164 protein-coding genes and 2 tRNA genes (1 of these 166 running past the window's edge) are annotated in these 181,960 nt (G+C 50.4%); 98 read left to right on the forward strand and 68 right to left on the reverse strand.

Annotated elements, in window-relative coordinates:
• Positions 1 to 994, forward strand: partial view of an ABC transporter ATP-binding protein gene (locus ACFFJP_RS08690; RefSeq protein WP_377242485.1) — the 3' portion only. Its footprint begins 113 nt before the window's first position; only the last 994 of its 1,107 coding nucleotides appear in the window; the start codon falls outside the window, past its left edge; the stop codon is at positions 992 to 994.
• Between the two features lie 42 nt (positions 995 to 1,036).
• Here ACFFJP_RS08690 and ACFFJP_RS08695 read toward each other — a convergent pair whose 3' ends face one another.
• The 3 genes from ACFFJP_RS08695 to ACFFJP_RS08705 form a co-directional block, all read right to left on the reverse strand.
• On the reverse strand, positions 1,037 to 1,687 hold the full coding sequence (locus tag ACFFJP_RS08695) for an HAD-IA family hydrolase (RefSeq protein WP_377242487.1): 651 nt from the start codon (positions 1,685 to 1,687) through the stop codon (positions 1,037 to 1,039).
• Positions 1,684 to 4,086: a GH92 family glycosyl hydrolase gene (locus ACFFJP_RS08700; protein WP_377242489.1), complete on the reverse strand. Its 2,403-nt coding sequence runs from the start codon at positions 4,084 to 4,086 to the stop codon at positions 1,684 to 1,686. The genes ACFFJP_RS08695 and ACFFJP_RS08700 overlap by 4 nt, the downstream gene beginning before the upstream one ends.
• A 120-nt stretch (positions 4,087 to 4,206) precedes the next feature.
• On the reverse strand, positions 4,207 to 4,941 hold the full coding sequence (locus ACFFJP_RS08705) for a FadR/GntR family transcriptional regulator (protein WP_377242491.1): 735 nt from the start codon (positions 4,939 to 4,941) through the stop codon (positions 4,207 to 4,209).
• Positions 4,942 to 5,233: 292 nt separating this feature from the next.
• Here ACFFJP_RS08705 and manD point away from each other — a divergent pair, with 292 nt between their 5' ends.
• The 3 genes from manD to ACFFJP_RS08720 all read left to right on the forward strand — a co-directional run bounded on the left by manD (position 5,234) and on the right by ACFFJP_RS08720 (position 10,689).
• Positions 5,234 to 6,442 carry a D-mannonate dehydratase ManD gene (gene manD / locus ACFFJP_RS08710; protein ID WP_377242493.1) on the forward strand — a complete coding sequence of 403 codons (1,209 nt, stop codon included), beginning with the start codon at positions 5,234 to 5,236 and terminating at the stop codon, positions 6,440 to 6,442.
• A 78-nt stretch (positions 6,443 to 6,520) separates the two neighbouring features.
• A complete protein-coding gene (locus ACFFJP_RS08715; RefSeq protein ID WP_377242495.1) occupies positions 6,521 to 7,726 on the forward strand; it encodes an AGE family epimerase/isomerase in 1,206 nt (401 codons plus the stop codon).
• A 260-nt stretch (positions 7,727 to 7,986) separates the two neighbouring features.
• The gene (locus ACFFJP_RS08720; protein WP_377242498.1) at positions 7,987 to 10,689 is read left to right on the forward strand and encodes a TonB-dependent receptor; all 2,703 of its coding nucleotides are present in this window, start codon (positions 7,987 to 7,989) and stop codon (positions 10,687 to 10,689) included.
• Between the two features lie 67 nt (positions 10,690 to 10,756).
• Here ACFFJP_RS08720 and ACFFJP_RS08725 read toward each other — a convergent pair whose 3' ends face one another.
• From ACFFJP_RS08725 to ACFFJP_RS08755, 7 genes are all read right to left on the reverse strand, one after another.
• Entirely contained in the window at positions 10,757 to 11,116 is a 360-nt protein-coding gene (locus ACFFJP_RS08725) for a BON domain-containing protein (RefSeq protein ID WP_377242500.1), read from the reverse strand.
• Between the two features lie 109 nt (positions 11,117 to 11,225).
• On the reverse strand, positions 11,226 to 12,425 hold the full coding sequence (locus tag ACFFJP_RS08730) for an acetyl-CoA C-acyltransferase (RefSeq protein ID WP_377242502.1): 1,200 nt from the start codon (positions 12,423 to 12,425) through the stop codon (positions 11,226 to 11,228).
• A gap of 103 nt (positions 12,426 to 12,528) precedes the next feature.
• Positions 12,529 to 14,460 (reverse strand): methyl-accepting chemotaxis protein, encoded by a 1,932-nt coding sequence (locus tag ACFFJP_RS08735; RefSeq protein WP_377242504.1) that lies wholly within the window; start codon positions 14,458 to 14,460, stop codon positions 12,529 to 12,531.
• Between the two features lie 220 nt (positions 14,461 to 14,680).
• Positions 14,681 to 14,757, reverse strand: a tRNA-Val gene (locus ACFFJP_RS08740).
• Positions 14,758 to 14,782: 25 nt separating this feature from the next.
• Positions 14,783 to 14,859: transfer RNA gene (locus tag ACFFJP_RS08745), tRNA-Val, on the reverse strand.
• A gap of 117 nt (positions 14,860 to 14,976) precedes the next feature.
• The gene (locus ACFFJP_RS08750; RefSeq protein ID WP_377242506.1) at positions 14,977 to 16,011 is read right to left on the reverse strand and encodes a DUF3080 family protein; all 1,035 of its coding nucleotides are present in this window, start codon (positions 16,009 to 16,011) and stop codon (positions 14,977 to 14,979) included.
• Positions 15,962 to 17,356, reverse strand: a complete 1,395-nt coding sequence (locus tag ACFFJP_RS08755; RefSeq protein WP_377242508.1) for an MATE family efflux transporter — start codon at positions 17,354 to 17,356, stop codon at positions 15,962 to 15,964. The genes ACFFJP_RS08750 and ACFFJP_RS08755 overlap by 50 nt, the downstream gene beginning before the upstream one ends.
• A gap of 66 nt (positions 17,357 to 17,422) precedes the next feature.
• Between ACFFJP_RS08755 and ACFFJP_RS08760 the strand changes: the two genes are divergently transcribed.
• The gene (locus tag ACFFJP_RS08760) at positions 17,423 to 19,147 is read left to right on the forward strand and encodes a riboflavin synthase subunit alpha (protein WP_377242510.1); all 1,725 of its coding nucleotides are present in this window, start codon (positions 17,423 to 17,425) and stop codon (positions 19,145 to 19,147) included.
• 2 nt (positions 19,148 to 19,149) lie between these two features.
• Here ACFFJP_RS08760 and ACFFJP_RS08765 read toward each other — a convergent pair whose 3' ends face one another.
• From ACFFJP_RS08765 to ACFFJP_RS08775, 3 genes are all read right to left on the reverse strand, one after another.
• Positions 19,150 to 19,350: a CPXCG motif-containing cysteine-rich protein gene (locus tag ACFFJP_RS08765; protein WP_377242512.1), complete on the reverse strand. Its 201-nt coding sequence runs from the start codon at positions 19,348 to 19,350 to the stop codon at positions 19,150 to 19,152.
• A 132-nt stretch (positions 19,351 to 19,482) separates the two neighbouring features.
• Positions 19,483 to 20,136 carry a hexitol phosphatase HxpB gene (gene hxpB, locus ACFFJP_RS08770; protein ID WP_377242515.1) on the reverse strand — a complete coding sequence of 218 codons (654 nt, stop codon included), beginning with the start codon at positions 20,134 to 20,136 and terminating at the stop codon, positions 19,483 to 19,485.
• 15 nt (positions 20,137 to 20,151) lie between these two features.
• On the reverse strand, positions 20,152 to 21,012 hold the full coding sequence (locus ACFFJP_RS08775) for a fructosamine kinase family protein (protein ID WP_377242517.1): 861 nt from the start codon (positions 21,010 to 21,012) through the stop codon (positions 20,152 to 20,154).
• A 284-nt stretch (positions 21,013 to 21,296) separates the two neighbouring features.
• Between ACFFJP_RS08775 and thrS the strand changes: the two genes are divergently transcribed.
• The 4 genes from thrS (at position 21,297) to rplT (ending at position 24,453) form a co-directional block, all read left to right on the forward strand.
• Positions 21,297 to 23,207: a threonine--tRNA ligase gene (gene thrS / locus ACFFJP_RS08780; protein WP_377242519.1), complete on the forward strand. Its 1,911-nt coding sequence runs from the start codon at positions 21,297 to 21,299 to the stop codon at positions 23,205 to 23,207.
• Between the two features lie 28 nt (positions 23,208 to 23,235).
• Entirely contained in the window at positions 23,236 to 23,778 is a 543-nt protein-coding gene (gene infC, locus ACFFJP_RS08785; protein WP_208933498.1) for a translation initiation factor IF-3, read from the forward strand.
• A 103-nt stretch (positions 23,779 to 23,881) separates the two neighbouring features.
• Positions 23,882 to 24,079 (forward strand): 50S ribosomal protein L35, encoded by a 198-nt coding sequence (gene rpmI, locus ACFFJP_RS08790; protein WP_208931265.1) that lies wholly within the window; start codon positions 23,882 to 23,884, stop codon positions 24,077 to 24,079.
• A 14-nt stretch (positions 24,080 to 24,093) separates the two neighbouring features.
• Positions 24,094 to 24,453, forward strand: coding sequence for a 50S ribosomal protein L20 (gene rplT, locus ACFFJP_RS08795; protein ID WP_031565008.1), 360 nt, complete (start codon positions 24,094 to 24,096; stop codon positions 24,451 to 24,453).
• A 135-nt stretch (positions 24,454 to 24,588) separates the two neighbouring features.
• Here the strand turns inward: rplT and ACFFJP_RS08800 are convergent, their stop codons facing one another.
• The 3 genes from ACFFJP_RS08800 to ACFFJP_RS08810 form a co-directional block, all read right to left on the reverse strand.
• On the reverse strand, positions 24,589 to 25,689 hold the full coding sequence (locus ACFFJP_RS08800; protein ID WP_377242522.1) for an META domain-containing protein: 1,101 nt from the start codon (positions 25,687 to 25,689) through the stop codon (positions 24,589 to 24,591).
• Between the two features lie 92 nt (positions 25,690 to 25,781).
• A complete protein-coding gene (locus tag ACFFJP_RS08805) occupies positions 25,782 to 26,669 on the reverse strand; it encodes an alpha/beta hydrolase (RefSeq protein ID WP_377242524.1) in 888 nt (295 codons plus the stop codon).
• Positions 26,670 to 26,789: 120 nt separating this feature from the next.
• Positions 26,790 to 29,366: a TonB-dependent receptor plug domain-containing protein gene (locus ACFFJP_RS08810; protein ID WP_377242526.1), complete on the reverse strand. Its 2,577-nt coding sequence runs from the start codon at positions 29,364 to 29,366 to the stop codon at positions 26,790 to 26,792.
• A gap of 295 nt (positions 29,367 to 29,661) precedes the next feature.
• Between ACFFJP_RS08810 and ACFFJP_RS08815 the strand changes: the two genes are divergently transcribed.
• The gene (locus ACFFJP_RS08815; RefSeq protein ID WP_377242528.1) at positions 29,662 to 31,881 is read left to right on the forward strand and encodes a S9 family peptidase; all 2,220 of its coding nucleotides are present in this window, start codon (positions 29,662 to 29,664) and stop codon (positions 31,879 to 31,881) included.
• Between the two features lie 74 nt (positions 31,882 to 31,955).
• Here the strand turns inward: ACFFJP_RS08815 and ACFFJP_RS08820 are convergent, their stop codons facing one another.
• Both ACFFJP_RS08820 and ACFFJP_RS08825 read right to left on the reverse strand, forming a co-directional pair.
• A complete protein-coding gene (locus ACFFJP_RS08820) occupies positions 31,956 to 32,954 on the reverse strand; it encodes a 2-hydroxyacid dehydrogenase (protein ID WP_377242530.1) in 999 nt (332 codons plus the stop codon).
• 34 nt (positions 32,955 to 32,988) lie between these two features.
• The gene (locus ACFFJP_RS08825) at positions 32,989 to 33,486 is read right to left on the reverse strand and encodes a glutathione peroxidase (RefSeq protein WP_377242532.1); all 498 of its coding nucleotides are present in this window, start codon (positions 33,484 to 33,486) and stop codon (positions 32,989 to 32,991) included.
• Between the two features lie 177 nt (positions 33,487 to 33,663).
• On the opposite strand from ACFFJP_RS08825, the gene ACFFJP_RS08830 reads away from it, so the two are divergent.
• Positions 33,664 to 34,545: an NAD(P)-dependent oxidoreductase gene (locus tag ACFFJP_RS08830; RefSeq protein WP_377242535.1), complete on the forward strand. Its 882-nt coding sequence runs from the start codon at positions 33,664 to 33,666 to the stop codon at positions 34,543 to 34,545.
• 3 nt (positions 34,546 to 34,548) lie between these two features.
• On the opposite strand, the gene ACFFJP_RS08835 is transcribed toward ACFFJP_RS08830, so the two are convergent.
• Positions 34,549 to 34,719, reverse strand: a complete 171-nt coding sequence (locus ACFFJP_RS08835; protein ID WP_377242538.1) for a hypothetical protein — start codon at positions 34,717 to 34,719, stop codon at positions 34,549 to 34,551.
• Positions 34,720 to 34,811: 92 nt separating this feature from the next.
• Here ACFFJP_RS08835 and ACFFJP_RS08840 point away from each other — a divergent pair, with 92 nt between their 5' ends.
• Entirely contained in the window at positions 34,812 to 35,792 is a 981-nt protein-coding gene (locus ACFFJP_RS08840; RefSeq protein WP_377242540.1) for a GlxA family transcriptional regulator, read from the forward strand.
• A 270-nt stretch (positions 35,793 to 36,062) separates the two neighbouring features.
• Positions 36,063 to 36,413 carry a hypothetical protein gene (locus ACFFJP_RS08845; protein WP_377242542.1) on the forward strand — a complete coding sequence of 117 codons (351 nt, stop codon included), beginning with the start codon at positions 36,063 to 36,065 and terminating at the stop codon, positions 36,411 to 36,413.
• Positions 36,414 to 36,637: 224 nt separating this feature from the next.
• Here the strand turns inward: ACFFJP_RS08845 and ACFFJP_RS08850 are convergent, their stop codons facing one another.
• From ACFFJP_RS08850 to ACFFJP_RS08885, 8 genes are all read right to left on the reverse strand, one after another.
• Entirely contained in the window at positions 36,638 to 37,297 is a 660-nt protein-coding gene (locus ACFFJP_RS08850; protein WP_377242544.1) for a CoA transferase subunit B, read from the reverse strand.
• A 10-nt stretch (positions 37,298 to 37,307) separates the two neighbouring features.
• The gene (locus ACFFJP_RS08855) at positions 37,308 to 38,009 is read right to left on the reverse strand and encodes a CoA transferase subunit A (RefSeq protein WP_377242546.1); all 702 of its coding nucleotides are present in this window, start codon (positions 38,007 to 38,009) and stop codon (positions 37,308 to 37,310) included.
• Between the two features lie 93 nt (positions 38,010 to 38,102).
• Positions 38,103 to 39,053 (reverse strand): hydroxymethylglutaryl-CoA lyase, encoded by a 951-nt coding sequence (locus ACFFJP_RS08860; protein WP_377242548.1) that lies wholly within the window; start codon positions 39,051 to 39,053, stop codon positions 38,103 to 38,105.
• Entirely contained in the window at positions 39,050 to 41,062 is a 2,013-nt protein-coding gene (locus tag ACFFJP_RS08865) for an acetyl-CoA carboxylase biotin carboxylase subunit (protein WP_377242550.1), read from the reverse strand. The genes ACFFJP_RS08860 and ACFFJP_RS08865 overlap by 4 nt, the downstream gene beginning before the upstream one ends.
• Before the next feature lie 14 nt (positions 41,063 to 41,076).
• Complete coding sequence (locus ACFFJP_RS08870; RefSeq protein WP_377242552.1) at positions 41,077 to 41,925, reverse strand: enoyl-CoA hydratase-related protein; 849 nt, start codon at positions 41,923 to 41,925, stop codon at positions 41,077 to 41,079.
• A 10-nt stretch (positions 41,926 to 41,935) separates the two neighbouring features.
• Positions 41,936 to 43,543 (reverse strand): carboxyl transferase domain-containing protein, encoded by a 1,608-nt coding sequence (locus tag ACFFJP_RS08875; protein ID WP_446686819.1) that lies wholly within the window; start codon positions 43,541 to 43,543, stop codon positions 41,936 to 41,938.
• Positions 43,544 to 43,616: 73 nt separating this feature from the next.
• Positions 43,617 to 44,786 carry an isovaleryl-CoA dehydrogenase gene (locus ACFFJP_RS08880; protein ID WP_377242554.1) on the reverse strand — a complete coding sequence of 390 codons (1,170 nt, stop codon included), beginning with the start codon at positions 44,784 to 44,786 and terminating at the stop codon, positions 43,617 to 43,619.
• 79 nt (positions 44,787 to 44,865) lie between these two features.
• Complete coding sequence (locus tag ACFFJP_RS08885; protein ID WP_377242556.1) at positions 44,866 to 45,282, reverse strand: MerR family transcriptional regulator; 417 nt, start codon at positions 45,280 to 45,282, stop codon at positions 44,866 to 44,868.
• 355 nt (positions 45,283 to 45,637) lie between these two features.
• On the opposite strand from ACFFJP_RS08885, the gene ACFFJP_RS08890 reads away from it, so the two are divergent.
• From ACFFJP_RS08890 to ACFFJP_RS08920, 7 genes are all read left to right on the forward strand, one after another.
• Entirely contained in the window at positions 45,638 to 46,816 is a 1,179-nt protein-coding gene (locus ACFFJP_RS08890) for an acetyl-CoA C-acyltransferase (protein WP_377242559.1), read from the forward strand.
• A 223-nt stretch (positions 46,817 to 47,039) separates the two neighbouring features.
• Complete coding sequence (locus ACFFJP_RS08895) at positions 47,040 to 48,536, forward strand: CoA-acylating methylmalonate-semialdehyde dehydrogenase (RefSeq protein ID WP_377242561.1); 1,497 nt, start codon at positions 47,040 to 47,042, stop codon at positions 48,534 to 48,536.
• A gap of 111 nt (positions 48,537 to 48,647) precedes the next feature.
• Positions 48,648 to 49,805, forward strand: coding sequence for an acyl-CoA dehydrogenase family protein (locus ACFFJP_RS08900; RefSeq protein ID WP_377242563.1), 1,158 nt, complete (start codon positions 48,648 to 48,650; stop codon positions 49,803 to 49,805).
• 56 nt (positions 49,806 to 49,861) lie between these two features.
• Positions 49,862 to 50,665: an enoyl-CoA hydratase gene (locus tag ACFFJP_RS08905; RefSeq protein WP_377242565.1), complete on the forward strand. Its 804-nt coding sequence runs from the start codon at positions 49,862 to 49,864 to the stop codon at positions 50,663 to 50,665.
• 10 nt (positions 50,666 to 50,675) lie between these two features.
• Positions 50,676 to 51,833: an enoyl-CoA hydratase/isomerase family protein gene (locus tag ACFFJP_RS08910; protein WP_377242567.1), complete on the forward strand. Its 1,158-nt coding sequence runs from the start codon at positions 50,676 to 50,678 to the stop codon at positions 51,831 to 51,833.
• Positions 51,834 to 51,880: 47 nt separating this feature from the next.
• Positions 51,881 to 52,759 (forward strand): 3-hydroxyisobutyrate dehydrogenase, encoded by an 879-nt coding sequence (gene mmsB, locus ACFFJP_RS08915; protein WP_377242569.1) that lies wholly within the window; start codon positions 51,881 to 51,883, stop codon positions 52,757 to 52,759.
• A gap of 26 nt (positions 52,760 to 52,785) precedes the next feature.
• Positions 52,786 to 53,547 carry an SDR family oxidoreductase gene (locus tag ACFFJP_RS08920; protein WP_377242571.1) on the forward strand — a complete coding sequence of 254 codons (762 nt, stop codon included), beginning with the start codon at positions 52,786 to 52,788 and terminating at the stop codon, positions 53,545 to 53,547.
• Between the two features lie 84 nt (positions 53,548 to 53,631).
• Here ACFFJP_RS08920 and ACFFJP_RS08925 read toward each other — a convergent pair whose 3' ends face one another.
• Positions 53,632 to 54,735, reverse strand: coding sequence for a phosphoribosylaminoimidazolesuccinocarboxamide synthase (locus ACFFJP_RS08925; RefSeq protein ID WP_377242573.1), 1,104 nt, complete (start codon positions 54,733 to 54,735; stop codon positions 53,632 to 53,634).
• A gap of 137 nt (positions 54,736 to 54,872) precedes the next feature.
• Here ACFFJP_RS08925 and ACFFJP_RS08930 point away from each other — a divergent pair, with 137 nt between their 5' ends.
• The 5 genes from ACFFJP_RS08930 to ACFFJP_RS08950 all read left to right on the forward strand — a co-directional run bounded on the left by ACFFJP_RS08930 (position 54,873) and on the right by ACFFJP_RS08950 (position 58,544).
• Entirely contained in the window at positions 54,873 to 55,559 is a 687-nt protein-coding gene (locus ACFFJP_RS08930) for a class I SAM-dependent methyltransferase (protein ID WP_377242575.1), read from the forward strand.
• 3 nt (positions 55,560 to 55,562) lie between these two features.
• Complete coding sequence (locus ACFFJP_RS08935) at positions 55,563 to 56,345, forward strand: kinase (protein ID WP_377242577.1); 783 nt, start codon at positions 55,563 to 55,565, stop codon at positions 56,343 to 56,345.
• 158 nt (positions 56,346 to 56,503) lie between these two features.
• On the forward strand, positions 56,504 to 56,950 hold the full coding sequence (locus ACFFJP_RS08940) for a hypothetical protein (protein WP_377242579.1): 447 nt from the start codon (positions 56,504 to 56,506) through the stop codon (positions 56,948 to 56,950).
• Positions 56,947 to 57,495, forward strand: coding sequence for an NADPH-dependent FMN reductase (locus ACFFJP_RS08945; RefSeq protein ID WP_377242582.1), 549 nt, complete (start codon positions 56,947 to 56,949; stop codon positions 57,493 to 57,495). Before ACFFJP_RS08940 ends, ACFFJP_RS08945 begins: the two co-directional genes overlap by 4 nt.
• 11 nt (positions 57,496 to 57,506) lie before the next feature.
• Positions 57,507 to 58,544: an alpha/beta fold hydrolase gene (locus ACFFJP_RS08950; protein WP_377242584.1), complete on the forward strand. Its 1,038-nt coding sequence runs from the start codon at positions 57,507 to 57,509 to the stop codon at positions 58,542 to 58,544.
• Between the two features lie 73 nt (positions 58,545 to 58,617).
• Here ACFFJP_RS08950 and rne read toward each other — a convergent pair whose 3' ends face one another.
• Positions 58,618 to 61,788, reverse strand: a complete 3,171-nt coding sequence (gene rne / locus ACFFJP_RS08955) for a ribonuclease E (protein ID WP_377242586.1) — start codon at positions 61,786 to 61,788, stop codon at positions 58,618 to 58,620.
• 496 nt (positions 61,789 to 62,284) lie between these two features.
• Here rne and rluC point away from each other — a divergent pair, with 496 nt between their 5' ends.
• Together rluC and ACFFJP_RS08965 are read left to right on the forward strand one after the other, a co-directional pair.
• Positions 62,285 to 63,238, forward strand: a complete 954-nt coding sequence (rluC, locus tag ACFFJP_RS08960) for a 23S rRNA pseudouridine(955/2504/2580) synthase RluC (protein WP_377242588.1) — start codon at positions 62,285 to 62,287, stop codon at positions 63,236 to 63,238.
• Positions 63,239 to 63,263: 25 nt separating this feature from the next.
• Positions 63,264 to 63,911, forward strand: a complete 648-nt coding sequence (locus ACFFJP_RS08965) for an HAD-IA family hydrolase (RefSeq protein WP_377242590.1) — start codon at positions 63,264 to 63,266, stop codon at positions 63,909 to 63,911.
• 20 nt (positions 63,912 to 63,931) lie between these two features.
• Here ACFFJP_RS08965 and ACFFJP_RS08970 read toward each other — a convergent pair whose 3' ends face one another.
• Positions 63,932 to 64,537: a Maf family protein gene (locus ACFFJP_RS08970; RefSeq protein WP_377242592.1), complete on the reverse strand. Its 606-nt coding sequence runs from the start codon at positions 64,535 to 64,537 to the stop codon at positions 63,932 to 63,934.
• 142 nt (positions 64,538 to 64,679) lie between these two features.
• Between ACFFJP_RS08970 and yceD the strand changes: the two genes are divergently transcribed.
• The 24 genes from yceD to ACFFJP_RS09090 all read left to right on the forward strand — a co-directional run bounded on the left by yceD (position 64,680) and on the right by ACFFJP_RS09090 (position 89,343).
• On the forward strand, positions 64,680 to 65,204 hold the full coding sequence (gene yceD, locus ACFFJP_RS08975) for a 23S rRNA accumulation protein YceD (RefSeq protein WP_377242594.1): 525 nt from the start codon (positions 64,680 to 64,682) through the stop codon (positions 65,202 to 65,204).
• Between the two features lie 18 nt (positions 65,205 to 65,222).
• A complete protein-coding gene (rpmF, locus tag ACFFJP_RS08980; protein ID WP_031564938.1) occupies positions 65,223 to 65,387 on the forward strand; it encodes a 50S ribosomal protein L32 in 165 nt (54 codons plus the stop codon).
• A 6-nt stretch (positions 65,388 to 65,393) separates the two neighbouring features.
• Positions 65,394 to 66,434 carry a phosphate acyltransferase PlsX gene (plsX, locus tag ACFFJP_RS08985; RefSeq protein WP_377242596.1) on the forward strand — a complete coding sequence of 347 codons (1,041 nt, stop codon included), beginning with the start codon at positions 65,394 to 65,396 and terminating at the stop codon, positions 66,432 to 66,434.
• 6 nt (positions 66,435 to 66,440) lie between these two features.
• Positions 66,441 to 67,400, forward strand: a complete 960-nt coding sequence (locus ACFFJP_RS08990) for a beta-ketoacyl-ACP synthase III (RefSeq protein ID WP_377242598.1) — start codon at positions 66,441 to 66,443, stop codon at positions 67,398 to 67,400.
• Positions 67,401 to 67,428: 28 nt separating this feature from the next.
• Entirely contained in the window at positions 67,429 to 68,367 is a 939-nt protein-coding gene (fabD, locus tag ACFFJP_RS08995; protein ID WP_377242600.1) for an ACP S-malonyltransferase, read from the forward strand.
• Positions 68,368 to 68,375: 8 nt separating this feature from the next.
• Positions 68,376 to 69,119, forward strand: a complete 744-nt coding sequence (fabG, locus tag ACFFJP_RS09000) for a 3-oxoacyl-ACP reductase FabG (protein ID WP_377242602.1) — start codon at positions 68,376 to 68,378, stop codon at positions 69,117 to 69,119.
• Between the two features lie 126 nt (positions 69,120 to 69,245).
• The gene (gene acpP, locus ACFFJP_RS09005; protein ID WP_031564929.1) at positions 69,246 to 69,482 is read left to right on the forward strand and encodes an acyl carrier protein; all 237 of its coding nucleotides are present in this window, start codon (positions 69,246 to 69,248) and stop codon (positions 69,480 to 69,482) included.
• A 116-nt stretch (positions 69,483 to 69,598) separates the two neighbouring features.
• Positions 69,599 to 70,837 carry a beta-ketoacyl-ACP synthase II gene (gene fabF, locus ACFFJP_RS09010; protein ID WP_377242604.1) on the forward strand — a complete coding sequence of 413 codons (1,239 nt, stop codon included), beginning with the start codon at positions 69,599 to 69,601 and terminating at the stop codon, positions 70,835 to 70,837.
• A gap of 135 nt (positions 70,838 to 70,972) precedes the next feature.
• On the forward strand, positions 70,973 to 71,740 hold the full coding sequence (pabC, locus tag ACFFJP_RS09015) for an aminodeoxychorismate lyase (protein ID WP_377242606.1): 768 nt from the start codon (positions 70,973 to 70,975) through the stop codon (positions 71,738 to 71,740).
• Positions 71,741 to 72,751, forward strand: a complete 1,011-nt coding sequence (mltG, locus tag ACFFJP_RS09020; protein ID WP_377242608.1) for an endolytic transglycosylase MltG — start codon at positions 71,741 to 71,743, stop codon at positions 72,749 to 72,751.
• Positions 72,748 to 73,368 carry a dTMP kinase gene (tmk, locus tag ACFFJP_RS09025; protein WP_377242610.1) on the forward strand — a complete coding sequence of 207 codons (621 nt, stop codon included), beginning with the start codon at positions 72,748 to 72,750 and terminating at the stop codon, positions 73,366 to 73,368. Before mltG ends, tmk begins: the two co-directional genes overlap by 4 nt.
• Positions 73,365 to 74,258, forward strand: a complete 894-nt coding sequence (gene holB / locus ACFFJP_RS09030) for a DNA polymerase III subunit delta' (protein ID WP_377242612.1) — start codon at positions 73,365 to 73,367, stop codon at positions 74,256 to 74,258. Before tmk ends, holB begins: the two co-directional genes overlap by 4 nt.
• 7 nt (positions 74,259 to 74,265) lie before the next feature.
• A complete protein-coding gene (locus ACFFJP_RS09035; protein WP_377242615.1) occupies positions 74,266 to 74,592 on the forward strand; it encodes a PilZ domain-containing protein in 327 nt (108 codons plus the stop codon).
• An 88-nt stretch (positions 74,593 to 74,680) separates the two neighbouring features.
• Positions 74,681 to 75,457, forward strand: a complete 777-nt coding sequence (locus ACFFJP_RS09040) for a TatD family hydrolase (protein ID WP_377242617.1) — start codon at positions 74,681 to 74,683, stop codon at positions 75,455 to 75,457.
• Between the two features lie 602 nt (positions 75,458 to 76,059).
• A complete protein-coding gene (locus ACFFJP_RS09045) occupies positions 76,060 to 76,722 on the forward strand; it encodes a GntR family transcriptional regulator (protein WP_377242619.1) in 663 nt (220 codons plus the stop codon).
• Between the two features lie 2 nt (positions 76,723 to 76,724).
• Positions 76,725 to 77,609, forward strand: coding sequence for a methylisocitrate lyase (gene prpB, locus ACFFJP_RS09050; RefSeq protein ID WP_377242621.1), 885 nt, complete (start codon positions 76,725 to 76,727; stop codon positions 77,607 to 77,609).
• Between the two features lie 32 nt (positions 77,610 to 77,641).
• Entirely contained in the window at positions 77,642 to 78,772 is a 1,131-nt protein-coding gene (prpC, locus tag ACFFJP_RS09055) for a bifunctional 2-methylcitrate synthase/citrate synthase (RefSeq protein ID WP_377242623.1), read from the forward strand.
• 77 nt (positions 78,773 to 78,849) lie between these two features.
• Entirely contained in the window at positions 78,850 to 81,438 is a 2,589-nt protein-coding gene (acnD, locus tag ACFFJP_RS09060) for a Fe/S-dependent 2-methylisocitrate dehydratase AcnD (protein ID WP_377242625.1), read from the forward strand.
• 55 nt (positions 81,439 to 81,493) lie between these two features.
• Positions 81,494 to 82,687: a 2-methylaconitate cis-trans isomerase PrpF gene (prpF, locus tag ACFFJP_RS09065; protein WP_377242627.1), complete on the forward strand. Its 1,194-nt coding sequence runs from the start codon at positions 81,494 to 81,496 to the stop codon at positions 82,685 to 82,687.
• A gap of 117 nt (positions 82,688 to 82,804) precedes the next feature.
• Complete coding sequence (locus tag ACFFJP_RS09070; protein ID WP_377242629.1) at positions 82,805 to 83,188, forward strand: hypothetical protein; 384 nt, start codon at positions 82,805 to 82,807, stop codon at positions 83,186 to 83,188.
• 46 nt (positions 83,189 to 83,234) lie between these two features.
• Complete coding sequence (locus ACFFJP_RS09075; protein ID WP_377242631.1) at positions 83,235 to 83,735, forward strand: GNAT family N-acetyltransferase; 501 nt, start codon at positions 83,235 to 83,237, stop codon at positions 83,733 to 83,735.
• 70 nt (positions 83,736 to 83,805) lie between these two features.
• Complete coding sequence (locus tag ACFFJP_RS09080) at positions 83,806 to 84,972, forward strand: glycerophosphodiester phosphodiesterase family protein (protein WP_377242633.1); 1,167 nt, start codon at positions 83,806 to 83,808, stop codon at positions 84,970 to 84,972.
• A gap of 94 nt (positions 84,973 to 85,066) precedes the next feature.
• A complete protein-coding gene (locus tag ACFFJP_RS09085) occupies positions 85,067 to 86,212 on the forward strand; it encodes an efflux RND transporter periplasmic adaptor subunit (protein ID WP_377242635.1) in 1,146 nt (381 codons plus the stop codon).
• Positions 86,213 to 86,214: 2 nt separating this feature from the next.
• Positions 86,215 to 89,343, forward strand: coding sequence for an efflux RND transporter permease subunit (locus ACFFJP_RS09090; protein ID WP_377242637.1), 3,129 nt, complete (start codon positions 86,215 to 86,217; stop codon positions 89,341 to 89,343).
• A gap of 85 nt (positions 89,344 to 89,428) precedes the next feature.
• Here ACFFJP_RS09090 and ACFFJP_RS09095 read toward each other — a convergent pair whose 3' ends face one another.
• The 3 genes from ACFFJP_RS09095 to ACFFJP_RS09105 form a co-directional block, all read right to left on the reverse strand.
• Positions 89,429 to 91,729, reverse strand: coding sequence for a TonB-dependent receptor domain-containing protein (locus ACFFJP_RS09095; RefSeq protein ID WP_377242639.1), 2,301 nt, complete (start codon positions 91,727 to 91,729; stop codon positions 89,429 to 89,431).
• A 120-nt stretch (positions 91,730 to 91,849) separates the two neighbouring features.
• Positions 91,850 to 92,896, reverse strand: a complete 1,047-nt coding sequence (locus ACFFJP_RS09100) for a patatin-like phospholipase family protein (protein ID WP_377242641.1) — start codon at positions 92,894 to 92,896, stop codon at positions 91,850 to 91,852.
• On the reverse strand, positions 92,893 to 94,140 hold the full coding sequence (locus ACFFJP_RS09105; RefSeq protein WP_377242643.1) for an anti-phage deoxyguanosine triphosphatase: 1,248 nt from the start codon (positions 94,138 to 94,140) through the stop codon (positions 92,893 to 92,895). Before ACFFJP_RS09105 ends, ACFFJP_RS09100 begins: the two co-directional genes overlap by 4 nt.
• 136 nt (positions 94,141 to 94,276) lie before the next feature.
• Between ACFFJP_RS09105 and ACFFJP_RS09110 the strand changes: the two genes are divergently transcribed.
• Positions 94,277 to 94,615 carry a YebG family protein gene (locus ACFFJP_RS09110; protein WP_377242645.1) on the forward strand — a complete coding sequence of 113 codons (339 nt, stop codon included), beginning with the start codon at positions 94,277 to 94,279 and terminating at the stop codon, positions 94,613 to 94,615.
• Between the two features lie 10 nt (positions 94,616 to 94,625).
• Here ACFFJP_RS09110 and ACFFJP_RS09115 read toward each other — a convergent pair whose 3' ends face one another.
• From ACFFJP_RS09115 to sbcB, 5 genes are all read right to left on the reverse strand, one after another.
• Positions 94,626 to 95,762, reverse strand: coding sequence for a PspA/IM30 family protein (locus ACFFJP_RS09115; RefSeq protein WP_377242647.1), 1,137 nt, complete (start codon positions 95,760 to 95,762; stop codon positions 94,626 to 94,628).
• Positions 95,763 to 95,872: 110 nt separating this feature from the next.
• Positions 95,873 to 96,979, reverse strand: a complete 1,107-nt coding sequence (locus tag ACFFJP_RS09120; protein ID WP_377242650.1) for a nucleotidyltransferase family protein — start codon at positions 96,977 to 96,979, stop codon at positions 95,873 to 95,875.
• On the reverse strand, positions 96,969 to 97,832 hold the full coding sequence (locus ACFFJP_RS09125; protein WP_377242652.1) for an HprK-related kinase A: 864 nt from the start codon (positions 97,830 to 97,832) through the stop codon (positions 96,969 to 96,971). The genes ACFFJP_RS09120 and ACFFJP_RS09125 overlap by 11 nt, the downstream gene beginning before the upstream one ends.
• A gap of 187 nt (positions 97,833 to 98,019) precedes the next feature.
• The gene (locus ACFFJP_RS09130) at positions 98,020 to 98,871 is read right to left on the reverse strand and encodes a hypothetical protein (RefSeq protein ID WP_377242654.1); all 852 of its coding nucleotides are present in this window, start codon (positions 98,869 to 98,871) and stop codon (positions 98,020 to 98,022) included.
• Between the two features lie 213 nt (positions 98,872 to 99,084).
• Positions 99,085 to 100,518, reverse strand: a complete 1,434-nt coding sequence (sbcB, locus tag ACFFJP_RS09135) for an exodeoxyribonuclease I (RefSeq protein WP_377242656.1) — start codon at positions 100,516 to 100,518, stop codon at positions 99,085 to 99,087.
• Positions 100,519 to 100,683: 165 nt separating this feature from the next.
• Here sbcB and ACFFJP_RS09140 point away from each other — a divergent pair, with 165 nt between their 5' ends.
• A complete protein-coding gene (locus tag ACFFJP_RS09140; protein ID WP_377242658.1) occupies positions 100,684 to 101,604 on the forward strand; it encodes an endonuclease in 921 nt (306 codons plus the stop codon).
• A 29-nt stretch (positions 101,605 to 101,633) separates the two neighbouring features.
• On the opposite strand, the gene ACFFJP_RS09145 is transcribed toward ACFFJP_RS09140, so the two are convergent.
• A complete protein-coding gene (locus ACFFJP_RS09145; RefSeq protein ID WP_377242660.1) occupies positions 101,634 to 101,873 on the reverse strand; it encodes an HP1242/YdcH family protein in 240 nt (79 codons plus the stop codon).
• A 162-nt stretch (positions 101,874 to 102,035) separates the two neighbouring features.
• Between ACFFJP_RS09145 and ACFFJP_RS09150 the strand changes: the two genes are divergently transcribed.
• From ACFFJP_RS09150 to ACFFJP_RS09180, 7 genes are all read left to right on the forward strand, one after another.
• On the forward strand, positions 102,036 to 103,052 hold the full coding sequence (locus tag ACFFJP_RS09150; protein WP_377242662.1) for an isoaspartyl peptidase/L-asparaginase family protein: 1,017 nt from the start codon (positions 102,036 to 102,038) through the stop codon (positions 103,050 to 103,052).
• 97 nt (positions 103,053 to 103,149) lie between these two features.
• Entirely contained in the window at positions 103,150 to 103,569 is a 420-nt protein-coding gene (locus tag ACFFJP_RS09155) for a CBS domain-containing protein (RefSeq protein ID WP_377242664.1), read from the forward strand.
• Between the two features lie 97 nt (positions 103,570 to 103,666).
• Positions 103,667 to 107,551, forward strand: coding sequence for an ATP-dependent RNA helicase HrpA (gene hrpA / locus ACFFJP_RS09160; protein WP_446686820.1), 3,885 nt, complete (start codon positions 103,667 to 103,669; stop codon positions 107,549 to 107,551).
• Positions 107,552 to 107,618: 67 nt separating this feature from the next.
• The gene (locus ACFFJP_RS09165) at positions 107,619 to 108,014 is read left to right on the forward strand and encodes a response regulator (RefSeq protein WP_377242666.1); all 396 of its coding nucleotides are present in this window, start codon (positions 107,619 to 107,621) and stop codon (positions 108,012 to 108,014) included.
• A 68-nt stretch (positions 108,015 to 108,082) separates the two neighbouring features.
• Positions 108,083 to 108,382, forward strand: a complete 300-nt coding sequence (locus ACFFJP_RS09170; RefSeq protein WP_377242668.1) for a PilZ domain-containing protein — start codon at positions 108,083 to 108,085, stop codon at positions 108,380 to 108,382.
• 129 nt (positions 108,383 to 108,511) lie between these two features.
• The gene (locus ACFFJP_RS09175; protein WP_377242671.1) at positions 108,512 to 109,870 is read left to right on the forward strand and encodes a YjiH family protein; all 1,359 of its coding nucleotides are present in this window, start codon (positions 108,512 to 108,514) and stop codon (positions 109,868 to 109,870) included.
• 174 nt (positions 109,871 to 110,044) lie between these two features.
• Complete coding sequence (locus ACFFJP_RS09180; protein ID WP_377242673.1) at positions 110,045 to 110,467, forward strand: hypothetical protein; 423 nt, start codon at positions 110,045 to 110,047, stop codon at positions 110,465 to 110,467.
• Between the two features lie 69 nt (positions 110,468 to 110,536).
• On the opposite strand, the gene fur is transcribed toward ACFFJP_RS09180, so the two are convergent.
• A complete protein-coding gene (gene fur / locus ACFFJP_RS09185; RefSeq protein WP_377242675.1) occupies positions 110,537 to 110,983 on the reverse strand; it encodes a ferric iron uptake transcriptional regulator in 447 nt (148 codons plus the stop codon).
• Positions 110,984 to 111,133: 150 nt separating this feature from the next.
• On the opposite strand from fur, the gene ACFFJP_RS09190 reads away from it, so the two are divergent.
• Together ACFFJP_RS09190 and ACFFJP_RS09195 are read left to right on the forward strand one after the other, a co-directional pair.
• Positions 111,134 to 111,601: a DUF4442 domain-containing protein gene (locus tag ACFFJP_RS09190; RefSeq protein WP_377242677.1), complete on the forward strand. Its 468-nt coding sequence runs from the start codon at positions 111,134 to 111,136 to the stop codon at positions 111,599 to 111,601.
• Positions 111,602 to 111,616: 15 nt separating this feature from the next.
• Positions 111,617 to 111,979, forward strand: a complete 363-nt coding sequence (locus ACFFJP_RS09195) for a VOC family protein (protein WP_377242679.1) — start codon at positions 111,617 to 111,619, stop codon at positions 111,977 to 111,979.
• A gap of 67 nt (positions 111,980 to 112,046) precedes the next feature.
• Here the strand turns inward: ACFFJP_RS09195 and fldA are convergent, their stop codons facing one another.
• The 4 genes from fldA to ACFFJP_RS09215 form a co-directional block, all read right to left on the reverse strand.
• A complete protein-coding gene (gene fldA / locus ACFFJP_RS09200; RefSeq protein WP_208931341.1) occupies positions 112,047 to 112,577 on the reverse strand; it encodes a flavodoxin FldA in 531 nt (176 codons plus the stop codon).
• Between the two features lie 12 nt (positions 112,578 to 112,589).
• On the reverse strand, positions 112,590 to 112,877 hold the full coding sequence (gene ybfE / locus ACFFJP_RS09205; RefSeq protein ID WP_208931342.1) for a LexA regulated protein: 288 nt from the start codon (positions 112,875 to 112,877) through the stop codon (positions 112,590 to 112,592).
• Complete coding sequence (locus ACFFJP_RS09210) at positions 112,877 to 113,098, reverse strand: DUF2788 domain-containing protein (RefSeq protein ID WP_244151320.1); 222 nt, start codon at positions 113,096 to 113,098, stop codon at positions 112,877 to 112,879. The genes ybfE and ACFFJP_RS09210 overlap by 1 nt, the downstream gene beginning before the upstream one ends.
• 61 nt (positions 113,099 to 113,159) lie before the next feature.
• Positions 113,160 to 113,921: an alpha/beta fold hydrolase gene (locus ACFFJP_RS09215; RefSeq protein ID WP_377242682.1), complete on the reverse strand. Its 762-nt coding sequence runs from the start codon at positions 113,919 to 113,921 to the stop codon at positions 113,160 to 113,162.
• 98 nt (positions 113,922 to 114,019) lie between these two features.
• Here ACFFJP_RS09215 and seqA point away from each other — a divergent pair, with 98 nt between their 5' ends.
• The 3 genes from seqA (at position 114,020) to ACFFJP_RS09230 (ending at position 118,962) form a co-directional block, all read left to right on the forward strand.
• Positions 114,020 to 114,523 carry a replication initiation negative regulator SeqA gene (gene seqA, locus ACFFJP_RS09220; protein ID WP_377242684.1) on the forward strand — a complete coding sequence of 168 codons (504 nt, stop codon included), beginning with the start codon at positions 114,020 to 114,022 and terminating at the stop codon, positions 114,521 to 114,523.
• Between the two features lie 99 nt (positions 114,524 to 114,622).
• A complete protein-coding gene (pgm, locus tag ACFFJP_RS09225; RefSeq protein WP_377242686.1) occupies positions 114,623 to 116,266 on the forward strand; it encodes a phosphoglucomutase (alpha-D-glucose-1,6-bisphosphate-dependent) in 1,644 nt (547 codons plus the stop codon).
• A gap of 197 nt (positions 116,267 to 116,463) precedes the next feature.
• On the forward strand, positions 116,464 to 118,962 hold the full coding sequence (locus ACFFJP_RS09230) for a glycogen/starch/alpha-glucan phosphorylase (RefSeq protein WP_377242688.1): 2,499 nt from the start codon (positions 116,464 to 116,466) through the stop codon (positions 118,960 to 118,962).
• A 68-nt stretch (positions 118,963 to 119,030) separates the two neighbouring features.
• Here ACFFJP_RS09230 and ACFFJP_RS09235 read toward each other — a convergent pair whose 3' ends face one another.
• The gene (locus ACFFJP_RS09235; protein ID WP_377242690.1) at positions 119,031 to 119,771 is read right to left on the reverse strand and encodes a substrate-binding periplasmic protein; all 741 of its coding nucleotides are present in this window, start codon (positions 119,769 to 119,771) and stop codon (positions 119,031 to 119,033) included.
• A 177-nt stretch (positions 119,772 to 119,948) separates the two neighbouring features.
• Here ACFFJP_RS09235 and ACFFJP_RS09240 point away from each other — a divergent pair, with 177 nt between their 5' ends.
• The 3 genes from ACFFJP_RS09240 to ACFFJP_RS09250 all read left to right on the forward strand — a co-directional run bounded on the left by ACFFJP_RS09240 (position 119,949) and on the right by ACFFJP_RS09250 (position 123,935).
• A complete protein-coding gene (locus tag ACFFJP_RS09240; RefSeq protein ID WP_377242692.1) occupies positions 119,949 to 120,305 on the forward strand; it encodes a hypothetical protein in 357 nt (118 codons plus the stop codon).
• A gap of 86 nt (positions 120,306 to 120,391) precedes the next feature.
• Positions 120,392 to 123,430: a D-2-hydroxyglutarate dehydrogenase YdiJ gene (gene ydiJ / locus ACFFJP_RS09245; protein WP_377242694.1), complete on the forward strand. Its 3,039-nt coding sequence runs from the start codon at positions 120,392 to 120,394 to the stop codon at positions 123,428 to 123,430.
• Between the two features lie 127 nt (positions 123,431 to 123,557).
• Positions 123,558 to 123,935: a VOC family protein gene (locus tag ACFFJP_RS09250; protein ID WP_377242696.1), complete on the forward strand. Its 378-nt coding sequence runs from the start codon at positions 123,558 to 123,560 to the stop codon at positions 123,933 to 123,935.
• Positions 123,936 to 124,005: 70 nt separating this feature from the next.
• Here the strand turns inward: ACFFJP_RS09250 and ACFFJP_RS09255 are convergent, their stop codons facing one another.
• Positions 124,006 to 126,354 (reverse strand): TonB-dependent receptor domain-containing protein, encoded by a 2,349-nt coding sequence (locus ACFFJP_RS09255; RefSeq protein ID WP_377242698.1) that lies wholly within the window; start codon positions 126,352 to 126,354, stop codon positions 124,006 to 124,008.
• Between the two features lie 224 nt (positions 126,355 to 126,578).
• On the opposite strand from ACFFJP_RS09255, the gene ACFFJP_RS09260 reads away from it, so the two are divergent.
• The gene (locus tag ACFFJP_RS09260) at positions 126,579 to 127,100 is read left to right on the forward strand and encodes a YaeQ family protein (protein WP_377242700.1); all 522 of its coding nucleotides are present in this window, start codon (positions 126,579 to 126,581) and stop codon (positions 127,098 to 127,100) included.
• 86 nt (positions 127,101 to 127,186) lie between these two features.
• Entirely contained in the window at positions 127,187 to 128,104 is a 918-nt protein-coding gene (gene trhO / locus ACFFJP_RS09265; RefSeq protein ID WP_377242702.1) for an oxygen-dependent tRNA uridine(34) hydroxylase TrhO, read from the forward strand.
• A gap of 56 nt (positions 128,105 to 128,160) precedes the next feature.
• On the opposite strand, the gene ACFFJP_RS09270 is transcribed toward trhO, so the two are convergent.
• The 3 genes from ACFFJP_RS09270 to ACFFJP_RS09280 all read right to left on the reverse strand — a co-directional run bounded on the left by ACFFJP_RS09270 (position 128,161) and on the right by ACFFJP_RS09280 (position 131,477).
• The gene (locus ACFFJP_RS09270; protein WP_377242705.1) at positions 128,161 to 129,399 is read right to left on the reverse strand and encodes a serine hydrolase domain-containing protein; all 1,239 of its coding nucleotides are present in this window, start codon (positions 129,397 to 129,399) and stop codon (positions 128,161 to 128,163) included.
• 97 nt (positions 129,400 to 129,496) lie between these two features.
• The gene (locus ACFFJP_RS09275; RefSeq protein WP_377242707.1) at positions 129,497 to 131,035 is read right to left on the reverse strand and encodes a M56 family metallopeptidase; all 1,539 of its coding nucleotides are present in this window, start codon (positions 131,033 to 131,035) and stop codon (positions 129,497 to 129,499) included.
• Between the two features lie 4 nt (positions 131,036 to 131,039).
• Entirely contained in the window at positions 131,040 to 131,477 is a 438-nt protein-coding gene (locus ACFFJP_RS09280; RefSeq protein ID WP_377242709.1) for a BlaI/MecI/CopY family transcriptional regulator, read from the reverse strand.
• A gap of 319 nt (positions 131,478 to 131,796) precedes the next feature.
• Here ACFFJP_RS09280 and ACFFJP_RS09285 point away from each other — a divergent pair, with 319 nt between their 5' ends.
• Together ACFFJP_RS09285 and ACFFJP_RS09290 are read left to right on the forward strand one after the other, a co-directional pair.
• The gene (locus tag ACFFJP_RS09285) at positions 131,797 to 132,369 is read left to right on the forward strand and encodes a cytochrome b (protein ID WP_377242711.1); all 573 of its coding nucleotides are present in this window, start codon (positions 131,797 to 131,799) and stop codon (positions 132,367 to 132,369) included.
• Positions 132,370 to 132,939, forward strand: a complete 570-nt coding sequence (locus tag ACFFJP_RS09290) for a YceI family protein (protein WP_377242713.1) — start codon at positions 132,370 to 132,372, stop codon at positions 132,937 to 132,939.
• A 73-nt stretch (positions 132,940 to 133,012) separates the two neighbouring features.
• Here the strand turns inward: ACFFJP_RS09290 and yfaE are convergent, their stop codons facing one another.
• From yfaE to ubiG, 5 genes are all read right to left on the reverse strand, one after another.
• Entirely contained in the window at positions 133,013 to 133,267 is a 255-nt protein-coding gene (yfaE, locus tag ACFFJP_RS09295) for a class I ribonucleotide reductase maintenance protein YfaE (protein WP_377242715.1), read from the reverse strand.
• Positions 133,267 to 134,397: a class Ia ribonucleoside-diphosphate reductase subunit beta gene (gene nrdB, locus ACFFJP_RS09300; RefSeq protein WP_377242717.1), complete on the reverse strand. Its 1,131-nt coding sequence runs from the start codon at positions 134,395 to 134,397 to the stop codon at positions 133,267 to 133,269. Before nrdB ends, yfaE begins: the two co-directional genes overlap by 1 nt.
• Positions 134,398 to 134,517: 120 nt before the next feature.
• On the reverse strand, positions 134,518 to 136,806 hold the full coding sequence (gene nrdA, locus ACFFJP_RS09305; protein ID WP_377242719.1) for a class 1a ribonucleoside-diphosphate reductase subunit alpha: 2,289 nt from the start codon (positions 136,804 to 136,806) through the stop codon (positions 134,518 to 134,520).
• Positions 136,807 to 138,368: 1,562 nt separating this feature from the next.
• Positions 138,369 to 139,052, reverse strand: coding sequence for an HAD family hydrolase (locus ACFFJP_RS09310; protein WP_377242721.1), 684 nt, complete (start codon positions 139,050 to 139,052; stop codon positions 138,369 to 138,371).
• Positions 139,046 to 139,786: a bifunctional 2-polyprenyl-6-hydroxyphenol methylase/3-demethylubiquinol 3-O-methyltransferase UbiG gene (gene ubiG, locus ACFFJP_RS09315; protein WP_446686821.1), complete on the reverse strand. Its 741-nt coding sequence runs from the start codon at positions 139,784 to 139,786 to the stop codon at positions 139,046 to 139,048. The genes ACFFJP_RS09310 and ubiG overlap by 7 nt, the downstream gene beginning before the upstream one ends.
• A 201-nt stretch (positions 139,787 to 139,987) precedes the next feature.
• Between ubiG and gyrA the strand changes: the two genes are divergently transcribed.
• From gyrA to ACFFJP_RS09365, 10 genes are all read left to right on the forward strand, one after another.
• A complete protein-coding gene (gyrA, locus tag ACFFJP_RS09320; RefSeq protein ID WP_377242723.1) occupies positions 139,988 to 142,624 on the forward strand; it encodes a DNA topoisomerase (ATP-hydrolyzing) subunit A in 2,637 nt (878 codons plus the stop codon).
• A gap of 280 nt (positions 142,625 to 142,904) precedes the next feature.
• On the forward strand, positions 142,905 to 143,987 hold the full coding sequence (serC, locus tag ACFFJP_RS09325) for a 3-phosphoserine/phosphohydroxythreonine transaminase (protein WP_377242725.1): 1,083 nt from the start codon (positions 142,905 to 142,907) through the stop codon (positions 143,985 to 143,987).
• Complete coding sequence (gene aroA, locus ACFFJP_RS09330) at positions 143,987 to 145,264, forward strand: 3-phosphoshikimate 1-carboxyvinyltransferase (RefSeq protein WP_377242728.1); 1,278 nt, start codon at positions 143,987 to 143,989, stop codon at positions 145,262 to 145,264. The genes serC and aroA overlap by 1 nt, the downstream gene beginning before the upstream one ends.
• Before the next feature lie 121 nt (positions 145,265 to 145,385).
• Positions 145,386 to 146,069 (forward strand): (d)CMP kinase, encoded by a 684-nt coding sequence (gene cmk / locus ACFFJP_RS09335; RefSeq protein ID WP_377242730.1) that lies wholly within the window; start codon positions 145,386 to 145,388, stop codon positions 146,067 to 146,069.
• A 100-nt stretch (positions 146,070 to 146,169) separates the two neighbouring features.
• The gene (gene rpsA, locus ACFFJP_RS09340; protein WP_377242732.1) at positions 146,170 to 147,843 is read left to right on the forward strand and encodes a 30S ribosomal protein S1; all 1,674 of its coding nucleotides are present in this window, start codon (positions 146,170 to 146,172) and stop codon (positions 147,841 to 147,843) included.
• 72 nt (positions 147,844 to 147,915) lie between these two features.
• A complete protein-coding gene (ihfB, locus tag ACFFJP_RS09345) occupies positions 147,916 to 148,200 on the forward strand; it encodes an integration host factor subunit beta (protein ID WP_208931368.1) in 285 nt (94 codons plus the stop codon).
• A 44-nt stretch (positions 148,201 to 148,244) separates the two neighbouring features.
• The gene (locus ACFFJP_RS09350; protein WP_031564423.1) at positions 148,245 to 148,487 is read left to right on the forward strand and encodes a lipopolysaccharide assembly protein LapA domain-containing protein; all 243 of its coding nucleotides are present in this window, start codon (positions 148,245 to 148,247) and stop codon (positions 148,485 to 148,487) included.
• Between the two features lie 4 nt (positions 148,488 to 148,491).
• Positions 148,492 to 149,622 (forward strand): N-acetylglucosaminyl transferase, encoded by a 1,131-nt coding sequence (locus ACFFJP_RS09355; protein WP_377242734.1) that lies wholly within the window; start codon positions 148,492 to 148,494, stop codon positions 149,620 to 149,622.
• 33 nt (positions 149,623 to 149,655) lie between these two features.
• A complete protein-coding gene (gene pyrF / locus ACFFJP_RS09360; protein ID WP_377242737.1) occupies positions 149,656 to 150,357 on the forward strand; it encodes an orotidine-5'-phosphate decarboxylase in 702 nt (233 codons plus the stop codon).
• 23 nt (positions 150,358 to 150,380) lie between these two features.
• Complete coding sequence (locus ACFFJP_RS09365) at positions 150,381 to 152,099, forward strand: potassium/proton antiporter (RefSeq protein WP_377242739.1); 1,719 nt, start codon at positions 150,381 to 150,383, stop codon at positions 152,097 to 152,099.
• A gap of 107 nt (positions 152,100 to 152,206) precedes the next feature.
• Here ACFFJP_RS09365 and ACFFJP_RS09370 read toward each other — a convergent pair whose 3' ends face one another.
• On the reverse strand, positions 152,207 to 152,560 hold the full coding sequence (locus ACFFJP_RS09370; protein WP_377242741.1) for a hypothetical protein: 354 nt from the start codon (positions 152,558 to 152,560) through the stop codon (positions 152,207 to 152,209).
• Between the two features lie 120 nt (positions 152,561 to 152,680).
• On the opposite strand from ACFFJP_RS09370, the gene ACFFJP_RS09375 reads away from it, so the two are divergent.
• The 11 genes from ACFFJP_RS09375 (at position 152,681) to ACFFJP_RS09425 (ending at position 160,789) form a co-directional block, all read left to right on the forward strand.
• Positions 152,681 to 153,043: a hypothetical protein gene (locus tag ACFFJP_RS09375; protein ID WP_377242743.1), complete on the forward strand. Its 363-nt coding sequence runs from the start codon at positions 152,681 to 152,683 to the stop codon at positions 153,041 to 153,043.
• Between the two features lie 5 nt (positions 153,044 to 153,048).
• Entirely contained in the window at positions 153,049 to 154,299 is a 1,251-nt protein-coding gene (locus tag ACFFJP_RS09380; protein ID WP_377243421.1) for a phage/plasmid replication protein, II/X family, read from the forward strand.
• Positions 154,300 to 154,309: 10 nt separating this feature from the next.
• The gene (locus tag ACFFJP_RS09385) at positions 154,310 to 154,645 is read left to right on the forward strand and encodes a DNA-binding protein (RefSeq protein WP_377242745.1); all 336 of its coding nucleotides are present in this window, start codon (positions 154,310 to 154,312) and stop codon (positions 154,643 to 154,645) included.
• A gap of 65 nt (positions 154,646 to 154,710) precedes the next feature.
• Positions 154,711 to 154,851 (forward strand): hypothetical protein, encoded by a 141-nt coding sequence (locus tag ACFFJP_RS09390; RefSeq protein WP_377242747.1) that lies wholly within the window; start codon positions 154,711 to 154,713, stop codon positions 154,849 to 154,851.
• A 116-nt stretch (positions 154,852 to 154,967) separates the two neighbouring features.
• Positions 154,968 to 155,180 carry a major coat protein gene (locus ACFFJP_RS09395; RefSeq protein WP_377242749.1) on the forward strand — a complete coding sequence of 71 codons (213 nt, stop codon included), beginning with the start codon at positions 154,968 to 154,970 and terminating at the stop codon, positions 155,178 to 155,180.
• 23 nt (positions 155,181 to 155,203) lie between these two features.
• Positions 155,204 to 156,580, forward strand: a complete 1,377-nt coding sequence (locus ACFFJP_RS09400; protein ID WP_377242751.1) for a hypothetical protein — start codon at positions 155,204 to 155,206, stop codon at positions 156,578 to 156,580.
• Entirely contained in the window at positions 156,577 to 156,957 is a 381-nt protein-coding gene (locus ACFFJP_RS09405; RefSeq protein ID WP_377242753.1) for a hypothetical protein, read from the forward strand. The genes ACFFJP_RS09400 and ACFFJP_RS09405 overlap by 4 nt, the downstream gene beginning before the upstream one ends.
• Positions 156,958 to 156,959: 2 nt before the next feature.
• Positions 156,960 to 158,174: a zonular occludens toxin domain-containing protein gene (locus ACFFJP_RS09410; protein WP_377242755.1), complete on the forward strand. Its 1,215-nt coding sequence runs from the start codon at positions 156,960 to 156,962 to the stop codon at positions 158,172 to 158,174.
• A 335-nt stretch (positions 158,175 to 158,509) separates the two neighbouring features.
• Positions 158,510 to 159,070: a DUF2971 domain-containing protein gene (locus tag ACFFJP_RS09415; RefSeq protein ID WP_377242757.1), complete on the forward strand. Its 561-nt coding sequence runs from the start codon at positions 158,510 to 158,512 to the stop codon at positions 159,068 to 159,070.
• 310 nt (positions 159,071 to 159,380) lie between these two features.
• Positions 159,381 to 159,836, forward strand: coding sequence for a hypothetical protein (locus tag ACFFJP_RS09420; RefSeq protein WP_377242759.1), 456 nt, complete (start codon positions 159,381 to 159,383; stop codon positions 159,834 to 159,836).
• Positions 159,837 to 159,985: 149 nt separating this feature from the next.
• Complete coding sequence (locus tag ACFFJP_RS09425; RefSeq protein ID WP_377242761.1) at positions 159,986 to 160,789, forward strand: GGDEF domain-containing protein; 804 nt, start codon at positions 159,986 to 159,988, stop codon at positions 160,787 to 160,789.
• A 152-nt stretch (positions 160,790 to 160,941) separates the two neighbouring features.
• Here ACFFJP_RS09425 and ACFFJP_RS09430 read toward each other — a convergent pair whose 3' ends face one another.
• The 7 genes from ACFFJP_RS09430 to ACFFJP_RS09460 all read right to left on the reverse strand — a co-directional run bounded on the left by ACFFJP_RS09430 (position 160,942) and on the right by ACFFJP_RS09460 (position 168,045).
• Positions 160,942 to 161,664, reverse strand: coding sequence for an SOS response-associated peptidase (locus tag ACFFJP_RS09430; RefSeq protein ID WP_377242763.1), 723 nt, complete (start codon positions 161,662 to 161,664; stop codon positions 160,942 to 160,944).
• A gap of 96 nt (positions 161,665 to 161,760) precedes the next feature.
• Positions 161,761 to 162,240 carry a copper uptake system-associated protein gene (locus ACFFJP_RS09435; protein ID WP_377242765.1) on the reverse strand — a complete coding sequence of 160 codons (480 nt, stop codon included), beginning with the start codon at positions 162,238 to 162,240 and terminating at the stop codon, positions 161,761 to 161,763.
• A complete protein-coding gene (locus ACFFJP_RS09440) occupies positions 162,240 to 164,324 on the reverse strand; it encodes a TonB-dependent copper receptor (RefSeq protein WP_377242767.1) in 2,085 nt (694 codons plus the stop codon). Before ACFFJP_RS09440 ends, ACFFJP_RS09435 begins: the two co-directional genes overlap by 1 nt.
• Positions 164,325 to 164,432: 108 nt before the next feature.
• Positions 164,433 to 164,924 carry a DUF1543 domain-containing protein gene (locus ACFFJP_RS09445; protein ID WP_377242769.1) on the reverse strand — a complete coding sequence of 164 codons (492 nt, stop codon included), beginning with the start codon at positions 164,922 to 164,924 and terminating at the stop codon, positions 164,433 to 164,435.
• A gap of 82 nt (positions 164,925 to 165,006) precedes the next feature.
• The gene (locus tag ACFFJP_RS09450; protein WP_377242771.1) at positions 165,007 to 165,609 is read right to left on the reverse strand and encodes a hypothetical protein; all 603 of its coding nucleotides are present in this window, start codon (positions 165,607 to 165,609) and stop codon (positions 165,007 to 165,009) included.
• Positions 165,610 to 165,765: 156 nt separating this feature from the next.
• Positions 165,766 to 167,457 (reverse strand): NAD-dependent malic enzyme, encoded by a 1,692-nt coding sequence (locus ACFFJP_RS09455; protein WP_377242773.1) that lies wholly within the window; start codon positions 167,455 to 167,457, stop codon positions 165,766 to 165,768.
• A 159-nt stretch (positions 167,458 to 167,616) separates the two neighbouring features.
• Complete coding sequence (locus ACFFJP_RS09460) at positions 167,617 to 168,045, reverse strand: Lrp/AsnC family transcriptional regulator (protein ID WP_377242775.1); 429 nt, start codon at positions 168,043 to 168,045, stop codon at positions 167,617 to 167,619.
• Between the two features lie 201 nt (positions 168,046 to 168,246).
• On the opposite strand from ACFFJP_RS09460, the gene ACFFJP_RS09465 reads away from it, so the two are divergent.
• The 4 genes from ACFFJP_RS09465 (at position 168,247) to ACFFJP_RS09480 (ending at position 172,937) form a co-directional block, all read left to right on the forward strand.
• The gene (locus tag ACFFJP_RS09465) at positions 168,247 to 169,458 is read left to right on the forward strand and encodes an aspartate aminotransferase family protein (RefSeq protein ID WP_377242777.1); all 1,212 of its coding nucleotides are present in this window, start codon (positions 168,247 to 168,249) and stop codon (positions 169,456 to 169,458) included.
• Between the two features lie 53 nt (positions 169,459 to 169,511).
• Positions 169,512 to 170,540, forward strand: a complete 1,029-nt coding sequence (gene astA / locus ACFFJP_RS09470; RefSeq protein ID WP_377242779.1) for an arginine N-succinyltransferase — start codon at positions 169,512 to 169,514, stop codon at positions 170,538 to 170,540.
• Positions 170,537 to 172,024: a succinylglutamate-semialdehyde dehydrogenase gene (astD, locus tag ACFFJP_RS09475; RefSeq protein ID WP_377242781.1), complete on the forward strand. Its 1,488-nt coding sequence runs from the start codon at positions 170,537 to 170,539 to the stop codon at positions 172,022 to 172,024. The genes astA and astD overlap by 4 nt, the downstream gene beginning before the upstream one ends.
• 109 nt (positions 172,025 to 172,133) lie before the next feature.
• Entirely contained in the window at positions 172,134 to 172,937 is an 804-nt protein-coding gene (locus ACFFJP_RS09480) for a DUF1338 domain-containing protein (RefSeq protein ID WP_377242783.1), read from the forward strand.
• Between the two features lie 262 nt (positions 172,938 to 173,199).
• Here ACFFJP_RS09480 and ACFFJP_RS09485 read toward each other — a convergent pair whose 3' ends face one another.
• A complete protein-coding gene (locus ACFFJP_RS09485; RefSeq protein ID WP_377242785.1) occupies positions 173,200 to 173,784 on the reverse strand; it encodes a hypothetical protein in 585 nt (194 codons plus the stop codon).
• A 13-nt stretch (positions 173,785 to 173,797) separates the two neighbouring features.
• Positions 173,798 to 174,664 carry an MBL fold metallo-hydrolase gene (locus tag ACFFJP_RS09490; protein ID WP_377242787.1) on the reverse strand — a complete coding sequence of 289 codons (867 nt, stop codon included), beginning with the start codon at positions 174,662 to 174,664 and terminating at the stop codon, positions 173,798 to 173,800.
• Between the two features lie 244 nt (positions 174,665 to 174,908).
• Here ACFFJP_RS09490 and ACFFJP_RS09495 point away from each other — a divergent pair, with 244 nt between their 5' ends.
• Complete coding sequence (locus ACFFJP_RS09495) at positions 174,909 to 177,140, forward strand: methyl-accepting chemotaxis protein (protein WP_377242789.1); 2,232 nt, start codon at positions 174,909 to 174,911, stop codon at positions 177,138 to 177,140.
• A 30-nt stretch (positions 177,141 to 177,170) separates the two neighbouring features.
• Here the strand turns inward: ACFFJP_RS09495 and ACFFJP_RS09500 are convergent, their stop codons facing one another.
• The 4 genes from ACFFJP_RS09500 to ACFFJP_RS09515 form a co-directional block, all read right to left on the reverse strand.
• Positions 177,171 to 178,256 (reverse strand): methyl-accepting chemotaxis protein, encoded by a 1,086-nt coding sequence (locus tag ACFFJP_RS09500; protein WP_377242791.1) that lies wholly within the window; start codon positions 178,254 to 178,256, stop codon positions 177,171 to 177,173.
• A gap of 243 nt (positions 178,257 to 178,499) precedes the next feature.
• Complete coding sequence (locus ACFFJP_RS09505; protein ID WP_377242793.1) at positions 178,500 to 179,582, reverse strand: methyl-accepting chemotaxis protein; 1,083 nt, start codon at positions 179,580 to 179,582, stop codon at positions 178,500 to 178,502.
• A gap of 184 nt (positions 179,583 to 179,766) precedes the next feature.
• Complete coding sequence (locus ACFFJP_RS09510; protein WP_377242795.1) at positions 179,767 to 181,371, reverse strand: ABC-F family ATPase; 1,605 nt, start codon at positions 181,369 to 181,371, stop codon at positions 179,767 to 179,769.
• A gap of 154 nt (positions 181,372 to 181,525) precedes the next feature.
• On the reverse strand, positions 181,526 to 181,960 hold a 435-nt coding region (locus ACFFJP_RS09515), incomplete at its 5' end, for an EamA family transporter (protein WP_377242797.1).

Raw genomic sequence — 181,960 nt, forward strand, 5'->3', positions numbered from 1 at the left:
TGGTTGTGGTAAATCGACTTTACTGCGGATGATTGCCGGCCTCGAAGATATCAGCAGCGGCGAGCTGAAGATCGGCGGGAAGACGATGAACCATGTGTCGCCGGACCAACGCGAAATTGCCATGGTGTTTCAGTCTTATGCGCTGTATCCGCATATGACGGTGGCGGAAAATATTGGTTTTGCCCTGGCTCTGAAAAAAGTCGACAAGGCCGAGATCCAGCAACGGGTATTGGAAGCTGCCAAAATGCTCGAACTGGAGCATTTGTTGGACCGCAAGCCAGCGGCGCTGTCTGGCGGGCAACGTCAGCGCGTGGCGATCGGCCGCGCTATTGTGAAAAGACCCAAAGTGATTTTGTTTGATGAACCGCTGTCGAATCTGGATGCAAAATTGCGCGTGCAGATGCGCACCGAGCTGATGCGGCTGCATCGCGAATTTGGTTCGACCATTGTGTATGTCACCCATGATCAGGTTGAAGCGATGACGATGGCGCAGAAAATTATCGTGCTACATAACGGCCATGTCGCGCAGATGGGCAAGCCAATGGATTTATACCGCGAGCCGGATAATACCTTTGTTGCGCAGTTTATTGGGGTGCCGAAAATGAATCTGCTGCGCGGTGCGCTGAACAAAGGCCAGTTTGTGCTGCAATCCGGTCAAACCTTACCGGTCTGTCCAACTTTGCTCAGTAGCGCCATTGACCGCGACGGTCTGCAGTTTGGCGTGCGGCCGGAACATCTGAAGCTCAGCGCGGCACAACCGGAGCAAAGTGCCTGGACTGTCGATATGGTGGAGCGGCTTGGCGTTGAGAGTTTTATCCATCTGCATAACGCGGCGCGCGAAGTGCTGGTTGCCCGGATGGAAGGCGATTGCAACTGGATTTGTGATGACCAGTTGGCGATCAGCGTTGATCCGGCGCAGTGTTATTTGTTTAACGCTGAAGGCGTGCGGTTATGCGCGAAGACGGCGGCAGGCGCGACGGGCCTGTGTGCCTGAAGTGCGCCGGTCAGTCGTGAAGATTAATCCCGGGGTTTAAATTTAGCCCCGGGTTATCAGCGCATTCAGTATAGTCGGCAGCTGTGCCATCGTCGTCACTTCGAGCACCGCTGGGTCCGGCTTAGCTTCCTGATAACGGTTCAAAAACACTGTACGACAACCTGCCGCCAGGCCCGCTCTGATGCCGGGTAAACTGTCTTCAATCACAATACAATGCGCCGGCGCTGTACCCAGTGCAGCAGCGGCATATTGGTACAGGCCGCCATCCGGCTTAAAACAATTGATGTCATAACCGCTGAACACCCGGTCGGCGAAATAGTGGCTCAGGCCGCAGATTTGCAAAGCCTGACGGATTTTCGTTTGTGGCCCGTTACTGACTACGGCCAGCTGCATTCCGGTGGCAGTTGCCCAGTCCAGAGTGGCCACCACGCCGGCGATCGGGCGTAATTGCGCCGCAAACAAATCACTGACCAAACGCCGGTATTGCGCTTCACTGTCAGCAGGCAGCTGCACCGCAAAGCGGCTGGCCAGCTGAGAAAAGATCTCTGCCAGTTTGCCGCCGCGATAATCGCGCACCAACAAGCCGACATCCACTTGAACGCCAGCCTGCGCCAGAATAGTGGCTAACGCCTGATTACACAGCCATTCGCTGTCAACCAGGGTGCCGTCATTGTCAAACAGCAGGGTGGTCATTGTGACGCCTGCTGTGGTGTGGCGGTGGCCGACATTTGTAGCTCGAGCACGCCACCGGCGATGATCTCGCTATGCAGCAGATAGGTTCGTTTTAACACTTTGCCATTGAGCTTGATCTGACGGATGTAAGGCCGGTCAGGGCCATTATTGAATGTTTTGATACAGAAGCGCCGCTCTGCTGCTACCTGCAGGCAAGCTTCGTCGAATAATGGGCTACCCAGCTGATAAATAGGGTCTGCTTCCAGACCACCGCTGAGTTGAAACAATCCAAGCTTCAGTAGCACAGCCAGGCTGCCCATCAGGCCCTGATCTTCGTCACCATTGTAACCACGCTGTGGCGTCAAATGGCTGTAAACCGTATCGCTGATGCGACGCGACCAGTATTGGGTTTTTTCTGGCGCGCCCGCTGCGGCGAAAATAAAAGCCGTCTGGATACTAGGCTGATTGCCATAGTTAATCGGCGTGCGGCGATACTCAGGGTGTCCTTCCTGCGCATGCGCAGTGCCAGCGGTGAAATCCTGTTTGGCGGCCTGCTGAAATGCTTGCTCGAGGCGGTTCAGCAACCTCGTTTTACCGCCCATTACAGCCGCCAGTCCCTCGATATCATGCGGCACAAACCAGGTGGCCTGTGCGGCATTGGATTCGATAAAACCAGCTTCGTATTCCAGCGGGTCAAATGGTGTGCGCCAGTTGCCATTGATTTCCTTTGGCCGGATAAATCCAGTTTTGGCGTCAAACAGATTTCGCCAGTTCTGGCTGCGCTCTAGGAACTTCGACGCGACGGTCTGATCGCCGGTTTTTGCTGCCAGCTGCGCGAGGGCAAAATCCTGATAGGCATATTCGAGGGTTTGACCGCCGCCGCGCCGGTGGCTGCCGTAATTGCTTTCTGTTTCCGGCAACGGGTAGGGCACATAACCGCGTTTTAGGTAATAACCTAAGCCTCCACCACTGGCGCTATAGTGTTCGTAACCGGCTTTAGCCATCAGACCGGCCTCACTGTGATTTTTCTGCAGCATCGGCAGCAGTTCGCTGGCCGGCGTGTGCAGTAAACCTTTTTGTGCCAGCGAGACTAAAAACGGCGTCGTCGGTACTCCTGGCATCACAAGAGTGTCCTGTCCACCGGACGGGCCTCTTGGGATCAAACCAAAATCGCGGCCATATTGAATAAGACTTTCACCAAGAGCAGTTGCTGCTTGCGGATACACCAGTGGCCACAAAGTTGCGATAGTCCACTGCGCGCCCCAGAATGAATCTGAGTTGTGCATGGCAAAGCGCGGTTGTCCTTGTGCGTTAAGCGGTAACTGGCGAACTTTAGCGCTTTGGCCGGATAAATCCATATATTGGCCATTAACATCTGACACCACGCGCCGGCCCTGCAGTGCATGCCATAAATCAGTGTAAAAACGGCGTTGTTGCGAGAGGCTACCACCTTTGATGTGAACGCGCGCCAGCGTCTGGTTCCACTGTGCATAAGCTTCGGCGCTGGTTTTGGCAAAATCCCAGCCGGCTAATTCGCTTTGCAGGTTCAGCTTGGCATTGTCGGCCGAGACATAAGAAAAGCCTGCTTTTACCAACACACTGTGGTCACTGCTATTGAAGCTGACGCGCAAACCAGCGTCATCGCCGCTGATGCCATTGACGTTGGCGAACTGTTGGTCGGCACGCCACGCATCTAGCTGTTGCACCGGCGTCGAAAAGGCCAGATGGAAATAGACTTTAACCGGCTTCACGCGCCGCTCTGTGCCCTGATTGGTAATAAAACCAGCCAGATTATGTGGGTCAATTTGCCAGACTTCCGCATGCCCCAGCCTGGACGGGCCCTGCACGCCGCCTAGCTGCAGCAATAATTGTTGTGGCTGACCGGGTTGATACTGATAACGCGAAAAGCCGACGCGGTCTGTGGCCGTCAGTTCAACGTTAATGCCATAACGACTGAGCTGCAGTTGGTGATAGCCGGGGCGTACCTGTTCATTGTCATGGGAAAAGGCTGATGTATAGTCGGCCTGCTGCGCGGATAAAGGCCTGTGGTCTGACACCGGCATCAGCGACAGACCTGCTAATTGCCATTCGTGAATATGATTAAAACCTTTGACTGTGGTTTCGTCGTAGCGATAGCCGCTGCCCCATTCGCCGTTCAGCGCCGTATCTGGAAACAAGCTGACCATGCCAAAAGGCCGCGCCGCCGAGGAAAAGTAAAACCAGCGACTATTGGCGGTATCTAAGAACGGATAGACCAGCGCTGCCGGTTCAGCAGCAGTAGCCTGCGCTGTATCGGTTTGCGCTGTCAGGGTTTGCGCTGTCGGGGTTTGCGCTGCGCTGGCGGCGGCTTGTAACAACAGTAACGAACAGAAAATCCGGCTAACAACCAGTCGGGTAGAGCGAAATTTCGGGACAGACATGCACCAGCTCCATAAAAGAATATGCGCTGGTTATAGCAATTGGCCTGTCCAATTGCAATATGGCCTGTCCAGTTATATCGGGATTGTCCACCGAGTTATAGTGAAAGCTCAGCAGCTGCCTCATTCACCAATCAACAATACATAAGCTTCGGTGACCTGCGCGATATGCGATTGCATCGCTGCTTTGGCGCCTGCGGCGTCACGCCGGCTTAAACACAAATAGATTTTTTCATGGGCTTCGATGTTGGGGCCCGCGACCTGACGGCGGATCTTCTCGGCAAATAACTGACTAAGCTCCGAGCTTTCACGCAGGGCCCACAGCCATTCAATCATCGACTGCAACGCACTGTTGCGGGTAGCGCTTGCGATCAGCTGGTGGAATTTGCCATCAAAAGTCTCAGCTTCGGCCGATCTTTGTTGCGCCACTAAACTAATCATTTGCGTCAGATAAGCTTTCAGTTTCAGTAATTCTTCATTGCTGATGCGCTCTGCAGCGAGGGCGGCGGCGTCGCCTTCTAACAATAAGCGGGCTTCCATGATCTCCAGCGGGCCCGGCGCGTTTTCCGCCAATAACGAACTTTTCAGGCTGGCTTCCTGCAACACATAAACGCCGGAACCAGGCCGGATATCGACCAGACCTGACACTTCCAATGCGATCAACGCCTCGCGCACCGTCTGACGGCTCACGTCATATTGCTGGGCTAAGTCGCGCTCAGCCGGCAGACGCATACCGGGTTTCAGCTGACCGGCGTTGATTTGCTGCGCCAATTTATCGGCGATTTGCAGATAAAGTCTGGAGTTGGAAGCCGGCGCCTGACGACTGCTGGCCAATGCAAGGATCGTATTGTCGTTCATGAGTTTCCGTAGAAGTGGTTTGACCAAAAATTTATAGTTGCAAATTGGCCTGTCCAGATGTAAGTTAATTCCAACAGGCTTGACCAATTTAGCTGTGAGGCGACGTAGACGCAACACTCAGCGTAAACTTCAGTAGCGGTCAGACCAGATAGAATCATGATGCCCAGGATGCACGGTATTACCGGAGCAGGCGGTTGCAAAATGCCAGCGGTGGCAACACCGGCGGATATTGTAGCAGGGCGAAGCAAAGCAGTTGAAAGCAGTTCCGATGGCGGAATTTCAGAGGATCCAGATGAAAATCATTGATGCAAAAGTCATTATTACCTGTCCCGATCGCAATTTTGTCACGGTGAAAATTACCACGGATCAGGGGCTATATGGCATCGGTGATGCGACGTTAAATGGCCGCGAGCTGGCGGTCGCCAGCTATCTGCAGGACCATCTGATCCCTTGTCTGATTGGGCGTGACGCCAGCCGTATTGAAGATATCTGGCAATTTTTCTATCGTGGCGCTTATTGGCGCCGGGGTCCGGTTGGCATGACCGCGATTGCTGCTATTGATGTGGCGTTATGGGATATCAAAGCAAAAGCCGCCAATATGCCGCTGTATCAGTTGCTGGGTGGTCGTAGTCGTGACGGCATCATGGTGTATGGCCATGCCAACGGCAGCACTATCGCGGAAACAGTGGCAGAAGTGGGCCGTTATATCGAGATGGGTTACAAAGCTATCCGTGCCCAGACTGGCGTGCCGGGCCTTGCCAGTACTTATGGCGTATCGAAAGACAAAATGTATTACGAGCCGGCCGACAACGATCTGCCGTCTGAAAACGTCTGGTCCACCAGCAAATATCTCAATAGTGTGCCGGAACTGTTTAAAGTGCTGCGTGAAACTTATGGTTATGACCACCATCTGCTGCACGATACGCACCACCGCCTGACACCGATTGAAGCGGCGCAGCTTGGTAAGTCACTGGAGCCGTATAAATTATTCTGGTTAGAAGATGCTGTGCCGGCTGAACTGCAGGAAGGTTTCCGCTTATTCCGTCATCACACCACAACGCCAATTGCGGTCGGTGAAGTCTTTGCGTCAATCCACGATTGCCAGCAACTAATCAGCGAGCAGCTGATTGACTATATCCGCACCACTATTGTACATGGCGGCGGTATCACCCATCTGCGCCGTATTGCGCATCTGGCTGAGCTGTACCATGTCCGTACCGGCTTCCATGGCGCTACCGATTTAAGTCCGGTCACTATGGGCGCGGCGCTGCATTTTGATACCTGGGTACCAAATTTCGGCATCCAGGAATATATGCGCCATACCGATGCCACTGATGAAGTGTTCCCGCATGATTATCACTTCGCCAACGGCTATTTGTATGCCGGCGAAAAACCGGGCCATGGCGTGGATATCGACGAAAAACTAGCGGCTAAATATCCGTACAAACGCGCTTATCTGCCGGTAAACCGGTTAGAAGATGGCACCATGTTTAACTGGTAAAGAGTAGCCAGAGCCGGCGGTTTAGGCCGGCGCTAAAACAACAGCTAATTGGCGACAAAAAACGGGAAGTGAGTGCTGATGCAAAGTCAAACCACTGAATTCTATCAAGCTGGATTTATCCGCCAGCATTGCCGCGATATTCTCGGGTTTTATGACCCGCGGGTGTTAGACCCGGCCGGTGGTTATTTCCAGAATTATTATGATGATGGCAGCTTGTTTGCACCGGGGTTTCGCCAGTTAGTCAGCAGTACACGCTTGATTGTCAATTACGCCAGAGCCAGCCGTGAACTGGCCGGCGATGGCGAACCATTGCTTGCCGAAAAATACCGCGCTTATGCCAAGCATGGCCTGCAGTACCTTGAAACTTATCATTTTCAGCGCGACAGCCAGGCTTACGCCTGGACTTTGCAAGACCATCAGGTCCAGTCCAATACGCAGCAGGCTTATGGTTATGCTTTTGTGCTGCTGGCCTACGCCCATGTTCAGCTGGCGGGGGTCGCTGATGTCAGCAGCCAGTTGCAACAAACCTGGGATCTACTGGAGCAACGCTTCTGGCAGTCTGAGTATGGTCTTTACGCTGATGAGCTCAGTAGCGACGGGGTATTAAGCAGCTATCGCGGTCAAAACGCCAATATGCATTTATGTGAAGCGATGCTGGCTGCCTATCAGGCAACCCGGCAATCCCGCTATCTGCAGCGTGCGCAGTTGCTGGCCGACAATATCACCAACCGCCAGGCGGCTCTCAGTGACGGGCAGGTGTGGGAACATTACACGCCGCAGTTTCAGCTGGACCTTGAATACAACAAAAACGATCCGAAAAATTTATACCGGCCCTGGGGCTTCCAGCCGGGGCATCAGACTGAATGGGCGAAGTTGTTGTTGCAACTACACCGGTTAGCGCCGGATCCGGCGCTGGTCAGCCGCGCCGCTGAGTTATTTGACCGCGCTTTTGCTCTGGCTTGGGACCATGAACAGGGTGGTCTGGTGTACGGCTATGACCTGAACGGTCAATGGTGTGACGACGACAAGTACTTCTGGGTACAAGCCGAGAGTATGGCCGCCGCGGCTCTGTTATATCAGACGACGGCTCAGCCGAAGTATCTCGAACAATATAACCAGTTGTGGGCTTATTGCTGGGCGAATTTTGTCGATCATCAGCACGGCGCTTGGTATCGCGTGCTGAGTAGACAGAACCAGAAATTATCCAATGAAAAAAGCAGTGCGGGCGCGAAGTGTGACTATCACACCTTGTGCGCCTGTCTGGATGTGCTGGCCGGATTCTGACTACCGATAGGTATGCAGCGCCGGCAAGGTATACACCTGTGTGGCTGAGAGTTTGTGGTCCTCAGTTTGGCGATGAAACGGGTGAAATACCGGAATGAAATCAGGCTGGTTTGACGCTGTCGATGGCAGGAAACGTCACTGGCCGAAACTGTGGTAAAAAAAACGTCATGTCTGACACCGGTGTCATCAGGCTTTCATCTGCTGAATCGAAACTGGTCTGAACAGACGACAGAAAAAACACAACACAAACAGGGGTAGATATGTACAAACAGCAGAAAACAGCGGTCGCGCTTGCCGTGATCACTGCACTTGGCGCCGCTTTTAGCGCAGGTGCCCAGCAAAGCAACCAGACCAAGGCCGATGAAACTGAAGTGATTGAAGTCAAAGGCTTCCGCGATTCAGTGATCAAAGCGAAAGATTTAAAACGCGAAGCTATGGTGGCCCAAGATTCCATCGTGGCCGAAGACATCGCCGACTTCCCGGATCAGAACCTGGCCGACTCGCTGCAGCGCGTACCAGGTATTGCCATTACGCGGGAAGGCGGTGAAGGCCGCCAGATTTCTCTGCGCGGTTTAGGCCCTGATTTTACCCGGGTCCAGGTCAATGGTATGGAAGCGCTCGGCATTTCGTCATCACCGATGGACAGCCGCGGTGCTGTCGGTCGCTCGCGCGCTTTTGACTTTAATATCTTTGCCTCAGAACTGTTTAATCAGATCGACGTGAAGAAATCCTATTCTGCTGAGCAGGAAGAAGGTGGGATTGGTGGTACTGTCAATTTGCGCACTGCCAAGCCGTTTGATTATGACGGATTTCAAGGCGCCGTCGGCGGTCAGTTAGGCACTAACACCAATGCTGATGAAACCAATCCACGGCTGGTCGGCATGGTATCCAATACCTGGGGCAAGTTCGGCGCTTTAGTGTCAGTGGCGTACAGCCAGAAAAACTCGCAGGAAATGGGTTACAACACCTACCGTTGGCGTCAGGTCCGCGCCACCAACGGCATTAGTAGCACTGTGGATGCCGATACTGCAGCCAAAGCTGCTGCGGGTTCACTTTGGTTCGCGCGGGGGAATCGCTATTCGGTATGGAATAACGATCAGGAACGTTTAGGTCTGACTTCGTCTTTGCAATACCGCCCCAGCGATGATTTAAAATTCGCGCTTGAATATATGTATGGCAAGCTCGAAAACACGTTAGACGAGCATCATATTTCGACCGGCGGCGCTTCCAGCACTGCTTTGGGCAAAATCGAAGAACTGAAATACATCGATAACAATGGCGATCTGGAAGCTGTCTATGCGCGCTTCAGTAACTCCACTATTCAGACTGAAAACCGCGCTGATTACAATGAATCGGTATTTAACCAGATTACGCTGAATTCTGACTGGCAGATCACTGACAAACTTGGGGCTAAGTTCCAGTTCGGTACCAGCACGTCAGATTATGACCAACCTCGTGTTGATAAAGTCAATTTGATCCGCACCGGCGGCATCACCACTGACTTTACCCAAGACCGTTTTTATGGCGTCAATACCTATGACTTTGATCCCGCAGCGATGAGCGGCTGGGCCGTGAAAGATCTGTATTTCCGCGAAGATTACATCGCGACCGACTTTGACAATATAAAAGCTGACTTTGACTATTCGCTGGATGATGCCGGTGTGATCGCGTTCGGTCTGAACACCAAGTCATTTAAAAATAGCGGCGACAACCGGGAAGATTCTGGTTATGTGCAAAGTAAAGCAACACCGCTGAACAATGGTGTGAAGACGATTTCTGATGCGGTGACTTCGGTTTATAACGTGCACCCGAATATGTCTTGGCGTCAGGCTGATGTAGCGGCGTTACAGGCATTTTATGGTATTTCTGATTTGAAACTGGGCAGTGACAAAATCATTCAGACCAACTCATATACTGTGGAAGAAGATACCGATGCTGCCTATGCCACATACAGCTGGGATGCGACCATCGGCGGAAAGAACTTACGAGGCAGTATTGGCACGCGTTATTACAAAACCGATCTGACTTCGCGCGGTATTTCCAAAGGTTTACCGGTTGAAATCGCCCGCGATTACTCCGGCATGCTGCCGTCATTAAATTTAGTCTACGAACTGGAAGACGATTTGCTGCTGCGTTTTGGCGCCAGCAAAAACTTAACCCGACCTTCATTGAGTGCAATTTCGGTATCCGCTAACGTCGCGCAGATGACCGGTTCACCGGGTGAAGTCGGTAAAATCACGGTAGGGAACCCTGATTTAAAACCGTTTGAGTCAGTGAACCTCGATTTGGCTTTAGAGAAATATTATGAAGGCGTGGGTTCTTTATCTGCGGCCGTGTTCAAAAAGGACATTGATAACTTCATTGTTACCGAAGTAACCACGGTGAAATACAGTGACACCGGTTTGCCGGCTTCATTGTTGCCAAATGGTGCCACTATGGATTCACTGTTTGACGTGACGTCGCCGCAGAACTCCGATTCCTCGACGATTAAAGGCGCAGAACTGGCATTCCAGCGTGACCTGGATTTCCTGCCTGCTCCTTTTAACCAGATGGGTGTGATTGCGAACTATACCTGGGTTGACGGTACCACTCTGTATCGGAACGTGCAGGGCTCTGGCCAAAGTCAGGAGAAAAGTTTCCCTGGTTTATCCAAACAAAGTTACAACATGACGCTTTATTATGAAGCTGAGAAATTCGGCGCCCGTATTTCTGCAGCCCACCGCGACGACTATATCAGCGTGGTAGAAGGTGGCTTACGGGATGAAGATGAGCGCGGTTTCCATGCCACCACTTTTGTTGATTTCTCCGCGTTCTATCAGGTATCAGAAAACCTGAAACTGACCGTGGAAGCAATCAACATGACCAATCAGCGTGAGGAGCAGTATAGCGACTCCAATGATCGCCACTACAACACCACCACCAGTGGCCGGACCTACACCGCAGGCTTCAGTTATAAGTTCTGATACCTGATGTCTGATGTTGAAAAAAAGCCCTGCAGGAAACTGCGGGGCTTTTTTCTATATGTCGGGACTATGGTTTTAGTTTCAGTTCGTCTTTAACACTTTTCACCCCTTCCACGTCGCGGGTGATCGCGACCAACTGATTGATCTGCAGTTGAGTATCGACGCTGCCGGTTAAATGTACGTCACCTTTGGTGGTGACAACACCGATATCAAATCCACTCAATGCATTGTCCATGGCGATGGCAGATTTGACCCGATTTGTTACATCGGTATCCAGCGCCGGGGTGCCGTCCACTTGCCGGGTGATGTCAACACTGGTGGTATCTTTGGTTTGCGCCGACACAGGTGGCACTGTGCACAGCAGGACCGCCAATACTGGGATCAGGCTACGACGTAAAATTTGACTGAACTGCGGTTGAATGTTCATGTGATGCTCCGGGTTGGCTGGGGTAGTCGAAGCCATAATGTTACACAGCCATAACAGGAACTCCGTTCGCCAACGTACGCACAGCGAAATCAGTGCCTTTCATCCTGCATCAGCCACAGCGTTCCAGCAACAGTGCAATGCCCTGACCGCCGCCGATACACAAGGTAATTAAAGCAAACTGCGCATCGAGACGTTCCAGTTCATACAATGCTTTCACTACCAGTATCGCGCCGGTCGCGCCAACCGGATGCCCAAGCGCAATAGCGCCGCCATTTGGATTGACCCGCGCCGGGTCCAGCCCAAGTGTGTGGCTGACGGCCAGCGCCTGTGCAGCAAAAGCTTCATTCGATTCAATCACCGCGATATCAGCCAGACCAACGCCAGATTGTTGTAGTAGCTGCTGCACGGCAGGGATCGGGCCTAAACCCATCATCGATGGTTCGACACCGGCAAAAGCACAGCTATGCAAGCGGGCTCTGCTACGCAGGCCATGCGCACGGGCATAAGAAGCAGTGGCCAGAACTAGTGCAGCCGCGCCATCGTTGAGGCCGGACGCATTGCCGGCAGTGACCACACCGTCGCGCAGAAAAGCAGGTTTTAATTGCGTCAGACTTGCCAGCGTCGTATCAGCACGTGGATGTTCATCTTCAGCAAACAGAAATTCGCCTTGTTTGCCGGTCAATGTGACCGGCGCAATTTGCGCGGAAAAGAGCCCTTGTTGTTGTGCCCGTGCAGCCCGTTGCTGGCTCTGCAGCGCAAGCTGGTCAAGTTCAGTACGGCTAAACTGATACTGCTTAGCAATATTCTCGGCTGTGATACCCATATGGCCGCTGCCAAAAGGGTCAGTTAAAATGCCAAGCGTTAAATCGGTCACGGTCGCGTGACCAAATCGTAAGCCCTTGCGGACACCGGGCAGTAAAAATGCGCCCTGCGACATCGACTCCGCGCCACCACATAAGGCGAGTTGTTGCGGCGCCTTATCGCCGGCTAACATTAATTGCTGCGCCGCACTGAGCACCGCCTGCAGGCCGGAACCACATAGCCGGTTTACCTGAAATGCATCGCTCTGTACTGACATCCCGCAGTTCAATGCGATATGCCGCGCCAGATATACGTCGGCAGCGCTGGTGGTAATTATATGACCAAACACTGAGCTGGCGATATCGCCTGGTGAGACGCCAGCGCGCGAAATCGCCGCCTGCGCCGCAACAGTGCCAAGCTGGGCCGGTGTCTGACCCGACAGGCTGCCGGCAAAACTGCCGATCGGCGTGCGGGCAGCGCTGAGAATAACGATATCGGACAGTTGCATAGCCAAAGCCTCACCAATCAAAAGGCCATCATCGTTACACAACTTCGTAGATGCGGCTAGCCCCGCGGCTGCGCGCTATAACTCACTGACAGGCTTAACAACACTAGCCGCGATGATTAATCTGATATTTCGCCAACGCTTGCTGGTAACGCTCAGCTAGTCTCTTCACCGCTTGACTCGCCTGATCGGTATTCTTCGCCTGAACGCTGCTATGGTCCGTTGTCTGCATCAGCGCTGACGTTTGTTTTTGCATGGTAGTTGCCAAGGTCGCCTGATCTGACGCTAACCGACTAATTTGCTGATTCAGTTGCGTAATGGTTGAGCTGGCTTGTAATACTTTTCCAAGGGCTTGATTAGCTTCAGCGGTGTGTTGTTGCGATTCCAGCACGGTCTGACGATATTCGTTGTTGATATTCTCGACTAAGACCACGCCTTGCTGCAGCAAATCAATCTTCTGCCGGATCTCACTGGTACTGGCCTGAGTGCGGCTGGCAAGCGACCGGACCTCATCCGCAACCACAGCAAAACCGCGTCCTTGCTCACCGGCGCGAGCTGCTTCAATCGCTGCATTAAGTGCTAGCAGGTTGGTTTGCTCAGCAATAGCACTAATGACTTCTAAAATGCTGCCGATTTGGCCACTGGCATTGTTCAGGCCTGACATCGCCTGCGCAGATTTCTCAACGGCTTCAACCTGCCGGTTTGACTGAGCGATGGCTCTTTGCAGGGCAACGCTTGCATCCTGAGTAATGCTGGCGATATTTGCACTACTGTCACTGGCAATGATTGCATTGTCTGTGACTGCGGCTGTTTTATCTGACAGCAATGTTGCCGCATCAGTAACCTGGGCCAGTCGATCGCCGGCATCCTGCGTGGCGTGGTAACTTTGCTGAGCAAATCCGGACAGTTGGTTCGAGGATGCCTGCAGTTCACCGGTGATTTGGCTGATTTGATGCATCATTTGCTGTAATTGCTCGAGTAACAAATCAAACTGACGCGCCATTTGCCCGAATTCGTCATCACTGTAGACCGCAAAACGTTTGGTCAGGTCGCCATCACCGCTGGTGATGGCGCAGATTGCTGCGTGGGTCGCCTCAATCCGGCTGATCACCAGTCTCTGCAATAACAGGTATACCGCAGCGATAAAACACAAGACCGCGCTACTGAGCCAGGCGAAGGCACGGACAATTTCCCCACGAACCACGGCATCGACTTCGGCATTATTGACGCCGGTGACAATGCTGTAGTTCCAGGGCGTGAATTGCTGTGTTTTCACCGTCCATTCGTCACTGTCTGCCAGGGCTTTTTTCAGCGCTTCAGGTTTGATATGGGATGAAGACGCCCGGACCACACCGGTTTTATCGATAAGAGCGACAAATCCTTGCTCCAACAATTTACTGTTGTTGACCAGTTCAGTCAGCTCAGCCAAATCGGCTTTGTATCCAACGTAAGCTATACCAACCAATTCGCCACTAGTGTTTAGCAGTGGTTCATAAGCCGTGACAAAAGGGTTACCCAAAATATCAACATGGCCATAAAATGCTTTCTTCTGGCTGACCGTTGTATAGGCGATGCCGCCCGGAGCGAGTGGGGTGCCGATGGCTCGACCGGTAGCGGTCTGAACGTTTGTTGAAACGCGGATAAACTGGTCAGCTGATTTGCTGAATAAAGTGGCAGTGCCAGCCATCATTGTGGTGTGCGCATCGACTAACTCAAAGTTATTCGCTTGCGGTTTGCCACCAATCAGTAAGTCCGGTGCTTGAACGGCACCGATAGTTGTGACGTTACCCGCTGCAATGTCTCCCGAAGCCGCCAGTTGTTTTTGAAACACCCGCATGCTTGCTTTAACCTGTTGAGACAACAAGGCATCTGTTAGCTGCAATGAATTCAGTAACTCACGTTGGAGATTTTGTTCCTGGGTGGTCAGGCTCTGGTGTAGTTCATCGTGTGAGCGGTTCCAGATATAAGCAAAAGCCAGCAAAAGCAGCACGGCGCTGAGCGTACATAACATCACAGTGAATTTTCGTTGAATGGTCATAGCGGCTCCTAGCCGGTATATTTGAGCAGTGCTAACTATAGGATCATAGTTGCATTTTTGGGAAAACTTAAATGATTAAGATTTCCGTGGGTTGATACGTAGGCGCAGGGCTTATTGTTCAGTGGAAAGCTAAAATTTTAGATTTGTTGAGCAAGCAGGAGCATGACCCTACGCTGAGAACGCAGAATGAACCAAAGATGTCAGTGAAAGTTAGGATTATTGGTGCGTCCTAGTGGACTCGAACCACCGACCCCCACCATGTCAAGGTGGTGCTCTAACCAACTGAGCTAAGGACGCATTTGGGTGTACTGTTTTGAGAATTTGGTGCGTCCTAGTGGACTCGAACCACCGACCCCCACCATGTCAAGGTGGTGCTCTAACCAACTGAGCTAAGGACGCAACCTGTGTCATCAGCAGTGCTGACAACGGCGGCTATAGTATTTTTTGCCTCAGGTGATTGCAAGCGTTTTTTCGGTAACTTGGCTTAACCGCTGCAATTTTGCGCGTTAGGCAGACTTAGCGGGGGGCATCACATTGGCGCCAGCGCTGCCAAAATGCCACGTGTTCGCGCAGATGTTGCTGCAGCTGAAGTTGTGGTACTTGCAGACGTTGTTGTACCGTCGGTTGCAGGGGATGTTGCTGGTAGAGCTGCAGCAATTCATTGATGAGCGCCGTTGCGATGCCATCAACGCGAGCCAAATCAGCTTGCACTCGGCCAATAAAGATTTGGCTCAGCAGATTTTCCCGCACGGTGTTGTCGGCCTGACAAAGCTGTTTCTGCGGGATCTGCGTTAAAAGCGCATTCAGCTCGGCAAAGAATTGTTGCGACAAGCGCAGGCTGTGTTGTAAGTCGGCAACGAGCTGGCTTTGGTGCAAGGCGCCTATTGCGTTGATAATGTGGATTTGGCTGGCAGCCAAATAATCCTGTTTCACAATATGGCGCCGCAGTAGGTTGAGTTGCTTTAACGCCTGGATACTCTCAGCGAGGCCGCTCTGGTCGGCGGCAATTCCGCGCTGACTGCCACTGAGTTGTTGGCGCAGGGTTTGGTCCCGGCTAAGCATATTGGCCAACACCGCCGGTAATTGTTGTTGTTTCTGCCGGTAAATTTGTTGCAGTGTTGTCTGTAGCTCTGGCGCTAATTGCCTGATAAGGGCAGGGGAACTCAGGCAATTGCCAAGCTTCACCAGCAACTTTAGTTCGTATTGCAATAACAACGCGTCATTCAGCACTTTACCGAGGCTATTATTGCGCTCGGCAATCAGCGTTTCTAAATCACAGATATCGAGCGCCAGCATATCGGTTAAATCAATTGTCGCTGACGGGATAACGATACTAAGCGCGCGGATCTCCGGCAGTGGCTGTAACGTTGATTTGCTCAAATCTACGGCAGGCACATCGAGCACCCGCTCGAGTCTTGCCTGATAATCATTCAGCAATGCTTCCGGCTGCGGTTGACAGCCACTTAATACCGCAGCCGTCAACGTGTAACAGATGAACCTGTTAATGCAATAAGGTGCTTTGATGCGGCTCTGCCGGTTGCCAGCTACCATCTTCCATCCGTTTCAGTTGCCAGACTAATAACCGGCCAAGTAACACTGCTGCGACAGTCAGGCCGATAATGATCCCCACCCAGAAGCCCTGCGCACCCATCGGCGCTACCAGCCAGTCGGTTAAACCCAATACGCAGCCAAGGCCAAAACCGATGGGCCAGTAGGCGATTAAAGTGATATAAAAAATAGGTTTGGTGTATTTGAGACCACGTAAGGTACAACTACAAATGACCTGCACTGCATCCGAAAGCTGGTAGAAACAGGCCAAAATCAGAATGGCTGCTGCCAGCTCTAATACGGCCGGGTCAGTACTGTATTGCGCAGCAACCCAATGCCGGGTCAACAGCGTCAATAAAGCGATGCCTATTGCCAACAACAAACCAATCTGGATAGCTGTCGCTATCGCTTTACGCAGCTCTTTGACGTCACTGCCGCCAGCCAGGTGTCCGACGCGAATGGTGGTCGCAAGGCCGATACTGAGTGGCAACATAAACACCATAGAACAGAAGTTGTTGGCAATTTGGTGCGCAGCAACCACAGTGGGGCCTAAATGTGCGATCATCAGCGGAATGCAAGTAAACAAGGTCACTTCAAAGAAAAAAGCGAATGCGACTGGTGTGCCCAGTGCCACGATTTGCCAGATTTGCGCCCAATCCGGTCGGTAAGAGTGCAGACGGGCGCGGACAAAAGCGGTGCGCCGACCAAAAGCGGCGTAGCCAAGCAAAGTCAGGAACATCGCGACAAACACCAGACTGGTCGCGAGGCCACAACCAGCGCCGCCGAGTGCCGGCATTCCAAATTTGCCGTAGATAAACACATAGTTGGCAGGAATATTCACCAGAATGCCAACAAAACTGATCCACATTGCCGCTTTGGTGTATCCAATGCCTTCATATAGGTTGCGTAGGATCATATAACCGGCCGCGGGGAAAATGCCCCAGGCGATGTAGCCAAGATAAGCGAGGGCTTTTTGCCGCAGTTCATCATCCATCTGCATCAGGCTCAGTGGCATGTCGATAAATTGCATGCCGGCAAAAATCAGGAACGACAATAACAGCGCGAGCAAACCACCCTGATAAGTTGCTGGCAGAATTTCTTTGTAGCGGCCGGCGCCAAAATGTTGCGCGATAATCGGCGTTAACGCCAGTAACAGGCCTTGAAAGGTCAGCAAAATCGGTAGCCATAATGCCGAGCCTATCGCTACGGCGGCCATATCGGTGACGCCAACCCGGCCCGCCATCAACGTATCGATGACATACATCATGGTTTGCGTCAGTTGCGCCACCATAATGGGGCCTGAGAGTTTCAGAATGGTTTTTGCTTCAAAACGGGAAAAGGGTAACATTGGGCGCTCTTCAGGCTGCAATCGGTCTTGCTTTAAGGCTTAAATGTTAACACAACGGGGAAATGCATGTTTACCGGAATAGTGCAGGCACAAGTAAAAGTGCGGGATCTGACGAAGCGTGACGGCTTTCTGCGGCTGACGCTGGATGCAGGCTCGTCGAATCTGCAGCAGCTGCAAAGGGGGGCCAGTATTGCGGTCAATGGCACCTGTCTGACGGCCACTGAATTTGATATCGACGCGGGCTGGGTCAGTTTTGATGTGATTGACGAAACGTTGATTAAGACCAATTTAGGGACGCTGCAACCGGGCTCCAAGGTCAATTTCGAACGGTCGCTGAAGTTTGGTGATGAGATTGGCGGCCATATCGTCTCTGGCCACGTCAGCGCGACCGCTGAGATCCTGACGATTAAGCGCAGCGACGACAATTGCGCCATGCAACTGAGTTTTCCGGCTGAACTTGCGTCTTACATTCAACCAAAGGGGTTTATTGCGATTGATGGTGCCAGTCTCACCGTCGGTGCGGTCGAAGGCCACAGTTTCTGGTTGCATCTGATCCCGGAAACGCTGGCCATCACGACTTTGGGCCACAAACAGGTTGGTGACAGGCTCAATCTGGAACCAGCCACGGCGCAGCCGGTGTCGGTGGGCAGCATGCCCGCCGCAGCATGGCAGCAGGTGGCAGCATCGCCGATCGGGGCACCCACGTCATCAAAAGTGTTGTCACCGGCATTGTCGGTTTATCTCGATGTTCTGCGGTTATTCGCCGCTTTGCTGGTGTTTGCCCACCATGCGGCCTATGAACGCTTTGATGGCAGCTGGATATCACCATTAGCTGGTTATGGCCACGATGCTGTGGTGATCTTTTTTGTCTTGTCAGGTTTTGTTATTGCATTTGTCCAGCAGACCAAAGAACGTACCGCGATGTCGTACGGCATCAGCCGGGTGAGCCGGCTGGTATCGGTGGCTTGGCCGGCGGTACTGGCAACCATCCTGCTCGACAGTGTTGGGCGGTTGATGTTGCCGGAGCTTTACGAACCTGCGCAGCCACTGCATGCGGCCTTACATAGTTCCTTGTTGTTTACCAACGAGTTTTGGGTAGGTGGTATGCACGTCGGCTCCAACATCCCGCTGTGGTCATTGTCATTTGAGGCGGCGTATTATCTGCTGTTTGCGGTTTTTATGTTTAGCCGTCATCGTTGGTTGTGGTGTTCGCTTGCCGCTTTAGTAATTGGCCCGAAGATCCTGTTGCTATTGCCTGCCTGGCTCGCCGGGGTTTGGGTGTACCGCTATGCTGCTACTGACCGCAGTCGTCCGCTGAATATGCTGATGGCCTTTGGCGGGGCGGCATTTGTGCTGTTGATGGTGGTCGGCAAGGTCGGGAACTTGTACATCAACTGGCGCGTGGCCCACTGGCTTGGCCCGCAAATGCATGAGTTTTTCGGTCATTCTACTGCTTTTGTCACTGACTATATTATCGCGCTTGGTTTTGCGGTGCATCTGGTTGGCATGGCTGGACTGTTACGGCAGATGCAAGTGCGTCAAACTGTGCAGGCCATGATTAGTCGTTTATCCGGCGCCACATTTCCTTTGTATGTGTTCCACTACCCGGCGCTGTACTGTTTTACCGCTTTGAGTGTTGGGCTGTTAGAACAAAAAGTCGGCGTCCTGATTGGTATTCTGGCGTTAGGTTTTAGCTGGCTGATGACCGCGCCTTGCGAAAAGTTGCGATCATATTTGCGCCGAAAACTGCTGGCGTTGTTTTTGCCGGAGCAAAAAAACGCCAGGCAATGAGCCTAATAAAACTGTTCGTCTTCGGCGTCGACAAACACCTGCACACTGTGTCTGGCTTCATCTTTGTGCATCACAATGTGGATAGGGTTGCAGCAATTGCTGCAATCCTCAATGTCGTCTTGGTCGTCGCCGCTGATATCCAGCGTGATATGGGTTGGGTGGCCACAAAATGGGCAGAGAATGGTTTTATGAAGGAGTTGCATCGGTATCTCCTTAGATTGGCTGTTGTCTGTGCAGTGTAGAACTGTCTACAACCAGCAGCGAGCAGCACATCAGACGCACGCCCACTGCTGATGACAGCAGCTGTAAAGTTGCCGTCATAAAGCAACGTCAGTTCAGAGGTTTAACAAATCTTTCTGTTCAAGCTGCAGCAATGAATCCAACACTTTGTCTGCAATGCTGTACCTGGGGTCGTGCCGGTGTTGCGGTTCAGGTACTGCGAAACAGCGCATCCGGGCAGCTTTCGCAGCAATCACACCTGTCACGCTGTCTTCCAGTGCCAGACACAGTTCAGGCGCAATACCAAGGGCCGCGGCTGCATTCAGATAGACCTGAGGATGTGGCTTGGCATACGGCAGATATTGCGCTGAACAAGTCGCGAGAAAGTAGGGCATTAATTCAAAATGTTCCAATGCAGCCAGCATCATATGGTGATTGGATGAGGTGGCAAGTGCCACCGGTAATCGGAGCTGCTGACAGAGTTGCAATGCCTGTCGTGCGCCCGGTAACAACACACCGCGCTGGCGGATCAATTCGATCACCTGTGCAATGATTTGGTCAGCCACTTCGCCTTGCGTCGGCCCGGTCCAAGGCGACTGCCGGTACCAATAGTCCACGACATAATCGCAGCGCCAGCCGACAGTTTTTGCTGTATCGGTAAGCGTGAGCGGTACACCGAGGGCTGAAAAGGTCTCATATTCTGCTTGTTGCCAAAAGTCTTCGGAATCGAGCAACAAGCCATCCATATCAAAAATAACTGCCTGAACCACAATATCTCCTGTGCGTCAGCTCAATAACTGCTGAATCAGCTCCTGTGCCTGCCAGCTGTATCGGCCACCACGTAAATATGCCAGATGCAATAAGTGGTACAGGTTATAGAGGTCTTTGCGTTCGGTAAATCCCTCTGGCAGGGCGTGCACCTGCTGATAGGCAGAAAAAAATGCATTTGGCAGCGGGTCAAACAAACCGGCGAAGGCAATATCTACTTCGCGATCACCAAAATAGCAGGCTGGGTCAAACAGGACTGGGGTTTCACCTAAAAAGCCAACATTGCCGCGCCAGCATTCGCCATGCACTAACGCGGGCTTGGGCTGATGATGATGCAAGCGTTGGCGCACTCGGTCGACTATTTTATCGATATCGCCAAACGTCTGCTGCTGCTCAGCTAACAGTTGCAATAACCAGCCGATACGTTGTTCGGAAAAAAACACCGACCAGTTGCTACCCCATTGGTTCGGTTGCAGGGTGGAGCTTAAATAGTTATCCCAGTCAAAACCGTACATCGCCTGGTCATCGGCCTGATGTAAAAAGGCCAGTTGATGGCCAAGCGCTTGCCAGCCATACGGGTGGTCTGTTGCCAGCGGCAGATACTCCAGTACCAGAAAGGCTTTTTCGATTGTCTGGCCAGCACAGATCACATGCGGTACCCGGACACAATGCCGGTTTTGGATAAATCTCAGCGAGAGAGCCTCAGCTTCAAAGCTATCGAGCACATCACGGCGATTCAGTTTGACCAGATATTGCTGCTCGGCACCACTGATGTGAAACAGTAGATTGTCAGAATGCGTGGCGAGTTGTTGTTTATGAGAGATCCGGAAATCTTGTTGCAGTTCGGTACTGATTTGGTCCGCAATGGCTTGCCACATGTCGCTGCTCCGCAGTGAAAATAAATAGAAACTAACTTCAGAATTATGGACGACTTTGCCAGTTCCGCTGGCCGGCGTATTGATCAGGAACAAACACAAGTCGGACAGCAGACTTGCCCCGACCAATCACAGCCAGTAATATGGCTGCGCTTTTTAGTGCCCAACCGCTGATACGTTCAGTCGTTGTGTTGTTTCGCCACTCGTACGGCAAAACCAAAAAGCCCACTACATACTTTTATTCAACATGTGACCCTTGGTACGGGCCACCACTGTGAGGATTTATCATGCCAGTCATTACTCTGCCTGACGGCAGTCAGCGCGTATTCGAAGCCCCATTATCTGTAATGGATGTTGCCAAAGACATCGGCCCAGGTTTAGCCAAAGCGACTATCGCCGGCAAAATCAATGGTCAGTTAGTGGACGCTTGCGAACTCATCACCGAAGACAGCAGCTTAAGCATTGTCACCAGCAAAGATCAGCAAGGTTTAGAGATCCTGCGCCACTCTTGTGCGCACTTGCTCGGTCACGCCATCAAGCAGTTATGGCCCAATGTCAAAATGGCAATCGGCCCGGTGATCGATAACGGTTTTTACTACGATGTGGATTTGGACCGCCCAATCAGCAGCGACGATTTAGCGCAGTTAGAAGAGCGCATGCTGCAACTGGCGAAGACTGAATACGACGTCGTGAAGAAAAAAGTCAGCTGGCAGGAAGCGTACGATACCTTCGCTGCCCGTGGCGAAAGTTACAAGATGGAAATTCTGACTGACAACGTCGCCAAAGACGACCAGCCAGGTCTGTACCATCACGAAGAATACATTGATATGTGCCGTGGTCCGCATGTGCCGAATATGCGGTTCTGCCAGCATTTCAAAATCATGAAAGTGGCCGGCGCTTACTGGCGTGGCGATGCAAAAAACAAAATGCTGCAACGTATTTACGGCACAGCATGGGCGGATAAAAAGCAATTAGCCGCTTATTTACTGCAGTTAGAAGAAGCGGAAAAACGTGACCACCGCAAAATCGGTAAGGCACTTGGCCTGTTCCATTGGCAAGAAGAAGCGCCAGGCATGGTGTTCTGGCATAACGACGGCTGGACCATTTTCCGTGAACTAGAAGCTTTTGTCCGCGAAAAGCTGGCTGAGTACGATTACCAGGAAGTCAAAGGTCCATTCATGATGGACAAAGTGCTGTGGGAGCGTTCTGGTCACTGGGAAAAATATGCTGAGAACATGTTTGTTACCAGTTCAGAAAACCGCGATTACGCCATCAAGCCAATGAACTGCCCGGGTCACGTGCAAATTTTCAATCAGGGCCTGAAATCCTACCGCGATTTACCGCTGCGGATGGCTGAATTTGGTTGCTGTCACCGTAACGAGCCATCAGGTGGCTTGCATGGCCTGATGCGCGTGCGTGGTTTCACTCAGGACGATGCGCACATCTTCTGTACTGAAGAACAAATTCAGACGGAAGTGTCGAGCTGCATCAAAATGATTTTTGATGTGTACAGCACTTTTGGCTTTAAAGAAGTACAGGTCAAGCTGTCGACACGGCCGGAAAAACGGATCGGCACCGACGAAATGTGGCACAAAGCCGAACAGGCGCTGGCCGAAGCATTGGAAGCCAATGGCATTGCCTTTGACCTGCAACCAGGTGAAGGGGCATTCTACGGTCCGAAAATCGAATTCACCTTGCATGACTGCTTAGGCCGGGCCTGGCAGTGTGGTACAGTGCAGCTAGATTTCGCATTACCGGGCCGTTTAGGCGCCAGTTATGTGGCTGAAGGTAATGATCGTCAGGTTCCTGTGATGATCCACCGCGCGGTCCTAGGCTCGCTGGAACGTTTTATCGGCATTCTGATTGAAGAATATGCCGGTTTCTTCCCGGCCTGGTTAGCACCAACTCAGGTTGTTGTGATGAATATCACGGACAATCAGGCCGATTATGCCAAAGAATTGGTAAAAACTTTCAAATCTCACGGTATTAGAGCAACTTCTGACTTGAGAAATGAGAAGATAGGCTTTAAAATCCGCGAGCACACGCTTGCCCGCGTCCCATATCTGGTCGTGGTCGGTGACAAAGAAGTCGAAAGCGGCGATTTGGCACTGCGGACGCGCAAAGGCGAAGACCTTGGTAAAATGACTGTTGCAGCATTTGTTGAAAAACTAACAACAGAAATCAACAACCGGGTCTGACCGATTTCAATCTCTGGAGGAACGTACCATTAAAGTAGGAAAGAAACCTTTACCAACGAACAGACCGAATCGTATTAACGAAGAAATCAACGTACGCGAAGTACGCTTGCTGGGTCTGGAAGGTGAACAATTAGGTGTAGTAGGTACCGCTGAAGCCATCCGTATGGCCGAAGAAGGTGGTTGTGATCTGGTCGAAATCAGTCCAACAGCTGAACCGCCTGTTTGTAAGTTAATGGACTACGGTAAGTTCCTTTTTGAGAAAGGTAAGGCTCTGAAAGAGCAGAAGAAGAAGCAAAAACAGATCCAGATTAAGGAAATAAAATTCCGGCCTGGAACTGATGAAGGCGATTACCAGGTAAAACTACGCAACCTGCGTCGCTTCATTGAAGAGGGTGACAAAGCCAAAGTAACGCTGCGGTATCGTGGTCGTGAAATGGCGCATTTGGACATCGGTATTGAAGTCCTCAACCGGATTAAAGACGACATGGCAGACATTGCTGTTTGTGAGTCGTTCCCAAGTCGGGTTGAAGGTCGTCAGATGATCATGATGCTGGCCCCGACTAAGAAGTAATAAGTGCATACAAGTGAATCCATACGCCACTGCGGTAACGTAGTGGTGCGTGGTTTTCCGCCTTATTATTCGTTGTAATATCACAATTGCGAGTGAGCTCACTATGCCAAAGATGAAGACCAATAAAGGCGCTGCCAAGCGCTTTAAAAAGACCGCTTCTGGTGGTTTTAAACGTAAGCAATCACATCTTCGCCACATCCTGACGAAGAAGTCTTCTAAGCGTAAGCGCCATCTGGGCCCGAAAACTTTAGTTGCTAAAGTTGACGTCGCTTCAGTAGCTCGTTGCCTGCCATACGCATAATTTAGGAGACTGACATGCCAAGAGTAAAACGTGGTGTGACCGCACGTGCGCGTCACAAGAAGGTATTAAACCAGGCAAAAGGCTACTACGGTGCCCGCAGCCGTGTTTATCGTGTAGCGTTCCAAGCAGTTATCAAAGCCGGCCAATACGCCTACCGCGACCGTCGTCAACGTAAACGTCAATTCCGTCAACTGTGGATCGCGCGTATCAACGCTGCTTCACGTCAAAACGGTTTATCTTACAGCCGTTTCATCGATGGTCTGAAAAGAGCATCGGTTGAAATCGACCGTAAAATTCTGGCTGACATCGCTGTATTCGACAAAGGCGCATTTGCTGCCTTAGTTGCGAAAGCGAAACAAGCACTGTCTGCTTAATCTGATTAAGTAGTTAAAAAGGCAGCCTCGGCTGCCTTTTTTGTTTTTGGAGAAAACCCACTTCGTTGCTTAATAACTCCTAAAAAGCAGTCATTAAAAAAGGCGCCGCAGCGCCTGATTCATTCGTTCCTACGGTTAATTGACCGCGGGTAGTAATTCCATAATCACCTTATTCTCTTTGAACAGTTGCAGTTTTTGCTGATTGACTTCAATCCGGTCAGCTGCCTGCAGCTGTTTGGTAAATTGTTGTTCATAGAAATTAGCGTCATTGCAAAACTTCCGGGTGCTGACAATAGGTAACACTTTGAGTTGGTTGTCTTTTTGCGCATAGCCGGCATTAAAATTATTGCAGCCGGAAAAGCCAAAGATCCGGTTGTTTTGGTCAAACATCAGCCGAATATTCAATTTTTGCGGCACGCTGATTTGTGACACTGTTTGCAGGCGCCAGACCAGATTTTGTACTTTTGCTGTAGCCGCTTTATCTGGGCATGTCGCTCCAGGCCAGAATTGGTCAAACTTATCGACTAACAATGCCTGCTGTTGTTCGTTACTCTTGCGTGCAGTCATGGTCGCCACTACGGCTTTACCGCTCAGCTTCGGATCTGTCTGATAAGAACGTAGCATCGGCATATGATGCTGCGTCATCGCAATGCTGTGATTTTCACCGGTCATACAGTCGATAAAACTGGCCTCATTATTTTTCAGCTGATAGAGCCCTAATAACGGCATTCTGGTATCGATCCGGGCGAACTGCTGGGTGCGGGTGAGCGTCTGGTTGTCTTTAGAAACCATGGGCTTGCCAGCCGCATTTAGCAAAATAAGATGTTGATTGCTGCCAAACTGAAACGACGGCACTTTGCCTTGTTTACTGGACAAATGCAGGGTGCGGTCGTCCAGTTGCCAGTTCCCGCTTAACAGCTCGACCGTGTTTCGGTCGATATAATCGCGGCGCAGTTCAAAGCGGCCATCCTGCAATACATTTAGTTGATATTGGATGCCCGGGCATTTTTTACATGGCAAGGTGCCATGAAAAGACATATCTCGGTCGATAAAAATCAGGCCGAAGTCGGTCGGCATTGCCTCGGTGTTATCAGAGCTGACAACTTCGCCAGGCACTAAATCCGGCTCAGGCGCTACTGGTTGGACGGGCTGCACCGGGTCAGGTTTTACCGCTTTTTGTGGCAAATTGGTACAGGCTGATAACAAGACTGCGGCAAGAACTAGACTACGTTTCATTCATTTTACCCATTACAACGCTGACTTCTGACATCAGAAGTCGGAAACATGCGACATTATAATGAAAATCTGGTTTTGATACAGGCGTTTTGTCAGTTGAATCGCTGCTGTTGCCGCAACCATTGCAGCACCAGCGCGGTACTGTGTTGCGGATCTTCCTGCATAAAACAATGGCCGCCATCCACCTTAATCACTTGTAACTGCTGACACTTTCTCTGGAACAAGGCTGCAGATTTAGCGACGAAAGGATAACTGCCGGTGCCATAAACTAATTGAATCGGTTTGCTGGTTTGATGCAACGATGACCACAGATTGCGCGGGAAACTGGCAAAGATTTCCGCTTCCCGCTCTGGTCGACAGCGTAGTATCAGGCCATCGTGAGTATCGACGAGTGCATGATCGATATAGGCCTTTAATGCATCGGGATGCCAGTTTTTAAACATGCCGCGTTGGTGAAAATACTGCCATGCCGTGCCGGCGTCTGTAAAATGTTGCCGGCGTTTTACCGCGCGGCGGGCAAGCGGATTGTGGCGGTAGAGGCCGGTCCATTCCAACAACTGCATACTCCGCAACATGGCGGGTGTAAACAGAACCGGATCGAGCAACAAGGCAGCGTCAAACGGACTGTCAGGTTCGCTGTGAAGCAGGGCCGTCAGTACACCGCCGAAACTGTGGCCGACGCCATAGACCGGCACAGCGCCATACTCCGGCAAATGTGCAGCCAATGCCTGCCGGGCTAATTCTGCACTTTGGTTCCAGCCGACAAAAGGTCCGCCATGTTCACTGTGACCATGACCTTGCGCATCGGATAAAAATAGATCCACATGTTGAAGTAAAGGTTGCAGCATCGGTGCATACATTTGGCTGCAAAACCCGTTGCCATGCAACATGTGCAGCAGAGGCCTGCCGCTGGGTTTGCTCCGCATACCTTGCAGGGTAAAGCCCGCCGGTGTGCGATATTGCCAGGGGATCAAATTCATGGTGATTCTCAAGTAATTACTCTAATCACACTGCCACATTCTGCTGTTGATGATCAAGTTGGATACCCGCAGTGAAAAGCAAAAAAGCCACCCGAAGGTGGCTTTCACTACAAGAACAACTTAGAAGTTGTAGGTCAGACGCGCGTAATAGAATCCGCCGTTGAAGCCCATAACTGTTGTTGTCGGGTATTTTGCCCCTAGCACCTCAGCCCATTCGTTTTCTTCTGGCAGGGTGTCAAACAGGTTTGATGCACCTAAGGCGATGCTGTAATTGTCACTGAAGTTGTAAGTTACTTCAGCATCTACAGTCATTTCTGCGCCTAAATACAGCGGTAAACCGCCATCAGCCGCAGAGACAACGCCTGAATCAGCATGGTCTTCATAGTAACTACCGTACTGGTTTAAACGGACATAACCGTTCCATGAGCCTTGGTTATGGCTGACAGTGAAGCTGCCGCGCACACTGGGTAGACCTTCTTCAATCTGCTTGATTTTCGCTTCCCAGATGTAATCGGAATGGCGATCTACAGTGGTTTCAGTCCAGTTTGCTGCTAAAGCATAGGTTGTACGGCCACCAAATTGGTCAACACCGTAGTTAGCAACAAAGTCAGCGCCTTTGGTTGTGGTGTCAAAATCGTTGGTGAAGTATTTAACCCCTGTGAAGCTGCTCGCATCCCGAACGCCCAGAGCAAGTAGCTTCTGGATATCAGTAGCTGTCAGTTCCTGCGACGATGATTGGCTGATGCGGTCATCCACTTTGATTTGGAAAAAATCTAAAGTGACATATAAATCATCAACTTCAACTACAGTACCGAATGACAGGTTGACCGACTCTTCCGGCGTTAATGCTTTACCGCCTTTGAGTACAGAGATTGGGTGGGTTGGTGGTAACGTAGCGTTATCGACCAGACCTTTACCTGCGGTAAATGACGTCGTCACGTTCCGAACCGTTGATTGACCAATGGTTGGAGCACGGAAGCCAGTACTGGCTGCCGCCCGGAAAGCCACTTCGTCGTTTAATTGATAACGACCTGTCAGTTTAGCGTTAGTGGTAGAACCGAAATCTTCATAGTCTTCAAAGCGTAAAGCGAAGTCAGAACGGAATTTGTCACTAAACTCAGCTCCAAACTCAGTGTAGGCTGCATAGTTGTAGCGGTTGAAAGAACCAGCGTCATCAGGCTTGAAGCCTGGGAAACCGTTTGAACCGATGCCAAACCCCTGAGAAGCCAGAGGGCCTACTTCAAACGAGTTTTTATCACCTGCGTAGATTTCGAAGGTATCAATACGGTATTCAAGACCTGCAGCAACAGCCAGCGGATATGGCAGCGCATCAACTTCTATGAGCTTATTCATATCGTAGTTAACAGCCTGTTCTTGCTGTACATATTTACCGGCGTTGAAATCGCGTGGTGTGGCTGAACCCATTGAAGCATTGATAGTGTTCTTAATATAGAACTCAGCTTCACTGCGACCATATGAAGAACTCAGGTCAAAGTTCCAGCCATTGGCTAAAGTACCTTTCAGGCCGCCGGCTAGGGCGGCATCTGTCACGATACCGCCAAACTTCGGTGTAAAACCACCAGGCAGCGATTTAAAGAACGTAAAGCAATGCGCCGGCAGTGCGTTTACTTTGCTGCTGATTTGGCTAAATGACTGACCGGTCAGGCCAACAGTCGGACAAGCGCCTTTAGTGGTATCTAAATTTCCAACCAACAGGGTCTCGCCACTGTCATTGGAATAAACACCGCCACGGCTTTGTGGGTTACGGAAATAGAATCCACCTTCTACGTCACGTTGGGCAAAGTTACCAAACGCATAGAATTCTTTTTCTTTGGCAACTTCGAGACCAATGTTACCGAACAGTTTAAAGTCACGTTTTACTTCAGGTGAACCCCAGACCTGTGCAGGGTTGGCAATATTGGTATTGCCTGCAGCGACTAAACCAGCCGCATCGCCGCGTTGCACACTGCGGCTGGTTGGGTCTGATTGTTTGAATTCTGTACTGAAGTTAGCGAAGCCGTTGTCAGTGAAAGGCATACCAATATTTGCACTGACTTGACGTAAATCACCGTCGCCGTCGTAATGCTGGCCGGTTTTAATTTCAATGGCGCCGCCTTCATTATTGTCTTTCAGGCGGAAGTTGATTACACCAGCGATGGCGTCAGAGCCGTATTGTGCGGCAGCGCCATCGCGCAGGATTTCAACCTGTTTCAGTGCGATAGAAGGGATAGTCGAGATATCAGGGCCTTGAGAGCCGTCTGATAAACCGCCACCAAGGAAGGTGATGACCGCAGAGCGGTGACGGCGTTTGCCGTTGACGAGCACTAACGTGCTGTCTGGTGGCAGGCCACGTAAGTTAGCCGGACGCACCAGAGTGGAGGCGTCATTGATCGGTTGGGTGTTTACGTTAAATGAAGGCACTACTGCACTCATCAACGTCATCATGTCACTTGGACCGTTTTTGCTAAATTCGTCAGCGGAGATCACGTCGACCGGCACAGCCGAATCGCCCACCGAGCGCGGCGCACCGCGTGAACCCACAACAACAATTTTTTCTACGTCCTGCTCTGCTTTTTTCTCCGCAGCAGCGTCTTGCGCATGAGCTAATGGGCTGGTGGCTAACAGCATCAGCGTACCACCGGTCACTGCGGCTTTGATGCACGCAGCCAGTGGTTGGATTGAGGTAGTCATTTTCATGGAGTTGCCTTTTATTATGTTTATCCTGGATAAATCAACGTGCTCTTTATGTGTTTTTTGGCACGCCTGATTAACTTATTGCAAATAAGTTCATTTGTCCAACGGCAGAAATTGTTGATCTGTCTCAAAATGTTTGCGCTGAGTGTCGCTCAGTCATGCCCGGAACTGTATTTTTACAGGAAAAACGATGGCTGGAGGCTCATCTGACGCTCTGGTCATTTAACGCTTTGTGGCTTGAAAAAATCTGGCGGCTGCAGTTAGATGCACACTGATTAACCCAGCAGACGGATCTTTGATGAAAAAAACTATTCTGTCTGGCGTCATCCTTTGCGCCAGTCTCAGCCCGCAACTTCAGGCACAAAATCTAACCTTACCGCGATTATTTGCCGAGCCGGCATTAAGTGGCACAGCGCCGAAATCATTGGCCTACGCGCCGGATGGTTCACGTATTACTTATCTAAAAGGCAAGGCGAAAGATGCGAACCGTCTTGACCTTTGGCAATACGAACTGGGCACAGGGAAACACAGTGTGCTGGTTGATTCTGATACTTTGTTCAGTGGCACCGAAGTTCTGTCGGATGAAGAAAAAGCGCGGCGTGAGCGTTTACGTTTGTTTGCCAGCGGCATAGTCAGTTATCAGTGGTCCAAGGACGGCAAAGCGCTGCTGTTTCCGCTGAATGGCGACTTATACCATTATCAGCTGAGCAGTAAGAAAGCCCGTAAACTGACTGAAACCGAAGCCTTTGAAACGGATGCCCAGATATCGCCAACCGGCCGTTTTGTGTCTTTTGTCCGCGAGCAAAACATCTTTGTCATTGATTTAAAATCAGGGAAAGAAAGCCAATTAACCTCTGATGGCAAAGGCACAGTGCGCAATGGCATGGCTGAGTTTGTTGCCCAGGAAGAAATGGGTCGGATGACCGGGTATTGGTGGGCGCCGGATGACAGCAAGATTGCTTTTACCCAGTTTGATGAATCCGTAGTGCCGGAAGCAGTGCGTAATGAAATTTATGCCGATGAAATTAAGCTGTACAGCCAGCGGTATCCGTTTGCCGGCAAAAGCAATGTGCAGATTAAACTTGGCGTAGTCGAAATTACCAACCCACAGGTCAGCTGGGTTGACCTTGGCAAAGAACAGGATATTTATCTGCCCCGGGTGCAATGGAGTGAAAATCCAAACCTATTAAGCTACCAGTGGCAAAGCCGGGATCAACAGCGTCTGGAATTACGTCTGGCTGATTTGGCAACCGGGCAACAAAAGACGCTGTTGACCGAAACCAGTAAAACCTGGGTCAATCTGCATGATGATTTGCATTTCCTCAAAGATAAAAAATCTTTTGTCTGGGCTTCTGAGCGTGATGGTTACAAACACTTGTATCTGTATTCGCTGCAAGACGGCGCGGTCAAACAGTTAACCCGCGGTGACTGGATAGTCAATCACATTGAAAGTATTGATGAAAAAGCCGGTCAGATTTATTTTAGCGGTCGCAAAGATACCCCGCTGGAAAGCCACTTGTATCGGGTGCCGGTGCAAGGTGGTGAGATTGTGCGGTTGACCGAAGCCGGCAGTAATCACCAGGTCGTCGTAGCGAAAAATGGTAGTGGGTTTATCGACACGTCGTCGACTGTAGTGCAATTACCCAGCGTCACACTGCGCGACCAACAAGGGAAAGCCGTCACAGTATTGGCAGCAAATGCGCTGGATGCGCAGCATCCGCTGACCGCCTTTGCGCCAGAATTGGTAAAACCGGTATTTGGTACACTAAAAGCGAGTGATGGCCAGACTTTGCATTACCGTCTGTTTGCACCAAAACAACTTGCTGCCGGTAAGAAATATCCGGTAGTGGTCGGTGTGTACGGTGGTCCTGGCGCGCAGCGCGTAACCAATAGCTGGAGTGGCAAGGACCTGTATTTCCAGTACCTGGTGCAACAAGGCTATCTGGTGTTCCAGCTGGATAACCGTGGTTCTGAAAATCGCGGTAAAGCATTTGAAGATCCGATTTTTGGCAAACTGGCGGAGATTGAGTTAGAAGATCAAAAAACCGGTGTCGATTATCTGCGGACTCTGCCTTATGTCGATGCAAGCCGGATTGGCATCTACGGCCACAGCTATGGTGGTTACATGACGATCATGGCGATGCTGCGGGCAGGCGACTATTTTGCTGCCGGTGTGTCTGGCGCGCCCGTAACTGATTGGGCGTTGTATGACAGTCATTATACCGAACGCTATTTAGGGCATCCGGCGAAAAATGCTGCTGGCTATGAAGCGAGTTCGGTGTTTCCGTATGTTGATGGCCTTAAAGGCAAGCTATTGATTTATCATGGCATGGCTGATGACAACGTGCTATTCACGCATAGCACTAAGTTGTTCTCAGTACTGCAGAGCAAAGGGAAATCGTTCGAAATGATGACCTATCCGGGCAGTAAACACGCCATGTTTGGTCAGCCAGTCCAAACACATCTGCATCAGACGATCACTGAGTTCTTTGACCGGACGTTAAAAGCGCCGAAGTAAGCGGAAAATCAAATAAAAAAGGTCGCCGCGGCGACCTTTTTTGCTTTGATAAATCTTAATACGTACGCTGTTTTTTATGCTTTCAGTTCGTTAGCACAAACATCGCCCGAACATAAGGCGCGCAAGTTGGCCACGGTGATCTGACTGATTTGGCTTAGCGCTTCCTGCGTGAAAAAAGCCTGATGGCCTGTGATCAACACATTTGGGAACGTTAATAAGCGCTGGAATACTTCATCGGCAATCATTTCCTCAGACAGATCTTTAAAAAACAGATCGGCTTCCTGTTCATACACATCCAGACCCAACAAGCCGATTTTTTTACTTTTCAGCGCATCGATCACGGCTTTGGTGTCAATCAGACCACCACGGCTGGTGTTGATCAACATGACACCATTTTTCATTTGCGCCAGCGCCGCCTGATTCACCAAATGATGGCTGTCGGGGGTGAGCGGGCAATGCAGGCTAATCACATCACTGTCGCGGTAGAGCGTTGCTAAATCGACGTAGCGGGCCGAGGGCGGCAGAGCTGCAGGATTCGGTTGCGGGTCAAAGCACAGCAATTGCATGCCAAACCCGTGCAGGATCCGCGCAGTCGCCTGACCGATCCGGCCGGTGCCAATGAGTCCGACGGTTTTGCCATGCAAGTTAAAACCCAATAGACCCTGCAGGCTGAAATTGTCGTCGCGCACCCGGTTATAGGCTTTGTGCAGCTTGCGATTGAGGCACAACATCATGGCAACGCAGTGTTCGGCTACGGCTTCAGGCGAGTAGGCGGGAACCCGCGCAACTCGGATGCCAAGGCGATGTGCCGTGGCGAGGTCGACATTATTAAAACCAGCACAGCGCAATGCAATATACTTCACCCCCAGCTGCTGTAGTTGCTGCAGGATAGCAGCACTGAGGTCGTCGTTTACGAACACGCAGACCGCACAACTGCCCGTAGCAAGTTGCACGGTATCGATGGTCAGTGGTTGCGGCAGAAATCGCCACTGCAGATCAGGCCCGGCCGCGCGCAGGAATGATTCATCGTAAGGCTGATTACTAAATACCGTGATCTGAAACTGTGAGTCCATCGCTTCGTCCTGTTCACTGCGCTAATGGTTAAAGTTATTGTGCCGGTAATAATGCCAGTTCGGCTTCAATCGCATCAATAAACTGACCCGGTTTTGTCCGTGGTGCGTAACGTTTCACCACAACGCCGTCTTTGTTCACCAGAAATTTAGTGAAATTCCATTTGATAGCGCGAGTTTTCATTAAGCCGCGGGCTTGATCTTTCAAGTATTCAAATAAAGGATCTGCTTCCGGGCCATTGACATTGATCTTGGCCATCACGCCAAAGCTAACACCATAATTAAGCTGACAAAATTGCTGAATGTCGCTATCCGAGCCAGGTTCCTGCCCACCAAATTGGTTGCATGGAAACGCCAGGATCTCGAGGCCACGCTGATGATATTGTTGATGTAGCTTTTCCAAATCCTGATATTGCGGTGTAAATCCGCAGCGGCTGGCAGTATTGACGATTAACAGCACTTTGTCTCGATACTTGTTCAGTTCCAGCAGGTTACCTTGCGGCGTTCGTACTTTAAAATGATGGACGTTGGCCATAAATTCCTCTTTATACCTGCGTTAAAGCAGCCGGGCCCTGACTAAATCGGTATTTAGTAGTCCCAGTTGCCAATGATTTTGCTATTTGTAACATAAATTTGTACATTGGCGGCTAGCCTGTCACAGAATTAAGTCAATTGTATGTCAGAAATAACTTCAATATCTTCAACACCTTCAGTGTCTGTATCCATTGCTTTTATTGGTTTGGGCGTGATGGGTTATCCGATGGCCGGCCATCTGCGGACTGCAGGGCACAAGGTCACAGTGTATAACCGTACGGCAGCCAAAGCTGAGCAATGGGTTGCTCAGTATGACGGTCACAGTGGTCCAACACCCGCTGCTGCGGCTAGTGGCGCGCAACTAGTGATGTTGTGTGTTGGCAATGACGACGATGTCAGAGCTGTGGTTTTCGGTGAGTCTGGTGTTTTACACACTATGACGCCAGGGAGTTTGCTGATTGATCACACCACGGCATCTGCGGATTTAGCGCGTGAACTGGCAACTGCTTGTGCAGCCAAAGGGATTGCGTTCCTTGATGCGCCGGTATCCGGTGGTCAGGCTGGTGCAGAAAAGGGAGCGCTGACCATTATGCTTGGTGGCGAAGCTGCCGATTTCGCGCGGGCTGAACCGGTGCTCAAGCACTATGCTAAAAGTGCACGATTATTGGGGCCCGCTGGTAGTGGTCAGCTGGCGAAAATGGTTAATCAGATTTGTATTGCCGGTGTGGTACAAGGATTGGCTGAAGCTCTGCACTTTGCAGATTGTGCCGGGCTGGATGCAAAGGCAGTGCTGGATGTCATTTCCAAAGGTGCAGCCCAGTCGTGGCAGATGGAGAATCGGGGCTACACCATGGTTGATGGTCAGTTTGATTTTGGCTTTGCAGTTGATTGGATGCGCAAGGATCTAAATATCACGCTCAATGAAGCCCGCCGCAATGGCGCACAATTACCTGTTACGGCGCTGGTCGATCAGTTTTATAGCGAAGTACAGGCGCTTGGCGGCAAACGGCAGGATACGTCCAGCCTGATCCGCCGCCTGAAGAGGCCGAACCGCGGTTAGGCGCTATTCATCGCGCTGCTGAATAGTCAGCAGCGCGAAACCTGCCAGCAATATTAAAGGTACCAGTACCAGCTGACTGAACGGGTCTAACGTACTGCGCTGGTTCAACCACAAAATCACCACTCCCTGCAAAGCCAGCATTGCCCAACTGAGTTGTTTGACGTTCATTTTCATAATCCACCTCCTGTTGACTGAAGCTCAGTTTAACTTGCTGGAAATTTGCGCTATAGTGGCAATATTGACATATAAAGTGCAGAAAGTGACAAATGAAGACATTGCTGGTATTGGTATATCCCGGAGTGGCACTCGGACATTTAACCGGCATGGCCGAAGTATTCCGCTTTGCCAATCAGCTGGCACAATATTTGGACCCACTCAATCAGCAGCCGCGTTATCAGGTACAGTTTTACCATTTGTCCGGCGCCAGCAGCTATCAGGCAGATGGACTGCAGATCGCCTGCATTGAGCAACCGCCGGCGCAGATAGACGCTTTATTAATTCCCGGTAACTACGCACATCAGGCACCTGAACTGGAGCAAGTGATGACGCTGTTCCACGCTCATAAGGACTGGTTTATCGATCTGCAGCAACAAGGAACTTTGTTGGCTGCAGGTTGCAATGGCAGTTTTGCACTGGCGGCGACTGGTTTATTAGATGGTGGCGATGCGACGACCTGCTGGTTTCTGGCTGAGTATTTTCAGCAACTGTTTCCTCAGGTATGTCTGAAAGCCGAAGTGAGCGTCAGCCGCAGTGGTAATTGTCTGACCGCCGGTGCAACGACAGCCTATCTGCAACTCTGCTTGCAGTTGATCACAGAATTCGACGGTGTGCGCTTTAGTAGTCAGTTGGCTAAAGTATTGTTGGTGGAGCCAGCCTTACATAGTCAAGCGCCATTTCTGTCGGTGCAACAGTTGGTCAGCCATCAGGACGAACGCATTGCGGCTGTCCAAAGTTACTTGCGTAAACATCTGGCAGAACCACTCGACTTGCAGCAGCTGGCGCAACGTTTTGCCATGAGTGGCCGGACCTTGATCCGACGTTTTAAATCGGCCACTGGTGACACGCCGATGGCCTGGTTACAAAAATTACGCATCGATAAAGCAAAAAACTTGCTGGAAACCACAATGATGCCGTTGGAGCAACTGACTCAACAGGTTGGTTACGAAGATGTGTCTTCATTTCGAAAATTATTCCAGCAATATACTCAAATGACGCCAAAAGCCTACCGCAACCATTTTTTCCAGTGAGAAATGCGGAACAGTGTATTTTTCCTGCAATCAAAAGGTAAATTTAACTAAATTGTCTCGCGTAAAAATGATGGCGTGATACTATTTTGTTAATTATTCGCTATTAATTGCATCCGTATGCCTGTGTTTGAAATTGGTTGGCAGTTGTATCTACTGCTGTTCTGTTGTGTCGTTGGTGTTCCGGTCCTTACTATCTGGAGTTGGTGTCACTGGGCAAAGCGGCCATTAAAGCCGGCGCTTTGGTCGTTAGTCGCATCAACTGCAGTGTTTATGGGACTGACGTGGGCTATTAGCAGTAACAGCGTTACGATAGAAGAGAATCATCTGGCTCTAAAAGCTGGTTTTTATCAGGCACAAATCGACAATATCTCTCTCGCCAGCAGTGCTGTTCATATCATGCCACTCGACCAGTTAGGCGATTATACGCCGGAGATTGCAGTAAACGGCATTCGCCTGCCGGGTTATCAGGTCGGTTGGTATTTGTTGCACAATCGAAAATTGGCATTTGTGATGCTGATTGGTTCACTGGATGAAGTGAGTTTGGTTCGCTCCGGCGATATGACAGCAGTGGTTGGCGGCAATTTATTCAGTGGTGCAGGACGTTTTGTGGCTGCCAATTAAGGCCTTCGGTCTTCTGACCCGCCAGCAATAAAAAAGCGTCAGGAACGCTTTTTAACAATGCACAGCATTGGCTCTATGGGTGAGCGCCAGGGATGGCAGCGAATAAAAAAGCGTCAGGAACGCTTTTTAACAATGCACAGCATTGGCCTTGTGGGTGAGCGCCAGGGATGGTAGCGAATAAAAAAGGTCGCATTTGCGACCTTTTTCAACACTGCTTCATCAAATTAAGCAAAATGCATTTCCGGCACATCACCGTCAATAATTAAGCGACCGGCAGTTTTCTGCTGGATCTCTTCGACTGACACGCCAGGCGCGCGTTCGAGCAGATAGAAAGCACCATCGCGCACTTCCAGTACGGCCAAATCCGTAACAATCTTTTTCACACAGCCGACGCCGGTCAGCGGCAGGGTGCAGTTGTCGAGGAGCTTCGAGCTGCCGTATTTGTCAGCGTGGGTCATGGTGACAACAATATTCTGTGCGCCTGCAACTAAGTCCATGGCGCCGCCCATGCCTTTGACCAGTTTGCCCGGGATCATCCAGCTGGCGATATTGCCGTTCTGGTCGACTTCAAAAGCACCTAATACGGTTAAATCAACATGGCCACCACGGATCATGGCAAAGCTTTCGGCAGAGGAGAAAATCGCCGCACCTTTGATTGCTGTGACGGTTTCTTTGCCGGCGTTGATCATATCGGCGTCGACTTCAGCATCAGTCGGATAGGGACCCATACCGAGTAAACCGTTTTCAGACTGCAGCATGACTTCGATGCCCGCCGGCACATAGTTTGCGACCAGTGTTGGGATCCCAATGCCGAGATTGACGTAATAGCCATCTTTTAATTCTTGTGCGACACGCATCGCTACTTGTTCACGTGATAAAGCCATGACGTTCTCCTTAATCCTTGCGAACCATGCGACGTTCGATGCGTTTTTCAAAATCGCCTTTGATCACGCGCTGCACATAAATGCCCGGGGTATGAATTTCTGTCGGTGATAATTCGCCCGGCTCAACGATTTCTTCGACTTCAGCCACGGTAATTTTGCCGGCAGTCGCGACCATTGGGTTGAAGTTCATCGCCGTGTGGCGAAATACCAGGTTGCCGTAACGGTCGGCTTTCCAGGCGCGGACAATGGCGAAATCACCGGTTATAGATGGCTCCAGCACATAATTGCGGCCATTCATTTCGCGGGTTTCTTTGCCTTCCGCGACTGGGGTGCCGTAACCGGTTGCGGTGAAGAAGGCTGGGATGCCAGCGCCGCCGGCGCGGATTTTTTCCGCCAGCGTGCCTTGTGGCGTCAGTTCAACTTCCAGCTCGCCGGATAACAGTTGTTTTTCAAACAGGGCGTTTTCACCAACATAAGACGCGACCATTTTTTTGATTTGGCGGTCTTCCAGCAAAATGCCTAAACCGAAACCGTCAACGCCACAGTTGTTGGAGACCACGGTTAAATCACGTGTACCCATTTTTTTAATTTGGCTAATCAGGCCTTCGGGGATACCGCATAAACCAAAACCCCCAGCGATCACCGTCATACCGTCGGTCAGACCTGCTAAGGCTTCGTCGTAGCTATGCACGACTTTATTAAACCCTGCCATTGCTCTTCCTCTGTTGTGTAGGGCGGTCGCATCGGGGCGACCGACGTTTTTATCTATGAATGTTGCGTGCCGGAGCTAATGACTAACCCCAGCTTAGTCAGCGTCTTGCGCTGCATTTTGCTGACACTTCGCCTGCAGCGCCAATCCTACTTTAGAACTAGGTCTCTTCCCGAGCGCCGCTGTGATGGCCCAGCCGGCGCGGGCGAGGCTTTGTAACTCAACGCCATGCGCAATGCCAAGACCGTTCAGCAAATACACCACATCTTCAGTGGCAACATTGCCTGACGCGCCGGCGGCGTAAGGACAACCACCGAGACCAGCCACAGCGCTGTCAATCACAGCGATACCGCGGCTTAGCGCGACGTAAATATTTGTTAACGCCTGGCCGTAAGTGTCATGAAAATGTATCGCAGTTTTTTCCAATGGTACGACCGCCAGCACCGCATCCAGCATGGCGGATACGGTTGCCGGTGTGCCGACACCGATGGTATCGCCGAGCGAAATCTCATAGCAGCCCATGTCGAGCAGCGCTTTGGCCACGCGCGCAACATCGGCAGGCGCGACTGCGCCCTGATAGGGGCAACCCACGACACAAGACACATAACCGCGCACCCGCACGCCATCCGCTTTGGCAGCGGCCAGAACCGGCGCAAACCGGGCCAGGCTCTCATCAATCGAACAATTGATATTCTTTTGCGAGAAAGCTTCCGATGCGGCGCCAAATATGGCGACTTCATCGGCGCCGGCCGCGCGCGCCGCCTGATAGCCTTGCAGATTGGGTGTCAGCGCCGCGTAGGTGACACCGGCTTTGCGGCTGATGCCACTGAACACCTGTGCCGAATCTGCCATCTGCGGCACCCACTTCGGACTGACAAAAGCACCGGTTTCGATCGTAGTCAGGCCGGCGTCAGCCAGCGCTTCCACCAGTGCAATTTTAGCTTCCAGCGGCACTGCCACTTCGTTTTGCAGACCGTCCCGTGGTCCAACTTCGACAATGCGGACCGAGGCCGGGAACTGTGGGGCATTTAGCAGTGTTGTGTTCATGCTTTGGCTCCGGCGTCTGCGCTGAAATCGACCAGCTCGGCACCATCTTTGACCAGATCGCCGGCCTGATAAAATACGCTGTTTACCACGCCATCGGCCGGCGCTTTGATGGCATATTCCATTTTCATTGCTTCCATCACTAATAAAGTCTCGCCGCTTTGCACGCGCTGGCCAGCGCTGGCCATAACCGCGACCACAGTGCCGTTCATCGGCGCTTTTAGGCTGCCGGCTGATTCATCTGCGGCAGCCACTTCAACTTGTGTCTGATAGACAAAATCAAAGCGCTGGTGGCGGATAAATACCGACACTGTTGTTTGCTGCGGGCTTTGTTGGTACTGACTGACGCGCACCTGGAACTGATGATGGCTGCCTTGTGCACTGGACAAAGTGGCGGTCAGCACGTCGGCATTCAGTTCTGCTTTGGCATCGATGCAATAGTCACCAACACAGAGTTGATGCCCTGTAGCAGTACTTTTAATTTGGACTTGTTGTGCCACATCACCGTGTTGCAAGGCAAAGCGCACTTGTGCGGCTTCATTTAAGCGCCAGCCATAGCCGCAGCCCCATGGCGAATTGCCGTTGGTCTTCGGTTGCTGCAGTAATAACAAATACAGCGCTGCCAGCAATAAGGCTTGTTGCGGTTCTGACTGCTCCGGCGCGAACAGTTCGGCCTGATGATGTTCAATAAAATGCGTATCGAGCTCAGCGGCGGCAAAAGCCGGATGCGACACCAGACGGCTCAGAAACCCTAAATTGGTTTTGACTCCGGCGATGCGATAATCATCAAGAGCGCGGCGCATCCGCGCAATCGCCCGGTCCCGGCTCTCGTCCCAGACGATCAGTTTGGCGATCATAGGGTCATAAAATGGTGATACTTCATCGTATTCGACCACGCCAGTATCGACGCGCACGTGACGATTTTCGTCGGGTTGACGCAGATAGGTCAGCTTGCCTGTAGCCGGTAGGAAATTGTTGTCCGGATCTTCGGCATAGACGCGCACTTCAATGGCATGACCATCCAGCGGAATTTCTGCCTGAGTCAGCGGCAGCGGCTGATTGCTGGCAACCAGCAACTGCCATTTGACCAAATCCTGGCCGGTGATCATCTCGGTGACCGGATGCTCAACCTGCAGGCGTGTGTTCATTTCCATAAAATAGAAAGAACCGTCTTCGTCAAACAGGAACTCCACCGTCCCGGCACCGGCATAACCGATGGCTTTGGCGGCGGTGACGGCGGCGTCGCCCATTGCTTTGCGCTGCTCAGCACTGAAGTTCGGCGCCGGAGCTTCTTCAATGACTTTCTGGTGTCGGCGCTGAATAGAACAATCCCGTTCGTGTAAGTACACCGCATTACCAAAATTATCGGCAAATACCTGAATTTCCACGTGACGCGGTTTGGTCAGGTAACGCTCCATCAGAACTTTGTCATTGCCAAAACCATTCAGCGCTTCACGTTTGGCGCTGTGCAGCTGTTCGAGAAACTCGGCAGCCTGCCAGACCACTTTCATGCCTTTACCACCGCCACCATAAGCGGCTTTTAGCAGCAACGGATAGCCGATGCGGTTGGCTTCTGCGGCCAGGAACTGCTCATCCTGATTGTCACCGTGATAACCAGGCACCAGCGGAACGCCGGCGTGACTCATAATTTCTTTCGCAGCGCTTTTTGAGCCCATCGCGGCGATTGCCGGGACTGGCGGGCCAATAAAAACGATGCCTGCTTGGGCACAAGCCTCGGCAAAACCTTCGTTTTCACTTAAAAAGCCGTAGCCAGGGTGAACGGCCTCGGCGCCGCTCTGTTTGGCGATTTGCAGAATTTTATCGGCGCGCAGGTAGCTGTCTTTCGACGCGGCCGGGCCTAACAAAAAGGCTTCATCCGCCATTTTTACATGGCGGGCGTTGGCGTCGGCTTCGGAATAGACCGCGACGCAGCGAATGCCCAGCTTTTGGGCGGTTTTGATGACGCGGCAGGCAATTTCGCCGCGGTTGGCAATCAGAATCTTGCTAAACATCTGGGCTCTTCCTGTTATTGGCCTGCGCTGAATGAAGGTTGCCATGCCGGCGTGCGTTTCTCTAAAAAGGCGCTTAAGCCTTCCTGGCCTTCGGCAGACACCCGAATGGCGGCAATACGGCGTGACGTTTCGGCGATAGTGTCTGCGCTCAGTGGTGCGTCTGCGACATAAGCCACTAAGGCTTTGGCGGCAACAACCGCCTGCGGACTGTTGGCGACAATGGCGTCGATCAGCGGCTGCGCTTTGGCGCGTAAGGCCGTCGGTTCTTCGTTGCTTGCTATCTCGCTGACCGCTATTTCACAAATCAGGCCCAACTGCAACGCGGTAGCCGCATCAAAGCGTTCGGCCGTGGTGAAATAACGCCGGCTGGCGCGCTCACCAATAGCGCGCACCACATAGGGGCTTATCACTGCCGGGATCAGGCCAATTTTGACTTCACTTAAACAAAAACTGGCTTTGGGCGTGGCAATGGCCATGTCGCAGCAGGCGACCAAGCCAACAGCGCCGCCAAAGGCAGCGCCCTGGACTAATGCGATCACCGGCAATGGAAAGCTGTTGAGCTTCTTCATCAGCAGTGCCAATGCGCCGGCATCGGTTAGATTTTGCTGATAATCCTTTTGCGCCATCGCGCGCATCCAGTTTAAATCAGCGCCGGCTGAAAAGTTTTTGCCGGTCGATTCGAGCAGCAGTACCCGTAAACCGGGCAGGGCGGCCAACTCGTCTAATGCTTTGATTAATTCAGCGATCATCAGATCGCCGAAGGCATTATGTAGTTCAGGCCGGTTCAGGCGCAGCACGCCGACGTACTCACTCTCAGCGCCATAGGCGAGGAATTCGGTTTGAGTCAGTGCATGAGTGGTCATTGCTGAGTCCTCACATGCGGAACACGCCAAAGCGTGTCTCTTCAATTGGAGCGTTCAACGCAGCGGCTAACGCCAGGCCCACGACCATCCGGCTTTGTGCCGGGTCGATAATACCGTCATCCCACAAGCGGGCAGAGGCGTAATAAGGATGCCCTTGCTGTTCGTACTGCGCGATAATAGGTTTTTTCAGCGCGGCTTCGGCTTCTGCAGTCAAGGTTTCGCCTTTGCGTGCCAAACCGTCTTTGGTGACCTGCGCCATCACGCCGGCAGCCTGTTCGCCGCCCATCACTGAAATTCGCGCATTGGGCCACATCCACATCATCGTTGGGTCATACGCGCGGCCACACATGCCATAGTTACCAGCGCCATAAGAGCCACCGATCAACATGGTAAATTTCGGCACCTTGGCGCAGGACACGGCAGTCACCATCTTGGCACCATGTTTGGCAATGCCTTCGGCTTCATACTTCTGGCCGACCATAAAGCCGGTGATGTTTTGTAAAAACAGCAGCGGGATTTTGCGCTGGCAACACAGCTCGATGAAGTGCGCGCCTTTTTGCGCCGACTCGGAAAAGAGGATGCCATTATTGGCGACGATGCCAATCGGATTGCCGAAAATGCGCGCAAAACCGCAGACCAGCGTCGGGCCATAGAGCTGTTTAAACTCGTCGAAATCTGAACCATCGACAATCCGAGCAATAACTTCGCGCACATCAAACGGCTTTTTCAAGTCCGTTCCGACGATGCCGTATAACTCGGAAGCGTCATATAAAGGCTCTTCAGCAGGTTTTACATCGCGTAGCACCGGTGCTTCGCGGTTTAAGCGCGAAATGGCATTACGAGCCAGCTGCAGCGCATGGTCGTCGTTTTGGGCATAGTGGTCCGCCACGCCGGAAATACGACAGTGCACATCAGCACCGCCTAAATCTTCCGCGCTGACTTCTTCACCGGTGGCGGCTTTGACCAGCGGCGGGCCTGCGAGGAAAATGGTGCCTTGTTCTTTGACGATAATAGATTCATCCGCCATCGCCGGCACATAAGCGCCGCCTGCGGTGCAGAGGCCCATCACTACGGCAATTTGCGGAATGCCTTTGGCGGACATATTCGCCTGATTAAAGAAGATGCGGCCGAAATGCAGTTTGTCCGGAAATACATCGTCCTGACGCGGCAGGTTGGCGCCGCCGGAATCGACCAGATAAATACAGGGCAGGTGGCAACGTTCAGCAATTTCCTGTGCGCGCAGATGCTTTTTCACCGTCAACGGATAATAGGTCCCGCCTTTGACTGTGGCATCGTTGGCAACGACCATACATTCGACGCCGTTGACCCGGCCAATGCCGGCGACTACGCCAGCTGCAGGCACATAGTCGTCATAACATTCCCAACCGGCGAACTGTGCGACTTCAAGAAAAGGGGAGCCCGGGTCGAGTAATTTCTGAATGCGATCGCGCGCGAACAACTTGCCGCGTGCGGTGTGACGGGCGATCAGGCTTTCGCCGCCGCCCAGTTTAATTTGTTGTACTTTGCTCGCCAAATCGTCGACCAGCACCTGCATGGCCGCAGCGTTTTGCTGAAATTCAGCGCTTCGTGTGTTGATTTTACTGGTAATTTTGCTCACAGCATCCACCTGTCCAGTCAGATCCCGCGCCACGGGATAAAAAAACGGCAGCTCCAGGCTGCCGCTCCAGTGTTTATTTGGTTTCGTTAAACAGCTCGCGGCCGATTAACATCCGGCGAATTTCCGAAGTACCGGCGCCGATTTCATACAGTTTCGCGTCGCGTAATAAACGGCCTGTTGGGTATTCATTGATATAACCGTTGCCGCCCAACAGCTGAATGGCATCCAGCGCCATTTTGGTGGCAAGTTCTGCGCTGTACAGGATGACTGCAGCAGCATCTTTGCGAGTGGTTTCACGGCGGTCACAAGCTTTGGCAACGGTGTAAACATAAGCTTTTGCTGCGTTCATCTGGGTGTACATGTCGGCCAATTTGCCTTGCACCAGCTGGAACTCACCAATCGACTGGCCAAATTGTTTGCGGTCGTGCAGGTAAGGTACGACGATGTCCATACAGGCTTGCATAATACCAAGCGGGCCGCCGGCCAGTACCAGACGTTCGTAATCCAGGCCCGACATCAGCACTTTGACGCCGCTGCCAATTTCACCCAGCACGTTTTCAGCTGGCACTTCACAGTCTTCAAACACCAGCTCACAAGTGTTAGAGCCGCGCATGCCGAGTTTGTCTAGTTTTTGCGCCTGGCTAAAGCCTTTAAAACCACGCTCAACGATAAAAGCGGTAATGCCTTTGCTGCCAGCGTTCACGTCGGTTTTGGCATAAATCACATAAGTATGTGCATCCGGACCGTTGGTGATCCACATCTTGTTACCGTTCAGCACATAGACGTCGCCTTTTTTGTCGGCGCGCAGTTTCATCGAAACTACGTCTGAACCTGCATTCGGCTCTGACATCGCTAAGGCGCCGATGTGTTCACCAGAACAGAGTTTTGGCAGATACTTTTGTTTTTGCGCTTCGGTACCGTTACGGAAAATTTGGTTAACACACAAGTTAGAGTGAGCGCCGTAAGACAGGGCCACTGATGCAGACGCGCGGCTGATCTCTTCCATCGCGACCACATGCTCCAGGTAACCCAGACCTGAACCGCCGTATTTCTCATCGACGGTGATGCCGAGCAGACCTAAATCACCGAATTTACGCCACAGGTCATTCGGAAATGCGTTGTCATGGTCTATTTGTGCAGCGCGCGGCGCGATTTCTTCGCGGGCAAAGGCGTTCACCTGTTCGCGGATCATGTCGACGGTTTCGCCTAAGTCAAAGTTCAGTGTTTTGTAATGGCTAATCATTGGTTTATCCCCGTTTGCCTGTGTCGCGTCTGGCTGTTGATTGGAAGTTTGTTTGCGCTGGTGGCGTTATGTTCGCCACTTAATCAGTCGCAGTTTTTGTTTCATGGGTCCGCGCGTCGGTCAATGTGTCACGGCAGCGCTTTTCGACGGTGATCAATTCCATCAATACGACTTTGATGTCGTCCAGTTGCTGATGGAGTTCGGTTTTTTTCAGTTCAATCAGTTTCAGCATGGTGGTGAGCTGGGTCACGCTGGATTTGTCGGCGTCGTAGAGTTCAAACAACTGACCGGTTTCCGCCAGGCTAAAGCCTAGCCGCTTACCGCGCAGGATCAGTTTCAGCCGCACCCGGTCGCGTTTGCTATAAATCCGCGTCTGGCCCTGGCGCTGTGGCGTCAGCAAGCCCTGGTCTTCATAGAAGCGGATGCTGCGCGTCGTGATATCGAACTCTTTCGCCAGTTCGCTGATGCTGTAAGTTGTCTGATCTTTATCTGTCATAAAAGCCACCATCGGAATCGCTGGTCACTATAAGTGAAGTTTACGTAAAGGTAAAGCTGGGGCCAGAGAGGCGCATGGAAAGAAGCGCCTGGCAAATGTTTAAAACAAGATGAAATACAGTGACTTGCCTTTGATTCTTTTAAAGTTTGATAGCGGGCTCCAACGTCATATTGTTCGATTCGTGCTGCTGATCCGTAAAGTCTGGCTGCCAAATTAGACGCGGTCTGGCAGTTAAAACAGACAACTCTGATCAACTGATAAGACCAAAGTGCAGCATGGTTGACGTTGGCGTAAACGTAAATTTGGTGTAGGCTCAGCGTCAATTCGGTTAAAGCTGATTGGGATGAGGAAAAGCATGTCTGAGCAAATCGTGATTGTCGGTGCTAAGCGCACAGCAATGGGTGGTTTTATGGGTGGCCTGAGCGAAGTCACAGCGCCGGATTTAGGTGCTGTTGCTATCAAGGCGGCGGTTGAACAGGCAGGCATTGCTGGCGAACAAATCAGTGAAGTGCTGATGGGCTGTGTGTTACCGGCAGGTCTGGGTCAGGCGCCGGCACGACAGGCCGTATTAAAAGCGGGTTTACCGCTGTCGGCAGGCGCAACAACATTAAACAAAGTTTGTGGCTCTGGCTTAAAAACTGTGATGCTGGCACATGATCTGTTAAAAGCCGGCAGTGCTGACGTCGTTATTGCCGGTGGCATGGAATCGATGACCAACGCACCATACCTGTTGCCAAAAGCGCGCGCAGGCATGCGGATGGGGCATGGCGAAGTCAAAGACCACATGATGCTCGATGGCCTCGAAAACGCTTATGACGGCAAAGCCATGGGTTGTTTTGCTCAGGGCACTGCCAATGAGCAGGGTTTTAGTCGTGAAGACATGGACCGCTTTGCCATTCAATCAACCACTCGTGCCCAGCAAGCCATTGCCAATGGCGCTTTTGCCGCAGAAATTGCCCCAGTGACCATCCAAAGCCGGAAAGGCGAAACGGTGTTTGCCATCGATGAGCAGCCGGGTAATGCCAAAATTGATAAAATCCCTGGCCTGCGTCCTGCGTTTGCCAAAGACGGCACTATCACGGCCGCTAACTCTTCTTCTATTTCCGACGGCGCCGCCGCTCTGGTACTGATGCGTGAAAGCAATGCCAAAGCGCACAACTGTGAAGTGCTGGCGACCGTCCTCGGTCATGCAACCCATTCGATGGAACCGGCACTTTTCACAGTGGCACCGGTTGGCGCTATGCAAAAACTGCTGAGCAAACTGGGTTGGGGCGTCAATGACGTCGACCTGTGGGAAATCAACGAAGCTTTTGCCATGGTGACGATGCTCGCAGTGAAAGAACTTGGACTTGATGAGGCCAAAGTGAACGTCAATGGTGGCGCTTGTGCGTTAGGCCATCCGATTGGCGCTTCCGGAGCTCGTATTCTGGTGACGCTGATCCATGCGTTAAAAGCGCGCGGCTTAAAACGCGGAATTGCATCCCTCTGTATTGGTGGCGGTGAAGCAGTGGCGTTGGCCGTTGAAGTTGCTTAAGAAATCTCAATAAAAAAGCCGGCAAACAGCCGATGCGCCAGTTGTTTTAAAACTGGCGCAACCACGAAAAAAACAGGGTAAAACCGCGCCAATACGAAGCACAGACTTCGGGTGCACGTTGGGAACGCTGTGGCGGTTCCATAAAATTCAGCCGACCGGAACACCGGTTTAAGACTATCGCAGCGACCGCTCAGAAGGCAGGCCGCGCAACGGGGAAAATGCTATGACTACTCAGGTTCAGCTGTTTATCGACGGCGAATTTGTTCACTCAAAAAGTGAAAAACTAATCCCGGTCACCAATCCGGCCACGCAAGAAGTGATTGCTCAGGTACCATGTGCCACGGCAGATGAAATGGCGCAGGCCATTGCCTCAGCGAAGCTGGCATTCCAAAGCTGGAAAGAAACGCCGGTTTCCGAGCGTGCCCGGCTGATGATGCGCTTTGCCGTGTTGTTAAAAGAACATCAGGCCGATATCGCCGATATCATTTGCCGTGAACTGGGCAAAACGGTGGAAGATGCCAAAGGTGACGTTTGGCGCGGTATTGAAGTTGTTGAGCAAGCGGCCAATATCCCTTCGCTGATGATGGGCGAGACGGTTGAAAACGTGGCGCGTTCTATTGATACCTACAGCTACATTCAGCCACTGGGCGTTTGTGCCGGTATCACGCCATTTAACTTCCCGGCGATGATCCCGCTGTGGATGTTCCCGATGGCCATCGCTTGCGGCAACACTTTTGTGTTAAAGCCTTCTGAACAAGACCCAATGACAGTCAACCGCATCGCCGAACTGTTCGCCGAAGCCGGTGCACCAAAAGGCGTATTGCAGGTTGTGCACGGTGGTAAAGAGCAGGTCGACGTATTGCTGCATCATCCGGATATCAAAGCGATTTCCTTTGTTGGCTCGGTTAATGTCGGCCAATACATCTACAAAACCGGTACTGATAACCTGAAACGCGTACAGGCCTTTGCCGGCGCGAAAAACCACATGGTGATCATGCCGGATGCGAACAAACAACAAGTGGTGAATGCATTAGTCGGCGCGTCTGTCGGCGCAGCGGGTCAGCGTTGTATGGCGATTTCTGTTGCGGTCTTTGTTGGTTCTGCAGCGGAATGGATCCCGGAAGTTGCCGCTGCGATTGGTAAAGTGCGTCCTGGCGTGTACACAGATCCAAATGCGGCCTATGGCCCACAAATCAGCCCGCAAGCCAGAGCACGCGTGCTGTCGCTGATTGCCAAAGGTAAAGAAGAGGGCGCGACCTGTTTACTGGACGGCTCTGGTGTTGTAGTGGACGGTTATCCAAATGGGAACTGGGTCGGTCCTACCGTGTTCAGCAATGTCACGACTGATATGACCATTTATAAAGAAGAGATCTTCGGCCCGGTATTGACCACGATGACTGTAGACTCGTTGGATGCGGCTATCGGTGTGGTCAACGCCAGTCCATACGGTAACGGCACATCAATTTTTACCGCCAGTGGCCACGCTGCGCGTAAATACCAGCATGAGATTGAAGTAGGTCAGGTCGGTATCAATATTCCAATCCCGGTACCACTGCCATTTTTTTCATTTACTGGCTGGAAAGGCTCGTTCTACGGCGATCAGCATGCCTATGGTAAACAAGCAGTGCGTTTCTACACTGAAACGAAGACCATTACTGCGCGCTGGTTTGATGATGAAGTTCAGGCCTCAGGCCCGAACATGTCGATCAATCTGCGTTAATACCCAGCGATGCCACCGGCGCAATACCGGTGGCATCGCCAATATATTTCATTAAGTCCGGTCATAACTTCAAACAACAGCGGCTGGTCTGATCAACTCCGAGGTCAAACGATGAATTTTAATTTAACTGACGATCAAAAAGCCTTTGCCGACACCGCGCGTCAATTTGCCGATACTGAGCTGGCACCTTTTGCCGCCCAGTGGGACCGTGAACACCATTTCCCCAAAGATGTGCTGCAAAAAGCCGGTGAACTGGGTTTTTGCAGCCTGTATACACCGGAAGACGCTGGTGGCTTAGGCCTGTCCCGGCTTGATTCGTCGATTATTTTCGAACAATTGGCGATGGGCTGTACCGCGACGACAGCGATGCTGACTATCCACAACATGGCGACCTGGATGATCGCAACCTGGGGCACTGACGCAATCAAAGCCGCCTGGTGTCCAACGCTAGTGACCGGCGAGCAGCTGGCCTCTTATTGCTTAACGGAACCTGGTTCAGGTTCTGATGCCGCTTCACTTCGCACCAGCGCGAAAAAAGACGGCGACAGCTATGTCATCAACGGCTCAAAAATGTTTATCTCCGGTGCGGGCAGCACTGAAGTATTAGTGGTGATGGCGCGCACTGGCGAAGCCGGTCCAAAAGGCATTTCCGCTTTTGTCGTGCCAGCGAATGCTGAAGGCGTGATTTATGGCAAGGCCGAAGAAAAAATGGGCTGGAATGCGCAGCCGACTCGTCTGGTCACCTTTGATAATGTCCGGGTGCCCGCGGAAAACTTATTGGGCGCTGAAGGTCAGGGTTTCACTTTTGCGATGAAGGGCCTGGATGGTGGTCGGATCAATATCGCGACCTGCTCAATCGGTACTGCTCAGCAGGCATTAAACACTGCGCGTGATTACATGCTGGAGCGCGAGCAATTCGGCAAGCCACTGGCCGCTTTTCAGGCGTTGCAATTCAAACTGGCTGATATGGCCACTGAACTGGTTGCTGCTCGCCAACTTGTCCGTCTAGCCGCCTTCAAACTGGACCAGCAAGACCCGGAAGCAACCGCATACTGCGCGATGGCAAAACGTTTTGCCACTGACATTGGGTTTCAGGTCTGTGATCAGGCACTACAAATTCACGGCGGTTATGGCTACATCAAAGAATATCCGCTGGAACGGCATTTCCGTGACGTGCGGGTGCACCAGATTTTAGAAGGCACCAACGAGATTATGCGGCTGATTATTGGCCGGCGCTTACTCGATAGCGCGGCCTCTGATATTCTGTAATTTTGTATCCAAAATAAAAACAAAGAAAAAAAGCAGCGGGCTGCCGGATGCAGCCCGTGGATGGCAATTTCGAATGGGGGATCCCAATGGCCCAGTTAAAACTTGAGTTTTGTGGTCACACAGCGTTGCTGATCATGTCCAATCCGCCGGCCAATACCTGGACGCGTGAAACACTGACCGCCTTACGCGATACGGTGCGCGAACTGAATCAGAATAAATCGGTGTATGCGCTGGTGATCACCGGTGAAGGCCAGAAGTTTTTTTCTGCTGGCGCAGATTTAAATTTGTTTGCCAACGGTGATAAAGCAGTCGCCAGCGATATGGCGCGGATTTTTGGAGAGGCGTTTGAAACACTGAGCCAGTTCCGTGGAGTGTCGATTGCTGCGATTAACGGCTATGCCATGGGTGGCGGACTTGAAGTCGCTTTGGCTTGTGATATCCGCATTGCCGAAACCCAGGCGCAAATGGCGCTGCCTGAAGCCAAGGTTGGTTTATTACCTTGCGCTGGTGGCACCCAGAATCTGGCTTGGCTGGTTGGTGAAGGCTGGGCGAAACGGATGATCCTCTGTGGTGAGCGTCTGACGGCTGAAAAAGCGCTGCAAATTGGCTTAGTCGAAGAAGTGGTTGCGAGTGGCACTGCATTAGAAGCTGCCCTGACGCTGGCTGACAAAGTTGCCGAACAAAGCCCGTCGGCAGTTACTGCGTGTAAAACGCTGATCCAGCAGGGTCGCACTGTCACCATTAACGCTGCTTTGCCGCTGGAGCGGGAGCTGTTTGTCGGCCTGTTTGATACCAAAGATCAGGTCGAAGGTGTTAGTGCCTTTTTGCAGAAACGTGCGCCAAATTGGGTAAATGGATAAGGACTGCGGCATGACAGAGACAACGCAAAACGCCGCCGTAGTATTGTTTAGCGAACTGGTGGCTGAGAACGGCAAAAAGATTGGTGTCGCCACACTGAACAGCGAAAAATCGCTGAATGCACTGAGCCTACCGATGGTTGAACTACTGTTACCGCAGATGCAGCAGTGGAAGGAAAACCCGGATATCGCCATGGTGTTGCTGCAGGGCGCTGGCGATAAAGCCTTTTGCGCCGGTGGTGATATTCGTGACTTGTATCATACGATGAAAGCCAATCCCGGTACTTTTCAGCCTTATGTGACTGAGTTTTTTACCAAAGAATACACGCTGGACTACCTCATTCACACCTTTGACAAACCGGTGCTGGTGTGGGGCAATGGCATCGTGATGGGCGGTGGTTTAGGCCTGATGGCTGGCGCTTCGCACCGTGTCGTGACGGCAACCAGTCGCATTGCAATGCCAGAAATGGCGATAGGTTTGTATCCGGATGTTGGCGGTAGTTGGTTTTTAAACCGGATGCCTGCCGGATGTGGCTTGTTTCTGGGACTCACCGGCGCGTCGATTAACGCCGCTGACGCCAAATTTATCGATCTGGCTGATTTTTTTATTCCGCACGACAAACGCCAGCGAGTGCTCGACGCGCTGTTAAGCATTCGTTGGGGCAATACTGTGGTGCTGAACCATCAGAAACTGTCTGACTTGCTGATGAGCATTGAAACACAAACATTAAATCAGCAGCCAGCCAGTCAAATCAGGTTACATCAGGCACCAATTACCGCGCTGGCCAATACGCCGAATTTACCCGCTGCTATGACGGCGATTCTGGCAATGCCGAATGAAGACAGCTGGCTCGGGAAAGCCAAGGCATCGCTGAAGTATGGCAGCCCAATCACAGCGCATATCGTGTACCGCTTATTACAGCTCGGTCAGTCGAAAATACTGGCCGACAGCTTCCGCTTAGAGCTTGGTTTAAGTGTGCAGTGCGGCAAGCTCGGAGAATTTAGTGAAGGCGTGCGCGCGTTATTGATTGATAAAGATCAGCAACCACGGTGGCTATATGCTGACGTGGCGTCTGTACCCGAAACCGTCATTGATGAATTGTTTAGCTCGCCGTGGCCGGCTAGCGAGCATCCGCTCGCGACGCTGGGCCGGATCTATCCACACCAATAAAGAGAGCAGGTGGCGAAATCAGGCCGCCGGTTACAGGGGAGAATTTTATGCAAGTTGTCGCATTTATCGGCCTTGGCAATATGGGTGGCCCAATGGCGCTGAACCTGCAAAAAGCCGGGTTTCAGGTGCAGGCGTTTGACCTGAACAAAGACGCGTTAGCTGCTGTCGCAGCTGATGGTGCTATTGCTGCCGGGTCTGCCAAGGCGGCGGTACAAGGCGCTGATTTCGTCATTTCGATGTTACCGGCCGGCAAACATGTCATTGGTCTTTATCAGGACGTGCGCAGCGATATAAAAGCCGGTGCTTTAGTGCTGGATTGTTCCACAATTGATGCGCAAAGCGCGCGTCAGGTGGGCGCTTTACTGGGTGACGCCGGTATTGCCTTTGTTGACGCGCCGGTCTCAGGCGGAGTTGGCGGCGCCAAAGCCGGTACTCTGACCTTTATCGTCGGCGGCTCTGCGGAAAATTTCCAGCGCGCCAACGATGTGTTGTCAGCCATGGGTAAAAACTTGTTTCATGCAGGCGAAGTAGGTGCCGGTCAAATCGCGAAAATCTGCAACAACATGTTGTTGTCGGTGTTGATGGTCGGCACCAGCGAAGCGCTGCAATTAGGCGTCGATAATGGCCTGGATCCGAAAGTGCTGTCAGAAATCATGTTGAAAAGCTCCGGCCGGAACTGGACATTGGAGCTGTATAATCCGTGCCCGGATGTCCAGCCTAATGTGCCTTCCAGCAACAACTATCAGGGGGGCTTTATGGTCGACTTGATGGCGAAAGATTTAGGTCTTGCCAGTGAATGTGCCCAGCAAAGTCAATCGTCCACTCCGATGGGCGCGTTGGCGCGGAATCTATACGTGCAGCATCAGCGTCAGGGCAATGGCAAGCTGGATTTTTCCAGTATTTTCCGTTTTTTCAGTAAAAAATAAGTGCCTGTGGCACAAAGGTTAGTTCGATGAATTTACAAGATAAAGTGATTGTGATCACAGGCGGCGCGCAAGGTCTTGGCCTGGAAATGGCGCGGATGTGTGCAGATAATGGCGCTGCGCTGGCGCTGATTGATATGAATGCCGAACAGCTTATGGCGGCTGCGACAGAGCTTCGCGCTACTGGTGTGCGGGTTGAAACGTACGCTGCCAATGTGGCAGACGAAACCAGCGTGGAACAAACTTTTGCGGCTATTGCTGCCGATTTTGGTGGTATCGACGGTCTGATCAACAATGCCGGTATTTTACGCGACGGTTTGCTGCTCAAATATAAAGACGGGCAGCTCACCGGCAAAATGCCATTACAGCAGTTCCAGTCAGTGATAGACGTGAACCTAACGGGCGTGTTTCTATGCGGTCGCGAAGCGGCGGCATTGATGGTGCAGACCGGCCGCAAGGGCGTCATCATCAATATGTCGAGCGTGGCGCGGGGCGGCAATATGGGCCAAACCAACTATGCGGCATCTAAAGCCGGTGTCGTGGCGATGACCGTAACTTGGGCCCGTGAACTAGGCCGTTACGGCATTCGGGTTGGTGCTATTGCGCCTGGCGTGATCCGGACCGCAATGACCGATGCGATGAAACCGGAAGCCCGCGATCGTTTGGTGGCAATGAAACCTGTTGGCCGTTTAGGCGAAGCGGCAGAAATTGCCCATACTGCCAAATATATCTTTGAAAATGATTTCTTCACTGGGCGTGTTGTTGAGATCGATGGCGGCATCTCGATGTAACCTGACACCATGTGATCTGGCGCCAGTAAAAAAGCCCGCAGCAGCGGGCTTATTTCTATCAGCAAATCTAGTCAACTAAGCCATTTAGTCAACTAAGCCATATTGCTGCTTTAACACGTCGATGATTTCCGCCTTAGGATTAGCAGAGAGTTCAATACGACGGCCAATGACTTTTTCCGCGATCCCCAGATAGGTGCGCGAGATATCCATCATCACTTCAGTCGGTAACTGGTTGTCGCGGGCTAAAGCAGCACGCTCTGGCATGCGGTCTTTGTTCAGCAGAATATCCGGATCCGGGAAGTGATTAAGCAGCCACTGGCGGAAACCTTCTTTGGATTGTTCGACGATTTGGCCATCGCGCCACGAAGCGCCGTCCCAAATTCTCGAACTGTCTGGCGTGCCGACTTCATCCATGTAAATCAGTTTGCTGTTGCCCTGGGTGTCTTTGACATAACCAAACTCAAACTTGGTGTCGACAAACATCTGGTCAAGTGCGGCTAATGCATCGCTAATCACCGCAAAGCCTTGTTTCAGCAGCGTTTCGTATAAAGCGATATCGGACAGTTGTTCAAAGCCAAAGGCCTGATAATGACGCTCAATATCGGCACGGGAAATGTTAACGTCATCGGCTTCCGGTACGCCGGCAAGGCCAGTCAAAATGCCTTTGGTCGATGGTGTGATCAGGATCTCGGGCAGTTTCTGCTCTTTTTGCAGGCGTTCCGGTAAGGTGATGCCACAGAATTCACGTTCACCTTTGCTGTAAGCACGCCACATGGAGCCTGTGATGTATTGCCGGGCAATGGCTTCGATTTTTACCGGACGGGCTTTTTGTACAATCCAGACCAATGGGTGCGGGATGTCCAGAATATGGCTGTCAGCCAGCCCATGTTGTTTAAACAGAGAAAACCAGTGATTTGAAATTGCATTTAACGCCGCGCCTTTACCAGGCACGCCATTCAGGCCGTTTTCACCTTGCCAGATACAATCGAATGCGGAGATCCGGTCGCTAATGACCATAATAGCCAGTGGCGTATCGGCGGGCACCGGGTAATTTTTTTCGCGGATTAAACGGGCGCTGTCCTGTTCGGTCAGCCAATAGACACTGCGGACTTTGCCGGAATGTACAGGTAAATTCGTGCGGATCGGCAGGTCATCGTTGACCGCCAGGACCTGAGTTGCAAGAGTCATGATCACTTCTTCTGTCGCTGAAAAAAGGCGGGCCTGAGTGTAGCAGAAAGGGCGCTTTAACTGAATCGGTGGCGGCAGTTTATCTGCGCTCTGATATGATAGGCCGCATGAGAGATGACATGACTTCGGAGTTTTCCATGTCAGAGTATACCCGTCTGGTCTTGCCGGACCCATGCCCTTTGTGTCTAAACGCAGCTACCGCGCATTACCATACCGATAAATTACGCCAGTATTGGCATTGTCCGGTGTGTGAGCTGGTGTTCGCCAGCCGCCAGAGTCTATTGACCAATGACGCTGAATTAGCAATTTACCAACAACATCAAAATGATCCGGCTGATGCAGGCTATCGCCAGTTCCTGAACAAACTAGCAGCGCCCTTGTTAGACCGGCTTGGTTCAGCGCCTTTAACCGGCCTCGACTTTGGCGCCGGCCCTGGTCCTACCTTGTATTTGTTACTCGAGCAAGGCGGACACTCAGTCAGTAACTACGATCCGTACTTTGCACCAGACGCGCAGCTTTTACAGCAATCCTACGATTTTATCTGTTCGACCGAAGCCATCGAACACTTTTATCAGCCAGCCATCGAATGGAAGTTATGGTTGGATTTATTAAAAGACTCTGGTTGGCTTGGGCTGATGACCCGATTAAGACCTGAGCTGCCGGCTGATTTTGCCAAATGGCACTATAAAAATGACCCGACACACGTTAGCTTCTTTCATGCCGATACTTTTCGCTGGCTCGCGCAGCGCGATGGTTTTATTGTGGAAATCATCGGGCCTGACGTGGTGATCTTACAACGAATGGCGGCATCGTATCCGAGATAAGTCATGACGATGGGTGATCCTTTGCTGAACGCGTCTTTGGTCAGTGCCTGTGCGCAGCAAATCAGGCAGAACGGCCTAAAAATTTATGCTATCAGTGGTGCGCAGGGCTGCGGTAAAACTACCTTAGCTGCCAGCCTGCAACTGGCTCTGCAGCAAGATGGTCTACGCTGTGGCGTGGTGTCGTTGGATGATTATTATTTAAGCCGGAGTGACCGTCAGAGACTAGCCCGCCAAATCCATCCGTTATTCGCCATGCGCGGTGTGCCGGGGACTCATCAAATTGAGCGTCTCCATCAGGATCTGCAATTGCAGCGTGAGGGCAAAGCGTTAACCTTGCCAAGATTTAACAAAGCCAGTGACGATAGCTGTGACGACTTAGCCACCGCTCTTTTTGACGTGCTGATTGTCGAAGGTTGGTGTTTGGGCGCGGTGGCCCAAAGTGCAGAACAGTTGGCGCTAGCGGTGAATTCGCTGGATATGGAACCTAATGCAGCAATCTGGCGAGATTACCAAAACCAACAACTACAACTGTGGTACGAACCGCTTTGGCCGCTTTTTTCGCAGATGCTTTATCTGCAGGCGCCCAATTGGCCAACGATCTGCCGTTGGCGCCAGCAGCAAGAAGATTTGTTATGGCAACAGCAGGGGACAGGCATGGATACGCTAACCTTGCAGCAGTTTATGTTGCCTTTTCAACGCTGGACAGAAGCCATGCTTGGCGGGCAGATCTGGCCCGGAGTTCAGCGCGTCCAACTAAATCCGTCCCGCCAAGTGACCATTCTATAACGACGAATTCTGCCGCTTTGGTTGGCTAAGTAACAGAACTTCCAGCAAAAATTTGCTAATTTCTGCACAGTATCGTCATACTGCAATGGCATATTTATCAGCCGTTGCCAGACAACAGTTTACTGTTGCTAGCGCAACCTCAGACCAGGAGACCTGCGATGCCAGCATTGTTACGGACTACTTTGGCTCTGCTTGCCGGAGTGGTAGTGACCTTCTTCACCATCTCCGCAGTAGAACAACTAGGGCACATCTTGTACCGAGCGCCTGCTGAATTGGATTGGCAGGATAGTTCTGCCGTTTCGGCATATCTGAAACAATTGCCGGCTGGCGCCCTGCTGTTGGTATTGGTCGGTTGGTTGCTTGGCATCTTTACCGGCCTGACGGCGGCCACTACGCTCGCTGGACGTTGTCGTGGTCGCTTTGCATTGGCGATTGGCAGCTTAGTGTTTTTAGGCGCTGTATCTAATTTCTATTTGTTGCCACATCCGATGTGGCTGATAGTTCTCAGTTTGATCATGATCCCGCTTGTGGCAGTACTTTGCTGGTGGGCACTTAAAAAACGTTATGGCCATCCAGGGGTGGCGACTGAAGGAGACGGTAAATGACGGAGATCCGTTTATTAGGTATCTGTGGCAGCCTGCGCAAAGCTTCCCACAATATGACCTTGTTAAAAACTGCCCAGCAGCTGTTGCCTACAGGCGTGAGTTTGGAGATTGCTGATTTAACTGAAGTGCCGTTTTTTAATGCTGACTTCAGTGCAAAACCGACCGCCGTCATAGCGCTGTTAGAAGCGATGCAGCAAGCCGATGGGTTTGTCTTCGCCTGTCCGGAGTACAATTATTCTATCGCGCCGGCGCTGAAGAACGCGCTGGACTGGGCCTCACGCGAACCTGAGAATCATTTATTAGCCGGCAAAGCTGCGGCGATCATGGGCGCTGGCGGCGGGATGGGGACATCACGGGCTCAGTATCATTTACGTCAGGTTGGCGTGTATCTGGACCTGCATTTTGTGAATAAACCTGAAGTTTTCGTCAATGCTTTTAGTGGCGTCTTTGCGCCCGACGGAACCATACAAGACGATAAAATTCGCGCCACTATTCAAGCACAACTAGTGGCTCTGCAAGCCTTAGTCACAAGATGCAAAAAGTAATCAGGGCAGGTATGTTTTCAAAAACCTTAGTTGCATTCGCATTATCCGTTGTGGCGTTTCAAGCCGTAGCGGTGCCGGAAACCTCGCTAACAACTTTATATCCAACAGAGATCCAAACCTTTTGGCAGCAACAGGTTAAAACTGGGTCGATGATGACGGTAGATGGGGTAGCACTGGCGTACGCTTATGTAGTACCAGCGCAGCCTAAATACGCGCTGTTGCTTGTTCAGGGGCGTACCGAAGCGTATCAAAAGTACCATGAGCTCTATTTTGATCTGGCCGCGCAGGGTGTTGCGGTGTTTAGCCTGGACCATCGTGGCCAGGGCTTGTCGCCGCGTGAGCTGGAAGATCCGCACAAAGGCCATATTACGGACTTTACGCTGTATAGTCAGGATCAACTGCAGTTCATCGCAGAGGTTGTAAAAGCGCAGACCAATTTACCATTGGATCTGCTGGCGCATTCGATGGGTGGTGCTGTTGCTGTGCAGATGCTGACGCAGCAACCAACGCTGTTTCGGCGCGCAGTGCTGACTTCACCGATGATTGCGCCCAATGCAAAGGTGGCGTTTTCTGAACAGGATGGTTGTTATCTGGCTGCCGCTTTTGAATGGACTTGCCCGGATTGTTACGCTGGGTTTGTATCACAACCGTATCCGCTTGATCAGGCATTTGCCGACAATATTCTGACCAGTTCAAAGACGCGGTATCAACTATTTCGGGATTTGTATCAGCAGAAGCCACAATTGCAGTTAGGCGGGCCGACCTGGTCCTGGTTGGCGCAAGCCTGTGATGTGGCGCAGCAAATGCCTGAGTTGGCCGGTCAAGTTAAAACACCGGTGCTGATGCTGCAATCCGGCGCAGAGCATGCCGTTAGCAATAGTGCTCAGCAGCAATTCTGCCAGGATCTGGGGCCACTTTGTGCAGAAGGGAAAGTACAACAATTTGCCGGTGCTAAGCATGAGATATTGTTTGAATCTGATAGTCATCGCGACCTGGCGTTACAGAAAATTCTGGCATATCTGCAGGCCAGTGCGGTAGCACAATACTAACCTTTAACTGTTTAACCTCAAAGCGAACAAAAAAAGAGCCAGCATCAGCTGGCTCTTTCTATTTCAGTGCAGTTTATTCCACTGATGGTGGTTTAGTCATTGGTGCAACAGCAGACTGACGGGCTGACGCAGAACCTGCAGTGCCTTCGACAGTGGCTTTGACCTCGTACTGTACACCTTGTGGCACGACTGCCGGGCTGTCTTCTACCACGGCTACCGGTTTGGTCATAGTCGCAACAACCATATTGCCATAACGGTTCGCTTTGGCCTTAGGAGTTGTCACAGGGGCTGTAACAACAGGCGCTGCCACTGCTTCAACAACCGCAACTTCTGCCGGAGCTGTAACAACAGCAGCTTCGACCACAGCAACCTCTACCGGCGCTGGTGCCTGCACTTCAGTTACAGTTTCAACAACGGCTGGTGCAATCACTGGTTCAACAGTTGCTGCTACAGCTACCGGCGCTGCAGATTCTGCTTCAGCAGCGACGGACTCTGCAGCGACAGGTTCGGCAACTGAAACTTCAGTAGCTTCTACAGCTTTAGGTTCACGCTGACGCTGACGACGAGGTTTAGCTGGTGCTGATTCCTCTACAGCAGTTTCTGCTGCTGGTGTCTGTTCAACAACTACTGAGGCAACTTCTTCTACAGTCGGCATTGCTGAAGTTTCAGCTGCTACAGCTGCGGTGACTGTCGCTTCTGCAACAATAGGCAGATCCAGTTGCTGTTCTTCGACAACGCCATCTTCTTCCGGATAACGAGCATCAACGGCATCATCTTGATCACCATTTTGTTGCTCCTTTTTCCGTTTCTGTCCGGCAGCACGCAGATGACGTGGTGACCGGCGGCTACGGCTGCGGTTTTCGCTGGTTGTTGTATCAGTTGATTCAACAGTACCGTCGGTCTGTTGTTCAGCTGACACATCTGCTGGTAGCGATGCGGCCACATCTGTTGTTACTGCTACGACCGCTTGTTCTACCGGCGCGATTACAACCGCCACTGGCTCTGTGACTGCAAGCAGTTCAGTATCAGTGGACTGACCCGCCTGCTGTTGCTTGTCTAAACGGACAGACTTGCGCATATTTCGACGCTGACGACGTTCAGCCACTTTACTCGATGATGGGATTTCATCTTCCGCATCTACGATTGGCGTTGGCCGAGGTGCTTTTTCAGCTTGCGGCTTTTTGTCGAGGCGTTCAGTCCGTTCCGGACGTTCAGCGCGTTCTGGGCGCTCCGCACGTTCGGTCCGGTCGGTGCGTTCTGCACGATCAGTACGATCAGTTTTTACTTCTGGTCGCGTATTACGTGGTTTGTCAGAACGTTCCTGGCGCGGTGGTCGGTTGTCTGTGCGGGCGTTATCGTCTTGGTCCGGCCGGCGCTTTTGTCCGTCACGAGCTTCATTGCGATTATCTGTACGACCGTCCCGATTCTCGCGGGCGCCATCACGACCGCCACGACGATTGCGACTGTCGCGATTATTCTGACGGCGTTGTGGTACTTCAGCTTTCACTTCAGGTGCAGCGGCTGCTGCTGGAGCACCAAACAGTGACTTAAAGAAACCGCTGATTTTACCAAGCAGGCCTTCTTCAGTACTCTGAGCTGCAACGACTGCTACTTCAGCCTTCACTGTTGGCGCAGCAACTGGCGTTGGTGCATCAGCCATTGAAATCGAAGCAATTGCTGGTTTTTCTTTCACTGCGTCTGATACCGGATGGTACAGCGTGTTAGTCACAGCAGGCGCTTTGACCAGATTGTAACTGGACTCTTCAATTTCTTCGTCCAGACGGATCCGCGATACTTCGTAGTGTGGTGTTTCGTAATGCTCATTCGGGATGATAAAAATACGGATGCCATGGCGCGTTTCAATGCGGCGGATGGACTCGCGTTTTTCATTCATCAGATAAGTCGCAACAGAAATTGGCACCTGCGCATGGATTTGGCTGGTGTTATCTTTGATTGCTTCTTCTTCAATCAACCGCAGGATTGATAAGGCCGAAGATTCAGTACTGCGGATAGTACCGCGACCATGACAGCGCGGGCAGACGTGCGTGGCAGATTCACCCAGTGATGGCCGCAGACGTTGACGCGACATCTCTAACAATCCGAACCGTGAGATCCGGCCAATTTGAACCCGGGCACGGTCTTGTTTGACCGCATCTTTTAAGCGGTTTTCAACTTCGCGCTGATGACGAACTGGCGTCATATCGATGAAGTCGATGACGATTAGGCCACCTAAGTCACGTAAACGTAACTGACGGGCGATTTCGTCGGCAGCTTCTAAGTTGGTATTAAACGCGGTTTCTTCGATATCACCGCCTTTAGTTGCTTTAGACGAGTTGATATCGATAGCAGTCAATGCTTCGGTAGAATCGATCACGATCGAGCCACCGCTTGGCAGACGGACTTCACGACGGAACGCAGACTCAATCTGAGTTTCGATTTGATAATGCATAAACAGTGGCGTTTCACCCTGATACATTTTCACGCGATGTGCAAAGTCTGGGCGGAACTGCTGAATATACAGTTTGGCTTCTTCGAAAATACGTGGGTTGTCGATCAGGATCTCGCCGACATCACGACGCAGATAGTCGCGAATGGCACGGAAAACTACGTTGCTTTCCTGATGGATCAGGAACGGAGCAGGGCGATTTTGTGCTTCAGAAGTAATAGCTGACCAATGCTTCATCAGCGCTTTTAAATCGTAATCAAGCTCTTCGTATGATTTGCCAACACCAGCGGTGCGTACAATCAGACCCATGCCATCTGGCATCTCGAGTTGACCTAATGAATCCTTCAGTTCTTGCCGCTCGTCACCTTCAATGCGGCGCGAAATACCACCAGCGCGCGGGTTGTTAGGCATCAACACTAAGTAAGAACCAGCCAGACTGATAAAAGTAGTCAGCGCTGCGCCTTTTTGGCCACGCTCTTCTTTGTCGATCTGGATAATAACTTCCTGACCTTCGCGCACCACTTCTTTAATATTTGGGCGACCGTCAAAGGCATAATTGGCAGGGAAATATTCGCGGGAAATTTCTTTCAGTGGCAGAAAACCATGCCGCTCTGCGCCGTAGTCGACGAAAGCAGCTTCCAGGCTAGGCTCAACCCGGGTGATTTTGCCTTTGTATATATTGGCTTTTTTCTGTTCGTGACCTGGACTCTCAATATCCAGATCGTAAAGTTTCTGGCCATCGACCAGCGCAACGCGGATTTCTTCTTCCTGCGTCGCATTAATGAGCATTCTTTTCATTGTGTCTGACTCTTGCATTCAGCCACAACAACAGCGCGCACAATCTATGCGTGTCAGATAACGTCAAACATATATATATGCAGTCTCCCGACTGGAATGCTTGAAAATCGATTTAATTATCAATTGTTTTTAAAACAGAACATCGCCCGGTTTGTCAGGCCGCGCTGATCTTCATTGAGAATCTGCACACATCGCGTCAGCGTTGCGTTATAGCTTTACTTTTTTTAATTGTTGCTCAGTTAACTGGCAGCTGTGTTGCGCGTCTAACAGTAATAAATTACTCACATTACTGGATGCGCATAGCATTATTCGTCGGCGGGGAAGATAAAATCGTTGGTTTTCACCACGGATTCGGTATGATCTGCGTCCCGACCGGTGCCTCACAGCTTCTCTTACGTCTTTCTGAGCGCCCTAATGGCCATTTTGGCTCAATTAGCGGGTCGATTATCCCATTAATTAAAGTCCATTAGCAACCTAAATGTAGCAGCAAAAACGCATGACTGATGAAAGAAAAACCCCAGTGCAATTTATTGATGTAGATGCAGAATTCGCCGGTCAACGTATCGACAATTTTCTGTTGGCCCGCCTTAAAGGCGTGCCTAAAAGTGTGATCTACCGGGTCGTGCGCAAAGGCGAAGTGAGGGTCAACAAAGGCCGGATCAAACCAGAGTATAAGTTACAGGCAGGTGACCAGGTCCGGGTACCGCCGATGACGGTAGCGGCTGAATCTGACCCAGTATCAGTCAAACTAACTGCAGTCAAAACTCTGGAAAGTCATATCCTATATGAAGACAATGAGTTAATTGTGCTAAACAAACCGACCGGCATGGCAGTACATGGTGGTAGTGGTTTGCAATTTGGCGCAATTGAAGCGCTACGGGCATTACGTCCGCAGGCTAAGTTTCTGGAACTGGTGCATCGCCTGGATCGGGATACCTCGGGTTGTCTGTTGATTGCGAAAAAACGTTCCATCCTCACTGCGCTCCATGAGCAGTTGCGGTTAAAAGTGGTCGAGAAGAAATATTGGGCATTAGTCGCAGGGCAGTGGGATGGCAAAATCAAGAAAGTCACTGAACCACTGAAAAAGAACACTTTGCAAAGCGGCGAGCGGATAGTCCGGGTTGATGAGCGGGACGGCAAACCATCTGAAACGCGCTTTAAAGTGCTGCAACGCTTTGCTGAAGGTACGCTGCTTGAAGCATTTCCGGTCACCGGCCGTACCCACCAAATCCGCGTTCACACAGCGTGTAATGGCCATCCGATAGCTTGTGACGACAAATATGGCGACAACGAGTTCACCGGACAGATGAATGCACTAGGGCTGAACCGGTTGTTTTTACACGCGAAGCTGATTAGTTTTCAGCATCCGGTGTCGGCAGAACGGATGACCTTTGAAGCGCCACTAGACAAAGCTCTGGCGCAAATTCTGACCAAGCTGGTCAAAAAATAACAACGCAGCAGTAACAGGTGTGGTTATGTTAGATGTAAAAGTCGTGATCTTTGACTGGGATGGCACGGTAATGGATTCAGTAGGCAAAATTGTCAATTCTGTACGAATTGCAGCCGAGCGTCTGACCTTACCTGTGCCTACTGAGCACGCCGCAAAGCAAATCATTGGTTTATCACTGGAACCCGCGTTTAAGACGTTGTTTCCTGATAGTACCGTGGCTGAACGGGAGCTGCTGTCTGAACACTATAAAGATGTATACAGTAACGTCGACAAAACCCCCACGCCTTTATTTGAAGGGGCCGAGCTGGTGTTCAGTACCTTACGTCAGCGTGGCTATCAACTGGCAGTCGCGACTGGCAAAGCTAGACGTGGTTTAGACAGGATGTTTGCAGAAACGAAGACCGGGCATCATTTTATTACCAGCCGCTGTTCCGATGAAGCGCAAAGTAAACCGCATCCGCAAATGCTGCAGCATATTCTCAGCGAACTGCAGCTTGTTGCGGCGCAGGCGGTGATGATTGGTGATTCCCGTTATGACCTGATGATGGCGCATAGTATCGAGATGCCACGTATTGGCGTGACTCACGGCGTGCATGGTCACGCCGAATTTGCTCCGTTCAACCCGCTTGCAGTGGTCGACAATTTGACGGCGTTATTAGACATTTTTCCTTAATGCTGCAAGGTCACTAGCTCTTATTGTCCTTGCAACAACAAATCAACACCAAAATTTTTCAGCATCTGATGCAGGCGGATCAGCGGCAATCCGATCAAACTATTGGGGTCATCGCCGGTCATTTTTTCGAATAATGTAATGCCAAGTCCTTCAGATTTAAAACTGCCGGCACAATTCAGCGGTTGTTCGCGTCTTATATAGCAGTTGATTTCGTCGTCTGATAAATGACGAAACTCTACAATAAAGCGATCCAAGATTGTATCTGTCCGGCCTGATTCGTTATCTACGACCGATAGACCGGTTAAAAACAATACAGACTGGCCGCTAAAACTACGTAACTGGGCAAAAGCGCGTTCTTCGGTATGGGGCTTACCCAGGATCTGACCGTTGAATACAGCAACCTGGTCGGACCCTATAACCAATGCAGGGCACCCATCGTTTTGCAAGCGATTTGCTACAGCTTGCGCCTTTGCTGCTGAGAGCCTGAGTACCAGCTGTTCCGGGGTTTCTGTGCTTAGCGCAGTTTCATCGACTTCAGGTTTTGCACATTGAAAGTTCGTCGTCAGTTTTTGTAACAGTGCCTGACGGTACACTGACGTAGATGCTAACCATAATGATTTGGCCATGGGCTACCTTTATGCATTTGATGTCGTTTTATAATAAGGCCAGCACTATAATATTTTTCACGAAATTTAGCGTCAGAAAAGTTAACAAAAGTCTGATCAACCCTTTGACAGCAATAGGATCAATCTATATGATGCGCGCCTTATGCAAAAAGTAAAAATACCTGTCACCATCGATCCGTACCGCACTGCCCAAAAGCGCAGTAGCTTCGACGGGATCCTGCAGCTGCAAAATCTGACCCGGTTGTCAGAACAGTTGTCTAATACAGATGGTGATGTAGCGGTGATTGTTCACTGCGGTAACGATGAACAAGGTCTGGTCTATATAGAGGGCGAAGCCCAATGTACGGTTCAGGTCAGATGCGAACGTTGCGGCGATGAGATGACGCTGAACATAAACAGTAGTTTTGCATATACCCCGGTGAAAGGGGATGATTCGGCTCAAGAAGAGATTCCACAACGCTACGACGTGATCGAAACAGACGAACACGGCGAAGTGAACCTGCGGCAATTGGTTGAGGACGAATTAATTCTGGCTTTGCCACTGTTTCCGATGCACGATGAAGGTCAATGTGACCCGAATAAGGTGCAGATGAGCTGGGGTGAGATAGAGCCAGAACCAGAGAAACCGAACCCATTTGCAATTCTGCAAGAATTGAAGAAAAAGTGATTTTTTAGGAGAAAGACCATGGCTGTACAACAGAACAAAAAATCTCGCGCCCGCCGCGACATGCGTCGTTCACACGACGCGCTGACTGGCCCAACGCTGTCAGTAGACGCAACAACTGGTGAAACGCATCGTCGTCACCACATTACTGCTGACGGTTTTTACAAAGGCCGCAAAGTAAAATAAGTCCCGGTGCACCAAGTGCAACCATCCAGACTTAAAATTGCGTTAGATATGATGGGGGGCGATCACGGCCCCCTATCTACTATTCCTGCGGCGATAACCGCTGTCAGCGAAAACCCCCAACTTGACCTTATCCTTGTCGGCGACACAGTTGCTATCCAGCAGGCTTTGACCGATTCAGGAATTTCTTCACATCCTCAACTGCAAATTCAGCATGCGTCACAGCAAGTTCTGATGACTGACAAGCCGTCTGTAGCTTTGCGTACAAAACGTGATTCTTCGATGCGGGTGGCACTCGATTTAGTCGATCAACAGAAAGTTCAGGCCTGTGTCAGTGCCGGCAATACAGGTGCTTTGATTGCAATGGCGCATTACGTGCTGAAGATGCTCAATGGCATAGAAAGACCGGCGCTGATTAGTGCCTTGCCAACAACGGTCGGCACCCCGGTTTTTATGCTGGATCTCGGTGCAACGGTCAACTGTGATTCTGACACGCTGTTTCAATTTGCGGTGATGGGTGCAGTGATGGCTGAAGAGGTCGAATCAATACATCAGCCGAAAGTCGCTTTGCTCAACATGGGCGAAGAGGAAATCAAAGGCTCGGACCAGATTAAACGCACCTCCTTATTGTTGTCAGAGTGTTCTGACATCAACTACATCGGTTATATCGAAGGCAACGACATTTTTTCCGGCAAAGCAGATGTGATCGTCTGTGATGGTTTTGTCGGCAATGTTGCACTGAAAACCTGTGAAGGTGTGGCGAAACTCATCATTAAACGCTTCGAACAGGCGCTGAAAAACAGCATGTCTGCCCATTTATTCGGCTGGATGATTAAACCGTTACTAAAAAGTATCGGCACCGGCGTGAACCCCGACCACTATAACGGTGCAAGTCTGATAGGATTGCGCGGAATTGTAGTGAAAAGTCATGGAAATGCGACAAAAGAAGCATTTCTCAGTGCCATCCGGCAGGCGGTGCGCGAGGTTGAACGCCAGGTGCCCGCAAAAATAAAAGACCGGTTGGAACACGTATTAATCGATAAAGCGTAGGTCTGCATGTATTCTCGCATTATAGGCACCGGAAGTTATTTTCCGGCGCAAGTCCGCACCAATGCGGATCTGGAAGATATGGTGGAAACCACCGACGAATGGATCATCGAACGCACCGGTATTCGTGAACGTCGAATCATTGGTGAAGATGAAACTGTCGCCACCATGAGCACACAAGCCGCATTAAAAGCTATCGAAGCTGCCGGCATTGATAAAAACTCCCTTGATATGATTATTCTGGCAACGACCAGTGCTTCACGCGCACTGCCAAGTGCCGCCTGCGAGGTTCAGCGCGAGCTCGAAATTCCTGGGATCCCAGCTTTTGACATCGCTGCAGCCTGTGCCGGTTTTTGTTATGCGCTGAGTATCGCCGACCAATACATCAAAGGTGGTATGGCGAAACGGGTGTTAGTCATTGGTGCCGATTGCCTGTCGCAGTTAGTTAGTCCGGAAGACCGTTCTATGGTCATTTTGTTCGGCGATGCCGCCGGTGCTGTCGTGCTGGAAGCTTCTGAACAGCCAGGTATTTTGTCGACTCATATTCATGCCGACGGTAAGTATTCCGAATTGCTTTATGTCGACAATCCGCGTCGTGGCATCGAATCGTCCGTGCACGACAGCTGGGGCGCTATGAAAGGCAACGACGTCTTTAAAGTCGCTGTTACTAAATTATCTGAAGTGGTTGAACAAACCCTCGCGGCAAACAATCTGGAGAAATCGCAGATTGACTGGCTGGTGCCGCACCAGGCTAATCTTCGCATTATTTCTGCAGTCGCGCGTAAGCTGGATATGTCGATGGACCAAGTGGTGATCAACCTGGACCGTTATGGCAATACTTCGGCAGCAACGGTACCGACCGCGTTAGACGAAGCGGTACGTGATGGCCGGATTAAACGAGGTCAAACCTTATTACTGGAAGCCTTTGGCGGCGGTTTTGCCTGGGCGTCAGCACTGGTTCGTTATTGATTAACGATAGAATTTTCAGAGAACAACAATGACTAAAAAAATTGCATTAGTGTTTCCGGGACAAGGTTCACAGTCTGTCGGTATGCTGGCAGATCTGTATGCTGAATATGCCATTGTCCGTGAGACTTTTGCTGAAGCATCAGCAGCGCTTAATTATGACTTATGGGCTTTAGTGGCGAATGGTCCAGAAGCTGATTTGAATGAAACACATCGGACCCAACCAGCGTTGCTGACAGCTTCTGTGGCAGTCTGGCGCTTATGGCAACAACAAAACGGCACCAAGCCGGCATTCCTTGCAGGTCATTCGCTGGGCGAATATTCAGCGTTAGTATGCGCCGGTGTGATGAGCCTGGCGGATGCGGTGAAACTCGTCGAAAAACGTGGTCAGTATATGCAAACAGCGGTTCCTGCTGGCACTGGTGCTATGTCAGCGATTATCGGTCTGGATGATGCGCTGATTGCAAAAGCCTGTGCAGACGCAGCGCAAGGCGAAGTCGTCTCTCCGGTGAATTACAACTCGCCTGGTCAGGTCGTCATCGCGGGCCACAAAGCTGCTGTTGAGCGTGCCAATGAGTTATGTAAAGCCGCTGGTGCCAAACGGGCCTTGCCTTTGCCGGTCAGCGTTCCCAGCCACTGTGCTTTAATGCGTCCGGCTGCAGAGCAGTTATCGACAGACCTGCAGTCTCTGCATTTTAATACCCCTGTCATTTCCGTCGTGAACAATGTCGACGTTGCGGTTGCCACTGAGGCCACGTCCATTCAGGATGCACTAATCCGGCAGCTGTTCAGTCCGGTACGCTGGACTGAAACCATCGAGTTTCTGGTGACTCAGGGTGTTACTGAGGTCATCGAATTGGGTGCAGGTAAAGTATTAAGCGGCTTAATTAAGCGCATTAACAAAGAGTTGCTGACGACGTCGGTCCATGACGTTGCTTCGTTTCAGGCTGCGCTTGCAGCCAAAGAATAAGGAATTTTATGACTGCTTTTATCTCTCTGGACGGCAAAGTTGCATTAGTGACGGGTGCCAGCCGTGGCATCGGCCGCGCAATTGCTGAACAACTGGCGGCCTTGGGCGCAAAAGTGATAGGCACCGCCACCAGCGAAAAAGGTGCGCAGGCCATCAGCGATTATCTTGGCACTGGACAGGGACTGGTGCTTGATGTCGCGAGTCCTGAATCGATTGAACAATGCCTCGAAACGATCAAAGCTCAGTTTGGCGATATCGATATTCTCGTCAATAATGCCGGTATCACCCGCGATAATCTGTTAATGCGGATGAAAGATGAAGAATGGTTCGATATCATGCAAACCAATCTGACATCAGTATTTCGCATGAGTAAAGCTGTGATGCGTACCATGATGAAAAAACGTTTTGGCCGTATTATCACCATCGGATCTGTTGTGGGTTCTATGGGCAATGCAGGGCAAACGAACTACGCTGCTGCAAAAGCCGGTGTGCTTGGTTTTACAAAATCTCTTGCGAAAGAAGTGGCGTCTCGTGGTATAACTGTCAACGCTGTTGCGCCTGGTTTTATCGACACCGATATGACTAAGGAGCTGACGGAAGAGCAAAAACAAGCGATCTTTGGTCAGGTACCGGCGAATCGTCTGGGACAACCTGAAGAAATTGCGGCCACTGTCGCGTTCCTGGCTTCGAACCAGGCCGCGTATATTACCGGTGAAACGATTCACGTTAACGGCGGCATGTACATGGTTTAAATATCAGGTTTGACCAGCAGGAAATGCCAAACGCATGACTTGCATCGATCTGACTGAACCACTAAACTAGCCGCCACACAAAATTGCACGAACTGTTGCGATTTATATGAGAAAAAGGAAGAAAAGATGAGCAACATCGAAGAACGCGTTAAGAAAATTATCATCGAACAGTTAGGCGTTAAAGAAGAAGACGTAAAACACGAAGCTTCTTTCGTTGACGATCTGGGCGCTGATTCATTAGACACAGTTGAACTGGTCATGGCGCTGGAAGAAGAATTCGATACCGAAATTCCTGATGAAGAAGCAGAAAAAATCACGACAGTGCAATCTGCTATCGATTACATCAAAGCCCACGCTGAATAAGGCGTGAGGTCATCGCCTGGCGCGATGCAGACGGGTAGCGCAGGCTACCCGTTTTTATTTGTGGCGGTGAAAAACCGTGGGATTGCAAACAACCGAGGGTTGTTGTGGAGGATAACGTGACTAAACGTCGGGTCGTTGTTACTGGAATGGGGATGCTGACGCCGCTGGGCAATGATGTGGCATCGAGCTGGCAAGCGTTACAACAAGGCAAAAGCGGTGTTGATTTTATCACGCATTTTGACACTGAAGCGTACAGCACCAAATTCGCCGGTTTAATTAAAAACTTTGCAGTCGAAGACTTTTTCCCGGCGAAAGAAGCACGGAAAATGGATTTGTTTATTCAGTACGGCGTGGCCGCAGGCATTCAGGCCTTCCGCGACTCCGGCATTGAGATCACTGAACAGAATGCCGGCCGGATTGGCGCTGCCATCGGCTCTGGTATTGGTGGTCTTGGTCTGATTGAAGAAAATCACGAGAAACTGTTGGCCAGCGGTCCACGCAAGTTGTCACCGTTTTTTGTGCCTTCGACCATCATCAATATGATCTCCGGTCATCTGTCGATCATGCTGGGATTGCAGGGACCAAATATCAGTATTGTGACTGCCTGTACCACGGGCGTGCACAATATTGGCCATGCCGCCCGGATGATTGCGTATGGTGATGCCGACGCGATGTTAGCAGGCGGTGCTGAAAAAGCCTCAACCACACTTGGTATGGGCGGTTTTGGCGCGGCACGTGCATTATCAACCCGCAACGATGCGCCACAACAAGCTAGCCGTCCTTGGGATAAAGACCGCGATGGTTTTGTGCTCGGTGATGGGGCTGGTGTGGTGATGCTGGAAGAATATGAACATGCTAAAGCCCGCGGCGCGAAGATATACGCTGAATTAGTTGGTTTTGGTATGAGTGGTGATGCATATCATATGACTTCACCACCAGAAAATGGTCGCGGTGCCGCGTCTTCCATGGTGAATGCATTGCGCGATGCAGGGGTAGACCCTTCGCAGGTGCAATATATAAATGCGCATGGTACTTCTACGCCAGCCGGTGATATCGCAGAAACGATGGCGATCAAATCCGTGTTCGGTGCTAAGCCAGAAGGCCTGATGGTCAGTTCGAGCAAGTCTATGCTTGGCCACCTGCTAGGTGCAGCAGGCTCAGTTGAGTCTATTATCACAGTGTTGTCATTGCAGGATCAGGTGGTGACACCAACGATTAATCTCGACAACCCGGATGAAGGCTGCGATCTGGACTATGTACCGCATCAAGCCCGTCAAGCAAAAATGGAATATGCGCTGTGCAATTCATTTGGCTTTGGTGGCACGAACGGCTCGATCCTGTTCAGGAAGATCTGACGTTTTCTATCGCAATTAAATCACAAAAGGCTGCCTGGCAGCCTTTTGTTTTAATTGATTCTTCAACAGCCTGCGATTTATCCGTAAGAATTTTTCAGGCATACTCCCGCTATTAATGCTTTAAATTCAGACCCGATGCAGATCCAATCATCCGACCGCAGTTTTCAGTATGGCGATGCAATATTCTCCACGGTCCGTATTCGCGCCGGACGACCGCAACTCTGGTCGCTGCACTGGCAGCGTCTTTGCCATTCGATGCAACGGCTTGGGTTTGCTGCGATGAATGACGCCGCTGTGTTGCAGCAAGTGCTGGCGACCATCAGCGCACAGGAGCAGGTACTGAAAGTTCTGATTAGCAGAGGCGAGGGCGCACGGGGTTATGGCACGCTTGGCATCTTATCACCGCAGTTGTATTGCTGGACTGCGCCACTACCAGACTATCAACAGGTCCGCGAACGCGGTGTTCGGTTGGGTCTGGCGCAGATGCGCCTCGCGCAGCAGCCGTTGCTCGCCGGCATCAAACATTGCAGTCGCCTCGAGACAGTGTTACTGAAACGCGAAGCTGAACAAAGCGGGTTTGACGACTTACTGGTCTGTGACCAACAGGATTTTTTAATTGAAGCGACAGCCGCTAATTTGTTGCTGTGGCGAGACGGACAATGGTGGACACCTGAGTTGCAACAAGCCGGTGTCGCTGGTGTGATGCGCCAGTTATTGCTGGATACAGGATTAGTCAACACAACGCTGCTGCCTTTGGCAGACATAGCACAGGTGACGGCGATGGCTTTATGTAACGCCCTGACAGGTATAGTGCCAGTGCTTTCAGTTGCCGGCCGTCCGCTCGATGTGGAACCCGCCTTACAACTACAACAACAAGTTGATGTATTACTACAGGATCGCTGAATGAAAAAGTTTTTGCTGCAAAGTCTGGCGCTTATGGCCGTCGCGGCTTTCGGACTTCGCAACGAATTGCAGCAAGTGCTGCTAACTCCGCTGCAATTTCCTGCGGCCTATTATGAAGTTAAAGCGGGCAGTAATTTATCGGCGTTGTGCCGGCAATGGCAACAAGCGCAACAAATGACGGTTCTTGACTGTCAGCTGCTGAAACTGCAATCGCTGTTACAGCCACAGCTTCGCCAGCTAAAGGCTGGAGTTTACGCTGTGCAACCGATGTCGTTGCAACAGTTTTTACAGCTGGCTCGCAGTGGCAAAGTGGCGCAATTTAGTCTGACGCTGCGCGAAGGCTGGACTTTGGCGCAAAATCTACAGGCTTTTAGTGCATTGCCTTATCTCGAGGTCGATGTGGCGGGCCTAACCTCAGTTCGGGCATTGTTATCCTGGCCGGCCGATTGGGGACCGCAGCCGGTATCCGCCGAAGCGTTGGTATTTCCGGAAACTTATTTTTATACCGCGAACACAAAGTTATCGCTGCTGCTGAAAAGAGCTAACAAGGCGTTGCTGGAAAAGCTTGATGCGGCCTGGCGGGATAAACAAAGTGGGTTGCCGTTGCAAAATCGCTATGAATTGCTGACCTTGGCGTCGATCATCGAAAAAGAAACCGGCCACCTACCTGAAAAGCCATTAATTTCGTCGGTGTTTGTTAACCGGTTGCAGATCAAGATGCGGCTGCAAACGGACCCAACAGTGATCTATGGCTTGGGCGAACGCTATCAGGGCGATATTAAACGTGAACATTTAAAAGACCCGCACCCCTATAATACTTATGTTTATGCTGGATTACCGCCCGGGCCTATAGCTTTGGTGAGTTGGGGGTCATTGCAGGCTGCGGCACAACCAGCTGCTTCAGATAAACTGTATTTTGTCGCCAGGGGCGATGGGACTCATCAGTTTTCTTCTAGTCTGAGTGAACATAATCGGGCCGTGCAACAGTATATTTTTGGGAAAAAATCATGAACAAAGGCCGTTTTGTAGTCATTGAAGGCCTCGAAGGCGCGGGCAAAACCACGGCGATCAACACGGTATATCAGTGGTTAAACCGTCAGGGCCATCATGTGGTTCAAACGCGAGAGCCAGGGGGAACACCACTGGCTGAGCAAATTCGTACGCTGGTGAAATCAGTGCAGCAGGAACAAGTGTCGCCAGTGACGGAGCTGTTGTTGATGTACGCAGCGCGCGCGCAATTACTGCACAATGTGATTAACCCGGCTTTGCAGCGCGGTGATTGGGTATTGGCAGATCGGCACGATTTATCATCCCGCGCTTATCAGGGCGGCGGTCGTCAAATTCCGGATGAAGTGCTGGACCCGATTCGTCATCTAGTGCTGGGTGATCTGCGGCCTGATCTGACTTTGTACTTGGACATTGATCCGGCACTAGGATTAGAGCGCGCTCGTGCCCGTGGCGCGCTAGATCGGATTGAACAGGAACAACTGGCTTTTTTTCAGCGGGCGCGGGCGAAATACCTGGCGGTAGCAGCGGTCGAGCCACATATTGTCGTGATTGACGCATCCCAGCCTCTGGCAACTGTACAACAGCTATTAGCAGGCGCACTGGAGCGACATTTCGCGTGACCACTTCATTGCCATGGCTGCAACATACCGAGCGGCGTCTGTTTGAACTGGCGTGCCGGGAACAATTACATCATGCCATTTTGTTGACCGGTCCTGCCGGGATTGGCAAACATATCTTGGCGAAGCAGCTGGCGCATTTGCTGCTCTGTCTGGATCCATTACCTGATGGTGCTTGCGGACATTGTAAAAGCTGTTTGCTCGGTAAGGCCGGGCATCATCCAGACTTATTGTTGCTTGAGGTGACTAGTAGCATATCGGTCGATCAGATCCGCGATATCAGTTTGCTGATGCAAAGCTCTCCACAGCAGGGAGGCGCTCGTGTTGTGGTGGTGCCACAGGCAGAAAAAATGACTGAGTCTGCCGCCAACGCTTTGTTAAAAACGCTGGAAGAACCAGGTCAACGTAGTTTTCTAATCCTGTACACGGCTTTTGCTGAGCAATTGATGCCGACAATATTATCGCGCTGTCAGCGCTGGGACATACCGGCGCAATATGGTGATGACAGCCGGCAATGGCTGGCGCAACAAAGCCCTGATCCGGTGCCTGATTTTTTGCTCGAACTTTGCGGCGGCGCGCCACTAAAAGCCCTCACGTTACAACACAGCGGCGAAGCATTGACACTGGCAGCGCAATTAAAAGCATTACAGGCTTATTTACAAAGTGGCGTGGGATTAGCGGCGCTGCAAAAGCAGCTGGAATCACAACCGGAACTGGCTGCGTTGTTGTATTACACGGTGCGACACTGGACTTTACAGCAACAGCAATTACCACCGCCGCAGCTATTTTCACGCGTCGCCCGTTGGTGTCGTGACGAACAACGGATTTTGGGGCAGAATAAATCATTGGCGCTGACAACTTTGTTGTTGGACTTACATCAACTGCTCCGCTGAGGACCGCATGGAAGAACTCACGTTAGATTTTGCAGATCTGAAAGAGCTTTACCGCTCCTACATGCCGTTTTTTAAGCAAGGTGGATTATTTGTACGCACCAGCCGGCACTACAAAATGGGCCAGTCGCTGGCCTTACAGGTCACTTTGCCAGATGCGCTGGAATCGATCCCTGTTTCCGGCAAAGTTGCCTGGCTTACTCCTCAGGGCGCGCAAAATACCAGCCCGGCTGGCATTGGCGTGGCATTTATTGACGACAAAATGAATCTGCGCGACAAAATTGAAAAATTACTCAGCGGCACACAGGAGTCGGCTGAGCTGACATTCACACTTTGAAGGTTTCGTTCTAACAGCTTCAACACTTAAGCCGCATCAGGTACACTGCCGGCGTTTTTGTCTGTGTCACCTTTTGCCGGAGCTTCTTTTGTTTATTGATTCGCATTGCCACCTTGACCGTCTGGAACTGGATAAACTGGGCATGGATTTACCTGCGGTGCTGACTGCTGCAGCGCAAGCACAGGTTGATCACATGTTGTGCGTCAGTGTCAGCCTGCAGGAGTTTCCGGCGATGGCTGCGCTCGTCAACGCATATCCTCAAATTTCAGTGTCTTGCGGTGAGCATCCGTTACATCAACAACAGGAATTCAGTGCCGACCAATTGTTGAAGCTGTGTCAGTCGGAGCAGGTGGTGGCGGTCGGTGAAACCGGCCTCGATTACTTTTATAGTCCTGACAACAAAACCACCCAACAAGCCGCTTTTGCCGAGCATATCGCAGTTTCCCGCCAGCTGAATAAACCGTTGATTGTGCACACCCGTGATGCCCGCGTTGACACCCTGGCCTTACTTCGGGGCGAACAGGCGCAGGATTGTGGTGGTGTGTTGCATTGTTTTACCGAGGACTGGGACACTGCAAAAGCGGCGTTGGACCTTGGTTTTTATATTTCGTTTTCCGGCATAATGACGTTTCGAAATGCCGACTCGCTGCGTGACGTCGTAAAGCAGGTGCCGCTGGACCGGTTATTGATCGAAACTGATTCACCTTATTTAGCGCCTGTCCCTTACCGTGGTAAAACTAACCAGCCGGCTTATGTCGCGGCGGTGGCTAAAGCGATTGCTGAGCTCAAAGGTATCGACTTGCCTGCTTTAGGCGCCAAGACCAGTCAAAATTTTTGCCGGCTTTTTCCACTGGCAAAAGTCTGAACTTTTTGAGCCAGGTCCACGATATGAGCCTACTGCATCAGCGTTTACTGTCGACAAAAGAAAAGAAGCCCAGAACCAATCCGCATTGTTCCGGGCTTAGGGGAATGGCTCAAGATTGAGCCGTGCGCTAGAGGGGAAGATGCGTCAAGCTGCATCCAACAGATGGATCCAGTGTAGCCAACTGCATTTTTTTTGCGCAAACGGTCGATCGGATTAATACGTTGAATTAGTAAACAAATTGTTTATTGTCCGCATGTTACACCCAGCTTATCCAAAAGATATCCCCAGCTTTATTCAATAAGCAAAGCGTTATATAAGGCTTTGCGAGCCGATTACCGATCTCTGCCACATAAAACCCTCAGCTCATTTCGTTTCTACAAAAATATTCCTAATCACCAAATAGTCTATAAAAATATATATCTGGCGGCTGTTCAGCAGAAATGGAAGAAATTTGTTACATCAGAACAACGACCACCCAATGTAATCAATGAAGCGATAATTGATGGATTGTCGACAATAATACCAATATCCAACTTGACATCGCCTTTAATGCGCTTAAAAATGCCATATAAGATATTTATGTCGACATATTGCAGGTTTCTGTGCAAAAAGATCCTATCACCGCAGCCGACCGGGTCCTGCTCGAGATCCAGCGAGCCATCGTTGCAGGCGAGATCCCGGCAGGCAGTAAAATTTCAGAACCAGAACTGGCCCGGCAATTTGATCTAAGCCGGGCGCCTCTGCGCGAAGCGCTGGCACGCTTGGAACGATGCCATCTGATTGAGCGGGTGCCCAATGCCGGCGCCCGCGTGGTCAAGCTGACCCCACAAGGCTTAATTTCGTTGTATCAAATCCGTGAGAATCTTGAGGGCATGGCATGTCGATTGGCGGCTGAACAAATGTCGGACGATGAAATCGCTCAGATGCAAAGTTTATTGGATCAACATTTGTCGACGCAGCGTGTCCGAGAAGGCGAGAGTTATTATCAGGAAGCCGGTGATGTTGATTTTCATTACCGCATCATCCAGGCCAGTAAAAACCCATATTTAATCAATATCTTATGTGACGAACTTTACTACTTGGTACGGATGTACCGGGTACAAATGGGGATGGCGGGGCCGCGAGTGTCGCGGGCTTTTGATGAACATAAAGCTATTCTCAATGCAATCGCCAATCGGGACGGTGAACTTGCTGAACTTTTAATGCGCCGGCACATCAGTGCGTCCCGTCGCAACATCGAACTTCATTTACAACAGGGGAACTGAACATGACGCAAAGCGCAGGCTTAAAATTTCGTCAGGCTATACAAGCAAATCAACCATTGCAGTTAGTCGGTACTATTAATGCCTACACCGCCATGATGGCGGAGCGGGTTGGACACAAAGCGTTGTATTTGTCAGGTGCAGGTGTTGCGAATGCGTCCTTTGGTTTACCAGATTTAGGTATGACATCGCTGAACGATGTTTGTGAAGACATTCGCCGTATTACCGGCGCTACAAACCTGCCGTTGCTGGTCGATGCAGATACAGGCTGGGGTGGAGCATTTAATATCGCCCGGACTGTGCGCGAGATGACCCGTGCTGGCGCCGCTGGTTTTCATATCGAAGATCAGGTGATGCAAAAACGTTGTGGCCACAGACCGAATAAAGAAATTGTGTCGCAAGAAGAGATGGTCGACCGCGTCAAAGCTGCTGTTGATGCCCGTACCGATGCTAACTTTTTTATCATGGCACGCACTGATGCGCTGCAACAACAAGGCTTAGACGCGGCCATTGAGCGGGCGCAAGCCTGTGTCGAAGCTGGCGCCGATGCTATTTTCGCCGAAGCTGTTTACACGCTTGAGCAGTATCAGGCATTTACCAATGCGCTGTCAGTGCCGGTTCTGGCGAACATCACGGAATTCGGTCAAACCCCGCTGTTTAACACTGCAGAGCTGGCCGGCGTTGGCGTGAAAATGGTGCTGTATCCGTTATCCGCCTTTCGCGCGATGAACAAAGCCGCGCTGAATGTCTACCAGTCCATTCTGGCCAATGGTGACCAGAAAGCGGTTGTGGATAGCATGCAAACGCGGATGGAGCTCTACGATTTCCTGAATTATCACAGTTACGAAGAAAAACTGGATTCATTATTTGCCCAAGGCAAAAACAAATAACCCGAATTAACTCTGTACCTGGAGAACAGCTTATGTCGACATCTAAACAATTAACCGGTGCAGGCCTGCGCGGCCAAATCGCTGGTAAAACCGCATTATCTACAGTGGGTAAAACCGGCTCAGGATTGACCTACCGTGGTTATGACGTCAAAGATTTAGCCGCCAAATGTGAATTTGAAGAAGTAGCCCACCTGATCTTAAAAGGTGAATTACCAACTGTGGCCGAGCTTGCGGCGTACAAAGCTAAACTAAAAGCATTACGCAGCCTGCCACAGGCATTAAAAGAAGTGCTGGAACGCATTCCAGCCAGCGCACACCCAATGGATGTGATGCGCACCGGTTGTTCAATGCTGGGTAACCTCGAAACTGAACAGAGTTTTGCCGAGCAACAAGACGTTACTGACCGCATGTTAGCGGTTTTCCCTGGTCTGATTAACTACTGGTACAACTACAGCCACCACGGCAAGCGCATTGACGTTGAAACGCCGGCAGATTCTATTGCTGAACAGTTCCTCTGGACCTTGCACGACAAAAAACCAGAGCCATTGCACGTTACCGTGATGCACGCCTCGCTCATCCTGTATGCAGAACACGAATTTAATGCCTCAACTTTTACTGCAAGGGTCTGTGCTTCAACCTTATCTGACATGCACTCTTGCATCACCGGTGCTATCGGTTCTTTACGCGGTCCATTGCATGGTGGCGCCAACGAAGCTGCGATGGAACTGATTGAACATATGCAAAACCCGGAACATGCCGAAGAGACGCTGTTAGGCATGCTGGCGCGTAAAGACAAAATCATGGGCTTTGGCCATGCCATTTACTCCGAATCCGACCCACGTAACGCGGTGATCAAAGCCTGGTCCGAGCAACTGGCCAAAGCGAACGGCGACAGCCGCTTGTACGACGTGTCAGTGCGTTGTGAAGCCGTGATGTGGCGCGAAAAGAAACTGTTCTGTAACGCCGACTTCTTCCATGCCTCTGCCTATAACTACATGGGCATTGCGACCAAGTTGTTCACTCCGATTTTCGTCTGTTCACGCCTGACCGGCTGGGCAGCACATGTGATGGAACAACGTGCCGACAACCGCATTATCCGGCCAAGTGCTGATTATGTCGGGGTAGAACCGCGTGAAGTGCAGCCAATCGCCAACCGTGGCTGATAAATCCAGCCGGAGCTGCACTGCAGTCTCCGGTTATCACAGCGTGACGCTGGGCATTTATTTTCAAAGAGATGGCAATGAATACTTTATTTCGTAAACCGCTGGCCGCAACCGGGCTGGACTATTTTGATGCCGCCGCTGCTGTTGATGCTTTGCAGCCCGGCGCTTGGGCAACTCTGCCTTATACCTCACGCGTGCACGCTGAAAACCTTGTTCGCCGCGCTGATCCGGCGCAGTTAAGCGCCTACTTACTTCAGTTAATTGAGCGCAAGCAAGAGCTAGATTTCCCTTGGTTTCCGGCGCGCGTTGTTTGCCACGACATCCTTGGTCAAACCGCACTGGTCGACTTGGCAGGCTTGCGTGATGCGATTGCTGCCCAAGGCGGTGACCCGTCTAAAGTGAACCCAGTGGTCCCAACACAGCTGATCGTCGACCACTCTTTAGCCGTCGAACACGGCGGTTTTGAAAAGGACGCTTTTGAGAAAAACCGCGCGATTGAAGATCGGCGCAATGACGACCGCTTTCATTTTATCAACTGGACGAAAAAAGCCTTTAAAAACGTCGATGTGATCCCGCCGGGTAACGGCATCATGCACCAGATTAACCTGGAGCGGATGTCACCGGTCATTCATGCCAAAGATGGAGTGGCTTATCCAGATACGCTGGTCGGTACTGACAGCCACACGCCACACGTCGATGCGCTGGGCGTGATTGCCATTGGTGTTGGTGGTTTAGAGGCCGAGAGCGTGATGCTGGGCCGGGCTTCATGGATGCGTTTACCCGATATCATCGGGGTAGAATTGACCGGCAAAGCACAGCCGGGCATTCAGGCGACTGACATCGTCTTGGCACTGACTGAGTTTTTGCGCAAACAAAAAGTGGTTTCCAGCTACCTGGAATTCTTTGGCGAAGGTGCCGAGAGCTTGAGTTTGGGTGATCGTGCGACCATTTCGAATATGACGCCGGAATATGGTGCTACTGCGGCGATGTTTTATATCGACCAGCAAACACTGGATTATCTGACGTTGACTGGTCGAGACGCGGCACAGGTCAAACTGGTTGAAACCTACGCTAAAACAGCCGGTTTATGGGCTGACAGCTTAAAAACTGCCGAATATCCGCGGGTACTATCCTTTGATTTGTCGACAGTAGTACGCAATATCGCTGGGCCGTCAAATCCGCATGCCCGGGTTGCCACTGCAGATTTAGCCGCTAAAGGTATCAGCGGAGTGGTGGAAAACGAGCCCGGTCTGATGCCAGATGGCGCCGTGATTATTGCGGCGATCACCAGCTGTACCAACACCAGCAACCCTCGGAACGTCATCGCGGCTGGTATTCTGGCGCGTAATGCCAATAAGCTTGGTCTGACCCGCAAGCCATGGGTAAAAAGCTCGCTGGCGCCAGGTTCTAAAGCGGTCGAACTTTATTTAAAAGAATCCAATCTGCTGACCGATCTGGAACAGTTAGGCTTTGGCATCGTCGGTTTTGCTTGTACCACATGTAATGGCATGAGTGGCGCTTTAGATCCGAAAATCCAGCAGGAAGTCATCGACCGCGATTTGTATGCGACGGCAGTGTTATCCGGTAACCGGAACTTCGATGGTCGAATCCATCCCTATGCGAAACAGGCATTTCTGGCCTCTCCGGCACTAGTAGTTGCTTATGCGATTGCCGGTACCATTCGATTTGATATCGAAAAAGATGTGCTGGGAGTAGCAGCCGATGGTCGTGAAATCCGCTTAAAGGACATTTGGCCGACCGATGCAGAGATTGATGCGGTAGTGGCTGCCAGCGTAAAACCTGAGCAATACCGTAAGGTCTATGAGCCGATGTTTGCCGTTGATGTCGATTACGGTGAAAAAATCAGCCCACTGTATGACTGGCGTCCGCAAAGTACCTACATCCGCCGTCCCCCTTATTGGGAAGGTGCATTAGCTGGCGAACGTAGTTTAACCGGTATGCTGCCACTGGCGCTGCTCGGCGACAACATCACGACCGACCATTTATCGCCGTCGAATGCCATCATGATGGACAGCGCAGCCGGTGAATACCTGCACAAAATGGGCTTGCCGGAGGAAGATTTTAACTCCTACGCCACGCACCGTGGTGACCATCTGACGGCGCAGCGCGCGACTTTTGCCAATCCTAAGCTCATTAACGAAATGGCGCTGGTGGATGGCAAAGTGAAACAGGGTTCGCTGGCACGTTTGGAGCCGGAAGGCAAAGTGCTGCGGATGTGGGAAACCATTGAGACCTATATGGCACGCAAGCAGCCGCTGATTATCATTGCCGGCGCCGATTATGGCCAGGGCTCCAGCCGCGACTGGGCTGCCAAAGGTGTGCGTCTCGCTGGTGTTGAAGCCATCGTTGCAGAGGGCTTTGAGCGCATCCACCGCACTAACCTGGTTGGTATGGGCGTATTACCGCTCGAGTTTAAAGCAGGAACCAACCGTCTGACTTTAGGCTTAGATGGCACAGAAAGTTTTGACGTGATCGGTGAGCGCTTACCCCGCGCCACTCTGACGTTAGTCGTCCACCGCCAAAACGGCGAGGTGCTGCAGGTACCGGTTACCTGTCGCCTTGATACCGCCGAAGAGGTATCGATTTATGATGCCGGCGGTGTGCTGCAGCGGTTCGCCAAAGATTTTCTGGGCGGCAATCTGTAATTGATATAAGCCGGCCTTTGCGCCGGCTTCTTTTGATAAATATCAGGGTGAAGTCATGTCTTATGCTCCACAAATAAAAGTGCCCGCAACCTATATGCGCGGCGGCACCAGCAAAGGCGTATTTTTTCGTCTTTGTGATTTACCACCCACTGCACAGGTTGCTGGTCCGGCACGTGATGCGTTGTTATTGCGCGTGATTGGCAGCCCAGACCCATATGGCAAACAAATTGATGGCATGGGCGGCGCAACGTCCAGTACCAGCAAAACAGTGATTTTAAGCCCGGCCAGCAAGCCTGGCCATGATGTGGATTATTTGTTTGGCCAAGTGGCGATCGATAAGGCTTTTGTTGATTGGAGCGGCAACTGCGGCAATTTGTCTGCGGCAGTTGGCTCTTTTGCCATTCAGTCGGGTTTAATTGATGCAGGCACGCTGCCGCAAAACGGCCTGGCGACAGTGCGGATTTGGCAGGTCAATATTCAGAAAACGATTATCGCGCATGTGCCGATGCTCAACGGACAAGTGCAGGAAGATGGCGATTTTGAACTCGACGGTGTGACTTTTCCGGCCGCCGAAGTTGAACTTGAGTTCCTTGATCCGGCCGCCGACGAGGGCGAGGGCGGTGGCGCGATGTTTCCGACCGGCAATCTGGTTGATACACTGGATGTTCCCGGCATTGGCAGTTTCCGAGCGACCTTTATTAATGCCGGTATCCCGACCATTTTCCTCGATGCCGCAGAATTAGGTTATCGGGGCACTGAGCTGCAGGATGCAATCAACAATGACGTGCAAGCGTTAAGCCGGTTTGAAACCATTCGCGCTTATGGCGCGCGCCAAATGGGACTCATCAGCGATATCAGCGAAGCAGTTGCCCGTCAGCACACGCCAAAAATCGCTTTTGTCAGCGGTCCCGCGACTTACCTGTCATCAAGCGGAAAAACGGTTGCGGCTGATGCGATTGACCTGTCAGTGCGCGCGTTGTCGATGGGCAAACTCCATCACGCCATGATGGGCACCTGCGCTGTCGCTATTGGTACGGCTGCCGCTATTCCGGGGACTTTAGTGAATCTCGCTGCCGGTGGTGGTGAGCGCACTGCAGTCCGGTTTGGTCATCCGAGTGGTACTTTGCGGGTTGGTGCTGCAGCCAGTCTGGTGGATGGTCAGTGGCAAGTCACCAAAGCGATTATGAGCCGAAGTGCGCGCATCATCATGGAAGGCAAGGTGCGGGTACCGGCGAGTACGCTGGAATAATCCGAAGGTGTCCGTGATCTCGGATGCCTTCTTTATTGATTTTTCTACACTTGATTGCAAATTAAGATTTTTCTGATTAGATTGATTAGATAACGCAACTTAAGCGGGATGCTACTGATGAAAAAATGGTGTTTAGCGGGCTTACTTCTGACCAGCATGTTGCCGGTCCAGGCTGCAGATCAAGATTACAAGTTAGTCACTGTCGCAGGTTACCTGAATTTTTATCTGCTCAATCTGAATGCATGTCAGGATTTTCATCCGTCAGTGCGTAAAGATGCGTATGCAGCTGAAAGTACATTGTATCCATGGCTTGATAAATTGGATGCAAAAACCAAAGGTAGTATCGATTCAGGCATGCTGAACAGTGTGGTACAAAAACGCCGTGATGCGTTAAATGCCCAGATCAAAGAAGGTGACTTCACCATTGATCATTGTCATGCAGTGATTAAGCTGTTAACTGCAGACGGTCTGGACAAGACGCTGCTAAAAGCTATCGAATAATCTCACGCAGTGGATGCCTGTTGCAGCTGTCGCAGGCCTAAGAGTTATGTTTCACATCCGTTTAATGCAAATATCAGATCTGAGTGCAGTGGTCCGGTTACAGGACCACTGTTATACAGATGAGTTTTACGAATCCCCGCAAGTCGTTGCTAAACGACTGATGTTGTATCCACAATCCTGCTGGTTGGCTTGTTATCAAGATAAAGTCTGGGGCTACCTGTTTAGTTATCCATCACGATTAGGGCAGATTAATGTTCTAGGCGCTGAATTCGGCCAGTATGAACAGGCGAATTGTCTGTATCTACATGACATGGCTGTCAGTCCTGATGCCCGTGGTAATGGCGTGGCGACCGCGTTGCTGCAGCAGGCATTGACGTATGCCGGTACCCTTGGTTTGTCTTATGCTGCCTTGGTTGCCGTACAGAATTCTGCAGCATTTTGGCAGCAGCAACAATTTACTGCTGTTGATGAACTGTCAGAGCAGGCAAGCCAGGCGCTGACTAGTTATGGTTCAAATGCTATCTATCTGGCGCGTCCGCTGAACTAGTACAGGTTGTCATCCAGCGGTCATTTTTGCGACCTACACTTCGGAACATTGTAGATCCGGAGTGTTATCAATGCGTTTTTCCCTATTTTTACTTCTTTTGAGTCTGAGCTCACAAGCGGCATGCCCGGCTTGGCCGCTGATTATTGCTCATCGCGGCGCCAGTGGCGATTATCCGGAGCACAGTGAAATTGCTTATTGGCAAGCGATGTTACAAGGCGCAGATTTTATTGAAGCCGATTTAGTGCCAACGAAAGATGGCGTATTAATCAGCCGGCATGAGAATGAGCTCAGCCAAAGTACTAATATCGCTGAGTTGCCACAATTTGCTAATCGCAAAACGAGCAAAAAGGTTGATGGTGTGATGGTAGAAGGCTGGTTTAGCGAGGATTTTACGCTGGCCGAACTACGCAACGTCAAGTTGCGTGAATCAAAACCACTGATTCGTCCGGCAAGTCGGCGACACAACGATCAATACGGTATTTTAACGCTTGCCGAAGTGATGCAACTGGTGCAGCGCTTCGAACAGCAACATGGACGAAAAGTTGGCTTATATCTGGAAACCAAACATCCTACGTATTTTTTGGCTGAGGGCCGATTGCAGGACGGCCACCAGATCAATCGTAATATCTCTGAACAGTTATTACAGCAACTGAGTGTTTGGCAGCAAACGCAACACAACCCGGTGTATATCCAATCATTTGAGCTCAGCAATTTATGGTGGATGCGCCAAGAGGGGCTAAAAAAGTATCAGGTCAAAGCGAAGCTAGTGCAATTGATTGGGGATATCAGCGGTACTGCTTTATATCCTAAATCAAATTTCGCTGAGCCTTGGGATTTGGTAAGCCGACCAGCATCGATGCAGGCACTGTTACATCAACAGCAAAACTTTCTTGGCCAGGCTGGTTTTCACTATGGCGCTTTAATAACCCCAGCAGGCCTGACTTTTCTTAGTCAATACGCCGACGGTATTGGCCCTTGGAAAGAACAATGGTTTTCGCAAAACCTCGCATTGGTCACCGCGCAACAATTAAAAAGCTATGGGTTACAACTGCATCCCTATACATTTCGTGCCGAACCTGAATTTTTGCCAGAAGGGGTTGCAACATTAAAGGATGAATTGCAACAACGTTATCAGCAAGGTGTTGATGGTGTGTTTACCGATTTCACTGATATTGCCGTAAAAACGCGGTCAGAAACTTGTACTGTAAAATCAATGCCCAAGCAGGATCCTGATTGACATAACTTGTTACTGTTTAAGCTGTTGGTTTTGCGTATGCTTTCTATAGACTAGGCTTCGGAATATTATTTTTAATTTATCTGGAAGCTGGTTTATGAAAGGTTTACCTCAACTCACGATATTGGCACTAGCCCTGACATTGACGTTAAGTGCATGCTCAAAGCCCACTGAGACCAACACCACAGAAGAAACCGTCTCAAGTCTGCAGCTGGTCTCACAGGACATTCTGACCATCGCCACCAGTGAGTTATCACAGGGACCGATGATTTCTGGTACTTTGCAACCTGTGATCAAAGCTGAACTCAACGCTGAAGTCGGCGGCATCGTAACCCGAGTGCTGAAGGATAACGGCGATGTAGTGAAAACTGGTGAAGTACTGGTACAACTGGATCAAACCACTTTTCGAGATAAGTTATTGTCGGCACAAGAAGCCGAACGCTCTGCCCATGTTGCTGCAGATCAGGCAACACGCCAGTTAAAACGGATGCAGAAATTAAACCAGCAGAATCTGGTCACCGCAGAGGTGCTGGAATCAGCTGAAATCAAAGCTAACCAGACACAGTCTGACCTCGCCTCGGCCAAAGCCCGTACCGTTGAAGCCCGCCAACAATTAGAGCGTACTGAAGTCCGCGCGCCATTTGATGGTGTTGTCGCAGTACGTAAAGTCTCATCCGGTGATACGGCGCAAATCGGCAAAGCACTGTTGGTGTTGATCAACCCCGGCAGTATGCGATTTGAAGGTTATATCGCTGCCGACCAAGTTGGTGCTGTTAAAGTTGGTTCGGCGGTCAGTTTCAGGGTCAATGGCTACCCTGGCCAACGTTTTAACGGCGAAATTGAGCGGATCAATCCACAAGCCAACGAGCTCACCCGCCAGGTGCAAGTGTTTGTCAAATTGGCTGAACAAGCTTCTTTTGTTGCGGGCTTATACGCCGAAGGCTTCATTTCTGTGGAACAACAACAAAGTGTAATGCTGGCGCCATCCAGTCTGGTTACTGAAGGTGATCTGCAGTTTGTCTGGCTGATCAAAGACAACAAACTGGTGAAGAATGCAATTGAAACCGGCGCAAAAGATCCGCGTTTTGGCACCGTACAGGTGATGAGCGGTTTGACGGTAGGCCAACAGATCCTGCGTCACCCGCAAGGTGCATTAAAAGATGGCATCAGCGTGACCATCGATGCCAAAACTGAAATGGCCGTGAAAGCCACTGACGCCAGTCAGTCCGTGACAGGGAAATAATTATGATTTTATCGGATTTCAGTATTAAGCGACCCTTGGTCGTGGTCGTGGTGACAATCGCATTGATGCTGTTTGGCTACTTTGCATTGACCAATCTGAAAACGAACCAGTTCCCGGATGTACAACCACCAGTTTTGGTGGTCAATGTGCCTTATCCGGGCGCCTCGCCAGAAACGGTGGAACGGGAAATTTTAAACCGGGTGGAAGACTCGATGTCGACCATTCAGGGGATCCGCGACATTCGTTCTTATGCGCGGGAATCCAGCGCGACCATCGTGGTGTTCTTTGATTTTGACAAGGACTTAACCGCTGCAGCACAAGAGCTGCGCGATAGTATTTCGACGGTGCGCGACAAGCTGCCGACCGAAATGAAAGAGCCTTTTATCAACAGAGCAGATCCAAACGCGCAGCCGGTGATGTCACTAGCGTTGTCCTCTGATGTGTTATCGCCACTGGAATTATCCCGTCTGGCGGAGATCCAGATTGGTCGGCAATTGCGTTCAGTACCTGGTGTCGCACTGGTTGAACTTGAAGGTGAACTGGAACGCGAAATGACGGTGTTCCTCAATAGTCATGCGATGCGCGAAGCGAAAGTCTCGGCACAGGAAGTTGTAGCAGCTTTACGATCGCAGAATCTGGCAGCACCGGTTGGCAGGGTCGTGAACGGCTTGGAAGAACAGAGTATCCGTCTGCAGGGGCGTCTGAAAGATGTTACCGAATTTGAACAGATGGTGGTCAAACAAAATGGTGACCAGGCGATCCGGCTCGGTCAGGTCGCAGATATTGTCGACGGTGGTGCAGAACAGCGGCGTCTCTCGTTTTTTAACGGCAAAAAAGCGCTTGGCATCGATATTACCAAAGCGCGGGAAGCTTCAACGATTTCAGTAACGGATGACATCAAAGCCAAGCTGGAAGAGATCAACAAAACCCTGCCAAAAGAAGTCGAACTGGTCATAGTGTCTGACCAGGGCGAAGACGTTGCGGCCAGTATGCGTAATGTCACTGAAGCCTTAGGTCTTGGTGCATTGTTGACCATTGTCGTGGTGTTTGTCTTCTTAAATTCGTGGCGCTCAACGCTGATTACGTCGCTGGCCTTGCCGACGTCGGTACTGGCATCTTTTATTGCGGTCTGGGCCTGTGGTTTTACACTGAATTTTATGTCGTTGCTTGGCCTGTCGCTGGCGATTGGTGTGTTAATTGATGATGCGATCGTAGTTCGGGAAAATATTGTCCGTCACATGGAAATGGGTAAGGACAATATGACGGCAGCGCGCGACGGTACGCGTGAAATAGGCATGGCGGTTATCGCGACAACGATGTCCATTGTGGCAGTGTTTATTCCAATTGCTTTTCTTGATGGCATCACCGGCCAATGGTTCAAGCCTTTTGGCCTGACCGTCGCCTGTTCGGTCCTGGTGTCGCTGTTTATCTCTTTTACCATTGACCCGATGATGTCAGCGTACTGGCACGATCCGGACCATGATAAAAACAAACAACGTCGTGGCCTTGGCAAGGTATTTCAACGGTTTAATACCTGGTTTGATCATCAGGCAGAGCGTTACTCAAGGTTGATCGGCTGGGCGTTGAAACACCGTAAATCGATGTGGTCGCTGGCGTTTTTGAGTTTTTTTGGTGCGCTGTTTCTGCAAGCAAAATTTGGTGGCTCCGGCTTTATGCCGGATACCGATAATGGGGCCTTAATTGTCTCAATCCGCGCGCCGAGTGAGGCCAGCATTGATTACACCAAAGCGAAGGCAGCGCAGGTTGCCGAAATCACCCAGCAGTTGCCGGAGCATCGCTATACACAAACAACCATTGGTGTGCAGGGCAACATTACCCGTGCTCAGGTGTTTGTGCGGTTAGTGCCGGAAAAAGACCGTAATCGCAGCGCGAAAGAAGTGGCCGAAGAGGTGCGCGGTAAAATTAAGTCACTGGTCGGTGCTGAGTTTACCGTATCAGCTGACTTAGGCGGCGGCGGTGGTGGTGATGGTAAACCATTACAAATCCAGTTCCGTGGTCCGGAAACCCGCGTGCTGGAAGGTATTGTGATGGACTACGTCGAAAAGCTGAAAAAAGTCCCGGGAGCGGTGGACGTCGGTTTGTCTGCGCAGGATCCAAAGCCAGAGCTTCAAGTTGAGTTTGACCGCGGTCTGGCGGCCAGCGTCGGTTTATCAATGAGTGATGCAGCCAATGCGATGCGGCTGGCGTTTGCCGGTGCTGAAATTGGTGACTGGGTGGACCCGACCGGTGAAACCCGCAACGTGTTTGTCCGGGTGCGGCCAGAAGAACGTGCAACAGTCGCTGATTTGGAACAACTGCCGCTGTTATCCAGCAAAACCGGCGCGCTCGTACCTTTAGAACAAGTCGCCACTGTGACATTAGGTAAAGGCCCGGCGCTGATCGAACACTTAGATCGGGAAACCATGATGGCGGTGACTGCCAACGTGCAGGGCCGTAGTTTTGGTGAAGTATTCGCTGATGCGATGAAGCTGGCCAAACAAATCGACTTCCCGCCCGGATACGATCTGGTGGTTGGCGGTGAAGGCCGTGATCAGCAGGAAGTGTTTGGCAAAATCTTCGGCGCACTTGGTTTGGCTGTGGTGCTGATGTATTTGATTCTGGTTGTGCAGTTCCATAGTTTTATGGCGCCAGTGGCGATCATGATGTCATTACCATTGTCACTAATTGGCGTCGTTTTGGCATTGTTGATAGGCAACTCGACGCTGAATCTGATGAGTCTGATTGGTGTCGTGATGCTGATGGGCATTGTGGCGAAAAATGCCATCTTGCTAGTGGATTGCGCACGGAAAAAAGAGCAGCTGGAAGGCTTGTCACTGGAAGAATCGTTGATCGCTGCAGGTCGCGAGCGTTTACGGCCAATCCTGATGACTACTTTTGCCCTCGTCGCCGGTATGTTGCCGGTTGCAATTGGTGTGGGTGAAGGCTCAGGTTTCTATCGGCCACTGGGGATCGCAGTGATCGGTGGCACGATCACGTCGACAATCCTGACTTTGTTAGTTGTTCCTACGTTCTATGACAGCCTGGAAACGATGAAACGTCGGATTAAAGCACGGTTTAAACGCAAGCAAGCGGTAGCGTCGCATTCAACGGTTGAAACGCCGGCGTCTTGATATCGTAGTGACTAATTACAGAATGAACTAAGGGCGCCGCTGGCGCCCTTATTATTTATCGAACACTACAACTGATGGTATAGCATCAGAAACCCAGACTGACAGTGAAACTGGCAGTACGGCCAGCACCAATGTAATAAGCACCTTCCTGACCACCGGACAGATACTCTTCATCTGTCAGGTTATTCACCAGGAAAGACAAATCAACATACTGGAACATTGCATCCTGACTCAGCGTTTTTTGGTAACCTAAAGACAAGTCCAGCACTGTGGATGCCGGCAATTCGTCTTTGTTGCCACCGAGCGCAGCACCATAATATTCAGCTGTATGGCGGGCAGTCAGAGCGCCATTGTATTTGTCGGTCGTGAAGCGGGCAGACAAAGTAACAATCGTTTCCGGAGAACCTGCAACTTGGTCATCTTCGAAGATGCCACGTGGATTCTTCACGATTTGATTGCCTTCTTTGATGGTACCATTAATCGTCTGGTTGTAAACGGCGTCATTGAGCGTCAGTGCACCATATACCGACCAAATCTCGTTCAGTTGCCAGTTCAGACTGGTTTCCACACCTTTGGCATCGATACCACCCACGTTGATATAGGTGCCATCCAGCTCATTCAGATAATCTGGTGCGCCCTGATTTGCGCCAGGTTGTAAGAAGGTGATCCGGTTATCAAACGTCGTGCTATACAGTGTCAGATTTAACGACAGGTTGTCCGCGTTGTAACGCAAACCAAAGTCGATGTTGTCTGCAGTCTCTGCTTCTAACTTGCTGAAATCTTGGCTAGTTTCCAGAATTGCATCGCCAATGGCTTTGAAATTCTGGCTAAAACCAGCGAAGGCTTCAACGCTGTCGGTCATGCGGTATACCGCGCCGACTGAAAACAACGGATCAGAATCACTGGATAAATCACCGGCATTATTGGTGTTGATATTATCCTGACGTTCTACGTCAACGTAGAATTGCTTCACGCCGGCAGTCAGCGTCAAGTCACCCAATTCAATCGTATCCTGCGCAAACAGCTTTAAGGTGTCCGTGCTGTAATCACGGTCGTAATGAACCCAATATGGCGTTTCATTAAAATAATGATAGATTTTGGTATTCAGCACCTGGTGCCAATCACGAGTTTCATTGCGGTCTTGCTGTTCATACCAGATACCGGCGCGCAGTTGGTGATTATCCAGCTGCATTTTCAGTTCGGAAGTCAGACCGGCACGGTCTTTTTCATAATGCGTATGGCGGTATGATGCAACACGAGTGGCTTTGGATAAATCTGCTTTCGGATCCAGAATTGGCCGGCCTTGTGCGTCAACGTGGGTATAACGTTGTAACTGACCGTTACCCGTGCCTTTGTTAACACGCTTGCCATCTTTGTCAGTGACATAGACCTGGTAAGGTGGTAACCAGTCGCCGCGGCCACTTTGTAAGTGCAGGTACGGTGTGACCGTCAGATCAGTTTCGTCTGCCAGTTCCTGCTCCCATTTGACATAAGTGAAGCTGTTTTTACGTAGAGTAGACCAGGTCTCGGCGAAATTCTGGTCAATCTCCGGGTCGCCGGTCCATTGACTGGTCAGGCGGTCCCAAGTCGGGTTCTGTTCAAATTCGGCTAAAGACACTGTGTTGTAGTTATCTTCTGCTGTATCGTCGTATGAAAAACGTGCAGTGATTTTGCTATGCTCAAGTTCGGTGACCGACTTGGCTTCAAAGTGTGTACGTTCAGCAAAACCATTACTACCGCTGCCAATCCAACGGTTATTAAAACTATCTGACAAACTGATGTAGGCAGTGGTATTGCCAAACAGCTGACCAGAATCATAACGGGTAAAATACTTACGGGCGTTATGATCGCCACCGGTAATACCAGCACGGACACCCGCTTCAGCTTCTGGCGTGGCAGAGACAAAATTCAGTGTGCCGCCCAGTGCATCCAGTGATGCCGATGCAATGTCAGCAGTGCCTTGCGCAACTTCGACCATCGCGGTATTTTCGGTATCCATATACCGGTTTGCTTTACTGCCGCCACCATAAGCCGAACCACCGTTTGGCAGGCCATCAATGGTGATGCCAAGCTGCTGTTCGTTCAGGTTGACGTTAAAACCACGCATGGAGATAGTCGTTGACCAGTCATCGGCGCCAAAGGCGTCGCCCTGGCCGACACTGACACCCGGCAGATATTTGATAGCATCAAGAACGTTACCGGCAGGCGATACTGTATCCAGCATGGCCTCATCGGTGGTGTTATTGGCATAAGCAATGCGTTGCCCGGTTACAGCGATTTTTTCAATGCTCGCTTCTGCGTTCGGTTCAACCGCAGCGCTCAGACCGTTTGAAGCAACAAAAGTGCTGGCCAATGCCAGACTGATCAGTGATTTGCGAAACTGCACGATATTCTCCGTATTGTTATAAAATCGCGGACATTCTCTGCAGTTTCAGTGACGTTGGTGTGAAGTCACAGTGACAAAACTGCGACTTTCCGGTGACAGATATACGACAATCAGGCGGGGCTATTTAAATGGTAACAGCTCAAAACGGCTATTTGCTAAGTCGTCAGCCAATTCAAAAGAGCGCTCGGTGACTTCTTGCCAATAGGCGATACGGGCAGTATCTGACAGTTTATTAAAGTCAGTTCGATCCGGAATTTTGCCATAAGGCAGGCTGGCTATCCATTGCGGCGTCGGGCATAACATTGCGACTTGTGAGAATAATTTTGGCTTGGCCCGTCGCCATGGTAATGATTTATCAAACCAGCCCGGACTGGCGTGTGAATAAAAATGCGGAAAAAGTACAAGGCCGTCAGTCTGAAATGGCCAGGCAAAATGATAATCGGTCAGGCCACCGTCGATGAATTGTCCTTGTTGCATACCGGCAATTTCTGTTACCGGATCCAGTACCAGCGGGATAGAACCTGATGCGAGCAATGCTGCTTGTAAATTCGCCGCAGTCAAATCGTGACGTGTAGTCGGTAAGTCTGTCGGAGCTTCGAGCCGGCTGTACCTTTGCGAAAATAAGATGCGCTGATAAAACCGGCCAAGCCAAGGCCGGTGCAATAGATTAATAGCTGCGGCAGAACTAATCTGGCCTAATTGGCCAATCCTGCTGCTGGCAAGTGGTCGGCCCTTTTTTTGCGCCACAATAAAGTTAAGACGAAAGGTTTCGTTACTGACAACCTGGGAGATATGCGCAGGATTAGGGAACACCGCGTCCAATACTGTTTTGGAGATCGCGGTAACTTCACCGATTGGCGCTTTAGCCGGATAAAATAATGTGCGGTAGGCATCGCAAAACCGCCGTGATGCTGCAGCACCATCGATTTGAGCAAAACAAGCAAAGCGCCAGGCGCCAGCGGAACTGCCAAGTAATTCCAAAGGTGCCTGACGGCTCTTGAAAAATGTCGTCAGTAAATATTGGTCAAGGCCAAATAAACAAAACCACTTGGGACCACCACTGGCACCGACCAGCATTTTTACGTCGTCGGCTACCAATCCATCTCGTTGAATTCGTGTATAGGCGGTGGGACCGGCGAACAATTGCAGACGTGGAAGTCGCTTCACAACATCACTCCATACAGTCGCTGCATCATCCTGCTGGCATATTCATCCGTCATGCCAGCAATATAATCACAGACGGCCCGCTGCCCACTGCCTTGCTCTGATAGTAGTCTCCAGCGCTGCTGCGTGTTAGCAGGTAATAATCGGGTCGGTTCTGCGGCAAAGGCATCAAACAGAGACTGCACGATACGTTGGCCACGAAACTCATTTTGTTGCAGCTCTGGATGTAAAATCACATGCTGGTAAATAAAGCCCTTCAGCAACTGTAGGATCCGCTGCTCAGGCTCCGGCAAGCAGGCGTTATAGCGGATCAATGGCTCCTGCGCCTGCGGTAATGGTTCTGACCATTCAATTGAAGTGATCAACCGGTTGACCAAAGTGCCGATAGCCGTTTTGCGGATATAGTGTTCAGGGCGGAATAAATGGTGACCGGCCAGTTCAAGAAATCGCCGATCTGTAGCTTCAAGGCTGGTTTCAGCCAACCTTTGTTGCCACTGGTCAGCAGTGACAGTTCCAGTGACGACCGCGTCTTCCAAATCGTGGACGCCATAAGCGATATCATCAGCCAATTCCATAATAGAAGCGTCAAGCGATTTAAAACGAGACTTGCGGCTATTTTGTTCGACCTGCACCTGCTGAAATTCTTTACGATCGTCGACTTCCAGAGGCACCAGTACCCAATCAAGCAACGCGCGATCTTCAAGATAAATTGCTTTGGTTGGTTTGTGCTGCCCCGGTAACGCTGACATAGGCTGCAATACTGGATACTTTAACAAGCCTAATAATGTACGCCGGCATAGGTCCATGCCGCCCGACTCGGTATAAGGCTCAAGTTTACCGACAATCCGGAAAGTCTGACCATTGCCTTCAAAACCACCATAGTTCAGCATTTTATGATTCAACGCGGTTTCGCCGCCGTGGCCAAATGGAGGATGTCCGAGGTCATGCGCCAGACACAGAGATTCCATTAATGCGTCATCCGGCAGAATCTGTTGCAATTGCACATCGGTTGTTTTGTTGCGCAGTTGGGCAACCAGCGCTGTGCCAATTTGTGCAGCTTCGAGTGAGTGGGTGAGTCGGGTGCGGTAAAAGTCATTCTGGCCAACACTCATGATCTGGGTTTTAGCCTGCAACCGGCGAAAGGCTGCACTGTGTAAAATTCTTGCCTTGTCGCGCTGATAGCAAGAACGGTGATCGCCCGGGCGATTATCTTGTTGTGATAAGTGACGTTCAGTCCAGACATCCATAACCTGCTCCTTGAAGTACACAGCTATCTTACTGAATTTATTCAGATCAGGCGACTATGAAAAAAAACGCCACAACCACTGGACATAAAAACAGTTAAACTGTATAAATACACAGTACTCAATCAGGGAGCTAATCATGCCAGTTATTATTCAATATGTCGTGGAACGTGACGGGGAAGCCAAAATGACTTTTGCCAGTAAACAGCAGGCTGACGCCTATGACAAAATGTTAGATCTCGCTGAATTAATGGGTGATTTGTTGGGGCGCAGTCAGATGCTGAATGACAATCAGACAGAACTGTTGTCATTGTATTTGGCGCAAAACAAAGATGAATTGCTAGCTGCCTTGCAAGGCAAAGCCAAGGCTGTGAAAAAACAGAAAGATGAAGAGGGCGTTTTGACTGAACCAAGCCCATCGGAGCCGGATGACTCAGCAGTAGACACAGTGGTTACCGCGTTTGCCAGTGCAGCCTGATATTAGTTAATCAATCTGTAGCTTTCAGCAGGTTTAGCATTGTCTTGAGCTGCTGAAGCTGCAATTCGATCTTTTTACGATCATCTGTCGTTGATGCTTGTTGCAGCTGCTGTTCTGCTGCTTTGATCTGTTGCTGCAGCAGATTAACGCGCTGCGATTTTTCAGATTTGAGAGATTGCTGTTCAGTTGCAAGTTCAGCAGCGAGATCGTCTTCTGCAACTAAGTCTGCTTCGGCCGATTGCTCTTTGACTTGCTGCATCTGTTGCTGAGCTTGCTGTTTTACATCGGTGATCGGGGTCAGCACTGCTTGTGTCGATTGCTCTTTGACTTGCTGTACCTGTTGCTGAGCTTGCTGTTTCGCATCAGTGATCGGGGTTAGCACTGCTTGTGTTGATTGCTCTTTGACTTGCTGTACCTGTTGCTGAGCTTGCTGTTTCGCATCAGTGATCGGGGTTAGCACTGCTTGTGTTGATTGCTCTTTGACTTGCTGCACCTGTTGCTGTGCTTGTTGTTTTACATCGTTGATTGGGGTCAGCACTGCTTGTGTTGATTGCTCTTTGACTTGCTGCATCTGTTGCTGTGCTTGTTGTTTTGCATCAATTAATGGCGATAGGGCATGATCCACCAATGATTGTTTTTTCTCCTCTAGCAGATTTTTAGTCTGACCTTTTATGTCTTTCAGATTTTTTGCGTTATCTACTAAAGGCACCACTGCAGCTGGCACAGGGATGTTGTCTGATAGTTGTTGTTTTGCTTTGTTTATTGCTTGTTGCTGCAGTTTTGCCGGCTCTGTGTAGTCACTGAGTTCTTTAGGCCAAACTGGGATCTGCTCTACGACTTCGTTGTTTAATTTTTCAGCAAATACCTGAGGGGCGCCACCACTCACCATTAGCACTGCCATTTGGTTTGTTTCTGAGTTCCATACAAAACCAGCTTTTTCTGCCAGCTCAGGTACAGGTGTATATTTGGACACTACGTAAAACAGTGGTCCTTCTTGTTGGATTTTATCTGCTGTTTCAAGTAGTTGCACTGCGCCTGAATAGTGGCTACCTAATAGCGGCTCAAGTCTTGATTGAATTAATGGCTGCCTAAATAAATTCGCTTCTTTAGGATCCAGGCCAACCATTGGTTTTAGCAGTGCCCACATCAGCTGGCCTTGAGGCGCTAACAAAAGAGCTGGGGCCACACACTGAGTCAACAGACTGACACAAAGCAATAAACAACTTAAATGGCAAAATTTGCGAACAGACAAGTAGGTCAATGTGCATCTCCGGGGCGGGTTTGTGCGTCTAATTCCCTTTGTTTTTTACCCAATTTTTTCCGTTCTTTAAATTGCTCTATCGACTTAGCAACAGAGTGATATATCAGCGTTAAAGGGCCCATTTTTAACAAATGGCCACGAACAAACCAGAAAAAATGCGCTGGACTGTGCCAAAAACTAGCATGGTCTAATAGATGCGTTAACAAAAACTGCATTTGCCATAAGCGATAGCGGCTCGCAGCAGGGGCTAGTTGTTGTATCTCAGTTGGCAGTTCAATAGCAAACAGCTGATTTAATGTGTTTAGTGCATAAAAAACAGCAGCTTGAGCATTAGATTTTTCTGCGGCCTGCAAAATGTCAGTAAAGCTTTGTCTTGCCATCACTTCACGATAAAGCAGATTCAGGTCGACCAGATCTTTGACCAGTTTGTGCGTTTCATCTTGATAAAACAGATGTACTGCGGCATGCATAAAAAGGTACGCCGGAGAAGGTGTAGAAAACGCACTGCCCGGTAATACAGAAGCATGCCCAATAAGCGGTTCAATTAAGATATCTTCATTCGACGAAACCGGAAACAGGTGGTGGTGCAAATCAATATTGGCGCCACGCAGGAAGTGAGTCAGCGGCGGATGTTGATGCGTCCAACGTAAATAGTAACGTCTGTCGTAAGCTGACATGGTAAATTCAAGATAACCTGCGTCCTTTAGCATCTGCAATGCCAAGGCATAATGGCTGTCAGGCACTAGCAGGTCAATGTCAGAAAACACTCGGCCTCTAGCAAACGCATAGCCGTCTAAGCGATAAGCTACACCTTTCACCAATACAGCAGGAACATTTGAACCCTCAAAGATTTTCTCGAGTTCCAACATTTCATTTAATAGCGTGATTTTTTGTTTTTCTGCATAGTGAAAACCAGATATCAAATGGTTTTTTACCTGCTCTGGTATCAAATGCCAAATGCCTGCATCTTGTGCTAAAAAATAACAGCTACCCAAAAGCGCATACTGGCGAGCTTCCTCAATAAATGCAGTCCACTGCTTTAACGTCGCAGTTTGACAATAACCAGCGGGTGCACGGACAAAAGCTAAACATTCACTCTTCATTTAGCAGCGCCTCTATCTGATCTATTGCAAGCTGGCCATCACTATATTCAAAATAAAATCCTTCAGCTGCAACACTCATTTTATACAAGGCATGGAAGCCACTTTCGCCCATCACACTGTAATTAAAGCTATTGAGTGCTAACTGCATAAATAAAGAAGACTGTGACAGAGCATAACCAGAAAGGCCTTCAGCTTTGGCGTTATATTTTGGAAAAATGACCAAACGTGGGGTCGCTGATGTATGACGTTGAGTCCAGCTAACAGGTGTCGGCTGGAGGTAAGCCATAGTGCCTTTATGCGTTCCTTCAGTGCGCTGGTATAGATTTACTCCAGGAAACAGGCGATTAATTACGGCGAGGGAGTTATTTTTAAGACTCAGTGGTCTCACGCAAGGCAGGATTTGACCGGTTTCAGGGTCCAACATGCAATGTTCGTCTGATAACAATCGCCAGCCTTGTAACATCATCATCGCGCACAAGGTACTCTTTCCTGAGCCTGGTGGAGCTGGCAGAATCACAGCAAGGCCATTTTTTTCCAACACCGCAGCATGAATGCATAGGTAACGGCTTTGGTAAGTCGCTACACACCAGTTTAATCCCCACTCGAACATCGGTACTGCTTGAAAAGGTTCCGCATAGCGAAAATGTTGATTACCGAGTTTAAATGCCAAACTCCCACCAGGTTGCCAAAAGCGGCGTTTATAATTGACGCCAAAGTCGTAAATGCAATCCGAAGAAACGCTTTTCAGAACGTCCGGGGCATAGAGTTCGCTTAACTGCGAATAAAGGGTTCGGGAGCTGGTTTGGATGAGAAACTTAAATGGAGCAAGGTCGAGCGCAAATGAAGTGGTCATAAAGGCGGGGACTCTGTCTCTCCTGACTGAATTGCCTCTGACGCTGTGTTGACATCCGTGGCATGTGTCCAGCGATTAAAAATGATTTTATCCGAATTGTCCAGACAATCTAAAACAACTAAAGCACTGTCGGATTCAGGGACGAATCCAAGCAGTGCTTCTAAGTAGTTGGGTACCGATTTCAAAATCAGAGTGGAGACATATACAGTTTGAACAAACTATGCAGGTCTTTTAACCGGCCTTCTGCTTTTGCATTCCAGTACGCATCAATTAATGCCTGAGGTTCCGGGAAGCATTTGTCTGAACCGTAACGTGCAGTATATTCAGGATGACGTTCCCAGATGGACCCAATAATGGCGGCGATTGCATACTTCTCAGGAGTATCACCACCTTTCAGGATGGCACCAACCTGACCAGTCATGCCTGGGCACAATTTTGACGCATCAGTATTACCTTTTACCAACACACTGTTGCAGTTAGCCGGCATCCGAGAATTGTTTTTATTATAAGTAACGGGAGCTGAAGTAACCCACTGCCTGTTGCTGGCGAGTTTTGAAGTTGGCGCGTTTGTGACGATTAAAGCACTAGAACCTTTTTTAACCTGATTCCACCAGGTGTTAAAGCTGTACATATCACAAGTCAGTTGTGTATAGCGGTAATAAGTTCTGCCGGATTGTCTTTTTGTCTCATAAGTACATAAAACCGCTTTAAAAGTCGACAATAACCAATCGTCGAAATCAACATTGAATGCAGAGATAATTTGAGACATGCTTGACCACTGCGGGCGCTCGTATGCATTCGGGTTTTTCTCAGATGTTGCTGACGCAACGGCTGACCCTGAATTACTGAGACTGGTCTCGCCTGGAGTACAATTCAGTTCGACACAACCCCAAGCTTTACCACTTTTAAGTGACAGCACCACTGGCACGCTGACTGCACTGGCTTGTAATAAAAATTTGCGGCGGGAGAACGCTTTGTGCGCGTTACGCTCAGGCTGCTGTTCCATTTGACCTTGTTGCGCTTCATTTTGCTGATTCATCTTGGTACCTCATAGTCCGATTACATTGCATTAAGCAAAAAGCCTGCCACAAATATATATCACTGTTTTTAAACGATTTTATCTTAACTGCGTGCGGTTAACAACAACCATTGTAAAGCAATTTGACACTAATGTTTTTACATCTGTTATGAGATGTATTCTACACGGCAATATTTTGCCTCGCTACTATTGTTTGCGACGCTGACCTTGTAGTCACATGCTGTTTATATAACTGAATAATTGTTTCAGTAGTGCTACTGCTGTCGGATCATCTTGTTTTTGCTCTGCGCATTGCTCCAGTTCCAGCATGAAATCATCCAGGGTGCGGGCAGGTTGTTCAGCGCCAAACTGCAGACGGTCTTTACAGAAGCGCTGCCACAGCGCCAATTCTGTATGATTCAGCGAATGAGGGTAGTTGCGGGCACGAAAGCGAAACAACAGATGATTGAGCCTGTCATCCTGAAATACCGGCGGTGCAACCGCCAGCTGTTGTGGTGATGACTGATGGATTTGCGGCAGCAACCGGCGGTCTTGATCAGAGATGAACCCCTGATAGAGGCTATAGTCCGGACATTGGCTAGGTTCAGCTGCTGACTCTGCCTGATAAATATCGAGAACCAAACGAAGGATTATTTCCCGCTGTTGACGCAATTGCTCAAGATGCTGCAGACATTGTGCTCGGTCTATGCCAAGTTCTTCGGCCCGTTCTGCCGATAGTGTTTTTGCCGGTGCCAATACCGGGCATTTGTTCAGGTGCACCAGTTTTAATGCAGGCCGGACTTCGTCAAACGACAGCTCGCTGGTCTTCGCATAAAGTCGACGCCGGGCTTCATCTGCACTGAGGCTAAACAGAAGCGTCGGATCCTGTTGTAGATTAAAGCAAATCACTGCGTTTTTGTTGGTTGGGTGAAATGCCAACGGCACTATCCAACTACAACAACCTTGTAGCGCCGGAAACTTAGATGAAACATGGACCAGTGGAGTGTGACCCGCGACATCAATTAATGCGGTCAGCTGCTGTTTTTGCCGGTGCTGCCATAAGTAATTGAATAATCTAGGTTGCGCCCGTTTGATTAAGGCAGCGAGTGCTACTGTGGCATAGACATCACTGCTGGCGTCATGCGCATTTTGGTGGCTGATGCCATTGGCTTTTGTTAGATCTTCCAGACGAAAACTCGGGCTGCCATCTTCTTTTAATGGCCATTGAATACCATCAGGTCGCAAAGCAAAGCATGCACGAACCACATCAATGAGATCCCAGCGACTATTGCCGTGCTGCCACTCCCTGCTATATGGGTCGATGAAGTTACGAAACAGAGTGTGCCGCACCATTTCATCGTCAAAGCGAATGTTGTTGTAGCCGATGACACAACTGCCAGCCGTCGCTAGTTGTTCGTGTAATCGCCGGATAAATTCAACTTCCGGCAATCCCTCTCTCTGACATTTTTGCGGAACGATCCCGGTGATCAGCGTGGCGGTCGGAGAAGGCAAATAGTCCGGCGCCAGCTGGCAATAAGCCATTTGTGGCTCACCAACAGGCTCAAGGTCCAGATTAGTGCGAAGCCCCGCGAATTGGGAAATCCGGTCCTTTTTTGGATCAGCTCCCCAGGTTTCCAGATCGTAAAAATAAAACGTTTCAGCGCTCAATCCAGCTTCCTTCGCACTTAATATGCGACTACAAAAATCGCCGCAGTATAAGTCAAAGGCTCTGGCTAAAAAAGGCGTAACTTTCTGTTATGCTGCGCGCCATGGCGTGCTGTTGGCTTGCAAACAGAAGTGAAGAGGTTGTTTGTGTTGTTCCGAATTATTTTTATGTTAGTTTTTACCTGTGTTGCTGTGGGATCGGTGCATGCGGCACCGGCTGATTTTGACTCAGCAAAACGCATTGCGGCACGAATTTTTGCCGATGAACACACTGACTTTTATTGTGATTGTCCGATCCAATGGATTAGTGGCAAAGGTCGGATTGATCTGAAGTCTTGTGGCTATCAGGTCCGTAAGAACGGTCCGCGTGCTCTGCGCGTTGAGTGGGAACACGTTGTACCGGCGCAACAGTTTGGCGCTGGGCGGGCCTGTTGGAAAAAAGGTGGGCGCGAGCATTGTGGCGATACGGACGCGAAATTCCGCCAAATTGAAGCCAACTTGTTTAATCTGCGTCCGGCACTGGGGGAGGTTAATGGCGACCGCGCTCATTTCAGGTTTGCCGAACTGCCCGATGTAAAGCCACAGCATGGTGCCTGTCCGGTCCGGATAGACTTTAGTCGCCAACTGGCAGAACCCCGGTTCGAAGTGCGCGGCGATATTGCCCGGATCTATTTTTACATGGCCGACCGCTATCAACTCACATTAAGCAAAGCTGAGCAAAAACTGTTTTTACGCTGGCACACTGAAGATCCGGTAGATGATCGCGAATTAACGTTAATGCGGCGAACTGCGCAACAGATGGGACATTCAAATGACTTTGTAACCGGTGAAAAACGCTGGTATCTGGGATATTTGTCAGCCCAGCCAGAGTTGTCGGAGCCGGAACCCGTCGCAGACACACTCCAGGTCAACTCTGCTGGGCAGTCATCGCTTTCACCAGCGGTGGTTGGCAATAAAAAAAGTAAGAAATATCACTTGCCACATTGCAGCGGCTATTCACAAATAAAGCCTGACAACCAGCAGCCATTTGCCACTGAAGCAAAAGCGATTGCGGCAGGATATCAGCTTGCCGGGAACTGTAAAAAGTAACAGCAGCCTTTTGGCTGCTGTTCTCATATTCAGGCCTGTTGCAGGCTTCTGAATAACTGGTCTTTTAGCTGGAGACGGACCTTTTTGCGCAATTCAAGATATTCTCCTGACGCAGTTTCAGCACCTTGTTCCAACCGGTACACTTCGTGGTCTACATCATGATATTCGGCAAACAAGCGGGCGAAGTGATGATCTGTCGTTTTCAGTTGATGAATTTTTTCCCGATATTCAGGAAATTCGTGTACTAAATCATGTTTTTCCAGGCTCATTTCATATTCCTTGTGCAACTAATAAGCTGCAGCCAGTTTAGGATAAGGCTGGTTATAAACTCTTGATCTGGCGCAACCTTCAGTGATTTGGTCCCAAGCCCTGGTCACAGCCTCCTCAGGCAGGCGTATGGTAACGAACATTTAAAGTGGAGAAACATATACATGAAACATAAAACTTTAGCCTTTATCGCCGCCAACCTATTGTGGTTATCACAGGCGCAGGCGGCTTCGGCACCTGTTGGTATTGTGATCCACGGTGGCGCCGGTACCATTTCACGTGACAGCATGACGCCAGCACAGCAAAAAGCCTATGAATCTACGTTAAAACACGCGGTTGATCAGGGTTATGAGGTGTTAGCGCAGGGCGGCAGCAGTCTGGATGCTGTCAGCGCCGCAGTCGTGATATTAGAAGATTCACCGTTGTTTAATGCCGGTAAAGGGGCTGTCTATACCTATGACGGCACGCACGAACTTGACGCAGCTATTATGCGCGGCGACAACAGAGCCGCAGGTGCTGTCGCTGGGGTCAAAACAGTGAAAAATCCCATCAAGCTTGCCCGCGCCGTCATGGAGCACTCAGAACACGTGTTGTTGACTGGCGCAGGAGCAGAACAGTTCGCCAAAGTGCAGCAGCTGGAGCTTGTCGACAATAGTTATTTCGATACTGAATTTCGGTATCAAGCGCTGCAAAAAGCGCTCAAAGCTCTGACTAAAACACCGCATCAGGCCAATCTACGACTAAGCCCGCTGTTTCCGCTCGAATGGAATGTTGGCACCGTCGGCGCTGTAGCAATTGATAAGAATGGACTGTTATCTGCAGCAACATCAACTGGTGGCATGACCGCTAAACGTTTTGGCCGGGTTGGAGATGCGCCGCTGATTGGCGCTGGTACTTTTGCTGATAATCATAGCTGCGCGGTATCTGCCACCGGCCACGGCGAATTTTTTATCCGGTATCAGGTTGCCGGTGATATTTGTGCACGGGTACGTTATCAGGGTAAAAAAGCCGCAGTTGCCGCAGATGAAGTGATGCAGGAACTCAAAGAAGTTGGCGGACTTGGCGGCGTTATTGTTGTCGATCAGAAGGGCGCGTTAAGTTGGCACTTAAACACTGAAGGCATGTACCGCGCCAAACGAGAACAAGGAAAAGACGCTGAGATTGCGATTTTCAAAGATTGATCTGTATCAGAGCATCCTGCTGAATTTGCACTAAGCTTGGGCAGAAGGGTGATAAAAAACCCTTTGTATCAACCGAAGTTTGATTTGGAGGGGATGCATGAACTTATTAAAAGTGTCTGATCACATGAACCGCCATCCGGTGACGTTTAATCAGGATATGACGCTCGAAGCTGCCGTCGACCGTCTGACCGATGTAGCACAACTCGGCGGGCCCGTGGTCGATACAGCACACAAAGTTGTTGGTTTTTTGTCTGAACAGGATTGCCTGGCGCGCATGTTACTGAGCTCTTATCACGACGAGGGTTTGGCTTATGTCCGTGAGTTAATGCGTAAAGATGTGCTCACTGTGCATATGGATAGCGGTATTATCGAACTGGCGCAGTTAATGCTCGGATTAAAACCCAAAATTTATCCGGTGGTCGATGATAACGGTGTTTTACAGGGCGTGATCAGCCGTACCGACGTGCTGCGTGCTATCGATCAGGAATTACACTCTCATTATCGCAAAGTCAGCTAATTCGCTGATGTGTTTAGCCATTGATACCTGAGCCGGCGCTGCCGGCTTTTGTCTGTTTGTGCTAGCATAGCTGCCTTATTTTTGCGGGGGCTGTGTTTTGTCTGAGTTATCGCCGGTTGTCGAACTATTACCTGTCAGTGCCTTGATGGATGCGGTGGCATTTTGTCTGCTCAAAGACCAATTCCGTTTGCGGCGGATGTGCCGTGAGTTGGCGAAGACTTCAGATCTGAAACGTCATACGCAATTACAAGCGGACATCATGTCATCTCAACAGGCGCGCCAGAGCAGAGCACAGGCGATGCCTGCAGTCAGTTATCCGGCCGAGTTACCGGTCAGTGGCCGTAAAGAAGATATTAAAGCTGCCATTGCCAAGCATCAGGTCGTGATTATTGCCGGCGAGACTGGTTCTGGTAAAACCACACAAATTCCAAAAATTTGTTTGGAACTTGGACGCGGTGTAGCAGGCTTGATAGGCCATACGCAGCCAAGACGCCTCGCCGCACGCAGTGTCGGCCAACGTCTGGCGGACGAACTTGCAGTGCCGCTTGGCCAACAAGTTGGCTACAAAGTACGCTTTGGTGATCACACGGGCAGCAATACATTGGTGAAGCTGATGACCGACGGTATTTTACTGGCGGAAATTCAGCAGGATAAATTCCTCAATCAATACGACACCATCATCATCGATGAAGCACACGAACGTAGTCTGAACATCGATTTTCTGCTCGGCTACTTTAAGCAGTTGTTGCCAAAACGGCCGGATTTGAAGTTGATAATCACCTCCGCGACCATTGATCCACAGCGTTTCTCCCGCCATTTTGCCAATGCGCCGGTACTGGAAGTATCAGGTCGGACTTACCCGGTCGAAGTGCGCTACCGGCCGGCGACTGAGATGGATGACAAAGACGCCGATCAGTTACAGGCTATTTTTGACGCCGTCGACGAACTCTATCGGGAGCCGCCGGGCGATATTCTGATTTTCCTTAATGGCGAACGCGAGATCCGTGATACCGCGGATGCGCTGGAAAAACTAAAACTGCCACATACAGAAGTATTGCCGCTTTATGCCCGGTTGAGCGCTGCCGAGCAAAACCGCATTTTCCAAAGCCATGCGGGCCGGCGTATCGTGTTGTCGACCAACGTGGCAGAAACCTCGTTAACCGTACCGGGGATCCGCTACGTCATTGATCCGGGTACAGCAAGGATCTCCCGCTATAGCTATCGCTCGAAAGTTCAGCAATTGCCCATTGAAGCCATTAGCCAGGCCAGCGCGAATCAACGGAAAGGCCGCTGTGGTCGCGTCGCTGCCGGTATTTGTATCCGCCTGTACAGCGAAGAGGATTTCAACAACCGGGACGAATTTACCGATCCGGAGATCCTGCGCACCAATCTCGCGTCAGTCATCATGCAGATGTTGGCGTTAGGCCTCGGCGATATTCAACATTTCCCGTTTCTGCAAAAACCGGACAGTCGTTTTATCAATGACGGCGTGCGCTTACTTGATGAACTCGGCGCGCTGAAAGCTGAACGCAAGCAAGGCCTGCAACTAACACCGCTTGGTAAACAACTGAGCCGATTGCCAATAGATCCGAGATTGGCGCGGATGGTGTTAGCCGGGGCAGAGCGCAACTGTCTGGATGAATTGCTGGTGATCACTGCCGCGCTGTCGATTCAGGATCCACGCGAGCGGCCACTGGATAAAAAACAAAAAGCTGATGAATTACATGGTCGTTTTGCTGACCCTGATTCAGATTTTGCCAGCTGGTTAAAGCTATGGCGTTATTTGCAGGAACAGCAGGACAGCCAGACCAACAATCAATTCCGCCGGTTGTGTAAACAGGAGCTGCTGAACTATTTACGTGTCCGCGAATGGCAGGATCTATATGCGCAGCTGTCGCAAGTCTGTGAAGAACTGGCGTTGAAAAGTAACAGCACTGCGGCAGACTATCAGAGCATTCATACCGCCATCCTGACCGGGTTGTTGGGCCAAATTGGTAGCAAAGACAGTGAAGCGGATTACATCGGCGCGCGGCAAAGCCGGTTTTTTGTTTTCCCCGGCAGCCATTTATTTAAGCGCAAGCCAAAGTGGGTAATGACCGCAGAATTAGTTGAAACCAGTAAACTCTATGCCAGAACTGTCGCGAAGATTGAACCTGAATGGGTCGAACCGCTGGCGCAACATCTGGTTAGCCGCAGCTACAGTGAGCCGCATTGGGAGAAAAAACGCGGCGCCGTGATAGCGTTTGAACAAGTGACGCTTTATGGTCTGATCATCGTCGGTAAACGTGCGGTGCAATACAGCAAAATCGAACCAGAGCTGTGCCACAAAATTTTTGTTCGTGAAGCCTTGGTCAATCAGGAGCTGGGGCTGAATGAGCCATTTTTAGCGCACAATGCCCGACTCATTGACGAAGTGACTGATCTCGAGGACAAATCGCGTCGGCGCGATATTTTGGTCGACGAAGAAACGTTAGTTGCGTTTTACGCAGAAAAAGTACCAGTTCACGCCAACAATCGTATTGAGTTTCAGCACTGGTGGAAAACGCAAAAGCAACAAGATGCAAAGTTTCTGAACTTTGATCCGGATATGCTCAAACGCCATGACGCCGACCATATTACTGACGACAGTTATCCGGAGTTCTGGTCGCAGGGCAATCTGCGTTTGCCGCTTGAATATCATTTTTCACCGGGCGCGCCCGATGATGGCGTTAGTCTGTGTATTCCACTTGCCTTGCTAAATCAGGTACAAGAGCTTGGGTTTGACTGGTTGATCCCTGGTTTGCGCCATGAATTACTGGTCGCGTTAATCAAGTGTTTGCCGAAGATGTACCGACGTAATTTTGTGCCGGCCCCCAATTATGCTGATGCCCTGATGCAGTCGGTAAGCCCAGAAGACGGACCTTTGCTCGCGTCTGTCACACAGCGTTTAAAACGGATGAGTGGTATAACCATTGCAGACGATGCCTGGGAACTCAGTGAGTTACCTGTGCACTTAAAAATGAATTTTAAAGTGACGGATGACAAAGGTGCGGTGATTGCTCAACATCGTTCACTGGCGTTATTAAAACAACAACTACAGGGACAGGTACAGGAAACGCTGAGTTTGGTTGCAGAGCAGGGTATTGAACAACAACAGCTGACTGACTGGAGCTTCGGTGAGCTACCCCGTGAATACGTCCGGCTGCAGGCTGGCTATGAAATTAAAGCCTTTCCGGCACTAGTTGATCAAAAACACAGTGTCGCGATCCAGCTACTGGATAGCCCGGAGCAGGCCGCAACGCAATCTCGGCTCGGACTACGCCGTCTGATGTTGTTGAATCTGCCGTCACCAGTGAAATATTTACAGGAAAACCTGCCGAATAAAGCCAAGTTAGGGCTCTATTTTAACCCGTTTGGCAAGGTACTTGAGCTGATTGACGATTGTATCGCCGCCGGCATTGACCATTTGGTCAACCAACATTCCTGGCCACACAACCAGCAGGAATATCTGCAGTTACGGGACGCGGTGCGCGCCGAACTCGGTGATACCGTGCTCGCCGTGGCGATGCAAGTAGAGCAAATACTGACAGTGGGTCATGAAATCAGTAAAAAACTGCGAGGTCGGATGGATCTGGCTCTCGCCTATGCAAACGCCGACATTAAACAACAGCTTGATGCATTGGTGTTTAAAGGCTTTGTCAGCGAATTTGGCGCAACACGGCTTGACGACATCAAGCGATACTTGTTGGCACTGCAAAAGCGGCTGGAGAAATTACCGGTCGATCCGCAACGCGACCGACTGCAGATGCATGAATATGAGAAAGCAGCTGACGCCTATCAGCAATTACTAGGCAAGTTCGCCGGTAAGCCTTTACCAGAGCCGGTACGAGACATTCGCTGGATGCTTGAAGAGCTTAAAGTGTCATTGTTTGCACAACAGCTCGGGACGCCATATCCAATATCATCGAAGCGTATTTTACTGGCGGTTCAGGAGCTTAAGTAGCTGCAAGCTTGTAGCTGGCAGAATTTTCAGCTACAACCTTTCAGGCAGCAACAATAAGGATATGGCCATGACAGGTGCTGAGTACAAAGTTGAGGCAAAGAAAGTACTGCTGGTGGATGACGAGCCGTTTAACCTTGCGTTGCTTCGTTTGGCGCTGCCAGTGTCACAGTACCAGCTGAGTTATGCTGCTCAGGGCCAGGCTGCATTGATGTTGATCCATGATGATAAACCCGATTTAATTTTGCTCGATATTTTGATGCCAGGATTAACTGGCATCGACTTGTGTACATTGCTTAAGCACAATCCGCTCACTGCGGACATCCCGGTGATCATGTTGTCTGGACTTGATTCACCGGCAGATGCGCGTGCGGCCTCTGCTGCTGGTGCATTGGGTTATATTCCGAAGCCATTTACTGCAGAGAAAATTTTATCGCAGATTGAGCAACTGACAGGTTGGTGCTGATGGCGGCGCTTTACAGTACTGACAGAAAGCTTTATAACAAATGCGGTCGGCCTTAGACGAGACAACCCATGCTGAGCAGAAACGATAAACGTAATTATTTTCGAATGATGGTAAATACCGAAGTCCAGATGATGATCAATGATCCGGAATCAGGCAGGATGCTGAGTGGTATCTGCCGGGATTTAAGTGCCACAGGCATGGCTGTTGAAATTGACGAGCCTCTGGAAATGGGCACGATGATCCATCTGCGACTCGAATCAAATAACAGCTCTGTTGTCCCGCTCGACGCGCATGCGAAAGTGGTGCGATGCACGCAGGAATCAGAAGATTTGTACCAAATTGGTTTGACGTTTATTGAACTGAATTAAATGGCCCTCGCTCCGGCTTTATGCTGAGCAATGGCCGATTTTTCGGCGAACTAACCAAAGCCGCGTGACAGCAACAGTCGTTTTGATTAGGCTGTGCCGCTTGTAACTGGTCAACACCGATGTTTCATCATGCCCTCATCTGAAAACTACTCTACCTTACGCAACTGGCTCATTCTGCTGTTGCCATCGTTACTCGGTGTATTTCTCTTTATGACGCCGATCCCTGCCGAAAAAGGCCTGACAATTCCGGTCGCAGTGATGGCAAATCAACTCAAAATGACGCTGGGTAGCTGGATGCCATATTTACTGGCATTTATCGTTACAGTGTCTGCAGTGCTGACTTTGCTTGTTAAGCTGGCAAAACCAGTCCAGGTCCCATCCAGTAGTTTTGCCGGTAAATTGTTTAGCCCGGGTTGGGGCTGGGTTGTAGTTCGCGTACTGGGTGCAGTCTTTTTACTGTTAGTGCTGTCCGGCCAGGGGCCGGCATTTATCACCAGCCCGGCGACAGGCGCGTTAGTGTTAAACGACCTGCTGCCAGTATTATTTTGTGTCTTTGTATTTGCTGGCTTACTGCTGCCGTTGCTGCTGAACTTTGGTCTGCTGGAATTCATCGGAACTTTAATGACCAAAATCATGCGGCCTATTTTTCGTTTACCAGGCCGCTCGGCGGTTGATTGCATCGCCTCCTGGATTGGTGATGGCAGTGTCGGGATCTTATTAACCAGTAAACAATATGAAGCTGGTTTTTATACGGCAAGGGAAGCAGCTGTGATCGGCACCACATTCTCAGCTGTATCGGTCACTTTCTGTATCGTGGTACTGGGCCAGGTCCGGCTTGAACACATGTTCCTGCCATTTTATGCCACCATTTGTACGGCTGGTCTGGTCGCAGCGATTGTCCTGCCATATTTGCCGCCACTGCGCGGTAAGCCCGACACATATATTGATGGGATTGATCATATGCGTGCTGAAGGGGGGCAGTTTAGCCAAACATCAGTGTTTAGCCGGGCGGTCGCGCACGGACTGCATCGTGCTAGTCAGGCCAGTGGATTTCGCGCGACACTACGAGAAGGTATTGAGGCGGTGCTGGATATGCTGTTCGGCGTTCTACCGGTCATTATGGCCGTCGGCACACTGGCGCTTGTCATTGCCGAGCATACATCTGTGTTTAGTATCCTTGGCGCGCCATTTGTGCCCTTGTTAGAGCTGTTGCAAATACCGTATCCGGACCAAGCGGCGAAATCGGTGATGGTAGGTTTTGCCGATATGTTTGTGCCTTCTATTCTTGTTAGCGAAGTACCCAGTGAGCTCACCCGCTTTGTCATTGCAGCATTATCAGTCACTCAACTTATTTACATGTCTGAAGTCGGCGCCTTGCTACTCGGCAGCAAGATACCCGTGACTTTGGTGGATTTGTTTGTCTTATTCATTCTGCGCACACTGATCACTTTACCGGTCATCGCCGGTATGGCTCACCTGTTATTCTGAAGCTAAATCAACCGCATGAACCGCAGCGCCTTAGCGCTGCAATTCATGTCTGCTGACAATTTTTGTACATCTGAAACACTTGCATTGCTTGACTGTCGCGTGGAGCTTGTTAATCTGTTCGCCTTACACAGAATTAACATTCAACGCGACTCGCCTGAGTCCAGGGAAGTTCCGATGTCTATGTTACGCGTTCTCTTGTTGTTGCCTGCGATGGTATTGTCAGCCTGCAGTCAGACACCACCATCAAACCAAAATCTACTGACTGAACTCGATGGACCGCTTGCACAGATGCAAGTGGATGGCCGCCAGCTATACCAGCGTATGCAAAAACTGACACTAGATAAAAGCTGTACCACTGATCAGCAATGTCAGGTGCTTGGTATTGGTTCTCGCCCGTGCGGTGGGCCTGAACAGTTTTTGCTGTTTTCCAGTCAACAGACTGACCAAAAAATGCTGACAATTACCAACGACCGCTACACCCGCATTCGTCAGGAGCAACAACAACGGTTAGGTCAACGCAGTACTTGCCAGCAATTAATAGCACCGCTGCCGGCATGTCGTCAGCAACAATGCGTGCTGCTTAACACTGACCGCTGAAAAAGTCGCGAACATTAACAGAACAAAAAAGGCCGCGAGTTAGCGGCCTTTTTAGATTTGATAATCTATCTATTTATGCTGAGAAGTTTTGTACTGCTCACAGCCGGCTTTATCAACACACTCTCCGTACAAATACAGACTGTGGTGCGTCAACTTAATGCCATTTTTCTCAGAGATCTCGAGCTGTTTACGTTCGATCTCATCATCTTCAAATTCAATGACTTTACCGCAATTGAGGCAGACCAGGTGATCGTGATGATCAATGCGGCTCAATTCAAACACCGATTTTCCACCTTCAAAATGATGGCGTGTAACAATACCGGCGTCATCAAACTGATTCAATACACGATAGACAGTGGCCAGACCGATGTCTTCACCGATCTCCAGCAGGATTTTATACACGTCTTCCGCGCTGATGTGTTGATGAGCGGGATCCTGCAGGATCTCCAGAATCTTTACGCGGGGCAGCGTGACTTTTAAACCTGCTTTACGCAGCTCGCTGTTATGATCAGGCATGTGGGCATCACTTAGAAAATAAGGGTTAGTTGATTATAAGGCTATTATTCGTTTGAGGAAAAGCGAAAAATGGCTCGGTTGCCGCATCGCTGGTCAGACAGAAAAAAAAGCGGCATAATCACAGGACAGACCAGTTAGGAAATACAATTTATGAAATGGGCGTTCAAACCCGGTGTGATGCGGCATTTGTTAAATTTTTGGCCGCCATTCTGGTTTAACGGCATCAAAGTCGCGGTCCTGGCAACTGACTATCGTTATGCCAAAGTCGAATTGAGCGACAGACCGTGGCGGCGCAATATAAATGGAACCCAGTTTGGTGGGAGCATGTTCGCAATGACGGATCCGATTTACCCGTTATTGCTGATGGGCGCAATGGGTAAGACCTACATGGTATGGGATAAAAAAGCCGATATTGATTTTATCCGGCCTGGACGCGGCACTTTAATTGCCGAGTTTTGGTTACATGACGCGACCATCAACGAAATCAAAGCGGCAACGGACGATGGACAGAAGTACTTCCCACAGTTTCTGGTGCTGGTGAAAGACAAAGCCGGTGAAGTGGTTTGTGAAGTGAACCGTACCGTCTATATTCGTAAGAAACCACAGCACAGAGAATAAATAGGCAGGATATTGATGCTCGGACTACGTACAGTGATTTACCCCGTTGCAGATCTAAACGCAGCATCTGCCTGGTATCAGCAGGTTTTTCAGACCACGCCATATTTTGACCAGCCATTTTATGTCGGATTTAGTATCGGCGGTTTTGAATTGGGTCTGGTGCCGGACGGACAACCAAGTCGTGATGGTCAGGTGGTCTATTGGGGGACCCTTGATATTGAGTCTGAAGTGGAACGAGTCCGGACATTAGGCGCACATATCGTTGCACCAGTGACCGACGTTGGTGATGGTATCCGTGTTGCCAGTCTGGCTGATCCATTTGGTAACGTATTGGGTTTCATCGAAAACCCACTATTTGACAAGGCCCAGGTGCGTTAACCAAATTGATTCATCACGGCAAAAAAAGCCACCTAACGGTGGCTTTTTTTCGGCTCGGGATCTGAAATCACAGACCTTCGAGATCTTTCAGACTCAATTCGTCATAAATTTGCTTACACCACTGTTTAATTCGGGTGTCACTGAGTTCAGGCTGGCGATCTTCGTCAATGCCTAAACCGACAAAATGGTCGTTATCAACTAGCGCTTTTGACGCGACAAAGTTATAGCCCTTGGTGGGCCAATGACCAACAATGATAGCGCCTTTTGGTTCGATAATATCGCGTAAAGTGCCCATCGCATCGAGGAAGTATTCAGCATAATCTTCCTGATCGCCACAGCCAAAAATTGCCACCAGCTTGTTATTGAAATCGATGTTTTCCAGCTCAGGGAAAAAATCATCCCAGTCACACTGCGCTTCGCCGTAGTACCAGGTCGGGATGCCGAACATCAGCAAATCATAAGCGGCGATGTCTTCTTTTGAACTCTTGGCAATGTCATGCACTTCGAGCAGATTTTTACCCAGTTCTTTTTGGATTTGTTTTGCAACATGTTCGGTGTTACCGGTGTCGCTGCCAAAGAAAATACCTACGGTAGCCATAATTAAGCCTTCTTACTTTGTTACCACTGGCTTTGCTAACGCCTGAGTTAACAGTTGTTCGATCAATGCACTGCGGGTAGTTTGCAGTGCCTGTGCTCTTGCGTCGAGTTTTTGATACAGGTCTTCCGGTATCTTGGTCTCAATGCGTTTTAACCCTTTGCTGCGATCGCGGCGCACCTGATTCCGTTTATTCAGTTTCAGCTGCTCTTCACGTGGCAGAGGGTTGGTTTTGGGTCGGCCCGGCCGCTTTTCGTGCGCGAACAGGTCGATGGTGGTTCTGTCGCTGGAAATTTTTGCCATCAGCCCATGCCCTGCGACTCATATATCACCTGGATAATGCCTTTGGCGATAAAACCAAAACATCCCAAGAATAATACCAGCCAGACGAAAATACGTCCGAATTTCGGCACATCACCTTTTTTTAATACGTCCTGGATCGCCATTCCGATGAGAAAAAATAACACGGCGAGCGCAAACCAAGTTCCAAACGTTTCAATTTGTTCCATGTACTGATTTAACATGACGGAAACCTTCAAAAAAAACCCGCGCAATATACCACAAAGGTATGCGGAAAATATTGCGTCAACTCAATAAAAAGTCTGCAGTAATTTTGGCAAAAGCCGCAGGCTTTTCGGCATGTAGCCAGTGACCGGTGCCCTCGATGATTTTGGCTTTGGCAGCAGGAAACAGCTGGCGAATGATGGACTGATGGTCCGGTTGCAGATAGTCAGAATTGCCGCCTTTGATAAACAAAGTTGGTCCGGTGTAAGGCCCGGTTGCTTCGGGGGCGGCTAACACCTGCGCATATTGCGATGTTAATGCGGCCAGATTAAAACGCCATTGAAACGCATCGTCGACTTTGACCAAACTTTTTAATAGGAAAGCACGGGTGCCGGCGTCGCCGATGGCCGTCTGCAATTGCTGATCAGCCTGTTTACGATCGGTCAGTGTTGCCAGATCAACACGGTTCAGCGCGTCAAGAATGCCAAGATGGCGCGCCTGACTAACCACAGGAGAAATATCCGCCAGCACCAGTTTACTCACCCGTTCTGGTTGGCTCAGTGCGAGCTGCATCGCCGCTTTCCCCCCCATCGAATGCCCGAGTACTGCAGCTGACGGGATCTGCAATGCATCCATCGTTTCAATTAAATCTTGCGCCATCAATGCGTAGCTCATCTCATTGCTGTGGCCAGAACGACCGTGGTTACGCAAATCAACATTGATAACGCGAATTTGCTCGGCCAATAACCGCGCGATCATGCCAAGATTTTCATAGCTGCCGAACAGTCCATGAATTAATAACAACGGAGTCCCTTGGCCTGTGATGTCGGTATGTAATATCATGGATTTCCTCTTGATTCTGCCGCGATCCCGCCTAATGGGCGTATTGTCCGTACCGGACACGCGGGCACTGTCATTTTGGGTCTAATAAAGGTAATTACATGAACACAATAGAAATTGATGATGAGCTCTACCACTTTATTGCCGGTCAGACCCAACGCATTGGCGAAAGTGCCAATGACATCTTGCGGCGCATTCTACTCAATAAGCAATCTGTTGCCCAGCAACCTGCCGCAACAGCCGTTGTCGCAGAAAATTCAAAATCCTCACAGAAAGTCTTTGATATTCTGAGCAAACAGGATCTTCAGGCTGAATTATCTGTGGTAGGGCGCTTTTTGATCATTTTGTCTGCGCTGTCACGGGCACACAAACAAGATTTTGCTCAGGTACTGGAGATCAAAGGTCGCAATCGGGTGTATTTTGGCCGCAACGAAGCTGATTTACTGGAAGCGGGCAGCAGCACCAATCCAAAACAAATACCAAATAGCGAGTTTTGGGTGATCACGAATTCGAATACGACCCGTAAAAAAATGATGCTGACTGAAGCTGCACTCAAACTCGGTTACAGTGCTGAAGAAGCGGAGACTATCCGCGATTTTCTCTGAATTGCCGCTATTTGGCGCATAAACGCTGCGGATAACAAAATCGTGCCGGAACAGAAAACCGGTTGAAGTGCAGGAATGTGAATTTAAAAAGGAAGCATCATGTCATTACATCCATTGGCGGGTCAGCAAGTGCCGCGCTCTATGCTGGAAAATATTCCTCGTCTTTGCAGTTATTACTACACGCTAAGCCCGGATATGACTGATGCGGCGCAGCGAGTGTCATTCGGTACATCCGGCCACCGTGGTGTGGCAAGTCAGGGTTCTTTTAACGAGGCACATATTTTGGCTGTGTGCCAAGCGGTTGCTGAATACCGGGCTCTGCAAGGCATCAATGGTCCTATGTTTGTTGGCAAAGATACCCATGCATTGTCCGAACCGGCCTTTCAGACTGCGCTACAAGTGCTGATCGCTAATGGCGTGACCGTAAAGATCCAGCAGGGCTATACACCGACACCGGTGATCTCACATGCAATCCTTACCTTTAATCGCGAAAAGCCACACGCGCTGGCCGATGGCCTGATTATCACACCTTCACACAATCCGCCGTCTGATGGTGGTATTAAATATAATCCACCACATGGCGGGCCAGCGGACACAGATGCGACCAGCTGGATTGAACAACGCGCTAATCTGCTGATTGAGCAAGGCCTGAGTGGCGTGAAACGTGTCAGTCTGAGCGACGCGCTGGGCAGTGTGTTATGTCAGACGCATGATTACATCAGTGCTTATGTTGAGGATTTGCAACACGTCGTTGATATGGACGCTATCCGTGCAGCAGGAGTCAGCATTGGTGTGGATCCGCTGGGTGGTTCTGGTCTGGAATATTGGCCGGTGATTGCCAGACGTTATGGTTTGAATCTGACCGTGGTGAATGACCAGATTGATCCCAGTTTTGCTTTTATGCCATTGGATAAAGATGGCAAGATCCGCATGGATTGCAGCTCGCCGTGGTCGATGGCAAACCTGATCAAACTCAAAGATGATTTTGATATCGGCATCGGCAACGACGCCGATTTTGACCGGCATGGCATAGTCACCCGCAGTGGCGGTCTGATGAACCCGAATCATTATCTTGCGGTCGCCATCGATTATTTGCTCGCCCATCGTCCCGACTGGCCTGCTGCGGTGAAAATTGGCAAGACACTAGTTTCCAGCGCGTTAATCGATCGCGTCGTTGCGGGTCAGCAACGCGAACTGTATGAAGTACCCGTTGGTTTTAAATGGTTTGTCCCTGGTTTGTTTGACGGTAGTCTTGGTTTTGGCGGTGAAGAAAGCGCCGGCGCCAGTTTCCTGCGCTTTGACGGTTCGGTCTGGTCGACCGACAAAGACGGTTTTATCCTTGGCCTGCTGGCCGCTGAGATTGTCGCCAAAACAGCGCAGGATCCTTACCAACGTTATATCAGTCTGACTAAAACTTACGGCGCGCCGCTTTATCGCAGACTCGACGCACCAGCCTCGCTGGCACAAAAAGCAGCCTTGAAAAAACTTGATGTATCCAGCGTCACGCAAACGATGCTTGCCGGCGATGATATTCTCACGGTAATGACCAAAGCGCCCGGTAATCAGGCAGATATTGGTGGAGTGAAAGTCGTGACAGCCAACGGCTGGTTCGCAGCGCGGCCGTCAGGGACCGAAAACAGCTATAAGATTTATCTGGAAAGCTTTGTTGATGCGGCACATCTGGATTTACTCGAACAAGACGCGAAAAACTTCGTCGCTGCGGTGTTTCGCCGCGCGGAATGATTGTCAAGGCTTTGCATTCGTATGTAATTAGGTTACAGAATGCAAAGCTACATCGTTAGATTCTTGCTTTATCACGGTCTATTCTGTAATTTTGTTACACGTTTATTTTCGTCTGGACTTTCGAGGTTAATCGATTAAGATTCAGAGAATACAAATTTTTACAGAGTCAACTGACTCTCATCAGCTGGAACTACATTATGAACGTCAAAGTCGCGACTGCTCCTGAAACGACCGCTGTTGGTCAACGGCCGAATGCCACCGAATTAAAAGAACGTATTGTCCGTCATTTGCACAGCACACTCGGTACAGACGTCAATAAGGCCAGTCCACAAGCCTGGTGGCGTGCGACTTGCGCTTCGATCAATGAATATGTGTTTGATGGCTTGCGTAATACACAGCGCACGCACTATCAGCAAAATACCCGCGCTGTGCATTATTTCAGTCTGGAGTATCTGATGGGGCGGTTGTTCAGTAACAACCTGCACAATCTTGGTTTTTATGAAGAAGCAAAACAAGCGCTGCTCGAACTCGGTATCAATATTGCCGATCTGGAAGAGCAGGAAGAAGACATGGCGCTCGGCAACGGCGGTTTAGGCCGTCTGGCTGCATGTTTTATCGATTCGCTGGCAACGCTGAACTACCCGGCAATTGGTTATGGCATTCACTACGAACATGGTCTGTTTAAGCAGGAATTTCAGCACGGTATACAAATCGAGCGGCCGGATTCCTGGCGTGAATACGGCAACCCGTGGGAGATTTGCCGGCCAGAATCGGCGCAGGAAATCTCGGTTTATGGTTACGTTGAAACCGTGTATGACCTGCAGGGCCGGATGAAAAAAGTCTGGCACCCGGGACGCATTATCAAGGCAGTCCCTTGGGATATCCCGGTAGTCGGCTACAACGGCAGCTCAGTGAACGTGTTACGTTTATGGGAAAGCCGCGCCAGTGATTTCTTTAACTGGGACGTATTTAACTCAGGTGGTTACATCGATGCGGCGCGCGAGAACATCGAAGCGGAAACCATTTCAAAAGTACTGTATCCGAACGATGAAACCGAAGCGGGCAAAGAGCTGCGCTTAATTCAGCAATATTTTTTCTGCTCCAGTTCGCTGAAAGACATTATTCGTCGCTACAAGCGGGCCCATGGTGATGATTGGTCACAGTTTGCCAAACAAGTGGTCATCCAGTTAAACGACACACACCCAACGGTGGCTATCCCTGAACTGATGCGTATTTTAGTCGACCGCGCCGAGATGACCTGGGATGACGCCTGGAACATCTGTCAGCATGTATTTGCCTATACCAACCACACATTATTGCCAGAAGCGCTGGAACGCTGGCCGGTGCGGTTATTTGAGAAAGTGCTGCCACGACATCTGGAAATCATTTACGAAATCAACCGCCGTTTCCTGGTTGAACAGGTTGATGTACGTTGGCCGGGTGATGTTGAGAAAAAACGCAAACTGTCGATTATTGAAGAAGGTCACGAACCGATGGTTCGGATGGGCCATTTATGCGTGGTCGGTTCTTTCCGGGTCAATGGCGTTGCAGAAATTCACTCGCAGCTGGTTAAATCTGACCTGTTTCCGGAAATGGTCGCTTTGTGGCCAGACAAATTCACCAACATCACCAACGGCGTGACGCCACGGCGCTGGTTAAAAGCCTGTAACCCGCGACTGGCAAAGCTGCTCGATAATACCATTGGGACTACTTGGCCAACACAGTTGACTGAGCTTGCTAAGTTAAAAGCTTATGCGGATGACCCGGCAATGCAGGACGCCTTTATGGCGATCAAGCAACAAAACAAGGCTGAGCTTGCGACAGAAGTAAAAAGACTGACTGGCGTCGATATCGACCCACATGCTTTGTTTGATGTGCAAATCAAACGCCTACACGAATATAAGCGTCAGCACCTGAATTTGTTGCATATTCTGGCGTTGTATCGTCGGATCCTGCAGAACCCGGATTACGACATGGTGCCACGGGTATTCCTGTTTGGCGCGAAGGCAGCACCAGGCTACAAGCTTGCCAAAGAAATTATCTATGCCATTAATAAAATTGCCGACAAGATCAACCACGACAAACGGGTTAAAAATCGGATCAAAGTGGTGTTTATGCCGAACTATCGCGTTAGTCTGGCAGAAAAGATGATCCCGGCAGCCGACGTGTCTGAACAAATTTCGACAGCAGGCAAAGAAGCGTCAGGGACCGGCAATATGAAGCTGGCGCTTAACGGTGCTGTGACTGTAGGTACGCTGGATGGCGCCAATATCGAAATTGCGGAAGAAGTAGGACTCGACAACATCGCAATCTTCGGTCTGACCGTTGACGAAGTGAAGGCGTTGTATCAAAGCGGCTATAACAGCCGCGATTATTACCTGAATAATCCTGAACTGAAGGCAATTCTGGATTGGTTAGAAACTGACTATTTCACGCCAGGCAAACCGGGTGAACTGGCAGCAATTAAACGCAGTTTATTGGAAGGTGGTGATCACTATCTGGTCATGGCTGATTTTGCATCATACTGTGACGCGCAACAAAAAATCGATGAATGGTATCGGGACCGCAATGGTTGGGCGCGTAAAGCGATGCTCAATACCGCCAGCGTGGCTAAGTTTAACTCCGACCGTTCAATTGAAGACTACGTTGAAAAAGTCTGGCAACTGAAGCGTTGCGTTGTGGCGGTGAAACCTTAAGCGGTTTTATCTCGACATCAAATAGATAAAGCCCCGGCCCCGGGGCTTTATCGTTTCTGAGTTCCTGTTTACGGCAGTTCAGAAAACCACAAACCTTCGGCATCCAGTTCTGCAATCGCCTGTACCAGTTGCTGTTTTTGCTTAAATAACACCGAGTTTTTACTGAATCCGGCCGACACTTTGGTTTGTGACAGACGCAATGGTGTGATCGTCAACTGTTGGTACTCCGGGAAATTGGTGATGGCAAATTTCAGATAATCCAAATCTTCCACCAGGCCTTGTGCCCGGTCTTTTAATACCAGTTCGTTTTTAACGCGGCGTTCAGCCACTTCCAGCGTTTTTTGCCGGAATTTGCTCTGTTGCAATAGCTCCATCATGGGTTGTCCCATATAGCTACCTTGGGTCAAGGCGATGATGCCGGGGAATTCAGCTAGTTTCGACAGGTCTTGCAGCTGTTGCCACTGCGGATCGGTCATCGTCGTGGCAAATGCCAACCGCTCCAGATGATGCGGCCGACTGAACCATAAAAAAGCTTCCCGGGCCGGCGTCGGTGTCAGGTTAAACATCAGGTCCAGATCGCCCTGCTGCAGTAACACCAGCGCCCGTGCCCAAGGCACGTCGTAAAATCGCACGCCACAATTGAGTTTTTGTGCCAGCCGCTGTGACAAAACGACCCGGCTGCCACGCCATTCACCGTCTTTTTGATAAGAATACGGCGGAAAATCACTGACTTGTACCCGCAACTCACAGGCTAAAACCCATCGTGGCCAAGCATACAACACACAACAACACAGGAAGATCCAGCGCATTAACAGCTCCGGCAACCGAGATTTCTAAACAGTAAAGCAGAAGACGACTTTACTGTCAGCCAGGGTCTTAACTTGCCAATAGATAAACTTTTACAGTTTTACACTGGAGATTGTCCGGTAAGTCCCCATATCCTGTAGCTAGTGCGACAATTAATCTGCAGCAGATCCGAGGTAGTTATGTCTGGTTTTGGCCAAAAAGGTCCGGTATTTATCCAGTTAAAAAGCGGCCGACCGGCCAATTGGTTTAGTCTCTTACTGCTGTTGCTAGGCGGTTTGTTCTTATTGGTATTCGGTGTTTGGTTATTATTGATAGTGGCAACGTTGTTGGTTTTGTTATTACCCTATTTATGGTGGAAAAAACGCAAACTAGTACAGAAGATGCAAGCGCAAATGGACCAATTCCGCCAAAGTCAGGCAAATAGTCAAAACGACATGGGAACTGCAGGAGCAACCACCGCACACCGGGCCGATCATACAGCACCTTCCGGACTGGTGATTGAAGGTGAGGTGCTGCAAAAACGTCAGGAAGATTAAAGCCTGCGGAAAAACCAGATTAAGCCTTAATCCCGTCGGAGCCGGGTGATATACTCAGGCTCCCATTGCCTTCAGTTTTCAGTGTTATGATCCCGAAGTTAAATCCAGAACAGATGTTGGCCCCGGTGGTTGCCCAGTATTGTGCCAGCCTGCAACAAGCCGGTTTTCAGGGTGAGATTGAAACCAGCTATGCAGCACGGTTGGCGGTCGCGACTGATAACAGTGTGTATCAAGCCTTGCCACAAGCTGTATTGCTGCCAAAACATCAGCAGGATGTCGAATTAATCACCCGGTTGGCGACTGAGCCACGTTTTATGCAGCTGAAATTCGCGCCCCGTGGCGGCGGTACCGGTACTAATGGTCAGGCCTTGACCGAGCATCTGGTCGTCGATTTATCTCGGCATATGCGAACCATTCTCGATTTTGACCCGGTAAAACGTCAGGTACGTGTGCAGGCCGGCGTCATTAAAGATCAGCTTAACGCCTATTTAGCGCCGTTTGGTTACTTCTTTGCGCCGGATTTATCCACATCAAACCGAGCCACTATTGGCGGGATGATCAATACCGATGCCTCCGGGCAGGGATCACTGGTCTACGGCAAAACCAGCGACCATGTGTTAGCACTGACCACGGTGTTGGCTGATGGCACTGTGCTGAAAACAGCGGCGCAACCTATTGCCGAAGCCGAAGCTAAAGCTGCACTCGACACTGCTGAAGGCCACATTTACCGTCAGGTGTTAGCCAGCTGTCGTCAATTCCGGCCCCAAATTCTGGCGAAATTTCCGCGCTTGAATCGTTTTCTGACCGGCTACGACCTCGAGCATGTGTTTAACCCCGATCTGACCGAGTTTGACCTTGGCCGCGTGATCACAGGCTCTGAGGGCTCGCTGGGTTTTGTCACTGAAGCATTGTTGAACGTGACTCCAATTGCCCGCCACAAATGCTTGGTCAACGTTAAATACAACAGCTTTGAGAGTGCGCTGCGTAATGCGCCATTTTTAGTCGCAGCCAATGCCACGTCGGTAGAAACGGTCGACAGTAAAGTTCTGAATCTTGCACGTCAGGACATCATCTGGCATCAGGTTAAAACTTACATTGAAGATGTGCCGGGCCAGGATATGCTGGGCCTGAACATGGTGGAATTTAACGATGAAGACGATGCCGGCATGGCAGAGAAAGTCGCGCATCTTGAAGAGCGGTTGCAGCATGCACTCGATAGCGGCGATAGCGGCATCATTGGTTATCAGCTGACCTATGACCCTAAGGCTATCCTGCAGATTTATGCCATGCGCAAAAAGGCGGTAGGCTTATTGGGTAATGCCAAAGGGTCGCAAAAACCTGTGCCTTTCACCGAAGATACTGCAGTGCCACCGGAAAACCTGGCCGATTTTATTATGGAATTCCGCGCTTTGCTTGATAGCCATGGCCTGAGCTACGGCATGTTTGGTCATGTGGATGCCGGGGTGTTACATGTACGCCCGGCGCTCGACTTGTGTGAGCCAGGTCAGGAAGCGTTGATGAGGACTATTTCTGATCAGGTCGTCGCGCTGACCGCTAAATACGGCGGCCTGATGTGGGGCGAACACGGTAAAGGCTATCGTAGCGAGTATGGCCCGGCGTTTTTTGGTGAAGAACTGTTTGCCGAATTACGCAAGATCAAAGGTGTGTTTGACCCGCTGAACCGAATGAACCCCGGCAAAATCTGTACGCCATGGCAAAGTCAGGACTTACTCGTCAGTGTCGACGGCCAAAAACGCGCCTATTTTGACCGGCAAATCCCGACTGTGGTGCGGCAAAGTTTTGAAGCTGCGACCAGCTGTAATGGCAATGGCCTGTGCTTTAACTATGAAGAAAACTCGCCGATGTGTCCGTCCAGTAAGGTCACCAAAGATCGCCGTCATAGCCCAAAAGGGCGGGCAGGTCTAATGCGCGAGTGGCTACGGTTGATGCAGAAGCAGGGCGTTGATGTGCTGGCCCAAGAGCAGCAATTATTGCAAGCCAGCAGCGGTCCGGCGGCTCTGCTGCACAAGGTGCAGAATACGGTCGGTAAATGGCGTGGCGAAGCTGATTTCTCCCATGAAGTGATGGAAGCGATGGAAGGTTGTCTGGCTTGTAAAGCCTGTGCCGGCCAATGTCCGATCAAAGTGGATGTGCCATCGTTCCGCGCCCGTTTTATTCAGCTGTATCACAGCCGCTATCTGCGTCCACTGAAGGACTATATTGTCGGTAATATCGAGCGCTCAGCCCCTGTCTTGGCCAAAGCGCCAGGATTGGTCAATGGCGTGGTGAAAATGGCCCCTGTGGCTTGGCTGTTGAAAAAGGTGGTGGGTTATGTCGATACGCCATTGCTGTCTACACCGATACTGACGGAACGCGTTCAACAGTATCGGCCCTTTGACTTAGCGGCGTTACAAGCCTTACCGGCTGCTGAAAAAGCCAAACTCGTTCTTTTGGTTCAGGACCCGTTTACCAGTTTCTACGAAGCGGATTTGGTTGCTGACGCCATGGCGCTGCTACGTAAACTTGGATTTGACCCGGTGTTACTGCCATTTTTGCCAAACGGCAAACCACAACATGTGAAAGGCTTTTTGCGTGAATTTGCCGCGACAGCACAAGATGCCAGCGATTTCTTGCAGCAGGTCAACACGCTGGGTGCGCCCATGATCGGTCTGGATGCTTCGCTAGTCTTGGTGTATCGCGACGAGTATGTCAAAGCTCTGGGCGAGCGGCGCGGTGACTATCAGGTGAGCTTGTTACAGGAATGGCTGGTCAATCAGCCATTGCCAACTCTGCAAAGTTCCGGCGTGTTTAAGTTGCTGGCGCACTGTACTGAAAAAACTGCGTTGCCAGCGACGGAAAAGAGCTGGCAGCAGATTTTCCAGCAAGCCGGTTTGTCGATTCAGGTGGTGGCGACCGGATGTTGTGGTATGGCAGGGACTTATGGCCATGAAGCGCAAAATCAGGCCAATAGCCGTGCCTTATTCGATTTAAGCTGGGCAGCACCGGTACAGCAAACCGCCCCGGATTTATTGCTGGTCACCGGCTTTTCTTGTCGCAGTCAGGTCAAACGTTATGAAGGCTTTAAGCCGAAGCACCCACTGCAGGCATTACTGCAACTGATGTGAACACGGATAGATACTTCTATTTGTTGCGTTTAATCAGTGATTTAGATGGATGTGATGAACGCATTGGCAGAAATGGCATCTGCTGCTAGTGTTAGCAGCGGAGCTTTTTTTGCGAGGAGTGCGAGACATGAGTGTTGAATATAATCCGGTGGGTTGGTTTGAGATCCCATCACCCGATCTTGAAAAGAATCAACAGTTTTTTCAGCAAGCCTTTGGGTTTGAGTTTGAAGCGCTGGACATGCCGCCCTATAAGATGGCGATGTTCGCCGCAGATCATAGTAAGCCAGGATCTGCGGGCTCGTTAGTACAGGGACCTGATTGTGTACCCGCGACTGTCGGCACCACAATCTATTTTGGTTGTGCCGAAGTTGCGGCGCAACTGGAGAAAATAGCTGCGGCTGGTGGCACTGTTCTGATGGAAAAAACCGCGATTGGTGAACACGGTTTTATCGGCATGTTCCTTGATGTTGCGGGTAATAAATTGGGTTTGCATAGCATGAGCTAGGCCTAGAACTTGGCCCAGAGTGTCACAAAAAACGGCAGCGTCAGCTGCCGTTTTTCTATTTGAAAACTAATCAGAAGCGGGCAGTCAGACCAAGCGCTAATGAACGGCCTGGTAATGGCACGTCTTCTTTGACAAAAGAACTATGCACAAAGCCCAGTTTGTCCGTCAGGTTCGTCGCTTTCAGATAGGCAGTTAAATCAAACGCAGATAAGTCAAAGTCGTAGCTGACATTGGCATCTACCAGCGTATAGCCCGCTGTCACCGTTTCATCAACAGCGATTTTGTCTTGTTTGGCGTAGTGCGTCAGGCCAAATTGTCCTGACCAATTTTCGCCCTGATACTGATAGCTGACACCGGCTTTCATCGGCGGTGTGCGTGGCAGGTCACCACCAGACTTTAGTTCTGCTCTGACACTGTCGGCAAAAAACTCCAGCTGCTGAGCCGGGGCAAAGCGCCAGGTCAGGGCAAATTCAGCACCATAAAGCCGTGCATCGGCTTGGCGATATTGGTACACATTGAAGTCATCGTGCGCATGTTCATCGTCAGCTTCACCTTCGTGTGCTTCATGAGCATGCAGTTGCTCCATCGTCAGGCCGGTATTGGCCTGATAGATGAAATCATCAACTTCATTCAGGAAGAAATTGTAGCTAAAAGTCAGGTCGCCTTTAGTCTTGGCAAAACCGAGGTCGATATTGTTAGCTACTTCTTTCTCTACTGAGTCCGGATGGAAGTGGATGTCGCCGTCATCGGTGAGTTCATAACCCAAGCCAAGCTCATAACCCTGTGTCGCGATATGCAAACCGTTGGCGAAGAGTTCGCTGGCGCCCGGTGCCCGTGCTGAATGGCTGAGTTGCAATGACCACTGATAACCCGGCACAAACTGCCAAACCAGCCCGGAGGAGACACTGGCTGCTGTGGCGGAATATTTCGTCAACAGCAGTTCTTCATGTTCGTCCTCTTCTTCATCATGCGGCATGGTCAGCTCGCTGTTGACCGGAGTATGGCTGACACGCTCCAACCGCGCGCCGAGTTGCCACTGCAGGTCTCCAAATGATTTTTCTTCGAGGATAAACAGCGCATTGCTGTGGGTGTCTGTGGCTGGTGTGAAAGCCTCTTCACCGCTGGCGGCAAAATCGCTTTGTTGCTGATGGACACCGACCAGGCCATGCCAGCCCTGGAAGTCGCTATGTTCAATGCTCAGACGATTTTCCAGGCTGTCGTTTTCAAATCGGGTGCCAGGCACGCCTCCTTCTACTTCCGCGTGCTGATAGTCGGTGTAAGCGCTCTGTAGTGCGATAGTTTCAATGCCTTTGACCGGGGCATACCATTCAGCTGCCAGACCATAACGGTTTTGCGTTAAATCGGCATAAACACCTTCGTCTGCATGTTCTTCTTCAGCGCTCGCTTCTTCTTCGCCATGATGATGGTGGCCTGGAATACCGTACTGACTCGTGATCCGGCCATATGACAGGCCAACCAAACCATTTTGTGTTACCCAGCTGCCGCCAAGGTTCAGGCCTTGATTGTCGAGTTGGCTATTCTCAATCTGATCCAGCGTTTCGCCTTCATCATTGGTAAATGTCGGCGTATCGAAGTTATCAGTCTGGCGACCGTAACCATCTAAATGCCAGGCAAATTCGCCTTGGCTACCGTCGTGCGCCAGCGCAGCAGTTCTTTCATTGGCAACGCTATTGTATTTGGTGTCAATCACAGTCTGCGGGCTGCGCATCTGACGTGGGATCCGGTTGTCGACGAGATTCACCACGCCACCAATAGCTCCACTGCCGTAAAGTAAGGTGGCAGGGCCACGTAGTACTTCGATTTGTTCCGTCGTAATGGCATCAGCTGAAATGGCATGATCCGGACCTACGCGTGATACGTCGGCACTGTCGAGGCCATTGCTGAGAACTTTGACCCGCGGACCATCTAAGCCACGGATCACCGGCGCAGCAGCGACCGGGCCGTAATAGTTGCTGTGAACGCCAGGGGTAAATTTCAGTGTTTCACCGATGGTCGGCTCCTGACGACGGGTCAGGGCTTCACCAGTCAGGACTGAGGCAGGTTGTGCCATATCTAAATCATAGTGATGCAGGCCTGCAGCGGAAACCCGCAAATGTTCAATACTGCCTTTGCTCAGAGCGACGGTCAGATCCGGCGTTTCCACTTTGACAAACTGGTCGTTAAAGCCTTTTGCTGCGATGTGGATTTCAGCACCACTGGCTGCATGTAACTGAAATTCGCCGGCCGCATTGGTGTAGACATATTGTTGGCGACCATGCACATGAACTTTGGCATTTTTAACCGGTTGACCGTTGTCAGCAGTGATTTTGCCTTTGACCATCAGATCGGCAGCCTGTGCTGAGGCAGAAAAAAAGGTGATGGCCAATGCAAGTTGCAGCGGAGAGAGACGAAATGACATATGCATATTCTCTGAAATGACTGTGATGATATAACATTTTACGGTTTATCCCCCGAAGTCTCAATCTATTTAAACCGCGGTTATTGTCATTTCATAGCAGGAACACTGCATTGCTTTAGAGTAAAACCACCAATCAGATGATGTGCATGGGTTATGCATAGGTTTCCGGTAGCTTCTACACTGAAGAAGCAACTGGCAGAGTCAGCAAGAGGTGCGCTATGCAGATGCAACTGAAGGTTCTCAAACTTGAGCTGTTTTATAACAGCGCCGCCGCGCGGATGTTTCAACACGACACCCGCTATTTATCGCCTTTTCCGGCAGAGAGCGCTGAGCATTTCAGCCGGCGTTTGTTGGCCTGGCTTTGTTTATACGAACTACACCCAGCGCTCGCGGCCCAGCAAGCGAAAGGACCGGATTTGTATGTGCTGGACCAACATCAGCACTATCAACTCTGGTGTCAGGTTGATACCCCCAATGACAAACTGCTGCAAAAAGCCTCGCATCAGAGTGACCATGTGCTGCTGATGCTGGATACACCAAGTATTGCGCGGTATCTCAGCAGTCACCGCCAGCAGGCCAATGTGCAGGTGTGTGAGATCCCTGACACTACTGTGGCACAGTGCCTGAACATGCTCAGGGCTGGGATGCAATGGAGCGTCTGGCGTGACGATTTACAACTACAAATCACGGACGGCGACCAAATGCTGGAGCTGGACATGCCGCAGCTATCTGCAGGTCTACATTGATTGCACTTTCAGCTGGTGCCGGTATAATTCGCCGCTGTTTTTCTGCTCCGGATTTGCGGTCCGGCAAATTGCATAAAAGGTGAATCATGTACGTTGTTGCTGCGTTGTATAAATTTGTCGCTTTACCGGATTATGTCGCACTGCGCGACGCCTTGTACCAGCATCTGGTGCTGAACAAAGTCAAAGGCACTTTGTTATTGGCCGAAGAAGGTATCAACGGTACCATCTGCGGCACCCGCGAAGGCATAGACGCCGTGCGGCAGTGGCTTGACGCGGATGGCCGTTTTGACGGCCTGTCGTATAAAGAATCGTTCGCCGATGAACCAGCGTTCTACCGCACCAAAGTCAAACTGAAAACCGAAATTGTCACTATGGGTGTCCCTGGTGTAAATCCGCAACACATCGTTGGCACTTATGTCAAAGGCGACGACTGGAATCGGTTGATTGAAGACCCAGACACCATACTGATTGATACGCGCAACGACTACGAAGTTGCTATCGGTACTTTTAAAAACGCCGTCAATCCTAACACCACCAGTTTCCGCGAATTCCCGCAATGGGCGGCTGACAATCTGGATAAAACCAAGCACAAAAAAGTCGCGATGTTTTGTACCGGTGGTATTCGCTGTGAAAAATCAACGGCTTATTTAAAAGAGCAAGGCTTTGACGAGGTTTATCACCTCGATGGCGGTATTCTGAAATACTTAGAAGAAATGCCAGAAGACAACAGTTTGTGGCAAGGTGAGTGTTTTGTGTTTGATCAGCGCGTTGCGGTGAAACACGGGTTAGAGCAAGGCAGTTATGACCAATGCTACGCCTGTCGGATGCCGTTATCACAAGCAGATATGCAATCTGACAAATACATGAAAGGCATGAGTTGCCCGCATTGCCATGATCAGTTATCTGACGAGCAAAAGGCTTCATTTGCTGAGCGGCAGAAACAAATCGAACTGGCAAAGCAACGTGGCGAACAACATATCCGTGATGGCAAAGTCGATTTTTAAGTAGCCGGTTGAAATGTTGAAGGGCACCTGTGGGTGCCCTTGTCATTTTGGCGTCGTCAAAACAGACTTGGGTCTATTTGTTGCAAAAATGGGCGCAGGATCCCGGCCGCTTGCAGCGCAAAATCACAATAATCCTCTTTGACAATGTTCGTATTCATCGCAAGCATCAACTGATGATCCGGATAAATCACCAGCCAGCTCTGCGCGCCATCAGAAACGCCGCCGTGGTGGACATAGCGGATCTTTCTTTGCAACGGGTTGTCTTTATCGCAAAACAGGTTGCCATGCTCAGTGCGGCGAAAGCCCAGTGCATAATTTTGTGGATTCATGCTGCCATCCGCCAGTCGCTGCGGCGTCCAGAATTCTTGCTGTAACTGAGTCGGGATAAACGCGGGGTCAAACCAGGCAGAGCCAATGGTGACCAGATCTGTGGAGCTAGCCGCTAGACCACCACCTGCCAGTTTCTGAGATAAATCGACCGGCCAATGCGGTTTCACCTGGCCATTTTTCGACTGATAAAAGGTCACCTGTTCTTGATGGGGTAAATCCGCAGCGCCAAGGCTCTTTAGTTGCAGCGGCACACTCAGCTGTTGTTGCAGATAGTCCAAAAACGGCGTCTGACTGGCGCTTTGCAATACGCTACTTGCGAGATTGACATCAAAAGAGCTGTATAAGAAACCGTGGCCGGGTTGGTACTGTAGCGTTGCATCATCAAAAATCTGCAGACCGTCGTCAACATCGGGAAAATGACGTTGTTTCAGCAGGCTTTGAACCACGCCCCGCCAGTCATCATTTTGCTCATAACCGGGTAAGCCTGCGGTATGCGACAACAGTTGTCGAAGTGTCAGCTTTTGCCACGCCGGATTTGGTAAGTCGGCTTTGTACTGACTGATGGCAACATCAAGATCAAGTGTACCGGCTGCGACAGCGCGGGCTATGGCGGTGGCAGTGACAGCTTTTGACGTACTGCCAATCCGGAACTGGCTTTGCGTATTGGCGGCCCGACGAGTCCTGATATCGGCATAGCCGGCAGCGCCAGCCCACAGTAGTTTACCTTGCCAGGCCACTGCTGCTGTCAGTGCCGGCATCTGCTGCTGTGCTCTGGATTGTTGTAATGACGCGAAAGCTTTGTGTGCAGCGCTCGAGAATTCCTGCTGATAAATCTGTTGTGTCGCAGGGACATCGTCTGGGACCTGTTCCCAGCCAATAGTCAGGTACCAAAGCGCTGGTATGGCGATGACTAACAGGGGCAATAACGCCCAAACTTTCCATCCTTTCATTCTGATTTTCAACATGTTGTTCTTCCTTTTGGCAATAACAGCCCTACAGCACCTAAAAAGGGCTGACTGGCTATGAGATGTATGGTGGGTTGGGGGTTAGATCAGGGCGACATCAGCGGGCGCCCCGCGCCAGCAAAAACTGTCTGGTTTGTTCGTTGGCGGCACGACTGAGTGCGGAGCGCATTTGTGGGCCATCTGACAACGGCGTTTCAACCTGTAGATTGATCAGGGCACCGTGAGAAAGCAGTAGTTGCAACATGGCAAGGTCGCCGCGGGCACTGGCGTTGATAAGTGCCGTTTCATCCGCAAGTACCACAGCGTTGACATCAGCGCCGGCAGCAATCAACTGCTGGGCGAGCGAGATATTGCCCAACTGACTGGCGATAATCAGTGCGTTACCGTCGCCGCGGCTGCTGATATTCGGATCCGCGCCACGATCTAACAATAGTTTGACCATGTCTGGCAGTTGCTGGCGGACTGCGACCATCAGTGCATTACCATCGCCCGGCATTGGTAAATCGAGTGGCGCGCCTTGGTCCAACAAAGCAACAACTTGTGTTGAATTATTCGCCTGCACCGTCTGGAGCAGTTCAGCTAGAGGTTTTAACTGACTAAGCCGGACTTGCGCATGTTTGGCTGGTAACTCGCCCAGTTGCCACTGTTGTATCAGCAGCATCGATGCGATAAGCCACAACATGCATGCTGAAATGACCGCTGCGGACAGCCATGCCGGACCTGGAGCACGGGGCTGCAGTACCGCATCTATCCGCGTGGTCAGGACAGCCTGACGCAGAAAGTGCTGGGCAAAAAAAGCGCCGAAGTTTTGTTGATGTGTTACATGCACCGCACAGTCGAGCAGCGTTTGGGCATAGATCACCGCATCACCTTGAATAGCGGAGGCTTCAGCGTCACAGCGCAGTTCCCGCCATAGATTTAATTGATTGGCGACCAAGCGCCAGGCGGGGCTCCACCAAAACAGGCAGCCAATGATTTGCTGCAGCAGGTAACCGCGTAAGTCCTGATGTTTGAGGTGACACAATTCGTGATTAACCACGCAGCCAAGTTGCTGCGATGACAATACCTTGAGATAGCCTGCAGGCAACAGGATTTGTGGCTGGCGTATCCCAACCAGCATCGCACTGTGGATAGTGGGATGCTGCAAGAGGGGAACTGCTGACGACAATAGTTTTGTCGGGATCAAGGTCGCTTCCTGGCGTAAACGCCGGGCTTGAAAATAGCCGACCAACAATTTCATTGCACGGATCACGGTACCAAGCGGAAGAATAAGCCAAAGCCAAAACGCCGGAGCAATTAAATAGATGACCTGAGAGGTCAGCGGCCATTGCACTTGGCGGACAGCATCCGCGGAAAGGTCGCTCGCATTGGACGCTGTCAGCACAGTGTGTTGTTCTAACACAGGACTGACGCTGGCCTGAAACCATGGCATCAATTGTTGGTCGAGCGCCCAGGGTTGAAGCAGAAACATTGGCGTGACGATGAGCAGTACGGCTGCGATTTGCCAGAGTCTGAACATCGCGGCGGGCTGATGCTTCAGTCGGCTGCGGCCTGCGAGCAAGAAAACCGGCAGCAGCAAAGTTGCCAGAAGCAGATGCAGGAGCAGATAAAATGCCAGCCAGCTGATTTCGACCATGACGTTACTCTTTATCCGATGTTTTTTTGTCGCCTGCAGGAGTTGTTTGTTGCGCTTGCGCAGTGGTGCCGGCCAGATCGATTTTTTGTTGCAGTTGAGCTGCAAGCTCGGCAGATATCACAGTTTCCGCAATCAGATGCTGTGCCAACAAGTCCGGTGAGCCGCCAAAAAACTTCTTCACTAAAGCGAGTAAGGCCTGACTTCGAGCTTCCTGTTGCACTGTCGTCGCCTGATACAAAAAGGCTTTACCTTGTTTTTCACAGCTGACGTGGCCTTTATCCAGCAATATGCGGCAGAGCGTTTGTACCGTGGTGTAAGCGACCTGTTGTTCCTGGCTGAGTTCTGTAGCGATATCCCTGACGGTCAAAGGCCCGCGTTGCCAGAGCACCTGCATAATTTTCTGCTCTGCCGCGGTCAGTTCATTCGATTTTGGCCTCGCCATCCTCATTGCTCCAGTTAAAACTAATTCGTTAGTTTTAAAGCTACCAAATGGATGATTTTCAATCAACTAATTATTTAGTTTTTATTCGATGGTGAGCGATGAAACAGGCACAACCGTCATCATGACGGAGTCAGGTTAATGGAACACTTTGTCAGGTGCCATGAGATAACAGACTGCGGCTCCTGCTGATGATGCGCGTGACTATTGCGGCTTAAAATCGCGATAACGTCATATTCTTTTTATAAATTAGAATAATTAAGCCTAATTTTGCCACTATTATTCGATATCTGATTCAGCCAGAATGCAATCAGGAGGGGTTATGACCACAAAAACGCAACATTATCATCCGCTGCATATTGCACTGCATTGGCTGATGGCATTGATGATCCCGGCATTGTTTGGCGTCGGGCTCTGGATGACCGGGCTCGATTATTACAGTAGCTGGTATAAAACCGCACCGGATTTACATAAAAGTTTTGGCATTCTGCTGGCTATATTGTTGGTATCGCGCCTCGTCGTAATGCGTCGCTTTGGCAAACCTGCAGCGCTTAGCAGCGGTTGGCAGCAAAAGGCCGCAGGCATAGCACATGCACTGATGTACACGTTACTGCTGGCGATTATGGTTTCCGGTTATCTGATTTCAACCGCCGACAACCGGGGTATTTTGGTATTCGGTTTGTTTGAGGTGCCCGGTTTTGGTGAATTTTTTCCAGAACAAGCGGATATTGCCGGTACTGTGCATTTCTATCTGGCCTGGGCATTGATTGTATTGGTGGTGCTGCACGCTGCTGCTGCACTTAAACATCATTTTGTAGACAAAGATAACACCCTGAAGCGGATGCTCGGCCGTCGTAACGCTGCAGCGTCTTCCATTGATAAAACGGAGATTTAAATGAAAAAATTACTGCTTGCCGCTGCTTTTGCCGCATCTTTTACTTCTGTTGCTCAGGCGGCAGACTATGTGATCGACACACAAGGCGCTCATGCTTTTATCCAGTTTAAAGTTAGCCACTTAGGTTACAGCTGGTTACATGGTCGTTTTAATACTTTCAGCGGCGATTTTAGCTACGACAGTGCCAACCTGGCGGCAGCAAAAATTAAACTGGACATCGATACAAAGTCTGTGGATTCAAACCACGCTGAGCGTGACAAACATTTACGCAGCGCAGATTTCCTCAATGTCGATAAACAGCCAAAGGCCAGCTTCGTCAGCACGAAAGTGGTGCCAGGCGCCGACGGTAAGTTTGATTTGGTCGGTAACTTCACGTTAAACGGCGTGACCAAAGAAATCACCATCGCTGCGACGAAAACCGGCGAAGGCAAAGATCCATGGGGCGGCTACCGTGCCGGTTTCCACGGTACGACCAGCATCAAGCTGAGTGACTTCGCCATTAAAAATATCCTTGGCCCGGCATCAGAGACTGTTTATCTGGATCTGGTAGTTGAAGGTGTACGCAAGTAAGCGTCTGCTTAACGAAAAAAGCCTGCATTAGCAGGCTTTTTTTATGGCCGAAACCGATTGAAATTAGCGCTCGTTACGGGATCTCAATGTCTAAATCAGTAGCAGGTACGCTACAACAGGGCAGGAATTCACCTTTGCGGACAAAAGCGAGGGGTTCTTCCAGATAACTGATTTGCCCTGCGACTAACTTACAGCGACAAGCGCCGCAAAAGCCGGCACGGCAGTGGAAATTGACCTGATATTTCTGTTGCTCCAGGCTGGTCAGCAGATTTGGACTTTGCGGGTCAAAATCAAAACTGCTGCCATCCTGCAGCCGGATCCGATGCATCAGAGATCAAAATCGCCAAAGTCGGCGCCGTCGACCTCGTTATCAATCTGACCCACCAGATAAGAACTGATCTCAGATTCCTGTGGGGCGACCTGAACGTTATCAGACACCAGCCAGGCGTTGATCCACGGGATTGGGTTTTGCGTGGTGCTGAAAATGGCTTTGAGGCCAATCGCCACCATGCGGATATTGGTGATGTATTCGACGTACTGGCACAGAATGTCTTTATTCAAGCCAATCATTGAGCCATCTTTGAATAAAAACTCTGCCCACTCTTTTTCCTGCTCTGCGGCGCGGCGGAAAATTGCATAAGCCTGTTCTTCACATTCACGGGCAATTTCACCCATTTCCGGGTCGTCTTCACCAGCGGCCATGATGTTCAGCATATGCTGAGTACCAGTCAGATGCAGCGCTTCGTCGCGGGCGATCAGTTTGATAATTTTTGCATTGCCTTCCATCAATTCACGTTCGGCAAAAGCAAAACTGCAGGCAAAGCTGACATAGAAGCGGATAGCCTCTAACACGTTCACCGACATGATGCACAGGTACAGCTTACGCTTCAGCTCACGCCGCGTTACGGTGCGGCTTTCGCCATTGATTTGATGCGTACCTTCACCACACAAGTGATACAGATTAATCGAGTTAATCAGATCGTCGTAATAGCGAGTGACTTCATCGGCGCGCTCAATGATTTTTTCATTCAGCAGAATATCGTCAAACACCTTATGTGGCTCTGTGGTGATATTGCGCACAATATGGGTGTAACTGCGGCTGTGGATGGTTTCGCTGAATGCCCAGGTTTCAATCCAGGTTTCCAGTTCTGGCAGCGATACAATCGGCAACAAAGCGACGTTGGGCGAGCGGCCCTGCACCGAATCCAGCAAGGTCTGATACTTCAGATTGCTGATAAAAATATGTTTTTCATGGTCCGGCAAGTGCTGGAAATCAATCCGATCTTTACTGACATCCACTTCCTCCGGCCGCCAAAAGAAACTCAGCTGTTTTTCGATCAGTTTTTCGAAAATGCCATATTTCTGTTGGTCATAGCGTGACACGTTTACCGAATTACCAAAAAACATCGGCTCTTTCAGCTGATCGTTGTTGATCCGGTTAAAAGTGGTATAGGTCATGGATTATCTCATTGTTAGAGTACAAAAATACAAATTCGGCTGTTTTATTCCGGACACAACTGAGCCCGGGCACAAAAATGCGGAGCACATGGCTCCGCTTTTACTACTGTCGACGTCGCGTCAAATCTTACAGGCGCCGCCGGCACAACCGTCATCTTCTGCGGCTGCAGGTTTAATATCTTCCTGCACGTCCGATGCACCGTCACGGGTGTTGTGGTAGTACATCGTTTTCACGCCGAGTTTGTATGCGGTCAGCAAGTCTTTCAACAACACCTTCATCGGCACCTTGCCACCATCGAATTTGGCCGGGTCGTAGTTGGTGTTGGCAGAAATCGTTTGATCAACGAACTTCTGCATTATCGCCACCAGACTGATGTAACCGTCGTTGTTTGGCATATCCCACAGCAACTCATATTGGTTTTTCAGTCGGTCATATTCCGGCACTACCTGTTTCAGGATACCGTCTTTACTGGCTTTAATACTGATATGGCCGCGAGGTGGTTCAATACCATTGGTCGCATTACTGATCTGCGAAGAAGTTTCTGATGGCATCAGCGCTGACAAGGTTGAGTTACGCAAGCCATGCTGAACCACGTCTTTGCGTAGTTGTTCCCAGTCCAGTTGCAATGGTTCGTTGCAGATTTTGTCCAGGTCTTTTTTATAGGTATCGATTGGCATGATACCTTGGGAATAAGTGGTTTCATTGAACAGCGGGCAAGGACCAAATTCCTGTGCCAGTTTGTTCGATGCTTTCATCAGATAATACTGAATAGCTTCGAAAGTACGGTGCGTCAGCGCATTAGCAGAACCGTCTGAGTATTTCACGCCGTTTTTCGCCAGATAGTACGCGTAGTTAATCACACCAACGCCCAAAGTACGGCGATTCATCGACGCCTGGAAAGCTGCCGGAATTGGGTAATCCTGATAACCGAGCAAGCTATCGAGCGCCCGGACGGCCAGCTCTGCCAATTCTTCCAGCTCGCTTAAATCTTCGATGGCGCCGAGGTTAAACGCCGACAAAGTACACAAAGCGATTTCGCCATTCGGGTCGTTGACATCGTTTAATGGCTTCGTCGGCAGGGCGATTTCAAGGCAGAGGTTACTCTGACGCACTGGTGCGAATTTCGGATTAAACGGACTGTGCGTATTACAGTGATCAACGTTTTGCAGGTAAATGCGGCCGGTAGAGGCACGTTCCTGCATAAACAGCGTGAACAACTCCAGCGCTTTCATCCGTTTTTTGCGGATAGAACTGTCGTTTTCGTACTTCACGTACAGCTGTTCAAACACATCCTGATCTTCAAAGAATGCATCATACAGACCTGGCACATCAGACGGGCTAAACAGCGTGATCATTTCGTCTTTAATCAGACGATGGTACATCAGACGGTTGAATTGCACGCCGTAGTCGAGGTGACGCACCCGGTTCTCTTCAACACCGCGGTTGTTTTTCAGCACCAGCAGACTTTCAACTTCCAAATGCCACAGCGGATAGAACAGGGTGGCAGCACCACCACGAACGCCACCTTGTGAGCAGCTCTTCACCGCGGTCTGGAAGTGTTTGTAAAACGGGATACAGCCGGTATGGAAAGCTTCACCATTGCGGATTGGGCTGCCCAAGGCACGAATACGGCCGGCGTTGATGCCGATCCCGGCACGCTGGCTGACATATTTTACGATAGCGCTTGAAGTCGCGTTGATAGAATCCAGGCTGTCACCGCACTCAATAAGCACGCAAGAGCTGAATTGGCGGGTTGGGGTGCGTACACCGGACATGATCGGTGTTGGTAATGAAATTTTGAACAAAGATACCGCATCGTAAAAGCGACGCAGATAATCCAGCCGGGTCGCTTTTGGATAATTCGCAAACAGGCAAGCGGCGACCAGAATATAAAGGAACTGCGCGCTTTCATAAATCTGGCCGGTGACGCGGTTTTGCACCAGATATTTGCCTTCAAGCTGTTTCACTGCGGCGTAGCTGAAATGCATATCGCGGTTGTGGTCAATGAAGCTATCAATCTGGTCGATTTCTTCTTTGCTGTAATCCGACAGAATGTGGGCATCATAACGATGGCTTTCCACCATCTGCACGACGTGGTCATACAGTTTTGGCGGTTCGAATTGGCCGTAAGCTTTTTTACGTAAGTGGAACACGGCGAGACGAGCGGCCATGTACTGATAATCTGGCGTTTCTTTAGAGATCAGATCCGCAGCTGCTTTGATAATGGTTTCATGGATATCAGCAGTTTTAATGCCATCATAAAACTGAATGTGAGATTTCAGTTCAACCTGAGAGACCGACACGTTTTGCAGACCTTCTGCCGCCCAATCAATCACGCGGTGAATTTTATCCAGGTCTAAAGGCTCGCGGGTACCGTCTCTTTTGGTTACGTATAATGGCTGATTCATTGCGAAAGAGTTCCGTCTTAGTTGTAGTTTTTTAGGGTTGTCGCTGACAGGTGTCAGACTGCCTGCCCGCAAGATAAGGGCTGTCCGGGTCAATAGATGGAGAATAAACCGGAAGCACTAGATATAGGGCTAAAAGCATAACGAATCACAAGATAAGGTGGATCAAATTCGAATGCAACCCTAAAAATTTTGCAAAAACAGGCTTGATTTTCGCTATGTAAGGAGTCACTAACTTGTCAGCTTCGGGCCTTTGAACGGATCGCAGGAAGCAAGCGATCGAAGCGAAAAAAATTGAATTAAATTGATCGGTTAAAAAGTAAAAAGCATTGTTGGAAAAGCAAACAGCATGCGGCCGGACGTCTGTTGAAAAGCTGAGCGATTAGGGATATCACTTGCCGGTTCAATGACCTTTGATTGCTGAAGTAAACGGTAAAACCGCCACAAAGGCGTTTTGTGTTGACGTAAACAGGCGGCTTCTTCGTGATGTGCGCCAATAACTGCAAGCGAAAGATTGTTTTCGGTCTGCGCTAAAAATGTGGATTTAAAAATAGGGTCGCAAGCGCAATGCTTGTTGATAATGTTCCAGCGCGCTAATACAAGATCTAAAATTGGTAAAGATGCCAGCCAGAATTTTGTGGTAGCTGCACAGAATCCAGCGATCGTTCGCTTCCAGATTCACTCTTTTCTATTTGCAGATTCTCTTAAGTTTTTGGTTTTTGGGTGGTAAACCGCATTGAATAAGCAGAGCGCCTAGGCGCTGTTAAAATAGGCCTAGATTAATCGTCACTATGATAGGCATATGGACACAGTTTGTATGCCAACTTGGTCCAGCTTTGTAGCAACAGAAGCGAGAGTGAAAAAAGCCCGGAAATCCAGGCTTTACAGACTTTTCTTTGGTTAAGAAATTTCACTAGTTGAACTGTCACCTAAATCGTATTACATTGCATTTAGTCCAACGTTGTCCTTGGTTCCTTCTGCAAAGGTTTAATCACCGAACAACTGGCGATATAAACCGCTCAGGACATCACGACTGAATATCATGATGATTAGTTTTCCTAATTCACTCATGATTCTAGTTCGTTTGAATTTCCTGTGAGGCGTGCGCATAAGCACCTCCTTATCAAACTGTTCAAGTAATCCATCCCGCTGTATTAAGTTTCTCAGGCCTAGTCAGCGGGGTGGTCCCTTACCTCCATGTACAAAAAACATCCTCAAAAGCATATCGAATCACAAGATAGGGTGGATCAAATTCGAATGCAACCCTAAAAATTTTGCAAAAACAGGCTTGAATTTCGTTATGTAAGGAGGCACTAACTTGTCAGGTTCGCCCCTTTGAACGGGTCGCAGGAAGCAAGCGATCGAAGCGAAAAAAATTGAATTAAATTGATCGGTTAAAAAATAAAAAACATTGTTGGAAAAGCAAACAGCATGCGGCCGGACGTCTTTGGAAAAGCTTAGCGAAGAGGGATATCACTTGCAGTTTCAGTGACCTTTGATGTGTGTATCAACGTTAAGAAAACCGCCCTGAAGGCGGTTTGTTCTGATAAAAAAAGCTGCAGGCTTTACAGTGCGCCGACCAGCGTGAGCAGACTTTGCACCCGGCAATCAGCAAACCACAGGTCGGGTTCATCGGTATCGGCGATAAAGCCATAGTCAGCAATAATTGACGTCATGCCAGCCCGGTTAGCAGCCTCAATATCTCGCTCTGCATCTCCAATGTACCAACAATCGGCAGCGGCTACGCCCATCTTGTGCGCTGCCACCCACAACGGCACCGGACTCGGCTTACGCTGATGCAGGCTGTCACCGCCCAGTAAAATCTGACAATCTTCCATGCCACTCATTTGCCTGAGCATTGCTGCAGCGAGCTTGTAGGGCTTGTTTGTGACAATTCCCCAGGGAATACCACGTTGTTTCAGCAGAGGCAGGAATTCTTCTGCGCCGCCAAACAGATTGCTATATACAGTCAGATGTTGCTGATAATACTCCAGCAGCTCATTGCGAAGGATGGTAAATGGAAAATCGTGAAGAGCGGGACCAAAGCCAAGTTCCAACAAACCTTTGGCACCATGCGAGGCCACAGGTCTGTAATGTGCAGCAGCGACGGTCGGCAAGCCATGTTTGGCCAGCACATAGTTCAGTGCGGCACCTAAGTCATCGGCGGTGTCGACCAAGGTGCCGTCCAGATCGAACAACACTGCTTTTGCTGGACGTAGCGCCTGACCGGTTTTTACAGATATCAGCATGGTTTTCTCGCGACGACAAAATAGTTCACATCAACACCTGCGCCGAGGCGGAAACTCTGATTCAACGGGTTGTAATGCAAACCAATACAGTCAACCAGTTCTAAACCTGCGTCCTCGATAAAACGCATTAACTGCGATGGACGAATGAACTTATTAAAGTCATGTGTACCTTTTGGTACCAGCTTTAACAGATGTTCTGCACCGACAATGGCAAACAAATAACTTTTCGCTGTTTTATTCAAAGTGGAAAAGACCAATGTCGCGCCAGGCGCCGCTAAATCGGCGCAAGCCTGCACAACCGACGCCGGCTGCGGCACGTGCTCGAGCATTTCCATACAAGTGACTAATTCAAACTGGGCCGGATGGGAAGCAGCAAATTGCTCTGCTGTACTTTGCTGATAAGTCACATTCACAGCTGACTCTAATGCATGCAGTTTCGCCACTGCTAAGGATTCCGGCGCCATATCGATACCCGTGACGACAGCTCCAGCCTTGGCCATACTTTCAGCCAGAATGCCGCCGCCACAGCCGACATCAACAACAACTTTGCCGTGCAGGCCCTGAATTTGGTCACTGATATAGCTTAGACGGGTCGGATTGAGCTGATGCAATGGCTTAAATTCACCGGCAGGGTCCCACCAGCGTGACGCCAGTTCATTGAATTTGTTGATTTCTGCCTGGTCGACATTTACCGGCGCATTGGTTGCTGGCATGGTGCTGGTGAACTCAGTCATAGTGATGTCCAGAAAAAATTTGCGGCCATTATAAAGGCTAAGTCTGAACACGCAATGCAACGACGCCTGAGTCTGTTAAAAGTTGCCGCAGTTGATCATGGCATCATGGCGCCGTTGTGTTAGAATCCTCGGTTCGTGGTTTGCCGAGATAACAACTACACGCAAGCCAACTCACTGATTTTAAGGGATATAACGCTTTTTATGACAAATCTGGCCAAAGAAATTGTTCCCATCAATATCGAAGAAGAATTAAAGAACTCTTATCTGGATTACGCGATGAGCGTGATCGTCGGCCGGGCGTTGCCGGATGTGCGCGACGGTTTAAAGCCAGTGCACCGCCGCGTTTTGTTCGCGATGAAAGAACTTGGCAACGAATGGAACCGCGCTTATAAGAAGTCGGCCCGCGTGGTCGGTGACGTGATCGGTAAATATCACCCGCACGGTGATACTGCGGTTTATGACACCATAGTTCGGATGGCACAGCCATTTTCACTGCGCTACATGCTCGTTGACGGCCAGGGGAACTTCGGCTCCGTTGACGGCGACTCTGCAGCTGCCATGCGTTACACCGAAGTGCGGATGGCAAAAATCACCACCGAATTGTTGGCTGATTTAGACAAAGAAACCGTTGATTTTGTACCGAACTACGACGGTACCGAAATGATCCCGGCGGTATTACCGACCAAAATTCCAAATTTACTGATCAACGGTTCCAGCGGTATCGCAGTTGGTATGGCGACCAACATTCCGCCACACAATATCAGTGAAGTCATTAACGCGTGTTTGGCCATTATTGCTAATCCGGACATCACCATTCCTGAGCTGATGGAATATATTCCGGGCCCGGATTTCCCGACAGCCGCTATTATCAACGGTCGCCGTGGCATTGAAGAAGCCTACCGCACTGGCCGCGGCAAAGTGTATATCCGTGCCAAAACTCATATCGAAACCGACGATAAAACCGGTCGTGAGACCATTATCGTTGATGAGATCCCTTACCAGGTGAACAAAGCACGGCTGATCGAAAAAATTGCCGAGTTGGTGAAAGAAAAACGCATTGAAGGCATTTCAGCGCTACGCGATGAGTCTGACAAAGACGGCATGCGTATTGTGATTGAACTGAAACGCGGTGAATCTTCGGACGTCATGCTGAACCATTTGTATACCCAGACTCAGATGCAAACTGTGTTTGGTATCAATATGGTAGCGTTGGATCAGGGCCAACCGAAATTGTTGGGCTTGAAACAAATTCTGGAGTGTTTTGTCCTGCACCGTCGCGAAGTCGTCACACGCCGCACCGTGTATGACCTGAAAAAAGCCCGCGATCGCGCGCACATTTTAGAAGGTCTTGCAATTGCACTGACCAATATTGATGAAATTATTGAACTGATTAAAACGTCCGCCAGTCCGTCAGAAGCCAAATCTGGTTTAGTCGCACGCGGTTGGAAACTCGGCAATGTGCAGGAAATGCTGGAGCGGGCTGGTGAAAGTGCCGCGCGACCAGAATGGCTCGAAGCTCATTTTGGCATCCGCGAAGGTTATTATTACCTGACTGAGCAACAGGCTCAGGCGATCCTCGACCTGCGTCTGCACAAACTGACCGGCCTTGAACACGAAAAAATCCTCGGTGAATACAAAGAGCTGTTGGATTTAATCGCTGAATTACTGCATATCCTCGCGAGTTCGACCCGCTTGATGGAAGTCATTTGTGAAGAGTTAGAAGCGGCGAAAGCGCAATATGGCGATGCCCGTCGTACTGAGATCCAGGACAATGCGCTGGATATCAATATGGAAGATTTGATCGCCGAAGAAGACGTTGTGGTGACCTTGTCTCACCTCGGTTATGCCAAATATCAGGCGTTGACCGACTATGAAGCACAACGTCGCGGTGGCCGTGGTAAAGCGGCGACCACAGTGAAAGATGAAGACTTTGTTGACCAGTTGCTGGTGGCCAGTACGCACGACACCATTTTGTGCTTCTCTGACCGCGGCCGCTTGTATTGGCTCAAAGTGTACCAGCTGCCACTGGCTTCACGTCAGGCGCGCGGCAAACCAATTGTGAACCTGTTACCACTGGAAGAAAACGAGCGCATCACTGCCATTCTGCCGGTCCGTGAATATGAAGAAGGCAAGTTTGTCTTTATGGCGACCGCCAACGGCACCGTGAAGAAAACTGCGCTGACCGAATACTCGCGCCCACGTTCAAACGGCATCATCGCGGTCAACCTGAACGAAGGCGATCAGCTGATTGGCGTGGATATCACCGACGGCAGCAGCGAAATCATGTTGTTCTCCGATGACGGTAAAGTCGTACGCTTCACTGAAGATCAAGTGCGGCCAATGGGTCGTGGCGCCACCGGCGTACGCGGTATCAAACTGCGCGAAAACGGTTCTGTTGTGTCGTTAATTGTGCCGAAGTCCGATGGCGCTATCCTGACCGTGACTGAAAACGGCTACGGCAAACGGACTGGCCTGGCTGAGTACCCGGCGAAGAGCCGTGCAACGCAAGGCGTCGTGTCGATTAAAGTATCAGAGCGCAATGGTCTGGTCGTCGGTGCCGTGCAGGTTAACGCGCTGGACGAAATCATGTTGATTTCGAACAAAGGCACACTGGTTCGTACCCGCGTCAAAGAAGTTTCACAAGTCGGCCGTAACACCGCCGGTGTGATCCTGATCCGCACCCAGGAAAACGAAAAAGTCGTGGGTGTACAACGCATCGACGAAATTCAGGACGCCGAAGAAATCGCCGCAGCAGAAGCTGAAGTGCAGCAACTGGACGCCCAAAACAGGGTGGACATAGAGGTTGAGGCTGAAGAGGCCGACGACTCGGAAGAATAAAATATACAAGGCACCTGCGGGTGCCTTTTTCATTCTTGTTCGGAATAAAGTTAGTCTGGTTCTTTTAGAGGTATCGCCAATTTTCCTGCAGTTTAGCTGTAACTTCGGGTTTAAGCCGGGCGAAAAATACGGTACAGTGAGTCTGATAAAAAGAGCCATCCAGATGGCGAAAATAGCGTCAGTGCCGGTACTTCAATAACAATAAAACCGCCATATTCTGCCGCAAGGTCCCAAGCCGTTTTAAATCCGCGAATTTTATTTTTGACGCAATGAGGTAAAAATGACGACCTATAACTTTTGTGCTGGCCCGGCGATGTTACCGGTGGAAGTGATGCAGCAAGCACAGGAAGAGCTGATCAACTGGCATGGCCGCGGTTGCTCCATTATGGAAATGAGCCATCGTGGCAAAGACTTTATTAAAGTTGCAGCGCAAGCGGAACAAGATCTGCGCGATTTATTGCAAGTGCCGGCCAATTATAAAGTGCTGTTTATGCACGGTGGCGGTCGTGGCCAGTTCTCAGCTGTGCCACTGAACCTGCTCAAAGCTGGTCAGAGCGCAGACTACATTGTCTCTGGTGCCTGGTCTAAAGCCGCTGCTGAAGAAGCGCATAAATTCGGTGCTATTGCCGTGCAAGGTATTACGCAAAAGACTGAAGAAGGCCTGCGCAGCCTCAAAGCCGCTGCCGATTGGCATCTGGATCCAAAATCAGCTTTTGTGCATTTTTGCCCGAATGAAACGGTGGATGGCCTCGAATTTACCGATCTACCTGCGACTGATGTTCCGCTGGTCGCCGACTTATCTTCGACAATTTTATCCCGTCCAATCGATGTCAACCGTTACGGCGTGATTTACGCTGGTGCACAGAAGAACATAGGCCCGTCAGGCTTAACGCTGGTATTGGTGCGCGAAGATCTGCTGCCTGCGGCTGGTGCGACTATTCCGGCGATTCTGGATTACCGTCTGGCCGCTGAAAACGATTCGATGTTTAACACACCACCAACGTATGCCTGGTATCTGGCCGGGCTGGTGTTCCAGTGGCTGAAGCGTCAGGGTGGCGTGGAAGCGATGGGCAAACTGAATCAGCTCAAAGCCCAAACGCTGTACAACTATGTCGATCAAAGCGATTTCTACCGCAACGACGTGGATACGCGTTACCGTTCGTGGATGAATGTGCCGTTTTTACTGGCCGACGAGCGCCTAAACGATAAATTTGTGGCCGACGCCGAAGCCCATGGCTTATTGGCGTTAAAAGGCCACCGTATGGTCGGCGGCATGCGTGCCAGCCTTTACAATGCGATGCCATTGGAAGGTGTGCAGACGCTGGTGACGTTCATGCGTGAATTTGAGCGGGTGCACGGCTGATGAAGACGTTAACACTGAATAAAATCAACGGTGTACAAGGCACAGTGCATTTGCCGGGTTCTAAGAGTATTTCCAATCGGGTGTTGCTGTTGGCCGCGCTGGCACAAGGTGAAACTCAGATCAGCAATCTGCTGCACAGTGACGACATTGAGCACATGCTAAACGCACTGACAGCATTGGGCGTGTCGTACCAGCTGTCGGACTGTAAGAGCAAGTGTGTGGTTCAAGGGCTTGGTGGTTTGTTCAAACATCCGGCACCGCTTGAGCTGTTTTTGGGCAATGCAGGCACTGCGATGCGGCCGTTAACTGCAGCGCTCGCCGCATCGAATGTCGATGTGACGTTAACCGGCGAACCGCGCATGTACGAACGGCCGATTGGGCATTTAGTTGATGCGCTGCGCCAGCTCGGGGCAGACATTGACTATCTGCAGCAGGATGGCTTTCCGCCACTGCGTATTCGTGGCAAGGCTCTGCAAGCAGGACGGATCAGCATCGACGGTAGCATTTCAAGTCAGTTTTTGACTGCTGTATTGATGATTGCACCTTTATTGCCTGCAGACAGCGAGATCGACATCATTGGTGATTTGGTTTCCAAACCTTACATTGATATCACGTTGGCTTTGATGAGCCGGTTTGGTGTGGAAGTAGAGAACCAAAACTATCAGCGCTTTGTCATCCGCGGTCAGCAACAATATCAGTCACCAGGTCATTGGCTGGTAGAAGGTGATGCGTCGTCCGCCAGTTATTTCCTTGCGGCTGCAGCTATTGGCGGCAGCATTAAAGTCACTGGTATTGGCAAACATGCGGTCCAGGGCGATATTCGCTTCGCTGATGCGCTCGAAGCGATGGGCGCGACAGTTGAATGGGGTGATGACTATATTTCGGTTACGCGGAACCAATTAAATGGTATTGACCGTGATTACAATGCCATCCCGGACGCCGCAATGACCATCGCGACGACAGCTTTGTTCGCTAAAGGCCCAACGCTGATCCGCAACGTCTACAACTGGCGCGTGAAAGAAACCGACCGTCTGCACGCGATGGCAACGGAACTGCGCAAAGTGGGTGCTGAAATTGAAGAAGGCGACGATTACATCAAAGTGACTCCGCCGGCGGTGATCCAACATGCCAGTATTGCCACTTACAACGATCATCGCATGGCAATGTGTTTCTCCATGCTGGCCTTTGCCGATTGTGGTGTAACTATCGAAGACCCAGATTGCACGCGCAAAACATTTCCACAGTATTTTGAAGTGTTTAGCGGCTTAGCAATCTAAAACGCGTAACCATTATAGAGTGACGCTAAGGCGCGGTTTTTCTTAGAGAAACCGCGCTTTTTTTAACATTTGCCTGTATAATGCCGGCCTTTAGTGGTTTAACCAGTTAACTGGAGGCAGTATGCAGAATATCCCGGTCATTACGATTGACGGTCCTGGCGGTTCCGGTAAAGGAACTATTTGCCGTCTGGTCGCACAGAAACTGGGCTGGCATCTGCTCGACAGCGGCGCGATTTACCGTGTACTGGCTCTGGCGGCTATTCACCACGATATCGCCGAGGATGACGAAGAAGCTCTGCAACCACTGGCAGCACACCTCGATGTTCAATTCACTTCTGATGATGCCGGCAATGTCCGCATTATGCTGGAAGGTGAAAACGTTTCTCATACCATCCGCACCGAAGAAGTTGGCTCTGTCGCATCAAAAATTGCCTCGTTACCACGTGTGCGCGAAGCGTTGTTACGCCGTCAGCGTGCCTTTCGTGAAGCTCCTGGCCTGGTCGCAGATGGTCGCGATATGGGTACAGTGGTTTTCCCCGGCGCAGAAGTAAAAATCTTCCTGACGGCCGCGGCCGAAGAGCGCGCCAGACGGCGTTATTTAGAGTTGAAACAAAAGGGCCATGATGTTAACATCGGCGACCTTTTGAGCGAAATTCAGGCAAGAGATGAGCGCGATATGAATCGTGCCGTGGCGCCGCTGAAACCAGCCGCTGATGCATACCTGCTTGATTCGACCAATAAAACCATTGAACAAGTGTTGACAGAAGTCCTGAGCTTCACGAAGAAGCAACTGAACCAGGCCTGACAGTACTTTGGACAGCCGCAGACATGGATGCCTCGCGGTAAATTAAGCAACCCCACCCAATACGGATCTAAGGTGGAGCAACTAACCGAAACAGTGAAAAATGACTGAAAATTTTGCACAATTATTTGAGGAAAGCCTCAAGACTATCGAAACTCGCCCAGGTTCAATCGTTAAGGGCACCATCGTAGCAATCCACAAAGACGTAGTACTGGTTGACGCCGGTCTGAAATCTGAAGCTGCGATCCCGGTTGAACAATTCAAAAACCTGGCTGGCGAGATTGAAGTGAACGTTGGTGACATCATCGACGTAGCTCTGGATGCAGTTGAAGATGGTTTCGGTGAGACATTACTGTCTCGCGAAAAAGCCAAGCGTCACGAATCCTGGGTACGCCTGGAAAAAGCCTGTGAAGATAAAGTTACCGTTATCGGTGTTATCACTGGCAAAGTTAAAGGCGGTTTCACTGTCGAAGTTGACGGTATCCGTGCATTCCTGCCTGGTTCATTAGTCGATGTCCGTCCAGTACGTGACACGCTGCACTTAGAACACAAAGAACTTGAGTTCAAAGTTATCAAATTAGATCAGAAGCGTAACAACGTTGTGGTTTCTCGCCGCGCTGTTATCGAATCTGAGAGCTCAGCTGAGCGCGATACTCTGCTGCAAAACCTGGAAGAAGGCATGGAAGTCAAAGGTATCGTTAAGAACCTGACTGACTACGGTGCATTCGTTGACCTGGGTGGCGTAGACGGCTTACTGCACATCACTGACATGGCTTGGAAACGCGTTAAGCACCCAAGCGAAATCGTCAATGTTGGCGACGAGATCCCAGTAAAAGTTCTGAAGTTCGACCGCGAGAAGCAACGTGTTTCTCTGGGTCTGAAACAGATGGGCGAAGATCCATGGGCAGCGATCGCTTCTCGTTACCCAGAAGGTGCTCGCATCACTGGTCGCGTAACGAACCTGACAGATTACGGCTGCTTCGTTGAAATCGAAGAAGGCGTTGAAGGTCTGGTACACGTTTCAGAAATGGACTGGACCAACAAAAACATCCACCCATCTAAAGTTGTTAACTTAGGTGATTCAGTGGAAGTTATGGTTCTGGAAATCGACGAAGAACGTCGTCGTATTTCTTTAGGCCTGAAACAGTGCAAAGCCAACCCATGGGAAGAGTTTGCGAAAGGCTTCAACAAAGGTGACCGCGTTTCCGGTAAGATCAAGTCAATCACTGACTTCGGTATCTTCATCGGTCTGGACGGCGGCATCGACGGCCTGGTTCACCTGTCAGACATCAGCTGGAATTCAACTGGCGAAGACGCCGTACGTGAATTCAAGAAAGGCGACGAAGTGTCGGCCGTTGTTCTGCAAGTTGACCCAGAGCGCGAGCGTATCTCTTTAGGCATCAAGCAATTAGACGAAGACCCGTTCAACGGCTATCTTGCTGATAACAAAAAAGGTGCTATCGTTAAAGGTGCAGTAACTGCAGTTGACGCGAAAGGCGCAACAGTATTACTGGAAGGCGGCGTAGAAGGTTATGTTCGCGTTTCTGATATCGCTCGTGAGCGTATCGAAGATGCAACTACTGCGCTGAAAGTCGGTGAAGAAGTTGAAGCTCGCCTGATGGGTGTTGACCGCAAAAACCGCGTGATCAGCCTGTCAATCAAAGCCAAGTTCGAAGCTGAAGAGAAAGAAGCGTTAGAATCTATCAAGCAGGATGATACTGCTTTTGGTGGTAACGCAATGGCTGAAGCATTCAAAGCAGCTCAGAAATCTGAGTAATTGATGCCAGTCGGTCGGCTGGGGCATTAGCCTCAGCCGGCATTTTCCAGCAACTGTGTAAGCGGAGTCCTTATGACCAAATCTGAGTTGATCGAAAAGTTGGCCACTGATTTTCCTCACATCCAGGTAAAAGACGTTGAGTCTGCTGTGAAAGAAATCCTGGAACAGATGGCAGGCTCGCTAGCTGTCAACGAACGGATTGAAATCAGAGGTTTCGGTAGTTTCTCGCTGCACTACAGAGCTCCACGGGTAGGTCGCAATCCTAAAACTGGCGACAAAGTAGAACTTGACGGTAAATACGTCCCGCATTTTAAACCAGGTAAAGAATTACGCGACCGCGTGAAAGAAAATACCTGAGTCATGTCCGCGCTGATACAGCGACGGTGCTAACGGAGCAGAGTTTGAGAAAGCTGATTTTTTTCCTGTGTTTTTCTGTGCTCATCCTGATTGGACTGTTTTTCGGTTCAATCAACCAGCAAGTCGCTGAATTAAATTATTTTATTGCCAAAGCTGAGCTGCGGGTTGTCGATATTGCCCTGTTATTTTTGCTGCTCGGCTTTGCAATTGGTCTGAGTCTGTCACTGACTATTCTGGTGAAATTGCGTACTAAACGCTGGATTAACCGGGCCATGAGCAAGACCTGAACTTATGCTTGAACTGCTATTTCTGTTGTTGCCTGTTGCCGCCGCTTACGGCTGGTTTTTTGGCCGCAACAGTCTGCGGCAGGAAGAGCTGAAGAACAAAGCCAACGTCGCGAAAAACCTGTCCTCCGGGTTGAATTTCCTGCTGACCGATCAAGAAGACAAAGCCATCGAACAGCTGTTGCAGTTGCTTGATATCGAAGCCGCGACTATTGATACCTACCTGGCCCTTGCCAATTTATTCCGACGCAAAGGGGACTGGGACAAAGCCATCCGCATTCATGAAAAACTGCACCAACTGAAGTTACCCAAAGTTCAGGCGCAGCAAATTCAACTAGAACTGGCAAAAGACTATTTCTCTGCTGGTTTATATGACCGCGCAGAAAGCCTGCTGCGTAAACTGGTCGATAGCGATCCGCTGCAGGAAACCGCCTTAAAGCAATTGTTCGCTATTTTTGTCGTGACCCACGATTGGCATAAAGCCGTCGAGTTCGCGCCACAGGTAGACAAAACTGATTCGCGCTCGCTACGCATCGCGCTGGCGAACATGCGCTGTGAAGATCAGAAAAAGCCGATGGATGTGATGGCGCTGCGGATCCTGTCACAAAAATACCCGCAGGCGATCCGGCCGCGATTACAACTGGCGCGGCAGTTATTGGCTGAGCAATTACTGGCCGATGCCGCCGTCGCTTTTAAATCGGTGTTGACACAAAAACCGCAATGGGCCGCCGATATACTGCCCGAATTACAACGCTGCCAGCTGCCAGAAGACGAGTGGTACCCGCTGCTCAGCCAGCTGGTGCACAAAAATAAAAACATCACCGCAACGATGTTTTTGTGCGACTGGCTGGTACAAACCGGCTCACCAGCTGCCGGCGAGCAACTTCTGTTGGAAAAACTGCAGCAGCAACCGAACATCCGCTTGTTCCAACGTTTACTGCAGGTCCGCCAGTTAAATCAGCCGGCGCAGATGGAAGCGCTGCAAGCCATCGATGGTCTGGTGCGCGCCTATCTAGATACTAAAATCCTGTATAGCTGCCGGAATTGCGGCTTTAAAACCCGGCAACAATACTGGTTATGTCCGTCCTGCCAGCAATGGGAGACGGTTGAACCATTAAGCGGCATTGACGGCCGCTGATCCTGTCCCTTTAAGTTTTTTGGAAATGTCGTTATGCAATTAAGCCCTGTCGTGGTTGCGCTGGATTATGAAGACCAGCGCGCAGCATTAAATCTGGTCAGCCAGCTGGACCCGGCGTTATGTCGGTTAAAAGTCGGCAAAGAAATGTTCAGCCATTTCGGCCCCGATTTTGTGCGTGAGCTGCAACAACGCCATTTTGATGTATTCCTCGATTTAAAATTCCATGATATTCCAAACACAGTCGCCAAGGCCGTCAAAGCCGCCGCTGATCTGGGCGTTTGGATGGTGAATGTGCACGCCAGTGGCGGTAGCCGGATGATGATAGCCGCTCGCGAAGCCCTGCAAAGCTATGACGCTGAAAAGCCACTACTGATTGCCGTGACAGTGTTAACGTCGATGGAGCAGGCTGATTTACTCGAATTAGGTATTACACTGACGCCCGAACAGCAAGTGTTGAAACTGGCGGCGCTGACACATCAATCTGGTCTCGATGGTGTGGTGTGTTCGGCCCATGAAGCGCGGGCACTGAAACAGCAGTTTGGTCAGGCGTTTCAGTTAGTCACCCCTGGGATCCGGCCGGCCTTTGCTGGCGCTGATGATCAAAAACGTGTGATGACGCCGGCGCAAGCCGTTGCAGCTGGCGTGGATTACATGGTGATTGGTCGCCCAATCACCAAAGCGGCAGATCCACTGGCCGCCTTACAGGCGATTTATCAGGAATTAAACGCGGTTTAGACCGCCGACATAAGGACGCTTTATTGGATGCAGTCAACCTCAACATTCTGATCGCCGGTGCACTGTTCACGGTCAGTATCATTGCAACCTTAATCTCGGCGCGCTTCGGGGCGCCTTTGTTGCTGATATTTCTTATAATGGGCATGCTGGCTGGCGAAGACGGGGTGTTGGGAATCCAGTTTGCGGATCCTGATCTGGCGCTGCTGATAGGTTCGGTGGCGCTGGTCATTATCTTGTTTGACGGTGGGATGCGGACGCATCCGGATCGGGTCAAAGTAGTGTTAGCACCGTCGGCGGCTTTGGCCACGGTAGGGGTGTTAATCACCTGTCTGGTGCTCGGTTTAGCGGCTATGTGGTTGTTCCAGCTGACTTTACTCGAGGGGCTATTACTTGGTGCCATCTTAAGCTCCACCGACGCTGCAGCGGTTTTTTCTATCTTCCAGTCCGCAGGACTCAATATCAAAGAACGGGTTGCGTCGACACTGGAAATAGAGTCGGGCAGTAACGACCCAATGGCGGTGATGCTGACCTTTACACTGGTCGCGGTGGTTGCCGGTGAAGCTGAACTTGGTTGGAGCACCGTGCTGGTTTTTGTGCAGCAGGCGTTGCTTGGCGCTTTGTTTGGTTGGCTAGGCGGCAGGGGGCTGATCTGGTTTTGCCGCAAGTTACCATTAAGTCCGGCATTCTTCCCACTATTTGCTATTTCCTACGCCTTGTTTCTTTACGGTCTGACCAACCAGTTTGGCGGCAGCGGCTTTTTAGCGGTTTACCTGGCAGGCTTTCTGGTTGGCAACGCGAGGTTGGCACCAGTTCAATACATTTTGCGTCTGCAGGATGGTTTGGCCTGGTTGAGCCAAATCATTATGTTTTTGATGTTAGGGTTGCTGGTGACGCCAAGTAAGTTATTGGACTATTTGTTGCCGGCGGTAGCCCTGGCTGGTGTGATGATTTTTGTTGCTCGGCCGCTCGCTGTGGTGCTAAGTCTGCTGCCGTTTCGGTTTCCCAAACGTGACCAGATTTTTATCAGCTGGGTAGGGCTGCGTGGTGCTGTGCCGATTATTCTGGCCTTGATCCCCTGGCTTGCCGGTGTCCCTAATAAAGATTTGTACTTTAACGTCGCGTTTTTCGTCGTCATTGTTTCGCTGTTAATTCAGGGCTGGTCGATCGCGCCGGTTGCGCGCTGGTTGCGGCTGGAAGTACCAAAAGAGCCAGGACCTGATTATGTGATGCCACTAGAGGTGGTACAAAGTAACGACGTGTTGCAGGTGCTGGCGTATCAGGTCAACGCCGATTCGCCGGTGCTCGATACCGACTGGACTATGTTACCAGTACCTTCATCCGCACAGTTTTTGGGCCTGGTGCGCAATGGCGAGTGGATCCAATGTCTCAACTGTACACGCTTTAAAGCCAACGACACCTTGATGGTCATGGCCAAAGCGGCAGACAGCGCTGTGATCAGCGAAGTGTTATCCAGTTACGCAGCCGCAGCCAGCCAAAGCAAACAAGATTTCTTCGGTGAATTCGTGCTCAATGGTCAAATCACTTTGGCCGATTTGGGGGCTTTCTACACAATAGAATTCGGTGAATTAGATCCGTCGCAAACCATTTCAGATTACATTGGTAACCGGTTTTTCCGCCGTGTCGTAGTTGGCGACGACGTCCAGCTCGACCAATTAATCCTGACAGTCCGCCAGATTGATGAACAAGACCGCATTCTACAGGTTGGTATCAAACCGGCTTGATGGTATTTTCAGGTTTAAAGCTGAATTTCAAAGCTTGTTTTTAACATTTGCTCATCGTAAAACAACGCATCAGAAATGTCCCATAATGTATATTATGTTAAATTGAATTATGCGGGAGTGACCGCATCACTCTGGCTTGGTGAACTCGCCAGGTTTAACGTCAGCACTAAGGCCGCGAACACTCCCGCTAATCTCTTTAGCACTTTTTGGAGTTCCGCTTTAACCGCTGGTGATTTGCTGGTTTCCATATCCAGGCGAACTAACACCTCACCGATATCCATACCGCATTGCTCAGCAATAAACATTGCTTGTTCTGGTGTCAGGTGTCTGCGTCCAGCTTTGATGTTACTCAAATGGCTTTCGCTTAACTCATCGATAAGCGTTACCAAATCTTTGTTGGCTGACAGGCCTTTAACTTTTTTGAAAGTCTCTAGCAGCCAGTAGCTGTAGTTTTCGTTCATTCCGACACACCTAGCCTTTTTACGATTCGCTGATTTTAACAGCCGGAAACTTTTCATGTTGAAAAGTTTAAGTTATGGCGCTACCATCTTTTCAATTTGAAAAGTAAACGGATGTTTGCCATGACTAACCTCGTTTCGTATTTCCGCAAAACCGAAGCAACCACGTTGCTCGAAATGCATTTCAAACCACTGACCGTATCGCCAAATTTCGCCCAGGTATCGTTTCTTCACCAAATCCATGAAACCGAATGCGGTGGCGATAACCTGGCTGAACATCCATTCGCTTGCATCCTGACTGACCACGAAACCGGCCATTCTGTGCTGTTATCCCGCACTGAGGAAAACCACATTGTGTTTCATGGCTTTTTCGATGATTCAGAACAAGCCTATGACTTCGCCTGTGATCACTTCATGGCCGAGTTCCATCAATCGCAATTCGCCGCTTTAGCCGTTGCCGCTGATGAAACCGGAGCTGCTCAGTGATTGATATGGTTGCGATCAGCGTCCCGTTTCTGCGTAGATATTACGTAGATTCGCCAACAGGCGCCCCGTTTATCGATGACCGGACGTTGATTGAACGTTTCGGTCTTGATATGTCGGGCTGTGTATCCTGGGATGCTGAACACAACAAATTCACGTTTACGCAGCTGCATCACAAATTCGAATCGTTGCCGAGTTCCTTTGCTTCTCTGGCATTCAAAATCATCAACGGCACCGATTTTAAACAGATCCCGTACATCAAAATTGTCGGCAATCCCGCGAAATTACTGCAAGGTCATAACGTTTACGGTCCCGACAACCTAGAGCTTTGCATCATGGCCGTTGTCCAGGCATTTGTCTTTGGTGATCACAACCTGAGTGACTATCTTGACTGGGAACATGCCTGTGTCGATTACTTAGATTTGACCTATACCGCGCACGTTGCCAATCAGCAGCAGGCCCAACAATGCCTGGATATGATGCGCAATATCAAAGTTGGCCAGACCCGTCCCTGGTATGACGATTCCTATGCCTCGACCATCTACTTTAATAAAGGCTCAGAGCTTCGCATCAACAAGGTTTACCTGAAATTACTAGAACTCGATGCCCAGATAAACAAGCTCACCAGACGTTACGCACAAACCAAATATGAGCATTTCCGCCGCCAATTAATCGAAATTACACGCCCCGAAATTCGTCAGTTTGCAACGGGCGCATTGCGCTTTGAAACCCGAGTTTATCGCCAGTGGCTCAACGCCCAGGGTGTCAACACTTCACTTGGATTAATCACAGATCCCAATCTGCAAAAAAACGACACTGACATTATCCCGCGCCTGTGGCGCTCAGCATTTCAGGACATCTTCAAGTCCTTCGAAGGTGCAACCATGAACACATACGACACTGAATCAGTCTTAAACGGCCTCAAAATCGCTTTTGGCAGGCCGACCAAAACCGGCACCAGCTATGCCAAAGCAAACCGTTTATACGGCATTTACCGCAACATCATGGCCGACGGATTCCAGCGCACCAAAGCATCCCATGACCGCGCCACCTGGGGCCGTTACATGAAAGATCTGAATCATGCCGGTTTGTCCCTGGCACAGCTGATGAACCTGACCGGTGAACACTCAAACGTAGTCCCGTTCATCAAAATGATTAATGTCGATTTCTCCAAGCAACTCCCTGCTGACTATGTGGAACCGTTGCCACTGTCACAGCAATACCACCAAAACCCCGCGCTACTGCGCTTAGTTTCATAAGGAAACCATCATGGCTTTATTAAATATTCCGACCTTTGCAGGTTTGACAGTAAACGGAGTCTATCGCGGCACCCGCTTACAGCATGGCAAACCAGACCAAAACGGCCAGACCCGCCAAACCTTGTATTGCGGGATCTCGATAGAACGCCAGGGAAATTACGGCACCGAGGAAGACATTATCGAGCTGGTTATTTCTGACACCCTCGTCAAGCAAGGCATTCCCGCAAAACTTGCCGCACTTGAAAACACAGAAATCAGTTTGCCGTTCTGGGAGCGAGTTTGGACCGGTGCAAAATCTAGCGGTGTCACTCGTTACCTGGCAAACGAAGTGACGCAAATTCTCTAACCAATCTTTTGCTAAGCCGTCTGGCCCTTTATGGGTTAGACGGCTGCAAAAGAATCGGAGCAAGTATGGAAACGATCCTGATTGACGCCCAGCAGCTGCAAACCGTTTTAGATGCCATCAGCAGCGCCGCCAATATCGTCGTTGCTGGTTGTGCCTGTATTTGCTTCTGGCTGGGCATGAATTCATGGGAGACCGTCGCTAAATGATGACTATCCCTGAAGCCATCGGTCTGTGTATGGCCGCTGGAACCCTTGGCTGGTGTACCTCACTAGCCTTTTACCTGTTAAGGCGCTTTGCCTTTATGACCACTTAAGGAAAAACCATGAAAAAGCAAAATATTGCTGTATCGCTGTTAGTCGCTCTGGGTGCAGTTTCTACTCAGGCTCACGCCGTTTCTGCTGCTGAAACTGCCCTGACCTCTATCGGCACCGAAATTACTGCCCTGTCTACTGCCGCTTGGCCTATCGTCACCTCGCTGGTGATTGCGTTCGTCGGTATGAAACTGTTTAAGAAGTTCGCCAACAAAGCCAGCTAACATCAGCTGGCAAAGGACGCCCCATGAAAAACAGACTAATTCTGATGGCATGGGGCGTTTTTTTTGCGCTCTATTCCGTCGATTCATTCGCTGCTTATGCAAACTGTCGTTTTGTAGATATTCGAAAATCTAGCTCCCCTGCCAGTGTCATTTACAGTCCGAATTATAGAAACAAAATTATCGTTGCTGAGTACGCAGCAGGTGCATCACAGCAAAGTGCTTGCCTTGAAAACCTAAAAGCAAACATGAAAGTCACATGGATCGCTGATGGCTCTGTTTGTGATATTGATGCCACTGGTCGCGTGACTTGTGCTGGTAACTCGGTTGGTATTGTTTACTGGAACGGTATAACGTCGACTCCAACCGGTGAGGAAACTGCAAGTTGTAATCTTTTTTCTGGTGATGAATTCTTTAATCCGAATCAGAAAGATGTTTGTGCCGATACTGGTGTGAGTACTGGTGGAACAGCGCCCGAACCGCTTTATTGCATGTCTCAATGGCTCGGCGGTATTACTTCTGAATCAAAACACAAGTTTACTGCCACTCAGTGTTATGCGCTTGACCCTGACCCGACACCAGACCCTGATCCAGACCCTGATCCAGACCCAGACCCAGACCCAGAACCAAATCCCGGCACTCCGGGCGGCGGTGGTCAGCCTACCTCCGGCACTACTGGCAATGCAACCGGCACCAATGGCACAAGTCCGGTCAATCTGGTCATGGAATTTAAGCCGGTCACTGAACGGCTCGATTTGCTGCGCGCTGATGAAAAGGCCCACACCAATTATCTCGGCCAGCAGATCACCAATGGCACCGCTGCAACGAACAGCCTAAAACCATTGCTGCAAGCTATTGCAACTAAAACTGATGGCGTCGCGAATGCTGTTCGCCAAGGCACCGCCGAAATTAAAGGCGAACTGACCACGCTCAATAACACCGGAAAAGCCATCGAGGGGGCTATTAAGGACGGGAATACCGCATTGGGTGAAAAGCTCGACGGCATCAAAGAAGGCATAGATAAGCTGACCGAGGGCGAACCCATCGACGGCACCGCCGCAGCAAACAGCACTAATTTGCCGGACTATGACGACGCTGTTAGAAGAGGCGTCGAGCATATACAGAACACGATTGCCGATTATGCCGATGATTCAGGCATCAATAACCTGACCGACAGAAACGCCGTTACCGGCATGTTTTCTGCCGCAGAGAGTTTTGGTGATGTGTTTGATATTGCCCGCAGTGGCTGCTCGCCGATCGCCTTTGGCTCACACGGAAAATTCAACGTCTGCGGTGCAGCGCCGACCATTTCGATGGTGCTTGAAATGATTATTTGGGCCTTAACCGCCCTGTTTATCTTCCACTTTATCGGTGGTTTACTGACTCGGGAGCGCCTCACATGATTGCTTTAGTTCAACCCATCATTTTGTTCTTTACGGCCATCATTGGCCGGATTTATGGCTGGCTTATCGGTGCTTATTTAAGCGGTGCATTGCGTTCGCTGGTGATTAGTTTGGTTCTGTTTACCACCATTGCAACGCTCGTTTATAACCTTCTCACTGAGGCCAATGCTTACTTGTTGCAAGCGATTCAGGGTATGTCCCCGATGTCTCAGGCCATGTTAAGCCCCATCGCCTCGATGCTGCCGCCGTCTTTGGGTCTTTGTGCCTCGATTATCGTCAGCGTCTGGTTAATGGGTATCGTGTACAACTTGGCTAAAGAAGTCGCCAAAATGAAAGCCCACGCTGCCGAACGTGCAGCTGGCTTCTTTAAGGCTTAACCATGCCGGCCTATGTCATCACCGGTAAACTCGGAGCGGGAAAATCACTGGTCGCAGTGTCCCGCATCCAGCACTACATTTTGCAGGGGCGTAAAGTCGCCACCAACGTCAACTTGTTCCCTGAACATCTGACCAATAACCTCTGGTCGAAAAACTGCGAGATTTACCGCATTCCGAACAAGCCCACGGCAGCGGACTTACACGCCCTGCCGCTCGGCCATGACTTAGACCGCCCTGACGATAATCGAAACGGCTGCTTGGTTCTGGATGAATGCGGGACTTGGTTTAACTCCCGCAGCTGGAACGACAAAGGACGGGCCGAAGTCATCGAATGGTTTAGAAATGCCCGAAAAAACCGCTGGGACATTTTTTTTATCATTCAGGACATCGCTGTAATGGATTCTCAGGCGCGCGATTCGTTCGCGGAGCATGTTGTGTACTGTCGCCGCTTTGACCGCTTCAAAATCCCGCTGCTGCATCATTTGGGCATTAAGCCGCCAAAGCTGCACATGGGACTCGTTAAATACGGCTCAGAAGCAACCAGCCCGACCGTCGACCGCTGGATGTATCGCGGTGAATACCTCTACGACGCCTACGACACCGAGCAGCAATTTACCGCAAACGACGAAATACAGGGGTTAGCCTCAGTCCTTCCGCCCTATTACACACATGGGCGCTATATCAGCAAATGGGAGCATTTTAAAAATGGCATCAAACAGTACAAAGTGGGTAAATGGCAGTTTTTTTTAGTCGGGGCATTCGCATCAGCCTTTGCTGTGAATGCCCTTGTGACTTTTGAGGCCGAAGAGCCGAAAAAAGGCATCTGGTCGTGCAACGATGCTTACAAGCAGCTGTTCGGCAGCTGCGATGCTAAGCCAGTTGCACCGTATGAGTATTATTATCCAAATCCAGAAAATGCTCCGCCTGGGCAAACGGGTGACGGCTCCAAGCCGGAACCCGAAGCCCAGCAGAATCAAATTTATATCGCCGGATATGAGAAAACATCGCGGGGGGTGAATATGGCTTTTGTGACCGCTGACGGAGAGCCGTTCTATCCGAAAAGCTATTCGGTTAAGAAACTCGGGGACTGTACCGCTCTGGTGCGGATTGATAAGAAGATTCTGGACCTGACCTGTATGCCGGATTCGATGGCTTTTGCGCAGCCTGAACTGCCAAAGGATAACGGGACGGGGTTATTAGGGGGCAAAGCCCCCTGATGAAGCGCGGAGCGCGGTAACACGCTGCAAGCGTCTGAATGACTTTAGTCGTTCATCCTGTAAACTCGCCCCTTTTTAGGGGCGTTGATTTGTGTAATGATTTGAAACCTTTAATCGACAATATGGACATTTGTCTACCTATGAAGCTCTATAAATATCGAGCGTATTCACTCCGGTCGTTGGAAATTTTTATTAATAAACAAATATATTTTCCAAGGCCTGAAGAGCTAAATGATCCTTTCGATTGTTGAATGCTTGAAGGCGTAAGTTACGATATAGGAGACTATGAAAGACATTTTTATATTAATAGTTCCCTCTCGTTTGAAAGAAAGTCTATGGAAAATTTAAGTAAAATATATAAAGATTGCCAGGAAAGCGCCCAACAAATTGGAATCTATTCACTATCCAGAGATTTAAAGTCAGTTTTACTTTGGTCGCACTATGCAGATCAACACAAAGGCTTCGCTGTAGGGTTCAATTTGAGTGACGACTTAGTTTCGGAAATTGATCCACATATAACTGATTTGAGCCCTGTAACTTATGTAACAAAAAATCCATTCCCTACAAATCATATAGAATTATTCAATAACAGTTATCAGCAATACATGAATGGATTAGGATTCATTATTCCTTATATCACTCAAACAAAGTTGTTGACTTCTAAAACTAAGCCTTGGAGTTATGAAAAAGAGTACAGGCTTATTAGAGATAAAAGTGGCTTTGTGAATTTTGACCCCAAAATTGTTAAAGAAGTTGTATTCGGTGCTGCGATGCCTGACGCTCACATACAAACAGTCATAAAGATCCTATCGACAACTGAATGGTCACACGTAAAGTTAAAACGAGCATCTCTCGGGACAGATTTGAAGATTTGGATACACGATTTTACAGATTGAAAGTGTTACTATCTTGCTGAATTTCTTTTTAGCTAGAACCGCTTGGTCCGGCACAGTAATAGCCGGACCTTGTTTCATTTTGAAACAAAAGCCCTGTTTTTACCATCCTCACGACAGCCCCAAAACTGACTCTTCTGATACACTCGAACCAGGTTAAAACCCCCAAAATTGCTACCCGCTGCGCAACTGCGTAACAAATAAACTAACGCGATGATTTATAAGGATTTTATAGAAATATCGTGAGAAATTTCTCTATTCGGTACAGTTTCATGTTTTTCCAGTTCCCGAGCAGTAAGAGGACGGATTAACTATGGAAAAAAATCGGAAAATAAGACCTGAACGTTTAGATGACTTCAAAAACCTGTATTACGACGCATTCGGGTATGGCGAGGGTAATCATGAACGAGCAGCAGAATTCTTTGGCGTACCCGTATCTGAGTGCCAGAAATGGCATGATGAAAGACCGCACCCAGTAGCTCACCGATATTTGCAGGTTCATTGCAAAGGCTATTTGCCCTATAACACCAACTGGAAAGACTGCTATATCCGAAGTGACGGTATGGTGATTACGCCATTTGGTAACTGTATGCCATCAGATATGGCTTTGCTTCATCGCCGCAAGTGGTCAGCCGAGCAAACACGGCAACAATTGGTAAAGTGCCGTCAGCAGCTACAAGAACTTCGCTCAGGTACCAAACTCAAAATGCTGATCCATACAGCAGACTACCTAGGGCGACTTGTAAAAGAGCTTGCTGTTGAAGAATGAAACAAGGGGCCTAAGCCCCTTAAATTTCTAGTTTCGAACATTTCTCAATACCTCAGACATCGTAAAATACAGAAATCTAATCTATATCTAACACCGTGTATTTTTCATTGGAATTCAAGTCATTGAACAGGATTCTCAATCGCATAAACGTGGCTTATGTCTGGCCGTTAGCACTTGTAGTCATTTTAGTCATTGCAGTAGCAGACTATTACACTGGTGTATTAGTTACTCTGTCAGCTTTTTATATTGTTCCACTGTTTCTAGTTGCCTGGACGCGAACAAGATTCGAGACTCATTTACTTATCCTGATGATCGTTGGTGCTTGGTCATGTGCTAATTACCTTAGTGATGCTCAACACTTGTCTGCAGGAATATTAATTTGGAATTCATTTATTAGATGGTTACACCTAACTATGACAGCGGAGCTTGTCCGTTATATACGCCGTTTACTAACTATTAACTCTGATTTAGCGAATATCGACGTTCTTACAGGAATACCGAATCGGCGTTTCTTTAATTACAGTATGCAGCATGTATTGTTATTTCCCCCTGCTAACAAAATAGTGAGTTTCACTTTAATCGATGTTGATTATTTCAAAGTTTTAAATGACGCGCATGGGCACCAATTCGGTGATGAGATATTGAAGAAAGTTTCTCAGCAGCTTGCTAGCGAATGTATGAAAAATGAATTCTGTGGTCGTATAGGCGGAGATGAGTTTGCAATAGTTCTGTGCTGCGATGACTTTGTTGATAGTAAAAATCGCATTAAGCGCCTTGCTCAAAGGATTTCAGAAAATGCTTCCCCCTGTAGTTTAGGCACCTCTCTTGTTAGTACAGGACAGCTTCTTACAGAAGTTTTTGAGCAAGCAGACAAAGCCCTGTACCAGACAAAATCAGGGGGGCGTGGTTATGCAACTATTTTTGACGGTTGCCACTATCACAAAGCAATTTGATAAATAAAAAGGGGCGTAAGCCCCTGATTTCTATAACTTCCATTATGTTAAATAGGATTGTGCGGAAGCAGTCTGTCAGCAGCCCTATACTCAAAAAATAATCAATGGCTGCGCTAGCTTCACCGAGTGCCGTATCCAGGCGAGCTACATTCCTAATCCGCCTCTATCGCAACCTCATTTCCAATTGGCTGATATAAACTTGGTTTGTTGATTGGGATGGCCTGTAGCGCTGTGTAGATCTTTGGTTGAAGTAATTCGTTGAACTGATTGATATTGCTGTCCGGATCCAGCCATAGGTCAAATGCGCTTGGTGGTAACATCATTGGCATGGCTTTACTGTGAAATGCCAGCAGCTTCTGGTGTGGCGCTAAGGTGATGATTGAACAGGAATATGTAAGTTCGCCAGTGCTTTTATTTAGCCAGGTGCGGTAAAGGCCGGAAAAGGCCAAGGCGCGTTGGCCGATGAAATCGGTATAGCGACTGATGCCCTGCACTATTTCTGTTTCACCAAAACCGCTGGCCGGTATGATGCAACGTTGCTGGCGATACGCTTGGAAACCAGCGCTGCCACGAACATGTAGTTTGTCGGATCTGGTGTTAAAACTGGTGTATGGGCCTGGTTTAAAGCCTTGTTCTGTTTGTTCCAGCAGCAGCCACCAGATGGCATCCTGCAGCCGGCGCTGGCCATCTTGCTGCAGCACTATGGACACCAGATTAGTCGCCCGGATAAAACGCCCGGTTCTGACTGGCAGATGCAGCGCCAGTTGTTCAGGTGCTGCATCATTGCTGGCCGACGCTGGATACAAGTGGATGCCGAGCTGTTCGAGCAGCTCAGTCAGTAGTGGATTATCGGTGACATTCAGCCGGCCGCACATGGCTATTCCCGTGTTTTTACAGCATCAACACACTATAACCAAAGGTCGCTGTCTGCGTACAACACTTATCCGCAGCTGTTGATACCGCAGCGGATGTTAATGTTGCTGCGGCGCATGTCCGTCACGCATGTTGACGGTTGCACCAAAGGCATCCAGTAACGCTTTGTCGTTTGCGCTGACTGCTTGCTCGGCACTTTGCAGTGCACGGACAAAATCAGCGGCCGCTGCCGGTGTCATACCTAATTGCTGCCATAACGTTTTTTGCAAAATACCGGCGCCGCCGCAAAGGACCAGTTGCCATTGCTGATGGCTGCGCTTAAACACCGCACGGCCTCCCTTGCCTTGATGCCACCAATCGGCAGCGGCAAAATCGCCGGCTATATGTGTCGGTCCTAATGTTAACGGGTGCTGATGACTGTGCCAGGTTCTAATCATAAAGCCATGAATTTGTTCAAGATCTATATCAGCATTTGCCTGAGTGACAGTCTGAGCGACTGCCGGATGCTGCAGAGCTGCAACATCCGGTATCAACAGCGCTAAACCGCCAACCAGTAACAAACTATGCTGCGGGCGCATCAGAACTGCCCATCCCAATTCCACTGCGCTTTTAACCAGGCTGTGCGCCCTGGTTCATTGACGCGTAACGTCTGGACATAACCCGGGATGCCGCCGCCCATGCCGTTGCCCGCAGCACGGCTAACAAACTCGGCATAAGTCCGATCGAGCAGATTGTCGACGCCGGCGGTCAGCAGCAAGCTTGCTACCGGACGCCAGCTGCCGTTGAATGACACCACAGCAAATCCTGGCGTTGAACCCAGATCTTTGCCAACGATATTGCCTTTGTCGCGATCGAAATAACTTTGCGCGCCAACAATACGCACTAACGAACCCACCGACCAGTTATCCTGCGCGTAACTGAGACCCAGTTTGATTTCCAATGGGGAGATCTGTGGCAATGCAGTACCGTCGGTGTCGTTGTCACCACGGGTATAAGCCACTGTCACGTCGGATTGCCAATGATGAGAAAATTTCTGCTGAACACCCAGTTCAGCGCCATAACTGCTGGCGTCGATGTTTCTGACAAAACCGTTTGATTTCATCATGTTGCTATAGTCGACCAGAATATAGTCACTAATTTCATTGTAAAACGCTGAGACTGACCATTCAGTGCCTGCATTTTTAAACAAATAACCGGTATCGAGCTGCGTCGTTTGTTCCGGCGCTATGTCCAAAAACGCACTTTTCGATTTGATGCCCTCTTTAGCGATCAATTCCCAATAATCGGGGAAACGTGCGGTGCTTCCGACGCCGATATACCAGCTCGCCGGAATAGCACTGAACTGATGTTCATAACGGGCAAAACCACTGTGCAGGTCATCATCGCGCCGCTGCCCTGCAGTTGGGTTTGGCATTGGACTCATCATACCAGCGATTTTCAGCCGCTCATCTGTCGCTTGCCATTGGTCCAGCCGGTAGCCTGCTGCAACTGCGTCAAACTGGGCGAGCTGAAAGCGCCATTCCGCGAAAACACCGACCTGAGAAATTTCCGCATCATCAAGCAGTGCGCTGAAAACACCTGAAGCCGGTGCCGAGCGCGATCTGTGACCACTGTCCTGTTGATCTGCGCCCAGCGTCACTTTGTAATTCATTGACGGGGTAAAAATAGCACTGAGGCGCCCGCCTTTGGTATCGCGCAGCAAGTTGGCATAACCCATCATGCCCGGCTTGCGCAATTGCTGGTCGTCCATCAGGTGGTCGACTTCGTTGTCGAACCAATGGAATTTAACCTGCTCGAGCCAAGGCGTGATATTGGTTTTTTCCACGCGCAGATTCAGGCTATCGCGCCGGAAACGCGTGCCATCCATGCCACGATCGGCATAAGCTGCTTCGCCGTCACTGCGCGCACCGGATAGCTCTACTTTGGTATCGACATCCGGCGTCCAGCCAACTGCGATATTGCCGCTGTAGCGCTGATAACGCGAATGCACGTCGTTACCGTCACCATCCTGATAGTCATCCGAAGTGGAGTTGCTGCCACTTAGCAGCACATAACCATTTTGCTGACCGAATTGCAGATCGGCCAGTTCGTCGTGGCGACCAAAGCTTGCGGTGGTCAGGCTGCTATGTGTGCGAAAACCCGCTTGTTCAAAAGGCGCGACATTGCGGTCAAACAGGATCACCGCCGCGGAATGGCCGGCACCATGCGCCACCGATTGCGGGCCTTTGATCACGGTCATTGAATCATGTAATTCGGGGTAAATATAAGCCGTTGGTGCGTCCATCCGGAAATTACAGCCGCCGAGAATGTTTTCGCCATCGACCAGAATACCAAGGCGCGACCCGGCCATACCGCGAAATACGGCGTCACCGTCGGCACCGCCTTTACGTGTGACAGAAAACCCAGGGATCGTCTTCAGATAGTCGGCACCATCGTGCGCCGGCAAGGGCTGACGCGGCGCTTTGGGGTCCATCACCAGCTGGCCTGGCCCGTTCAACACCACCCCAGTGACCTGAACACGTTCGATGTCTTTTTCCGCTTTGGCATCAGCTGCATGCGCTGCAGTATCCGCCAGAACAGTAGCCGGCAAACAAAACAGGCTCAGCGCTAACGTCAGACGAGATAATTTGTATGAAGAGAGAAATGGATTCAGTGTGGTCACAGCACATACCTTTTAGAAAATGCATGTGCCTGATTTTACGAAAAAGTTCCTGTTATCCCCATGCGGCAAATTGTCGCAGCCGCTGTCACCCGGAGTAGATCCTGAGCTCTACAGCAGGATGTAATCATTACCTTGCCGTGCTGGCGCATAATCGCCTGGCACCAGCTGAACATAACGACCGGCCACAGCATCGATGGCGATGCAATCGTCAACGTCATACAGATTATCGGTGTGCGGTTTGTCCCACTGCTGTGGCATGCGCTGTTTGCCGAGTTGTTTCGCCTGAGCCAGGTTTTCCGCGACGACCAGCAAATACTGATGATCCTCGCCAAAGCTGCCGGGCAAATAACCACCGAGGTTAATGAAATAGAGCCGTGGGTCTCCGGCTTTGGGTGCGACGTCGCTAAAATGCAGTTGATAACCATCGACGCCCTGCACATGCCACCAGGAGTCAATGTGCAAGCCTTTGGCTGCACCGAACCATTGCTGTCTGAGCTGCTCATGACAATCGCTGAGCTGCTCACCAAAAGCAAACACAACGTCATGGACTTCGATTTTCGCTGCCGGGTGTTTGCCACCCAACATCACCACAAATAACATCCGTTTTTCCTATTGCGCCTCTCACTGCGGCCAAGCTTAATGAAAACTGGCCGCAGGTCAACTCAGCGAAGAACTTGCCGGACTAACTTTTGTTAAAACGCAGTGATTTGCTGAAAAACATCCCGCTTTGGCAGTTTTTATCTGGCGTCTCGCCGGGCTTCACCACACGTAGTTGGTCGAAACTACCTTCCGGCAATTGTGCGGTAATTTGCTGTTCAAAGGTTTTAGCGACTTTGCTGATCTCATCACCATACTGGCTGATAGCGTCAATATCGCCCTGATAGCTGTCAGTAATATCTTCAATGCGTTCGGCTGTCATACGGGTTTGTTCTAACAAAGTTTCGTCCGGCATCCGATCCCTTTTGGTTTGTTGCTCAAGTTCTGCGCTCAGCTGCTCCATTTTATCCTGATGCGGCCCAAGCGCCTTACTCATCTGATCCAGCGGGATTTGTAGCTGGTCCATTTTCAGTTCTGCTTTTTTTAGGTTTTGCCAAGCGTTGAGTTCAACTGCCGTCAAAGGCCGTTCGGACAGTAACTTACAGTCTTTGAGTACTTGCAGTTTGTAGTCGGTTGGCGCTGATTGTTGTGCTGCAAGTGCCAGGCCGCAGCTGCTGAGCAGCACTATGGCCAATGTGAAACGATGAAAATGATGGGTTGGAATGTAACGCTGCTTGGTGGATGGCATAAGGACCTCGGGCTATCAATGAAATGATGATGCGGGTTGGTCGTAGCGTGCTTTAAAAAAGTTGGTCAGTGGATAAGAAAAAACAGCGGAAAAAAAACGGCGAAGCACAAAGTTGCGTTTCGCCGGTCTTTTGGTCGTGCTTTCGTCGGTTTGTGCTTAGCTGCTGACGCGCTTATACAAACGGTATTCTGGTTTCCAGAAATTGCTGTTTATTTTACGCATCAAACGCTCATCATCCATTTCCAGCGCATGGCCTTGGGCCATCGCCATTTTGGCAACTGCAAAAGCGATTTCTTTTGATAACTCAGATAATTGTGTTAACGGAGGCAGAATACCGCCCTCGCCTGTATTGGCCAGCGGTGACGCCGCCGCCAAGGTTTCGCTGGCCACCCGCAACATATCATCGCTGATATGACGAGCTTTACAGGCCAGCACACCCAGCCCGATCCCCGGGAAAATGTAGCTGTTGTTGCACTGCGCAATAGGATAAGTTTTGCCATTGTATTCAACAGGTTTAAATGGGCTGCCGGTAGCGATAATCACTTCACCTTCAGTCCATTCAATGACTTTTTCTGGTCGTGCTTCAATCTGTTTGATTGGATTACTGAGCGGCATAATGATTGGCAGCGCGCAGTTTTTCTTCATCGCCTTGATGACGGCTTCAGTGAAAAGCCCGGCAACGCCCGAGACACCGATTAAAATGTCGGGTTTGGCACAGTTCATCACATCACGCAGCGAGGCATAATCGCCACTGAAAGACCAATGGCTGATCGCCGCTTTGGTTTGCACCAGCGCTTGTTGGAAGTCACGTAGATCTTCCATCCCCTCGGTTAACAGGCCATGACGGTCGACCATAAAGACCTGACCGCGTGCGGTGGCGTCATCAAGACCTTCGCTGACCATTTGGCTGATCACTTGCTCGGCAATACCGCAGCCGGCAGATCCTGCACCGACAAATACCACTTTCTGCTCAGATAATTTGCTGCCTTTTGAACGACAGGCGGCCAATAACGTACCAACTGTGACCGCTGCAGTGCCCTGAATATCGTCGTTAAAACAACAAATCTGGTCACGGTAGCGTTTCAGTAATGGCATCGCATTGGGCTGCGCGAAGTCTTCAAACTGCACCATCGCTTCCGGCCAGCGCCGTTTTACCGCCTTGATAAATTTGTCGACGAACTCATAGTATTCGTCGCCACTGATACGACGGTGGCGATTGCCCATATAAAACGGGTCATTCAGCAGTTTTTCGTTATTGGTACCAACATCCAGACAAACCGGTAAGGTATAAGCCGGGCTGATGCCGCCACAGGCGGTATACAGTGACAGTTTGCCGATCGAGATCCCCATGCCGCCAATGCCTTGATCGCCAAGGCCCAATACGCGCTCACCGTCGGTAACCACAATGACTTTGACTTTTTTCTTGGTGGCGCTGCGCAGCACATCGTCTAACTGATCGCGGTCGCTGTAGGAAATAAACAGGCCACGGGCGCTGCGGTAAATGTCAGAAAAGCGCTCACAGGCATCACCAACCGTTGGCGTGTAGATGATCGGCAGCATTTCTTCGAGGTGGTTTTGCAGCAGGCGGTGAAACAAAGTTTCATTATTGTCCTGTACCACACGCAGATAAATGTGTTTGTTGATCGGCTCTTCAAATGACGAATATTGCATATAAGCACGCGCGGCTTGCTCTTCAATGCTTTCATACCGCGGTGGCAACAGGCCGGTTAAGTTAAATGCAGCACGCTCTTCACGGCTAAATGCACTGCCCTTGTTCAGTAAAGGCGTTTCCAGCAGCGCTGGGCCGGCATAATGGGTGTACAAAGGGGTGTTATCTGCTTGACTCATAATATTCCCGGAAATAGCGGCCATCTGGCGAAAAGTGGGCGGATTCTACCGCTGTTCTAACCCTGTAGTAAAATTTCAGACAACTGGTCGGACATTTGCGGCTACCGGTGGCTACCCGTTATTTGTTGTTGCCTTACCAGCAATCGTAGCGCTCTGACCTTAGCGTTTAAATTTGGTTTCCAGGATCACTGATGAATTAGTCCTTTCAACGCCATCCAGATCACCAATTTGATCGAGTAAGTGACTGAGCTGCTCAGTGCTTTGAGCTTGAACCACTGCAATCAGGTCGTACTCCCCGCTGATGGCATACAATTCAGCGATCTGCGGGATTTGCTTTAGCTCATTATTGGTTTTAACCGTCAGCTTTTGTTTCACCTTGATTGAGACATGGGCCGACACCAAAGATTTAGTATAGCTGTCGCCATAGTCCAACACGTAACCGCGGATCACGCCGGTTTGCTCGAGCCGGGCAATACGGGTTTGCACGGTAGAGCGAGATAAATCGAGCAGTCTCGCCAGGTCCGATACGCTCGATCTGGCGTTGGTTCTCAGCAGTGCCAGCAGTCGCTCATCTTCTTTACTTAGCATTTTGTCAAAATACTCCGTCATTATGTCAAAACAAAACCAACATTTGACGATAATGATACTGCAGTTTGACGACCCTGCCCAATATAATAATGGCATAACGTCCCGGAATGCTGCATGCCTGCAATGTTCTTGCAAAGAGCAAAGCGACTCCGGGCTCCAAAAGCCGCTTCAGACGGCGACAACACTCACGAGGAATTCGCAATGCAATTAACCCGCGCCCTGTTTGATGAAGTTATGGTCCCCAACTACGCCCCGTCACCGATTATTCCGGTCCGTGGCCTTGGCTCCCGGTTGTGGGACCAGCAGGATCGCGAGTTTATCGATTTTGCCGGCGGCATCGCCGTCAACTGTTTGGGCCATTGCCATCCGGTGCTGGTAAACGCACTGACTGAACAAGCCAATAAGTTATGGCACTTATCTAACACAATGACCAACGAACCTGCCTTAGCGCTGGCACAACGTCTGGTCGACACCACCTTTGCAGAGAAAGTCTATTTCGCCAACTCCGGCGCTGAAGCTAACGAAGCAGCACTGAAGCTGGTCCGTCGCGTGGCGCTGAATAAATTCGGTGCAGAAAAATCGCAAATCATTGCCTTTAAAATGGGCTTCCATGGCCGGACTTTATTTACCGTCACCGTCGGTGGCCAACCGGCTTATTCCGATGGCTTTGGGCCAAAACCGGCTGATATCGACCACGCCGAATATAACAATCTGGACAGCTTAAAAGCACTGATCTCCGATCGGACCTGTGCCGTGGTGTTAGAACCACTGCAAGGTGAAGGCGGTATCATCAGCCCAAGTAAAGAATTTATTCAGGGTGTGCGTGAGCTGTGTGATCAGCACAATGCGCTGCTGGTGTTTGATGAAGTACAAAGCGGCGTTGGCCGGACCGGCGAGCTCTATGCCTATATGGGCCTTGGCGTCACGCCTGACGTGTTAACCACGGCTAAAGCCCTCGGTGGCGGTTTCCCGATTGGCGCGATGCTGACCACCACTGAGCTGGCTAAACATTTAGTCGTCGGTACTCACGGCAGCACTTACGGCGGTAACCCGCTGGCCTGTGCGGTCGCGCTGGCGGCTTATGACACCGTGAACACGCCGGAAGTGCTGAACGGCGTAAAAGCCCGTGAGAAGCTATTTAAAGACGCTCTGCATGCTATCAATGCCAAATACCAGGTGTTTAGTGAAGTGCGCGGTCAGGGTCTGCTGATTGGTGCAGCACTTAGTACCGAATGGGCCGGGAAATCACGTGACTTTATGCTGGCTGCTGCCGAACAAGGTTTGCTGGTATTGATGGCTGGCTATAACGTGGTGCGTTTTGCCCCGTCGCTGGTGATCCCAGAGCAAGATATTCTCGACGGCATGGCGCGTTTTGAAGCGGCGATTGCCAAACTGGTCGCCGCGCGCGGCTGATCTGTAACAAGAACAAGCCGGCATCTGAGGCCGGCTTTTGTCAGGACTTTTTCATGTTATTGATCCGCCCTATTACCCAAGCCGATTATCCTGCGCTGATGCAAATCGCAATCGAATCCGGTGCCGGTTTTACCTCATTGCCGGTTAACGAACAAAAACTAAAACAGAAAATTGCCCACTCCGAGCACAGCTTTGGTATCGATACCGAACAGCCCGGCAATCAGGGTTACCTGTTTGTGCTGGAAGACACAGAAACCGGCGAGATCTTAGGCACGTCGGGCATCGAAGCATCGGTTGGTCTGACGACTCCGCTGTACCACTTCCATAAAAGCACAGTGGTGCACCATAGCAACGAGCTGAACGTCTATAACCCGGTTGAAGTGCTGACCATGTGCAACGACTACACCGGTGTTTCTGAGATTTGTACGCTGTTCCTGCGTGAACCGTACCGCAGCGGCATGTATGGCCGTTTCTTGTCGAAAGTCCGTTTTATGTTTATGGCGGACCATCCGAAACGTTTCTCTAAAATCGTCATTGCCGAGATGCGCGGCATGGCCGATGAAAATGCGCTGCCACCGTTCTGGCAATGGTTGCAGTCGTATTTTTTCAGTATCGACTTCCCGACCGCCGACCATATGATTGGCATTGGCAACAAAGGCTTCATTGCTGACCTGATGCCGCGTCACCCGATTTATGTGTCGTTGCTGCCAAAATCGGCGCAGGACGTGATTGGCCAGGTGCATGTCAATACAGCGCCAGCTTTGAAATTGCTGGAAAATGAAGGCTTTATCCACCGTGGTTATGTCGATTTGTTTGATGCCGGCCCAACGGTTGAAGCGCAGCTAAAACAAATTAAATCGGTACGCAGCAGTCACCGGATTAAAGTTGCGATTGGTGCGCCGGTGGAAGGCCCGACGCTTGCGATCTCGAATCCACAGGTTGCCGCCTTTCGTGCCACCATCAGCAATCAGGCACAGCTGGATGGCGATGTGTTGATCATTACACAAGCGATTGCCGATGCACTCAACATCAATGCCGGCGACGAAGTACGTTATTTAAATCTGGATAGAGGTGCCAAATGAGTCAGCCGCAGACAATTATTCAGGGGTTACAGCTGATCAATGGTCAGTGGCAAGCAGGTGCTGGCGCGCTGTTTCAATCCGTTGACCCGGCGACAAGCCAGGTGATCTGGCAAGGCCAGGCAGCCGATGAACAGCAAGTGCAGCAAGCTTATCAAGCTGCCCGCACGGCATTTTATAGCTGGTCCAGTCGGCCGTTGACTGAGCGTATCGCCATTGCTGAAGCCTTTGCCGAACAGCTTAGAGCCAACACTGAAGCCCTAGCGCGCACTATTGCGCTCGATACCGGTAAATCATTATGGGAAAGCCGCACCGAAGTCGCGGCGATGATTGGCAAAATTGCTATTTCGGTTAAAGCCCACCAGGAACGTACCGGCACTGTGGAAAATCCGATGCCGGGCGCGCGGGCGTTTATCCGGCATAAACCGCACGGCGTGGTCGCGGTGTTTGGCCCTTATAACTTCCCGGGGCATTTACCGAATGGCCATATTGTACCGGCGCTGATCGCTGGTAATACGGTGCTGTTTAAGCCATCAGAACTCACGCCGTTAGTGGCGCAGCATACGCTGGAACTTTGGCAGGCTGCTGGTTTACCGGCTGGTGTGCTGAATTTACTGCAAGGCGAAGTGGCTACCGGGAAAGCGATTGCGAATTTACCAGGCATCGATGGCCTGTTTTTCACCGGTAGTTCAAACACCGGGCATTTATTGCATAAACAATTCGCCGGTCATCCCGGCAAAATTCTGGCGCTGGAAATGGGCGGCAACAACCCACTGATCGTCAAAGACGTGGCCGACGTGAAAGCCGCAGTGCATGACATTATTCAGTCCTCTTTTATCACCAGTGGCCAGCGCTGTACTTGTGCCCGACGTCTATTTATTGAACAGTCTGCTAATGGCGATGCCATTTTGGCGGCGTTAGTGAGCGCAACAAAACAGCTAGCGGTTGGCGCACCCTTTGCCGAACAGCAGCCGTTTTATGCCTCAATGATTAGCAGCAAAGCGGCGGCCGGCATGGTCAAAGCGCAGGCGGATATTGAAGCGCTTGGTGGCGTATCGTTAGTGCGCTTAACCCAGCTCGATCCTGCATTGGGTTTTGTCACGCCAGGCATTATCGACGTGACGCATGCGGCAGCATTACCGGATGAAGAACATTTTGGCCCGCTGTTAAAAGTATACCGTTACAGCGATCTGCATAGCGCTATTGATGAAGCCAACAACACCAGTTTTGGTTTGTCGGCCGGTTTGCTGGCGGACAGCGCCGCCGATTACGAGCTGTTTTTCAGCCGGATCCGGGCTGGTATCGTCAACTGGAACAAACCAATTACTGGCGCATCCAGCGGTGCGCCATTTGGCGGCATTGGTGCCAGTGGTAACCATCGTGCCAGTGCCTATTATGCCGCGGACTATTGTGCATACCCGGTTGCCTCGGTTGAAGCCGACAAAGTCAGTCTGCCGGCGACCTTAAGCCCGGGACTGAGTCTCTGAGCGGGTTGCTCATTCGCAAAATTTCGACGACAAGTTTTATTAAGATCAAAGTAGTTCCGGCCACAGGCGTTAAAATCTGTGGCCTTAGCAGTAAATAACAGGCAAACCCATGCATAGCAATTTTAAAGATTTATTCGCCGCTCTGTGGCAAGACTACGTGCAACTGACTCCTTCTGCAGAGCAGATCCATGCCCTGCTCGGTTCAGGCCAGCAAGACGATGTGATCAATGACCATATCGCGCTGCGTACTTTTAATCTGGACAAAGTGGGCCTCGATAAACTGGCCGCACATTTTATTGCTGTGGGTTACAAGGAAGCAGGCGAATACCATTTTGAAGCGAAAAAGCTGTATGCCAAGCATTTTGAGCATCCGGATCCAACGGCGCCAAAAGTGTTTATCTCCGAATTACTGGTAGAAAAATGCTCGCCAATGCTGCAGCAAGCGGTGCAGAAGTTAGTTGAGCAAATCCCGGTTGAAGCCGTGACTGCAGAGAACTTTATCTATTCAGGCCGCCACTGGAACATTGACCAGGCGACTTACCGTCTGCTGCTGGAAGAAAGTGAATACGCCGCCTGGATGGCAGTTTGGGGCTTCCGCGCTAACCATTTCACTGTATCAGTCAATGCCCTGCAGAATTTCACCAGCCTGCAAAGTGTCAATCAGACCTTAAAAGATGCCGGTTTCCCGCTCAATACTTCTGGCGGTGAAATCAAAGGTTCAGCGGACGTGTTGCTGGAGCAATCCTCAACGCTCGCCGATGAAGCCGAAGTGGCTTTCACCGATTGCGTGTTGTCGGTACCAAGCTGCTTCTATGAGTTCGCTCTGCGTTATCCAACTGCAGACGGCTCGCTCTACACCGGTTTTGTTGCAGCTTCTGCTGACAAAATCTTTGAGAGCACCAACGCTCGCTGAGCCTGATGGCTCTGAGCATCCGGACCGCTGGTTTGATTTGCCGGGGGGCAGATCGCTGGCAGTCTGACGACCCAGAATTCACCTCAAGAGTGTGTCAATTGAAGTGGATGTAGAAAAAGCAAACGGGCCTGCGGGCCCGTTTGTGCTTATCAGAGGTTAATCACCGCCAGAATGACAAAAGCGGATTGAATATTTGGCATGGAATTGCGCTGATGTCACTGTGACTGCTGAGTTAATTTGGTGACCGATCACCAACTTCAAGTCAAAAATCCTCCACCGCTAGCCACTGCTGACAACGTTGCCAGAATTCAGCCGCCGCTTGTGGCTGATAACCGTTAGAATGCGGATTGATAAAACCATGTGACTGCTGCCAATGCTGCTGTTGGAGCTGTGGATACTGCTGTAACAACATTTGCAATGCCCGGACATCAAAATGCAGTTCGTCCGACCATAGACAAGTAACAGGCCATTGCGGCGCTAAGGCACTGTAATGCCGGATTTGACCACCATAACACAACAAGGCTTTGCCGGCGCCTGGCGTGGCCGTACTTAACACAAACCAAAGTGCAGCGGCACCCGCGCTGAAGCCAAGCAGCAAGTCCGCTGGATATGCTTGTAACCTGTTCAGGATCTGTGCTTGATAGCGTTCCAGCCCGCCCTGCTGGGTAAACGCCTGATAGGCCAGCTGGTCATCGGCAAACACCGGCACGGATAAGCAACTATCAGGCTGGCAGATGTCGATGACCAGCTGTTGATTATCAGCCTGCAGTGCTGCCAGTGCCTGCTGTAACGCCGCAGTGGTACCAAAAATGTCTGTTGCAACCAATAGTCGGCGTGGCTGTTTCATCAATAGATCCAAATTAAAATTGATCCAGAGGTAACTTCAGATAACGAATGCCGTTCGCTTCCGGCACAGGCAATTCACCGGCTTGCATATTGACCTGTACTGAGGGCAGTAGCAGCTTGGGCATACTGAGAGTTGCATCACGAGCAGTGCGCAGTGCGACAAAGTCGGCTTCAGACCGGCCTTGCCCGACATGGATATTTGCCGCTTTTTGCGCACCGACACTGGTTTCATTAGCGACGTCCGGCCGACCCGGCGCACCGTAGTCATGGCACATCAACATACGGGTGTCGTCCGGTAACGCAAACAGCTTTTGAATAGAACGGTACAAAGTAGCGGCATCGCCGTCCGGGAAATCACAGCGCGCCGTGCCGTAATCCGGCATAAACAAGGTGTCGCCGACAAACAATAAATCTTCAATGAGATAAGACACACAAGCAGGCGTGTGCCCCGGCGTATGGATAATTTTGATGCTGGTGCGGCCGAGCGGTAATGTGGAGTTGTCAGCCAGTAACAGGTCAAAAGGCGCACCGTCTGCTTGCGAAGGTAGCGCGAATAATGCGGAAAAGACTTTTTGCACCCGACAGATTTGATCACCAATGCCAACCTGCGCCCCGCCACCGCACAACCTTTTCAATGCCGCCGCAGCGCTGAGATGATCAGCATGCACGTGAGTTTCCAGAATATACATTAAGTTCAGCTGGCGGCTTTGGATCTCGGCCACCACTTGCTCTACACCTGTGGTTGCGGTGCGTCCTGAAGCCTGTTCGAAATTCAGCACCGGATCTATCACCACAGCCGCTTGAGTGCTGGGCTCCCACACCAGGTAGGTGAAGGTACTACTGTCTTTATCGAAAAAAACTGAAAATTGCAGCGGGATCATGTCGACGTCCTGGCGCGAAGCAGCGCATTAAACCGGATACGAGCAGACTATACCAAATGTCTTCTATAACTTTAATCACTATGATTATTCTATAATTGCATATAGCAACGACTTTGCCGAGTAAACAAGCAGTTAACAACATCCAGATGGCTAAACGGCCTCATTGTCACATTTTTGTCATCTAAGCCTCCTAAGCTCTTGGCAGTTTTTGCCGGGACTTCGGCGCAATGACGGAACACTGACGATGAAAATTGCACAAAGACTTATGTGGGTAATGGGTGGTACCACAATCAGCGCGATGTTGCTGGCAGTCGGGATCAGCAGTTCGATGGCCGGCCGCTCTGCAGAAGCAGCGCTCAGTAGTAGTATTGACCAGCGTTTTCTGGCAGTAGCTACCGGCCGGCGTCAGGCATTGGCTCAGTACATGGACCAGCAGCGCGATATGCTGCAGAGTCTGGCGCACAACCGAATGACGCAGGAAGCACTGCAGGCGCTGCGCAATCCCTATCAGTCATACCGGTATGAGGTGGAGAATCCGGGACTCGATGGCCTGCGTGCGGAAGTTACGCAATGGTATCAACAGCAATACCTTCCGCTTGCGGCTCAGCAACAGGCGAAGCCTGATGTGACCAGCTGGCTGAGTAAAGCTTCGCTCGAGACCTTGTTATTACAGCGTTATTATCTGGCCACTAATCCACACGGCGCAGCAGCGCTGGCAAAATTGGTAGACCGGGCAGACGGATCTGTCTACGGACAGCAACATAAACGATTCCATCAGAGTTTTCGCGAAATCGTCAGCCGGCTGCACTATGACGAACTGTATCTGGTCGATGCCCAGTCCAAAGCGGTGTTGTATTCGGTGAATAAAAGTCCGGTGTTTGCCACTTCATTACAAGATGGCGCCTTTGCCAATACGCAACTGGCACAATTGGTCCGTCAGGTGATCAAAAATCCGGCGAATGGCTGGCAGGTATCAGCGGCCGCTCCGTTCAGTGGCCAATTTGATCAGTTGACTATGTTTATGGCCGCACCGGTTTTTAGCCCGCAAGACCAAAAAATCAGCGGCGTACTGGTCGCGCAATTGCCTCTCTCTACCGTGAGCCAGCTGATGTCAAATGGCAAGAACTGGCCAGCAATAGGTCTTGGCGACAGTGGCGACAGTTTCTTGCTGGATGCTGCCGGACAGCAGCTGACCACCAGCCGGAACGCACAACAGCCAATTCCAGACGCGACTGAAGTTGCGACCTTGCTACAAGGTAAACAACAATCTAAACAAATTCGGGCGGCAGATGGCGATCGCTGGTTGCAACGTAGTGAAGCGATTAATTTGGGCGGGCATCCGTTGTTGCTGGTCACGCAACAACGCAGTGAGGAGCTTTATCAGTCACTGAAGCAACTGAATCAACAGCTTTGGTACAGCAGCGCCCTGACCGCGTTACTGCTCGGTATTGCCGTGTTCTGGTTGACCCGCCGGCTCGGTATCGGCATTGCGCGTCCACTGGAACAACTGTCGGCACAGCTGGCCGATGCAGCCGAGCATAAAGACCTGCGTCAACAATTTGCACCGCAGCGTGATACCGAATTGGATCAAACCACGACGGCGCTGCAACAGCTGTTCAGCCGATTGTCGACACTGCTTCGTGGCGTGCAGCATGCCGGTCAACAAAGTCAGGAGCTGGCGGCGCAGAACTTACAAATCAGTATGCGCAGTAAAACTGCGGTCTATCAGCAGAAGGCCGCATTAACGCAGCTGGACGTGGAAGCGGCCGAGGCCGCGCACGCATTACAACAATTGCAGCAGCAAATTACGCAAGCCAACAGCGACGCAGAGCTGACCCATCAACAGGCGTTATCCGGCGAAGACAGTGTCAGCTCGTTGAATTCGCAGATCCGTCAACTGGCTGAACAGGTTGGTCATTCGGTCGACAGCATGCTGACACTCGACCAGGCAGCAACCGATATTATGCAGGTACTGGAGACCATCCGTGGTGTGGCTGATCAGACCAACTTGTTGGCGTTGAATGCAGCTATCGAGGCCGCCCGTGCTGGTGAGCATGGCCGGGGTTTTGCTGTGGTCGCCGACGAAGTCCGGCGCTTATCGGCAAATACCGCTAAAGCAACTGCTGAAATTCAGACCATGCTGAACCGACTGACCGGTTCGGTGACACAAACGCGGCAAGGGCTAGAACATGAGCAACAAACGGCTGAGCACTGCTTACAAAGTGCCGGCCATGCCGAAGAAGTCTTACTGGAGATCCGTCACGCTGCCGGCCGGATCCGGCAGATCTCTGCTGACATTAATCTGCTGAGCCGTAACGAATGTGCGCGCAGTCAGCAGATCAGTGCTGCGCTGGCACAAATTCACCAGTCTGCAGTCGAAACCGACAGTGCTATGACAGTGCTCGCCGAACAGGCAACGCTGCAACAACAGGTAAGCAGCGAGTTGTTGGCACAAGCTACGCAGCTGAAGGTTTGAAAAAGCGGGGCCAACTGGCCCCGCTTTCTTTTAAGACCAGATTTCGTTTTGCAAATGACTGATGAGATCTGTCACCTGCTGGCTAGCCTGCTCCATCGCGAGCAACGCTTGCTGCATACTGGCAAAATCACCGCGCTGACCTGCTGCCAAAGCATCACGGCCTGATTGATGTACCGCTTTATGTGGGGTATCTAACTGCTGAAAACTGCGTTTATCGCTATAACGCTTCTTGCCTTCGCCCTCAAAATACCATTTACCCAGACGGCATTCCGTGTGTGCGTTTACCACGTCGCCAAAACGCTGTTCCTGGATCAGTTTGTAGACATGATGCTTCCAAACCGCATGGTCTAGCTTCACCGTATTCAGAAACGCCATGGTTGAACTCTGGCTAATCACTTTTTGCATATGGCTGGACGTCGTGATCACTTTGGCTACAACGGCTTCAATCTGACCACTGGATGCGGCAACATCAGACGCACTATGTTGACTTTGTTCAACCATGCCACGGATCTGTCCGGTCTGGTCGATAATTTGCCGCACCAGTTGTTCAATCTGATTACTGGCTTGATGCGCTTTGCCGGCTAATTGCCGCACTTCGTCGGCGACCACCGCAAAGCCTCGCCCGGCTTCGCCGGCCCTTGCCGCTTCAATCGCAGCGTTTAATGCTAACAAATTGGTTTGGTCGGAAATTTCCTGAATGCTGGAGATCAGCTGATTGATCGCGTTGGCAGTGCCGTCCAGTACGGCTGTCACTGAGGCGCTTTGCTGAGCATCTTTACTGATTTGACCGGCACGATGTTCGAGATTGGCCAATGCCTGATGCGTCTGACCGAAGATCTCATCCAATGCGCTAAGCGCCTGATGCTCGTGCTCCAGCTGGCCGGCATTTTTCGCCAGTTCTTCGCGGATTTGGCCGAGCATCGCGCCACCAAGTAACATCGTCGCGCAGACAGATTGTTGATGCGCATCCTGCAAGCGCGCCGCTTCTGCTTGTTCTGTTTGTTGGCGGAATTGCTGTTGCAGCTTATCGATTTCGCTTCGATGCAACTCTTGCTGTCGTTGCAGCTGTTGCTCAAGTTCGGCAATTCGTTGTTTTAGTGCAGAGTTAAAAAACATAATTGAAGCTCCGGTGTCGTCAGGGGGGATTCTGAACGAGGGATACCAGGGCATAACACAACTATCCGTAGCGTGTTTGCAGGCGATTAAACGTGGCGCAGCCAAAGGCTCGCTATCGAGACTCCCCGGGTACAGATGCTGACGAACCTTGTCAGCATCTGTACCCGGATAAAAGCCTATCCTGACACAACTAAGATTAAGGTAACAGTTCGACTATTGTCTCAGGTCAAAACTAACTGCAATTTATTGAGCGCGCGCATCCTGTTGCAAGCGTTCCAGGGCTGCAACGACCTGTTGTGCAGCATCTTCCATCTGGCCCAAAGCCCTTGCCAGCGCACTGGTATCACCATTACGGCCAGCTTGCACTGCCTCTCTGGCAGCTTGGTGCAGTCCACGATGTGGCGCTTCTATCGCGCGGAAACTACTGAGCTGACCATAGTGTTTGGCACCATATCCGCCGGCACCACACCATTGTTGATACTTTTGTTCTGCCAAAGACGCTGTTAAATCGCGCTGTTGGGCAATCGCCTGATACACAGTGGCTTTCCAGCTGATGTAATCCATTTTCAACCCATCAAGATAGGTTTGCGTGGTGGTACTGCGGATCAATTTTTTCATCGCTTCAGAGCGATTAATCACTTCATTCACGACAGAATCGATTTGCTTCGATGATTGCGATACATCAGCCGCACTTTGCTGACTCTGTGACACCATGGTTTTGATGTTGGTCGTTTGTTCAATCACCTTGCGGATTAAACTTTCAATTTGTTTACTGGCTTCATTGGCTTTACCAGCCAAGGTACGCACTTCATCCGCCACCACCGCAAAACCCCGGCCTGCTTCACCGGCCCGGGCGGCTTCAATCGCAGCATTTAGCGCCAACAGATTTGTTTGATCAGATATTTCCTGAATACTGGAAATTAACTGATTAATTGAGCTGGCTGTGCCATCTAAAACAGCAGCTGTAGCCGCACTTTGATTGGCATGTTCGGTAATTTGTACGGCACGGTCTTCCAGTGTGCGGATGGCACTTTGGGTTTGACCGAAAATATCTTCCAGCCGCGCCAATGCGGTACGTTCAGCAATTAAATCATCGGCATGACGGCTGATACTGCCCCGCACTGCGTCCAGTACCGGGCCACCCAATAATTGCTGTTCCTGCCAATGACTCTGATTTTGTAGCGCCGCATATTGCTGAACCTGTTGTTCCAGCTGAGCTAATTGTTGCTCTAACTGTTGAGTGCTGTCTCTGGCCTGACGCTGTGCTTCTTTCAGTTGTTCTCTGAGTGTTTGGTTTTCTTCTTTGAGCGCACTATTAAAAAACATGAGGTTCCCCGAATTCTTATTATTGAATTTCCATCCTAAGTCATGGCATTGGCGCTGAAAAGCCTTTTAAAGGTAAAAGGATTAAGAAAACCGTCAGGAGCGGTTTTTAACAACGCAAAGCAGAGGATAAAAAAAGCGCCCGCGGGCGCTTTATTCATCAATAAGAACGAACTGAACCTGACTATCAGGCCAGCGCGAGTTGTTGAGCCAGGTAATCGTCATAGCTACCGACGAAATTACGCACGTCATTTTCGGTGATCTCGATGATGCGTGTGGCCAGAGATGACACGAATTCACGGTCGTGGCTGACGAACAACAACGTACCTTTATACAGTTCCAACGCCATGTTCAGTGACTCAATAGATTCCATGTCGAGGTGGTTGGTCGGTTCATCCATAATCAGGATATTTGGCCGTTGCAGCATCAGTTTACCGAATAACATCCGGCCTTTTTCACCACCAGACAGTACTTTGACTTTCTTCTTGATGTCATCTTGACTGAACAGCAAGCGGCCCAGAATGCCGCGGATCGCCTGTTCATCGTCTGACGGTTGTTTCCAGTACGACATCCAGTCAAACAGTGTCAGTTCTTTCATGTCGCCGGCGAATTCATATTCGTGATCCTGCGCGTAATAACCGATGTTGACGTTTTCTGACCATTTCAGCAGGCCGCCGTCAACCGGGTATTCTCCAACCAGACATTTTAACAAAGTGGTTTTACCGATACCGTTGGCGCCCAGGATCGCAACCTTCTCACCGACTTCGATCATCAAATTGACCTTTTTCAGTACAGGCACGCCATCAAAGCCTTTCTGTAAATCGTCAACTTCCAGTGCTAAACGGTACAATTGTTTCTGCTGTTCAAAGCGGATAAACGGATTAACACGGCTGGAAGCTTTCACTTCTTCCAGTTTAATCTTGTCCATTTGTTTGGCGCGTGATGTCGCCTGACGTGCTTTAGACGCATTCGCCGAGAAGCGTGCCACGAAGGCTTTCAGGTCGTCGATTTGGGCTTTTTTCTTCGCATTGTCTGACATCAACCGCTCACGGGCCTGAGTCGCCGCAAACATATATTCGTCGTAATTGCCCGGATATAAGCGCAGTTCACCGTAGTCAAGGTCTGCCATATGCGTACAGACGCTGTTTAAAAAGTGGCGGTCGTGCGAAATGATAATCATGGTGCTGTTGCGTTCTGCCAGCGTGTCTTCTAACCAACGGATGGTATTGATATCCAAGTTGTTGGTTGGTTCGTCCAGTAACATGATTTCTGGATCAGCGAACAGGACTTGTGCCAGTAACACCCGTAACTTCCAGCCCGGCGCTACCGCTGACATTGGGCCATAGTGCTGGTCGACCGGAATGCCGACACCTAACAATAATTCGCCGGCACGAGATTCTGCGGTGTAACCGTCCATCTCGCCAAAAGCCACTTCAAGGTCAGCGACTTTCATGCCGTCTTCTTCTGACATATCGGCGATAGCATAAATGCGATCACGTTCTGCTTTGACCTGCCAAAGTTCGGCGTGGCCCATGATCACAGTGTCAATCACGCTATATTGTTCAAACGCGAACTGATCCTGATGCAGCTTGGCGACGCGCATATTCGGCTCCACCATCACGATACCGCCGGACGGATCCAATTCACGACTCAGGATCTTCATAAAAGTGGATTTACCACAGCCGTTGGCACCGATCAGACCATAACGGTTACCTTGACCGAATTTGACCGAAATGTTTTCAAACAGCGGCTTGGCACCGAATTGCATCGTAATATTGGCAGTAGAGATCACAGTCAGGGGTTCCTGTTGGCCGATCAGGCACAGTTAACAAGTGGAAGCACAAAAAAGGCCTAGCGGATGGCTAGGCCAAAAAGCGCGCTATTATAGCGACAGCTCCATGTTTTTGCTATGCCGGCGTGCGGCTAACGGTGCAGTTCATCAAAGATTAACCAAAACGACGACCCAGTACGATACAGAGCACCACCAGAGCGGCGATGCCAAGTTGCACGCCGCTAATGTGTTCGCCAAGACACAAAGCCGCCCAGCCTAATCCCAGAAATGGACTCAGTTGCTGAAGTTGACTGATTTGCGCTACGCCGCCCAATGACAAGCCGCGATACCAGGCGAAAAAACCAAGAAACATCGAAAACACTGACAAGTAGGCAAAACCCAGCCAGGCTGACATTGAAACTGTGCTGACCTCAATGGCCGGGATTTGCCATAAGGTCCACGGTAGCAGCACCGGTAGCGCCAGCACCAGCGCCCAGCAAATCACCTGCCAGCTGCCCAGATCTTTAGCCAGCATGGCGCCTTTAGCATAAGCCAGGCCACAGAACAGGCAGGCCAGCAATAGCAGGACGTCGCCTAATGCCAATGTCCT

The organism is Rheinheimera tilapiae (genome assembly GCF_042432165.1).
GTDB classification, from domain to species: domain Bacteria; phylum Pseudomonadota; class Gammaproteobacteria; order Enterobacterales; family Alteromonadaceae; genus Pararheinheimera; species Pararheinheimera tilapiae.

What these genes read in the sequence shown, in the direction of transcription:
- ACFFJP_RS08735 (WP_377242504.1), bottom strand. Translation starts at nt 14,460, where the DNA reads ATGACCATTCAACGAAAATTCACTGTGATGTTATGTACGCTCAGCGCC.
- mltG (WP_377242608.1), top strand. Translation starts at nt 71,741, where the DNA reads ATGAAAAAGTTTTTGCTGCAAAGTCTGGCGCTTATGGCCGTCGCGGCT.
- ACFFJP_RS08845 (WP_377242542.1), top strand. Translation starts at nt 36,063, where the DNA reads ATGGGACTGACGTGGGCTATTAGCAGTAACAGCGTTACGATAGAAGAG.
- ACFFJP_RS08970 (WP_377242592.1), bottom strand. Translation starts at nt 64,537, where the DNA reads ATGGCCAAATCATTATGGTTAGCATCTACGTCAGTGTACCGTCAGGCA.
- rplT (WP_031565008.1), top strand. Translation starts at nt 24,094, where the DNA reads ATGCCAAGAGTAAAACGTGGTGTGACCGCACGTGCGCGTCACAAGAAG.
- thrS (WP_377242519.1), top strand. Translation starts at nt 21,297, where the DNA reads ATGCCAGTCATTACTCTGCCTGACGGCAGTCAGCGCGTATTCGAAGCC.
- ACFFJP_RS09170 (WP_377242668.1), top strand. Translation starts at nt 108,083, where the DNA reads ATGCTGAGCAGAAACGATAAACGTAATTATTTTCGAATGATGGTAAAT.
- ACFFJP_RS09125 (WP_377242652.1), bottom strand. Translation starts at nt 97,832, where the DNA reads ATGACCACTTCATTTGCGCTCGACCTTGCTCCATTTAAGTTTCTCATC.
- ACFFJP_RS08800 (WP_377242522.1), bottom strand. Translation starts at nt 25,689, where the DNA reads ATGAAACGTAGTCTAGTTCTTGCCGCAGTCTTGTTATCAGCCTGTACC.
- ACFFJP_RS08695 (WP_377242487.1), bottom strand. Translation starts at nt 1,687, where the DNA reads ATGACCACCCTGCTGTTTGACAATGACGGCACCCTGGTTGACAGCGAA.
- ACFFJP_RS08880 (WP_377242554.1), bottom strand. Translation starts at nt 44,786, where the DNA reads ATGATTAGCCATTACAAAACACTGAACTTTGACTTAGGCGAAACCGTC.
- ACFFJP_RS09355 (WP_377242734.1), top strand. Translation starts at nt 148,492, where the DNA reads ATGCTTGAACTGCTATTTCTGTTGTTGCCTGTTGCCGCCGCTTACGGC.
- ACFFJP_RS09460 (WP_377242775.1), bottom strand. Translation starts at nt 168,045, where the DNA reads ATGCTAAGTAAAGAAGATGAGCGACTGCTGGCACTGCTGAGAACCAAC.
- ACFFJP_RS08990 (WP_377242598.1), top strand. Translation starts at nt 66,441, where the DNA reads ATGTATTCTCGCATTATAGGCACCGGAAGTTATTTTCCGGCGCAAGTC.
- fabD (WP_377242600.1), top strand. Translation starts at nt 67,429, where the DNA reads ATGACTAAAAAAATTGCATTAGTGTTTCCGGGACAAGGTTCACAGTCT.
- ACFFJP_RS09310 (WP_377242721.1), bottom strand. Translation starts at nt 139,052, where the DNA reads ATGCTGATATCTGTAAAAACCGGTCAGGCGCTACGTCCAGCAAAAGCA.
- fur (WP_377242675.1), bottom strand. Translation starts at nt 110,983, where the DNA reads ATGCCTGATCATAACAGCGAGCTGCGTAAAGCAGGTTTAAAAGTCACG.
- ACFFJP_RS08890 (WP_377242559.1), top strand. Translation starts at nt 45,638, where the DNA reads ATGTCTGAGCAAATCGTGATTGTCGGTGCTAAGCGCACAGCAATGGGT.
- ACFFJP_RS08910 (WP_377242567.1), top strand. Translation starts at nt 50,676, where the DNA reads ATGACAGAGACAACGCAAAACGCCGCCGTAGTATTGTTTAGCGAACTG.
- ACFFJP_RS09240 (WP_377242692.1), top strand. Translation starts at nt 119,949, where the DNA reads ATGTCTGGTTTTGGCCAAAAAGGTCCGGTATTTATCCAGTTAAAAAGC.
- ACFFJP_RS08895 (WP_377242561.1), top strand. Translation starts at nt 47,040, where the DNA reads ATGACTACTCAGGTTCAGCTGTTTATCGACGGCGAATTTGTTCACTCA.
- ACFFJP_RS09390 (WP_377242747.1), top strand. Translation starts at nt 154,711, where the DNA reads ATGGAAACGATCCTGATTGACGCCCAGCAGCTGCAAACCGTTTTAGAT.
- ACFFJP_RS09210 (WP_244151320.1), bottom strand. Translation starts at nt 113,098, where the DNA reads ATGTTAAATCAGTACATGGAACAAATTGAAACGTTTGGAACTTGGTTT.
- ACFFJP_RS09035 (WP_377242615.1), top strand. Translation starts at nt 74,266, where the DNA reads ATGGAAGAACTCACGTTAGATTTTGCAGATCTGAAAGAGCTTTACCGC.
- pgm (WP_377242686.1), top strand. Translation starts at nt 114,623, where the DNA reads ATGTCATTACATCCATTGGCGGGTCAGCAAGTGCCGCGCTCTATGCTG.
- ACFFJP_RS09285 (WP_377242711.1), top strand. Translation starts at nt 131,797, where the DNA reads ATGACCACAAAAACGCAACATTATCATCCGCTGCATATTGCACTGCAT.
- ACFFJP_RS09275 (WP_377242707.1), bottom strand. Translation starts at nt 131,035, where the DNA reads ATGGTCGAAATCAGCTGGCTGGCATTTTATCTGCTCCTGCATCTGCTT.
- yceD (WP_377242594.1), top strand. Translation starts at nt 64,680, where the DNA reads ATGCAAAAAGTAAAAATACCTGTCACCATCGATCCGTACCGCACTGCC.
- ydiJ (WP_377242694.1), top strand. Translation starts at nt 120,392, where the DNA reads ATGATCCCGAAGTTAAATCCAGAACAGATGTTGGCCCCGGTGGTTGCC.
- ACFFJP_RS09380 (WP_377243421.1), top strand. Translation starts at nt 153,049, where the DNA reads ATGGTTGCGATCAGCGTCCCGTTTCTGCGTAGATATTACGTAGATTCG.
- ACFFJP_RS08720 (WP_377242498.1), top strand. Translation starts at nt 7,987, where the DNA reads ATGTACAAACAGCAGAAAACAGCGGTCGCGCTTGCCGTGATCACTGCA.
- mmsB (WP_377242569.1), top strand. Translation starts at nt 51,881, where the DNA reads ATGCAAGTTGTCGCATTTATCGGCCTTGGCAATATGGGTGGCCCAATG.
- ACFFJP_RS08835 (WP_377242538.1), bottom strand. Translation starts at nt 34,719, where the DNA reads ATGAAAATGAACGTCAAACAACTCAGTTGGGCAATGCTGGCTTTGCAG.
- ACFFJP_RS08940 (WP_377242579.1), top strand. Translation starts at nt 56,504, where the DNA reads ATGCCAGCATTGTTACGGACTACTTTGGCTCTGCTTGCCGGAGTGGTA.
- ACFFJP_RS09155 (WP_377242664.1), top strand. Translation starts at nt 103,150, where the DNA reads ATGAACTTATTAAAAGTGTCTGATCACATGAACCGCCATCCGGTGACG.
- ACFFJP_RS09150 (WP_377242662.1), top strand. Translation starts at nt 102,036, where the DNA reads ATGAAACATAAAACTTTAGCCTTTATCGCCGCCAACCTATTGTGGTTA.
- aroA (WP_377242728.1), top strand. Translation starts at nt 143,987, where the DNA reads ATGAAGACGTTAACACTGAATAAAATCAACGGTGTACAAGGCACAGTG.
- ACFFJP_RS08750 (WP_377242506.1), bottom strand. Translation starts at nt 16,011, where the DNA reads ATGGTAGCTGGCAACCGGCAGAGCCGCATCAAAGCACCTTATTGCATT.
- rne (WP_377242586.1), bottom strand. Translation starts at nt 61,788, where the DNA reads ATGAAAAGAATGCTCATTAATGCGACGCAGGAAGAAGAAATCCGCGTT.
- seqA (WP_377242684.1), top strand. Translation starts at nt 114,020, where the DNA reads ATGAACACAATAGAAATTGATGATGAGCTCTACCACTTTATTGCCGGT.
- ACFFJP_RS08715 (WP_377242495.1), top strand. Translation starts at nt 6,521, where the DNA reads ATGCAAAGTCAAACCACTGAATTCTATCAAGCTGGATTTATCCGCCAG.
- ACFFJP_RS09385 (WP_377242745.1), top strand. Translation starts at nt 154,310, where the DNA reads ATGGCTTTATTAAATATTCCGACCTTTGCAGGTTTGACAGTAAACGGA.
- ACFFJP_RS08860 (WP_377242548.1), bottom strand. Translation starts at nt 39,053, where the DNA reads ATGAACACAACACTGCTAAATGCCCCACAGTTCCCGGCCTCGGTCCGC.
- ACFFJP_RS09410 (WP_377242755.1), top strand. Translation starts at nt 156,960, where the DNA reads ATGCCGGCCTATGTCATCACCGGTAAACTCGGAGCGGGAAAATCACTG.
- ACFFJP_RS09450 (WP_377242771.1), bottom strand. Translation starts at nt 165,609, where the DNA reads ATGCCATCCACCAAGCAGCGTTACATTCCAACCCATCATTTTCATCGT.
- ACFFJP_RS09255 (WP_377242698.1), bottom strand. Translation starts at nt 126,354, where the DNA reads ATGTCATTTCGTCTCTCTCCGCTGCAACTTGCATTGGCCATCACCTTT.
- ACFFJP_RS09085 (WP_377242635.1), top strand. Translation starts at nt 85,067, where the DNA reads ATGAAAGGTTTACCTCAACTCACGATATTGGCACTAGCCCTGACATTG.
- ACFFJP_RS08765 (WP_377242512.1), bottom strand. Translation starts at nt 19,350, where the DNA reads ATGCAACTCCTTCATAAAACCATTCTCTGCCCATTTTGTGGCCACCCA.
- ACFFJP_RS08930 (WP_377242575.1), top strand. Translation starts at nt 54,873, where the DNA reads ATGTCAGAGTATACCCGTCTGGTCTTGCCGGACCCATGCCCTTTGTGT.
- ACFFJP_RS09180 (WP_377242673.1), top strand. Translation starts at nt 110,045, where the DNA reads ATGTCTATGTTACGCGTTCTCTTGTTGTTGCCTGCGATGGTATTGTCA.
- ACFFJP_RS08810 (WP_377242526.1), bottom strand. Translation starts at nt 29,366, where the DNA reads ATGAAAATGACTACCTCAATCCAACCACTGGCTGCGTGCATCAAAGCC.
- ACFFJP_RS09165 (WP_377242666.1), top strand. Translation starts at nt 107,619, where the DNA reads ATGACAGGTGCTGAGTACAAAGTTGAGGCAAAGAAAGTACTGCTGGTG.
- ACFFJP_RS09500 (WP_377242791.1), bottom strand. Translation starts at nt 178,256, where the DNA reads ATGTTTTTTAACTCTGCACTAAAACAACGAATTGCCGAACTTGAGCAA.
- ACFFJP_RS09505 (WP_377242793.1), bottom strand. Translation starts at nt 179,582, where the DNA reads ATGTTTTTTAATAGTGCGCTCAAAGAAGAAAACCAAACACTCAGAGAA.
- ACFFJP_RS08900 (WP_377242563.1), top strand. Translation starts at nt 48,648, where the DNA reads ATGAATTTTAATTTAACTGACGATCAAAAAGCCTTTGCCGACACCGCG.
- ACFFJP_RS09485 (WP_377242785.1), bottom strand. Translation starts at nt 173,784, where the DNA reads ATGAAACAGCCACGCCGACTATTGGTTGCAACAGACATTTTTGGTACC.
- acpP (WP_031564929.1), top strand. Translation starts at nt 69,246, where the DNA reads ATGAGCAACATCGAAGAACGCGTTAAGAAAATTATCATCGAACAGTTA.
- ACFFJP_RS09445 (WP_377242769.1), bottom strand. Translation starts at nt 164,924, where the DNA reads ATGTTATTTGTGGTGATGTTGGGTGGCAAACACCCGGCAGCGAAAATC.
- rpmI (WP_208931265.1), top strand. Translation starts at nt 23,882, where the DNA reads ATGCCAAAGATGAAGACCAATAAAGGCGCTGCCAAGCGCTTTAAAAAG.
- ACFFJP_RS08885 (WP_377242556.1), bottom strand. Translation starts at nt 45,282, where the DNA reads ATGACAGATAAAGATCAGACAACTTACAGCATCAGCGAACTGGCGAAA.
- ACFFJP_RS08925 (WP_377242573.1), bottom strand. Translation starts at nt 54,735, where the DNA reads ATGACTCTTGCAACTCAGGTCCTGGCGGTCAACGATGACCTGCCGATC.
- ACFFJP_RS08820 (WP_377242530.1), bottom strand. Translation starts at nt 32,954, where the DNA reads ATGGACTCACAGTTTCAGATCACGGTATTTAGTAATCAGCCTTACGAT.
- ACFFJP_RS09400 (WP_377242751.1), top strand. Translation starts at nt 155,204, where the DNA reads ATGAAAAACAGACTAATTCTGATGGCATGGGGCGTTTTTTTTGCGCTC.
- rpmF (WP_031564938.1), top strand. Translation starts at nt 65,223, where the DNA reads ATGGCTGTACAACAGAACAAAAAATCTCGCGCCCGCCGCGACATGCGT.
- ACFFJP_RS08775 (WP_377242517.1), bottom strand. Translation starts at nt 21,012, where the DNA reads ATGTGGCAAGCCATTGCGGACCAAATCAGTACCGAACTGCAACAAGAT.
- ACFFJP_RS08805 (WP_377242524.1), bottom strand. Translation starts at nt 26,669, where the DNA reads ATGAATTTGATCCCCTGGCAATATCGCACACCGGCGGGCTTTACCCTG.
- ACFFJP_RS09105 (WP_377242643.1), bottom strand. Translation starts at nt 94,140, where the DNA reads ATGGATGTCTGGACTGAACGTCACTTATCACAACAAGATAATCGCCCG.
- ACFFJP_RS09435 (WP_377242765.1), bottom strand. Translation starts at nt 162,240, where the DNA reads ATGCGCCCGCAGCATAGTTTGTTACTGGTTGGCGGTTTAGCGCTGTTG.
- manD (WP_377242493.1), top strand. Translation starts at nt 5,234, where the DNA reads ATGAAAATCATTGATGCAAAAGTCATTATTACCTGTCCCGATCGCAAT.
- ACFFJP_RS08950 (WP_377242584.1), top strand. Translation starts at nt 57,507, where the DNA reads ATGTTTTCAAAAACCTTAGTTGCATTCGCATTATCCGTTGTGGCGTTT.
- cmk (WP_377242730.1), top strand. Translation starts at nt 145,386, where the DNA reads ATGCAGAATATCCCGGTCATTACGATTGACGGTCCTGGCGGTTCCGGT.
- fabG (WP_377242602.1), top strand. Translation starts at nt 68,376, where the DNA reads ATGACTGCTTTTATCTCTCTGGACGGCAAAGTTGCATTAGTGACGGGT.
- ACFFJP_RS08920 (WP_377242571.1), top strand. Translation starts at nt 52,786, where the DNA reads ATGAATTTACAAGATAAAGTGATTGTGATCACAGGCGGCGCGCAAGGT.
- gyrA (WP_377242723.1), top strand. Translation starts at nt 139,988, where the DNA reads ATGACAAATCTGGCCAAAGAAATTGTTCCCATCAATATCGAAGAAGAA.
- ACFFJP_RS08700 (WP_377242489.1), bottom strand. Translation starts at nt 4,086, where the DNA reads ATGTCTGTCCCGAAATTTCGCTCTACCCGACTGGTTGTTAGCCGGATT.
- ACFFJP_RS09375 (WP_377242743.1), top strand. Translation starts at nt 152,681, where the DNA reads ATGACTAACCTCGTTTCGTATTTCCGCAAAACCGAAGCAACCACGTTG.
- ACFFJP_RS08755 (WP_377242508.1), bottom strand. Translation starts at nt 17,356, where the DNA reads ATGTTACCCTTTTCCCGTTTTGAAGCAAAAACCATTCTGAAACTCTCA.
- ACFFJP_RS09145 (WP_377242660.1), bottom strand. Translation starts at nt 101,873, where the DNA reads ATGAGCCTGGAAAAACATGATTTAGTACACGAATTTCCTGAATATCGG.
- astD (WP_377242781.1), top strand. Translation starts at nt 170,537, where the DNA reads ATGAGTCAGCCGCAGACAATTATTCAGGGGTTACAGCTGATCAATGGT.
- trhO (WP_377242702.1), top strand. Translation starts at nt 127,187, where the DNA reads ATGTACGTTGTTGCTGCGTTGTATAAATTTGTCGCTTTACCGGATTAT.
- prpB (WP_377242621.1), top strand. Translation starts at nt 76,725, where the DNA reads ATGACGCAAAGCGCAGGCTTAAAATTTCGTCAGGCTATACAAGCAAAT.
- ACFFJP_RS09290 (WP_377242713.1), top strand. Translation starts at nt 132,370, where the DNA reads ATGAAAAAATTACTGCTTGCCGCTGCTTTTGCCGCATCTTTTACTTCT.
- ACFFJP_RS08840 (WP_377242540.1), top strand. Translation starts at nt 34,812, where the DNA reads ATGAAGACATTGCTGGTATTGGTATATCCCGGAGTGGCACTCGGACAT.
- ACFFJP_RS09250 (WP_377242696.1), top strand. Translation starts at nt 123,558, where the DNA reads ATGAGTGTTGAATATAATCCGGTGGGTTGGTTTGAGATCCCATCACCC.
- ACFFJP_RS08725 (WP_377242500.1), bottom strand. Translation starts at nt 11,116, where the DNA reads ATGAACATTCAACCGCAGTTCAGTCAAATTTTACGTCGTAGCCTGATC.
- ACFFJP_RS09235 (WP_377242690.1), bottom strand. Translation starts at nt 119,771, where the DNA reads ATGCGCTGGATCTTCCTGTGTTGTTGTGTGTTGTATGCTTGGCCACGA.
- ACFFJP_RS09120 (WP_377242650.1), bottom strand. Translation starts at nt 96,979, where the DNA reads ATGAAGAGTGAATGTTTAGCTTTTGTCCGTGCACCCGCTGGTTATTGT.
- nrdB (WP_377242717.1), bottom strand. Translation starts at nt 134,397, where the DNA reads ATGACCTATACCACTTTTAACCGGATCAACAACGATCAGCTGAAAGAG.
- prpC (WP_377242623.1), top strand. Translation starts at nt 77,642, where the DNA reads ATGTCGACATCTAAACAATTAACCGGTGCAGGCCTGCGCGGCCAAATC.
- ACFFJP_RS08760 (WP_377242510.1), top strand. Translation starts at nt 17,423, where the DNA reads ATGTTTACCGGAATAGTGCAGGCACAAGTAAAAGTGCGGGATCTGACG.
- acnD (WP_377242625.1), top strand. Translation starts at nt 78,850, where the DNA reads ATGAATACTTTATTTCGTAAACCGCTGGCCGCAACCGGGCTGGACTAT.
- yfaE (WP_377242715.1), bottom strand. Translation starts at nt 133,267, where the DNA reads ATGCATCGGATCCGGCTGCAGGATGGCAGCAGTTTTGATTTTGACCCG.
- rpsA (WP_377242732.1), top strand. Translation starts at nt 146,170, where the DNA reads ATGACTGAAAATTTTGCACAATTATTTGAGGAAAGCCTCAAGACTATC.
- ACFFJP_RS09465 (WP_377242777.1), top strand. Translation starts at nt 168,247, where the DNA reads ATGCAATTAACCCGCGCCCTGTTTGATGAAGTTATGGTCCCCAACTAC.
- ACFFJP_RS09280 (WP_377242709.1), bottom strand. Translation starts at nt 131,477, where the DNA reads ATGGCGAGGCCAAAATCGAATGAACTGACCGCGGCAGAGCAGAAAATT.
- ybfE (WP_208931342.1), bottom strand. Translation starts at nt 112,877, where the DNA reads ATGGCAAAAATTTCCAGCGACAGAACCACCATCGACCTGTTCGCGCAC.
- serC (WP_377242725.1), top strand. Translation starts at nt 142,905, where the DNA reads ATGACGACCTATAACTTTTGTGCTGGCCCGGCGATGTTACCGGTGGAA.
- ACFFJP_RS09115 (WP_377242647.1), bottom strand. Translation starts at nt 95,762, where the DNA reads ATGTGGGCACTGCTAAAACCAATGGTTGGCCTGGATCCTAAAGAAGCG.
- pabC (WP_377242606.1), top strand. Translation starts at nt 70,973, where the DNA reads ATGCAGATCCAATCATCCGACCGCAGTTTTCAGTATGGCGATGCAATA.
- ACFFJP_RS09110 (WP_377242645.1), top strand. Translation starts at nt 94,277, where the DNA reads ATGCCAGTTATTATTCAATATGTCGTGGAACGTGACGGGGAAGCCAAA.
- ACFFJP_RS09090 (WP_377242637.1), top strand. Translation starts at nt 86,215, where the DNA reads ATGATTTTATCGGATTTCAGTATTAAGCGACCCTTGGTCGTGGTCGTG.
- ACFFJP_RS09215 (WP_377242682.1), bottom strand. Translation starts at nt 113,921, where the DNA reads ATGATATTACATACCGACATCACAGGCCAAGGGACTCCGTTGTTATTA.
- ihfB (WP_208931368.1), top strand. Translation starts at nt 147,916, where the DNA reads ATGACCAAATCTGAGTTGATCGAAAAGTTGGCCACTGATTTTCCTCAC.
- ACFFJP_RS09195 (WP_377242679.1), top strand. Translation starts at nt 111,617, where the DNA reads ATGCTCGGACTACGTACAGTGATTTACCCCGTTGCAGATCTAAACGCA.
- ACFFJP_RS08945 (WP_377242582.1), top strand. Translation starts at nt 56,947, where the DNA reads ATGACGGAGATCCGTTTATTAGGTATCTGTGGCAGCCTGCGCAAAGCT.
- ACFFJP_RS08825 (WP_377242532.1), bottom strand. Translation starts at nt 33,486, where the DNA reads ATGGCCAACGTCCATCATTTTAAAGTACGAACGCCGCAAGGTAACCTG.
- ACFFJP_RS08935 (WP_377242577.1), top strand. Translation starts at nt 55,563, where the DNA reads ATGACGATGGGTGATCCTTTGCTGAACGCGTCTTTGGTCAGTGCCTGT.
- ACFFJP_RS09420 (WP_377242759.1), top strand. Translation starts at nt 159,381, where the DNA reads ATGGAAAAAAATCGGAAAATAAGACCTGAACGTTTAGATGACTTCAAA.
- ACFFJP_RS08870 (WP_377242552.1), bottom strand. Translation starts at nt 41,925, where the DNA reads ATGACCACTCATGCACTGACTCAAACCGAATTCCTCGCCTATGGCGCT.
- astA (WP_377242779.1), top strand. Translation starts at nt 169,512, where the DNA reads ATGTTATTGATCCGCCCTATTACCCAAGCCGATTATCCTGCGCTGATG.
- ACFFJP_RS08815 (WP_377242528.1), top strand. Translation starts at nt 29,662, where the DNA reads ATGAAAAAAACTATTCTGTCTGGCGTCATCCTTTGCGCCAGTCTCAGC.
- ACFFJP_RS08730 (WP_377242502.1), bottom strand. Translation starts at nt 12,425, where the DNA reads ATGCAACTGTCCGATATCGTTATTCTCAGCGCTGCCCGCACGCCGATC.
- ACFFJP_RS09230 (WP_377242688.1), top strand. Translation starts at nt 116,464, where the DNA reads ATGAACGTCAAAGTCGCGACTGCTCCTGAAACGACCGCTGTTGGTCAA.
- ACFFJP_RS08705 (WP_377242491.1), bottom strand. Translation starts at nt 4,941, where the DNA reads ATGAACGACAATACGATCCTTGCATTGGCCAGCAGTCGTCAGGCGCCG.
- fldA (WP_208931341.1), bottom strand. Translation starts at nt 112,577, where the DNA reads ATGGCTACCGTAGGTATTTTCTTTGGCAGCGACACCGGTAACACCGAA.
- ACFFJP_RS09495 (WP_377242789.1), top strand. Translation starts at nt 174,909, where the DNA reads ATGAAAATTGCACAAAGACTTATGTGGGTAATGGGTGGTACCACAATC.
- ACFFJP_RS09190 (WP_377242677.1), top strand. Translation starts at nt 111,134, where the DNA reads ATGAAATGGGCGTTCAAACCCGGTGTGATGCGGCATTTGTTAAATTTT.
- prpF (WP_377242627.1), top strand. Translation starts at nt 81,494, where the DNA reads ATGTCTTATGCTCCACAAATAAAAGTGCCCGCAACCTATATGCGCGGC.
- tmk (WP_377242610.1), top strand. Translation starts at nt 72,748, where the DNA reads ATGAACAAAGGCCGTTTTGTAGTCATTGAAGGCCTCGAAGGCGCGGGC.
- ACFFJP_RS08965 (WP_377242590.1), top strand. Translation starts at nt 63,264, where the DNA reads ATGTTAGATGTAAAAGTCGTGATCTTTGACTGGGATGGCACGGTAATG.
- ACFFJP_RS09430 (WP_377242763.1), bottom strand. Translation starts at nt 161,664, where the DNA reads ATGTGCGGCCGGCTGAATGTCACCGATAATCCACTACTGACTGAGCTG.
- ubiG (WP_446686821.1), bottom strand. Translation starts at nt 139,786, where the DNA reads ATGACTGAGTTCACCAGCACCATGCCAGCAACCAATGCGCCGGTAAAT.
- ACFFJP_RS09490 (WP_377242787.1), bottom strand. Translation starts at nt 174,664, where the DNA reads ATGATCCCGCTGCAATTTTCAGTTTTTTTCGATAAAGACAGTAGTACC.
- ACFFJP_RS09405 (WP_377242753.1), top strand. Translation starts at nt 156,577, where the DNA reads ATGATTGCTTTAGTTCAACCCATCATTTTGTTCTTTACGGCCATCATT.
- ACFFJP_RS09270 (WP_377242705.1), bottom strand. Translation starts at nt 129,399, where the DNA reads ATGTTGAAAATCAGAATGAAAGGATGGAAAGTTTGGGCGTTATTGCCC.
- ACFFJP_RS09260 (WP_377242700.1), top strand. Translation starts at nt 126,579, where the DNA reads ATGCAACTGAAGGTTCTCAAACTTGAGCTGTTTTATAACAGCGCCGCC.
- ACFFJP_RS09140 (WP_377242658.1), top strand. Translation starts at nt 100,684, where the DNA reads ATGTTAGTTTTTACCTGTGTTGCTGTGGGATCGGTGCATGCGGCACCG.
- ACFFJP_RS09080 (WP_377242633.1), top strand. Translation starts at nt 83,806, where the DNA reads ATGCGTTTTTCCCTATTTTTACTTCTTTTGAGTCTGAGCTCACAAGCG.
- ACFFJP_RS09070 (WP_377242629.1), top strand. Translation starts at nt 82,805, where the DNA reads ATGAAAAAATGGTGTTTAGCGGGCTTACTTCTGACCAGCATGTTGCCG.
- ACFFJP_RS08850 (WP_377242544.1), bottom strand. Translation starts at nt 37,297, where the DNA reads ATGGCTTTATCACGTGAACAAGTAGCGATGCGTGTCGCACAAGAATTA.
- ACFFJP_RS09175 (WP_377242671.1), top strand. Translation starts at nt 108,512, where the DNA reads ATGCCCTCATCTGAAAACTACTCTACCTTACGCAACTGGCTCATTCTG.
- ACFFJP_RS09415 (WP_377242757.1), top strand. Translation starts at nt 158,510, where the DNA reads ATGGAAAATTTAAGTAAAATATATAAAGATTGCCAGGAAAGCGCCCAA.
- rluC (WP_377242588.1), top strand. Translation starts at nt 62,285, where the DNA reads ATGACTGATGAAAGAAAAACCCCAGTGCAATTTATTGATGTAGATGCA.
- ACFFJP_RS08855 (WP_377242546.1), bottom strand. Translation starts at nt 38,009, where the DNA reads ATGGCAGGGTTTAATAAAGTCGTGCATAGCTACGACGAAGCCTTAGCA.
- pyrF (WP_377242737.1), top strand. Translation starts at nt 149,656, where the DNA reads ATGCAATTAAGCCCTGTCGTGGTTGCGCTGGATTATGAAGACCAGCGC.
- ACFFJP_RS09395 (WP_377242749.1), top strand. Translation starts at nt 154,968, where the DNA reads ATGAAAAAGCAAAATATTGCTGTATCGCTGTTAGTCGCTCTGGGTGCA.
- ACFFJP_RS09075 (WP_377242631.1), top strand. Translation starts at nt 83,235, where the DNA reads ATGTTTCACATCCGTTTAATGCAAATATCAGATCTGAGTGCAGTGGTC.
- ACFFJP_RS09455 (WP_377242773.1), bottom strand. Translation starts at nt 167,457, where the DNA reads ATGAGTCAAGCAGATAACACCCCTTTGTACACCCATTATGCCGGCCCA.
- ACFFJP_RS09130 (WP_377242654.1), bottom strand. Translation starts at nt 98,871, where the DNA reads ATGAATCAGCAAAATGAAGCGCAACAAGGTCAAATGGAACAGCAGCCT.
- ACFFJP_RS09480 (WP_377242783.1), top strand. Translation starts at nt 172,134, where the DNA reads ATGCATAGCAATTTTAAAGATTTATTCGCCGCTCTGTGGCAAGACTAC.
- nrdA (WP_377242719.1), bottom strand. Translation starts at nt 136,806, where the DNA reads ATGAATCAGCCATTATACGTAACCAAAAGAGACGGTACCCGCGAGCCT.
- ACFFJP_RS09370 (WP_377242741.1), bottom strand. Translation starts at nt 152,560, where the DNA reads ATGAACGAAAACTACAGCTACTGGCTGCTAGAGACTTTCAAAAAAGTT.
- ACFFJP_RS08865 (WP_377242550.1), bottom strand. Translation starts at nt 41,062, where the DNA reads ATGTTTAGCAAGATTCTGATTGCCAACCGCGGCGAAATTGCCTGCCGC.